179 protein-coding genes, 1 tRNA gene, 1 pseudogene and 1 riboswitch are annotated in these 180139 nt (G+C 71.1%); of the genes and pseudogenes, 129 read left to right on the forward strand and 52 right to left on the reverse strand.

Features of this window, described 5'->3' with window-relative positions; genetic code table 11:
- Positions 1–29 precede the first annotated feature (29 nt).
- Complete coding sequence (locus QMK61_RS05050) at positions 30–497, reverse strand: nuclear transport factor 2 family protein (protein WP_302070925.1); 468 nt, start codon at positions 495–497, stop codon at positions 30–32.
- 112 nt (positions 498–609) lie between these two features.
- On the opposite strand from QMK61_RS05050, the gene QMK61_RS05055 reads away from it, so the two are divergent.
- From QMK61_RS05055 to QMK61_RS05065, 3 genes are all read left to right on the forward strand, one after another.
- Entirely contained in the window at positions 610–1506 is an 897-nt protein-coding gene (locus tag QMK61_RS05055) for a LysR family transcriptional regulator (RefSeq protein WP_302070926.1), read from the forward strand.
- A gap of 109 nt (positions 1507–1615) precedes the next feature.
- A complete protein-coding gene (locus QMK61_RS05060) occupies positions 1616–2764 on the forward strand; it encodes an acyltransferase (RefSeq protein ID WP_302070927.1) in 1149 nt (382 codons plus the stop codon).
- Between the two features lie 55 nt (positions 2765–2819).
- Positions 2820–3428, forward strand: coding sequence for an NAD(P)H-dependent oxidoreductase (locus QMK61_RS05065; RefSeq protein ID WP_302070928.1), 609 nt, complete (start codon positions 2820–2822; stop codon positions 3426–3428).
- A gap of 35 nt (positions 3429–3463) precedes the next feature.
- Here the strand turns inward: QMK61_RS05065 and QMK61_RS05070 are convergent, their stop codons facing one another.
- Both QMK61_RS05070 and pyrF read right to left on the reverse strand, forming a co-directional pair.
- Positions 3464–3961 carry a hypothetical protein gene (locus tag QMK61_RS05070; protein WP_302070929.1) on the reverse strand — a complete coding sequence of 166 codons (498 nt, stop codon included), beginning with the start codon at positions 3959–3961 and terminating at the stop codon, positions 3464–3466.
- Positions 3962–4193: 232 nt separating this feature from the next.
- On the reverse strand, positions 4194–5009 hold the full coding sequence (pyrF, locus tag QMK61_RS05075) for an orotidine-5'-phosphate decarboxylase (protein WP_302070930.1): 816 nt from the start codon (positions 5007–5009) through the stop codon (positions 4194–4196).
- Between the two features lie 911 nt (positions 5010–5920).
- On the opposite strand from pyrF, the gene QMK61_RS05080 reads away from it, so the two are divergent.
- The 3 genes from QMK61_RS05080 (at position 5921) to QMK61_RS05090 (ending at position 12586) form a co-directional block, all read left to right on the forward strand.
- Positions 5921–9088: a TonB-dependent receptor gene (locus QMK61_RS05080; protein ID WP_302070931.1), complete on the forward strand. Its 3168-nt coding sequence runs from the start codon at positions 5921–5923 to the stop codon at positions 9086–9088.
- Positions 9089–9278: 190 nt separating this feature from the next.
- Positions 9279–11669, forward strand: a complete 2391-nt coding sequence (locus QMK61_RS05085) for a GH92 family glycosyl hydrolase (RefSeq protein ID WP_302070932.1) — start codon at positions 9279–9281, stop codon at positions 11667–11669.
- Between the two features lie 104 nt (positions 11670–11773).
- Complete coding sequence (locus tag QMK61_RS05090) at positions 11774–12586, forward strand: endonuclease/exonuclease/phosphatase family protein (RefSeq protein ID WP_302070933.1); 813 nt, start codon at positions 11774–11776, stop codon at positions 12584–12586.
- Between the two features lie 216 nt (positions 12587–12802).
- On the opposite strand, the gene ettA is transcribed toward QMK61_RS05090, so the two are convergent.
- Positions 12803–14464: an energy-dependent translational throttle protein EttA gene (gene ettA / locus QMK61_RS05095; RefSeq protein WP_302070934.1), complete on the reverse strand. Its 1662-nt coding sequence runs from the start codon at positions 14462–14464 to the stop codon at positions 12803–12805.
- 168 nt (positions 14465–14632) lie between these two features.
- Between ettA and QMK61_RS05100 the strand changes: the two genes are divergently transcribed.
- The 8 genes from QMK61_RS05100 (at position 14633) to QMK61_RS05135 (ending at position 20302) form a co-directional block, all read left to right on the forward strand.
- Complete coding sequence (locus QMK61_RS05100) at positions 14633–15652, forward strand: DUF817 domain-containing protein (RefSeq protein WP_302070935.1); 1020 nt, start codon at positions 14633–14635, stop codon at positions 15650–15652.
- Entirely contained in the window at positions 15556–16824 is a 1269-nt protein-coding gene (glyA, locus tag QMK61_RS05105) for a serine hydroxymethyltransferase (protein ID WP_302070936.1), read from the forward strand. The genes QMK61_RS05100 and glyA overlap by 97 nt, the downstream gene beginning before the upstream one ends.
- Positions 16825–16833: 9 nt before the next feature.
- Complete coding sequence (gene nrdR / locus QMK61_RS05110) at positions 16834–17364, forward strand: transcriptional regulator NrdR (RefSeq protein ID WP_302070938.1); 531 nt, start codon at positions 16834–16836, stop codon at positions 17362–17364.
- Between the two features lie 163 nt (positions 17365–17527).
- Positions 17528–18718 carry a bifunctional diaminohydroxyphosphoribosylaminopyrimidine deaminase/5-amino-6-(5-phosphoribosylamino)uracil reductase RibD gene (gene ribD, locus QMK61_RS05115; protein WP_302070940.1) on the forward strand — a complete coding sequence of 397 codons (1191 nt, stop codon included), beginning with the start codon at positions 17528–17530 and terminating at the stop codon, positions 18716–18718.
- Between the two features lie 57 nt (positions 18719–18775).
- Positions 18776–19192, forward strand: coding sequence for a MerR family transcriptional regulator (locus tag QMK61_RS05120; RefSeq protein ID WP_302070941.1), 417 nt, complete (start codon positions 18776–18778; stop codon positions 19190–19192).
- Positions 19174–19890, forward strand: a complete 717-nt coding sequence (locus QMK61_RS05125) for an SDR family oxidoreductase (protein ID WP_302070943.1) — start codon at positions 19174–19176, stop codon at positions 19888–19890. The genes QMK61_RS05120 and QMK61_RS05125 overlap by 19 nt, the downstream gene beginning before the upstream one ends.
- Before the next feature lie 95 nt (positions 19891–19985).
- A complete protein-coding gene (locus QMK61_RS05130) occupies positions 19986–20165 on the forward strand; it encodes a hypothetical protein (protein ID WP_302070944.1) in 180 nt (59 codons plus the stop codon).
- Positions 20162–20302: a hypothetical protein gene (locus QMK61_RS05135; RefSeq protein WP_302070945.1), complete on the forward strand. Its 141-nt coding sequence runs from the start codon at positions 20162–20164 to the stop codon at positions 20300–20302. Before QMK61_RS05130 ends, QMK61_RS05135 begins: the two co-directional genes overlap by 4 nt.
- A 127-nt stretch (positions 20303–20429) precedes the next feature.
- Here QMK61_RS05135 and QMK61_RS05140 read toward each other — a convergent pair whose 3' ends face one another.
- The gene (locus QMK61_RS05140) at positions 20430–21290 is read right to left on the reverse strand and encodes an N-acyl homoserine lactonase family protein (RefSeq protein WP_302070946.1); all 861 of its coding nucleotides are present in this window, start codon (positions 21288–21290) and stop codon (positions 20430–20432) included.
- 31 nt (positions 21291–21321) lie between these two features.
- Positions 21322–22332 carry an NAD(P)-dependent alcohol dehydrogenase gene (locus tag QMK61_RS05145; RefSeq protein ID WP_302070947.1) on the reverse strand — a complete coding sequence of 337 codons (1011 nt, stop codon included), beginning with the start codon at positions 22330–22332 and terminating at the stop codon, positions 21322–21324.
- 89 nt (positions 22333–22421) lie between these two features.
- Between QMK61_RS05145 and QMK61_RS05150 the strand changes: the two genes are divergently transcribed.
- The 7 genes from QMK61_RS05150 to QMK61_RS05180 all read left to right on the forward strand — a co-directional run bounded on the left by QMK61_RS05150 (position 22422) and on the right by QMK61_RS05180 (position 28291).
- Positions 22422–23333 (forward strand): LysR family transcriptional regulator, encoded by a 912-nt coding sequence (locus QMK61_RS05150; RefSeq protein ID WP_302070948.1) that lies wholly within the window; start codon positions 22422–22424, stop codon positions 23331–23333.
- A 48-nt stretch (positions 23334–23381) separates the two neighbouring features.
- A riboswitch (FMN riboswitch) is annotated at positions 23382–23556 on the forward strand.
- Positions 23557–23687: 131 nt separating this feature from the next.
- Positions 23688–24329 carry a riboflavin synthase gene (locus QMK61_RS05155; protein WP_302070949.1) on the forward strand — a complete coding sequence of 214 codons (642 nt, stop codon included), beginning with the start codon at positions 23688–23690 and terminating at the stop codon, positions 24327–24329.
- 132 nt (positions 24330–24461) lie between these two features.
- Positions 24462–25553 (forward strand): 3,4-dihydroxy-2-butanone-4-phosphate synthase, encoded by a 1092-nt coding sequence (ribB, locus tag QMK61_RS05160; protein WP_302070951.1) that lies wholly within the window; start codon positions 24462–24464, stop codon positions 25551–25553.
- Between the two features lie 163 nt (positions 25554–25716).
- The gene (locus tag QMK61_RS05165; protein ID WP_302071171.1) at positions 25717–26682 is read left to right on the forward strand and encodes an LD-carboxypeptidase; all 966 of its coding nucleotides are present in this window, start codon (positions 25717–25719) and stop codon (positions 26680–26682) included.
- A 177-nt stretch (positions 26683–26859) separates the two neighbouring features.
- Positions 26860–27321, forward strand: a complete 462-nt coding sequence (gene ribE, locus QMK61_RS05170) for a 6,7-dimethyl-8-ribityllumazine synthase (RefSeq protein ID WP_302070952.1) — start codon at positions 26860–26862, stop codon at positions 27319–27321.
- Positions 27321–27764 (forward strand): transcription antitermination factor NusB, encoded by a 444-nt coding sequence (gene nusB, locus QMK61_RS05175; protein WP_302070953.1) that lies wholly within the window; start codon positions 27321–27323, stop codon positions 27762–27764. The genes ribE and nusB overlap by 1 nt, the downstream gene beginning before the upstream one ends.
- The gene (locus tag QMK61_RS05180) at positions 27764–28291 is read left to right on the forward strand and encodes a GNAT family N-acetyltransferase (protein WP_302070954.1); all 528 of its coding nucleotides are present in this window, start codon (positions 27764–27766) and stop codon (positions 28289–28291) included. The genes nusB and QMK61_RS05180 overlap by 1 nt, the downstream gene beginning before the upstream one ends.
- 9 nt (positions 28292–28300) lie before the next feature.
- Here the strand turns inward: QMK61_RS05180 and QMK61_RS05185 are convergent, their stop codons facing one another.
- Positions 28301–28765 carry a nuclear transport factor 2 family protein gene (locus QMK61_RS05185; protein WP_302070956.1) on the reverse strand — a complete coding sequence of 155 codons (465 nt, stop codon included), beginning with the start codon at positions 28763–28765 and terminating at the stop codon, positions 28301–28303.
- Positions 28766–28900: 135 nt separating this feature from the next.
- Between QMK61_RS05185 and thiL the strand changes: the two genes are divergently transcribed.
- Together thiL and QMK61_RS05195 are read left to right on the forward strand one after the other, a co-directional pair.
- Entirely contained in the window at positions 28901–29872 is a 972-nt protein-coding gene (thiL, locus tag QMK61_RS05190; RefSeq protein WP_302070957.1) for a thiamine-phosphate kinase, read from the forward strand.
- The gene (locus QMK61_RS05195) at positions 29869–30378 is read left to right on the forward strand and encodes a phosphatidylglycerophosphatase A (RefSeq protein WP_302070958.1); all 510 of its coding nucleotides are present in this window, start codon (positions 29869–29871) and stop codon (positions 30376–30378) included. The genes thiL and QMK61_RS05195 overlap by 4 nt, the downstream gene beginning before the upstream one ends.
- A gap of 5 nt (positions 30379–30383) precedes the next feature.
- Here QMK61_RS05195 and QMK61_RS05200 read toward each other — a convergent pair whose 3' ends face one another.
- On the reverse strand, positions 30384–31328 hold the full coding sequence (locus QMK61_RS05200; RefSeq protein ID WP_302070959.1) for an NAD(P)H-binding protein: 945 nt from the start codon (positions 31326–31328) through the stop codon (positions 30384–30386).
- Between the two features lie 91 nt (positions 31329–31419).
- Here QMK61_RS05200 and QMK61_RS05205 point away from each other — a divergent pair, with 91 nt between their 5' ends.
- A complete protein-coding gene (locus QMK61_RS05205; protein ID WP_302070961.1) occupies positions 31420–32325 on the forward strand; it encodes a LysR family transcriptional regulator in 906 nt (301 codons plus the stop codon).
- A gap of 7 nt (positions 32326–32332) precedes the next feature.
- On the opposite strand, the gene QMK61_RS05210 is transcribed toward QMK61_RS05205, so the two are convergent.
- On the reverse strand, positions 32333–33811 hold the full coding sequence (locus tag QMK61_RS05210; protein ID WP_302070962.1) for an alpha-L-fucosidase: 1479 nt from the start codon (positions 33809–33811) through the stop codon (positions 32333–32335).
- 209 nt (positions 33812–34020) lie between these two features.
- Between QMK61_RS05210 and QMK61_RS05215 the strand changes: the two genes are divergently transcribed.
- From QMK61_RS05215 to QMK61_RS05380, 34 genes are all read left to right on the forward strand, one after another.
- Complete coding sequence (locus tag QMK61_RS05215; protein WP_302070964.1) at positions 34021–34989, forward strand: aldo/keto reductase; 969 nt, start codon at positions 34021–34023, stop codon at positions 34987–34989.
- A 77-nt stretch (positions 34990–35066) separates the two neighbouring features.
- Positions 35067–35297, forward strand: a complete 231-nt coding sequence (locus QMK61_RS05220; RefSeq protein ID WP_302070965.1) for a hemin uptake protein HemP — start codon at positions 35067–35069, stop codon at positions 35295–35297.
- A gap of 116 nt (positions 35298–35413) precedes the next feature.
- A complete protein-coding gene (locus QMK61_RS05225) occupies positions 35414–36004 on the forward strand; it encodes a hypothetical protein (RefSeq protein ID WP_302070966.1) in 591 nt (196 codons plus the stop codon).
- A 201-nt stretch (positions 36005–36205) separates the two neighbouring features.
- A complete protein-coding gene (locus QMK61_RS05230; RefSeq protein ID WP_302070968.1) occupies positions 36206–37477 on the forward strand; it encodes an efflux RND transporter periplasmic adaptor subunit in 1272 nt (423 codons plus the stop codon).
- A 148-nt stretch (positions 37478–37625) separates the two neighbouring features.
- Positions 37626–38351 (forward strand): ABC transporter ATP-binding protein, encoded by a 726-nt coding sequence (locus tag QMK61_RS05235; RefSeq protein WP_302070969.1) that lies wholly within the window; start codon positions 37626–37628, stop codon positions 38349–38351.
- A gap of 32 nt (positions 38352–38383) precedes the next feature.
- The gene (locus QMK61_RS05240) at positions 38384–39730 is read left to right on the forward strand and encodes a TolC family outer membrane protein (protein WP_302070970.1); all 1347 of its coding nucleotides are present in this window, start codon (positions 38384–38386) and stop codon (positions 39728–39730) included.
- A gap of 18 nt (positions 39731–39748) precedes the next feature.
- Complete coding sequence (locus QMK61_RS05245) at positions 39749–41059, forward strand: ABC transporter permease (RefSeq protein ID WP_302070971.1); 1311 nt, start codon at positions 39749–39751, stop codon at positions 41057–41059.
- A gap of 10 nt (positions 41060–41069) precedes the next feature.
- On the forward strand, positions 41070–42311 hold the full coding sequence (locus QMK61_RS05250; RefSeq protein WP_302070972.1) for an FtsX-like permease family protein: 1242 nt from the start codon (positions 41070–41072) through the stop codon (positions 42309–42311).
- A 55-nt stretch (positions 42312–42366) separates the two neighbouring features.
- A complete protein-coding gene (locus QMK61_RS05255) occupies positions 42367–43683 on the forward strand; it encodes an ABC transporter permease (RefSeq protein WP_302070973.1) in 1317 nt (438 codons plus the stop codon).
- A gap of 70 nt (positions 43684–43753) precedes the next feature.
- Positions 43754–45013 carry an ABC transporter permease gene (locus QMK61_RS05260; RefSeq protein WP_302070974.1) on the forward strand — a complete coding sequence of 420 codons (1260 nt, stop codon included), beginning with the start codon at positions 43754–43756 and terminating at the stop codon, positions 45011–45013.
- 40 nt (positions 45014–45053) lie between these two features.
- Positions 45054–46355: an ABC transporter permease gene (locus QMK61_RS05265; protein WP_302070976.1), complete on the forward strand. Its 1302-nt coding sequence runs from the start codon at positions 45054–45056 to the stop codon at positions 46353–46355.
- An 11-nt stretch (positions 46356–46366) separates the two neighbouring features.
- Positions 46367–47584, forward strand: a complete 1218-nt coding sequence (locus QMK61_RS05270) for an FtsX-like permease family protein (RefSeq protein WP_302070977.1) — start codon at positions 46367–46369, stop codon at positions 47582–47584.
- A 156-nt stretch (positions 47585–47740) separates the two neighbouring features.
- The gene (locus QMK61_RS05275) at positions 47741–49051 is read left to right on the forward strand and encodes an ABC transporter permease (protein WP_302070979.1); all 1311 of its coding nucleotides are present in this window, start codon (positions 47741–47743) and stop codon (positions 49049–49051) included.
- An 84-nt stretch (positions 49052–49135) separates the two neighbouring features.
- Entirely contained in the window at positions 49136–50368 is a 1233-nt protein-coding gene (locus tag QMK61_RS05280) for an FtsX-like permease family protein (RefSeq protein ID WP_302070980.1), read from the forward strand.
- Positions 50369–50454: 86 nt separating this feature from the next.
- Positions 50455–51762, forward strand: coding sequence for an ABC transporter permease (locus QMK61_RS05285; RefSeq protein ID WP_302070982.1), 1308 nt, complete (start codon positions 50455–50457; stop codon positions 51760–51762).
- An 8-nt stretch (positions 51763–51770) separates the two neighbouring features.
- On the forward strand, positions 51771–53003 hold the full coding sequence (locus tag QMK61_RS05290; protein ID WP_302070983.1) for an FtsX-like permease family protein: 1233 nt from the start codon (positions 51771–51773) through the stop codon (positions 53001–53003).
- Between the two features lie 47 nt (positions 53004–53050).
- Positions 53051–54343 carry an ABC transporter permease gene (locus tag QMK61_RS05295; RefSeq protein WP_302070984.1) on the forward strand — a complete coding sequence of 431 codons (1293 nt, stop codon included), beginning with the start codon at positions 53051–53053 and terminating at the stop codon, positions 54341–54343.
- A 9-nt stretch (positions 54344–54352) separates the two neighbouring features.
- Entirely contained in the window at positions 54353–55576 is a 1224-nt protein-coding gene (locus tag QMK61_RS05300; RefSeq protein WP_302070985.1) for an FtsX-like permease family protein, read from the forward strand.
- A 73-nt stretch (positions 55577–55649) separates the two neighbouring features.
- Positions 55650–56954: an ABC transporter permease gene (locus tag QMK61_RS05305; protein ID WP_302070986.1), complete on the forward strand. Its 1305-nt coding sequence runs from the start codon at positions 55650–55652 to the stop codon at positions 56952–56954.
- A 4-nt stretch (positions 56955–56958) separates the two neighbouring features.
- Entirely contained in the window at positions 56959–58194 is a 1236-nt protein-coding gene (locus QMK61_RS05310) for an FtsX-like permease family protein (RefSeq protein ID WP_302070987.1), read from the forward strand.
- Between the two features lie 173 nt (positions 58195–58367).
- Complete coding sequence (locus tag QMK61_RS05315) at positions 58368–59678, forward strand: ABC transporter permease (RefSeq protein WP_302070988.1); 1311 nt, start codon at positions 58368–58370, stop codon at positions 59676–59678.
- A complete protein-coding gene (locus tag QMK61_RS05320; RefSeq protein WP_302070989.1) occupies positions 59675–60892 on the forward strand; it encodes an FtsX-like permease family protein in 1218 nt (405 codons plus the stop codon). The genes QMK61_RS05315 and QMK61_RS05320 overlap by 4 nt, the downstream gene beginning before the upstream one ends.
- A gap of 49 nt (positions 60893–60941) precedes the next feature.
- Entirely contained in the window at positions 60942–62249 is a 1308-nt protein-coding gene (locus QMK61_RS05325) for an ABC transporter permease (RefSeq protein ID WP_302070990.1), read from the forward strand.
- Positions 62250–62259: 10 nt separating this feature from the next.
- Positions 62260–63489, forward strand: coding sequence for an FtsX-like permease family protein (locus tag QMK61_RS05330; protein WP_302070991.1), 1230 nt, complete (start codon positions 62260–62262; stop codon positions 63487–63489).
- Between the two features lie 89 nt (positions 63490–63578).
- Positions 63579–64892: an ABC transporter permease gene (locus tag QMK61_RS05335; protein ID WP_302070992.1), complete on the forward strand. Its 1314-nt coding sequence runs from the start codon at positions 63579–63581 to the stop codon at positions 64890–64892.
- A 63-nt stretch (positions 64893–64955) separates the two neighbouring features.
- The gene (locus QMK61_RS05340; RefSeq protein ID WP_302070993.1) at positions 64956–66188 is read left to right on the forward strand and encodes an FtsX-like permease family protein; all 1233 of its coding nucleotides are present in this window, start codon (positions 64956–64958) and stop codon (positions 66186–66188) included.
- Positions 66189–66273: 85 nt separating this feature from the next.
- Positions 66274–67593 (forward strand): ABC transporter permease, encoded by a 1320-nt coding sequence (locus QMK61_RS05345; protein ID WP_302070994.1) that lies wholly within the window; start codon positions 66274–66276, stop codon positions 67591–67593.
- A 10-nt stretch (positions 67594–67603) separates the two neighbouring features.
- Positions 67604–68842: an FtsX-like permease family protein gene (locus QMK61_RS05350; protein WP_302070995.1), complete on the forward strand. Its 1239-nt coding sequence runs from the start codon at positions 67604–67606 to the stop codon at positions 68840–68842.
- An 82-nt stretch (positions 68843–68924) separates the two neighbouring features.
- On the forward strand, positions 68925–70268 hold the full coding sequence (locus tag QMK61_RS05355) for a sigma-54 dependent transcriptional regulator (protein WP_302070996.1): 1344 nt from the start codon (positions 68925–68927) through the stop codon (positions 70266–70268).
- Between the two features lie 153 nt (positions 70269–70421).
- Positions 70422–71813 (forward strand): ATP-binding protein, encoded by a 1392-nt coding sequence (locus QMK61_RS05360; protein ID WP_302070997.1) that lies wholly within the window; start codon positions 70422–70424, stop codon positions 71811–71813.
- A gap of 87 nt (positions 71814–71900) precedes the next feature.
- Positions 71901–72854 (forward strand): SPFH domain-containing protein, encoded by a 954-nt coding sequence (locus QMK61_RS05365; RefSeq protein ID WP_302070998.1) that lies wholly within the window; start codon positions 71901–71903, stop codon positions 72852–72854.
- A 66-nt stretch (positions 72855–72920) separates the two neighbouring features.
- Complete coding sequence (locus QMK61_RS05370; RefSeq protein ID WP_302071000.1) at positions 72921–73019, forward strand: DUF559 domain-containing protein; 99 nt, start codon at positions 72921–72923, stop codon at positions 73017–73019.
- A 406-nt stretch (positions 73020–73425) separates the two neighbouring features.
- A complete protein-coding gene (locus QMK61_RS05375) occupies positions 73426–73875 on the forward strand; it encodes an NfeD family protein (RefSeq protein WP_302071001.1) in 450 nt (149 codons plus the stop codon).
- Positions 73876–74017: 142 nt separating this feature from the next.
- The gene (locus QMK61_RS05380) at positions 74018–75292 is read left to right on the forward strand and encodes a threonine/serine exporter family protein (RefSeq protein ID WP_302071002.1); all 1275 of its coding nucleotides are present in this window, start codon (positions 74018–74020) and stop codon (positions 75290–75292) included.
- 202 nt (positions 75293–75494) lie between these two features.
- Here QMK61_RS05380 and QMK61_RS05385 read toward each other — a convergent pair whose 3' ends face one another.
- From QMK61_RS05385 to QMK61_RS05395, 3 genes are all read right to left on the reverse strand, one after another.
- Entirely contained in the window at positions 75495–75815 is a 321-nt protein-coding gene (locus tag QMK61_RS05385) for an H-NS histone family protein (protein ID WP_302071003.1), read from the reverse strand.
- A 244-nt stretch (positions 75816–76059) separates the two neighbouring features.
- Entirely contained in the window at positions 76060–77760 is a 1701-nt protein-coding gene (locus QMK61_RS05390) for a proline--tRNA ligase (RefSeq protein WP_302071004.1), read from the reverse strand.
- Between the two features lie 81 nt (positions 77761–77841).
- A complete protein-coding gene (locus tag QMK61_RS05395) occupies positions 77842–78258 on the reverse strand; it encodes a DUF4124 domain-containing protein (protein ID WP_302071006.1) in 417 nt (138 codons plus the stop codon).
- Positions 78259–78356: 98 nt separating this feature from the next.
- Here QMK61_RS05395 and pssA point away from each other — a divergent pair, with 98 nt between their 5' ends.
- Genes pssA through rimI form a run of 3 tightly spaced genes read left to right on the forward strand, consistent with a single transcriptional unit; the run spans position 78357 to position 80063 of the window.
- Positions 78357–79133, forward strand: a complete 777-nt coding sequence (gene pssA, locus QMK61_RS05400; protein WP_302071007.1) for a CDP-diacylglycerol--serine O-phosphatidyltransferase — start codon at positions 78357–78359, stop codon at positions 79131–79133.
- On the forward strand, positions 79130–79588 hold the full coding sequence (locus tag QMK61_RS05405) for a hypothetical protein (RefSeq protein WP_302071008.1): 459 nt from the start codon (positions 79130–79132) through the stop codon (positions 79586–79588). The genes pssA and QMK61_RS05405 overlap by 4 nt, the downstream gene beginning before the upstream one ends.
- A 1-nt stretch (position 79589) precedes the next feature.
- Positions 79590–80063: a ribosomal protein S18-alanine N-acetyltransferase gene (gene rimI / locus QMK61_RS05410; protein ID WP_302071009.1), complete on the forward strand. Its 474-nt coding sequence runs from the start codon at positions 79590–79592 to the stop codon at positions 80061–80063.
- Positions 80064–80079: 16 nt separating this feature from the next.
- Here rimI and QMK61_RS05415 read toward each other — a convergent pair whose 3' ends face one another.
- The gene (locus QMK61_RS05415; RefSeq protein ID WP_302071010.1) at positions 80080–83001 is read right to left on the reverse strand and encodes a valine--tRNA ligase; all 2922 of its coding nucleotides are present in this window, start codon (positions 82999–83001) and stop codon (positions 80080–80082) included.
- 181 nt (positions 83002–83182) lie between these two features.
- Here QMK61_RS05415 and tsaB point away from each other — a divergent pair, with 181 nt between their 5' ends.
- Positions 83183–83872: a tRNA (adenosine(37)-N6)-threonylcarbamoyltransferase complex dimerization subunit type 1 TsaB gene (gene tsaB, locus QMK61_RS05420; protein ID WP_302071011.1), complete on the forward strand. Its 690-nt coding sequence runs from the start codon at positions 83183–83185 to the stop codon at positions 83870–83872.
- A gap of 72 nt (positions 83873–83944) precedes the next feature.
- Here tsaB and QMK61_RS05425 read toward each other — a convergent pair whose 3' ends face one another.
- The 5 genes from QMK61_RS05425 to QMK61_RS05445 form a co-directional block, all read right to left on the reverse strand.
- A complete protein-coding gene (locus QMK61_RS05425) occupies positions 83945–84574 on the reverse strand; it encodes a nucleotidyltransferase family protein (RefSeq protein ID WP_302071013.1) in 630 nt (209 codons plus the stop codon).
- Positions 84571–85644, reverse strand: a complete 1074-nt coding sequence (locus QMK61_RS05430) for an XdhC/CoxI family protein (protein ID WP_302071014.1) — start codon at positions 85642–85644, stop codon at positions 84571–84573. Before QMK61_RS05430 ends, QMK61_RS05425 begins: the two co-directional genes overlap by 4 nt.
- Before the next feature lie 33 nt (positions 85645–85677).
- Positions 85678–88026, reverse strand: coding sequence for a molybdopterin cofactor-binding domain-containing protein (locus tag QMK61_RS05435; RefSeq protein ID WP_302071016.1), 2349 nt, complete (start codon positions 88024–88026; stop codon positions 85678–85680).
- A complete protein-coding gene (locus QMK61_RS05440; RefSeq protein ID WP_302071017.1) occupies positions 88023–88499 on the reverse strand; it encodes a (2Fe-2S)-binding protein in 477 nt (158 codons plus the stop codon). The genes QMK61_RS05435 and QMK61_RS05440 overlap by 4 nt, the downstream gene beginning before the upstream one ends.
- A gap of 107 nt (positions 88500–88606) precedes the next feature.
- Positions 88607–89632 (reverse strand): putative sulfate exporter family transporter, encoded by a 1026-nt coding sequence (locus QMK61_RS05445; RefSeq protein WP_302071018.1) that lies wholly within the window; start codon positions 89630–89632, stop codon positions 88607–88609.
- Positions 89633–89723: 91 nt separating this feature from the next.
- Between QMK61_RS05445 and QMK61_RS05450 the strand changes: the two genes are divergently transcribed.
- Entirely contained in the window at positions 89724–90617 is an 894-nt protein-coding gene (locus QMK61_RS05450; RefSeq protein ID WP_302071019.1) for a LysR family transcriptional regulator, read from the forward strand.
- 30 nt (positions 90618–90647) lie between these two features.
- On the opposite strand, the gene ptsP is transcribed toward QMK61_RS05450, so the two are convergent.
- The 12 genes from ptsP to QMK61_RS05510 all read right to left on the reverse strand — a co-directional run bounded on the left by ptsP (position 90648) and on the right by QMK61_RS05510 (position 100700).
- Complete coding sequence (ptsP, locus tag QMK61_RS05455; RefSeq protein ID WP_302071020.1) at positions 90648–92402, reverse strand: phosphoenolpyruvate--protein phosphotransferase; 1755 nt, start codon at positions 92400–92402, stop codon at positions 90648–90650.
- A 157-nt stretch (positions 92403–92559) separates the two neighbouring features.
- On the reverse strand, positions 92560–92829 hold the full coding sequence (locus tag QMK61_RS05460) for an HPr family phosphocarrier protein (RefSeq protein ID WP_302071022.1): 270 nt from the start codon (positions 92827–92829) through the stop codon (positions 92560–92562).
- Positions 92822–93214: a PTS fructose IIA subunit family protein gene (locus QMK61_RS05465; protein WP_302071023.1), complete on the reverse strand. Its 393-nt coding sequence runs from the start codon at positions 93212–93214 to the stop codon at positions 92822–92824. Before QMK61_RS05465 ends, QMK61_RS05460 begins: the two co-directional genes overlap by 8 nt.
- Before the next feature lie 39 nt (positions 93215–93253).
- Positions 93254–94156, reverse strand: a complete 903-nt coding sequence (rapZ, locus tag QMK61_RS05470; protein ID WP_302071024.1) for an RNase adapter RapZ — start codon at positions 94154–94156, stop codon at positions 93254–93256.
- A 4-nt stretch (positions 94157–94160) separates the two neighbouring features.
- Positions 94161–95111: an HPr(Ser) kinase/phosphatase gene (hprK, locus tag QMK61_RS05475; protein WP_302071025.1), complete on the reverse strand. Its 951-nt coding sequence runs from the start codon at positions 95109–95111 to the stop codon at positions 94161–94163.
- A gap of 155 nt (positions 95112–95266) precedes the next feature.
- Complete coding sequence (gene raiA, locus QMK61_RS05480) at positions 95267–95590, reverse strand: ribosome-associated translation inhibitor RaiA (protein WP_302071026.1); 324 nt, start codon at positions 95588–95590, stop codon at positions 95267–95269.
- 123 nt (positions 95591–95713) lie between these two features.
- Positions 95714–97153, reverse strand: a complete 1440-nt coding sequence (locus QMK61_RS05485; RefSeq protein WP_302071028.1) for an RNA polymerase factor sigma-54 — start codon at positions 97151–97153, stop codon at positions 95714–95716.
- 141 nt (positions 97154–97294) lie between these two features.
- On the reverse strand, positions 97295–98014 hold the full coding sequence (lptB, locus tag QMK61_RS05490; protein ID WP_302071029.1) for an LPS export ABC transporter ATP-binding protein: 720 nt from the start codon (positions 98012–98014) through the stop codon (positions 97295–97297).
- A 3-nt stretch (positions 98015–98017) separates the two neighbouring features.
- On the reverse strand, positions 98018–98530 hold the full coding sequence (lptA, locus tag QMK61_RS05495) for a lipopolysaccharide transport periplasmic protein LptA (protein ID WP_302071172.1): 513 nt from the start codon (positions 98528–98530) through the stop codon (positions 98018–98020).
- On the reverse strand, positions 98499–99173 hold the full coding sequence (gene lptC / locus QMK61_RS05500) for an LPS export ABC transporter periplasmic protein LptC (protein ID WP_345783615.1): 675 nt from the start codon (positions 99171–99173) through the stop codon (positions 98499–98501). Before lptC ends, lptA begins: the two co-directional genes overlap by 32 nt.
- On the reverse strand, positions 99170–99715 hold the full coding sequence (locus QMK61_RS05505; RefSeq protein WP_302071031.1) for an HAD hydrolase family protein: 546 nt from the start codon (positions 99713–99715) through the stop codon (positions 99170–99172). The genes lptC and QMK61_RS05505 overlap by 4 nt, the downstream gene beginning before the upstream one ends.
- A 10-nt stretch (positions 99716–99725) precedes the next feature.
- Complete coding sequence (locus QMK61_RS05510) at positions 99726–100700, reverse strand: KpsF/GutQ family sugar-phosphate isomerase (protein ID WP_302071174.1); 975 nt, start codon at positions 100698–100700, stop codon at positions 99726–99728.
- A 200-nt stretch (positions 100701–100900) separates the two neighbouring features.
- On the opposite strand from QMK61_RS05510, the gene QMK61_RS05515 reads away from it, so the two are divergent.
- On the forward strand, positions 100901–101140 hold the full coding sequence (locus tag QMK61_RS05515) for a BolA/IbaG family iron-sulfur metabolism protein (protein ID WP_302071032.1): 240 nt from the start codon (positions 100901–100903) through the stop codon (positions 101138–101140).
- A gap of 47 nt (positions 101141–101187) precedes the next feature.
- Positions 101188–102447: a UDP-N-acetylglucosamine 1-carboxyvinyltransferase gene (gene murA, locus QMK61_RS05520; RefSeq protein ID WP_302071034.1), complete on the forward strand. Its 1260-nt coding sequence runs from the start codon at positions 101188–101190 to the stop codon at positions 102445–102447.
- Positions 102448–102489: 42 nt separating this feature from the next.
- Here murA and QMK61_RS05525 read toward each other — a convergent pair whose 3' ends face one another.
- The 3 genes from QMK61_RS05525 to purM form a co-directional block, all read right to left on the reverse strand.
- Positions 102490–103203, reverse strand: a complete 714-nt coding sequence (locus tag QMK61_RS05525; RefSeq protein WP_302071035.1) for a DUF6134 family protein — start codon at positions 103201–103203, stop codon at positions 102490–102492.
- Between the two features lie 41 nt (positions 103204–103244).
- Positions 103245–103907 carry a phosphoribosylglycinamide formyltransferase gene (gene purN, locus QMK61_RS05530; protein WP_302071036.1) on the reverse strand — a complete coding sequence of 221 codons (663 nt, stop codon included), beginning with the start codon at positions 103905–103907 and terminating at the stop codon, positions 103245–103247.
- Between the two features lie 117 nt (positions 103908–104024).
- A complete protein-coding gene (purM, locus tag QMK61_RS05535; protein WP_302071037.1) occupies positions 104025–105059 on the reverse strand; it encodes a phosphoribosylformylglycinamidine cyclo-ligase in 1035 nt (344 codons plus the stop codon).
- Between the two features lie 91 nt (positions 105060–105150).
- On the opposite strand from purM, the gene QMK61_RS05540 reads away from it, so the two are divergent.
- Genes QMK61_RS05540 through QMK61_RS05560 form a run of 5 tightly spaced genes read left to right on the forward strand, consistent with a single transcriptional unit; the run spans position 105151 to position 109251 of the window.
- Positions 105151–106146 carry a DUF2066 domain-containing protein gene (locus QMK61_RS05540; protein WP_302071038.1) on the forward strand — a complete coding sequence of 332 codons (996 nt, stop codon included), beginning with the start codon at positions 105151–105153 and terminating at the stop codon, positions 106144–106146.
- 16 nt (positions 106147–106162) lie between these two features.
- Complete coding sequence (locus tag QMK61_RS05545; RefSeq protein WP_302071039.1) at positions 106163–106729, forward strand: CDP-alcohol phosphatidyltransferase family protein; 567 nt, start codon at positions 106163–106165, stop codon at positions 106727–106729.
- A gap of 58 nt (positions 106730–106787) precedes the next feature.
- Positions 106788–107969 (forward strand): AI-2E family transporter, encoded by a 1182-nt coding sequence (locus tag QMK61_RS05550; RefSeq protein WP_302071040.1) that lies wholly within the window; start codon positions 106788–106790, stop codon positions 107967–107969.
- Positions 107966–108667 carry a DnaA regulatory inactivator Hda gene (hda, locus tag QMK61_RS05555; protein ID WP_302071041.1) on the forward strand — a complete coding sequence of 234 codons (702 nt, stop codon included), beginning with the start codon at positions 107966–107968 and terminating at the stop codon, positions 108665–108667. Before QMK61_RS05550 ends, hda begins: the two co-directional genes overlap by 4 nt.
- Positions 108668–108681: 14 nt before the next feature.
- On the forward strand, positions 108682–109251 hold the full coding sequence (locus QMK61_RS05560; protein ID WP_302071042.1) for a hypothetical protein: 570 nt from the start codon (positions 108682–108684) through the stop codon (positions 109249–109251).
- Here QMK61_RS05560 and QMK61_RS05565 read toward each other — a convergent pair.
- The 3 genes from QMK61_RS05565 to QMK61_RS05575 form a co-directional block, all read right to left on the reverse strand.
- Complete coding sequence (locus QMK61_RS05565; RefSeq protein WP_302071043.1) at positions 109248–109448, reverse strand: hypothetical protein; 201 nt, start codon at positions 109446–109448, stop codon at positions 109248–109250. The genes QMK61_RS05560 and QMK61_RS05565 overlap by 4 nt on opposite strands.
- A gap of 47 nt (positions 109449–109495) precedes the next feature.
- On the reverse strand, positions 109496–109681 hold the full coding sequence (locus QMK61_RS05570) for a hypothetical protein (protein ID WP_302071044.1): 186 nt from the start codon (positions 109679–109681) through the stop codon (positions 109496–109498).
- Between the two features lie 185 nt (positions 109682–109866).
- Positions 109867–110670 carry an inositol monophosphatase family protein gene (locus tag QMK61_RS05575; RefSeq protein WP_302071046.1) on the reverse strand — a complete coding sequence of 268 codons (804 nt, stop codon included), beginning with the start codon at positions 110668–110670 and terminating at the stop codon, positions 109867–109869.
- Positions 110671–110802: 132 nt separating this feature from the next.
- On the opposite strand from QMK61_RS05575, the gene QMK61_RS05580 reads away from it, so the two are divergent.
- Complete coding sequence (locus QMK61_RS05580; RefSeq protein WP_302071047.1) at positions 110803–111570, forward strand: RNA methyltransferase; 768 nt, start codon at positions 110803–110805, stop codon at positions 111568–111570.
- A gap of 148 nt (positions 111571–111718) precedes the next feature.
- Here the strand turns inward: QMK61_RS05580 and QMK61_RS05585 are convergent, their stop codons facing one another.
- Positions 111719–113053 (reverse strand): hemolysin family protein, encoded by a 1335-nt coding sequence (locus tag QMK61_RS05585; RefSeq protein ID WP_302071048.1) that lies wholly within the window; start codon positions 113051–113053, stop codon positions 111719–111721.
- A gap of 158 nt (positions 113054–113211) precedes the next feature.
- Here QMK61_RS05585 and QMK61_RS05590 point away from each other — a divergent pair, with 158 nt between their 5' ends.
- Positions 113212–113841: a pit accessory protein gene (locus QMK61_RS05590; protein ID WP_302071051.1), complete on the forward strand. Its 630-nt coding sequence runs from the start codon at positions 113212–113214 to the stop codon at positions 113839–113841.
- Positions 113842–113851: 10 nt separating this feature from the next.
- The gene (locus tag QMK61_RS05595) at positions 113852–114976 is read left to right on the forward strand and encodes an inorganic phosphate transporter (protein WP_302071052.1); all 1125 of its coding nucleotides are present in this window, start codon (positions 113852–113854) and stop codon (positions 114974–114976) included.
- 7 nt (positions 114977–114983) lie between these two features.
- Here the strand turns inward: QMK61_RS05595 and QMK61_RS05600 are convergent, their stop codons facing one another.
- Positions 114984–115388: a hypothetical protein gene (locus tag QMK61_RS05600; RefSeq protein WP_302071053.1), complete on the reverse strand. Its 405-nt coding sequence runs from the start codon at positions 115386–115388 to the stop codon at positions 114984–114986.
- 78 nt (positions 115389–115466) lie between these two features.
- Here QMK61_RS05600 and QMK61_RS05605 point away from each other — a divergent pair, with 78 nt between their 5' ends.
- The 3 genes from QMK61_RS05605 (at position 115467) to ybaL (ending at position 119508) form a co-directional block, all read left to right on the forward strand.
- A complete protein-coding gene (locus QMK61_RS05605) occupies positions 115467–115808 on the forward strand; it encodes an MGMT family protein (RefSeq protein WP_302071175.1) in 342 nt (113 codons plus the stop codon).
- Between the two features lie 73 nt (positions 115809–115881).
- Positions 115882–117696, forward strand: coding sequence for a DNA helicase RecQ (recQ, locus tag QMK61_RS05610; RefSeq protein WP_302071054.1), 1815 nt, complete (start codon positions 115882–115884; stop codon positions 117694–117696).
- A 102-nt stretch (positions 117697–117798) separates the two neighbouring features.
- Positions 117799–119508, forward strand: coding sequence for a YbaL family putative K(+) efflux transporter (gene ybaL, locus QMK61_RS05615; RefSeq protein WP_302071056.1), 1710 nt, complete (start codon positions 117799–117801; stop codon positions 119506–119508).
- Here the strand turns inward: ybaL and QMK61_RS05620 are convergent.
- The 3 genes from QMK61_RS05620 to QMK61_RS05630 form a co-directional block, all read right to left on the reverse strand.
- Entirely contained in the window at positions 119502–119759 is a 258-nt protein-coding gene (locus QMK61_RS05620) for a hypothetical protein (RefSeq protein WP_302071057.1), read from the reverse strand. The two genes, ybaL and QMK61_RS05620, sit on opposite strands and share 7 nt — an antisense overlap.
- A gap of 124 nt (positions 119760–119883) precedes the next feature.
- Positions 119884–120210, reverse strand: a complete 327-nt coding sequence (locus QMK61_RS05625; protein WP_302071058.1) for an MliC family protein — start codon at positions 120208–120210, stop codon at positions 119884–119886.
- A 93-nt stretch (positions 120211–120303) separates the two neighbouring features.
- Complete coding sequence (locus QMK61_RS05630) at positions 120304–120855, reverse strand: DUF4232 domain-containing protein (protein WP_302071059.1); 552 nt, start codon at positions 120853–120855, stop codon at positions 120304–120306.
- Positions 120856–121039: 184 nt separating this feature from the next.
- Here QMK61_RS05630 and QMK61_RS05635 point away from each other — a divergent pair, with 184 nt between their 5' ends.
- Positions 121040–121492, forward strand: a complete 453-nt coding sequence (locus tag QMK61_RS05635) for a hypothetical protein (RefSeq protein WP_302071060.1) — start codon at positions 121040–121042, stop codon at positions 121490–121492.
- Here the strand turns inward: QMK61_RS05635 and QMK61_RS05640 are convergent.
- The 6 genes from QMK61_RS05640 to ftsY form a co-directional block, all read right to left on the reverse strand.
- Positions 121386–123068 (reverse strand): MASE1 domain-containing protein, encoded by a 1683-nt coding sequence (locus QMK61_RS05640; RefSeq protein WP_302071061.1) that lies wholly within the window; start codon positions 123066–123068, stop codon positions 121386–121388. The genes QMK61_RS05635 and QMK61_RS05640 overlap by 107 nt on opposite strands.
- A 237-nt stretch (positions 123069–123305) precedes the next feature.
- Positions 123306–123381: transfer RNA gene (locus QMK61_RS05645), tRNA-Phe, on the reverse strand.
- Positions 123382–123453: 72 nt separating this feature from the next.
- On the reverse strand, positions 123454–123732 hold the full coding sequence (locus QMK61_RS05650; RefSeq protein ID WP_302071062.1) for an oxidative damage protection protein: 279 nt from the start codon (positions 123730–123732) through the stop codon (positions 123454–123456).
- 13 nt (positions 123733–123745) lie between these two features.
- Positions 123746–124792: an A/G-specific adenine glycosylase gene (gene mutY, locus QMK61_RS05655; RefSeq protein ID WP_302071063.1), complete on the reverse strand. Its 1047-nt coding sequence runs from the start codon at positions 124790–124792 to the stop codon at positions 123746–123748.
- Positions 124789–125877: a membrane assembly protein AsmA gene (locus QMK61_RS05660; protein ID WP_345783616.1), complete on the reverse strand. Its 1089-nt coding sequence runs from the start codon at positions 125875–125877 to the stop codon at positions 124789–124791. The genes mutY and QMK61_RS05660 overlap by 4 nt, the downstream gene beginning before the upstream one ends.
- Positions 125874–126980, reverse strand: a complete 1107-nt coding sequence (gene ftsY, locus QMK61_RS05665) for a signal recognition particle-docking protein FtsY (protein ID WP_302071064.1) — start codon at positions 126978–126980, stop codon at positions 125874–125876. Before ftsY ends, QMK61_RS05660 begins: the two co-directional genes overlap by 4 nt.
- 101 nt (positions 126981–127081) lie before the next feature.
- Between ftsY and rsmD the strand changes: the two genes are divergently transcribed.
- From rsmD to bla, 8 genes are all read left to right on the forward strand, one after another.
- Complete coding sequence (rsmD, locus tag QMK61_RS05670) at positions 127082–127657, forward strand: 16S rRNA (guanine(966)-N(2))-methyltransferase RsmD (protein ID WP_302071065.1); 576 nt, start codon at positions 127082–127084, stop codon at positions 127655–127657.
- Between the two features lie 28 nt (positions 127658–127685).
- Complete coding sequence (gene coaD / locus QMK61_RS05675; RefSeq protein ID WP_302071066.1) at positions 127686–128225, forward strand: pantetheine-phosphate adenylyltransferase; 540 nt, start codon at positions 127686–127688, stop codon at positions 128223–128225.
- Positions 128218–128721 (forward strand): hypothetical protein, encoded by a 504-nt coding sequence (locus QMK61_RS05680; protein ID WP_302071068.1) that lies wholly within the window; start codon positions 128218–128220, stop codon positions 128719–128721. Before coaD ends, QMK61_RS05680 begins: the two co-directional genes overlap by 8 nt.
- Before the next feature lie 82 nt (positions 128722–128803).
- Complete coding sequence (locus QMK61_RS05685; protein WP_302071069.1) at positions 128804–129058, forward strand: YfhL family 4Fe-4S dicluster ferredoxin; 255 nt, start codon at positions 128804–128806, stop codon at positions 129056–129058.
- On the forward strand, positions 129055–130782 hold the full coding sequence (gene ggt, locus QMK61_RS05690) for a gamma-glutamyltransferase (protein ID WP_302071070.1): 1728 nt from the start codon (positions 129055–129057) through the stop codon (positions 130780–130782). Before QMK61_RS05685 ends, ggt begins: the two co-directional genes overlap by 4 nt.
- A gap of 115 nt (positions 130783–130897) precedes the next feature.
- Positions 130898–131758, forward strand: coding sequence for an MBL fold metallo-hydrolase (locus QMK61_RS05695; RefSeq protein WP_302071071.1), 861 nt, complete (start codon positions 130898–130900; stop codon positions 131756–131758).
- A 19-nt stretch (positions 131759–131777) separates the two neighbouring features.
- Positions 131778–132815 (forward strand): TMEM43 family protein, encoded by a 1038-nt coding sequence (locus QMK61_RS05700; protein WP_302071072.1) that lies wholly within the window; start codon positions 131778–131780, stop codon positions 132813–132815.
- 342 nt (positions 132816–133157) lie between these two features.
- The gene (bla, locus tag QMK61_RS05705) at positions 133158–134051 is read left to right on the forward strand and encodes a subclass B3 metallo-beta-lactamase (protein WP_302071073.1); all 894 of its coding nucleotides are present in this window, start codon (positions 133158–133160) and stop codon (positions 134049–134051) included.
- A gap of 4 nt (positions 134052–134055) precedes the next feature.
- Here the strand turns inward: bla and QMK61_RS05710 are convergent, their stop codons facing one another.
- The 5 genes from QMK61_RS05710 to QMK61_RS05730 all read right to left on the reverse strand — a co-directional run bounded on the left by QMK61_RS05710 (position 134056) and on the right by QMK61_RS05730 (position 138200).
- Positions 134056–135312, reverse strand: coding sequence for an HDOD domain-containing protein (locus QMK61_RS05710; RefSeq protein ID WP_302071074.1), 1257 nt, complete (start codon positions 135310–135312; stop codon positions 134056–134058).
- Positions 135313–135376: 64 nt separating this feature from the next.
- Positions 135377–135820 carry a flagellar protein FlgN gene (locus QMK61_RS05715; protein ID WP_302071075.1) on the reverse strand — a complete coding sequence of 148 codons (444 nt, stop codon included), beginning with the start codon at positions 135818–135820 and terminating at the stop codon, positions 135377–135379.
- Positions 135817–136131 carry a flagellar biosynthesis anti-sigma factor FlgM gene (flgM, locus tag QMK61_RS05720; RefSeq protein ID WP_302071076.1) on the reverse strand — a complete coding sequence of 105 codons (315 nt, stop codon included), beginning with the start codon at positions 136129–136131 and terminating at the stop codon, positions 135817–135819. The genes QMK61_RS05715 and flgM overlap by 4 nt, the downstream gene beginning before the upstream one ends.
- 69 nt (positions 136132–136200) lie before the next feature.
- On the reverse strand, positions 136201–136896 hold the full coding sequence (gene flgA, locus QMK61_RS05725) for a flagellar basal body P-ring formation chaperone FlgA (protein WP_302071077.1): 696 nt from the start codon (positions 136894–136896) through the stop codon (positions 136201–136203).
- Entirely contained in the window at positions 136893–138200 is a 1308-nt protein-coding gene (locus QMK61_RS05730; RefSeq protein WP_302071079.1) for a methyl-accepting chemotaxis protein, read from the reverse strand. Before QMK61_RS05730 ends, flgA begins: the two co-directional genes overlap by 4 nt.
- Before the next feature lie 144 nt (positions 138201–138344).
- Between QMK61_RS05730 and QMK61_RS05735 the strand changes: the two genes are divergently transcribed.
- The 44 genes and pseudogenes from QMK61_RS05735 to QMK61_RS05950 form a co-directional block, all read left to right on the forward strand.
- Complete coding sequence (locus QMK61_RS05735; RefSeq protein ID WP_302071081.1) at positions 138345–139262, forward strand: chemotaxis protein; 918 nt, start codon at positions 138345–138347, stop codon at positions 139260–139262.
- Positions 139263–139399: 137 nt separating this feature from the next.
- Positions 139400–139795, forward strand: coding sequence for a flagellar basal body rod protein FlgB (flgB, locus tag QMK61_RS05740; protein WP_302071083.1), 396 nt, complete (start codon positions 139400–139402; stop codon positions 139793–139795).
- Entirely contained in the window at positions 139795–140217 is a 423-nt protein-coding gene (gene flgC, locus QMK61_RS05745) for a flagellar basal body rod protein FlgC (RefSeq protein ID WP_302071084.1), read from the forward strand. Before flgB ends, flgC begins: the two co-directional genes overlap by 1 nt.
- A gap of 16 nt (positions 140218–140233) precedes the next feature.
- Positions 140234–140893 carry a flagellar hook capping FlgD N-terminal domain-containing protein gene (locus tag QMK61_RS05750; RefSeq protein ID WP_302071085.1) on the forward strand — a complete coding sequence of 220 codons (660 nt, stop codon included), beginning with the start codon at positions 140234–140236 and terminating at the stop codon, positions 140891–140893.
- Positions 140894–140929: 36 nt separating this feature from the next.
- A complete protein-coding gene (flgE, locus tag QMK61_RS05755) occupies positions 140930–142159 on the forward strand; it encodes a flagellar hook protein FlgE (protein WP_302071088.1) in 1230 nt (409 codons plus the stop codon).
- Positions 142160–142167: 8 nt separating this feature from the next.
- Positions 142168–142908, forward strand: a complete 741-nt coding sequence (gene flgF / locus QMK61_RS05760) for a flagellar basal-body rod protein FlgF (protein WP_302071090.1) — start codon at positions 142168–142170, stop codon at positions 142906–142908.
- Between the two features lie 25 nt (positions 142909–142933).
- The gene (flgG, locus tag QMK61_RS05765; protein WP_302071092.1) at positions 142934–143719 is read left to right on the forward strand and encodes a flagellar basal-body rod protein FlgG; all 786 of its coding nucleotides are present in this window, start codon (positions 142934–142936) and stop codon (positions 143717–143719) included.
- Positions 143716–144411, forward strand: a complete 696-nt coding sequence (flgH, locus tag QMK61_RS05770; RefSeq protein ID WP_302071094.1) for a flagellar basal body L-ring protein FlgH — start codon at positions 143716–143718, stop codon at positions 144409–144411. The genes flgG and flgH overlap by 4 nt, the downstream gene beginning before the upstream one ends.
- Before the next feature lie 47 nt (positions 144412–144458).
- Positions 144459–145562, forward strand: coding sequence for a flagellar basal body P-ring protein FlgI (locus tag QMK61_RS05775; protein ID WP_302071177.1), 1104 nt, complete (start codon positions 144459–144461; stop codon positions 145560–145562).
- Positions 145562–146509, forward strand: coding sequence for a flagellar assembly peptidoglycan hydrolase FlgJ (flgJ, locus tag QMK61_RS05780; RefSeq protein WP_302071096.1), 948 nt, complete (start codon positions 145562–145564; stop codon positions 146507–146509). Before QMK61_RS05775 ends, flgJ begins: the two co-directional genes overlap by 1 nt.
- Positions 146510–146535: 26 nt before the next feature.
- The gene (flgK, locus tag QMK61_RS05785) at positions 146536–148416 is read left to right on the forward strand and encodes a flagellar hook-associated protein FlgK (protein ID WP_302071098.1); all 1881 of its coding nucleotides are present in this window, start codon (positions 146536–146538) and stop codon (positions 148414–148416) included.
- A gap of 4 nt (positions 148417–148420) precedes the next feature.
- A complete protein-coding gene (gene flgL, locus QMK61_RS05790; RefSeq protein WP_302071100.1) occupies positions 148421–149644 on the forward strand; it encodes a flagellar hook-associated protein FlgL in 1224 nt (407 codons plus the stop codon).
- Between the two features lie 357 nt (positions 149645–150001).
- Positions 150002–151501, forward strand: coding sequence for a flagellin (locus QMK61_RS05795; protein WP_302071102.1), 1500 nt, complete (start codon positions 150002–150004; stop codon positions 151499–151501).
- Positions 151502–151654: 153 nt separating this feature from the next.
- Positions 151655–153130 carry a flagellar filament capping protein FliD gene (fliD, locus tag QMK61_RS05800; RefSeq protein WP_302071104.1) on the forward strand — a complete coding sequence of 492 codons (1476 nt, stop codon included), beginning with the start codon at positions 151655–151657 and terminating at the stop codon, positions 153128–153130.
- Between the two features lie 13 nt (positions 153131–153143).
- The gene (gene fliS, locus QMK61_RS05805) at positions 153144–153560 is read left to right on the forward strand and encodes a flagellar export chaperone FliS (RefSeq protein WP_302071106.1); all 417 of its coding nucleotides are present in this window, start codon (positions 153144–153146) and stop codon (positions 153558–153560) included.
- The gene (fliT, locus tag QMK61_RS05810; RefSeq protein ID WP_302071108.1) at positions 153557–153886 is read left to right on the forward strand and encodes a flagellar protein FliT; all 330 of its coding nucleotides are present in this window, start codon (positions 153557–153559) and stop codon (positions 153884–153886) included. The genes fliS and fliT overlap by 4 nt, the downstream gene beginning before the upstream one ends.
- A gap of 34 nt (positions 153887–153920) precedes the next feature.
- A complete protein-coding gene (locus QMK61_RS05815; RefSeq protein ID WP_302071111.1) occupies positions 153921–154466 on the forward strand; it encodes a PilZ domain-containing protein in 546 nt (181 codons plus the stop codon).
- A gap of 343 nt (positions 154467–154809) precedes the next feature.
- On the forward strand, positions 154810–156231 hold the full coding sequence (locus tag QMK61_RS05820) for a sigma 54-interacting transcriptional regulator (RefSeq protein ID WP_302071113.1): 1422 nt from the start codon (positions 154810–154812) through the stop codon (positions 156229–156231).
- A 68-nt stretch (positions 156232–156299) separates the two neighbouring features.
- Positions 156300–156629 carry a flagellar hook-basal body complex protein FliE gene (gene fliE / locus QMK61_RS05825; protein WP_302071115.1) on the forward strand — a complete coding sequence of 110 codons (330 nt, stop codon included), beginning with the start codon at positions 156300–156302 and terminating at the stop codon, positions 156627–156629.
- 61 nt (positions 156630–156690) lie between these two features.
- On the forward strand, positions 156691–158364 hold the full coding sequence (fliF, locus tag QMK61_RS05830) for a flagellar basal-body MS-ring/collar protein FliF (protein ID WP_302071117.1): 1674 nt from the start codon (positions 156691–156693) through the stop codon (positions 158362–158364).
- 7 nt (positions 158365–158371) lie between these two features.
- Positions 158372–159364: a flagellar motor switch protein FliG gene (gene fliG, locus QMK61_RS05835; protein WP_302071178.1), complete on the forward strand. Its 993-nt coding sequence runs from the start codon at positions 158372–158374 to the stop codon at positions 159362–159364.
- Complete coding sequence (locus tag QMK61_RS05840) at positions 159361–159978, forward strand: FliH/SctL family protein (protein WP_302071119.1); 618 nt, start codon at positions 159361–159363, stop codon at positions 159976–159978. Before fliG ends, QMK61_RS05840 begins: the two co-directional genes overlap by 4 nt.
- Positions 159975–161336: a flagellar protein export ATPase FliI gene (fliI, locus tag QMK61_RS05845; RefSeq protein WP_302071121.1), complete on the forward strand. Its 1362-nt coding sequence runs from the start codon at positions 159975–159977 to the stop codon at positions 161334–161336. Before QMK61_RS05840 ends, fliI begins: the two co-directional genes overlap by 4 nt.
- Positions 161333–161773: a flagellar export protein FliJ gene (gene fliJ, locus QMK61_RS05850; RefSeq protein ID WP_302071123.1), complete on the forward strand. Its 441-nt coding sequence runs from the start codon at positions 161333–161335 to the stop codon at positions 161771–161773. The genes fliI and fliJ overlap by 4 nt, the downstream gene beginning before the upstream one ends.
- Positions 161774–161782: 9 nt before the next feature.
- Positions 161783–162856, forward strand: a complete 1074-nt coding sequence (locus QMK61_RS05855; protein WP_302071125.1) for a flagellar hook-length control protein FliK — start codon at positions 161783–161785, stop codon at positions 162854–162856.
- 261 nt (positions 162857–163117) lie between these two features.
- Entirely contained in the window at positions 163118–163612 is a 495-nt protein-coding gene (locus QMK61_RS05860) for a flagellar basal body-associated FliL family protein (RefSeq protein WP_302071127.1), read from the forward strand.
- Positions 163612–164628, forward strand: coding sequence for a flagellar motor switch protein FliM (gene fliM / locus QMK61_RS05865; protein WP_302071129.1), 1017 nt, complete (start codon positions 163612–163614; stop codon positions 164626–164628). The genes QMK61_RS05860 and fliM overlap by 1 nt, the downstream gene beginning before the upstream one ends.
- A gap of 74 nt (positions 164629–164702) precedes the next feature.
- Positions 164703–164963 (forward strand): annotated as a pseudogene (fliN, locus tag QMK61_RS05870) (flagellar motor switch protein FliN); the annotation flags it as partial.
- Positions 164963–165346 (forward strand): flagellar biosynthetic protein FliO, encoded by a 384-nt coding sequence (locus QMK61_RS05875; RefSeq protein ID WP_302071131.1) that lies wholly within the window; start codon positions 164963–164965, stop codon positions 165344–165346. The pseudogene fliN and the gene QMK61_RS05875, both read left to right, overlap by 1 nt.
- Entirely contained in the window at positions 165343–166161 is an 819-nt protein-coding gene (gene fliP, locus QMK61_RS05880; RefSeq protein WP_345783618.1) for a flagellar type III secretion system pore protein FliP, read from the forward strand. Before QMK61_RS05875 ends, fliP begins: the two co-directional genes overlap by 4 nt.
- A gap of 223 nt (positions 166162–166384) precedes the next feature.
- Positions 166385–166654, forward strand: a complete 270-nt coding sequence (gene fliQ / locus QMK61_RS05885) for a flagellar biosynthesis protein FliQ (RefSeq protein ID WP_302071134.1) — start codon at positions 166385–166387, stop codon at positions 166652–166654.
- A complete protein-coding gene (gene fliR, locus QMK61_RS05890) occupies positions 166651–167421 on the forward strand; it encodes a flagellar biosynthetic protein FliR (RefSeq protein ID WP_302071136.1) in 771 nt (256 codons plus the stop codon). The genes fliQ and fliR overlap by 4 nt, the downstream gene beginning before the upstream one ends.
- 3 nt (positions 167422–167424) lie before the next feature.
- Positions 167425–168561, forward strand: coding sequence for a flagellar biosynthesis protein FlhB (gene flhB, locus QMK61_RS05895; RefSeq protein WP_302071138.1), 1137 nt, complete (start codon positions 167425–167427; stop codon positions 168559–168561).
- A 69-nt stretch (positions 168562–168630) separates the two neighbouring features.
- Complete coding sequence (gene flhA, locus QMK61_RS05900; protein WP_302071180.1) at positions 168631–170652, forward strand: flagellar biosynthesis protein FlhA; 2022 nt, start codon at positions 168631–168633, stop codon at positions 170650–170652.
- A gap of 6 nt (positions 170653–170658) precedes the next feature.
- Positions 170659–171927 carry a flagellar biosynthesis protein FlhF gene (gene flhF, locus QMK61_RS05905; RefSeq protein WP_302071140.1) on the forward strand — a complete coding sequence of 423 codons (1269 nt, stop codon included), beginning with the start codon at positions 170659–170661 and terminating at the stop codon, positions 171925–171927.
- A 10-nt stretch (positions 171928–171937) separates the two neighbouring features.
- Positions 171938–172843, forward strand: coding sequence for a MinD/ParA family protein (locus tag QMK61_RS05910; protein ID WP_302071143.1), 906 nt, complete (start codon positions 171938–171940; stop codon positions 172841–172843).
- Position 172844: 1 nt separating this feature from the next.
- Entirely contained in the window at positions 172845–173642 is a 798-nt protein-coding gene (locus QMK61_RS05915) for an RNA polymerase sigma factor FliA (protein ID WP_302071145.1), read from the forward strand.
- A 49-nt stretch (positions 173643–173691) separates the two neighbouring features.
- Positions 173692–174099, forward strand: a complete 408-nt coding sequence (locus QMK61_RS05920) for a chemotaxis response regulator CheY (RefSeq protein ID WP_302071147.1) — start codon at positions 173692–173694, stop codon at positions 174097–174099.
- Positions 174096–174737 (forward strand): protein phosphatase CheZ, encoded by a 642-nt coding sequence (locus tag QMK61_RS05925; protein ID WP_302071149.1) that lies wholly within the window; start codon positions 174096–174098, stop codon positions 174735–174737. The genes QMK61_RS05920 and QMK61_RS05925 overlap by 4 nt, the downstream gene beginning before the upstream one ends.
- Before the next feature lie 11 nt (positions 174738–174748).
- On the forward strand, positions 174749–176683 hold the full coding sequence (locus tag QMK61_RS05930) for a chemotaxis protein CheA (RefSeq protein ID WP_302071151.1): 1935 nt from the start codon (positions 174749–174751) through the stop codon (positions 176681–176683).
- Position 176684: 1 nt separating this feature from the next.
- Entirely contained in the window at positions 176685–177425 is a 741-nt protein-coding gene (locus QMK61_RS05935; protein WP_302071152.1) for a flagellar motor protein, read from the forward strand.
- Positions 177422–178417 carry a flagellar motor protein MotD gene (motD, locus tag QMK61_RS05940; RefSeq protein WP_302071154.1) on the forward strand — a complete coding sequence of 332 codons (996 nt, stop codon included), beginning with the start codon at positions 177422–177424 and terminating at the stop codon, positions 178415–178417. The genes QMK61_RS05935 and motD overlap by 4 nt, the downstream gene beginning before the upstream one ends.
- A 25-nt stretch (positions 178418–178442) precedes the next feature.
- Complete coding sequence (locus QMK61_RS05945) at positions 178443–178901, forward strand: chemotaxis protein CheW (protein ID WP_302071157.1); 459 nt, start codon at positions 178443–178445, stop codon at positions 178899–178901.
- A 584-nt stretch (positions 178902–179485) separates the two neighbouring features.
- Positions 179486–180139: DDE-type integrase/transposase/recombinase (locus tag QMK61_RS05950; RefSeq protein WP_302071158.1), on the forward strand; the 654-nt coding region annotated here is incomplete at its 3' end.

The raw sequence follows: 180139 nt of genomic DNA on the forward strand, positions 1-180139 counted from the left end.
CCACCGGCGCACGCCGCCGCCGGCATGCGCTACGGGCGTCGCACGGCATCCTGGTAGGCGGCGAGCAGGGCCGGGTCGTCGAACGAGCCGTGGTGGTGCACCTGCCGCCAGACGCCGTCGATGCGGCGGAACAGGCGGCTGGTGCGGATCGCCGGCTCCAGCCGCAGGCCATCGCGTTCCAGCGTGCCGCGCTCGCGGCCCACCGCGTGGAACACGTCGCCGGCCACGTGCAACGTGTAGTCGTGGAACGCCACGCGCACCCGCGACCGGCCTTCGAAGATGCGCCGGTAAACCGCGCGGATCGCCGGCCAGCCGCGTGCGATGCCGCCCAGCGGGTTGCTCATCGACACGCCGTCGCCGTCGTGCCAGTTGCGCGCCATGGCCTCGAGGTCGCGGTTGTTGAAGGCGCAGTAGAAGGCGCTCAGCGCGGCCAGCGGCGAATCGGGCTCGAGGCCGGTTTCGGTGCCGTCGATGGCGTTGGGAGGTGGCATGGACATGGATGTCTCCGGCTTGGGTGGGGGAATGGCGTGACGCCATTCTTCGCCCGGAGGCGTCCTGGGAGAATAGGCGTTAGCATGGATGCACCATCACGATATGCGGGAGAATGCCGTGGCCAGCCTGGACGACTACCGCGTCTTCGTCGCGATCGTGGAGCAGGGCAACCTCACCGCGGCGGCGCGCCACCTGCACCGCTCGCTGCAGGCGGTGAGCCGTTCGCTGCAGGCGCTGGAACAGGGGCTCGGCGTGGAGCTGATCCAGCGCACCACGCGCCGCGCGCAGCCCACCGCGGCGGGGCTGGCCTTCCACGCGCGGATCAAGTCGGCGCTGGCGGACATCGACCTGGCCCGCTCCGAACTCGCCGAGCACGGCGCGCGCATCGACGGCACGCTGCGCATCGGCGGCTCCACCCAGTTCAGCGCGCCGTACCTGGTGCCGCTGGTGGCGGCCTTCATGGAGCGCTATCCCGACGTGGCCGTGGAGCTGGTGGTGGCGGACCACCACGCCGACCTGCAGCGCGAGAAGCTGGACGCCGCGGTGCGCCTGGGCGAGCTGGCGCCCAGCCGGCTGCACGCGCGCCAGCTGGGCATGCTGCGCGTGCTCACCGTCGGCGCGCCCGGCTACTTCGCGCGGCACGGCCGCCCGCGCGTGCCGGCCGACCTGCGCCGGCATGCCTGCATTGTGCGCCGGCCGGCCCAGGATGCGCAGCGCTGGCATTACCGCCGCGGCAACCGGCGGCAGACGGTGGACGTGCGCGGCCGCTTCAGCGCGGACAACGCCGCCACCTGCAATGCCGCGGCGGCGGCCGGCCTGGGCATCGCCACCGCCGCGTCGTGGCAGGTGCGCGCGCTGCTCGACCAGGGGCGGCTGGAAACCGTGCTGGACGACTGGCAACTGCCCGGCCTGCCGGTGCATGTCGTGTGGCCGGCGGGCAGGCGGCCGCCCGCGCGCACGCGCGCCTTCATCGACTTCGCGGCGGCGCGCTGGCCGGTGGAGCCGCCGGGTTGAGGAGGCGCCATTCCACGGCAGGCGGCAATCCCTTGCCTGCCATGCGCCGTGCCGCCACCATCGCGGTCCGACACGACGGGCGGTGCACATGCGCGGGACGGATATTTCCGTGGCGACGGGCGATGCGGGTTCGCGCAACCCCGGCATCGACCTGCTGCGCGGCCTGGCCATCGTGCTGGTGGTGTTCAACCACCTCGGCCTGCGCATCCCGCTGGCGAAGACCGCGCTGGCCGCGGTGCTGCCGGGATGGCTGCTGAACCGGCTGAACTGGAACGGCTACGAGGCCGTGTACGTGTTCTTCGTGGTCTCCGGCTTCCTGATCGCGGGCAACGCGCTGCGCCGCTGGGGCAGCCTGGCGGCGATCGATGCGCGGGTGTTCTACGCGCGGCGCTTCGCGCGCATCGTGCCGTGCCTGCTGGCCTTGCTCGCGGTGCTGAGCGTGCTGCACCTGCTCGGCGTGGCGGACTACGTGATCCACCGACCCGGCCAGTCGTTGCCGCGCGCGCTGGTGGCGGCGCTGGGCCTGCACCTGAACTGGTACGAGGGGCGCACCGGCTACCTGCCGGGCAACTGGGACGTGCTGTGGTCGCTGTCGATCGAGGAGGCGTTCTACCTGGGCTTCCCGCTGGCCTGCCTGCTGCTGCGCCGTCGTGCGCTGCTGGTGCCGCCGCTGCTCGTGCTGGCGCTGTCGCTGCCGTGGGCGCGGGCGGCGCTGCACGGCAACGAGATCTGGCTGGAGAAGGCCTACCTCCCCGGCATGGCGGCGATCGCCACCGGCGTGTTCGGCGCACTGCTGGCCGCTGCCTGGCGGCCGCCGCGGCGCACCGCCGTGCTGCTGGGCTGGCTCGGCACGACGGGGCTGGGCGCGGTGCTGTTGGACGGCGGCGCGCTGTGGCACTGGCTGCGCGACGGCTACATGCTGGTGCTCACGGGGTCGGCGCTGTGCCTGCTGCTGTCCTGCCACTGGCGGCGCCCCGGCGGGCTGCTGCGCGGCTGGGGCTGGCTGCGCTCGTGGGGGCGGCTCAGCTACGAGATCTATCTCAGCCACATGTTCGTGGTGTTCGCGGTGGTGCGTGCGTATCGTGCCTGGGGCGGGGACCCGGCGCGTGGCTGGTTGTGGTACCTGCCGGCGCTGGCGCTGTGCTGGCTGCTGGGTGCCACGGTCGAGCGCGGCCTGTCCGCGCCGTGCGAACGCTGGCTGCGCGCGCGCTGGGTGCGGCCCGCCGCGAACGTCAACGCGGCCTGCCCGGCGCCCTGACCGTCCCTGCACGCCGCCTTGCGCACGCTGCCGGCGGGTTCCCCGGGAGCGCACCATGCCGCTGACAGCCTTCGGCCTCAATTGCACGCTCAAGCGCGGCGCCGAGCCGTCGTCCACCCAGAAGCTGCTCGACCAGGTATTGCAGGCATTGGGCGGGTACGGCGTCGGCTCGTCCAGCGAGCGTGCGGTGAACTGCAACATCCTGCCCGGCGTGCGCACCGACGAAGGAGAGGACGACGACTGGCCGCGCCTGCGCCGGCGCATCCAGGAAGCCGACATCCTGGTGCTGGCCACACCGATCTGGCTGGGCCAGCCCTGCAGCGTGTGCAAGCGCGTGCTGGAACGGCTGGACGCGGTGTTCGGCGAGATCGACGGGCACGGCCGCTACCCGACCTTCGGCCGCGTCGCGCTGGTCGCGGTGGTCGGCAACGAGGACGGCGCCCACCACGTCACCGCCGAGCTGTACCAGGCGCTGGCCGACGTCGGCTTCACCATTCCCGCGGCCGGCTCCAGCTACTGGGTCGGCGAGGCGATGCAGAAGACGAACTACATCGACCTGGACGAGACGCCGGAGGCGCTGGCGGGCGCGATCCGGACCCAGGCCTGCAACGCGGCGCACCTGGCGGAACTGCTGCGGGCGAAGCCGTATCCCGGGACGCGCTAGGGAGGGCGGCGGCAATCCCGCCGCGGGCGCCGCGATCAGCCGCCGCCCAGCCCGAAGTTCCAGCCGGCCTGCAGGGCGAGCATCAACACGGCGATGACCGACACGCCCGCGCGTGCCGGACGTCGCAAGTCGGGCGAGCGGGCGTACAGGGCGAGGCCGATGGCGATCGTGCCCGCCTCGAGCAGGAAGTCCGCCCACGGCGTCGCATAGAGGTGCAGGCCGGCCACCGGGCCGTGGCGCCACAGCGGCAGCCGGCTGGTGAAGTAGTCGGCGGCGACGTGCGACAGCACCAGCAGGCCGGTGCCCAGCGCCAGGCGGGCGCGACGGAAAATCAGCATCGCGGCCGCCGCGAGGACGACGGCCGCCGCGAACGCGCCGGGCAGGGTGTGCGTGTCCGGGCCGATCCCGAGTGACGGCGCCATCCCGCCCAGCACGTCGTGCAGGTCCGGCTCGATCGAGGCGAACAGCAGCCATGCCATGGGCAGCGGCCGCAGCCAGCGGCGCGAGCCGAGGGCGATGGCGTAGTGGCCCATGTACATCAGCGCGGCCCGCGCGTGAGGCGGCGGTGGATCGCGCAGATCGCGGCGCCGGGCAGGAGAAAGCCCAGCAGCATCAGTACGTCGAAATCCGGCATCGGTCTTCCCCAGGATGACAGTGCGAGACTTTCGCCATTCTGAGGAGGCGGCCGGCGCGAATCCACCGACGGCGACACGGTGCCCCTGCCCGGTTCCGGCGGGGTTTCCAGGCAGGACCGGGCGGAAAGGGTTACCGGCGGTGGCGGTTGATGGTGTCGCGCAACTCCAGCGCGGCCCGGCGCGCGGCCTGGGCGAAGTCCTCGCCGCCGCCGGCGTAGAGGATGGCGCGCGAGGAACTGATCATCAGGCCGCCGCCGTCGGCGGTGAGGCCGTGGCGCAGCACGGCCTCCACGTCGCCGCCCTGGGCGCCGATGCCGGGCACCAGCAGCGGCATGTCGCCCACGCGGGCACGCACCTGGCCCAGTTCCTCCGGCCAGGTCGCGCCGGTGACCAGGGCGCAGTTGCCGTGCGCGTTCCAGTCGCGCGCGATGGTCTCGGCCACGCGCAGGTAGAGCGGGGCGCCGCCGCAATCCAGCGCCTGGAAGTCGGCGCCGCCGGGGTTGGAGGTGCGGCAGAGCAGGATCGCGCCCTTGTCGGCGCGGTCGAGGAAGGGCTGGATCGAGTCGCGGCCGAGGTAGGGGTTCAGCGTCACCGCGTCGGCGCGGTAGCGGTCGAAGGCTTCCGCGGCGTAATGTTGCGCGGTGGAACCGATGTCGCCGCGCTTGGCGTCCAGGATCACCGGCACGCCGGGGTGCTTGTCGTGGATGTGCGCGATCAGGCGCTCCAGGGTTTCTTCCGCGCGCAGCGCGGCGAAGTGCGCGATCTGCGGCTTGAACGCGCAGACGAGGTCGGCGGTGGCGTCGACGATGGCGGTGCAGAATTCGAACACCGCATCGGGACGTGTGCGCAGGTGGGCCGGGAATTTCGCCGGCTCCGGATCGAGGCCCACGCAGACCAGCGTGCCATGCCCGCTCCAGCGCCGCTGCAGGGTGTCGTGGAAGCGCATGGCATGGGTCTCCGGCAAAAAGGGGGCGTGTAGTCTAGCGAAGCAGGCCCGGCCACGGCGCCGCCGCCGGTGTGCGGCCGCCTGGAGCACGCCGGCCTGCGCGACATTCCCGATGCGGGCGCCCGGCGGAGCAGGTTCCGTCCGCGTCGCCGCGGTCCGTGCGGAGCGCCATCGGCAGACATCCGGCCGGTTTTTCTGCGCTGCAGCGTGACATGGCGCCGCTTCGGCGTACTAATCTGCGCCGGGGACTTAGATCGATCCAAATCGGGCGGTGATTCCGGGTTGCGACGCGATGCGGAGAACCGGGGCCCGGTGGGATCGAGGGACAGGGTGGGGAGGGAGCTCGGGACGCGCGCATCGAGGCGCCGCCTGATGCCGCCGCTTTCCGCCGCACAGGTCGAGAGAAGTGGGAGCCGCCGCATGGAACCAGAAGCCATCCGCATTGCCGTGACCGGTCCGCGTGCCGCATGCGTGCCCGTGCGCGGGGAAGTGCGGCGGCGGGGCGTGGATGTCCGCCGCACGGGCGGTTCCTGCGGCCATCCCGCAGGCCGCACCGGTATCGGGCGGACGGCGGGACGCGCACGGCGCGGCGTCGACCGGCGCCAAGGACGCCAGCAGCGGTAGCCCGCGCGGAATCCGGGACAACCGGCGCGGGCGAATCCGGGTGCCCGTTTGTCGCCAAAAATTTAGATCGATTCAGTTTGAAGGAGGGGAACGACCGCACCATGCAGCCAGCAGCACGCGATCCATCGAGGGGAACACCGCGCGAACTCCATTCACCCCACGCAGGGCCATGTCGCCCGGCGAAAGGGCAGGAGAACCGCGGACAGCCGTCTTCCGGCCTTGCCGGCGCGAATGGAGTTGCCTCCGAGTCCGCCGGCAGGACGCACACCAAATGGGGATCACTGAAAATGACGCACCTTCCACACGTCCTTACCCGCAAGCCGTTGTACGCCGCGCTCGCCATGGCCACCCTGTCGTTCGCCGGCCTGGGCATGACCGGAACCGCCTCCGCCGCGCAGCCGGCCGCACCCACCGCCGCCGCGACCCCGCCGCCGCAGCAGGCGACCGACAGCACCAAGACGAAGAAGGCGGGCAAGAAGCAGGCGGATGCGACCGACACCACCAACCTGCAGACCGTCATCGTCAGCGGCTATCGCCAGTCGATCGACCAGAACCTCCAGGACAAGCGCGATTCCAACTCGATCGTCGAGGTGATCAACGCGCAGAACATCGCGCAGTTCCCCGCCAAGAACATCGCCGACGCGCTGGCGCACGTGCCGGGCGTGGTCATCACCCGCGAATCCGGCGAAGGCAAGACGGTCAGCATCCGCGGCCTTGCGCCCGAGCTGACGCTGACCGAACTGAACGGCAACTACGTGGCCTCGGCCGATACCTCGGCCGGCCTGACGCGCTCGTTCAACTACTCGATGATGCCGGCCAACATGTTTTCCGACATCAAGCTCTACAAGAGCCTCGAGGCGCGCCTGGACGAAGGCGGCATCGGCGGCAACGTGGACCTGCGCACGCGCCGCCCGCTGGAGATGAAGGCGAACGACGGCTTCGTGTCCGTCACCGGCGCGGGTTCCGACAACAGCAGCCGGATCACCCCGCAGGCCTCGGCGCTGTGGTCGTGGAAGAACAAGGACGAGACCTTCGGCGTCCTGATCGCGGGCACGTACCAGAAGCGCCGGGACATCGACTACACGGCCAATGCGTCGAGCTGGCACTGGTGGGCCAACAACTGCTCCGACCATGCAACGTGCGCCCAGCCGCCCACGGACGTGCATGGCCACCCGTACGACTCCGCCGTGGCCTCCAACATCGACCTGTGGGGCAACGGCGAGGTCGACCAGTCCGGCAGACAGTATTCGGGCTACTGGATGCCGCAGCAGTTCTCCACCAGCCGGAACCAGCTGGACCTGAAGACCAAGGGCGTCCAGGCCACCATGCAGTTCAAGCCCAGCGACCACTTCCTGCTGACGGGCAACTACTTCCGCTTCCAGCGGCAGCAGAGCCAGATCACCAATACGCTGGAGGTTCCCGAGTGGGGCCTGCCCAGCAACAACAATTTTGACGACCAGCAGGGCCGGCTGCTCGCGCCCAACGGCCTGACCTTCGATCCGTCGGGCACCGTCGTCACCGGCGCGAACTACGTGCTCCCGCCCGCGGGGCAGGGCTGCAACTCGACGACGAACCCCAGCACCGGCGCGCAGCGGCAGCCGGTGGACGTCTGCTCCACCGAGATCCCGTGGCTCAACGGCAACTACTCCGTCGAGAAGGCCACCTCGCAGACCCTCAACCTCGAGGGCGAGTGGGACGGCGGTGGCGACCTCAGCGGCACGTTCAACGTGGGCCGTACCTGGGCGACGGGCGGTCCGTCGATCGAGCTGGGCATGGCCGCCAAGCCGCGCAACTTCGTCAACGGCCAGTGGGTGGACGGCAGCAACGGGGCCGCTTGGACGCTGAACGGCAAGCCGACCATCACTGCCTCGCCGCAGGTGCTGCAGAACATGCTGGCCGGCGAAGGCCAGGTGGACCTCGGCTCGACCGGCTCCAACATGGTCAACACCGACACTTCGCAGAATTTCGCCCAGGCGGACTTCACCTGGGCCTTCGACAACGGCTGGCTGCAGTCGCTGCAGTTCGGCGTGAAGTACCGCGACAGCCACGCCTCGCAGGTGAACAACGAAGTGCGCTGGTACTGCAAGGGCACCACGTTGCAGTTCCAGACCTGCGATCCGAACGCCGGCCAGCTGCCCGCGGGCTTCCTCGAGCCGACCATGCTCAACGGCCACACCGAGGCGTACAACGACAACGTCTTCCCCGCGATCAACTTCCCCGCCTACTACAACTACCTCAACTCGACCTATGACCGGGTGATCTACAACCACCCCGACAGCAAGTCCTCGATCCAGGAGAAGATCTCCGCCGCCTACGTGCAGGCGAACTTCGACACCGGCACGCTGCGCGGCAACGTGGGCCTGCGCTTCGTCAGCACGAAGCAGGACATCACCGTCGCCGACGAGATCACCACCAACAACGCGGTGTACTACCACGACGCCAACGGCAACATCCTGATCTGCCCGGCCAGCGGCGTGAACGCCGGCGGCGGCCCCTGCGCACCGGGCGACTTCCAGTACCTGCCGCGCGAGCAGTCGGTGATCCAGACCTTCAGCAACGCCACCACCAGCAAGCGGTACAACAAGCTGCTGCCCAGCTTCAACGTCGCGTGGACCATCGCGGACAATTTCGTGCTGCGCGCCGCCGGGTCGCAGGCGATGGCCCGCGCCAACTACACCGACCTGGCCCAGCTGGGCAGCCTCACCAACAACACCCAGGCGTACTACAACGACCGCAAGCAGTTCGGCGCCCCCCCGCCGGGCTGGTACGGCAGCGGCGCCAACGTGGACCTGAAGCCGTTCACCGCCACCCAGTTCGACCTGGCGGGCGAGTGGTACTACGCCCCCGAGTCGGTCCTCGGCCTGGACCTGTTCCAGAAGAAGGTGAAGAACTTCGTCGTTCCGGTCACCGTCAACAACATCAACGTGGACGTGGGCGGCACCCAGGAAAACTTCCTGCAGTACAGCACCAACGCCAACGGCCGCTCGGGCACCTCCAAGGGCATCGAGCTCTACACGCAGCACACCTACGAGATGGGCTTCGGCTACATCGCCAACTACACGCTCAACAAGACCAACGAGACGCCCGTCTCGCTCGGCGACACCCAGGTGGGCAAGTCGGAGCTGATCGGCAGCGCGAAGTACGCGGCGAACGTGTCGCTGTTCTACGAGAAGCACGGCCTGCTGCTGCGCGTCACCAACAACTGGACCGGCCGCACCATGCAGGGCCTGGCCGCGGGCCTGCCGGTCTACACGCGGCCGTACCACCAGCTCGACCTGAACGGCGACTACGAGTTCAACAAGCACCTGATGGTGAACGCGTCGATCATCAACCTGACGCGCTCCATGCCCCGCTCGTACCTGGGCGGCGACACCACGGCGCGCCTGAACCAGCTCGAGTATGCCGGGCGCCAGTACTACATGGGCATCACGTACAAGTTCGGCACCGACGACTGAGCAACGACAGGCGGGCCGGATCCCGCCTGCTCATGGGCACCGCTCCTACTCTCCCCGGGATGCGGGCGAAGGGCCATGGATGGCCCTGCTTTTTTTTCGCTCCCGAAGCCTTGCGTGCGCCGGGCAGGGGAGAAACGCCGCCGGCGTGACGGATGACGCCTCTTCATTCACGTACACACCGGAAAGGACCATGCTTCCATTTCCCGCACGCTCTTGCCGCCGCGCTCCATCGATCCGCGGACACGTCGCGCTGGCCCTCGCGCTGGCGGCCCTCGCGCCTGGGGTCCATGCCCGGGACGGCGCCGCCGCGCACGCCGCGACGCAGGCCGTCGACGAGGCCAACCCGCTGGTCGGCACCGCGCCGCTGGACCGGCAGGCGCTGATCGGCAACGCGCCGCCGCCGGGCGAGCCGCTGTATTCCGGCATGACGTCGCCGGGCGCGAGCCTGCCGCACAGCTCGACCGAGGCGACCCCGGTCAATCTCAATGTCGACCTCAGCTATCCCGCGGGTGTCGGCATGTCCTACTACTACACCAACCCCACCATGATTGGCTTCACCGGCGGCGGCTCGACCTATGGCGGCCAGGCGTCGCCGATGATCATGCCGGTCGTCGGCGACTGGACCGTGCCGCCCGACTATGCGCAGTCGTACTACGACAAGACGAGCGAGAAGGCCTCGCCGGGCTATTACGCGGTTGACCTCGCCACCTTCCATACCCGGGTCGAGCTGACCGCCACGCAGCGGACCAGCCTGATGCGCTTCACCTTCCCGGCGAGCCATCGTTCGAACGTGGTCGTCAACCTGCGCCGCCTTGGCGGCGAGGTGGACGTGGTCGGCGACCACACCATCCGCGGCGTCAGCGCGGGCCGGCGCCCGGAACGCGACTCGGACGGCCCCTGGTTCGTCGCCGAATTTTCGCGGCCGTTCGCGGGGTTCGGCACCTTCCGCGCGGACCATGAGCACGAGGGCTACGGCATCGGCGACGCCGACGTGCAGCAGAACCGGCGGACCGTGTCCGGCAGTTATGCGGGCGCCTACGTCACCTTCGACACCAAGGCCGGCGAGCAGGTGCTGGTGCGGATCGCCCACGGACACAGCGCCGCCGAGGCGGAAGCGCGGCTGCGCGCCGAGGACCCGGACGGCGACTTCGAGCGCGTGCACGCCCAGGCGCGCGCGGCCTGGGCCAAGCTGTTCGACCGCGTCCAGGTGACCGGCGGCACGCCGAAGCAGCGCATGCTGTTCTACTCGACGCTGTACCACGCCTTCGCCAGCCCGCGGCTGCTGGCGCGCAAGGGCGAACGCTTCACCGGCGCGGACGGCAAGGTCCACGTCGCCAGTTACGACCGCTACGGCCCGGTGCCGTTCTGGGACACCGGCCGCAACCAGATCACCCTGCTGATGCTGCTGGAGCCGAAGGTGGTGCAGGACATCATGCGCTCCGAGCTCGACATGGCGCGCGAGCGCGGCTACATGAACACCTCGTTCCACGGCGACCACGCCGCGTTGATGTACGACGGCGCGTGGCAGCGCGGCATCCCGTTCGACTACGCCGCCGCGTACGAGTACCTGCGCAGGAACGCGACCGACCCCGCGGGCCCGCGCCCGTACCTGGCCGAGTACGAGAAGAACGGCTGGATCGCCGACGTCGTGCCGCCGGGCAATCCCAGCCCGCCCTACGCTGGCGGCAAGGCCGGCGTCGCCACCACGCTGGAATACGCCTGGGACGACCACGCGCTGGCCGACATCGCGCGCCGCCTCGGCAAGGCCGACGACGCGAAGATGTTCCTGCGCCGCGCCGCGAACTACCGCAACGTGTTCGACAAGTCGACCGGCTTCATGCGCGGCAAGACCGCGGACGGCCAGTGGATCGCGCCGTTCGACCCGGGCGAGCCGTACTACAACTTCATGATGAAGGAGGCCTCGGGCTGGTCCACGCTGTGGCTGGTGCCGCACGACGTGCAGGGCCTGATCGACCTGCTCGGCGGGCGCGACGCGTTCAACGCCAAGCTCGACGCGTTCTTCTCCACGCCGTACCACCCGAAGGGCATCTGTCGCGACTGCACCGGCCTGATCGGGCAGTACGTGCAGGGCAACCAGCCGGACCAGCAGGCGGCCTACCTGTACGCCTGGAGCGGCCAGCCGTGGAAGACCCAGGCGCTGGCGCGGCGCATCCTCGCCGAGATGTACGGCAGCGACGCCAGCGGCTACGGCTTCCCCGGCATGGACGACCAGGGCTCGACCTCGTCGTGGTACGTGCTGAGCGCGATGGGCTTCTACCCCGTCGATCCGTCCACGCCCGACTACATCCTGGGCAGCCCGATCTTCGACCAGGTCCGCCTGCGCCTGGGCAACGGCAAGGTGTTCGAGATCGTGGCGCGCGGCAACTCGGCCGCGAACAAGTACATCCAGTCCGCCACGCTCGACGGCAAACCGTGGAACCGGCCCTGGTTCAGCCAGGCGGACATCGCCGGCGGCGGCACCCTGGTGCTCACCATGGGGCCGACGCCGAACAAGGCCTGGGGCGCGGCCCCGGCCGATGCGCCGCCGTCGATGTCGGCGCAGGAGCACGGCCGTCCGTGACCAGCCACCGGTTTCCCTCCCGCCCGTTCTTCCACCTAAGGAGCCGCACCATGCGCCTACTGCCGCGCCTTTTCCTGATGTCCGGGCTTGCGCTCGCATCTGGCATGGCCAGCGCAGGCCCTCCGTCCGGCGCGCACGACCTGCGCGTGATGACCTTCAACGTGCGCTACAGCGAGGCGGACGACGGCATCAACGCCTGGCCGCACCGTCGCGACCTGATGGTCCAGGTCATCCGCACCGAGCACCCCGACATCCTGGGCACGCAGGAACTGCTCCTGCCACAGGCCGACTACCTGCAGCAGCACCTGCCCGGCTACACCTGGTTCGGCATGGGACGCAACGGCAACGAGATCGATAGGAACGACAACGAGCACATGGGCGTGTTCTACGACAAGATACGCCTGAAAGTGCTTGCGTCCGGCAACTTCTGGCTCTCGGATACGCCGGACAAGCCGGGCAGCATCGGCGCCGGCCAGGTGATGCCGCGCATGGTGACCTGGGCGAAGTTCCAGGACCGCCGCAGCGGCAGGCAGTTCTACTACTACGACACGCACTTCCCCTACCGGGACGGCAAGGCGGCCGAGGCGACCCGCGAACGGTGCGCCGCGCAGATCAGGGCACGCCTGGCCAGGCTGCCCGCGTCGCTACCGTTCGTGCTGACCGGCGACTTCAACACCACGCCCGGCAGCAAGGCGCACGCCGCGCTGACCCAGGTCCTGCATGACGCGCGGATCTCGGCACCCCGCCACGAAGGCCCGGAAGGCACCTTCCACGGCTTCACCGGCCATGCGACCCAGCGCATCGACTGGATCCTCTACCGCGGCGTGAAGGCCGACGACGTGCGCACGATCACCACGCACGACGGCAAGGTCTATCCGTCGGACCATTTCCCGGTGGTTGCCGACTTCAGCTGGTAGGTGACGCGTCGACTTGCAGGGGAGGAGGTGCATCGGAATTCCTCACCGCCGCGCCGCCACTCCCTCTCCCCTCCGGGGAGAGGGCTGGGGTGAGGGGCCAATCTTGCGAAGTCGCTTGATGGTGAGGCCGTCTTTTTGGAGATCGGGGCCAGCCGTGGCCCCTCACCTCAATCCTCTCCCCGGAGGGGAGAGGAGGCAAACGCAAAAAAGCCGGGCTCAAGCCAGCTTCTTGTACTTCACCCGGTGCGGCCTGGCCGCCTCGTCGCCCAGGCGGCGCTTCTTGTCCGCCTCGTACTCGTTGTAGTTGCCGGGGAAGAACTCTACGTGGGAGTCGCCCTCGAAGGCCAGGATATGGGTGGCGATGCGGTCGAGGAACCAGCGGTCATGCGAGATCACGATCGCGCAGCCGGGGAATTCCAGCAGCGCGTCTTCCAGCGCGCGCAGGGTTTCCACGTCGAGGTCGTTGGACGGTTCGTCGAGCAGCAGCACGTTGCCGCCCTGCAGCAGGGTCTTGGCCATGTGCAGGCGGCCGCGCTCGCCGCCGGACAGGTTGCCGACGATCTTCTGCTGGTCGGTGCCCTTGAAGTTGAAGCGGCCGATGTAGGCGCGCGACTGGATCTCGAAGTTGCCGATGGTGAGGATGTCCAGGCCGCCGGAGACTTCCTGCCACACGTTGTTCTTGTCGTCGAGCGCGCCGCGCGACTGGTCGACGTAGGCGAGCTGCACGGTGTGGCCCAGCTTCACCTCGCCGGAGTCGGGCTGCTCCTTGCCCATGATCATCTTCATCAGCGTGGATTTGCCCGCGCCGTTGGGACCGATCACGCCCACGATGGCGCCCGGCGGGATCTTGAACGACAGGTCGTCGATCAGCACGCGGTCGCCGAACGCCTTGCTGACGTTCTTGAACTCGATCACCTCCTGGCCCAGGCGCTCGCCCGGCGGGATGAAGATCTCGTTGGTCTCGTTGCGGCGCTGGTAGTCGACCGAGTTCAGCTCCTCGAAGCGCTTCAGGCGCGCCTTGCCCTTGGACTGGCGGCCCTTGGCGGCGGAGCGCACCCACTCCAGCTCCTTCTCGATCGCCTTCTGGCGCGACTTCTCCTGCTGCGCCTCCTGCTTCAGGCGCGCGTCCTTCTGCTCCAGCCACTCGGTGTAGTTGCCCTTCCACGGGATGCCGCGGCCGCGGTCGAGCTCGAGGATCCACTCGGCGGCGTTGTCGAGGAAGTAGCGGTCGTGGGTGACCGCCACCACGGTGCCGGGATAGTCGTGCAGGAACTGCTCCAGCCAGTCCACCGACTCGGCGTCGAGGTGGTTGGTGGGCTCGTCCAGCAGCAGCATGTCGGGCTTGGACAGCAGCAGGCGGCACAGCGCCACGCGGCGCTTCTCGCCGCCGGAGAGCGGGCCGATCTTCGCGTCCCACGGCGGCAGGCGCAGCGCGTCGGCGGCCACTTCCAGCTGGCGCTCCAGCGCGTGGGCGTCGTTGGCGGCGAGGATGTTCTCCAGCTTCTCCTGTTCCTTGGCCAGGGCGTCGAAGTCCGCGCCTTCCTCGGCGTAGGCGGCGTAGACCTCTTCCAGCCGCTTCTGCGCGTCGAGGATCACGGACACGCCTTCCTCCACCGCCTCGCGCACGGTCTTTTCGGGATCCAGTTCCGGCTCCTGCGCCAGGTAGCCGACCTTGATGCCCGGCTGCGGGCGGGCCTCGCCCTGGAAGTCGGTATCCACGCCGGCCATGATCTTCAGCACCGTGGACTTGCCCGCGCCGTTCAGGCCCAGCAGGCCGATCTTGGCGCCGGGGAAGAAGCTCAGCGAGATGTCCTTGATGATCTGGCGCTTCGGGGGAACGATCTTGCTGACCCCGTTCATGGTGTAGATGTATTGCATGCGTGCTCCCTAAAGGCGGTCCGCAAGCCGCGTCGACGCGGCCCGGCAGGAAAAGGGGGAAAGGCCGCCGATTATCGCCGATAGGCCCCGTTCCCGCCACGGCAGGCGCCCCGAAGCGCCCGGCGCCGCATCCAGGCTGGCACAGTCGAGGCCGTCTGGAGCGGGGGCGTGGAAGGATCGTTGGCGAGATGCGCGGGCGTGCTGGTGCGGCTGGACCGCCGGCTGGGGCGGCGGGCGCAGGCCCGTGGCCGCCTGGCGGCGGGGCTGTACGAGTTCTTCTGCTTCGGCCTCAAGCAGGCCTCGGCCTGCCTGTTCGGCGGGCTGATGGTGGCGCTGCTGCTGGCCAGCTGGCGCTGGTACCCGCGCGACGCCTGGCTGGCGCGCTACGACTTCCTGACCCTGGCCGCGCTGGCGATCCAGGGCATCCTGCTGGCCGCGAAGCTGGAGAGCCGTGAAGAAGCCAAGGTGATCCTGCTGTTCCACGCGGTGGGCACGGCGATGGAACTGTTCAAGACCGCGGTGGGCTCGTGGAACTACCCGGAGCCCGCGCTGCTGCGGCTGGGCGGCGTGCCGCTGTTCACCGGCTTCATGTACGCGGCGGTGGGCAGCTACATCGCCCGGGCATGGCGGCTGTTCGACTTCCGCTTCGACCGGCACCCGCCGTTCGGCGCCACCGTGGCGCTGGCCGCGGCGACCTACCTCAACTTCTTCACCCACCACTTCCTGCCGGATGCGCGGCCGCTGCTGTTCGCGGCGGTGGCGTGGCTGTTCGGGCCGTGCCGGATCCGCTTCCGCGTCCGCCGCGCGCACCGGCGCATGCCGCTGCTGCTGGGCTTCGTGCTGGTGGCGCTGTTCATCTGGCTGGCCGAGAACGTGGGCACGCTGAGCCATGCCTGGCTCTACCCTTCGCAGCGGCACGGCTGGCACGTGGTGCCGCCGGCCAAGCTGGGCGCCTGGCTGCTGCTTATGATCATCAGTTATGTGATGGTCTCGGCACTGCACCGGCGGCCGGGCGCCGGTGGCCGCAACCACCCGGCAGCGCTACACTTTCGGGATTCTTCATCCCCGCCACCCCACGCGCAGAGGCCCGAATGTTCCCGAAGGATTGCACCATCGAAGGTTTCGACCCCGAACTGGCCCGGGCCATCGCCGACGAAGGGCGGCGCCAGGAAGACCACGTCGAGCTGATCGCCTCGGAGAACTACGCCAGCCCGCGCGTGATGGAAGCGCAGGGCTCCAAGCTCACCAACAAGTACGCGGAAGGCTATCCGGCCAAGCGCTACTACGGCGGCTGCGAATACGTGGACGTGGCGGAGAAGCTGGCGATCGACCGCGTGAAGCAGCTGTTCGCCGCCGACTACGCCAACGTGCAGCCGCATTCCGGCTCGCAGGCCAACCAGGCGGTGTACTTCGCGCTGCTGCAGCCGGGCGACACCATCCTCGGCATGAGCCTGGCGCACGGCGGCCATCTCACCCATGGCGCCAAGGTCAACCTCAGCGGCAAGATCCTCAACGCCGTGCAGTACGGCGTGGACGGCAACGGCATCGTCGACATGGACGAGGTCGAGCGCCTCGCCGTCGAGCACAAGCCGAAGATGATCGTGGCCGGCTTCAGCGCCTATTCGCAGGTGATGGACTGGGCGCGCTTCCGCGCCATCGCCGACAAGGTCGGCGCGTGGCTGTTCGTGGACATGGCCCACGTCGCCGGCCTGGTGGCCGCGGGCGTCTACCCCAGCCCGCTGCCGCACGCGCACGTGGTCACCTCCACCACCCACAAGACCCTGCGCGGCCCGCGCGGCGGCATCATCGTCGCCAGCAGGCAGGGCATGGGCGAGGCGGCCGAGGAGATCGAGAAGAAGCTGCAGTCGATCGTGTTCCCCGGCATCCAGGGCGGCCCGCTGATGCACGTGATCGCGGCCAAGGCGGTGGCCTTCAAGGAAGCGCTGGAACCGGCCTTCAAGGCCTACCAGACGCAGGTGGTGAAGAACGCCCAGGCGATGGCCAGGACCATCATCGCGCGCGGCTACAAGATCGTCTCCGGCGGCACCGAGAACCACCTGATGCTGATCGACATGATCGGCAAGGGCGTCACCGGCAAGGACGCGGAGGCCGCGCTGGGCAGGGCGCACATCACGGTCAACAAGAACGCCGTGCCGAACGACCCGCAGAAGCCCTTCGTCACCTCCGGCCTGCGCGTGGGCACGCCCGCCGTCACCACCCGCGGCTACCAGGAGGCCGACTGCGTCGACCTGGCCCACTGGATCTGCGACGTGCTCGACGCGCCGAACGACGAGGCGGTGATCGCCGCGGTGCGCGCCAAGGTCGAGGCGCAGTGCAAGAAGTACCCGGTCTACGGTTGACCTGCCGGCGTGCACTGCCCGTTCTGCCAGCACGAAGACACCCGCGTGATCGACTCGCGGCTCACCGAGGACGGCGCCACCGTGCGTCGTCGTCGCGAGTGTCCTCAGTGCGGCGAGCGCTTCAACACTTTCGAGACCGCCGAGCTGAAGCTGCCGGCGATCGTGAAGAGCGGCGAGCGGCGCGAGGCCTTCGACGAGCGCAAGTTGCGGGTGAGTTTCGAGCGCGCGCTGCAGAAGCGGCCGGTGGCCAGCGATGCGGTGGATACCGCGGTACGCGAGATCATCAACGACCTGCGCCGCAGCGGCGAGCGCGAGGTGCCGTCGCGCCAGGTCGGCGAACTGGTGATGCGCGAGTTGAAGAAGCTCGACCAGGTGGCCTACGTGCGCTTCGCCTCGGTCTACCGCAAGTTCGAAGACGTCCAGGCGTTCCGCGAGGAAATCGAGAAGCTGGAGCGCGACCTGCCCGAGCTGGAGAAGCTGCAGCTCTCGCTGCTCGGCGGCGGCGCGGGCGCCGAACCGCGCCGCCCGCGCAAGGGTTGATGGTTTTCTTCCTCTCCCCTGCGGGGAGATGGTCGGGGTGAGGGGCCAACCTCGCCCCGAGGTACGCCCGAAGCGCGCTCCAATGCCACACTATGGCCAGCCCGATCCCTGCCGCGCCCCTTCAGCGTGGCGGCGCTCTCCGGAGGAGAGAGGAAGACCCCCCATGAACTTCACCGCCGTCGATCACCTGCACATGGCGCACGCCTTGCGCCTGGCCGAACGCGGCCTGTTCACCACCCAGCCCAACCCGCGCGTGGGCTGCGTGCTCGCGCATGGCGACGAGGTCGTCGGTACCGGCTGGCACCAGCGCGCCGGTGAGCCGCATGCCGAGGTGTTCGCCCTGCGCGAAGCCGGCGAACGTGCCCGCGGCGCCACCGCCTACGTGACGCTGGAACCCTGCGCCCACCACGGCCGCACGCCGCCCTGCGCGGACGCGCTGGTCGCCGCCGGCGCGGCGCGCGTGGTGATCGCCGCCGAGGATCCCTTCCCGCAGGTGGCCGGCCGCGGCATCGAAAAGCTACGTGCCGCCGGCATCGCGGTGGAGACCGGCCTGCTGCGCGACGAGGCGCGCGAGCTGAACATCGGTTTCTTCAGCCGCCTCGAGCGTGGTCGCCCGTTCGTGCGGGTGAAGCTGGCGACGAGCCTCGACGGCCGTACCGCGCTGGCCAGCGGCGAGTCGAAGTGGATCACCGGTGCTGCGGCGCGCGCCGACGTGCAGCGCTGGCGCGCGCGCAGCAGCGCCATCCTCACCGGCATCGGCACCGTGCTGGCGGATGATCCGCGGCTGACCGTGCGGCTGGACGAAAGCCTTTCCACCGACGGGCGGGATGCAGGGGGGGCGCGAGCACCCGCCACTCACCCCGGCTCCCTTCGACAGGCTCGGGGCGGTGCTCTCCCCGGAGGGGAGGGGGAGCACTTCGTTGCGCCGTTGCGGGTGGTGCTCGATCGCGGCTTGCGCACACCGGTCGGAAGCCATGTGCTGGATGGCTCCGCGCCCACGCTGGTGCTGCATGGCGCGCAGGTGGCCGCGGCTGGCGAACGCTTTGCCCACGTCGAGCACGCGGCGGTGGCGGAGCGTGACGGCATGCTCGATCTCCCTGCAGTGCTCGCCGTGCTGGCCGAACGCGGCTGCAACGAGCTGCACGTGGAGGCCGGCCCCACGCTGTGCGGCGCGCTGTTCGCGCAAGGCCTGGCCGACGAGCTGTTGCTCTACGTGGCGCCCGTGCTGCTGGGCGACGCCGCGCGGCCGCTGCTGCGCCTGCCCGCGCTCGACGACATGGCCGGCCGCTGGCGCCTGCGCGTGGTGGAACAGCGCGCGGTGGGTCCGGACTGGCGCCTTCGCCTGCGTCCGTAGCGCGGCCGACTCCGGGCGCTTGACTTCGAGCGCGCTCGAAGTCCTAGACTCGAGCGCATGGACAGCAAGCCGATCTCGATGACCGAAGCCTGCCGGCGCACGGGCATCAGCAGCCATACGCTGCGCTACTACGAAGGCGCGGGGCTGTTGAAGAACGTCGACCGCTCGCGGGCCGGACGCCGCATCTACCGCGAACGGGACCTGCAGTGGCTGGAAATGCTGAAGGTGCTGCGCGGCACCGGCATGTCGATCCGGCGCATCCGTCAGCTGGCGGCGATGGTCGAACAGGGCGACGCCTCGCTCGAAGCGCGGATCGCATTCTTCGGCGACTGGCAGGCCGAACTCAGGCAGCAGATCACCCTGCGGCAACAGGCGTTGGCGACGATCGGAAAGAAGATCGCGCGGCACACGGCATTGCTGGAGGACTTGAAGGCGGGGCGCAAAAGGAAGCTTCCATGCATCACAAAACCGTAGTCGTCATCGGGGCCAGTTCGGGCATGGGCCTGGCGGCGGCGCGCCGTTTTTGGGAGCGCGGTGCCAGCGTCTGGATGATCGCGCGCGATCCGATGCGGCTGCACGCCGCCGCCGCAGGCATCGGGCATGAGCGCCTGCATGCGCTTCCCGCCGACGTGGCGAGCGCGGAAGGGCGCGCACGCATCCTTGCGGCCATCGAACGCATGGACCATCTGGTGTTCACGGCGGCCGACCTCGTCTACAAATCCTCGCGCGAGCTCGACGAGGCGGAACTGATGCGCGCGGTGTCCTCCAAGGTGGTCGGCCCGTACCTGCTGGCTGCGGCGGCGGCGGCGAAAATGCCCGCGGACGGCAGCGTTACGATCGTGTCCGGCATCGCCGCCGAGCGGCCGATGGTGGGTGGCAGCGTCACCGGCATGGTCAATGGTGCGATCAATGCCATGGTGCGCGGGCTTGCGCTGGAACTGGCGCCGATCCGGGTGAACGCGGTATCGCCGGGCTGGGTCGATACGCCGTTCTGGAGACAGGTCGCCAGCGACGAGCGGCGCGAGAGCCTGTTCGCTGGGATGCGCGAGAAAATCCCCACCCGCAGGATCGGCACGGTCGAGGATGTCGCGCAAATGATCGAGGTCGCGGCGTGCAACCGCGGCGTCAGCGGCAGCACGCTTTGCGTGGATGGCGGGCAGCGGCTGGTCTGAGCCGTCGTGCCACCCGCTTCCGGCTGAACGGGGCACGACACGCTGGCCGGCGGTGACGACGCTGAAACATGGAGGGCGTTCGATGGACGGACCTGATGCGTCCCGCCGCCGTGGTGCACTTCGGCCTGCTGCCGCACGCGGTAGCCGTATTGTCGCCTTGCGTGGCCGGCCTGTGCGGCGCGGCCGCCTTGCCGCAGCGCTGGCGGCCGCGGGGCGCGGTGCGGCTGCCGCTGCTGTGCCTGGTCAAGAGGCCGGCAGTCGCGTCTGGGTCGTGAACGGGCGTTCGGCGCTGGGCCAGCGGGAAAGCGATGCGGCGGTGGCGGCCAGTCTCGGCGTGCTGGGGCGGCCGCGAAGATCCATGTCGCTGGACCGGGAGATCACCGTGCTGGAATTTTCGCCGCCGGCCGGTTGAATCGCGCCATGGTCCGGCAGCAACGCGCGGTTCGCGGGCGTGGCCGCTTCGCGCGGCCAGGTGGTCGGCCGGTTGCGCTGCGCCCCCGCTCCGGCCGGGCGCGGATCGATCCACGCCCTGGCGACGATCAGTCCAGCCAGGCGGGAAACCGCGGCAGGGCGGCGATGTCGCGTGGATCGTGCGGTATCACGACCCGCGCGTGTTCGCGTGCGGCGATCGCCTCGAAGCGCCGCATCGACGCCAGCGTCTGGGCGCGGTCGGTGTTGACGCGCGGCACGCGCCGGAACTCGCGGTTCCCGCGGCTGTGGTACAGGTCGCCGGCCAGCAGCACCGTGCCGGCGTGCGGCAGGCGCAGTTCCAGCACCTGGTGGCCGGGCGTGTGGCCGGGCATGAGGAGGATGCGCACGCTGCCGTCGCCGAACACGTCCGCGTCGCCGTCGATGATGCGCTTGCGCGCGGTGCGCCAGGCGGCGACCGGCGCCAGCGATTCGAACGGCGGGGGCGCGTGGCCGGTCGCGGCATCCAGCTCCTTGCGCTGCAGGATCCAGGTGGCCTTGCCGAACAGCCTGGCGTTGCCGGTGTGGTCCTCGTGCCAGTGCGAGAACGCCAGGTAGTCGATGTCCGCGGGCTTGAGGCCCAGGGCCTTCAACTGGTCGACCAGCTTCACCCGCACCGTGCCGCGGATGCCGGGCGCCAGCTCGATGCCGCCGGGGTGGTCGGCGACGGCGTCGCCGAGCCCGGTGTCCCACAGCAGCGTGCCTTTCGGATGGCGGATCAGGAAGCACGGCACCGACATCGTGCCGGGCTTGCCGTCCAGCGCGCCGCTGTCGTCGAACATGCGCATGTCGCGGAGGTCCAGGCGGCCGCAGTCGAGCACGTAGAGGCGGATGGCGGGCGGCGCCACGGCACCGTGGGCGAAGGCGGCGAAGGCAAGCAACAGCAGCGGCAGGATGGTGCGCGCGGTGCGGCGCGGTGCGGGGAACTTCATGGCGACGTCCTCGGGGCCCTGGAATGACCTCTCAGCGGTTGAAGTCGATGGCGAGCTTGCCGAAGTGGCGGCCGGCGACGAGGTGCTCGAAGGCTTCGCGCAACTGGCCGAAGCCGTAGACGTGGTCGATCACCGGCTCCAGGCGCGTGGCCTCGATGGCCGCCACCATCCGCTCGTGCTCCTCCAGCGGCGCGACCGAGATGCCCTGGATGCGAACGCGCTTCAGCACCACCTTGGACAGCGGCAGGGTCGCCTCCATCCCGCCGAGCCAGCCGAGCACGCCGATGAAGCCGTGCATGCGCACCGCCTCCAGCGACTGCGGCAGGGTGGCCGCGCCGACGGTCTCGATCACCGCATCCACGCCGGTGTCGCCGGTGGCTTCGCGCACCAGCGCGCCCCACTGCGGGTGCTTCGCGTAGTTGATGCCGACGTCGGCGCCCAGCGCCTTCGCGCGCTCCAGCTTGTCGTCGCCGGACGAGAGCACGATCGCGCGGGCGCCGCGCAGCCTGGCGAACTGCAGCGCGAACAGGGACACGCCGCCGGTGCCGAGCAGCAGCACGGTCTGGCCGGTGGTGATGCCGGCCAGCTCCAGCGCCTGCCAGGCGGTGAGCGCGGCGATCGGCAGCGTGGCGGCCTGCAGGCTGGTCAAATGGGCTGGCGCGCGCGCCAGCGAGTACTGGTCGAAGCAGGCCAGCTCGCGCATCACGCCGGGCCCGGGGCCGCCGATCTCGGCGCCTTCCCATTCCGGTCGCATCGCGCCGGCGATCCAGCGCGACTTGTAGAACGTGGTGACGCGGTCGCCGGGCTTGAAGCGGGTCACCGCCGCGCCGACCTCCACCACCGTGCCGGCGCCGTCGGACACCGGCACGATGGGCAGCGCCACGCCGCGGTACAACTGGCCGTCCACCAGCATCCAGTCGCGGAAGTTGAGCGAGGCGGCCTCCATGCGCACCAGTACCTCGTCCGGGCCGGGGTGCGGGGCGGGCAGGTCGACCTGTTGCAGGTGGTCGAGGCCGAAGGCGGAAAGCTGGATGGCACGCATGGTGCGACTCCGTGGTGGGGATGCGGGTATGGTCCCGCCGTCGGCGGCCTGTGATAATCCGCACGAATGGATGATCTTTTGTTCACACAATGAATCAATCCTTCGAACTCACGCCTGCCCGCCTGCGCGAACTGCGCGCGTTCGCCGCCGCCGCGCGGCGGCTCAACTTCTCGCGCGCGGCGCTGGAGGTCGGTTGCACCGCGTCGGTGCTGAGCCGGCGCGTCGCGGCCCTGGAGGAAGCGGTCGGCGCGCGGCTGTTCCTGCGCACCACCCGGCGCATGGCGCTGAGCGCGCGCGGCGAGCAGTTGCTGGCGCAGTGGCAGCGCATGGAGTCGGTGATGACGGAGCTGGCCGCCGGCCTGCGCCCGCCGGACGGCGAACTGGCGGGCCGGTTGTGCGTGCACCTGCCGGCCAGCTTCGGCCGCCACCGCATCGCGACGCTGCTGGCCGGGTTCATGCGCGAGCATCCCGGGGTACGCATCGAGGCGGTGTACGACGACGCCTACGTCGACATGGTGGCCGGCAAGGTCGACCTGGCCGTGCGCCTGGGGCGGCTGGCCGACGTGCGGCTGGTGGCGCGCCGGGTGGGCACGATGCGCGTGTTCCCCTGCGCCTCGCCCGACTACCTGGCCTCGGCGCCGCCGCTGCACGACCCGGTCGACCTCAAGGCGCACCGCTGCATCACCTTCGACGGCTACCGCCGCGGCACGCTGTGGTCGTTCAGCCGGCAGCGCCAGCGCCGGGCGGTGCGCATCGACCCGGTGCTGGTATGCAACGATGCGCAGGCCATCCGCGACGCGGTGCTGGCGGGCGTGGGCATCGGCCTGCAGGGCGACTACATGGCCGATGGCCTGGTCGCCGAGGGACGGCTGGTCGAGTTGTTCCCGGACTGGCAACTGCCATCCTTCCCGATCCACCTGCTGTGGCTGCCGGGGGCGGACCGCACGCCGGCGCTGCGACGTCTGATCGATGACCTGGCCGAAGCGCTGGCGCCGGCCTGAAGGGCGTGGTGGTAGACTCCCGTCGCCGGTTTTCCGGCAGACAACCAACGACGTCTTCAGGGCGGGGCGGAATTCCCCACCGGCGGTAGGTCCTTCGGGACGAGCCCGCGAGCGCCTTCGCCGCACGGCGGAGGGTCAGCAGATCCGGTCGAACGCCGGAGCCGACGGTCAGGCCATCCCGGTTCGCCGGGGCGGTCCACAGTCCGGATGAAAGAAGACGGTTCGGCGCATGGCGCGCATCGCCGTGCGTCGGCCTCATGCCTTGGGGCGTTCTCGCATGCCACTACGCGGAGAACGTTTCATGATCCCATCCATCGCACGCCATGCGGCCACCTCCACCGGGGGGGCGCGCTGATGTTCACCGGCATCATCCAGTCCGTGGGCCGCATCGCGCGGCTCGAACCCCGCGGCGGCGACCTGCGCCTGCACGTCGATACTGCCGACCTCGACCTGGCCGATGTGCAGCTGGGCGACTCGATCGCCGTGTCCGGCGTGTGCCTCACGGCGGTAGCGTTGGAGGCGCGCGGCTTCGCCGCCGACGTCTCCAACGAGACGCTGTCGCTCACCACGCTGGGCCAGCTCAAGGCCGGCGACCCGGTGAACCTGGAGAAGGCGCTGCGCCTGGCCGACCGGCTGGGCGGGCACCTGGTGTCCGGCCACGTCGACGGCCTCGGCAAGGTGGTCTCGGTGGCGCCCGACGCGCGCTCGCAACGCTGGACCTTCGAGGTGCCGGCGAACCTGGCGCGCTACATCGCCGCCAAGGGCTCGGTGTGCATCGACGGCACCAGCCTCACCGTCAACGAGGTGGCCGGCCACCGCTTCGGCGTCAACCTGATCCCCCACACGGTGGAACACACGGCGTTCCATGCGAAGCGTGCGGGTGACGCGGTGAACATCGAGGTGGACGTCATCGCGCGCTACGTGGAGCGGCTGGTCGGCGGCGGCGAGGTGCCGAAGCTGGACGAGGCGTTCCTCAAGCAGCACGGCTTCGCCTGATTTTTGCCCCTCCCCCTGCAAGGCAGGGGAAGGCTGGGAGGAGGTGAGGCTTTTGACGTCGAGATCAGGAGCGAACCCCGCCCCGGCCCTCCCCTGCAAGCAGGGGGGGAGAACAGCCTCCAAGGAATCCCCATGGCATTCAACACCATCCCCGACATCCTCGACGACATCCGCGCCGGCCGCATGGTCGTGATCCTCGACGACGAGGACCGCGAGAACGAGGGCGACATCGTGATGGCCGCGCAGATGGTGCGGCCGGAGGACGTCAACTTCATGGTGCGCGAGGCGCGTGGCCTGCTGTGCCTCACGCTCACCGAGCAGCGCACGCGCCAGCTCGGCCTGCGTCCCATGGTCAGCGACAACACCTCGCCGTACCACACCAACTTCACCGTCTCGATCGAGGCGGCCGAGGGCGTCACCACCGGCATCTCGGCACACGACCGCGCGCGCACCATCCAGGTGGCGGTCAAGAGCGACGCGAAGCCGCAGGACCTGTCCCAGCCCGGCCATGTGTTCCCGCTCACCGCGCAGCCGGGCGGCGTGCTCACCCGCGCCGGCCACACCGAAGCGGGCTGCGACCTGGCTGCACTGGCCGGGCTGGAACCGGCCGCGGTGCTGATCGAGATCCTGCACGAGGACGGCTCGATGGCGCGCCGCCCCGAGCTGGAGGCGTTCGCACGCAGGCATGGCCTCAAGATCGGCACCATCGCCGACCTGATCCGCTACCGGCTGGAAACCGAGAAGACCATCCAGCGCGTGCACGAGGAAGACGTCGAGACCGAGTTCGGCCCGTTCCGGCTGGTGGCGTACCGCGACGCGATCCGCCGCGGGCTGCACTACGCGCTGGTGCGCGGCACGGTGGACGACGGCGCGCCGGTGCTCAGCCGCGTGCACGTGCGCAACACCCTGTCCGACGTGCTGCACCTCAGGCGCGACGACCTCGGCCTTACCGTCACCGGCGCGCTGCGCCGCATCGCCGACGAGGGGCGCGGCGTGTTGCTGGTGCTGTCCGGCGAGGACACGCCCGAGGCCTTGCTCGCCCGGCTCAAGGGCCAGCCGGCGACGCTGGCGCCGGAGGACGCGCAGCAGCAGGAATGGCGCCAGCTCGGCCTGGGTGCCCAGATGCTGGCCGATCTCGGCGTGCACAAGCTGCGCGTGCTGGGCACGCCGCGCAAGCTGGTGGGCCTGGGCGGCTTCGGGCTGGAGGTGGTCGAGCACGTGTAGGGGCCGGACAGCCCTTCGACTCCGGCCCTTCGGGCCTATGCTCAGGACGAACGGTGGAAGAGGTTGTTCACCCTGAGCGTAGCCGCAGCGGCGAAGTCGAAGGGCACCCGCCTCCCGGCTGTTCTACGATGCCCACACGATGCCCACCACCGCCGCCACCCCCATGCCGCCCATCCGCCTCCGCCTGATCGCCCCGTCCGGCTACACCCCCGATCCCGCCGCGATGGCGCGCGGCGTGGCCCGCCTGCGCGCGGCGGGCTTCGCGGTGGAAGGCGAGGAGGTGCTGCAGCGCGCGGAGCTGCGCTTCGCCGGCAGCGACGCCGAGCGCGCGGGCGACATCAACGCGCTGGCGACGGCGGCCGACTTGCCCGGCGTCGCCCTGGTCACCCGCGGCGGCTACGGCGTGTCGCGCCTGCTCGGGCACCTGCATTACGACGCGCTGCATGAACGCCTCGCCGGCTCGGACCTCGCGCTGGTCGGCCACAGCGACTTCACCGCGCTGCAACTGGCGCTGTACGCGAAAAGCGGCGTGCGCAGCTTCGCCGGACCGCTGCTGGCGGACCTCGGCGCCGAGCCGGCGGACGAGGCCACCTGGACGGAATTCCTCGGCACGCTGGGCGCCGCCTCCCGCCGCGTGGCGTGGCCGGCCGGGGACGCGGCAGACGCGGACGTGCACGGGCCGCTGTGGGGCGGCAACCTGGCGGTGCTGTGCAGCCTGCTGGGCACGCCGTACTTCCCGCGCATCGACGACGGCATCCTGTTCGTGGAGGACATCGCCGAGCCGCCGTACCGCATCGAGCGGCTGCTGTACCAGCTGCACCTGTCCGGCGTGCTGGGCCGCCAGCGCGCGCTGGTGCTGGGCGATTTCATCGACTGCCGCCCCGGTCCGCGCGACAACGGCTACGACCTGGATGCCGCGTTCGCGCAGCTCGGGCGCATGGCCGGCGTGCCGGTGGTGCGCGGCCTGCCGCACGGCCACGCGGGTCGCCAGCTCACCCTGCCGTTCGGCGCGCCGGCGCGGCTGCGCGTGGCGGGCGGGCAGGCCACGCTGGCGTTCTCTGGCTATCCGCATTTCGCCGCGCTCCACGCTCCTCCCGCCGCCTTGCAGGGAGAGGCTGGGAGGGGGTAGGCAGGCTTGCCGCGAGGTTGGGCAACCCCTCCCCCAACCCTCCCCTGCAAGCAGGGGAGGGAGCCATGGCTCCTCCGCAAAGCCCATGGAAGAGGCCGCGGCAAGCAGGCTTCCGTGCAAACCCGTAAAATGGCCGGTCCGCATGGGTTTCCGGCCCATCCAAGGAAACATCGAGACATGAACATCATCGAAGGCGATTTCGCCAAGCCCCAGGGTCGCTTCGCCATCGTCGCGGGCCGCTTCAACGGTTTCGTGGTCGAGCCGCTGGTGGCCGGTGCGCGCGACGCGCTGGTGCGCCACGGCGTGCAGGACGACGACATCGACCTGGTGCGCGTGCCGGGCGCATGGGAGATCTCCCTCGCGGCGCACAAGCTGGCGACGTCCGGCAAGTACGCGGCAGTGATCGCGCTGGGCGCGGTGATCCGCGGCAGCACGCCGCATTTCGACTACGTCGCCGGCGAATGCGCCAAGGGCCTGGCCAAGGCCGCGCTGGACGGCGGCGTGCCGGTGGCCTTCGGCGTGCTCACCACCGACAGCATCGAGCAGGCCATCGAGCGTGCCGGCACCAAGGCCGGCAACAAGGGCGCCGACGCCGCCGTCGCCGCGCTGGAGATGGTCAACCTGTACGGGAAGCTGTGATGGGCGCCCCGCAGGGCATCGACCTGGCCGCGCGCTCGCGCGCCCGCCGCCGCGCGCTGCAGGCGCTGTACGCGTGGCAGATGAGCGGCAGCCACATGAACGCGGTGATCGAGCAGTTCCGCCACGAGCAGGACATGGAAGTGGCCGACCTGGAGTATTTCCAGGACCTGCTGCGCGGCGTGGAGAAGCACGTCGACGCGCTGGACGCGAAGCTGCGCCCGCACCTGGACCGCGAGGTGGCCCAGGTCGACCCGATCGAGCGCGCCGCGCTGCGGCTGGGCGCCTACGAGCTGGCGTACCGCCCCGACGTGCCGTACCGGGTGATCCTCAACGAGGCCATCGAGGTCACCAAGCGCTTTGGCGCCGACCATGGCCACAGCTACGTCAACGGCGTGCTGGACAAGCTGGCCGCCGAGCTGCGCGCGCCCGAGAAGCGCGGCTGATGGACGCCGGCACCCAGGTGCCGGTGCTGGAAACCGCACGGCTGCGCCTGCGCGCCCATCGCCCCGACGACCATGCCGCCTGCACCGCGCTGTGGGCCGACCCGGAGGTGGTGCGCCACATCGGCGGCCGCCCGTTCACCGCCGAGGAGACCTGGCGCCGCATGCTGGCCTCGCGCGGATTGTGGAGCATGCTCGGCTTCGGCTACTGGGCGGTCGAGGAGAAGGCTGGCGGGCGCTACGTGGGCGACGTCGGCTTCGGCGACTTCCGCCGCGAGATCGAACCCTCGCTCGCGGGCATGCTGGAATGCGGCTGGGTGCTGTCGCCGCAGGTGCACGGCCGCGGCTACGCCAGCGAGGCGGTCGCCGCGGCCACCGCCTGGGCCGACGCGCATCTGCCGGGCATGCGCGCCGTGTGCCTCATCGAGGAAGGCAATGCCGCCTCCATCCGCGTGGCCGGGAAGGCCGGCTTCCGCGAATGGCGGCGCACCACCTACCACGGCGGCGCCGCGCTGATATTCGCCCATTGAGCCCCAGGCTCACCGGGCCGGGCAATCGCGGCTGTTGTCGGCGATGCCGGCGATCAGCCAGCGGCCGTCCACCCGCGCCAGGTTGAACACGTCGGTGCCGCAATGGTGCGGCTTGCCGTCGAGCAGGAAGACGTAGGGCGCCCACACCACCGCGATGTCGTCGTCGACGCTCACCCGCGGGTCGCGGATGCGTTCCTCGATGCGCGCCTTGCCCGGCTTCACGTGGTCGACGAACTCGCCCAGCGCGAGCTGCACCGGCTTGCCGTGGCGCATCAGCGTGGCCATGCCCGCAGGCAGCACCTGCGCGCGCATGCCGGCCTGGTCGTAGCGCGACATCGCGGCGAAGAAGGCGTGGACCGGCGCCAGCACGGCCGCGTCGCCGCTCGTGCTCGTGGATGACGTCGCCGCCGCCAGCACCGGGGCGGCGAGGAGGGTGAGCGACAGGACGGCGGGATGCAGACGGATGCGACGCATGGCGGCAGGCTCCGGCGGGAAAGTGGCGCCAGCCTCGCATGCGCAGGGCACCGGCGCATGCGCCGCAGGTCACGGGCTTGCGCCGCGCGCCCGCGGATGCTCTGCTCTGGAGCCGCCTCGCCGCCCAGGACCGCCATGGAATTCCGCCTGATCGACCGCATCCGCGAACGTACCGCGCAGGGGCGCGAGGACGTGCGCCTGGGCATCGGCGACGACGCCGCGCTGCTGGCCGTGCCGCCCGGCATGGAACTGGCGGTGGCGGTGGACACCCTGGTCGAGGGCGTGCACTTCCCGGTGGGCACCGCGCCGGCCGACCTCGGCTGGAAGGCGCTGGCGGTGAACCTGTCCGACCTCGCCGCGATGGGCGCCACGCCGGCCTGGGCGCTGCTGGCGCTGACCCTGCCCGACACGCTGGCACCGGCGGCGCGCGAGGCCTTCGTGGACGGCTTCGCCGACGGCTTCGCCGCGCTGGCCGGGCCGCAGCGGCTGGCGCTGGTGGGCGGCGACACCACGCGCGGCCCGCTGGCGGCCAGCGTCACGGTGCACGGCTTCGTGCCGGCAGGACAGGCGCTGCTGCGCGCCGGCGCGCGGGCGGGCGACGCGGTGCTGGTCACCGGCACGCTCGGCGACGCGGCGGCGGGCCTGGCGTCGTTGCAGCAACGCGCGACCGACCCGCGCGCGGCCGGGCTGGTCGAGCGGCTGAACCGGCCCACGCCGCGGCTGGCGGCCGGGCTGGCGCTGCGCGGCCGCGCCGGCGCCTGCATCGACGTGTCCGACGGCCTGCTCGCCGACCTCGGCCACGTCTGCGCGGCCAGCGGCGTGGGCGCGGAGATCGAGGCCGCGCTGCTGCCGCGCTCGCCCGCCATGCTGGGTCTGTTCGACGAGGACGCCGCGCTCGATTTCGCGCTGGCCGGCGGCGACGACTACGAGTTGTGCTTCACCGTGCCTGCCCAGCGCGTGGCCGAGGTGCAGGCCGACCTGGCGCGGTCGGGCTGCGGCGCCACGCGCATCGGCCGCATTGTGGCCGGCGAGGGCGTGCGCGTGCGCGGCGCGGACGGCGCATGGCTGGAAACCGCGCGGCGCGGCTGGGATCATTTCGCCGCATGAACGCCCCCGTCGAACGCAGGAACATCACCGCCACGCAACGCCGCGCGCTGCTCGCCATGCCCGCCGGCTGGATCGCCTGCGGCCTCGGCTCCGGCCTGGCGCCGGTGGCGCAGGGCACCTTCGGCTCGCTGGCCGCGATCCTGCCGTGGCTGCTGCTGCGCGAACTGTCGCTGCCGCTCAACCTGCTGGTCATCGCGCTGGGCTTCGCGCTGGGCGTGTGGGCCTGCGAACTGGCCGGCCGCGCGCTGGGCGTGGACGACCACCGCGCGCTGGTGTGGGACGAGTTCGTCGGCCAGTGGATCGCGCTGCTGCCCGCGCTGCTGGCGCCGTGGTGGGCGGTCGCCGCCGGCTTCGCGCTGTTCCGCCTGTTCGACGTGTGGAAGCCGTGGCCGATCCGCGTGCTCGACCGCCGCCTCAAGGGTGGCCTGGGCGTGATGGCGGACGACGTGGTCGCCGGCGTGTTCGCCGCGGCGGTGCTGGCGATCGCGCTGCATTTGCTGCGCTGAGGCCCCTATTCCACGCAGCCGAGACCGCGCAGGGTGGTTTCGACGGCCTGCCGCAGCGGCGTATGCGGTTCCGCCCCGAGCCATGCGACCAGGCGGCGGTTGTCCAGTTGCAGCGGCTCGCGCCACAGGTAGCGCATCTCGCCCAGTTCGCGCATCAACACCACGAACGGCGCGGCCAATCGCGTCATCCACCACGGGAAGGCGCGCAGCGGCAGCGTGGCGTTGCCGCTGGCGTCGCGCACGGCGGCGAGCAGGGCGGCCTCGTCCACGTGGTGGCCGGCGAAGTGGAAACGGGCGAAGCGTTCGAGTTCGCCCTCGCGCTCCAGCAGCCGCGCCATCGTCTCGCCCACGTCGGGCAGGTAGGCCCACGCGTGGGGCAGGCCGCGGCGACCGGGATACAGCAAGGCGCGCACGCGGCGGCTCGGCTTGACCATGGCCGCGAACCAGTTGTTGCCCGCACGCGGGCCGAAGAAGTCGCCGCAGCGCAGGACCAGGCTGCGCACGTCGCTGGCCTCGGCCAGCCGCCGTTCCATCGCCGCGCGGATCGCGCCCTTGCGGGTCAGCGGCTGCTGGGGATCGTCCTCGGCGAGCAGGGGAAAGGCATCCGGGCCATAGTTGTAGACCGTGCCCGGCAGCACCAGGCGTGCCGCGTTGGCGCGGGCCGCGGCGAGGCTGTGGTCCAGCATCGGCAGCACCAGCTTGTCCCAGTCGCGGTAGCCCGGCGGGTTCACCGCGTGAACCAGCACGTCCACGCCGGCGGCGGCCCGCGCCACGTCGTCGGCGCGCATCGCGTCGCCTTCGCGCCAGGCGATGCGCGGATCGAGGCCGGGACGGGCGGCGTTGCGCACCAGCGCGCGCACCGCCCAGCCGCGCCGCAGCAGGGCCGCGGCGATCGCGCCGCCCGCGCCGCCGGTGGCGCCGAGGACCAGGGCTGTCTTCGAGGTGTTCATGGCCTTACTCGCTGGTTGGGTGGAGCCAGCTTGGCGTGGAACGGCATATTTGAAAATTGCCCAACATCGAACATCTGCTATAAACAAATGCATGGATGCCGATGAGCCCGGCTGGGACCTCTATCGCTCCTTCCTCGCGGTGGCGAGCGAAGGCAGCCTGTCCGCGGCGGCGCGCATGCTGGACATGACCCAGCCCAGCCTGGGTCGGCACGTGCGGCAACTGGAGGCGGCCTTGGGCGTGGCCCTGTTCACGCGCTCGCCGCAGGGGCTGGCGCTGACCGACGTGGGCGCCGAACTGGCCGAACATGCGTGCGGCATGGCCGCCGCGTCGGCCGCGTTGCGGCGTGCGGCCTCGGGCAGCAGGCAGGCGGTGCGCGGCGTGGTGCGCATCACCTGCAGCGAGGTGATCGGCGGCGAGGTGCTGCCGGCGATGCTGGCCGACCTGCGCCGGCGGCAGCCGGGCATCGTGGTCGAGCTGTCGCTGTCCGACGCCGCCGAAGACATGCTGCGCAAGGACGCCGACATTGCCGTGCGCATGCTGCGCCCCGGCCAGTCCGCGCTGGTGGCGCGGCGCGTGGGCGCCATCGGGATCGGGCTGTACGCGCATCGGCGCTACCTCAAGGCGCACGGCACGCCGCGGGTGATGGCCGATCTGCATGGTCACGCGCTGATCGGCTTCGACCGCGAGACGCCGGCCCTGCGCGCGATGCGCGGCCGCGTGCCGGGCGCGGAGGTGTTCGCGCGCCGCCACTTCGCGTTGCGCACCGACAGCGCGCTGGCGCAACTGGCCGCGCTGCGCGCCGGCTACGGCATCGGCGCATGCCAGCACGCGCTGGCCCGGCGCGAACGATCGCTGGTGCACGTGGTGCCTGCGTTCGCGCTGGATCTGGACACCTGGCTGGTGATGCACGAAGACCAGCGCGCGAACCTTCGCGTGCGACGGGTCTACGACCACCTGTTCGAGGCGCTGGCGGCCTATGCGGCCGAGGGCGCTTGAGGCGCGCTCATTTCTCGTCGTGCCCCGGCCCGTAGCGGCGATCCGGCCCGCGATACGCCGCCACGCGCGCGAGCCGCGGCGTGCCGTAGGCGAATTCCAGCAGCACGCGCAGCCTGCTCGTGCGCACCGGATCGAAGCGCGCGAGCTTCTTGTGGCCGATCGTGGTGCCCCAGGCGAGCGGCTGCCAAGCGCCGCCGTCCCAGCGTTCCACGCGGTAGTTGGCGATGTTCTGGCCGAGGGCGATCGCCTCGCCGAGTTCCAGCGTGTCGAACTCGACCGCGCGGGGCAGCGCGATTTCCAGCCAGCCGTCGTGCGCGTCGGCGGCTGCGCTCCAGTGCGTGTCGGGGTTGGCGTCGAGCACGGCCGGTGCGGCCTCGCCGCTGCTGGCACGCACCGTGGCGCCCTGCAGCAGGTCGGTGGCGAACAGCGCGGTGCGCTTCGCCGCGAAGCCCTGCAACGAGGCGATGTCCTCGGGGTCGAACAGGCCGTCGCGGTTCGGCGGCACGTTGAGCAGCAGCTTGCTGTTGCGCCCCACCGAGCTGAAGTACAACTCCATCAGCGCGTCGGGCGACTTGACCTCGCCGTCCTGTTCGGGATGCCAGAACCAGCCGGGACGGATCGACACGTCCGATTCGCCGGGGCGCCACGCGCTGCCGTGGGGATCGCCGTGGCCGAGCAGGCCGCCGACCCACGGGCGGTCGTAGCCGGGGTAGGGCACGCTGGCCGGGTCGATGCTGGACCAGCAGGTTTCGCCGGCCACGCCTTTTTCGTCGCCGATCCAGCGCACGTCGGGGCCGGCGTCGGAGAACATCACCGCGTCGGGTTGCAGCCTGCGCACGGTGGCGTGGATGCGCGGCCAGTCGTAGGCCTGCCTGCGGCCGTTCGGGCCTTCGCCGTTGGCGCCGTCGAACCATACTTCCACGATCGGGCCGTAGCGTGTGAGCAGTTCGGTGAGCTGGGCGATGTAGTAGTCGTTGTAGGCCTCGCCGCTGCCGTAGGCCTTCGCGTTGCGATCCCATGGCGACAGGTACAGGCCCGCGCCCAGCCCCTCGGCATGGCAGGCGTCGGTGAATTCGCGCACCACGTCGCCGTGGCCGTCCTTCCACGGGCTGGATGCCACCGAGTGCTTCGTGGTGGCGGTGGGCCACAGGCAGAAGCCATCGTGGTGCTTGGCGGTGAGGATCATGCTGCGGAAGCCGGCCTGCCTCGCCGTGCGCGCCCACTGCCGCGCGTCCAGCTTGCGCGGATCGAAAATCGCCGGCGACTCGGTGCCGTCGCCCCATTCCTTGCCGGTGAAGGTGTTCACCGTGAGGTGCACGAACATCGCCAGTTCCTCGCGTTGCCAGCGCAGTTGCTGCGGCGTGGGGCGCGGCCGTGGGCCGCCGGCGGGCAGGGACGCGGCGGTGGCGTGGTCGGGGCGTGGCAGGCCGAGCGCGCCCAGCGAGGCGACGGCCGAGCCGGCGAGCAGGAAGCGGCGACGGTCCATGCAGCGGTCCTCCGCGGTGGGTGTCATGCATCGGGACGACCACTATATTCAAATATGTCGATAACGTTCAAATATGATCGAAGTGCTGCCGTCGCGGGAGGGTTCGCACGCGCGCGACGGAGCGGGCTTGCATTGGCCCGACGCGCCGACGCAGCATGCGGATGACCGGTCGAGCAGCCGGTCGCCACGACACGCAGATGGAGTTCCCCATGCAATACCGTCGCCTCGGCCGCTCCGGCCTGCCACTTTCCGTCCTGTCCTTCGGCGCATGGGCCACGTTCGGCAAGAGCGTGGGCCGCTCGCTGGCGCGCGACATGCTGGCGCTGGCCTGGGACCGCGGGGTGAACTTCTTCGACAACGCCGAGACCTACGGCAACGGCGTGGCCGAGTCGCTGATGGGCGACGTGCTGGCCGACCTGCGCTTTCCGCGCGACAGCTGGTGCGTGTCCAGCAAGGTGTTCTTCGGCGCGCACGACCATCCGAAGCCGACCCAGCGCGGGCTGTCGCGCAAGCACGTGATCGAGGCCTGCCACCAGGCGCTGCAGCGCCTGCGCGTGGACTACCTCGACCTCTACTTCTGCCATCGTCCCGACCCGGACACGCCGGTCGAGGAAACCGTGGCGGCGATGGACCTGCTGGTGCGCCAGGGCAAGGTGCTGTACTGGGGCACCAGCGAATGGCCGGCGCAGGCGATCGACGAGGCGCACCGCGTGGCCAGGGAAAACCACCTCGCCGCGCCGGCGATGGAGCAACCGCAGTACAACCTGCTGCACCGCGAGCGGGTCGAGGTGGAATACGCCCCGCTGTACGAGGCCTACGGCATGGGCACCACGATCTGGTCGCCGCTGGCCTCGGGCCTGCTCAGCGGCAAGTACGACGACGGCGTGCCCGCCGACTCGCGGCTGGCGCATCCCGACTACGCGTGGCTGCGCGAGAGCGTGCTGGGCGAGCAGGGCGAGCGCGTGGCGAAGGCGCGCCGGCTGCGGCCGGTCGCCGACGAACTGGGTTGCAGCACCGCGCAGCTGGCGATCGCCTGGTGCCTGCTCAACCCGCACGTCTCCACCGTGATGCTGGGCGCCAGCCGGCTGGAGCAGCTGGAGCACAACCTCGCCGCGCTGGAGATCTTGCCGAAGCTGGACGAAGGCGTGCAGCGGCGGATCATGCAGGCGGTGGGGTGAGATGCGGTCGGTATGGTTGACAGTCAAATGAGAATCATTATCATCAACTCCGCCCTTCATCGCCGCGGAGCCGAGCCATGTCGCTGTCCACCACCCTCAGCCTTCCCGTCGAAGCGGCCGCGCTGCCGCGCCCGTTCCGCATCCTGTCGCTGAAGAAGCGGCCGGCCGGGGCGGCGCCCGCGCTGCCGGTGCAGCGGCTGAGCAGCCGCAGCCTGCTCGGTGACGCGCGCGAGCTGGTGATTGAGCATCAAGGCAGCGAGTACCACCTGCGCCTGACCCGCAACGACAAGCTGATCCTCACCAAGTAGCCGTTCCCCCCGGCCGGGCAGGGACGCCCGGCATTCTGCGCGCGGCGCGCCTCGCCTTTCCCGATCCGGCCCGCGCCGCCCCAGCGGCCGCAGCCGGACCGCCGCGGATTCCGTGCTTGCCCGAGGAGATCCCGATGTTCGGCTGGCTGGCCACGCATTCCCGATCCGCATGCCGCTTCGCGGCGCCGACGGTGCAGCGGCGTTGGTTGCGCGTGGCGCCGCCGCTGTTGGCCGAATGCCTGCCGCTGCTGGGCGACATGCTGTACGTGAGCGGCGCCGAGACGCACGCCTCACCGGACGTGCCGCCCGGCTGGCTGGCGGCGCGGCGCGAATTGTCGCCCTTGCTGCAGGCGCACTGGCTGGCCGTGGCCGGCTACGTGGGCGACGACGGGCCGCGCGAGTGGCTGGAATGCCTGGACCGCCACGGCCGCCTGCGCGCGCGGCTGCACCTGTTGCCCGATACCGACTACCTCGCCTGGGACGCGTTGCCCGCCATCGGCGTGCCGGACGTTCCGCCGGTCCGCTGCGGCTGGCTGCCGTTCCGGCCGGCGTGGGCCTGCGCGTTGCGCCTGCGCGTGCGCCGCCTGGCCGGCCTGGATGTGCTGGACGCCACGTCAGCCGGGGCGTTGTCGGAACTGGGCCGCGACCTCGCCGGGCGCATCGCGCGGGCCGAGGCGGTGCCGCTGCATTCCGCGTCGGCGGGCTGAGCCGGAAGGCCGGCCACGGCCTTCGTCCGTCGCACGGACACGGACGTCCGCCTGTCCGAGCGAGTGTCCGCGGACGCCCTCCGCTGCGGACACCCTCCTCGCAAACCCTTGATGCGGCGCGGCTTCGCAGCCAAGTCGCGGGTTGGCACGCGGCTTGCTGAAGCAGGGCAGGGCCGCACCGTATGCGGCAGGGACTGCACCATGATCCGCGACACCTCCGCTCAAGACCGCATGGTCGAGGTCAAACCCAACCCCAGGCGCCGGCTGTTGCTGATCGGCATCGGCGTGGCCGTGCTGGTCGCGCTGGCGCTGGCCACGCCCGGCATCCTGCGGCTGTTCTCCGCCCAGGCCTCGGTCAGCGCCTCGCGGCTGGCGTTCGCCACCGTGGAGCGCGGCCCGTTCGTGCGCGACATCGCCGCCGAAGGCAAGGTGGTGGCCGCCAACAGTCCCACCCTGTACGCCACCTACAACGGCGCGGCGACGCTGAAGGTGCGCGCCGGCGACACGGTGAAGAAAGGCCAGGTGCTGGCCGTGATCGACAGCCCCGAGCTGCGCAACAAGCTGGCGCAGGAGCAGTCCAAGGCCGATGCGATGCAGGTGGACTACCTGCAGGCGCAGGTCGACGCGCGCACCAAGCGCAGCGAGCTGCAGAAGGCCTTCGACAACGCCACCATCGACGAGAAGAGCGCCGAGACCAACCTCGACCGCGAGCAGAAGGCGTTCGCCGCCGGCGCCGCCACCGGGGTGGAAGTGGACCAGTCCAAGGACGCGCTGGAGAAGGCGCGCATCGCGCTGGCGCACGCCAAGGCCGACCTCGGCATGAACAACGACAGCCTGAACTTCAACATCCAGGCCAAGAAACTGGCGCACGACAACCAGATGCTGGTAGTCAAGGACCTGCAGCGCCAGGTGGACGACCTCGACGTGAAGTCGCCGGTGGACGGCCAGGTCGGCCAGCTGTTCATCGCGCCGGTGGCCACCGTGGCCAAGGACGCCCAGCTGCTCAGCGTGATCGACCTCACCGCGCTGGAAGTGGAGGTGAAGGTGCCGGAGAGCTTCGCGCGCGACCTGGCGATCGGCATGACCGGCCAGATCAGCGGCAACGGCAACACCTGGAAGGGCCTGGTCAGCGCGATCTCGCCGGAAGTGGTCAACGGCGAAGTGGCCGCCCGCGTGCGCTTCGAGGGTGCCACGCCCAAGCAGCTGCGCCAGAACCAGCGCCTGTCCGTGCGGATCGTGCTCGACCACCGCGACAACGTGCTCACCGTGCAGCGCGGCTCCTTCGTGGACGAGTCCGGCGGCAGCTACGCCTACGTGGTGAAGGACGGCATCGCCACCAAGACGCCGATCCGCGTGGGCGCCTCGAGCATCGACAAGGTCGAGATCCTGCAGGGCCTGAAGGAAGGCGACCAGATCGTGATCTCCGGCACCGACAACTTCAAGAGCGCCGACCGCGTCGCGATCAGCAGGTAAGGCATTCGCGCCCTCCCCTGCAAGCAGGGGAGGGCCGGGGGTGGGGTGCTTTTGGCCTGGCGAAAGGCACCCCCTCCCGACTTCCCCCTGCAAGCAGGGGGAGGGGAAGAAAGAAGAACCCATCCACCACCACCGAGGAACGTGAACCATGCTCAAGATGACCCACCTGTCCAAGGTCTACCGCACCGAAGTGGTGGAGACCTACGCGCTGCGCGATTTCAACATCGACGTGAAGGAAGGCGAGTTCGTCGCCGTCACCGGTCCGTCGGGTTCGGGCAAGACCACCTTCCTGACCATCGCCGGCCTGCTCGAGACCTTCACCGGGGGCGAATACCACCTCGACGGCATCGAGGTGAGCCAGCTCAACGACAACGCGCGCTCGAAGATCCGCAACGAGAAGATCGGCTTCATCTTCCAGGCGTTCAACCTGATCCCCGACCTCAACGTGTTCGACAACGTGGAAGTGCCGCTGCGCTACCGCGGCATGAAGGCGGCGGAGCGCAAGCAGCGCATCATGGACGCGCTGGAGCGGGTGGGCCTGGCCTCGCGCTTCAAGCACTACCCGGCCGAACTCTCCGGCGGCCAGCAGCAGCGCGTGGCGATCGCCCGCGCGCTGGCCGGCTCGCCGCGCCTGCTGCTCGCCGACGAGCCGACCGGCAACCTGGACACCCAGATGGCCCGCGGCGTGATGGAACTGCTGGAGGAGATCCACCGTGACGGCGCCACCATCGTGATGGTGACCCACGACCCCGAGCTGGCCGCCCGGGCGCAGCGCAACGTGCACATCATCGACGGCCAGGTCGTGGACCTTGCCGAGGACCCGCGCTTCCACGCCAGCGTGGCCGCGGCCCGCGGCAACGCCAGTCCGGCCTGAGCCACCACCGTCCACGACCCAGAGTGCCGCCCATGCGTGTGAAGCTGCTGCCCGTGCTGCTCCTGCTCGCCGTCGCCCCGTTCCCGGGGCGCGGCGAGGACCTGATGGACGCCTACCGCCAGGCCGTCGCCAACGACCCGGTGCTCGCCACCGCCGACGCGCAGCGGCTGCTGGTGGCCGAAGGCGTGCCGGTGGCGCGTTCCGCGCTGCTGCCGCAGCTCAGCGCCAACCTGGGGCTGGAGCAATCGCACGGCGGCAGCGGCGGCACCACCACCGACTCCAACGGCAACGTGGTGACCACCAGCGCGAAGGGGCATACCCGCGACCGCAGCTTCAGCGGCTCGTTGGACCAGACGATCATCGACCTGTCCGCCATCGCCAACCTGCGCGCGGCGGGCGCCGCGCGCGACGCGCAGGACCAGACCTACCAGGCCGCCCTGCAGAACCTCTACGTACGCGTGGCCCAGGCCTACTTCAACGTGCTGGTGTCGGAAGACCTGGTGGAGATCAACCGCGCCTACGAGGACGCCTACAAGCAGGAGTACGACCAGACCAGCGCGCGCTTCAAGAACGGCTTGTCGATGGCCGCGGACGTGAGCCAGTCCAAGGCGTACTACCTGTACATCAAGGCCCAGCGCATCCAGTCCGAGGACAGCCTGAAGGACGCGCGCAAGGCGCTGGAGCAGATCACCGGCAAGCCCACCGGCACGCTGAAGAAGCTGCGCGACGACCTGCCGATGCAGCCGCCCTCGCCGGACAACGCGCAGGCCTGGGTGGACGCCGCGCTGCAGACCAACCCCACGATCCTGGCCGCGCGCTACACGGTGCGGTCCGACGAGCACAAGGTCTCGGCCGCGCGCGCCGGCCACCTGCCCACGCTCACCGCGGGCGTCAGCTACAACAAGTTCGGCGCCTGGTCGAACGTGGTGCCGGGCGGCGCCGGCTACGGCCCGGCCACCACCACGGTGGGGCTCACCCTGCGCGTGCCGCTGTTCAGCGGCGGCCTCACCCACGCCCAGGTGAAGCAGGCCATCTTCCAGCGCGACGCGGACCAGGGCGTGCTGGAAAGCCAGCGTCGCCAGGCCGCGCGCGACGCCAGCAACTACTTCAACCTGGTGCAGGACGGCATCGAGCAGGTGGACAGCGCGCGCGCCTCGGTGGACGCGGCGAAGAAGTCGCTGGAATCGATGCGCGCGGGCTACGCCATCGGCACGCAGCGGCTCACCGACGTGGTGATCGCCATCCAGACCCTGGCCTCGGTGCAGAGCCAGTACACGGTGGCACGGCACCAGTTCATCCTCGACAAGCTGCTGCTCAAGCAGGCCGCCGGCACCATCGACCTGAAGGACCTGGAAGCGGTCAACGGGTTGCTGCAATGAGCGCGGGGGGCTGACGGCATGTTCGCTTACTACCTGCGGCTGGGCATGAACAGTCTGCGTCGCAGCCCTGCGTTGACCCTGCTGATGGTGATGGCGATCGGCATCGGCGTGGCCGCATCGATGATCACGTATTCCGTGTTCCGTGCCGTGTCGGGCAACCCGATTCCCGGCAAGTCGGCCCGGCTGTTCACGCCGCAGATCGATGCCTGGGGTCCTCAGCAGAACCTGCGCGGTGAACCGGCGGAGGCGCTTGGCTACATCGACGCGATGGCGTTGATGCGCGCGCACGAGGGGAAACGCAAGACGCTGCTGTATCCGGTGCAGCTCTCGGTGATACCCGGGGGCAACCGCGACCTGCCCCTGAACGCCAGCGGCTACGCGGTCACCAGCGATTTCTTCGCCATGTTCGATGTCCCGTTCCGCTACGGCAGCGGCTGGAGCGCGCAGGACGACGACGCGCACGCCAACGACGTCGTCATCAGCAGCGGGCTCGACCAGAAGCTGTTCGGCGGCGCCGACAGCGTGGGGCGCACGCTCAACCTGGGCGGCCACGACTACCGCGTGGTGGGCGTCGCCAGCCACTGGAACCCGCGCCCGCGCTTCTACGACCTGTTCAGTACCAGCGGCTTTGCCGACGAACCGGACGTCTACATGGTGTTCAACCGCGCGCTGGACCTGCAGATGCGCACCGGCGGCCGCAACAGTTGCCGCGGCTCGCTCGCCTACACGAGCTGGCAGGGCTACCTGCAAAGCAATTGCGTGTGGATCACGCCATGGGTGGAACTGGACAGTCCCGCCGAGGCCGAAGGCTTCCGCCGCTTCCTGACGAACTACGCGGCCGACCAGCAGCGCGCCGGCCGCTTCAGCTGGCCGCCCAACGTGCGCCTGCGCGACGTGGTGCAGTGGATGGACTACGAGCAGGTGGTGCCCCCGGAAAGCCGCATTTCGCTGGCGGTGGCGCTGGGCTTCTTCCTGATCTGCCTGGTCAACACCATCGGCCTGCTGCTGGCGAAGTTCATGCGCCGGGCCGGTGAGATCGGCGTGCGCCGCGCCCTGGGCGCCACGCGCAGCGAGATCTATGCGCAATACCTGGTCGAGGCCGGCACGGTGGGCCTGGCCGGCGGCGTGCTGGGCTTGTTGCTCACCGCGGTGGGCGTGTCCGGCGTGGGCATCCTGTTCCAGCCGGAGATCGCCCGGCTCGCCCGGCTCGACCCGTCGCTGGTGGGGCTCACGCTGGCCGTGGCCATCGCCGCCACCGTGCTCGCGGCGTTCTACCCGGCATGGCGCGCGGCGCACGTGCAGCCGGCCTGGCAACTGAAATCGAGCTGAGGAGAGCGCCATGAACATCCAGATCAGGCCCGTCCTCACCGCGCTGCGCCGGCACAAGGTGGGCACCTTGCTTATCGCGTTGCAGATCGGATTGACGCTGGCCATCGTGTGCAACGCGCTGTTCATCATCCACCAGCGGCTGGCCAATCTCTCCCAGGTCAGCGGCGTGGACGAGGCGGACGTGTTCGTCGTCGCCAACTACTGGGCCGACGTGAACCGCTCGACGGAGCAGGTCGATGCGCAGGTGCGCGCCGACCTGATCGCGCTGCGGCAACTGCCGGCCGTGCTCGACGCCACGCCGGCCAGCGGTTACCCGTTGCGGGGCGGCGGCTGGGACAACTTCGTCACCATGACGCCCGACCAGGTCAAGCCGACCACGGACGCGGCGGTGTACACCGGCGACGAGCATTTCATCGACACGCTGGGCTTGAAGCTCGTCGCGGGGCGCAACTTCCGCCCCGACGAGGTGATGGCGATGGGCACCCAGCAGGCGATCACCCCGCCGACGGCGATCGTGAGCAAGGCGCTGGCCGAGCGCCTGTTCCCCGACGGCAACGCGCTGGGCAAGAGCTTCTACGCGATGGGCGCCACGCCCAGCACCATCATCGGCATCGTCGACCCGCTGCACCGGCAGGGCGTGGACCAGTGGAGCAACAGCCATGCCGGGCAGGCGCTGATCTGGCCGCTGCGGGCGGACGACTCGAAAGGCATCTACTACATCGTGCGCGCCAGGCCCGGCCAGCTCGCCGATGCCATGCGCGAGGCGCCCAAGGCGCTGTACGCGCAGAGCCGCCTGCGCATCATCGACCCGAAGGACGGCGTCCAGGACTACGCGACCATCCGCCACAAGGTCTACGACAGCGACCGGGGCATGGTCATCCTCATGGGCGTCATCTGCGCGGTGCTGCTGGCGATCACCGCCGCCGGCATCGTGGGCCTCACCAGCTTCTGGGTCGGCCAGCGGCGCAAGCAGATCGGCGTGCGCCGTGCGCTGGGCGCACGGCAGCGCGACATCCTCGCCTACTTCCTCACCGAGAATTTCCTGATCAGCGCGACCGGCGTGGCGCTCGGCGTCGTGCTGGCCTTCGCCTTCAACCTGTGGACGGTGGCCCGCTTTGCGCTGGACCGCATGTCGCTGGGCTACGTGGGCATCGGCGTGGTCGTGCTGCTGCTGCTGGGCCAGGGCGCCGTGCTGGCGCCGGCGCTGCGCGCCTCGCGCGTGCCGCCGATCGAGGCGACGCGTTCGGTGTGACCAAAGCCTTGGCCTGCTCCGAAGGGGGTGGGACTTTCAAACGACGGAGAGCGGAATGTTCGCCTATTACCTGGATCTGGCCCTGCGCAGCCTGAAGCGCAGCCCCGGCCTCACCGCGCTGATGGTGCTGGCGATCGGCTTCGGCGTGGCCGCCTCGATGACCTCCTGGTCGGTGTTCCGCGCGGTGTCGGGCGATCCGATCCCGTGGAAGTCGGCCAGCCTGTTCGTGCCCCAGATCGACAACTGGGGGCCAAACGGCCGCAATCCCGACGGCGACCCGCCGAACGCAATGGACTACGCCGATGCCACGGCGCTGATGCGCGACCACCGCGCCAAGCTGCAATCGGCGATGTACCAGATCTCCCCCTCGGTGGTGCCGGCCGACGCGGCCAAGCACCCGATCAACGTCAGTGGCGAGGCGGTGTACAGCGAGTTCTTCCCGATGCTGGACGTGCCGTTCCAGTACGGCAGCGGCTGGAGCGCCAGCGACGACGAGAACCGCGCCCAGGTGGTGGTGATCAGCGACAAGCTCAACCAGAAGCTGTTCGGCGGCGCCAACAGCGTGGGCAGGAACGCCAGCATCGAAGGCCGCCAGTACCGCGTGGTCGGCGTGCTGAAGGACTGGAACCCGCAGCCGCGCTTCTACGATGTGGTGAACTCGGGCGGCTTCGACAGCGGCGTCAAGGACGTGTTCCTGCCGTTCCTGACCGCCATCCAGGCCAACCTCCAGAACGACGGCAACACCAACTGCAACGCGGTGCCCAAGGAACCCGGCTTTGTCGGCCTGCAGCATTCCGAGTGCGTGTGGATCGCCTACATGGCCGAACTGGACAGCGCCTCCGCGGTGACCGCCTACCGCGACTACCTGCAGGGCTACGCGCGCGCGCAGCAGCAGGCCGGCCGTTTCGGCTGGGCGCCGAACAACCGCCTGCGCGACCTGCGCGCCTGGCTGGACAACCAGCACGTGGTGCCCAGCGACACCAAGGTCTCGCTGCTGGTGGCGCTGGGCCTGCTGCTGGTGTGCCTGGTCAACACCATCGGCCTGCTGCTGGCGAAGTTCCTGCGCCGCAGCAGCGAGATCGGCGTGCGCCGGGCGCTGGGCGCGCCGCGCAAGGCGATCTACCTGCAGTTCCTCACCGAGGCCGGCATGGTCGGTGCGGCCGGCGGCGTGCTGGGCCTGCTGCTCACCTGCGCGGGCGTCGCCAGCGTGGGCTGGGTGATGCCCAAGGACATCGCGGACCTGGCGCGGCTGGACGTCTCGCTGCTGGTGCTGACCCTGCTGGTGGCGGTGGTCGCCACGATGCTGGCCGGCCTGTACCCGACCTATCGCGCTTCGCGGGTGCAGCCCGCCTGGCAATTGAAGAGCAACTAGCGGCGCCATCCATGGACGCACTCCTCGAGAAAAGCCGGCCAGCCCGTCGAATTTTGCAAGGAACAAGACCATGAAACTGCATCCCATGATCGCGGCATTGCGCAAGCACAAGGCGGGCGTGGTGCTGATCGCGCTGCAGATCGCGCTGACCCTGGCGATCGTCTGCAACGCCATCTTCATCATCGGCCAGCGCATCGACCGGGTGAACCGGCCCACCGGGCTGGACGAAAGCAACCTGTTCCTGGTCACCCAGCAGTGGGTGGGCGCGCCCAGCGCCGATACGGCGGACGGCGTGGCCAAGCTCGACGCCATGCAGAAGGAAGACCTCGCCGCGCTGCGCAACCTGCCCAGCGTGGCCTCGGTGGCGCCGATCAATTCGCTGCCCCTGCTCAATTCCACTTGGGCGGGTTCGGTCTCGACCAAGCCGGACCGGAAGTTCAGCGACAAGGGCGACAACGTGCGCACCGCGTACTACTTCACCGACGACCAGGCGATGTCCACGCTGGGGCTGAAGATCGTGGCCGGGCGCGCGTTCAACGCCGGCGACGTGCAGCACCAGGGCTTCCGCGACAATCCCCCGCGCCCGATCGTCATCGTCACCAAGGCGCTGGCCGACAAGCTGTTCCCGCAGGGCGGCGCGGTGGGCAAGGCGATCTACGTCGACGGCAGCAGCTCGCCCAGCACCATCGTCGGCGTGGTGGCGCGCATGCAGGTGCCAGCCACCGGCACCTGGGTCAACGGCTTCACCTGGAACGCCACCCTGGTACCGTCTCGCCTGGACGCGAACTTCGCGCGCTACGCGGTGCGCGCCAAGCCGGGCCAGATGGAAGCGGCGATGCGCGCAGTGGCGCCCACGCTGTACCAGGTGAACCCGTTGCGCGTGCTCGACGACGACAGCGTGAAGTCGTTCGCCGACATCCGCGCCCATGCCTACCGGGCGGACGTCGGCATGGCCGTGCTGATGGGCGTGATCTGCCTGATCCTGCTCAGCGTCACCGCGGCGGGCATCGTGGGCCTGACCAGCTTCTGGGTGGGCCAGCGGCACAAGCAGATCGGCGTGCGCCGCGCGCTGGGCGCGCGCAAGGCGGACATCCTGCACTACTTCCAGCTGGAGAACCTGCTGATCGCGGGCAGTGGCGCGGTGGGCGGCGTGCTGCTCGCCATCGGCCTGAACATGCTGCTGATGAAGCACTACGAGATGGACCGGCTGCCGATCCTCTACGTGCTGGTCGGCGTGGCCGCCGTGCTGCTGCTGGGGCAGGGCGCGGTGTTCGTGCCGGCACGGCGCGCCTCGAACGTGCCGCCGGTGGCGGCCACGCGGGTGGCGTGAGGCACGCGCGCCGCGCGCGCGAACGACAACGGAGGCACGGATGTTCGGCTACTACTTCAACCTCGCCCTGCGCAGCCTGAAGCGCAACCGCACGCTCACCCTGCTCATGGTGCTGGCGATCGCGGTGGGCATCGGCGCGTGCATGACCACGCTGACTGTCGTGCACCTGCTGTCGGGCGACCCGCTGCCCGGCAAGAGCAGCGTGCTGTTTTTCCCGCAGGTGGACCCGGAGAACCCCGTCGTGGGGGGCGCCACAGAGCCGCGTCCGGCGATGGATTACCGCTCGGCCATGGACCTGTGGAGCGCGCATCGCGCCGACCGCCAGGCGATCATCACCAGCAGTCCCGTGAAAGTGCGCCTGCCGGACAGCAGCCAGCCGCCGTTGATGCCGAGCATGCTCTCCACCTCGGCGGATTTCTTCCCGATGTTCGACGTGCCATTCCAGTACGGCTCCGGCTGGAGCGCGGACGACGACGCGCACCATGCGCGCGTGGCCGTGATTTCGGCCGACCTCAACCAGAAACTGTTCGGTGGCGCCAACAGCGTGGGCCGCATCCTGCGCGTGCGCGACGCCGACATGCGCATCGTCGGCGTGCTGAAGCCGTGGCGTCCCTCGCCGCTGTTCTACGACCCATGGAGCCAGAACTTCAGCAAGTCGGAGGATGTCTTCGCCCCGTTCACCAGCAGCATGGAAATCAACAAGGGCAACTTCCAGGCCTACACCTGCTGGCATGTGCCGCCATCCATGGGCGACCTGCAGAACGCCGATTGCGTGTGGGTGTGGCTGTGGGTGGAGCTGGACAGCCCGGCCAAGGTGCGCGACTACGCGCGCTTCGTGGACGATTACGCGAACACGCAGAAGTCGCTCGGCCGCTTCGCCGTGGGCAGCGAGCATGCACGGCTGCGCGACCTGATGGCCTGGCTGACCTACCGCGGCCAGGTGCCCGGCGACGTGCGCCTGCAGGCGTGGCTGGCGTCGGCCTTTCTCGCCATCTGCCTGTTCAACGCGGTGGGCCTGCTGCTGGCGAAGTTCCTGCGCCGCAGCGGCGAGATCGGCGTGCGCCGCGCGCTGGGCGCCAGCCGTGGCGCGATCTTCGCGCAGTGCCTGGTCGAGGCCGGCCTGATCGGGCTGCTCGGCGGCTTCTTCGGCTGGCTGCTGACGCTGGTCGGCCTGTGGCTGGTACGGCACCAGCCCGTGGACTATGCCCATCTCGCGCACCTGGACGCCGCCATGTTCACCGTCACGTTCGTGTTGGCGGTCGGTACCAGCCTGCTCGCAGGACTGATACCGGCATTGCGCGCCAGCCGCGTGGTCCCCGCCTGGCAACTCAAGGCACTGTGAGGAGGCCGACCGTGCAGATCAAACCGATACTCGCGGCGCTGCGCCGCCATCGCCTGGCCACCTTGCTGATCGCCGTGGAAATCGCGCTGGCCTGCGCCGTGTTGTGCAACGCCTGCTTCCTGGTGGCGCGGCGCTGGACGATGATCCAGATCAACAGCGGTGTCGACGAGAGCTCGTTGGCTGTGCTGACGGTCAACGGCTTCGACCCGAAGCTGTCAGCCGATGTGAACGCGCGCATGCTGACTGGCTTGCGGGCCATTCCCGGCGTGCAATCGGCCACCCTCATCAGCGAAGTGCCGTTCGGGCCGCAGACGGGTGCAGCGGGCGTCACGCACGAACCGGGCGATTTCAAGAACCTGATCGGCGTAGTGGATTTCGTGCTGGCCGGGCCGGGCACGTTCAAGGCATTGGGCCTGAAACTGGTCGAGGGGCGCCTGCCGCAGCCCGATGACTATCGGCCCGCCACCAGCTTCCTGCCCGACTATGCGCAGGTGCTGGTGACCCGCCAGTGGGCGGAACACGCGTGGCCGGGCGAAAACCCGCTGGGCAAGAGCTTCTGGTGCGACAAGATGCACTTCCGCGTCATGGGGGTGGTGGATCACTACGCCCGCGCGCAACCCGGCCAGTACGACCTGGGGCAGGGCGAGTGGACGGTGTTCACGCCGGTCGTGCCCGGCGGCTCGCTGTCCGGTACCTACCTGCTGCGCGCCAGGCCCCAGGACGTACAGCGCGTGCTGCAGGCGGCGCGTGCCGCCGTGCAGAAGATCGCCCCCGACGTGGTACTGGACCAGGACAACAGCAAGACCCTGAACGATCTGCGCGCGAACTACTTCAAGAGCGACCGCATCATGATTGGCCTGCTGCTCGGCGTGGTCGTCCTCATGCTGGGTGTCACCGCGCTCGGCATCGTCGGCCTCACCAGCTTCTGGGTGGCCCAGCGGCGCAAGCAGATCGGCATCCGCCGCGCGATCGGCGCCACCCGCGGCGACATCCTGCGCTACTTCCAGACCGAGAACTTCCTGATCGTCACGTTCGGCATCGCGCTGGGCATGCTGCTGGCCTTCGGGCTCAACGCGGTGCTGATGAGGTTCTACGAACTGCCGCACCTGCCGTTGCCCTACCTGCCGGTCGGCGCGCTGGCGCTGTGGGGCCTGGGCCAACTGGCGGTGCTAGGGCCCGCGCTGCGCGCGGCGGCGGTGCCGCCGGTGGTGGCGACGCGGAGCGTGTGAGGTTCCGACTCCCTCCCCTGCTTGCAGGGGAGGGCTGGGGAGGGGCGCCTTGGGTGTTGGTGAAAAGCACCCCCTCCCGACCTCCCCCTGCAAGCAGGGGGAGGAGACGTATCCCTCCCGCAAGCGGGCGAGGGGGTTCAATCACAGAGGCATGGGATGTTCGGCTACTACCTCCACCTGGCATGGCACAGCCTCCGGCGCAACAGGGTGCTGACGGCGCTGATGGTGCTGGCCATCGCGGTGGGCATTGGTGCGGCCATGACCACGTTCACCGTGCTGCACGTGCTTTCCGGCGATCCGCTGCCGGGCAGGAGCGGCGAGCTCTACTACCCCCAGATCGACCCGCAGGACGCGCGTGGGATGATGCCCGGCCCGATGCCACCGGAGCAGGTCACCCTGATCGACGGGATGAACCTGCTGCGGGCGAAGCGCGCGGACCGGCAGGCATTGATGGCGGGCGGCACGGTGCCGATCCAGCCGGATGCCTCGTCGTTCGACCCGTTCTATGTGGAGGCGCGCTACACCACCGCGGACTTCTTCGCGATGTTCGGCGCGCCGTTCCTGTACGGCCACGGCTGGTCCGGCGCCGACGACGAGGCGCATGCCCGCGACGTGGTGATCACGCGCCAGCTCGACGACAAGCTGTTCAGCGGCGCGGACAGCGTGGGGCGCGCGTTGCGCATCAAGGACACCACGTTCCGCATCGCCGGCGTGCTCGACGACTGGCACCCCAATCCGCATTTCTACGACCTCACCACAGGCGCGTACAACTACTACGAACAGGTATTCCTGCCGTTGCAGACCGCGCTGGAACTGCATTTCGACAAGAACGGCTCCAACGACTGCTGGGGCAACGGCACCGGCGGCATGCAGGGCGGGGCGTACCCTTCGGCAACCTGCGTGTGGCTGCAGTTCTGGGTGCAGTTGGACAGCCCGGCCAAGGCCGCGGCGTACAGGCAGTTCCTGGTCCGGTACTCGGAAGAACAGAAGGCGCTGGGCCGCTTCCAGCGCGCGCCGAACGTGCGCCTGCGCAACCTGACGCAGTGGCTGGATTACAACGGCGTGGTGCCGGGCGACGTGCGCCTGCAGGCATGGATGGCGTTCGGCTTCCTGCTGGTATGCCTGGTCAACACCGTCGGCCTGATGCTGGCGAAGTTCCTGCGCCGCGCGGGCGAGCTGAGCGTGCGGCGGGCGCTGGGCGCGTCCAGGCGCGCGCTGTTCGCGCAGTTGCTGACCGAGTCCGGGGTGATCGGGATCGCGGGGGGGAGCGCCGGGCTGCTGCTGGCCCTGTTCGGCCTGTGGATGGTGCGGCATCGCACGTCGGACTACGCCGCGCTGGCGCACCTCGATCCCGCGATGCTGCTGGTCACGTTCGCGCTCGCGACCGGCGCCAGCCTGCTGGCCGGGGTACTGCCCGCATGGCGCGCCTGCAACGTGGCGCCGGCGCTGCAACTCAAGAGTAATTAGTGCGCTTTCCCTGCGCGTGGAAGCGGCCATCCATGGCCGCACTGCTCAAGAAAAGCTGTTCCGATCAGAGGCATGAGGAAAAGGATGGAACTGCGACCGATACTCGCCACGTTGCGCCGGCACAAGGTGATCCTCTGGCTGCTGATGCTGGAGATCGCGCTGAGCTGCGCCATCATCTGCAACGGCGTGTTCCTGGTGGCGCAGCGCCTGCAGCACATGGACATGCCCAGCGGCATCGCCGAGCACGAGCTGGTGCAGATCCAGCAGGCGCCGATCGCGCCGCCCTCCGACCGGTACGCGCGGGCGCAGGAGGACCTCGCCACGCTGCGGGCGATCCCCGGCGTGCAGGCCGTCGGCATGAGCAACCAGGTGCCGTTCGGCGGCGCTTCGTCGAACGGCAACGTGATGCTCTCGCCGACGCAGCCGCACCGGACGCTGAGCGCCGCCGAGTACTTCGGCGAGAACCTGGTGCAGACGCTGGGGCTGCGCCTGGTCGCCGGGCGCGACCTGCGGCCGGACGAGTACGTCGATGCCGACGTGGTGATCCGGGAACTCGCCAGCGGCAGCGGCAAGGGCTTCCCGGTGCCGATGATCGTCAGCCAAGCGCTGGCCACGCGGCTGTGGCCGCAACGGAACCCGTTGGGCAGGCTGGTCTGGCTCACGCCCACGGCGAGCTTCCGCGTGGTGGGCGTTGTGCGGACGCTGGCCCGTGCGAATGCCTACGACACCGCCACCGCGCAGTATTCGATGATCATCCCCTTGCACATGGGCGCCGACAAGGACCAGAGCTACCTGCTTCGCACCCGGCCGCAGGACCGCCAGCGCGTGCTCGCCGCGGCCACCGCGGCGTTGAAGCGCGCCGATCCCACGCGCGTGGTCACGCACGCCCGCACCTACGACCGCATCCGCAGCGACTACTTCAAGGACGACCACGCGACGGCGGGCATGCTGGTCAGCGTGATCGTGGCGGTGCTGCTGGTGACGGGGCTCGGCATCGTGGGGCTGGCCAGCTTCTGGGTGGCGCAGCGGCGCAGGCAGATCGGTATCCGTCGCGCGCTGGGGGCGCGGCGCGCCGACATCCTGCACTACTTCCAGACCGAGAACTTCCTGATCGTGACGTTCGGCATCGTGCTGGGCATGGTGCTGGCCTACGGCATCAGCCTGTTCCTGATGATGCGCTACGAATTGCCGCGCCTGCCGGCCGGCTACTTCCCGGTCGGCGCGCTGGTGCTGTGGGGCATCGGCCAGCTCGCCGTGCTCGGCCCCGCGCTGCGCGCGGCGGCAGTGCCGCCGGTGGTGGCGACGCGGAGCGTGTGAGGCTTTTCATCCCCTCCGGCAGGCAGGACGGGGAAGACGGGACTCCCCGGCACGCTTGGGGAGGGAACGACCAACGGAGATGCGGCATGTTCGGCTACTACATCGACCTGGCCACGCGCAGCCTCAGGCGCAACAAGGCGCTCACCGCGCTGATGGTGCTGGCGATCGCGCTGGGCATCGGCGCGTCCATGACCACGCTCACCGTGCTGCACGTGCTGTCCGGCGATCCGCTGCCGGGGCGCAGCGGCACCTTGTACTACCCGCAGATCGATCCGCGCGACGGCCAGGGCTACCTGCCCGGCAAGACGGAGCCGATGGACCAGGTGACCTGGATCGACGGCATGAACCTGCTGCAGGCGAAGCGGGCGGACCGGCAGGCGCTGATGACCGGCGGCACCGTGGCGATCCAGCCGGACAACAGCACGCTCGACCCGTTCTACGAGGACGCGCGCTACACCACGGCCGATTTCTTCCCGATGTTCGGCGTGCCGTTCCGCTACGGCCACGCCTGGAACGCGGCGGACGACGAGGCGCATGCGCGCGTGGCGGTGATCGACGGCCCGCTCAACGACAAGCTGTTCGGCGGCGGGGACAGCACCGGGCGGACGCTGCGCCTGTCCGGCGTGGCGTTCCGCATCGTCGGGGTGGTCGGCGACTGGAACCCGAACCCGCATTTCTATGACCTCAACCGCAAGAGCTACGGTGAGGACGAGGGCGTGTACGTGCCGCTGTCCACCTCGCAGGACGTGGGCATGAACCACGATGGCGGCATGGACTGCTGGGGCAACGGCGGCGGCGGCAACACGCCCGCCCACAACGCGCCCTGCGTGTGGCTGCAGTTCTGGGTGCAGCTGGACAGCCCGGCCAGGGCCGCCGCCTACCGGCAGTTCCTCGTCAGCTATTCCGAACAGCAGAAGGCGCTGGGGCGCTTCCAGCGACCGCCGAACGTGCGCCTGCGCAACGTGATGCAGTGGCTGGACTACAACCAGGTGGTGCCCGACGACGTGCGCCTGCAGACCGGCCTGGCCTTCGGCTTCCTGCTGGTGTGCCTGGTGAACATGGTCGGCCTGATGCTGGCGAAGTTCATGCGCCGCGCCGGCGAGCTGGGCGTGCGCCGCGCGCTGGGCGCGTCGAAGAAGGCGCTGTTCGCGCAGTTGCTGGTGGAGTCCGGGGTGGTCGGCCTGGTGGGCGGCGTGGGCGGCCTGCTGCTCGCGCTGGCCGGCCTGTGGCTGGTGCGGCGGCAGCCGGCCAGCTACGCGGCCCTGGCGAACATCGACCCGGAGATGTTGTTCGCCACGTTCGTGCTGGCGCTGGGCGCGAGCCTGCTGGCCGGCCTGCTGCCCGCCTGGCGCGCCTGCCAGGTGACGCCCGCCCTGCAGCTCAAGAGCAACTGAGGTCCACCATGGAACTGCGACCGATCCTTTCCACCCTGCGACGCCACAAGATCACCGCGTGGCTGCTGGTCCTGGAGATCGCGCTGACCTGCGCGATCGTGTGCAACGCGGTGTTCATGATCGGCCAGCGGCTCGAACGCATGGACCTGCCCAGCGGCATCGCCGAGCACGAACTGGTGCAGATCGGGCTGGGCCACATCGGCAACAGTCCGGACGCCATCGCGCAGTCGCAGACCGACCTGGCGGCGCTGCGGCAGATCCCCGGCGTGCAGCAGGTGGCGGTGATCAACCAGTTGCCCTTCAGCAATGGGGGCTCGTCGAACAGCGGCATCCGGCTGAGCCCGGAACAGCAGCAGGACACGCTGGAGGCCTCGACGTACTACGGCGAAGGCGTGCTGCCCACGCTGGGGCTGCACCTGCTGGAGGGGCGCGATTTCCGGCACGACGAATATGCGGACTTCGGAACCGTCATCGCCGACCTGCGCAACGGCGACCTGAAGAACCTGCCTTCGACCATCATCGTGACCCGGGCGCTGGCCGAGCGGCTGTGGCCGGGCAAGGATGCGCTCGGCCAGACACTCTACGTCGGCAAGGGCTTGCCGTTCCGGGTCATCGGCGTGGTGGCGGACCTGGCGCGACCGAACAACCTGAACTGGGGTGTGGGGTACAGCACGGTGTGGCCGATACGCATGACGGTGGCCGACGGCTCCAGCTACGTCATCCGCACCGCGCCGCAGGACCGTGACGCCGTGCTCAAGGCCGCGGTGGCCGCGCTCAAGCAGCTCGACCCCAACCGCGTGGTGCTGGTGAAGCGCACCTACGACGAGGCGCGCCACGCCTTCTTCGCCAACGACCGCGCCATGGCCGGCATACTGGTGGGCGTGATCGTGGCGCTGCTCACGGTGACCGTGCTGGGCATCGTGGGCCTGGCCAGCTTCTGGGTGGGGCAGCGCCGCCGCACCATCGGCGTGCGCCGCGCGCTGGGCGCCACCCGCGGCGACATTCTGCGCTACTTCCAGACCGAGAACTTCCTGCTCGCCAGCTTCGGCATCGTGCTCGGCATGGCGCTGGCGTACGGCATCAACCTGTTCCTGATGATGCACTACGAGCTGCCGCGGTTGCCGGGCATCTACTTCCCGGTCGGCGCGCTCGTGCTGTGGGCCATCGGCCAGCTGGCGGTGCTCGGTCCCGCGCTGCGGGCGGCGGCGGTGCCGCCGGTGGTGGCGACGCGGGCGGTGTGAGGAAGCCTCCGCAGGGAGGCACGGTGATCGGCAACGGGGGAGGCGGAATGTTCGGCTACTACATCGACCTGGCCACGCGCAGCCTGAAGCGCAACCGGGCGCTCACCGCGCTGATGGTGCTCGCCATCGCGCTGGGCATCGGCACCAGCATGACCACGCTGACGGTGATGCACGTGCTGTCGGGTGACCCGATCCCCGCGAAGAGCGCGCAGCTGTTCCGCGTGCGCATGAACGTGTTTCCCGACGACACCTTCACGCAGGGCAAGGAGACGCCGGACAACATGACCCGCCGCGATGCCGAGGCGCTGCTGCATGACGCGCGCGCCGACCGCCAGGCGGCGATGTCGGCCGGATCGATGGTGGTGACGCCGCCGCAGGGCGAACCGCTGGGCGTGGAGGCGCGCTACACCGGCGCGGACTTCTTCCCCATGTTCGGCGCGCCGTTCCGCTACGGCCATGCCTGGAGCCGCGACGACGACGCGGCGGGCGCGCGCGTCGCGGTGATTTCCGGCGCGCTGAACGAGCAGCTCTTCGGCGGCGGCGACAGCACCGGCAAGACGCTGCGGATGGGCGACCAGGGCCTGCGCGTCGTCGGCGTGCTGGGCGACTGGGACATGAACCCGCGCTTCTACGACCTCAGCAACGGCCAGTTCGGCGACAGCGAGCAGGTGTTCGTGCCCCTGTCCACGGCGCTGGACCTCAAGCTGTCCACCAGCGGCTCGACGAACTGCTGGAACAGCGCGCCCGACCCCCATGCCGCCAGCGCGCCGTGCCTGTGGCTGCAGTACTGGGCGGAACTGGACACGCCGGCGAAGGCGGCGGCCTACCGCCGGTACCTCGACAACTACATCGCCCTGCAGCGCCAGGCAGGGCGGTTCAGCCACCCGGGCCAGGTCGAGCTGCAGGACGTGATGCAGTGGCTGGACGCCAAGGGCGTGGTGCCGTCCGACGTGCGGCTGCAGGTGTGGCTGGCGCTGGGTTTCCTCGGCATCTGCCTGCTCAACACGGTGGGCCTGCTGCTGGCGAAGTTCCTGCGCCGCAGCGGCGAGCTGGGCGTGCGCCGCGCGCTGGGCGCCTCGCGCCGCGCGATCTTCCTGCAATGCCTGGTCGAGGCGGGCATGGTGGGGCTGGTCGGCGGCGCGTTCGGCCTGGCGCTGGCCGGGCTCGGGCTGGTCCTGGTGCGCCACCAGCCCACCGACTACGCCACCTTCATCCACATGGACCTGCGCATGCTGCTGGGCACCTTCGCGCTGGCCCTGCTGAGCAGCCTGCTCGCCGGCCTGCTGCCGGCATGGCGGGCGATGCACGTGGCGCCCGCCGCCGCGATCAAGTCGAACTAGGGGATGCCGATGCACTTTCGCCACATACTCAGCGCCCTGGGTCGCCATCGCATTGCCGTGTGCCTGCTGGTGCTGGAGATCGCCTTCTCCTGCGCGGTGGTCTGCAACGCGCTGTTCCTGATCGGCACGCGGCTGGAGCGCATGCATCGCCCCACCGGCGTCGACGAGCCGCACCTGGTGCAGGTGGACGTGCACAGTGTGACGCCGGGCACGGCGGAGGCGCTGATGGCGCAGACGCGCACCGACCTGGCGACGCTGCGCGCCCTTCCCGGCGTGACCGGGGTCGCCATCGTCAACCAGACCCTGTTCGGCGATTCGATCGGCTTCAGCGGCGTCAGCCTCAGCGATGACCCGAAGGCGCCGAGCATCCCGGTCACCCAGTACATGGGCAGCGCGCAGCTCGCCGGCGTGCTGGGCCTGAAGCTGGCGGCGGGGCGCTGGTTCAGGCCCGACGAATTCATCGGCTACGAGCAGCTCAGGAACGGCGCCACCGGCGTGCCCGTCATCATCACCCGCGCCATGGCCGGGCACTTCTTCCCGGGCCAGTCGGCGGTGGGCAAGACCATCCACGCCTTCGGCACCAACCGCGTGGTGGGCGTGGTGGACCGGCTCGTGCAGCCCCGCGACTACGGTCCGGCGGAGTACTACGGGTACGCCATGCTGTTCCCGGTCGAGATGCCGTACCCGGGCGGCACCTACCTGGTGCGCGTGAAGGACCCGGCGCAGCGGCAGGCGGTGATCCAGGGCGCCCTGCGTGCGCTGAAGGCCGACGGCCCGCTGCGGCTGGTGTCGCCGAAGTACGCCACCACGCTGGAGGCGGAGCGCGGCAAGTACTACCGCAACGACCGCGCCATGGCCTGGCTGCTGGCTGGCGTGTGCCTGCTGCTGCTGGTGGTCACCGCGGTGGGCATCGTGGGCCTGACCAGCTTCTGGGTGGCGCAGCGGCGCCGGCAGATCGGCATCCGCCGCGCGGTGGGCGCCACCCGCGGCGACATCCTGCGCTACTTCCAGGCCGAGAACTTCCTGCTGGCGACCTTCGGCATCGCGCTGGGCATGCTGCTGGCCTACGGCCTCAACCTGCTGCTGATGCTGCACTACGAACTGGGACGGTTGCCCGCGTACTACTTCCCGGTCGGCGCGGCGGTGCTGTGGGGACTGGGGCAGCTGGCCGTGCTCGGTCCCGCGCTGCGCGCTTCGCGCGTGCCGCCGGTGGTGGCGACGCGCAGCGCGTGATTTTCCCTCTCCCGATGCGGGAGAGGGTGCCCCGGATGGGGCGGGAGAGGGTTTTCCAGCAAAGGAGCTTGGCGTGTTCGGTTATTACCTCGACTTGGCCCTGCGCAGCCTGAAGCGCAACAGGATGCTGACGGCGCTGATGGTGCTGGCCATCGGCCTGGGCATCGGCGCCAGCATGACCATGCTGACGGTGCTGCACGTGATGACGGCCGACCCCGTTCCGGGCAGGAGCGCGAGGCTGTTCTACCCGCAGGTCGATCCGCAGCCGATGGAGAACTACAAGAAAGGCGAGGGGCCGCCGGACCTGTGGACCTGGACCGACGCCATGAACCTGCTGCACGACGGCAAGGGCGTGCGCCAGGCGGCGATGTCCGGCGGCCAGGTGACGGTGGTCCCGCCGGGCGGGGTGACGCGCGCCTTCAATGCGCATGCGCGCTATACCACGGCCGACTTCTTCGCCATGTTCGGCCTGTCGTTCGCCGACGGCGGCGGCTGGGATGCCGGCGACGACGGCAAGCGGGCGCGCGTGGCGGTGATCACGCGCCAGCTCGCGGACAAGCTGTACGGCACGCCGCATGCTGCGGGTCGGACGCTGCGGCTGGGCAAGTACGATTTCCGCGTGGCCGGCGTCGTCGACGACTGGCATCCGGTGCCGCACTTCTACGATCTGAACATGGGCGACTATGCCGATCCGGAGCAGGTCTATGTCCCGCTCGGGACGGCCATCGGCCTCAAGCTTTCCACCATGGGCAGCATGAGCTGCTGGGGCGATTTCCCGCAGGACGGCGACATGGCCAAGGCATCCGGGTGCATGTGGATGCAGTACTGGGTCGAACTGGACACCCCCGCCCAGGTCGCGGCGTATCGCCAGTATCTCGTGCACTACTCGGAAGACCAGAAGCAACTGGGCCGTTTCGAGCGGGCGCCGAATACGCGCCTGCGCGACGTGATGCAGTGGCTGGACTACAACCACGTGGTGCCCGGCAGCGTGCAGTTGCAGACCCTGCTGGCGCTGGGTTTCCTGCTGGTGTGCCTGGTCAACACGGTGGCCCTGCTGCTGGTGAAGTTCCTGCGCCGAGGCGGCGAGCTGTCGGTGCGGCGGGCCATGGGCGCCTCGCGGCGCTCGGTGTTCGTGCAGTTGCTGGTGGAGGCGGCACTGGTGGGGTTGGCCGGAGGCGTCATCGGCCTGCTGCTGTCGCTGTTCGGCCTGTGGGTGGTGCGGCAGCAGCCGACCCAGTATGCCGGGCTGGCGCACCTGGACACGACGATGTCGGCGGCAACGTTCGCATTGGCGGTCTGCGCGACCTTGCTGGCGGCCGTATTCCCGGCCTGGCGCGCCTGTCGCCTGGTGCCGGCCCGCTTGCTGAAGACGCAGTGAGGCCATGGCCATGCTTCCCATCGTTTCCGCACTGAAGCATCACAAGACCACGGTCGTGCTGGTGGCGCTGGAAATCGCGCTGACCTGCGCCATCGTCACCAACGCGCTGTTCCTGATTCGCGACCGGCTGGCCTTCATGCACATGACGACCGGCGTCGCCGACAACGAGCTGGTGTGGGTGCGCACGCAGACCCTCGACCTGGGCCAGGAGGCCGACAAGGATTCCCACGCGGGCGTCGTCGCCGCCGACCTGGCGGCGCTGCGCGGCCTGCCCGGCGTCGAGTCGGTGGCGATGACCAATGCGTTGCCGCTGGGCGGCAGCTATTCCAGCACCGTCGTCTACAGGCGGCCCGGCGACAAGTCGGATTCGCTTTCCAACGTGGTCGAATACCTGGGTTCGCCCGGCATGCTGAGGACCCTGGGCATCAGCTTGTCCGAGGGACGCGACTTCCAGCCTCGCGAATACTCGGACTATCAGACTTTCGGCCAGAAATCGCCGCCGCCGACGGCGGTCATCGTCACGCGCAGTTTCGCGCAGCAGATGTGGCCGGGCGAGGACCCGCTGGGCAAGCCGATCTATCTCGGCGAGCAGGGCGAGCATGCCACGTACGTGGTGGGCGTGGCCGGGCATCTGCTGAACCCGGCCATCAACAAGTACCAGGGCATCGACCGCGGCATGATCCTGCCCGTACGGCAGGTGAGGGACAACAGCGCGTACGTATTGCGCGTGCGTCCGGACGCACGCGCCAGCGTCGCCCGCGCCATACCCGGCGCGCTGCAGCAGGTGGACCCTGCCCGCAAGATCGAGGCGCATGTCTATACCGACACCATCGCCCAATACTTCCAGGGCGACCGCGCCATGGTCTGGCTGCTGCTGGTGGTGATCGGCTGCCTGCTGACGCTGACTGCGCTGGGTGTGGTCGGCCTGTCCAGCTTCTGGGTCCAGCAGCGCACGCGCACCATCGGCATCCGCCGCGCCATCGGCGCCACGCGGCACGACATCCTGCGCTACTTCCTGGCCGAGAACTTCCTGATCGTCAGCCTGGGCATCGTGGCCGGCAGCGCGGGCGCCGTGGGCCTGAACCTGTGGCTGATGCACCACTACGAGTTGCACCGCATGCCGCTGTCGTGGCTGCCGATCGGCGCCCTGGTGCTGTGGCTGCTGGGGCAACTGGCCGTGCTCGGCCCCGCGCTGCGCGCGGCGGCGGTGCCGCCGGTGGTGGCGACGCGCAGCGTGTGATTTTCCCCTCTCCCGATGCGGGAGAGGGCGCCCGGGGGGCGGGTGAGGGACAGGGCGGAGCGCGGCGTCGCGCTTCGGCCGAACCCTCTCCCCCGGCCCCTCCCCCGGCGGGGGAGGGGAGCAAGACGTGGCCTCTCCCGAAGGGCGAGGGTTTTCGAGCAAGGGAGCGTGGAATGTTCGGCTACTACCTGGATCTCGCACTGCGCAGCCTCAGGCGGCACATGGTGCTGGGCGTGCTGATGATGCTGGCCATCGCGCTGGGCATCGGCGCCTCGGTCACCATGCTGGCGGTGCTGCACAACCTGTCGGGCAATCCGTTGCCCGGGCGCAGCGACGTGCTGTTCCATCCGCAGGTCGATCCGCGGCCTGAGGATCTGCCGGGCGCGAAGGACGAGCCGCCGGACGACCTCGCCTACGTCGATGCGGTGAACCTCTACCGGCTCGGCATCGCGCCGCGCCGCGCGGTGATGAGCGGCAACTGGCTGCCGGTACGCAAGGATGCACCGGACAGCCCGCTGGCGATGTATACCGATCGCGCCACCACCGCCGACTTCTTCGCGATGTTCGGCGTGCCTTTCCTCTACGGCTCGGCCTGGTCGGCGCAGGACGATGCCGGCCACGCGCAGGTGGTGGTGCTGTCGCGGGCGATGAACCAGCAGCTGTTCGGCGGCGGGGACAGCGTGGGCAAGACCCTGGTGATCGCCACCAAGACCTTCCGCGTGGCCGGCGTGATCGACGACTGGAATCCGCAGCCGCATTTCTACGACTTGAACGACGGCGCCTTCGGCAAGGCCGAGCAGATGTACCTGCCGTTCTTCACCTGGCTGGATCTGCCGCAGGATTACGGCTACGGCCCGATGGACTGCTGGGGCAACGATCCGAACGCGGGCGCGCACGATCCGAAGGCGAAGCAATGCACCTGGGCGCAGTTCTGGGTACAGCTGGACACGCCCGCGCAGGTGGCGGACTACCGCGCCGCGCTCGTGCAGTACAGCACGCAGCAGCACCAGCTGGGCCGCTTCCAGCGCGCGCCCAACGTGCGCCTGCGCGGCCTGCTCGACTGGCTGGACCACAAGCACGTGATCCCGGTGACCGTGCGCATGCAGACCTGGATCGCCTTCAGCGTGCTGCTGATCTGCCTGGTCAACACGGTGGGCCTGATGGTGGCGAAATTCCTGCGCAAGGCGGGCGAGATCGGCGTGCGCCGCGCGCTGGGCGCTTCGCGCCGCGACGTGTTCGCGCAGTGCCTGGTCGAGGCCGGCGTGGTGGGCGTGGCCGGCGGCCTGCTCGGCCTGCCGCTGGCGTGGCTGGGCCTGTGGATGGTGCGCCAGCAGCCGGTGAACTTCGCCGCCTCCGCGCACCTCGACCCTTCCATGCTGGGCGTGGCGCTGGCGCTGGCCGTGCTGTCGGCACTCGGCGCCGGCCTGTGGCCCGCCTGGCGCGCCTCGCGCGTGGCCCCCGCCTTGCAGGTGAAGTCGCTATGAGAATCCTGTTCCAGATCCGCCCCATCCTCGCGGCATTGCGCAGCCACAAGACGGCCGTGATGCTGCTGATGCTGGAGATCGCGCTGACCATGGCGGTGCTCGGCAACCTGGTGTTCGTCGTCTACGGCACCGTCCAGCGTTCGCGCGTGCCGACGGGCGTGGACGAGAGCCGCATCGGCGTGATCCAGAGCATCGGCGTGATCGGCACCGCCAACAGCGGAACCATCGAAAACGACCTCGCGGTACTGCAAGCGGTGCCGGATGTGGTGGCGGCCACGTATGGCGGTCCGCCGCTGTGGTTCACCCAGCGCGATTCCGTGTTCCTCGATCCGTCCCACGGCCACAAGCTCGGCAGGGTCTACGAGTTCCAGGGCAGCCAGGGGCTGAGCCGCACGCTGGGTGCGCGCATCGTCCATGGCGTGGACCTCGACGACAACGAGATACCCGCCGTGACCAGGTACACGCCCACCATGGAGATTCCCGTCCTGATGACGAAGGCCCTGGGGCAGCACCTGTTTCCGGACGGTCGTGCGCTGGGCGGCGTCATCTACGACAGCGGCAACAACCCGTTGCGCGTCGTCGGCATCGTCGACCACTTGCGGGGCAGCATCACCGGCAGCCCGGACGACGACTGGTCCATCGTGACCGAGTTCATGTACGGCCACCAGGATGGCGGTGGCGGCTTCATGATCCGCGTCCGCGATGCCGCGCAATTGCCGGAGGCGTTGCGCGCCGCGGCTGCCGCTTTGCAAAAGGCCAACCCGGGCCATGTGAGCAACAAGACGTTCACCATGGCCGAGCTGCGTGCGGACTACTTCAAGAGCGACCTTGCCTCCGGCCGCATGCTGGTGGCGATCCTGCTGATCCTGCTGGTGGTCACCGCGCTGGGCGTGAGCGGGCTGGCCAGCTTCTGGGTGCAGCAGCGGCGCCGGCAGATCGGCATGCGCCGCGCGCTGGGCGCCACGCGGCGCGACATCCTGCGCTACTTCCAGGCCGAGAACTTCCTCATCGTGAGCGGCGGCGTGCTGCTCGGTGCGGTGTTCGCCTATGCGCTGAACCTGTTCCTGATGCGCCGCTTCGAACTGGCCCATTTGCCGGCGCATTACCTGCTGGCCGGCGCCGTCGTGCTGTGGCTGCTCGGCCAGCTGGCCGTGCTCGGCCCGGCGCTGCGCGCCTCGGCGGTGCCGCCGGTGGTGGCGACGCGGAGCGTGTGATGTTTTTCCCCCTCCCCGAAAGGGGAATCCCGGATGGCGGAGGTGAGTGATGTTCGGTTACTACCTGGACCTCGCGTTGCGCAGCCTGAAGCGCAACAAGGTGCTTACCGCGTTGATGGTGCTGTCGCTGGCGCTGGGCATCGGTGCCTGCATCACCACCACGACCGTGTTGCGGCTGCTTTCGGGCGATCCGTTGCCGCAGAAGAGCGACCGGCTGTTCTATCCGCAGGTCGATCCCAACGGCAAGCAAGGCTATATCGCCGGCCAGACGGAACCACCGTCGACGATGCCTTACATCGACGCGATGTACCTGCTGCACGCGCGCCGGGCGAAACGGCAGGCGGTGGTGGCGTTGACCTCGGGCAAGATCGCGCCGCAGCGGGCCAATGAACGGCCCTTCTACAGCGACGGGGTGCAGACCACGGCGGATTTCTTCGGCCTGTTCGACGCGCCCTTCCAGTACGGCGGCAGCTGGACGGCGGCGGACGACGAGGGCGGCGCCCAGGTGATCGTGATCGCGGGCTTCCTCAACCAGAAGCTGTTCGGCGGCGCCAACAGCGTGGGCAGGACGATCCGCATGAATGACCACGACTTCCGCATCGTCGGCGTGCTCAAGCCGTGGTCGCCGCAGCCGCGCTTCTACGCGCTGGACCTGGGCGGGCACGACTATGGCGGCGACGGCGACGCGATGTTCCTGCCGCTGAAGACCGCCATCGACCTGAAGATGGGGCCGCAGGACCTCGAGTGCTACGACACGGTCACCAACATGGACGACCTCGCGGCGGCGCCGTGCCGGTGGCTGGGCGTGTGGGTGGAACTGCCGGACCAGGCCGCGGTGGCCGACTACCGCATGTTCCTCGCCAACTATGCGCGGGAGCAGGTGGCCCAGGGTCGCTTCAGCCGCGACGAGACCGCCATGCTGGACCTGGTGGACTGGCTGCGCCACGAGCAGGTGGTGCCCGACGACGTGCGGCTGCAGGCCGGCCTGGCGTACGGCTTCCTGCTGATCTGCGTGCTGAACACGGTGGGCCTGCTGCTGGCCAAGTGCCTGCGTCGCTCGCGCGAGATCGGCGTGCGCCGCGCGCTGGGCGCCACGCGCGGCGCGGTCTTCGCCCAGTTCATGGTCGAGGCCGCCATCGTCGGCCTGGTCGGCGGCGTGCTGGGCCTCGGCTTCGCCGAGCTGGGCCTGTTCGGCATACGCCACCAGCCCGCCGAGTACGCCAGCCTCGCGCACCTGGATGTGTCGATGTTCCTGTTCACCTTCGTGGTGGCGCTGCTGGCCAGCCTGGTCGCCGGCCTGCTGCCCGCGTGGCGCGCCTGCGCAGTGGCGCCGGCACCACAGCTGAAAGCCAGTTGAGGAGATGCCCATGGAAATCCGTCCGATACTCGCCAGCCTGCGCAAGCACCGCATCCCCACCGTGCTCATCGTGCTGGAGATCGCGCTGACCTGCGCGGTGCTCTGCAACGCGGTGTTCATGATCGGCCAACGCGTGGCCGCCATCCGCCTGCCCAACGCCATCGACGAGCGCAACCTGAGCATGGTCACGCTGGGCGGCACCGACGAGAAAACCTCCGGCAGCGACATCCCGCGCAACCTGGCGGCGCTGCGCGGGATTCCCGGCGTGCAGTCCGCGGCCGTGGTCAGCACGCTGCCGCTCAGCCACAACAATTGGGGGTGGAGCTTCGGCACCAGGCCGGACGCGTCCACCTTCGACAAGAAGACGGTCAACTTCTCGCTGTTCTTCCTCGGCGAGGGCGCCGAGCAGGCGCTGGGCCTGCGTCTGCTGGAAGGGCGTTTCTTCAACGCCGACGACTACGCGGGCAGCTCGTTCGGCAGCGCGCCCCTGCCGGAGACGCACGTGACCCTGGTGACGCGCAGCGTGGCGGAGCGGCTGTGGCCCGGGCAATCGGCGCTGGGCAAGACCTACTACTCCATGCCGCACTACTACACCGTGGTCGGCGTGGTCGCCGACGTGCTGCGGCCGAACATCGGCAGCCAGGGCGAGGACTGGAGCTACTACAGCGCCTTCTTCCCGCTGAGCGCGGGCGGCTCCAAGGGCAACCTCCGGCGCTACGTGCTGCACAGCGCGCCGGGCGACCGCGGGCGCGTGATGCGCGCGGCGGAGCAGAAGCTGGCCGCGCTGAATCCCAACGGAGTGACCAAGGGCATGCTCTACACCGACATGCGCGACCAGTACTTCGCCGACATGCGCAGCATGGCGTGGATGCTGGTGCTGGTGTGCGCGGTGATGCTGGCGGTGACCGCGTTCGGCATCGTCGGCCTCACCAGTTTCTGGGTGGGCCAGCGGCGCCGGCAGATCGGCATCCGCCGCGCGGTGGGCGCCAGCCGCGGCCACATCATGCAGTACTTCCAGACCGAGAATTTCCTGCTCAGCGGCGCCGGCGTGGTGCTGGGCATGGCGCTGGCCTACGGCATCAACCTGTACCTGATGCGGCACTACGAGACCGCGAGCATGCCCTGGTACTACCTGCCGGTCAGCGCGGTGGCGTTGTGGGCCCTGGGCCAGCTCGCGGTGCTCGGTCCCGCGCTGCGCGCTGCGGCGGTGCCGCCGGTGGTGGCGACGCGGAGCGTGTGAGCTTTTCCCCTCTCCCGCCTGCGGGAGAGGGGAGCAAGGCATGGCCTCTCCCGCCCGCGGGAGAGGGGGTTCGATCAAGGAGGGATGCAATGTTCGGCTACTACCTCGACCTGGCATGGCGCAGCCTCAAGCGCACACCGATCCTCACCGGCCTGATGGTTCTGGCGATCGGCCTGGGCATCGGCGCGTCGATGACCATGCTGACGGTGCTGCACGTGATGACGGACGACCCGCTGCCAGGACGCAGCGCGCAGCTGTACACGCCGCATCTCGATCCGCTGCCGCTGGATCACAAGCGACGCGGCGATGGTCCCGATGCCAGCGACAACCTCACCTGGCCCGACGCGATGGCCTTGCTCAAGGCGCATCGCGCCACGCGGCAGGCGGCGATGGCGGGCGGTTCCCTGCTGGTGCGTCCTGGCCGTACCGATTTGCGGCCGTTTTACGTGGACGGCCGCTACGCCACCGCGGATTTCTTTGCGATGTTCGGCATGTCGTTCGAGCACGGCAGCGGCTGGGGCGCGGCGGACGACGCGGCCGGTGCGCGGGTGGTGGTGCTGGGCGAAACGCTGGCGCGCAAGCTGTTCGGCGGTGCCGACGCCGTGGGCCGGACGGTGCGGCTGGGCGACAGCGATTTCCGCGTGACCGGCGTGGTGGCCGACTGGGCGCCGCAGCCGATGTTCTATGCCGATGCTTCGGTCAAGCGTTACAGCGATGCCGACCAGTTCTTCCTGCCGTTGTCGGCGGCGGTCGATTTGAAGCTGGACGTCAACGGCAATTTCAGCAGCTGGGGCCAGGATCATGCGGAAACGCGCATGACCAGCCCCACCACGACCTGGCTGCAATTCTGGGCGCAGCTGGACACGCCCATGCAGGTGGCCGCCTACCGGCAATACCTGGCCGACTATTCCGCGCAGCAGAAGGCGCTGGGCCGCTTCCAGCGGCCGCCCGCGAACGCGAAGCTCTACGGCCTGATGGACTGGCTGGCGCACGAGAACCTGGTGCCGAACGACGTGCGGCTGCAGCTGTGGCTGGCATTGGGTTTCCTGTTCGTCTGCATGCTCAACATCGTGGCTCTGCTGCTGGCCAAGTTCCTGCGGCGCAGCGGCGAAATCAGCGTGCGCCGCGCGCTAGGGGCGGGGCGGCGCGACATCTTCGTGCAACTGGGCATCGAATCCGCCTTGATCGGCGTGGCCGGCGGCGCGCTGGGCCTGCTGGTTGCGCAACTCGGCTTGTGGAGCATCCGCCAACGTCCCGACGACTACGCGCATCTGGCGCAGATGGATGGGGCGATGCTGCTCGGCACCCTGGTGCTGGCCGTGCTCGCCAGCGTGCTGGCCGGCCTGTTGCCCGCGTGGCGTGCCTGTCGCGTGGCACCCGCACTGCAACTCAAGGGTGTGTAGGAGCGCGCCTTGCGCGCGATGGAGCCGGCGACCGGCTCCCGTCACCGAAGACAGGAAACCGCCATGCAAATCCGTCCCATCCTTTCCACCCTGCGCCACCACAAGCTCACCGCCATCCTGCTGACCCTGCAGGTGGCGTTTACCTGCGCCATCGTCTGCAACGTGGTGTTCATGGTGGTCAACCGCGTGCATCGCATCGGCGTGCCCACCGGTATTGCCGAAAACGAGCTGTCGGTGATCCGCAGCACCGGCATCGAGAAGAACGAGAACGCGCAGGCGCAGCATGCCGCCGACCTGGCGGCGCTGCGGGCGATACCCGGCGTGAAGTCGGTGGTGGCGGTGAGCTATTCGCTGCCGCTGAACCAGGACGAGTCAACCAGTGGCATCTGCCCCAGCAAGCAGGCGCTGGATCGCGCGATACAGCTCAATTCGATAGATGGCAGCGGTTGCCTGGAACCCAGCGTCTACGACGGCACGCCCGGTTTGATCGACACGCTGGATTTGCATCTGGTCGCGGGGCGGGATTTCCGGCCGGGCGAGTACGTGACCCAGGGCAAGCCCCCCGTTACCATCATCACGCGCGCCTTGGCGCAGCACATGTATCCGGGGCAGTCGGCGTTGGGGCAGAGCATGTACGACGGCGACAGGTTCATCCGCGTCGTGGGCATCGTCGACACGCTGTTGCGCCCGAACCTGCGCCAACCGGGCGTCGACTACGACAGCATGATCCTGCCGCAGCTGCCCGACGATTCTGTCGTGACGTATGTGCTGCGCAGCGCGCCGCAGGATCGCCAGCGTGTGCTCGCGGCCGCGGCGGCCACGCTGGTCAAGGTCAACCCGAACCGCATCATCAATCCGAAGCGGATGCAGGCCTACAGCCAGATCCGCGCCGCCTACTTCCAGCGCGACACCACCATGATCGGCCTGCTCGTCGCCTCCACGCTGGGCCTGCTGTTCGTCACCGCGCTGGGCATCGCGGGGCTGGCGAATTTCTGGGTGCAGCAGCGCACGCGCAGCATCGGCATCCGCCGCGCCATCGGCGCCACGTGCGGCGACATCCTGCGCTACTTCCAGGCCGAGAACTTCCTGATCGTCGGCGCCGGCGTCGTGCTGGGCGTACTTCTGGCAGTGGCGCTGAACCTGCTGCTCATGACGCACTACGAGCTGCCGCGGCTGCCGCTCTGGTACCTGCCGGTGGGCGCGCTGGTGCTGTGGGCGCTGGGCCAGCTCGCGGTGCTGTCGCCGGCGTTGCGCGCCTCGCGGGTGCCGCCGGTGGTGGCGACGCGCTCGGTGTAGGTGCGCACCCCGTGCGCGATGGTTGAAGCCAAAAGCCATCGTGCCCGAGGCGCGCTCCTGCAGAAAGGGAAACGAGGGGAGACGGATGTTCGACTACTACCTGCGACTGGCCCTGTGCCGCTGCCGGCAGAACGTGCCGATGATGCTGTTGCTGGTGCTGACCATGGCCATCGGCATCGCCTCGTGCATGACGGCGATGACGATCTTCCGCGCGCTGTCCGGCGCGCCGCTGCCGGGCGTCAGCCCCTACCTCCACGTGGCGACCATGGACGCGCGCGAGGCGGTGGACAAGGACAACCCCGACTACAAGCGGCCGGACAGCCTGCTCAAGCTGGCCGATGCGAAGGCCCTGGTCGATGCGCACCGCGCCGTGCAGCAGGTGGCGGTGGCGCAGAGTCTGACGCGGCTCGGCAACCCGGACGGCGACACGTCCTCGCAGGCCTACGGCCTGATGGCCTATGGGCCGGCGCTGCAGACCTTTGGCGTGCCGCTGCGCTACGGGCGCCCGTGGACCGAGGCCGAGCAGTCCTCGAACGCGCCCGTGGTGGTGATCGACACGCACGTGGCGCAGAAGCTGTTCGGAACCGACGACGCGGTCGGCCGCAGCGTCACGCTGGGGCAACGCAGCTTCCGCGTGATCGGCGTGATCGCGCCGTGGGCGCCGCGCATGCAGATCTTCAACCTGGGCCAGAACGCGGGCGGCGTGACGGGCCAGGACGAGAACTTCTTCGTGCCCGCACAGGCGTCGCTGGACGCGGGCGTGGGGCCGTTCACCTCCGGCGAGTGCGGCAAGGACGCGCCGGTGGTCAGCTTCCAGTCGGCGACGGTGGCGCAGTGCCGCTGGATGGAAACCTGGGTGCGGCTGGGCACGCGCGCCCAGGTGGACGCCTACGACCGCTTCCTGGCCGGCTACGCGAACGCCCAGCATGATGCCGGCCGCTTCGCCTATCCGCCGCAGGCGACGCTGTACGGCACCCAGGCGTGGATGACGCTGAACCACGTGGTACCGGATGACGTGCACCTCAACCTGATCCTGGCGGGAGGCTTCCTGCTGCTGTGCCTGGTCAACGTGGCGGGGCTGCTGGCCGCGCGCTTCCTGCGCCGGCAGGGCGACGTGGCGATCCGCCGGGCGCTGGGCGCCTCGAAGCGCGACGTGTTCATGCAGCACCTGGTGGAAACCGGGCTGCTCGGCCTGGCCGGCGGCGTGCTGGCCCTGCCGTTGACCTGGCTGGGCCTGTGGATCGTGCACATGCAGCCGGTGAGCTACGCCGATGCGGCCCGTTTCAGCCCCGACACCTTCGTGGTGCTGTTCGCGCTCTCCGTGGCCGTGGGCCTGCTGGTCGGCATCCTGCCGGCCTGGCGCGTGTGCCGGCAGCCGCCGGCGTTGCAGATCAAGATCGCGTAAGGGAGCCGTCATGCGACACATCGTCAAACCCTTGCTCCGCCACCGCATGATGCCGCTGCTGGTCGTGCTGCAGGTGGCGCTGGCCTGCGCCATCGCGTGCAACGCGCTGTTCCTGCTGCAGCAGAAGCTGGTACCGATCGTGTCCCCGGACGGCGTGGGGCACCCGGACCGCCTGCTCGTGGCGTGGAACATCGCGCCGCGCGGCCAGCCCTGGCCGACCAGCCGGCTTGGCCAGGTCGCGTCGGAGCTGCGCGCCATCCCCGGGGTGACGTCGACCAGCGTGGCCGGCTCCTGGCCGATGGAAACCGTGGCCCAGATGAACGGCAGCGTGATGGGCGAAGGCGAGCACGCAGCCAGGGCCGACGCCGCGGTCTACATCGGCAACCACATGGTCGACACCCTGGGCCTGAAGCTGGTGGCGGGGCGCGATTTCAGCGCCGCCGAGGAGGGCGTGGCCTACACGGGCATCGGCATCGACGCGAGTGGTCCGGCGATCATCACGCGCGCGCTGGCGAATCGGCTGTTCCCCGGCGGCGACGCCCTGGGCCATGTCGTGCGCATCGGCGACCAGGCCGATGCGGGGCGGCGCACGGTGGTGGGCGTGGTCGAGCACCTGATGCGCAACAAGTTCGGCCAGGACGACCGCGAGAACATCGACTACAGCATGCTGTTCCCGGGCATCCCGTCGAACTGGCCGATGCCGGTCTTCGCGGTGCGCGCCCGTTCGGCTGCGGAAGTGGACGGCGTGCTCGGGGCGGTGAAGGCCGCCATCAAGCGCGACCTCGGTCCCGACATGATCCAGGGCATCGATCCCGCCTACGAGACCTATGGCAGGCTGCGCGACCGCGCGCTGGCGCAATCGAGGGCCGCCGTGTGGCTGTTGTCCGGCGTCAGCCTGGTGGTGCTGGTGGTGACCCTGGTCGGCATCATGGGTCTCACCGGCTACTGGGTGCAGCAACGCACCCGGCAGATCGGCGTCCGCCGCGCGCTGGGCGCGCGGCGCCGGAACATCCTGCGCGAAGTGCAACTGGAAAACCTGCTGGTGGTGGGCAGCGGCGTGTTGCTGGGCCTGGCCTCGGCCTATGCCGTCAACCTGTGGCTGATGCGCCATTACGAGCTGGCCCGCCTGCCGTGGCAGTACCTGCCGCTGGGCGCCGCCCTGATGCTGCTGCTCGGCCAGCTTGCCGTGTTGTCGCCCGCGCTGCGCGCCTCGCGGGTACCGCCGGTGGTGGCCACCCGGAGCGTGTGATGCGCCGCGATGTACCTGGGGCGCCGGTCATGGCAACCTTTTCGGCCCGGGCCGCATCCATGCGGCCATGTGCAGGAAAAACATGCGAACCGTACTGATCATCGACGACAACCCGGCCGTGGGCGAGGCGCTGTCGCTGCTGCTGTCGCTGCACGACATCCGCCCGCTGGCGGCGCTGAACCCGGAGGAGGGCATGGCGGCGCTGGCGCGCGAACGGGTGGACGTGGTGATCCAGGACATGAACTTCACCGCCGACACCACCTCGGGCGAGGAGGGCGTGGCGCTGTTCCGGCAGATCCGCGGGCAGTACCCCGACCTGCCGGTGATCCTGCTCACTGCCTGGACCCACCTGGAAACCGCGGTGGAACTGGTCAAGGCCGGCGCCGCCGACTACCTGGCCAAGCCGTGGGACGACAGCAAGCTGCTGGCGACGGTGGAGAACCTGCTGGAGCTGTCCGAGTCCACCCGCGAGGTGAGCCGCGCCCGGCGCGAGCGCCAGCGCCGGCGCGAGGCGCTGGAGCAGAAGTACGACCTGGACGGCCTGGTGTTCGCCTCCGACGCGATGGCGCGTACGCTGGAACTGGCCTGCCAGGTGGCGCGCTCGGACGCCTCGGTGCTGATCACCGGCCCCAACGGCGCGGGCAAGGAGCGCATCGCGGCGATCGTGCACGCCAACTCGGCGGTGAAAAAGGGCCCGTTCGTGGCGGTGAACTGCGGCGCGCTGCCGGGCGAGCTGATCGAGGCCGAGCTGTTCGGCGCCGAGGCCGGCGCCTACACCGGCGCGAACAAGGCGCGCGAGGGCCGCTTCGAGCTGGCCGACGGGGGCACGCTGTTCCTCGACGAGATCGGCAACCTGCCGCTGCCCGGCCAGATGAAGCTGCTGCGCGTGCTGGAGACCGGCCAGTTCGAGCGCCTCGGCTCCGGCCGCACGCGCCAGGCCAAGGTGCGCGTGCTCAGCGCCACCAATGCTGATCTCAAGGCGATGATCCGCGCCGGCAGCTTCCGCGAGGATCTCTACTACCGCCTCAACGTGATCGAGGTGAACCTGCCGCCGCTGGCCGAGCGCACTGACGACATCCTGCCGCTGGCCGAGCATTTCCTCGGCGGCCGCGCCGAACTGTCCGAGGCCGCCCGCGAGGCGCTGCTCAACTACCCGTGGCCGGGCAACGTGCGCGAGCTGAAGAACGCGATCGAGCGTGCCGCGCTGCTGGCCGTCGACGGCACCATCGCGCCCGGGCAGCTCAACCTGCCGCAACACGTCTCCACCGCCGCGGTGCGCAACCTGGACGAACCCAGTCGCGAGGCGGTCGAGGCCGCGCTGGGCAAGGCCGGCGGCGTGGTGAGCCGGGCCGCGCAGTCGCTGGGCCTGTCGCGCCAGGCGCTGTACCGCCGGATGGAACGGTACGGTCTGGGCGCGCAGGAGTGACGTCCGCGCTTCTGGCAGTGGTGGCCGGACCCCGTGCCGGTGTAGAAGGGGGCGTCGTCCATGGAGCCCTGCCATGCGGTACCCGCTCTTCCCCGTGCTGCCGGCGATGACAGGCAGGCCGCCGTCGCCGCGCCTGCCGCGCGAGGCTCGCGCATGCGCCGGCTGAACTCCCTGGAAGGCCGCCTGACCGGCCTGCTGGCGCTGGCCGGGTTGTGTGGCGTGCTGCTGCACGCGGGCATGACCGAGTGGCCGTTGCCGCAACTCGCGGCGTGGGCGCACAGCGAACTGAAGCTGGATCTGCCGGGGCTCCACGGCACCGACATCTACATCGTGCTGCTGGCCTGCCTGCTGCTGATGCTGCCGCTGGCCTGGTGGCTGGCGCACGGCGTGATGGGGCCGTTGAAGCGCCTGCTGCGCGCGCTGGAAGGCGCGGTGGCCAGCTACCGCGACGGCGATTTCAGCTTCTCCATCGCGGTGCGCCGGCGCGACGAGCTGGGCGAGCTGATCCGCATGCACAACGCGCTGGGGCAGACCCTGCGCGAGCAGCGCCAGAACCTCGCCCAGCGCGAGCTGCTGCTGGACACGGTGGTGCAGAACACGCCGGTGGCGCTGGTGCTCACCGACGCCGGCGGCCACGTGGCCTACGCCAACATCGCCGCGCGGCACCTGTTCAACGAGGGACGCAGCCTCAACGGGCTGGACTTCGGCAGCCTGCTGGCCGGGTCGCCGGAGGCGCTGCGCCTGGCCGTCGCCGGCCAGGAGGACGCGCTGTTCACCGTGGACATGGACGGCAGCGAGGAAACCTTCCATCTCTCCCAGCGCGCGTTCCGGCTGCAGGGTCGGCCGCACCGGCTGCAGCTGTTCCGGCGCATGACGCGCGAGCTGTCGCGGCAGGAGGTGGCGGCGTGGAAGCGGGTGATCCGCGTGGTCAGCCACGAGCTGAACAATTCGCTGGCGCCGATCTCCTCGCTGGCGCATTCCGGCGCCGAGCTGGCACGGCGTGGCCAGACCGAGCGCCTGCCGGGCGTGTTCGCCACCATCGGCGAGCGTGCCCGCCACCTGCACGGCTTCATCGACGGCTACGCGCGCTTCGCGAAGCTGCCGGCGCCGCGGGTGGCGCCGGTGGAATGGCCGGCCTTCCTGGACGGGCTGGCGCTGCACTGCCGCTTCCGCCTGGTCGGCAAGCTGCCGGAACGGCCCGGCTGGTTCGATCCCGCGCAGATCGAGCAGGTGCTGATCAACCTGGTGAAGAACGCGCACGAGGCCAGCGGCGAGGAAGGCGGCGGCGAGGACGACGTGACCCTGGCGCTGGCCGTGGTCAATCGCGAGCTGCGCGTCGAGGTGGCCGACCGCGGCCCGGGCATGAGCCAGAACGTGCTGGCGCAGGCCCTGCTGCCGTTCTATTCCACCAAGCGTTCCGGCACCGGCCTCGGGCTGGCGCTGGCGCGCGAGATCACCGAGGCGCACGGCGGCCGCATCGCGCTGGCCAACCGCGCCGAGGGCGGCCTCAAGGTCACCCTGATGCTGCCGCTGGAGCCGGCCTGACCGGCACGGGCGTTACGTAATCACGTAACCGGCGCCGGCGCGCTTCTCGCCTATACTGCGTGCTTCCATCTGGAGGGGAGTCGGGTCATGGGAAGCCTGTTTGCGCTGGTGGTGGTCGTGGTCGTGGTGATCGTGCTGGTGAAGCTGGTGCGCATCGTGCCGCAGGGCTACGAATGGACGGTGGAGACGTTCGGGCGCTATACCCGCACGCTGACGCCCGGCCTGCATTTCCTGATCCCGGTCTACCAGACGGTCGGCCGCCGGATGAACATGATGGAACAGGTGCTCGACGTGCCCTCGCAGGACGTCATCACCAAGGACAATGCCGTGGTGCGCGTGGACGGCGTGGTGTTCTACCAGGTGCTGGACGCGGCCAAGGCCGCCTACGAAGTCGCCAACCTGGAGCAGGCCTCGCTGGCGCTGGTGATGACCAACATCCGCACCGTGCTCGGCTCGATGGACCTCGACGAGTCCCTGAGCAAGCGCGACGCGATCAACGCCCAGCTGCTGCGCGTGGTCGACGAGGCCACCCACCCGTGGGGCGTCAAGGTCAACCGCATCGAGATCAAGGACATCGCGCCGCCACGCGACCTGGTCGATTCGATGGCGCGGCAGATGAAAGCCGAGCGCGAGAAGCGCGCCAACATCCTGGAGGCGGAAGGCTTCAAGCAGGCCGCGATCCTCAAGGCCGACGGCGAGAAGCAGAGCACCATCCTGGCCGCCGAAGGCAAGCGCGAGGCGGCCTTCCGCGCCGCCGAGGCGCGCGAGCGCTCCGCCGAGGCGGAGGCGAAGGCCACCACGATGGTGTCGGAGGCGATCGCCAACGGCAACGTCAATGCGCTGAACTACTTCGTCGCCAACAACTATGTCGAGGCGCTGAAGGTGCTGGCGCAGTCGCCGAACCAGAAGATGCTGTTGCTGCCGGTGGAGGCCACCGGCGTACTCGGCTCGCTGGCCGGTATCGCCGAGCTGGCGAAGGAGTCGCTGGGACAGCAGCAGGCGAAAAGCGGCATCCCTCGCGTGCCGCCGCCGGCCGGCTGATAACGTGGACTCCCTCTCCCGCTCGCGGGAGAGGGGCCGGGGGAGAGGGCCAACGGAGCCAGGAGCATGGACAAGCTCATCCACGCCAGGACGATGCGTTCCGAGCAGACGCTCGCGGTGCAGAAGCTGTGGTATCGCCTGCGCGCCCATCGCTTCATGGCCTGAAGTTCAAGCGGCAGAAACCCGTCGGTCCGTACATCGTGGATTTCATCTCCTCGAGTACGGACTGGTGGTCGAGGTCGGCGGCAGCCAGCATGGCGAGCAGGTGGACTACGATCAGCGACGTGACCGATGGCTGCAGACGCAGGGGCGGGTGGTATGCGGTTCTGGAACCACGATGTGGTGGAGCGGGTTGAAGGCGTGCTGGAGCGGATTGCACAGGCCGTTGAAGAGCGTGCCCTCTCCCCCCGACCCCTCTCCCGCAAGCGGGAGAGGGGAGTAACGCGGCGCTCCCAGCCCATTGGCGCCTGCGGGCAGAGGTGTAGGCGACGCTCCTAGCCCCTCGCCCGCTTGCGGGAGAGGGGTTGGGGTGAGGGCATCAACAACGCAAGGCGCATAAGGAAGCACGAACATGTCGGGACCGATCGCAACGCATTACCTCTGGTGGATACTCGCCCTGGTGCTGATCGCCATCGAAGTGGCCGCGCCGGGTTATTTCATGTTGTGGATCGGCATCGCCGCCGCGGCGACGGGCGTGTTGCTGTGGGCGTTCCCGGGCATGTCGCTGCTGGCGCAGGCGATCGCCTTCGCGCTGCTGACCTTCGCCTCCTGCGCCGTCTACGGCTTCTGGCTGCGGCCGCGGCTGCGCCGCCGCGAGCCGGCGGCCGAGCGCCTCAACCGCCGCGGGGAACAGATGGTCGGCCGCCGCTACGTGCTGGTGGAAGCCATCGTCAACGGCCGCGGCAAGGCGCAGGTGGGCGACGGCCAGTGGCTGGTCAGCGGCCCGGACCTGCCGGCGGGTCGCACGGTGGAGGTGGTGGCAGTGGACGGCGTCATGCTGTCCGTGCGCGCCGCGGACTGATGCCGGCACCGGCCGCGGCACGGTTTCTGGACTTCGCCGCGGCATTTGTTTTCAATCAGGCGGGCCGCCACGGAACCGCCATCGCGCCCACCGAACGCATGCAGACCGCCCCCTCACGCCGGCCCCGCGCCGCCCACCGCCCATGAACGGGACGCCGCCCGTCGCGCCACCGGCCACCGCCGCGCTGAACACGCGCATCGCCTTCCTGGTCGAGCTGGCGCGCCGGCTGCACAAGTACGGCACCTCGGCGCCGCGGCTGGAGATGGCGATCGCCGGGGTGGCGCAGCGGCTGGGACTGGTCGCGGAGGTATGGTCCAGCCCCACTGCCATCATCATCTCCTTCGCCGACCTGGGGCAGGGCGAGGAAGGCCTGGCCCAGGTGACCCAGGTGGTGCGGCTGTCGCCCGGCGACGTGAACCTCGAGCGCCTGTGCCGCGCGGACGACATCGCCGACCAGGTGACCGACGGCAAGCTGGGCCTGCGCGAAGGCTTCCGCCAACTGCGCGCGCTGGACTTGCCGGACACCCGCCGCGAGCAGGCCAAGGTGGTCGCCAGCTATGGCCTGTCCGCGGCCAGCATCGCGGCGCTGTTCCTGCACAGTTCGTGGGTGGACGTGGTGGTGGCCGCGGTGGTCGGTGTGCTGATCGGCTGCATCACCGTGTCGTCGGCGACGCGGCCGCGGCTGGCGGTGGCCAGCGACGCGATCAGCGCGCTGGTGGCCACCACGGTGGCCATCGTGGTGAGCGCCCTGGTGGTGCCGCTGGCGATCAAGTCGGTGGTGCTGGCCGGGCTGATCATCCTGGTGCCGGGCATGTCGTTGACCACCGCGGTGCGCGAGATCTCCAGCCAGCACCTGGTGTCCGGCATGGCGCGCATGGGCGGGGCGATGTCCACCCTGCTGAAGCTGGTCTTCGGCACCCTGGCGGCGACGCAGCTGTGCCAGGCCTTCGGCATCGAGGCGCGCGACTTCGTGCTGGCGCCGCTGCCGGCCTGGACGGACTATCCGGCCCTGTTGGTGGCCGCGGTGGCGTTCGCCATGCTGTTCCGCGCGGCGCGGCGCGACTGGCCGGTGGTGATCCTGGCGGTGGTGGTCGGCTACCTCACCACGCGCTGGGGCGGCGAGATCTCCGGCAAGCTGCCGGCCGCGCCGTTCGGCGTGTTCCTGGGCGGCCTGCTGCTGGCCGCGCTGGCCAACCTGTACGCGCGCTACGCGCACCGTCCCGGGGCGGTGGTCCGCGAACCCGGCATCCTGCTGCTGGTGCCCGGCAGCGTGGGCTTCCGCAGCGCGTCCTACCTGTTCGAGCGCAACACCGCGCTGGGCATGGACACCGGCCTGCTGCTGGTGACCCTGCTGGTGGCGGTGGTGGCAGGGCTGATGTTCGGCGACCTGCTGGTGGCCCCCCGTCGTTCCCTGTAGGCAGGGAACGACGGGATACGAAGGCGGCCGGAAAATCCCCCGCGCCCACGGTGCGTCGCCGCCCGGCCCGTTCGCTCCCTCTCCCGCTTGCGGGAGAGGGTTGGGAGGGCTCGACCTGCGACAGGCTCGCTTTCATGCATCCACAAAAAAGCGCCGACCCAAAGGCCGGCGCTTCTTCGCAAGGCTCAAGGCGAACCGGCGATCAGATCGCCAGGTCCTTTTCCTTCTTGCCGGCCTTCAGCGCATCGTTGAACCAGCGCGGGCGCTTGCCACGGCCCGACCAGGTCTGTTCCGGGTTGGCCGGGTTGCGGTACTTCGGGGCCACCGTGCCGGTGCTGCGGCGCTTGGCGCGGCCCTGGCCGAAGATGTCCTCGAAGCTGTAGCCCTCGGCCTTGATCAGCGCGTGGACCTTCTCGCGCAGCTTGGCGACCTTTTCCTTGCGCAGTTCGCCCTGGCGCTGCTGGGCCTTGCTGATCAGGTCGTTGAGCTGGTTATGGTTGAGATTCTTGATATCGACGGCCATGAAAAGGCTCCTGGCAAATGATGATGTACAGGCGGGCCATGCTAATGGGAATGCATGGCCCGCGTGACGGACATTCTCACCCAGATAACCGGCAATTGCAAAGCCAGTTAATCGGTTCGCAATCGCCCAATAGGCCGCTGGTCACGGTTTTTTGGCGTTGCCTGTTAATCGCGGCGGACAAAACCGGGCGGCCCATGCAAAAGCGGCCATGCAGACAGGCGTTTCCCGGCCATGGGCAAAACCCTCATTCCGCCAGCAGGGCGAACAGCTCCGGGCGGACCAGGGCGCGGCTTTCGGAGGCCTGGCGGGCGCGGTATTCCAGCGTGCCCGCGGCCACGCCGCGTTCGCTCACCACCACGCGGTGCGGAATGCCGATCAATTCCATGTCGGCGAACATCGCGCCCGGGCGCAGGCCGCGGTCGTCCAGTACCGCCTCGATGCCTTGTTCCTGCAATTCGCGGTACAGCGCCTCGGCGGCGGCGGCGACCTCGGCGTTGCCCTTGGGATTGATCACGCACACCGCCACGCGCCACGGCGCCATCGGTTCGGGCCAGACGATGCCGGCCTCGTCGTGGCACTGCTCGATGGCGGCCGCCACGATGCGGCTGACGCCGATGCCGTAGCAGCCCATCTGTATCACGCGGGCCTTGCCCTGGTCGTCCAGCACGGTGGCGCCCAGGGCTTCGGCGTACTTGCTGCCGAGCTGGAACACGTGGCCCACCTCGATGCCGCGGGCGAGGCGCAGCGTGCCCTTGCCGTCGGGCGAGGGATCGCCCTCGACCACCTGGCGCAGGTCCTCGACGCGGGTGAGGCGTGCGTCGCGTTCCCAGTTGGCGCCGGTGTAGTGGGTGCCATCGGCATTGCCGCCGCAGACGAAATCGGCCAGTGCCGCCGCGCTGCGGTCCACGATCACCGGGATGGCACCGGGCAGGCCGACCGGGCCGATGAAGCCGGGCCGGGTGCCGGTGGCGGCAAGGATCTCCTCCTCGCTGGCCAGCACCGTTTCGTCGGGCAGCTCGGCCAGCTTGCCGGCCTTGATCTCGTTGAGCTCGTGGTCGCCGCGCAGGCACAGCGCCACCAGGCCGTCGCGGCCCTTCACCAGCAGGGTCTTCACGCACTGCGCCGGCGATACACCGAGGAAGGCGCTGACCTCGGCGATGGTCTTCTGCGTGGGCGTGTCGACGCGCTGCAGCGCGGCGGCTGGCGCGGGGCGGCCGGTGGCCGGCGCCAGCGCCTCGGCCTTCTCGATGTTCGCCGCGTAGTCGGAGCCGTCGGAGAACGCGATGGCATCCTCGCCGGAATCGGCCAGCACCTGGAATTCGTGGCTGGCGTTGCCGCCGATCGCGCCGGTGTCGGCCTGCACGGCGCGGAACTTCAGGCCCAGCCGGGTGAAGATGCGCGCATAGGCGTCGTACATCGCCTGGTAGGTCTCGGCCAGCGATTCCTGGGAGAGGTGGAAGGAATAGGCATCCTTCATCAGGAATTCGCGCGCGCGCATCACGCCGAAACGCGGGCGGATCTCGTCGCGGAACTTGGTCTGGATCTGGTAGAAATTGACCGGCAGCTGCTTGTAGCTGTTGAGCTCGTTGCGCGCGTAGTCGGTAATCACTTCCTCGGCGGTGGGCGCATAACAGAATTCCTGCTCCTTGCGGTCGCGGATCTTCAGCAGTTGCGGGCCGAATTTCTGCCAGCGGCCGGTTTCTTCCCACAGTTCCTTCGGCTGCACCGTGGGCATCAGCATTTCGATGGCGCCGGCGCGGTCCATTTCCTCGCGCACCACGTTTTCCACCTTGCGTAGCACGCGCAGTCCCAGCGGACTCCAGGTATAGAGGCCGGAGGCGAGCTTGCGGATCATGCCGGTGCGCAGCATCAGCCGATGGCTGGCGATTTCGGCGTCGGCGGGGACTTCCTTGACGGTGGCCAGGTGGAATCGGCTGAGGCGCATGGGCGTGATCCGGGGGCAAAGGCGCCGATTATAGCGGCGCGCCTGGCCGGATCGCGCCGCGCGGCGCCGGGGAAAGGCGAATCAGCTCGCGCAATAGCGCTGGTATTGCGCCTGGGCGTCGTCGATCTGCTGCTTGCGCTGGGCGTCGTCGATCACTTTCTGCTGGCCGTTCGTCTGCATCACCACCGGGCCGCTGCCCTGCAGCGTGGCCAAGTTGCTCTTCAGCGACGCGCACAGCCTGGCGCGGTTGGCGGGGGTGTCGGCCACGGTGGCGGGCGCGGGCGCAGCCGGCGACGCGGCGGCGCCACCCTCGGTGTTCGGCGCGGGCGTGACCGGTTCCACCGAGCCGCTGACGGTGACGCGGCTGTACCGGGTGCCGGTGGGCGGCGGCGTCTGCGAGTAGTGCACCGTGCCGTGGGTGTCGGTCCACTTGAACACCTGCGCGCAGGCCAGTGGCGCGGCCAGCAGCAGGACAACGGCGAGGGGAAGGCGGCGCATGGGATTCTCCCTGGGAACCCGCCTAGTTAACAACCCGTTCGCCCGGGACTCAAGCGGGGAATGGTTTACACTGCGCGCATTCCGTCACGGATTGCTCCATGAGCGACAGTACGCCCGTCCGGCGGCCCCGCCATCGCGGCATCTACCTGCTGCCGAACCTGTTCACCACCGGCGCGATGTTCGCCGGTTTCTACGCCATCGTGGCCAGCATCGGCGGCCGCTTCACCGACGCCGCCGTGGCGGTGTTCCTGGCCGCGCTGCTGGACGGCATGGACGGACGCGTGGCGCGGCTCACCGGCACGCAGAGCGAGTTCGGCGTGCAGTACGACTCGCTGTCCGACCTGGTCAGCTTCGGGCTGGCGCCGGCGCTGGTGATGTACAACTGGTCGCTGGCCGGCCTGCGCGACTACGGGCCGCTGTGGGCCAAGGTCGGCTGGGCCGCGGCCTTCATCTACGCCGCCTGCGGCGCGCTGCGGCTGGCCCGCTTCAACACCCAGGTGGGCGTGATCGACAAGCGCTACTTCCAGGGCCTGGCCAGCCCCGCGGCGGCGTCGGTGTGCATGTCCTTCGTGTGGTGCATGGAGAAGTCCGGCGTCACCGGCGACGAGGTGTGCTTCCTGATGCCGTTCATGGCGGCCATCGTGGGCCTGCTGATGGTCAGCCGCTTCCGCTACTACAGCTTCAAGTCGCTGCCGATGGGCGACCACGTGCCGTTCGCGTGGATCGTCACGGCGGTGTTGCTGCTGGTGCTGCTGTACCTGGACCCGCCGCGGGTGCTGCTGGCGGTGTTCTCCATCTACCTGCTGTCCGGCCCGGTGCTGACCCTGTGGGGGCTGGCCGCGCGCCGCCGGCGCCCGCACCGGGGCGGGGCATGACGCAGGCGGCGCACCGCGCGCGGCTGCTGCGCGCGTTGGGCGTGACGCCCTGGCGCCGGCGCGCCGCGCCGGCGGTGCCGGAGCGGGAATCATCCGTTGCCGCCATGCCTGCGGCGGAGCCCGATTGCGTGGTGCTGCTGCCGGCCGGCTGCGCGCCGCGCGAACTGGACCTGCTGGGCCGCGCCTTCCTGGCGTTCGGCCCGCGGCTGGCGCGCGCGGCGCGGATCGAGGTGGGCGCGGCTCCCCTGCAGGCGCCGCGCGCACGGGCCTACCTGGCGCTGGGCGAGGCGCAGGCGCACGCGCTGGGGCGCGACCTGCCGGCCGAGTGGCTGCACCAGGCGCACGTCGTGCTGGCCGACACGCCGGCCGTGGTGCTGGCCGGCGGCGACGGCAAGCGCCGCCTGTGGAGCGCGTTGCGCGCGCTGCGCCGCGCGCTGGCCGCGCACGGCGGCTGACATGGTCGCGGTGGCCCCGCCGGCGACGGAGATGCGGCTGATGCGCCGCGAGGATCTTCCCGCGGTCGCCGCGCTGGAAACCGCTTCCTACGAGTTCCCCTGGACGCAGGGCATCTTCGCCGACTGCCTGCGTGCCCGCCATCCGTGCTGGGTGCTGTGCGTGGACGGCGCGGTCGCCGGTTACGGTGTGTTGTCGGTGGGCGCGGGCGAGGCGCACGTGCTGAACGTGTGCGTCGGCCCGGACTGGCGCGGCCGCGGCCTGGGCCGGCACCTGCTGCGGCGCCTGCTCGACGTGGCGCGCTGGAACGGCGCGCGGCAGGTGTTCCTGGAAGTGCGCCCGTCCAACCCGGTGGCGCAGGCGCTGTACCGCTCGCTGGGCTTCCACGAGATCGGCCGGCGCCCGCGCTACTACCCGGCGAAGGACGGGCGCGAGGACGCCATCGTGATGACGCTGGAACTGCCGCAGGGCGCGTGATGACGCGCCCCGGGGTTCAGCCGCCGAGCTTCTGCGCCTGCTCGCGCAGCGCAGCGAGCTGGACGCCCCAGTCGGCGATGCGCTGGCGCTCCTGCGCCACCACCTCGGCCGGCGCGTTGGCGACGAAGCTGGCGTTGCCCAGCTTGCCTTCGCACTTGCGGATCTCGCCTTCGACGCGGGCGATCTCCTTGGCCAGGCGCGCCTTCTCCGCGCCCAGGTCGATCAGCCCGGCCAGCGGGATCAGCACGCGCAGCGAACCCACCACCGCGGCGGCCGCGGCGGGCTCGTTGGCGCCTGCCTCGATCCACTGCGGTGCCTCGGTGCGGGCGAGGAAGGCGATCTGCGCGGCGAACTTGGCGGCGCGCGCGCGATCGCCGGCGTCGCCGTCGGCCAGCAGCAGCGGGATGGTCTTGCCCGGCGCGATGTTCATCTCGGCGCGGATCCTGCGTATGCCGGAGAGCACCGCCTTGAACCACTCGATCTCGGCCGTGGCGGCATCATCGGCCGCGAAGTCGGCGGCCTGCGGGTAGGGCCGCGCGTAGACGCTGTCCCCGGCCAGGCCCAGCTGCGGCGCCACTTCCTGCCAGATCTCCGCGGTGATGAACGGAATGACCGGATGCAGCGCGCGCAGCACGGCCTCCAGCACCACCAGCAGGGTGTGGCGGGTGGAGGCTGCGGCGGCCGCGTCGTCGCCGTTCAAGGCCGGTTTGGACAGTTCCAGGAACCAGTCGCAGTACTCGTTCCAGACGAACTCGTAGAGCGCCTGCGCCAGCAGGTCGAAGCGGTAGGTGGCGAAGTGCCCCTCGACCTCGGCCAGGGTCTGCCGGAGGCGCGTGAGGATCCAGCGCTCGGCCTCGGTCGCTGGCATCGAACCCCTCTCCCATTGAGAGAGGGGTTGGGGTGAGGGTGCGGTCGAGCCGGAAGGCTGCGCTCCGCCCGAACCCCCTCCCGGCGCATTCGCGCCACCCTCTCCCGGAGGGAGAGGGGAGACATTCATCAGCACGAAGCGCGCCGCGTTCCACAGCTTGTTGCAGAACGCCTTGTAGCCTTCGGCGCGCTTGATGTCGAAGTTGATGGTGCGGCTGTAGCTGGCCAGCGCGGCGAAGGTGAAGCGCAGCGCGTCGGTGCCGATCGCCTTGATGCCCTCGGGGTATTCCTTGCGGATGCGCTTCTCCACCTTCTCGCGCACCTGCGGGATCAGCAGCGAGCGGGTGGACTTCGCCACCAGCGGTTCCAGCGCGATGCCGTCGATCAGGTCGAGCGGGTCCAGCGTGTTGCCCTTGGACTTGGACATCTTCTGGCCTTCGGCGTCGCGCACGATGGCGTTGATGTAGACCTCGCGGAACGGCACCCGGCCGGTGAAGTACAGGGTCGCCATCACCATGCGGGCGACCCAGAAGAAGATGATGTCGAAGCCGGTGACCAGCACCGCGCTGGGCAGGAAGACCGTGTCCGCCTGCCAGTCGGCGACGACCTCGCCGCGCTCGTTCCGCACCGGGCCGTCCATCGGCCAGCCCAGGGTGGAGAACGGCCACAGCGCGGAGCTGAACCAGGTGTCCAGCACGTCCTCGTCCTGGCGCAGCGCCCCCACCGGCGCGACCTGCGCATGCGCGCGCGCATCGGCCTCGTCCTCGCCCACGAAGATGTGGCCGGCCTCGTCGTACCACGCCGGGATGCGGTGGCCCCACCACAGCTGGCGGCTGATGCACCAGTCCTGGATGTTCTCCAGCCACTGCGTGTAGGTGGTGGTCCAGTTCTCCGGCACGAAGCGGATTGCGCCCGAGCGCACCGCTTCCAGCGCCGGTTCGGTGATCGCGGTGCGCCCGCCCGGGCGGCCGTCGGCCTGCGCGTCCGAGGTGAGGTCGACGAACCACTGGTCGGTGAGCATCGGCTCGATCACCGCGTCGGAACGCTGGCTCACCGGCACCTGCAGCTTGTGCGGCTTGGTCTCGACCAGCAGGCCGGCGGCCTCCAGGTCGGCCAGCACGGCCTTGCGCGCGTCGTAGCGGTCGAGGCCGCGGTACTTCTCCGGCGCGTTGTCGTTGACCCTGGCGTCGAGCGTGAAGACGTTGATCGGCTCCAGCCGGTGGCGCTGGCCGATGGCGTAGTCATTGAAATCGTGTGCCGGGGTGATCTTCACGCAGCCGGTGCCGAACTCGCGGTCCACGTAGTCGTCGGCGATCACCGGGATCTCGCGGCCGCTCAGCGGCAGGCGCAGCATCGAACCGACCAGGTGGGCGTAGCGCTCGTCCTCCGGGTGCACGGCCACCGCCACGTCGCCCAGCATGGTCTCCGGGCGGGTGGTGGCGACCACCACGCTTTCCGCGCCGTCCACGGTCATGTAGCGGATCGACCACAGGTGGCCGTCGCGCTCGACGTTGTTCACTTCCAGGTCCGACACCGCCGTGCCCAGCGCCGGGTCCCAGTTCACCAGCCGGTTGCCGCGGTAGATCAGTCCGGCGCGGTACCACTCGACGAACACCTTGCGCACCGCGGCGGAAAGGCCCTCGTCCATGGTGAAGCGCTCGCGCGACCAGTCGGCGGCGGCGCCCAGCCGGCGCATCTGGTTCGTGATGGTGGAGCCGGATTCCTGCTTCCACTGCCACACGCGCTCGACGAAGGGTTCGCGGCCCAGGTCGTGGCGCGTCCTGCCCTCGGCGGCGAGCTGGTTCTCCACGATCTTCTGCGTGGCGATGCCGGCGTGGTCGGTGCCCACCTGCCACAGCACGTTCATGCCGCGCATGCGCTGGTAGCGCACCAGCATGTCCATCACGGTCTGCTGGAAGGCATGGCCCATGTGCAGCGTGCCGGTGACGTTCGGCGGCGGCAGCAGGATGCAGTACGGCTCGCCCTGGCCGGAGGGCCGGAAGTCGCCGCCGGCTTCCCAGCGGGCGTACCAGGTCGATTCGATCGTGCCGGGCTCGAAGCTCTTTTCCATCGGGGACTCGCGCTGGCGCGCCGTGGCGCGGCGCGCTGAAGTGGACGTGAAAGCGGCCATTGTACGGGCCGGCGGCGGGGCTGCCAAAACCCGCCTCTGCCCCGGCCGGGCCATGCCGCCGCCCGCCGCCTGCCCCGGGCGCATGCTGTCCTGTCCGGGCCGCCGATGCGAGAATGCCCGGATGAACCTGCTAGCCATCGAAACCGCCACCGAATCCTGCTCCGTCGCCCTGGTGCACGGCGAGGAAGTGATCGCGCGCAGCGAGATCGCCCCGCGCCGCCACGCCGAGCGCGTGCTGCCGATGGCCGACGAGCTGCTGGCCGAGGCCGGGCTGGGCCGCCACGCGCTGGACGGCATCGCCGTCGGCCGCGGCCCCGGCGCGTTCACCGGCGTGCGGCTGGCGGTGTCGCTGGCGCAGGGCATGGCATTGGCGCTGGACCGGCCGGTGGTCACCGTGTCCTCGCTGGCCGCGCTGGCGCTGGAGGCGCCGGAGGACGACGCGGCCGTCCTCGCCGTGATCGACGCCCGCATGGGCGAGCTCTACGCCGCCAGCTACCGCCGCGACGGCGACGGCGGCCTGGTCGCGCTGGACGACGAGCGCATCTGCACCGCCGGAACACTGGCGCTGCCCGAGGCCGCGGCCTGGCACGTGGTCGGCAGCGGCTGGACCACCTACGCCGACGTCCTGCGCGAGCGCCTCACCGGCGAACTGCGCTCGGCCGAGGGCGAACGCTACCCGCAGGCCCGCCACGTGGCCGAACTGGCCGTGCGCGAGTTCCGCGCCGGCCGGGCGCAGGCGCCGGAACTGGCGCTGCCGGTCTACCTGCGCGACAAGGTGGCGCTGACGCTGGCGGAGCAGGGCAAGGGTTGAGGCGGATACCCGTTGCTCCCGGCCGGCCGGGGGCTTGCGGTACGGGGATGACGCCCGCCCGGGCGTGGACGATCAGGAGCGGACCTGCCCTTGCCCGGACGGTGGACGCGCCCGCTGCCGCCGCGCGCGGTCGAGGTCGGCCGGCGTGTCCACGTCGGCCACGTCGAGCGGCATGCGTTCGACGCGCGGGCCCTGGCGGCGGAGCCAGGCCTGCGCGCCTTCCGCTCCGCGCCATGCGGCGAGTCCGGGGAGGCAGTCGGCGGGGAACAGCACCGGCGGCCCGGGCTCGCCGGCATGGTCGGCGGCGAAGATGCGCATGGGGTCTTGCGCGTGGCGTTCGAGCATCGTTTCCAATGCGCGCGCATCGAGCCATGGGTGGTCGGCCAGGCACACGAGTGCCGCCGAGGCATCGGGAAAGCGGTCGCGCACGGCGCGGATGCCGGCGCCCAACGATGCGCCCAGGCCGTCTCGCCAGTCGGGGTTCGGCACGCAGGCCGCGGGCAATCCGGCCAGCGCGGCGGCCACGGCATCGCCGCCGGCGCCGGTCACCACCAGCAACGGATGCTGCAGGCGCAGCAGCGTGCGCGCCACGCGCCGGACCATGGGTTCGTCATCGATGGACGCCAACTGCTTGAGCGCGCCGAAGCGGCGCCCCGCGCCGGCCGCCAGCAACACCACGACCGGCCCTTTGCCGGCGTTCATGCGTGGACGGCGCCGGTGCGCGCCCGCAGTGGGCCGCCGGCGCGGGCACGCTGCACCGCCAGGATCTCCGCGGCGATGGACAGCGCGATTTCCTCGGGCGTGCCCGCGCCGATATCCAGCCCGGTCGGCGCGCGCAGTTCCCATGCGGGCGCTTCCAGCGCGTCGAGCAGGCGCACGGCCCGCCCGCGCGAACTGAGTGCGCCGACGTACGCCAGCGGCACCTCCTCCAACGCGCGCAGGTAGGCGGTATCCCGCTCCAGGCCGTGGGTCATCACCACCACCGCGGTGTGCGGATCGAAGGCGACGGCCTCGCACAGGCGGGCCGGTTCGGCGCAACGGGTCGCGGTCCCCGTCGGCAAGCCGGAAACGTCGAGCCGACGCGGATCGTTGTCGACCAGCACGGCCTGCCAGCCGAGCGTGCCAGCCAGCCGCAGCAGGGCGTGCGACGTCGCGTTGCCGCCGATCACCACCAGCGCGTGGGGCGGCTGCACCGGTTCCAGCAGGACTTCGTCATGGCCGTCCGCACCCGCGATGGCGGCCACCGTGGCGCGTTCCGGCCGCGGCCTGGCCAGCGCGGCGCGCAGCGCATCGCACGTGGGCGCGTCCGCCCCCGGGCCATCGGCGAGCGCGTGCCGTGGCGCGAGGACCATGCCGTCGCGCGCGAACCATGTCGCCAGCGTGGCCGGCCGCCGTTCGCGCAGGCAGACACCGAGCGGCGCGAGCCATCGCAGCGCACCGGTTCGTTCGACCGGCTCGATCAATAGTTCCAGCTCGCCGCCGCAGCCCATCTCCATCAGCACGTCCAGGCCCGACGCGTCGTTGTAGGCCACCCGCAAGGGCTTGCCGTCGCGGATGACGGAGAGGGCGCGCTCGACGATGTCGCGCTGCGGGCAGCCGCCGGAAAGCGCGCAGACCACGCGCCCGTCGGCATGGACCAGCATCCGCGTGCCGGCGTGGCGGAAGGTCGAGCCGCGTGTCCGGATCAGCGTGGCCAGCGCGGCAGTCGGCGCGCCTTCGGGCAGGCCGCCGACCGCGTCGATCAACGCCCGCCACTCCGCCGCGCTGCTCATGGACGACGGGCGGCGCGGGCGACCGCGGGGACGTCATGCATGGGCCAGCGCCGCCTTGACACGCTCGGGCCGGAACGGCTTCTGGCGCAGGCGTATGCCGGTCGCGTCGTAGACCGCGTTGCTGATGACCGCCGCGGTGGGGCAGGTGGACGGTTCGCCGCCGCCGTTCGACGGGTATTCGGCGCTGTCGTTGACGAACACCATCTCGATGCTGTCGGGGATCTCGTTGAAGCGCAGGATCGGATAGCTCGCCCAGTCGCGGCTGGTGACGTGCGCGCGGTCGAAGGCGATCTCCTCGTGCAGCGTCCGGCTGATCGACTGGATGATGTTGCCCTCGATCTGGTTGCGCAGGCCGTCGGGGCTGACCACCAGCCCGCAATCGTGTGCCACCACCACGCGCTTGACCCGGATCCCGCCGGTGTCGCGGTCGACCACCACGTCCGCGATGGTGGCGACCCGGCTGCCGTCGCGGTTGACCCAGGCGATGCCGCGGCCGGTGGCCAGGCGACCGGACTGCTTGCCCCGGAATGCCGGACGGCTCTCCCAGCCGTACTGCCGGGCGGCCGCCTTCAGGACCGCGATCGCGCGCGGCTCCTTGAGGTACTTCAGCCGGAACGCCAGCGGGTCCTGCCGCGCTGCCGCGGCCAATTCGTCGACGAAGGCCTCCATCGCGTAGGTGGTCTCGAACTGTCCGGGCGCGCGCATCCACGAGGTGATCAGGCCGACCCGGCCTTCGCCATGCGAGACGACGTCCGCATGGTCGAACTCGTACTCGTACTGGATCGCCGCGTCGCCCAGGTGGATCTGGCCGACCGGCTTGCCGATCAGCTCGGAGGCCAGCAGGCGCGTATCGCTGTACGTGGGCACCCACATGTGGTGGCGCCACGCGACGACGTTGCCGGCATGGTCCAGCGCACCCTCGAGATCCTGCACGATGGGCGGCTCCTTGGGATCCCAGCCATGCGAATCCCAGCGCATCCACTGCACGCGCACCGGGCGCCCGACGGCGCGCGACATGATCGCGGCGTCCGCCATCACGGGTTCGAGGCCGTTGCGTCCGTACTGGCCGGACGCCTCGACCCAGTTCACCACGACGTTCTCGACCGGGAGGTCCAGCAGCTCGGCCATGTCGCGCCGCGCCTGGTGCGGCATCTGGGTGCCGGCCCAGAATTTCGCGTAGCCCTTGCCCACGTCGGCGATGGCGAGTTCCGGGCCGATCGACCCGTGGGTCTCGAACGGCGTGCAATAGGTGGCCTTCAGCGTCTTCGCGGCGCCGCGCAGGGCCGCGTCGACATTGCCACGTTTGGCCACCGTGGTGTCCTTGCCCGACGCATGCCGCAGCGTGTCCCAGAGCGCGTCCGCCGCCGGCAGGCCCCGCCAGTCCGACCACTTGGCCTGGCCGTCCGCGGGACCCTTGCGCACCCGCTTCGAGCCCAGTTTCTCGGCCGCCTTGATCGCGCCCCATTCGGTTTCCGCGACGACGCCCAGGAAATTGCGCTGGCGCACCACCGCGACGAAGCCCGGGATGTCCCTGAGGCCGCTCTCGTCCACCTCCAGCAGGTCGGACCCGATGCCGTAGGGCCGCACGACGCGCCCGTGCAGCATGTTCGGCACCTTGACGTCGTGCACGTAGGTGAACTCGCCCGTGACCTTGCCCGGGATGTCCTTGCGCGGGACCGAGGTGCCGACGATGGTGTATTTCGACGGATCCTTGGGTCTGGCGTCCGGCGCCACCTTCATGTCGAAGGTCTTGCCGGTCGCCCCGATCGTCATGTCGAGGCGCTTGCCGTCCACCAGCTCGCCGTAGGTGATACTGCGGCTCTTATCGCCGTGGCCCGAATCGCCCCCGACGGAGACGACGCCGTCGCGCACGGTGAGCTGTTCCACCGGCACGCGCAGGCGTTTGCTCGCCATCGACAGCAGGACCTGGCGGCCCGCGGCCGCGGCGTGGCGGATCTGCGGGCCGGCATAACGGACCGCCATGCTGCCGTAGGTCGGTCCCTGGTCGACCGTGCTGGTCGTGGTGCCCATCACCACGTACAGCCGGTCGAACGGGAAGTCGAGTTCCTCGGCCGCGATCTGCGCCAGCGCGTTGGGCGAGCCGTTGCCCTGTTCGACCTTGCCCGTGAACAGCGTGGCGGTGTTGTCGGGGTGGATCGCGAGCCACGCATCCAGCCTGGCCGGATCCACCGCCGGGAATGCCTGTGCAGCCCCGCTCGGGCTGGCCGGAATGCGGGTGGCAGGCTGTTCGGCCATCGCAGCCAGTGGCCCGAACAGGCTGAAGCCCAGCACGAGGCCACCCGAGGTCTTGAGGAACTGGCGGCGGCTGGCGTCGAAGTCGGAGGTGCCGGGGACGGCTGCGGATTCGGGACGCGCGTTCATGGCGCATGCTTCCAGTGCTTCGCGGCGCGCTCGACGGCGCGGACGATGCGCATGTGCGTGCCGCAGCGGCACAGGTTGTTGTCGAGGGCCTGCTTGATGTCGTCCCGGCTCGGGTTCGGGTGTGCGTCGAGGAACGCCTGCGCGGTCATGATCATGCCGTTGATGCAGTAGCCGCACTGCACGGCCTGCTCGTCGATGAAGGCCTGCTGCAGCGGGCCCGGCTTGTCCACGCTGCCGAGCCCCTCGAGCGTGGTGATCGCGCGACCCTCGGCGGCGGCGGCCGGGAGCACGCACGAGCGCACCGCCGCGCCGTCCAGGTGGACGGTGCACGCGCCGCACTGCGAGAGGCCGCAACCGAACTTGGGGCCGTGCAGCCCCAACTGGTCGCGCAACACGTACAGCAGCATCGTGTCGGGCTCGGCCTCGACCGCGTGCTGCTTGCCATTGACCTTGAGGTGGATGGTGCCGGGCATGGTCGCTTCCGTGGGTCGATCGACAGATCACCTCCGGAAAATATCGCGCTCCATATGTAAAATCATGGTTATGTCGCCGGGGCTGAAACGGCGGCTTTCGCCGGGCCTTACAGCCGCCCGATCAGCAACTGCACCGCCAGGCTGCTCACCGACACCGCCGCCCACACGCCCAGCCCGAGCAGGATCGGCCGCGCGCCGCTGGCGACCATCCGGCGCAGGTTGGCGGACAGGCCGATCGCGGTGAGCGCCACGATGATCAGGAATTCGGCCAGGTCGTGCAGCGCGGGCAGGAGCGCGGCCGGGACCAGGCCGGCGGTGCGGATCGCCGAGGCCACCAGGAACCACAGGATGAACCACGGGAAGATGCGGCGCAGGCTGAAGTCGGCGGCGCCGCTCTTCTTCTCGCGCGCGGCCACCGCGAAGGCCAGGATCAGGCAGATCGGGATGATCAGCGTGGCGCGGGTGAGCTTGACGATGGTGGCGTAGTCGCCCGCGGCGCTGCTGTAGCTGTAGCCGGCCGCCACCACCGAGGAGGTGTCGTTGATCGCGGTGCCGGCCCACAGGCCGAAGCCGAGGTCGCTGAGGTGCAGCAGGTGGCCAAGCAGCGGGAACAGCAGCACCGCCACCACGTTGAACAGGAAGATGGTGGAGATCGCGAACGCGGTGTCGTGTTCGTCGGGCTTGATGATCGGCGTCACCGCGGCGATCGCCGAGCCGCCGCAGATCGCGGTACCCACGCCGATCAGGATCTTCAGCTTGTCGTGCACGCCCAGCCAGCGGCCCAGCGCCCAGGCGCTGAGGAAGGCCACGGTCAGCGTCACCAGGGTCACCGACAGCGATTCCAGCCCGGTCTTCGCCACCTGGGTGAGGCTGAGGCCGAAGCCCAGCGCGATGATCGACCACTGCAGCACCTGCTTGCCGCCGAAGGCGATGCCCGGCGTGAAACGCGCGTCGGGCGCGAACAGGTTGCGCACCGCGATGCCGAGCAGGATGCCGAACACCGGCCCGCCGACCAGCGGCAGCAGCCGGCCCAGCCACCACGCGGCGAGCGCGATGGCGACGGCCAGCAGCAAGCCGGGCGCACGGCTGCGCAGGGTGGGGTGGGTGGCGATGGTGATCGGGGTGGCGCTCATGGGGAAGGCGAAGCGGTGGGTGCGGCCATTGTCCGCGTTGCCGCTTATCAGGAAAATTTGGAATATCTAATTCGCCGTATAAAATAAGCTGATGATCAATGTCAGTCCGCGCCAGCTCGAGGTATTCGTGCAGATCGCGCTGCATGGCAGCGTGCGCGCCGCGGCCGAGCGGCTGCATCTCACCCAGCCGGCCGCCAGCATGGCGCTGGCCGAGATGGAGCGGCAGCTCGACGCGCCGGTGTTCGCCCGCGAGCGCGGCCGGCTGCGGCTGAACGCGCGCGGGCGCGAGCTGCTGCCGCTGGCACAGGAACTGCTGGAGCGCTACGCCGAGTTCGGCCGCCGCGGCGCCGGCGATGCCGCGATGCCGACCGGCGAGCTGCGCATCGGCGCCAGCAACACGGTGGGCAACTACCGCGTGGGCGAACTGCTCGGCGCCTTCGTGCGCAGCCACCCGCAGGTGGCGGTGCGGTTGCGCGTGGCCAACACCGACGCGATCGCCGCCGCGATGCTGGACCACAGCCTGGACGTGGGCTGCGTCGAAGGCCCGGTGGCGCATCCGTTGCTGGAGACGCGCCCCTGGCGCGACGACGCGCTGGTGGTCTGCGCACCGCCCGACCACCCGCTGACGCGCCGGCGCAGCCTGAAGCCCGCCGATTTCGCCGGTGCGCGCTGGGTACTGCGCGAGCCCGGATCGGCCACCCGCGCCACCAGCGAACGCGTGCTGGCGCAGTTGCCGGCCGGCGAGACGGTGCTGGAACTGGACCAGATCGAGGCGATCAAGCAGGCCGTGGCGGCCGGGCTGGGCATCGCCTGCCTGCCAGAGGTGGCGGTGGCCGATGCCGTCGCCACCGGGCGGCTGAAGGCGCTGCGGACGCCGTTCCTGGACCTGCGCCGCAAGCTGTGGCTGCTGCTGCACCGGGAGAAGTACCGCGGCGCGGTGCTGGAGGCGTTCCTGGACACGGTGGTGGAGAGCCCGTCGCCTTGAATCGCGGGATGACGGGCAAGCCGTCGCGCGTCAAGCTGACGCGGCGGGGGCGAAGCCCGGGTCCAGGTGGGTGAGCAGGGTCTCCACGTCCTCGTGGGTGGCGGCACGGAGCAGGCACGGGGCGGCGGCGCGCAGCGCGGCGTGGTCGAGCCCGGCCAGCCGGTCGCGCACGTGCAGCAGCTGGCTGGGATGCATGCTGAACTCGGTAAGGCCCAGCGCCAGCAGCAGCGCGGTGAAGCGCACGTCGCCGCCGATCTCGCCGCACAGGCTCACCGGTTTGCCGGCGCGCCGGCCGCAGGCGATCACGTAGCCGATCAGCCGCAGCAGCGCCGGCTGCAGCGGGGTGTAGATGTTGTCCAGCGCGTCGTTGCCGCGGTCGGCGGCGAGCACGTACTGGGCCAGGTCGTTGGTGCCGATGGCGAGGAAGTCGGCGTGGTCGAGCAGGGCGCGCACGTTGAGTGCGGCGGCGGGCACCTCGATCATCGCGCCCAGCGGCAGCTTCTCGGGCAGGTCCACGTGCTCGCGCTCCATCTCCTGCCGCGCCAGCTTGAACAGCGTGCGCACCGCGATCAGCTCGTCCGGCTGGGTCACCATCGGCACCAGCACGCGCACCGGGCCGTAGCAGGCGGCGCGCAGGATGGCGCGGATCTGCGTGGTGAACACGGCCGGGTAGCGCAGCGACAGGCGCACGCCGCGCACGCCCAGCGCCGGGTTGTCCTCGCCGCGCAGCACCAGGCCGGCGGCATCGGCCTTGTCGGCGCCGAGGTCGAGCGTGCGGATGGTCACCGGCAGGCCGCCCATGCCGAGCACCAGGTCGCGGTAGGCGATGAACTGCTCGTCCTCGCTGGGCAGGCCTTTCTGGCGCAGGAACAGGAACTCGGTGCGGTACAGGCCCACGCCGTCGGCGCCGCGGGCGCGGGCCAGCGCCACGTCGGCGGAGGATTCGGCGTTGGCCAGCAGGCGCAGGCCGACGCCGTCGCCGGTGCGCGTGGGCGCGTTGGCCAGGGTGGCCAGGCGGCGGCCCTCGGCGGCCGATTCGCGCTGCCAGGCGCGGTAGCGCGCCAGGTCCTGCGCGGTGGGATGCACGATGGCCTTGCCGTGCTCGCCGTCGAGCAGGATCAGGTCGTCGTCGTGGATGGTCGAGAGCGCGTCGCGCGTGCCCACCAGCATCGGCAGGCCCAGGCTGCGCGCCAGGATGGCGCTGTGCGAATACGGGCTGCCGGAACTGCCCACCACGCCGAGCAGTCCGTTGCCGGCGAGGTGCGCCATGTCGGCGGGGGCGATGCTGTCGGCGATCAGGATCTCGCCCACGCGCGCGGCGAGCTTGCGCTCCTCGGCGCTGGTCTGGCGCTGCAGCGCGGAGATCACCCGGGCGATCACCTGGTCGATGTCCTCCCTGCGGCTGCGCAGGTAGGGGTCGTCCATCGCCTCGAACACCGCGGCCAGCCTGTCGCGCTGCTTCTTCAGCGCGGCGCCGGGGCGGTAGTGGCCGACCCGCACCAGGTCGTCCAGCCCGCGCAGCAGCTCGGCGTCGTCCAGCAGCAGGCTGTGCGCGTCGATGAACTCGTTCACCTCGCGCGCCAGCGCGCCGTGCAGCTTGCCGCGCAGCTCGCGCAGTTCCTGCCGCGCGGTGTCCAGCGCGCGGTGCAGGCGTTCCAGCTCGGCCTCGACCTCCTCCTCGGCCAGCGGCCGGGTGTCCACCGCGTAGCGGCTGGGCTGCACCAGCCGCGCCCGGCCCAGGGCCATGCCCCGGGAGGCGACGGTGCCGGGCAGGACGTGTCTCATGGGGCGGTCCCGCCGGGACCGCGGGGAATGGGGAACGGGCAACGGGGAACATGGAGGCCTTCGCGGGCGGCCATGGCGACGCACGCGCCGGCCGGGGCCGACACGCCGTCGCAGGCCCGCCCGTTCCCCGTTTCCCGTTCCCCGTTCCTCGCTCCCATCACATCCCCTCGTCGAACTTGCGCTCGAACAGCGCCACGACCGCGTCCAGCGCGGCTTCCTCGTCCGGGCCCTCGGCGCGCACGGTGAGTGGCGTGCCGAGGCCGGCGGCCAGCATCATCACGCCCATGATGCTCTGCGCGTTGACTTCGCGGCCCTTGCTGACCAGCCACACCGTGGACTTGAAGCCCTGCACCAGTTGCACCAGCTTGGCCGAGGCGCGCGCGTGCAGTCCGAGCTTGTTGGATACGACGATGTCCTTCTCACGCATGATCGATGAAGATTCCCCCGCGGCCGCCGGTGGCGGCGATCTCGGCCAGTTCGTCCAGCGGTTTGTCCGCGTAGTTCAGCACGCGCAGCAGCATCGGCAGGTTGAGCCCGGAGACGCAGCGCAGCCGCACGCCGAGCGGGCCCAGCGACAATCCGATGTTGCATGGCGTGGCGCCGTACAGGTCGGCCAGCACCAGCACGCCGTCGCCCTCGTCCAGTTCGCGCGCGTGGCGGGCGGTGAGCGAGCGCATCACGTCCGGGTCGGCCTGCGCGGGTACCTCCACCGCGGCCACCCGCAGCGGCAGCTTCGGCATCACGTGGCGCGCGGCGGAGATCAGCGCCTGGCCCACCGCCTCGTGCGTCATCAGCAGCACGCCGGCGCTCATGGCTGCGTGCCCGGCTGCATGCGTCGTCCGGTCATGGCTTCAGTCCAGCTCGCGGTGGAAGGTGAGCACGCTTTCGCGATGGTCGCGGTAGCGCGCGGCGAGCTGTTCGACCAGGTACACCGAGCGGTGCCGCCCGCCGGTGCAGCCGATCGCGATGGTGACGTAGCTGCGGTCGTCCTGCTCGAAGCGAGGCAGCCAGGCATCCAGCCAGCGCGCGGTGTCGGCGAGGTATTCGGCCACCAGCGGCTCGTTGTCCAGATACTCGCGCACCGGCGCGTCCTTGCCGGTGAGCGGGCGCAGCCGCGGCTGCCAGTGCGGGTTGGGCAGGCAGCGCGCGTCGAACACGAAGTCGGAATCCAGCGGCAGCCCGCGCTTGAACGCGAAGGACTGGAACATCAGGGTCAGGCCCTTGGTGGCCTGCGCGTAGCCGGTGGCGACCAGCCGACGCAGCTGGTGCACGTTGAGCTCGCTGGAATCGATCACCTTCTCGGCGATCGCCATCAGCGGGCGCAGCAGGCGGCGTTCCTTGCCGATGGCGTCGGCCAGCGACATGCCACGCGTGGCCAGCGGGTGGCGGCGGCGCGTTTCCGAGTAGCGCTTGAGCAGCACGTCGTTGCGGCAGTCGAGGAAGATCAGGTGCGGCTGCACGCCGGTCGCGGCCAGCTCGGAGAGGATCGTGGGCAGGTGGGTGAAATCCGCGCCGCGGTTGCGCACGTCCACGCCCACCGCGATGCGCCGCCGCCGCCCGGCGCCGCGGCCCACCGCGTCCACCAGCTGCGGCAGCAGGGCCGGCGGCAGGTTGTCGACGCAGTAGAACTCCAGGTCTTCCAGGGCGCGCAGCGCCACCGTCTTGCCGCCGCCGGACATGCCGGTGAGCACCACCAGGTGGGTGGCGCGCGGATCGAAGCGTTCCGTGCCGGGCAGGGTGTCGTCGTCGATCATGCGTTCACCAGGGAGGCAGCCGGCGCATCTGGTGCGCCTGGCGGTCGATGAAGGTCTGCGCGGGGTCGATGCCCTTGCTCTTGAGCATGTGGCTGCGCACGGCGGCTTCCACCAGCACCGACAGGTTGCGGCCCGGCGCCACCGGCAGGGTGATCATCGGCACCGGCACGTCGAACACCTCGCGGTGGCCGGTGTCGCCGGTGAGGCGGGTCAGCGCGTCGATCTCCTCGCCCTCGCGCAGCGGCTTGAGGTGGATGATCAGGCGCATGTACTTGGACGTCTTCACCGCCGTGTGGCCGAACATCTCGCGCACGTTGAGCACGCCCAGGCCGCGCACCTCCAGCAGGTCCTGCAGCAGCTCGGGGCAGGTGCCGTCGATGACGTCGGGCGCGATCAGGGTGAACTCGGGCGCGTCGTCGGCCACCAGCCGGTGGCCGCGGCTGACCAGTTCCAGCGCCAGCTCGCTCTTGCCCGAGCCGGCCTCGCCGGTGATCAGCACGCCGATCGAGAACACTTCCAGGAACACCCCGTGCAGGGTGAGCTTGGGCGCCAGCATGCGCGCCAGGTGGTACTGCAGCCAGGTCAGCAGCTCGTGGCCGCGCTTGGCGCTGAGCCACAGCGGAGTGCCGGTTTCCTCGGCCACCTCGCGCAGGTCGGAGGGCACCGACTGGTCGCGGGTGACGATCAGCGCCACCGGCTGGCTGGCGGCGATCTTGTGGATCGCTTCCCAGCGCTGGCGCGAATCCAGGCCGTCGAGGAAGTTCAGCTCTTCGCTGCCGATGATCTGCACCTTGTTCGGGTAGATCACGTTGAGGTAGCCCACCAGCGAGGGCCGGCGCGACTGCGCCACGCCCGGCTCCAGCGTGCGCGACTCGCCGCGCATGCCGGCCACCCAGCGCAGTGCCATGCGCTCGTGGACGCCATCGTAGAGTTGTCGGGCGGTGAGCCGGTCCAAGCGGGATTCCCTTGCGTGCGTTCGCGGGGAACATTGTGCCAGCTTGGCGCTGCGGGTGTGTTCAGCCGGTGTGGGCGGCGCGGGGAAGGCGGTGGGCGCCGGAGGCGCCGCGGACCCGCTCCCGGAGCCGGGGCGGGTCCGCGGGACGGTCGGGCTCAGCCGTACTGGCGCTCGTCGCGCACCTCGCGCTGGTGCTTGTCGGAGATCTTCTCGCGGTGCCGGCGCAGCTGGGCCACCAGCTTGTCGAACAGGGTGTCGATGGAGGCGTACATGTCGGCCTCGGCCGCTTCCGCGTGGAAGGTGGCGCCGTTGGCCTTCAGCGTGCCGTCCGCGCGCTGCTGGAGCTTGTCCAGCGAGAGCACGACGGTGAGGCTCAGCAGGCGGTCGTCGAGGCGGGTCAGCCGGTCGAGCTTCGCGGCCGCGTGCTCACGCAGGGCCGGGGTGACTTCGATCTGCTGGCCACTGAGTTGGAATTGCATAGGCGCCTCCTGTGGTGTGCCGCCGTGGCGGCGTGGTTCCGGTGCGCCGGTATCGGCGCGCCTTGAAGCGACTCGATCTTCCTTATTGGGACGTTTTGCGCATGGGCAAGTTCCGCGCTGCGGTCAGCTTGCCCGCATGCGTTCGTTGGAGCTGGGTATGCGCAAGGCCTCCCGGTATTTGGCGACGGTGCGGCGGGCCACCTGGATGCCCTTGCGGCGCAGTTCCTCGGCCAGCGCCTGGTCGGACAGCGGCCGGCGCGCATCCTCCGCGTCGACCAGCTTGCGCAGCATGGCCTGGATCGCCGTGGCCGAGGCGCTGCCGCCGTCCTCGGTGGACACGCCGCTGGAGAAGAAGTGCTTCAGCTCGAAGGTGCCGCGCGGCGTGTGGATGTACTTGCGCGTGGTGACGCGCGAGATGGTGGATTCGTGCATGCCCACCTCCTCGGCCACCTCGCGCAGCACCAGCGGGTGCATCGCCTCGGGGCCGTAGTCGAGGAAGGCGCTCTGCCGGCGCACGATCGCCTCGGCCACCTTGAGCAGGGTCTCGGCGCGCGATTCCAGGCTCTTCAGCAGCCAGCGCGCCTCCTGCAGCTGGCCGCGCATCCAGTTCGCGTCGTTGCCGCGCGCCTGCGCGATCAGGCTGCAGTAGTGCTGGTTGAGGCCCAGCCGGGGCTGGCTGTCGGGGTTGAGGCTGACCTGCCAGCGGTGGCCGATCTTGCGCGCGTAGACGTCGGGCGCGACGTATTCCACCGGGGTGGCGTCCAGCGCGGCGCCGGGGCGCGGGTCGAGGCTGCGGATCAGCGCGGCGGCGGCGGCGGTCTCGTCCTCGTCGGCGCGCAGGCGCCGGGCCAGGCGGGGGATGTCGTTGCGCGCCAGCAGGTCCAGTTCGTGTTCCACGATGCGCAGGGCCAGCCCGCGCTGCGGGGTGGCGTCGGGGTCGAACTGCTCGAGCTGCACGCGCAGGCAGTCGCGCAGGTTCAGGCTGGCCACGCCGGTGGGGTCGAAGCGCTGCAGCTGGCGGCGCACCGATTCCACCTCGTCGAGGCTGGCGTGCAGGTCGGCCGGCAGCGCGGCGAGCACGGATTCCAGGCCTTCAGCCAGGTAGCCGTCGTCGTTCAGCGCGTCGATCAGCACGGTGGCGATGGCGCGCTGGCGCGCATCGAACGGGCTGAGGTTGAGCTGCCACAGCAGGTGTTCCTGCAGCGTCTCGGGCGCGGCGTTCTGGGGCTCCAGGCCTTCGTCGTCGCGGCCGTTGGCGGCGCTGCCGGTGCGGACGCTGGAGAAGTCGATCGGCTCCTCGGCGGTGCCCTCGGATTCGGCCCACTCGCCCTCGCCGTCGCCGGTGCTGTCGGCCGCCGGATCCGGCGCGGGCGCGGCGGCGAAGTCGCCCTCGTCGCCGGGCTCGGCGTCCTCGGCGAATTCCAGCAGCGGGTTGCTCTCCGCCAGCTGGCGCAATTCGGCCTCCAGCTCCAGCTGGGACAGCTGCAACAGACGGATGGCCTGCTGCAGTTGAGGCGTCAGGGCGAGCTGCTGGTTGAGGCGGAACTGCAGTGCGGTTTTCATTACCCGCCGGGCGACATGGAACTGGCTTCCATCGTAACCCTTCGCCACCGGGGCGGCCATAGCCGCGCGGATCGCCGGCGCGCGGAAGGGTGGCGGCGTGAACGGGCTCTCACGCGGCGTGCGAAGCGCTCCGCGGTGCGCTCAGAGGCGAAACTCGCGGCCCAGGTAGACCTCGCGCACCTTCTCGTCGGCGAGGATGTGCGCCGGCGTGCCGCGCGACAGCACCTCGCCGTCGTTCAGGATGTAGGCGCGGTCGCAGATGCCCAGCGTCTCGCGCACGTTGTGGTCGGTGATCAGCACGCCGATGCCGCGTTCCTTGAGGTGGCGCACGATGCGCTGGATCTCGCCCACCGAGATCGGGTCGACGCCGGCGAACGGCTCGTCCAGCAGCATGTAGCGCGGGTTGGCAGCCAGCGCGCGGGCGATCTCCACGCGGCGGCGCTCGCCGCCGGAGAGGCTGACGCCCTTCTGCTCGGCGATGTGCGCGATCTTCAGCTCGTCCAGCAGGCTTTCCAGCTCGGCGGCGCGCTTGCGCGCGTCCAGGTCCTCGCGCAGTTCGAGCACGGCGAGGATGTTGTCGGACACGCTGAGGCGGCGGAACACCGAGGCTTCCTGCGGCAGGTAGCCGATGCCGAGCCTGGCGCGTGCGTGCATCGGCAGGCCGGTGATGTCCTGCTTGTCGAGCTTGATGGTGCCGCCGTCGGCCTCGATCAGGCCCACCACCATGTAGAAGCAGGTGGTCTTGCCGGCGCCGTTGGGACCGAGCAGACCCACCACCTCGCCCTGGCGGATGGAGAACCCGAAATCGCGCACCACCTGGCGCGCGCGGAAACGCTTCTGCAGGCCTTCGGCGGACAGCATGGGTCAGCGCTGCCCCTGCGGCGCGACGGAAGCGGCCGGCGCCGGCGTGGACGTGGCGCCGGCGTGCTGCCTGGGCAGGAAGGTCATGTGCACGCGGCCATCGCTGCCGCTGACGCCGGTCATCTCGCTGGTCTCGGTATTGTAGGTGAGGGTGTCGCCGTGCGCCTCGCCGCGGCCCTTCTGCTGGACGAAGGCGTTGCCGGTCAGCACCGCCACGCCGGTGTCGTTGTTGTAGTCGAGCTTGGCGGCGTTGCCGATCATCAGGTTGCCGCTGTCGTCCAGCTGCTGGATGTGCGCGGGCGTGCCGGTGACCACGATGTGGTCCACGTTCTGGTCGGCGTCGAAGTGCACGGTCGCCTTGTCGCCGGTGACCTTCATGGTGCCCTGGGTGATCACCACGTTGCCGTACAGGGTGGCGGTGCTGTTGGGCGCGTACTTGCCGTCGAAGCGGTTCGCGTTCTCCACGTTCATCGGCTTCTGGCGGTCATCCCTGCGCGCCAGCGCCGGCTGCAGCATGAGCAGGCCCAGCGCGATCGCGCCGAGGCGAAGCAGGCCGCGGGTGCGGGACGAAGGTGCCGTGGACGTCATGGAGCAGCTCCAGGTGATTGTCGTCGAGTTCGGCGCGCATGCCGACGCCGTTCATTCTACTGGCGCCCTGCGTCATCTGCGCCGGTGCCTCGGTTTCCATGCGGTTTTCCTTGGGAAACGCGGTGACGTCGGCGGTGTCCAGGGTCGCCTCCGGCGTGTCGCCGAAGGCGGGGCGGCGCATGTGCACGGGGCCCTGCAGCTTGAGCAGGGTGCCGGTGTGGTTCACCCAGCCGTACAGCGAGTCGCCCTGCCAGTCGGGCACGCCCGGGTTCTTCGAGGCCAGCACGAAGCGCGGCGAGATGATGTAGAGCGACTCGTCGCCCTCGCGGCGGTCCAGCCGCGGTGCGCGCATGCTGAAGCTGGGCCGGCCCTGCGGGTCGTACGACCACATGTGGAAGTCGGTGAGGGTGTAGCCCGAGCGCGGCGGGCCCACGAAATCGTTGGCCTTCGGGCTGGGCGCGATCCACCACAGCACGGCCTGCAGCGCGCCGGCGGCCAGCGCCAGCAGCACGATGCCGGTGGCCAGCTTGCGGTCGCGCAGGTAGTCGCGCAGGCGCGCGAGCGGGCTCACCGCCAGCGCTCCCGTTCGGCACCGGCCTTGCCCTGGGCGTGCAGGATCAGGTCGCACACCTCGCGCGCCGCGCCCATGCCGCCGGCCAGGCGGGTCTGCCAGTGCGCGGCCTCGGCCACCCACGGGTGCGCGTTGGCCACCGCCACGGCGAGGCCGGCCACGCGCATGGGGGGCAGGTCGGGCAGGTCGTCGCCGACGAAGGCGGCGTGCTCCGGCGCCAGCCCCAGCGCTTCCAGCAACTGCAGCAGGCAGGCGCGCTTGTCGCCCTGGCCCTGGTAGACGTGGGCGATCTCCAGTTCCTCGGCGCGCAATGCCACCGGATGGCTGATCCGGGCGGTGATGAAGGCCACCTGCATGCCGTTGGCCTGCAGCCGCTTCAGGCCCAGGCCGTCGTGGACGTGGAATACCTTGGTCTCGCGGCCGTCCTCGCCGTACCACAGGCGGCCGTCGGTGAGGGTGCCATCCACGTCGAAGGCGACCAGGCGGACCCGGGCGGCGCGGGCGAGCAGGTCGGCGGGCAGGTCGGCGAGGTAGCGGGACATGCGGGAGCCGTCAGACCACGCGGGCGCGCAGCAGGTCGTGGATGTTCAGCGCACCGACCACGCGCTCCGCCTCGTCCACCACCAGCAGGGCGTGGATCTGGTGCTTTTCCATCAACTGCGCGGCCTCGATCGCCAGCTTGTCGGCGCCGATCGCCTTGGGGTTGCGGGTCATCAGCTCGGCCACCTTCGCGTTGCGCAGGTCCACGCCGTCGTCGTCCAGCGCGCGGCGCAGGTCGCCGTCGGTGAACACGCCGAGCAGGCGGCGGTCGGCATCGACCACGGCGGTCATGCCCAGGTGCTTGCGGGTCATCTCCACCAGCGCCTCGGTGAGGCTGGCGTCCGGCGCCACCGCGGGGATGCCGTCGCCGGTGTGCATCACGTCGGCGATGTGCAGCAGCAGGCGGCGGCCCAGGCTGCCGGCCGGGTGCGAGCGGGCGAAGTCCTCCGAGGTGAAGCCGCGCGCCTCCAGCAGCGCGATCGCCAGCGCGTCGCCCATCACCAGCGCCGCGGTGGTGCTGGCGGTGGGGGCCAGGCCCAGCGGGCAGGCCTCGGCGGAGATGCTGACGTCCAGGTGCACGTCGGCCTGCTGCGCCAGCGAGGACGCCGGGTTGCCGGTGAGCGCGATCAGCGGGATGCCCTGGCGCTTGATCACCGGCAGGATGAACAGCACCTCGTCGGTCTCGCCCGAGTTGGACAGCGCCAGCACGATGTCCTGCGGCAGGATCATGCCCAGGTCGCCGTGGCTGGCCTCGCCGGGATGCACGTAGAACGCCGGGGTGCCGGTGGAGGCCAGGGTGGCGGCGATCTTGCGCCCGATGTGGCCGGACTTGCCCATGCCGGTGACCACCAGCCGCCCCTGGCAGCCCAGGATCAGCCGGCAGGCGTCGACGAACCCGGCGCCGATGCGCGGCTCCAGCGCGCGGATCGCCGCCGCCTCGGTGGCGATGACGGTGCGCGCGCTGCGCACGATGGCACCGGCGTCCATCGGCGTGGTGCGGGCGGTGGCGACGGGTGCGTTCATGCGTCCTCTGGGGGCGTGGGGCGGGACAGGCGGGCCGGGAACGTGTCGTTTCTGCGGCCGCGGATTTCCATTAACATGGCATATTCCCATTCTATCGTGATGCCCGACGCCGATGGCTGCCGTTGCGGGAGCCGGCGTTCAGGATCACCCCCGGCGGACGACCGATGGACGCAGCCAGCATCCAGGCAATGATCGAGCAGGGCCTGCCCGGCGCCCGCGCGGACGTGCGGGGCGACGACGGCGTGCACTTCGAGGCCGAGGTGGTGGCCGCGCAGTTCGCCGGCAAGCTGCCGCTGGCGCGGCACCGGCTGGTCTACGCCACCCTGGGCGAGCTGATGGGCGGGGCGATCCACGCGCTCGCGCTGAAGACGCTGACGCCCGAGGAAGCCGCCGGGCGCCGCTGACGGCTGCCGCGGGTTCCCGGGCCCACATACATTCTGCAAGGACAACGATGGCCAAGATCCTCATCAGCGGCGGCGTGCCGCTCCAGGGCGAAGTCGGCATCTCCGGCGCCAAGAACGCCGTGCTGCCGATCCTCGCCGGCTGCCTGCTGGCCGACGAGCCGGTGACGATCAGCAACGTGCCGCACCTGCACGACGTCACCACCACCATGGAACTGCTCGGCCAGATGGGCGTGCAGCTGGTGCTGGACGACCGCATGAAGATCCAGGTCGACCCGCGCCCCGCCGACCGCTACTTCGCCCCGTACGAGCTGGTGAAGACCATGCGCGCCTCGATCCTGGTGCTGGGGCCGCTGGTGGCGCGCTTCGGCCAGGCCGAGGTCTCGCTGCCCGGCGGCTGCCAGATCGGCTCGCGCCCGGTCGACCAGCACATCCGCGGCCTGCAGGCGCTGGGCGCCGACATCGTGGTGGAAAACGGCTACATCAAGGCGAAGGCGAAGCGGCTGAAGGGCGCGCGCATCGCCATGGACATGGTCACCGTCACCGGCACCGAGAACATCATGATGGCGGCGGCGCTGGCCTCCGGCACCACGGTGATCGAGAACGCCGCGCAGGAGCCGGAGGTGGTCGACCTGGCGCACTGCCTGGTGGCGATGGGCGCGCAGATCGAGGGCGCCGGCACCTCCACCATGACCATCCACGGGGTGGAACGCCTGCACGGCGCCGAGTACGAGGTGCTGCCCGACCGCATCGAGACCGGCACCTTCCTGGTCGGCGCCGCGATGACCGGCGGCAAGGTGCGCGCCCGCGGCGCCCGCGCCGACACCCTGGACGCGGTGCTGGCCAAGCTGGAGGAGGCCGGCGCGCACATCGCCACCGGCCCGGACTGGATCGAGCTGGACATGGGCGGCCGCCGGCCGAAGGCGGTCAACCTCACCACCGCGCCGTACCCCGCGTTCCCCACCGACATGCAGGCGCAGTTCACCGCGCTCAACTGCGTGGCCGAGGGCGTGGGCGTGATCACCGAGACGGTGTTCGAGAACCGCTTCATGCACGCCCACGAGCTGCAGCGCCTGGGCGCCGACATCCGCCTCGAGGGCAACGCCGCGATCATCCAGGGCGTCGATCACATGAGCGGCGCGCCGATCATGGCCACCGACCTGCGCGCCAGCGCCTGCCTGGTGCTGGCCGGCCTGGTGGCGCAGGGCGACACCACGGTCGATCGCGTCTACCACATCGACCGCGGCTACGAGAACATCGAGGAGAAGCTCGGCGTGCTGGGGGCGAGGATCCGCCGCCTGCCGAGCTGAAAGCCGGCGCGCCACGCCACGCAGGCGGCGCCAGAATTTCGCCTACGGCTGGCGGTAGCCGGTCAGTTCCAGGGTGAGGTCGCCGCCATCGCTCTGCGACAGCTTCACCGGCACCGGGTACTTCTTCGGCGCGTACCAGGCGTCGAACGGCTTGTCCGAATCGGTGCGCGCCACGCGCTCGGCCTGGTAGCTGCCGGCCGGCACCTGCACCGTTTCCTCGCCCTTCACCTGGAAGCGCTGCTGTTCCACCCGCTGCTTCACGCCCACCGGGACGGTCACGCTGCGCTTGCCGTCCTGCAGCGCCAGGCCCAGCGCCAGCGGCAGCGCGTTGCGGTCCACCATGCCGGGTGCGGTGGGGTAGTCGAACGACTTGCCGTTGTCGGTCACGCTGACCCGGTGCGCGTTCCAGTCCGCGACGAGGTGGCGCTGCCTGCGCTTGATCGCCGCCTCCATCCGGTAGTCGTAGCCGAGCGTCTCGGGCATGCCGCCGGTCCAGCGCAGGCGGCTGCTTTCGCTGGAACTGGCGCCCAGCATCGCGGCCAGTCCGGAGGTGCCCTCGATGCGGTTGCTGTAGTCGTAGGTGCCCTGGCCATCGGCCTTGAACTGGATGGTGGCCTGGCCGATCGCCTCGCCGCCGCGCAGCACGCGGTAGGTGGCGGTGAACGGCGCCGGCGGGTCGGCCGCGAACGCGGCGGTGGCGGCGAGGGCCAGCGCGAGGCCGGCGGCGAACGGGTGGAAGCGGCGATGGCGTGTCATTCGGCCGAGTCTACGCGGCCCACCTGAACGCGGCGTGGAAATCAGGGAGCCAGCCGGTCGCCATCCAGGCGCAGCGGCCGCGCCAGCGGGCGGCCGTCCAGCGTCACGCCGTCCACGCCCAGGGCCAGCCGGCGTTCGGCGATCAGCCGCACCACCGCCGGCAGCAGGCGGTGTTCCAGCGGCAGCAGGCGGGCGGCGAGCGCGTCCTCGTCGTCACCCGTCTCGACGGCCAGCCGCGCCTGTGCGATCAGCGGGCCGCCGTCCAGTTCGGCGGTGACGAAGTGCACGCTGGCGCCGTGCTCGACGTCGCCGGCGTCCAGCGCGCGGCGGTGCGTGTGCAGGCCGCGGTATTTCGGCAGCAGCGAGGGGTGGATGTTGACGATGCGCCCGGCCCACGCCGACAGCGCCGCGCCGTCGATGATGCGCATGAAGCCGGCCAGCACCAGCAGCCCGGCGCCGCTGGCGGCGATGCGGCCGAACAGGTCGAGGTCGTAGGCGCGGCGGTCGGGGTAGCCCTTCGGCGACAGCGCCAGGGTGGGGATGCCGGCCGCCTCGGCCAGGCGCAGCGCGCCGGCATCGGCCTTGTCGCTGGCGACGAGGGTGAACTCCACCGGCAGGCTGCCGGCGTCGCGCGCGGCGATCAGCGCGGCGAGGTTGCTGCCGCGGCCGGAGGCGAGGACGGCGATGCGGAGGGGGGCGGTCATGGATGCGTCTGCCTGAATCCGTTCTCCCTGAGCGTAGGCGCATCGCGCCGGAGTCGAAGGGCCCTTCGACTTCGACCCTTCGGGTCTACGCTCAGGGCGAACGGGGATGGATGGATTTCAGCCGATGTGGACGCGCTCGTCGCCCGCCGCCTTCACCACCTCGCCGATCACCCGGCTGGCCAGCCCGTGCCTCGCCAGCAGCACCGCGGCGGCGTCCACGGCGTCCCGCGGCAGGATCACGGTGAAGCCCACGCCGCAGTTGAAGGTGCGCCACATTTCCTCGCGCGCCACCTTGCCTTCGCGCTGCAGCCAGTCGAACACCGGCGGCAATTCGATGGCGGCGGCGTCGAGGGCGAGGCCGAGGCCGTCGGGCACCACGCGGATGATGTTTTCCTTCAGTCCGCCGCCGGTGATGTGCGCCATGCCGTGGATGGCCGGGCCCTGGGTGGCCAGCAGGTCCAGCATGGGCTTCACGTAGATGGTGGTGGGGGCCATCAGCGCGTCGGCCAGGGTCGTGCCGCCCAGGTCGAGGTCCAGCGGGTGGCCTGCGCGCTCGAGGATCCTGCGGACCAGCGAGTAGCCGTTCGAATGCGGGCCGCTGGAGGCCACGCCGAGGACCGCGTCGCCGGCGACGACGGCTTCGCCGGTGAGCATGCCGGCCTTCTCCACCGCGCCCACGGTGAAGCCGGCCAGGTCGTACTCGCCGGGCGGGTACATGTCGGGCATCTCGGCGGTCTCGCCGCCGATCAGGGCGCAGCCGGCCAGCTCGCAACCCTTGGCGATGCCGCCCACCACCGCGGCGGCGGTGTCCACGTCCAGCCTGCCGGTGGCGAAGTAGTCGAGGAAGAACAGCGGCTCGGCGCCCTGCACCAGCACGTCGTTCACGCACATGCCGACCAGGTCGATGCCGATGGTGTCGTGGCGGCCGAGCTGCTGCGCCAGCTTCAGCTTGGTGCCCACGCCGTCGGTGCCGGAGACCAGCACCGGCTCGCGATACCTGTTGCCCAGCGCGAACAGGCCGCCGAAGCCGCCCAGCCCGCCCATCACCTCCGGGCGGAAGGTGCGCCTGACCAGCGGCTTGATGCGTTCGACGAGGGCGTTGCCGGCGTCGATGTCGACTCCGGCGGCGCGATAGGTGAGGGCGTCGGACATGGCGGGGAACCGGCCTGGAAAACGCGTAATGATAGACGTTGGGGGCCGGATTGGGCAGACTTCGGTCGAGTTTCCCCCAAGGTCCATCCCCATGCGCCTGCCGCGTCCGCTGATCGCCTTCCTGCTGCTGGGCCTGGCCGCGCTGGCGCCGCTGGGCGCGTTCGGCCAGGCGTCGTCGCCGTATTCCGTCACCGTGCCGGTGCCCGACACCAGCGAGGCGCAGCGCGACCAGGCCTTCGCCACCGCGCTGACGCAGGTGCTGGCGCGGATCTCCGGCGGCCAGGACCTGCGCGGCAAGCCCGGCTACGACGACGCGCTCAAGAACGCCCCCGGCATGGTGCAGCAGTACCAGTACCAGCGTGCCGGCGGCAACCCGCCGGGCCTGCTGCTGCAGGCCACCTTCGACAGCGGCGCGGTGCGCCGCACGATCGCCCAGATGGGCGCCAGCAGCGCGGGCGTGAAGCCGCCGGTGCTGCTGGTGGTGCAGGGCGCCGACGGCAAGCCGCTGGGCAAGGACGCGCTGGCGCCGCTGGCCTCGGCCGCCGGCCAGCGCGGCTACGAGGTCGTCTACGCGGACGATCCCTCGCAGCTGCCCGCGTTCGACAAGCTGGCCGCGGCCGATCCCGGGGCGCTGGCGGCGGTGTCAGCCCGCTACCGCACCGGCCTGGTGCTGCTGGGCCGGCTGCATGACGGCGGTGCCGACTGGACCCTGGTCAACGGCGGCCAGACGCAGCAGTGGAGCGACCAGGCCAGCGGCGATGCCCTGCTGGCGGACGCCGGCAATGCCGTGGCCGACCGCGTCGGCCGCCGCCTGAACGTGATCGGCGCCGGCACGGTGGAAGGCAAGCTGTGGGTGACCGGGCTGAATTCGGCACGGGACTACGCCGGCCTGCTGGCCGCGCTGCGCGCCGATCCCTCCGTGCAGGCCGTGACCACCGTGGGCGCGCAGGACGACGGCGCCCTGCTCGACGTGAAGGCCGGCCTGCCGCTGCCGGCGCTGGCGGCGGAACTGGCCGCCGGCGGCCATCTGCTGGAAAGCCACGAGCCGCACGCCGGCGCCGACGCCAGCCTGCGCTGGCTGCACTGAGCGCGGAGCCGGGGCGGTGCCGGCCGCATCGCGCTCGCCCTGGCGGCACCTGCCCAACGCCATTTCGCTGCTGCGCATCGCGCTGGTCGCGCCGATCGCGTGGTTGCTGCTGGCGCGCGCCTGGTTGCCGGCGCTGGGGTTGATCGCGCTGGCCGGCGTCTCCGACGGGGTCGATGGCTTCCTGGCGCGCCGCTGCGGCTGGCAGAGCCGCCTGGGCGGCGTGCTGGACGGATTGGCCGACAAGCTGCTGCTGGTCGCCTGCTTCGTGCTGCTGGCCTGGACGGGCGTGGCGCCGGCCTGGCTGGCCTGGGCGGTATGCCTGCGCGACGCCAGCATCGGGGCCGGCGCGCTGCTGTGGCGGGTGCTGGTGGGGCCGCTGCAGCCGCAGCCCAGCCGGCTGTCGAAGGCCTGCACGGTGCTGCAGATCCTCTACCTGCTGGACGTGCTGCTGGACGCCGCGGGCTGGCCGGCGCCGCCGTCGACGCCGCTGGCGTGGCTGGTGGCCGCGCTATGCGCGGCGAGCTGGCTGGACTACGCGTGGAGCTGGTCGCGCCGTGCGTGGCGTGCCTCCCGCGAACGCTGACAGGCGCCCGGCATATAAGCGACACTTGGATACCGTACCGACGACGGACCGTACCCGCATGCACCACGACCCCTCGCGCGACATCGCCCGCCGCTGGCAGCTGCTGGCCATCGCCGCGGTGCTGCTCGGCCTGGTCTGGCTGCTGGCGCCGGTGATCATGCCGTTCGCCATCGCCGCCATGCTGGCCTACCTCGGCGACCCGCTGGCCGACCGGCTGGAGCGCCTGGGCCTGGGGCGCACGCTGGCGGTGAGCATCGTGTTCGTGGTGCTGCTGCTGCTGACGGCCGGCGCGTTGCTGCTGCTGGTGCCGCTGATCGCGCGGCAGGTGCAGAACGTGGTGGAGAATTTCCCGCGCTACCTGGAATGGACGCGCGACACCGCGCTGCCCTGGCTGCAGCACAAGCTGCACCTGGACCCGCACGCGCTCGACACCGACCGCCTGATGGCCATGCTGAAGGAGCACATCGGCTCGGTGGGCAGCGTGCTGGGCAAGCTGTCGCGCTCGGGCGTGGGCGCGGTGATGTGGCTGACCAACCTGGTGCTGATCCCGGTGGTGGCGTTCTACCTGCTGCGCGACTGGGACCGCCTGGTGGCGTGGATCGACCGCATGCTGCCGCGTTCGATCCAGCCGACCGTGGCGCACCTGGCGCGCGAATCCGACGCCGTGCTCGGCGCCTTCGTGCGTGGCCAGCTGCTGGTGATGCTGGCGCTGGGCGTGTTCTACGGCGCCGGCCTGGGGCTGGTGGGGCTGTCGGTGGGGCCGCTGATCGGCATGGTCGCCGGCCTGCTCAGCTTCGTGCCGTACCTCGGCTTCATCACCGGCTTCGGCGCCGCGATCATCGCCGTGCTGGTGCAGTACGGCGACTGGACCCACCTGTTGCTGGTGTGCGGCGTGTTCGTCGTCGGCCAGTTGCTGGAGGGCTACGTGCTGGTGCCACGGCTGGTGGGCGAGAAGATCGGCCTGCACCCGGTAGCGGTGATCTTCGCGGTGCTGGCCGGCGGCTACCTGTTCGGCTTCCTGGGCGTGCTGCTGGCGCTGCCGGCGGCGTCGGTGATCCTGGTGCTGCTGCGCTACCTCAACGAGCGCTACCAGCAGAGCGGGCTGTACACCGAGCCAGGGCCGGAGGACCCGGTGCTGGCCGAGGTGGACGTCACCGTGACCACGCCCGATGGCCAGCAGGGCACGGCCAGTGTGGTGGCAAGGGCCGACGACGACGGGGACGCCGGCGCTTCGCGATGATCCCGCAGCTCCCGCTCGCCCTGCGCTGGCCGCGCCGCCAGCGCTTCGACCATTTCCATGCCGGTGCCAATGCCGCCGCGCTGGCCGCCGTCGAGGCGCTGGCGCGCGCGCCGGGCGCGCCGTGGGTGTACCTGCACGGCCCTGCCGGCAGCGGCAAGAGCCACCTGCTGGTGGCGGCTTGCCAGGCCGCCGGCGCCACCGGCCGTACCGTGCAGTACCTGCCGCTGGCGACGCTGGCCGACCGCGCCGCCGCCCTGCGCGGCGTGGCCGGCAGCGCGCTGCTGGCGCTGGACGACCTCGGCGCCATCGCCGGCGAGCGCGGGGCGGAGCACGCGCTGTTCGACCTCTACAACCGCGCGAAGGCCGAAGGCGCGGCGCTGCTGTTCGCGGCCGGGGCGGCGCCGGCGCAGCTGGGCCTGGGACTGCCCGACCTGCGTTCGCGCCTGGGCGCCTGCACCCAGTTCGCGCTGAAGCCGCTGGACGACGGCGAACGCCGCGACGTGCTGAAGCGCCAGGCCGCCGCGCGAGGCATCGAACTGGACGACGCGGTGTTGGACTGGCTGTTCGCCCGCCACACCCGCGACCTGGGCGCGCTGCTGGACCTGCTGGACCGGCTCGACCGCGCCTCGCTGGCGGCGCAGCGCCGCATCACCGTGCCGTTCCTGCGCGGTTTCCTGCGCGAGGCGGGGGCGGACTGACCGGGAGAATCGCCATGGCATCGTTCCGATCGGGCTTTCTGGCATGCGTTGCCGCCATGGGCATGGCCACCGCCGGCGCCGGGCAGGCGCGGCCGGGCACGCAGGCGGCTTACCCGCCGGTGTTCACGGGGACCTACGCGATCCGCATTTGCCACGGCGCCTGCATGGAATCCAATCGGCCGTTCCGCACTGGCACGCTGGTCTTGCTGGGCCAGCCCGTGCGAGACCGGCGGGGGCACGTGCTGCGCGTGTCCATGGAGACCCGGCCGGCCAACGGTTGCTTTGTCCTCGCCGCTGCCGGGGAGCGCCCGGTTCGCGGCTGGATCGCGTGGAGCCCGCAGCGGGACAGCGCGGATGCCATCAGCTTCCAGCTGTACCGCTCGCCCGATGGCGGCTATGGGGTCTGGCTGAAGCTCTCCGCCGCCGGCCTGGAAGGGAGAGGCTCGGTCTGGGGCGGCGCCGTGGACGAGACCGTGCATGCAACGGACGACCACGCGCCGCTGCCGTTCGACGGCATCGTGGCCGAGCGCGTCGGCGACGCCGACCCGGCCCTTTGCCCGGTACCGGCGCAGGCATCCGGCTAGTCGCCCGAGTCCTCGGCCTCCTTGCCCTTGTCGACCAGTTCGCGCACGCGCTGGCCGCCCTTGTGGCCGAGTTCGGAATAGCCTTCCGGGCCCAGCTGTTCCCTGCGGATCTCGCCGCCCTTGTGGCCGCCTTTCTGCCCGGCCTCGCGGACCGTCATGTCGCCCTGGTCGTGGTGCTGCCTGTCGTTGCTGGCCATGATCTTCTCCCGTCGGAGCGGCCGCGTCGGCGGCGCGGCCGCGGGGTTCATTCGTGGTGGCGGCCTTCGCCGCGGCGCTCGGCCTCGTGGCCTTCCTCGACCAGCTGGCGTTCGCGCTGGCCACCCTTGTGGCCGCCTTTCTGGCCGGCTTCGCGCACGGTCATGTCGCCGCGACCCTCGTCTTCGCGGGCGGCGTGCCGACCCTGGTCGGCAGGGTGCTTGTCGGGATTCATTCGGGTACTCCTGTGACTGCCTCATCGGCAAGACAGGGCTTTGCAAGGCGGATGCCAGTGGTCCGGGTGCGGCGTGGCGCGGGTTGCGCCGGCATGGCGGCAACCCGCGCGGGAAAAACATTCCGGGCCGGAAAGTTGTGCCGGCATGGCGGCGGAAGGCGCCGGGGCGCCTTCCGGGCGGACGATCAGGCCTTCAGCAGGCCCGGGGTGGCGTGCGCGCCGATCGTCTCCGTCATCGCCTTGGCCACCGGCAGGTTGCCGGCGATCAGGTGGCCGCTGGCGGGCAGGCCGTCGCGGCCGGCGAAGTCGCCGTAGCGGCCGCCGGCCTCGTGCACCAGCAGCACGCCGGCGGCCATGTCCCAGGGCTTGAGGCCCAGTTCGAAATAGCCGTCGTAGCGGCCGGCGGCGGTGTAGGCCAGGTCCAGCGCGGCGGAGCCGGAACGGCGGATGTCCTCGGCCTGGGCGAGCAGGGCGCGGGTCATCGCGAGCTGGGCGTCCAGGTGCGCGCGCTGGCGGTAGGGGAAGCCGGTGGCGATCATCGCGCCGCCCAGGCCCTCGCGCTTGCTGACGCGGATGCGGCGGTCGTTGAGGTAGGCGCCATCGCCCTTGCTGGCGGTGTACAGCTCGTTGCGCAGCGGGTCGAACACCACGCCGTAGACCGGCACGCCCTTTTCCACCAGGGCGATGGACACGGAGAAGTGCGGGATGCCGCGCAGGTAGTTGTGGGTGCCGTCGAGCGGGTCGATCACCCAGGTGAGCGGGCTCTTGCCGATGGCGCCGCCTTCCTCGCCGAGGATGGCGTGGTCGGGGTAGGCGCGGCGCAGTTCCTTGACGATCTCGGCCTCGGCCAGGCGGTCGACCTCGGAGGCGAAGTCCATGCGCTGCTTCTCGACGACGTTGAGGCCGTCGATGCGGTTCATGTAGCGCAGGATCACGTTGCCGGCGGCACGCGCGGCGCGCACCGCGATGGTGATGGCGGGTCGGGTCATGGCTTCGGCTTTTCGAAAGAACGGGTTGCGGCCGGCGATTCTAGCAGAGGCGGGGCGTTTCCGGCTCGCCCGCGGCGGGGCGGGCGGGGCTTGGGCTATGCTCGTGGGCTGTCCCGAACCGATCCGCCGCCCATGAATCCTGCCGTCGACCTGGCCCCCCTGTTCCGTTTCGTGCTGGTGCGCACCTCGCACCCGGGCAACATCGGCAGCGCGGCGCGGGCGATCCGCACCATGGGTTTCGCCCGGATGGAACTGGTGGCGCCGCACCGCTTTCCCGACCGCGAGGCGGACGCGCTGGCCGCCGGCGCCGACGACGTGCTGGCCGGCGCCGGCGTGCATGCCGGGCTGGTCGAGGGCCTGGCCGGCAGCACCTTCGCGCTGGGGCTGTCCGCGCGCCGGCGCGGGATCAACCTGCCGGAGCTGTCGCCGCGCGAGGGCGCGGCCCAGGCGCGGGCCGCCGCCCTGCGCGGCGAGCAGGTGGCGCTGGTGTTTGGCAACGAACGCACCGGACTGGAGAACGACGAACTGGCGCGCTGCCACGCGATGGTGCGCATCCCCAGCGTGGAGGACTTCAGCTCGCTGAACCTGTCGCAGGCGGTGCAGGTGATGGCCTACGAACTGCGCATGGCGCTGCTGGGTGGCGAGGCGCCGCCCGCGCCGCCGGAGCACGACCACCCGCCCGCCGACGCGGCGAAGATGGAGCGCTTCTACGAACACCTGGCGCAGACCCTGGACGACATCGACTTCCACAAGGGCCGCTCGCCGGAGACCATCATGCTGCGCCTGCGCAAGCTGTTCCAGCGGGCCCAGCCGGACGAGCGCGAGCTGCGCGTGCTGCACGGCATCCTGGCGGATGCGCAGCGGATGGCGACGCTGGCGGGCGAGGGGCGGCGGGGCTGAAAAGTGGTGCCTGGCCCCCTCTGCCGTTCTCCCTGAGCGCAGGCCGCCAGGCCGAAGTCGAAGGGCGCGTGCGCCATGGCCCTTCGACTCCGCTTCGCTACGCCCAGAGGGAACCGGGAACCTGGGAGGCAGACGGTAAGGCGGTCGTTCAGCCGGTCTCTTCGTCGCCGGCCTCCGCGGCCGCCGGCGCCAGCGTCACCAGCAGCTTGTCGATGCGCGCACCGTCCAGGTCCATCACCTCGAAGCGGATGCCCTGCCACGCATAGGTCTCGCCGACCTGGGGGATATGGCCCAGCGCGGTCATCACCATGCCCGCGGCGGTGTGGAAGTCGTGTTCCTGCTCGCCGGGCAGGCGGTCCACCTTGAGCAGCTCGCGCAGGTCGTCGGTGGGCAGGCTGCCGTCCACCAGCCAGCTGCCGTCGGCGCGCTGCACGATCGGCGCGCTTTCCTCGCCGCCGCCGTGGCCGAGCTGGCTGGCGCCGACGACCGCGGCGAGCAGGTCGTTCAGCGTGACCAGGCCCTCGATGTCGCCGTATTCGTCCACCACCAGCGCCATCGGCGTCTCGGCGTCGCGGAACTCCTCCAGCAGGTCCAGCGCGCGCGCGGTGGCCGGCACGTAGAGCGGCTTGGCCAGGGTGCGGAACAGCTCGGGCGCGCCCTGGGCGATGCCGCCCAGCAGGCTCTTCACCTCCAGCACGCCGACGATGTCGCTCTCGTCGCCGCGGAACACCGGGTAGCGCGAGTAGGGCGTGTCGTGCATCACCTGCACGTTCTCGCCGCGCGGCGCGGCGATGTCCAGCCAGGCGATCCGCTTGCGCGGGGTCATCACGCTGTCCACGGCGCGGTCGCCGAGGCGCAGCACGCGGTTCACCATCGCCTGCTCGTCCATGTCGAGCACGCCCTGTTCGGCGCTCTCGGCCACCAGCAGGCGGATTTCCTCCTCGGTCACTGCATCGCGGCCCTTGGTGCTGATGCGCAGCAGGCGCAGCAGCAGGCCGCTGGACGCGTTGAGCAGCCACACGAACGGTGCGGTGGCGCGCGACAGCACCAGCATCGGCATCGCCACGTAGCCGGAGACCCGTTCCGGGGCGGCCAGCGCCAGCCGCTTGGGCAGCAGCTCGCCCACCACGATCTGGATGAAGGAGATCAGCACGAAGCCGAGCACGATGCCGACGACCCGTGCGTAGGGCGCCAGCCAGACCAGGCCGTGGCCGTGGCCGTGCAGCAGCGTGGCGATGTGGCCGCCCAGCGCGTCGCCGGCCACCGCGCCGGTGATCAGCATCACCAGGGTGATGCCGACCTGCACGGTGGAAAGGAAGCGTTCCGGCGCCTCCGCGTGGCGCAGCGCCATGCGGGCGTTGCGGCTGGTGCGGGCCATCTGCTTGAGGCGGCTCTTGCGCGAGGCCACCAGCGCCATCTCCGACAGCGCGAAGAAACCGTTGCAAAGGGCCAGGACGAAGACGAGCGCGATTTCGGTCAGCATCGCGACGGGCAGGGACGGGGCGACATGGGCGAGAGTGTAAGGCCTGCCGCGGCGGCCTTCACCCCGCGCCCGCGGCATTCCGTGACGGCGCGCAATGGTGCGGTGCAGGGTAACTGTCCTGTAACATCGCGCCATTCCGACCGCCAGGCGCAGCCCGCATGTTTTCACTGCAGACCATCTTCGGCAAAGGCGACAAGTTCTATGACCTGCTCGAACGCAGCGCCGACGCCGCCCACGAAAGCGCCAGGGCCCTGCACGGACTGGTGACCCAGGCCGACCACACCCCGGTGATGGCGGAGTTCGCCGCCGCGCGGGCGCGCGAGAAGGCGCTGGCCACGCAGATCAGCGAGGAACTGGTGAACACCTTCGTCACCGCGCTGGACCGCGAGGACATCGAGGCGCTGAACACGGCGCTGTACAAGATCCCCAAGACGGTGGAGAAGTTCGCCGAGCGCTACGACATCGTGGCCTTCCGCCTCGCCGGCGTGGATTTCGCCCAGCGCGCGCTGGTGCTGGAGCGCTCCTGCGCAGTGGTGCGCGAGATGATCGGCGAGCTGCGCCGCGGCCTGCGCATCGACCCGGTGAAGAAGCTGCAGGACCGCCTGCAGACGCTGGAGTCGGAAGGCGATCGCATGCTGCTGGCGCCGTACCGCACGCTGTACGTGGAAGGCAACGACGCCATGCGCGCGATGCTGGCGAAGGACCTGTTCGAGCTGCTCGAGAAGGCCATCGACAAGTGCCGCGACGTCGGCAACATCGTCTATTCGATCGTGCTGAAGAACTCCTGAGGCCGCCGCGATGAGCCTCGGTCTGGTCGTGGTGGTGGTGCTGATCGCGCTGGCCTTCACCTACATCAACGGTTTCCACGACACCGCCAACTCCATCGCCACGGTGGTGGCGACCAAGGTGCTTTCGCCGGGCCAGGCGGTGCTGCTGGCGGCGGTCACCAACATGATCGGCGCGCTGTGGGGCACCGCGGTGGCCGCCACCATCGCCGCGGGCATCGTCAACACCGGCATGGTCGAGGCCGGGCCGCAGCTGCTGGTGTGCGCGCTGCTGGCGGCGATCGCGTGGAACCTCCTCACCTGGTGGTTCGGCCTGCCGTCCAGTTCCAGCCACGCGCTGGTGGGCGCGCTGGTGGGCGCGGCCATCGCCAGCGCGGGCGGCGACTTCGGCGCGGTGATCTGGTCGCAGGGCGGCGCGCACTGGTGGGAAGGGCACGGCGTGATTCCCAAGGTGGTGGTGCCGATGGTGGTGTCGCCGCTGATGGGCTTCGCCCTCGGCTTCGTGCTGATGGGCGCGCTGTACGCGCTGCTGGCGTGGTTCTCGCGCCGCACCGGCTTCCTGCACCGCTTCGGACGCACGCCGTTCGTCAACGGCTTCTTCGGCAAGGCGCAGATCGCCTCGGCCAGCGCGATGGGCCTGGCGCACGGCATGAACGACGCGCAGAAGAGCATGGGCATCATCGCGCTGGCGCTCGCCGGCGCCACCGCGGCGGGGCAGTTCGACCACCTGCCGGTCTGGCTGCACTTCCTGCGCATCCAGGGATCGGCGAACGGCGGCTTCGCGGTGCCGGCGTGGGTGGCGGTGGTGTGCGCGCTGACCATGGCGGCCGGCACCGCCGGCGGCGGCTGGCGCATCATCAAGACGCTGGGCCACAAGATGGTGCGGCTGCATCCGATCAACGGCTTCGCCGCCGAGGGCAGCTCGGCGCTGGTGATCCTGGTGGCCTCGGTGTTCGGCCTGCCGGTGTCCACCACCCACGTGGTGTCGTCCTCGATCATGGGCGTGGGCGCGGCGAAGCGTTCCAACGCGATCCGCTGGTCGGTGGTGCAGCGCATGGTGTGGGCGTGGATCCTGACCCTGCCGATCACCGCGCTGATCGCGTTCGGCTTCGTGCGGCTGGCGCAGTGGCTGGCGTGAACGATGCCTAGAGGCTGTCGCCGCCGTCGGCGATGGCGCGTTCGAGCTGGTCGCCGAGCACGCCCAGCTCGCCGATCAGGCGACTGAGGTCGGCCTCGTCCAGCAGCTCGTAGGGGCGGTTCTCGCACAGGTGCAGGAACGGCGAACCGTCCAGGTCGGCCACCGCCAGGAAACCGCAGCGCTGCTCCCAGTTGAAGCGCAGGCAGCGGCGCGGGTCGACGCCAGCCAGCGGCCCGACCGGGGTGGATACGCGCAGGTAGCGGCGGCCGTCCTCGCCTTCCAGCTCGGCCAGGTAGATGCCCTGGTGGCGGCCGTCCGGCAGGCGCAGGTCGAAGCTGATCAGGTAGGGATCGTTCTGGCGCAGCGCGTAGAGGCTGCCGACGTGGGAGCGCACGGCTTCGAAATGGTGCATGCGGTGCTCCCTGGTGGCCGGCCCGGCCGGCGATGCGCCGATGGTAACCTGTCGCCACCCATGCCCCAAGCCGCCGCCATGCAGGACAGCCACGCCCGCGTCTACGCTGCCATCGCCGCCATCCCGCCCGGGCGCGTCGCCAGTTACGGCGCCATCGCCGCCCGCGCCGGCCTGCCGGGGCGGGCGCGGCTGGTGGGCAAGCTGCTGGGCGAGGTGCCCGACGGCATGGAGTTGCCCTGGTTCCGCGTGCTGCGCGCCAGCGGCGAGATCGCGCTGCCGAAGGGCAGCCGCGGCTTCCGCGAACAGTGCCGGCGGCTGCGCGCGGAAGGCGTGGAGGTGACGAACGGCCGCGTGGCGCTCGGCGCGTTCGGCCTGGACGCGGATGTCGACCGTGCGCTGTGGGGCATGCCCGGCTTCTGAAGCGCCCTTGACCGACATGACCCGGCGGCGCGCGCCGATCGGTGCGCCGGCCGGGTTTGCTAGCATGCGTGCGATGCCTTCCTCGCCCCTCGACATCCTCCACAGCGTTTTCGGCTACTCCAGCTTCCGCGGCCAGCAGCAAGCCATCGTCGAGCACGTGGCCGAAGGCGGCGACGCGCTGGTGCTGATGCCCACCGGCGGCGGCAAGTCGCTGTGCTACCAGATCCCCGCGCTGCTGCGGCAGGGCACCGGCATCGTGGTGTCGCCGCTGATCGCGCTGATGCAGGACCAGGTGGACGCGCTGCGCGCGGCGGGCGTGGCGGCGGCCTACCTCAACTCCAGCCTCGACGCGCCGGCGCAGCGCGAGGTGGAGCGGCAACTGCTGGCGGGCGAGCTGGACCTGCTCTACGTGGCGCCGGAGCGCCTGCTCACCGGGCGCTTCCTCGGCCTGCTGGAGCAGACCGGGGCGGCGCTGTTCGCGATCGACGAGGCGCACTGCGTGTCGCAATGGGGCCACGACTTCCGCCCCGAGTACCGCGAACTCACCGTGCTGCACGAGCGCTTCCCGCACGTGCCGCGCATCGCGCTCACCGCCACCGCCGACCCGCGCACGCGCGAGGAGATCGTGGAGCGGCTGGCGCTGGCGGGCGCGCGCCAGTTCGTCTCCAGCTTCGACCGGCCCAACATCCGCTACCGCGTGACGCTGAAGCACAACCCGCGCACGCAGCTGATGCAGTTCCTCGACGGCCACCGCGGCGAGGCCGGCATCGTGTACGCGCTCAGCCGCAAGAAGGTGGACGACACCGCGGCGTGGCTGGCCGAGGCCGGCATCGAGGCCTTGCCGTACCACGCGGGCCTGGATGCCGCCACGCGCGCGAGGAACCAGCAGCGCTTCCTGCGCGAGGACGGCGTGGTGATGGTGGCCACGGTGGCCTTCGGCATGGGCATCGACAAGCCCGACGTGCGCTTCGTGGCGCACCTCGACCTGCCGCGCAGCATGGAAGGCTATTACCAGGAGACCGGGCGCGCGGGCCGCGACGGCCTGCCCGCCGAGGCGTGGATGATCTACGGCCTCGCCGACGTGGTGACGATGAGCCAGATGATCGCGCAGTCCGAATCGGCGGACGAGCGCAAGCGCATCGAACGGCAGAAGCTGGAATCGCTGCTGGCCTACGCCGAGGCCACGCGCTGCCGCCGCGAGCTGCTGCTGGGCGCGTTCGGTGAGGATTACCACGGCCCCTGCGGCCGCTGCGACAACTGCGTGGAGCCGCCGAAGACCTGGGACGCCACCGTGCCCGCGCAGAAGGCGCTGTCGGCGGTGTACCGCAGCGGCCAGCGCTTCGGCGCCGGCCACGTCATCGACATCCTGCGCGGCGTGGACAACGAGCGCATGGTCCAGCTCGGCCACGACCGGCTCAGCACCTTCGGCATCGGCGCCGACATGGACGAGAAAGGGTGGCGTTCGGTGTTCCGCCAGCTGCTCGCCGCGGGCCTGCTCGCCACCGACGCGGAAGGCTACGGCACGCTGCGGCTCACCGCGGCCAGCCGCGACGTGCTGTTAGGGAAGCAGGACGTGCACCTGCGCGAGGATGCGAAGCCGGTACGCTCCGCGCGGCGGCGGCGCGACAGCCAGCTGGTCACCGGCGCCAACCTCGGCATCGAGGCCTACGAGCAGCCGCTGTGGGACGCCTTGCGCGCCCTGCGCACGCAGCTGGCGCGCCAGCAGGGCGTGCCGCCCTACGTGGTGTTCCACGATGCCACCTTGCTGGCGATGCTGCGCGCGATGCCTGCCAACGAGGACGAGCTCGCCCAGGTCAGCGGCGTGGGCGAGGCCAAGCTCAAGCGCTACGGGCGCGATTTCCTGGCCGTGATCAACGCGGCGGAGTGAGGCGCCCGCGGTGGCGCGCTTGTGCGCGTCACCGGATGTCCTTACAACGGTGGTCGCGCCGGCCGGCGCCGCGAGCACGGAAACCGCCACCGAGGACCGCCCATGCACGAAGCACCGCTCATCGCCACCCTCGTCAGCGGCATCGTGCTGGCCTTCGTGTTCGCCGCGCTGGCGCACCGGCTGAAGCTGCCCGCGCTGGCTGGCTACCTGCTGGCCGGCGTGGTGGTGGGCCCGTTCACCCCGGGCTACGTGGCGGACGGCCATATCGCGCACGAGCTGGCCGAGGTCGGCGTGGTGCTGCTGATGTTCGGCGTGGGCCTGCACTTCTCGCTGAAGGACCTGCTGTCGGTGAAGTCCATCGCGATCCCGGGCGCGCTGGGCCAGATGGCGGTGGCCACCGTGCTGGGCCTGCTGCTGGGCTGGGCGCTGGGCTGGCCGTTCGCGCAGGGCTTCGTGTTCGGCCTGGCGCTGTCGGTGGCCAGCACGGTGGTGCTGCTGCGCGCGATGGAGGAGCGCCGGCTGATGGAGACCGAGCGCGGCCGCATCGCGGTGGGCTGGCTGATCGTGGAGGATCTCGCGATGGTGCTGGCGCTGGTGCTGCTGCCCGCGGTGGGCGGCGCGCTGGCCGCGGGGCAGGGCGTCTCGTTCGCCGCGCTGGCCGGCACGGTGGGTCTGGCGATCGGCAAGGTGGCGCTGTTCGTGGCCTTGATGCTGCTGGTGGGCAAGCGGCTGATCCCGTGGATACTCGCGCGGGTGGCGATCAGCGGTTCGCGCGAGCTGTTCCGCCTCGCGGTGCTGGCGATCGCGCTGGGGGTGGCGTTCGGCGTGGCCGGCGTGTTCGGCGTGTCGTTCGAGCTGGGCGCGTTCTTCGCAGGCATGATGATGGGCGAGTCGAAGCTGGCGCACGACGCGGCCGAGGAGACGCTGCCGCTGCGCGATGCGTTCGCGGTGCTGTTCTTCGTCTCCATCGGCATGCTGTTCAACTACCGCGTGGTGCTGACCGAGCCGCTGGTGGTGCTGGCGGCGCTGGCGATCATCGTGCTGGGCAAGTCGCTGGCGGCGCTGGGCATCGTGCTCGCGTTCAAGCGGCCACCGCGCACCGCACTCACCATCGCGGTGAGCCTGGCGCAGATCGGCGAGTTCTCCTTCATCCTGATCGGGGTGGGCGTGGCCCAGCAGATGGTGTCGAAGGAGGCGCAGGACGTGCTGCTGGCCGCGGCGATCGTGTCGATCCTGCTCAACCCGCTGCTGTTCAAGCTGCTCGACCGGGCCAGGCCGTGGCTGGATGCGCGCGAGGCGGCGCAGGTGGCGGCGGATGCGGTGGCGGTCGTCGCCGACGAACCCGCCCCCGAGCGCGCCGATGACCTGGCTGGCCACGTCGTGGTGGTGGGCTACGGCCGGGTCGGTCGCCTGCTGTGTGGGGAACTGCTCGGCCGTGGCAGTCCGCTGCTGGTGATGGAGATGGAAAGCGAGCGCATCGAGGAATTGCGTGCACGAGGCATTCGCACCGTCTCCGGCCATGCCGCGCGCGACGAGGCGCTGGCCGCCGCCAATCTGGCCCATGCCGCCGCGCTGCTGGTGACCGCGCCGGACGCGTTCGAGGCGGGCGAGATCGTGCGCGTGGCGCGCCAGCTCAATCCGCGCCTGCTGATTCTGGCGCGCGCCGGCTCCAGCGCCGCCGCCGCGCACCTGCGCGGGCTGGGCGCGGACCTGGTGGTGTCCGGAGAGCACGAGATGGCGCGCAGCATGCTCGAGCGCCTGGACGCCGTGCCTTCAGGCCATGAACAGGCGGGCTCCGTGGCCGCTCAATAGGCCGCGCACCAGCGCGGCAGCAGGACGCGCGACACGTGCGCCAGCGGCGCCTCGGCATGGCGGCGCCAGGCGTCCAGCGTCAGCGGCAGGCGCGCCTGCGGCCACGCATGGCGCAGGGCGGCGAGCGCGTCTTCGGCGGAGTCGTGGCGGCCGCACTCGAGGCGGTCGTGCAGCGCGCGCCAGCGGCGGCCGTGCTGGACGATGCGGAACAATCCGACTTTCGATGGGAACACGTACTGGGTGGTGGGCATGGCGGCATCCTCCATGAGGGTGGATGCAGCATGCCGCGCGGCGATGACGCGGCCGTTGCCGCGCCGGGTCGGCCCGATGGCGATGGGGTGGCGTGGCGATGGCCCGGAGATCGTGAACAGGCTCTCAGCGCGCCCGGCAATCCATGCCGCGGGCCGATGCGATGGTTTCGCCGGATTTCAGCGGAGCCAGCGTGGCCTGGCGCAGACCCTTCGCCCACCACTGCCAGCCATCGCCGACGTAGCGCGCGCCGTCCGCGGAGATGGCCTGGCGCAGGCGATGGCTCCGGCCGTCCAGCACCAGCACGGCGCTGTCGCGGTCGGGATAGGCGGCTTGCACCTGGCGACCGTCGCTGCAGGTGTAGGTGACGGTCGGGGTGACGGACTGGCCCAGGCGGTGGCAGGCGGCCAGCAGCAGGGCGGCGGCGAACGGCAGGGCGCGGCATGCGGTCATCGGACAGGCTCCATGCCGGACGGCGGCAGCATCGCGGCGAGCGCGTGATGCTGGGTCGTCGCGGCCATTGGCGGGATATTGCATCGAGCAATGCTACTGCTGCGCGGCGGCCGGCTGGAAAGGCTTGATGGCATAGGCGGGCGGCTGGTCGCCCGGGCCGCAGACCTGACCGGCGAAGGCGGCGGACAGCATGCGCCCGTCCACGACCACGCCGAGGTAGGCGGGCGCGAGGCAGCGCCCATGTTCGTAGACGTCGCCGGAGACCCAGCGCATTGCGCTTTCCACCTGCGCGCCCGGCGCCAGCAGCAATGCCGCCGCCGGCGCCTGTTCGGGTTGCGCCACGGTGCGCAGCGGCTGGTGCGAGGCGTCCAGGAACACCGCCTCGGGCAGGGCCGGCAGGCTGCAGGGCGAGATGCCCGCGTTGCGCAGCACCAGCATGGTGCCGGAATGCGACATGCCGTCGAACATGCCGTCGCGCCGGTCGAGTTCGAAGGCGAGCTGGTCGGCGGTGCAGGCAGCGGAAGCGGTGGAAGGCGCGGCTGGCCCGGCGCCCGTTTGGGGCCCGGGGCCGGATGTCCGGGAGCAGCCTGCCACGGCCAGTGCGAGCCAGAGGGCGGGCGTCGTGAGCGTGAAGGTTCTGTGCATGTCGCGCGGGTTCCATCGGGCCAGCCGGCACTGTAACCGGGCCGATGGGTGAACGCCGCGTGGAGGCAGGCTGGCGGCAGGCTGTCGCCGGTGCAGCCGCAGGCAGAGTGCAGCCCTGGAGCACACACGGACGCCACGATCCGGTGCTACATTCCGGTGACCATCCAGAGAGGAGGGTTTGCCGATGTCGCGTAGCATGCTTGCAGCAGCAGCTTTGACTTTAGTCCTTGGTTGTACCGCGGCGTGGGCCGCCGAGCCCGTCCAGAGCAACGATCTGGGCAAGGCCTGGCCGAACGCGCCGGATGTGAGCCGCAGTCCTGATTGGCACGTCTACGTGTTCCAGCGCAACGGGATCCGCTACGTGCAGGTGAACGATCTCAACGGCAATGTCCGCGGTGCCTTCGGGACTGCGAATGGAACCTACCTGGTGCTTCCCATCGGCAGCGATTCGAGCCGCGTGCTGACACCCACGCAGGGCAATGTGCCGACCAATGTGGGTGAGACGGTCTACCAGGACAACCAGGTGACGCTCAATGTGGCAACGGACCCGACGACGGGCGCGGCGGCGTTGCTTGCCACCTGTACGGATCCGGACGAGTGCGCGGCTCATGTGCAATCGGGTTCGAGTAATCCATGACCGCCAGCGCATCCGTGTCGCGCAGGAAGATGGAGATCCGGTGAGACACCGGGGTGAGGCGCTCGTGCACCTTGCCCCGGAAAGTTCCTGCGCGGTTCCGGATCGAGGATAGCCCGAAGCCGCACACGCCCAGCCGCGAGAGCATCAGCCGCCGGTCCATCGACGGCCGCTCTCCGGCGGGCGTTCCGTTGCCGAGCGAGCCCGTTTCCAGCACCAGCGCGACCCAGCGCGCGCCGCACCAGGTACCGGCGCGCAGCGTCAGGCGCAGTTCCACCCATGTCCTGTCCGGCCTTGCGAACTGGTAGGCCACCGTTTCGCAGGCCAATCGGTACACCGCGAGCTGCAGGTGCGGGCTCAGACGGTCCAGCCCGTCGCCGATCGGCACGAAGCCGTAGTGGATGCCGAGGTCGTCCATCAGTGAATGGATCGGGCCCTCGCGCAGGGTCTCGAGCATGCCGCGGGTCTGCCAGGCGCGGGGGAACAGGCCATCGACCAGGCGGTGCACCTGGACGTTGCTGCTGATCGATTCACGCCGGTGCAGGTGTTCCTCCGATTCGCTGAGGAAGTGCCGGAAGCGATCGACCAGCTTCAGGTGCGCATCGAGCAGGCCGCGCCCCATGCTCTCGAACGCGTCAGCGGTCTGGCGCATGCGGGCTTCGCTCATGATGTAGCCCTCCTGCGCGAGTTCCAGCGCGCGCAGGGTATCCAGCCGTTCCTCCTCGTCGCGCCGGTGCAGCAGGCTGATGTGCGCGCCCCACAGCAGCATGCTGGAGACCGCGAAGGCGATGAAGGCCTGCGCCTGCATCGTCGCCGGATCGCGCAACTGCTCGATGGTCAGCGCCACCGCCACGCTGGAAAGCGTGCCGCTGACCGCCGCGCCCTTCCAGCCGTGGCGGAACGAGAACCACACCACCGGCACGAACAGCGCGATCTGCGCCACCTGATGGAAATCGCCGACGCTGAGGATCGCCACCCAGCAGAGCAGGGCGGTCAGCGGCAGCAGCAGGCCCAGGCCTTCATGGACCGGCCGGCTCGTGCGCAGCGCGCCCAGCAGCTTCGGCCATGTCCAGTGCTGGTCCTTGAAGGTCTGCAGGCCGGCGAGCACCAGCGGGGTGACGGTCAGCACGCCGAGGAAATTGCCGAGGAAATAGCGCGTCAGTCGCGGCAGGAGACCGGGCGCATCGTATGCCGGCGGCACCCGCATCAGGTAGACGGTGCCGGTGAACAGCACCATCCACAATCCGGAGACCACCAGGGTCAGGGCCAGCAGGCGGTTGACATGGATGGCGCGGCCGCGTTGCGTGACGATGGCGCGGTGGCGGTGGAACCAGAACACGACCGGCATCGCCAGGGCGATCGGCGGAAGCATGTTCAGCACGGTCCAGGCCGGGCCGTAGGTCGAGCCGCACTCGTAGCTGGATACCCCGAGCGACGCGACCTCGCCGACCACCAGCGCGGGCCAGTAGCGCACGGGCACCAGCAGCAGGCAGGTGAGGCGCAATCCCGCGGGCAGGAACCACTGCGAGAACGAAAAACCGCGCAGCAGGGTATAGGCGAGCCCATAGAGGGCCGCCACAGCCAGACTGCGGATGAGATACGGAACGAACCCTTTTCGCATGCCGGACCTCGTACACAAGGCGGACGATGACTTCGATGCCGGAGCGGCTCGATCCGGGCCGCACGGAATGCGCCGCCCCATGATATGCCATTCGTGAGACGCCGGCGTGACGGCGTTCTCACGGGCGCCTTTCGTCCGGCGGAACGGCTCCCGACAACGAAAAGGCCCGCTCGGGGAGCGGGCCTGTCGCGTGCATGGTGGCCGGGGACGGAATCGAACCGCCGACACGGGGATTTTCAATCCCCTGCTCTACCAACTGAGCTACCCGGCCGGAAAAACGCGCGGCGCGCAAAGTCGCGCACCGCGTGGGAGCCGCGCATTAAAGCCGATGCGCCGGAAGGCGTCAAGACTCGGCGTCGGGCGGTACGTAGCCCGGGACGGGGGCGACATCGCCGCCGAACAGGAATTTCTCCATCTCGCCGGCGAGGAACTGGCGCGCCTTCGGGTCGAGCGGATTGATCCGGTTCTCGTTGATCAGCATGGTCTGGTGCGCCAGCCATTGCTGCCAGGCGGGCTTGGAGATCCCGGCATAGATGCGCTGGCCCAGCGGACCGGGCCAGGGAGCGAAGTCGAGGCCTTCGGCGTCGATGCCGAGCTTGGCGCAGTGGACGGTACGGCTCATCGGTTCGGGTTCCTCACAGGCTCTGCAGCAGGCCGCGCACGGGCGCGGGCAGGCCCAGCGCGGCAAGGTCGCCGGCGTCGCACCAGCGCAGGTCGGGATGATCGGCGATGCCGGGCAGCGGCGTCGCGCCGTCGAACAGCAGCGGCTCGACGACGAGGCGGTAATGGCTGAATACGTGCACGAACGGCGCCAGCGCCTGCGCGTCGTCGATGCGTGCGTGCCGCTGCGCCGCGCGCCAGGCGGCGTCGGTGTCGGCGGCCTCGGGCAGGCTCCAGAGACCGGACCACACGCCTTGCGGACCGCGCCGTTCCAGCAGCACGCGGCCTCGGCCGTCGCGCAGCAGCAGCAGCACGGTGGCACGCTCGGGCAGGGCCTTGCGCGGCCTGGGGCTGGGCAGTTGCGCGGTGAGGCCGTCGCGCCGGGCCACGCAGCCCGCGGCCAGCGGGCAGGCCTCGCACGACGGCCGCGAACGCACGCAGACGGTGGCGCCCAGGTCCATGATCGCCTGGGTGTAGTCGGCCACCCGCGCGGCCGGCGTGTGCGCGTCGGCATGCCGCCACAGCTGCTTCTCCACCGCGCTTTCGCCCGGGTGGCCGTGGATGCCGTGGTAGCGCGTGAGCACCCGCTTCACGTTGCCGTCGAGGATGGGGAAGCGCAGCCCGTGCGCCTGGGCGAGGATGGCGCCGGCGGTGGAGCGGCCGATGCCGGGCAGCGCGGACAATGCGTCGAAGTCGTGCGGCAGCTCGCCGCCGTGGCGTTCCACGCACCGCTGCGCGGCGCGGTGCAGGAAGCGCGCGCGGCGGTAGTAGCCCAGGCCGGACCACAGCGCCAGCACCCGGTCCTCGTCGGCGGCAGCGAGGTCGCGCAGGGTGGGCAGCGCCTCGACGAAGCGGTGGAAGTAGGGGATGACCGTGGCGACCTGGGTCTGCTGCAGCATGACCTCGGACAGCCACACGCGATAGGCGTCGCGGCGGCCGTCGGCGGCCGCCTGCTGCCAGGGCAGGTCGTGGCGGCCATGGTCGTCGTACCAGGCCAGCAGGGCATCGGCGACGGCGCTCATCGCTTCTTCGGGCTCGCGGGTTTCGCCGCCTTCGCCGCTGCGGGCGGCGCGGCGGCGCTCGACGCCGGGACGGCGTCGCCGGCGCGCACGCTGAGTCCCTCGACGTGCACCCCGCCCAGGTCAAGGCGGGCGATGTCGATGCTGCCGTCGGCCGGTGGCACGGCCAGCTGGGGATCCTGCGCGGCGTCGCCCAGGCGCGACCACCAGTGCGCCAGCGCCAGCGGCGGCAGGCGCAGGTCCACGTGGTTGCCGGCTCCGTCCAGCTTCAGCGCCAGCAGCAGCGGGCTGCGCTGCCCGGCCGGGGTGAGCGTGAGCGAGGTGGCGTAGCTGCCTCCGGCCTGGTCGCGCAACGCCCCGTGCAGCTGCAGCGAGGCGTCGGCGGCGCCGTGCCAGCGCGCGCTGCCGGCCAGCTGCAGGCCGAGCCGGCTGCCGTGCGACAGGTGCAGCGCGATGTCGTCCAGCTGCAGCGCGCCGCCCTGCATGCGCGGGGTGGCCGAGAGCTGCCAGCGCACGGGGGTGTCGTCGGCGGTGTCGGCGGACAGGTCGAGCAGGAACGGCAACCCCGGCATCAGGCTGCCGGCGTCCAGCGACACGTGGTCGAGCAGCAGCCGGTCGCCGCTGACCACGCTGCCCTGGGCGATGCGCACGCCGGTGTCGATGCGCGGCACCTGCAGCGGCGCGCTGGCCGGCCGCGCCGGCAGCGCGGAAAGCCAGGACTGCAGCGCGTCCAGGTCCACCCGCGGCGAATCGATCTCCAGCTGGGAGATTGCGGTGGGGCCGCCGAACAGGGTGCGCCACGGCAGCGCCAGGCGCCCGCGCGCGGCGAGCAGGATCGGCGTGTTGGCGCCACGCGCGTTGAGCGTGAGCCCTTCCAGTTCCAGCGCGGGATGCGGGAACAGGGTGGGATGGGCCGGGCTGGCCAGGCTCAGTTCCAGCCCGGCGTCGCGCGCCTGCGCCTGCAGCATCGCGGTGAAGCGCTCCGGTTGCAGCAGCAGGTACAGCGTCACCAGCACCGCCAGCGCCACCGCGGCGGCGACGCCGCCGCAGGCGAGCAGGGCCAGGCGCAGGCGGCGCGGCAGCGTCATGGCTGGCCGAGGCGCGCCGGCAGCAGGCCGTCGACGAAGGCCGCGGCGTCGAACGTGCGCAGGTCGGTGGCGCCTTCGCCCAGGCCCACGTAGCGGATCGGCAGGCCGAACTCGCGCGCCAGCGCGAACACCACGCCGCCCTTGGCGGTGCCGTCGAGCTTGGTGACCACCAGGCCGGTGACGCCGACGATCTGGCGGAACTGGCGCAGCTGGCTCAGCGCGTTCTGGCCGGTGGTGCCGTCGATCACCATCAGCACCTCGTGTGGCGCCCCGGGATCGAGCTTCTTCAGCACGCGGGCGATCTTGCCCAGCTCGTCCATCAGGCCGCCCTGGGTGTGCAGGCGGCCGGCGGTGTCGGCCACCAGCACGTCGGCGCCGCGCGAGCGGGCGGCCTGCAACGCGTCGAAGATCACGCTGGCGGCGTCGGCGTCCTGGCCCTGCGCGATCACCGGCACGCCGTTGCGCGCGCCCCAGGCTTTGAGCTGCTCGACCGCGGCGGCGCGGAAGGTGTCGCCGGCGGCCAGCAGCACCTCGCGGCCCTCGTCGCGGTAGCGCCGCGCCAGCTTGCCGATGGTGGTGGTCTTGCCGACGCCGTTGATGCCCACGGTGAGGATCACGAACGGCTGCCGGCCGGCCACGTCGAGCGGCCGCGCCACCGGCTCCAGCCGCGCCAGTAGGGCCTGGCGCAGCGCCGCCAGCAGGGCGTCGGCGTCGGCGAACTCGCGCTTGTGCATGCGCCGGCGCAGGTCCTCGACCAGCTCGGTGCTGGTCTCGATGCCCACGTCGGCGGTGATCAGGGTGGTTTCCAGCTCGTCCAGCAGGTCGTCGTCGAGCTTCGGGTGGCGCACGAACAAGGCGCCGAGGCTGCGCGCGAAACCGCTGCCGGACAGGCGGTCGCGCCAGCTGCGCTTCGCCGCGACGGGCGAGGCGGCGCCGGCCGGGGCTTCCGCTTCGGCGGGGACCGGCGGCGCAACGGCTTCAGGCGTGGCCGGGGGCGACGCGGCCGGTGTCGCGGCGGCAGTGTCGGCCGTGGTTTCGGCGGGCGCTTCGGCCGGCGGCTGCGGCGTCGTGCCGGCGTCCTTCTTCTTCCAGAACTTGAGCATTGCGGCGGGGATTCGGAGACAATGGGCGGCATGCTAACACCCCCTTCCAGACCGCCCGCTGAGCCGCGGCGCGGCGGCCCCGCTGGCCGGGTCCGCCGCGCATGAGCGCCCGGCCCGGGCGCATCCGCGTCATCGGCGGCCGCCTGCGCAATTCCCGCCTCGACGTGCCCGCGCTGCCGGGCCTGCGGCCCACGCCGGAGCGGGTGCGCGAGACCCTGTTCAACTGGCTGGCGCCGACCATCGCCGGGGTACGCGCGCTGGACCTGTGCGCCGGCACCGGGGCGCTGGGCATCGAGGCGTTGTCGCGCGGCGCGTCCGAGGTGCAGTTCGTCGAGCGCGACGCGCGCGCGGCGGGCGCGATCGCGGACAACCTGGCACGGCTCAAGGCGACCGGCGGCAGCGTGGCGACGGCGGATGCGGCGGCATGGCTGCGCGGCACGGCGCGGCCGTTCGGGCTGGCGTTCCTCGACCCGCCGTTTGCGCTGGCGCTGTGGGACGGGCTGGCCGGCCAGCTGGAGCGCGGCGGCTGGCTGGCGGACGGCGCGCAGGTCTACGTGGAATCGCCGCGCGACGCGGCGCTGGCACTGCCGTCGAACTGGCAACCCTGGCGCGAGGGCGCGGCCGGCGAGGTACGCTTCGCGCTGTATCGCCGGGTCGGCGGGCTTCCGTTAAGCTAGGGCTTCCCCCATCGGTCGCCCACGCTTCGTGAACAAGCCGCCCGTCAACACCCGCCTGGCCGTGTATCCGGGTACCTTCGACCCGATCACCAACGGCCATGCCGACCTGGTCGCCCGCGCCGCGCCGTTGTTCGAGCGGGTGGTGGTGGCGGTGGCCGAGAGCCCGAACAAGGGCAAGGGGCCGGGCTTCAGCCTGCACGAGCGCATCGCGCTGGCGCGGCTGGCGCTGGCCGACCTGCCGAACGTGGAAGTGCGCGGCTTCGACAGCCTGCTGGCCAGCTTCGTGGCCGAGATCGGCGCCGGGGTGATCATCCGTGGCTTGCGCGCGGTGTCCGACTTCGAATACGAATTCCAGCTGGCGAGCATGAACCGCCATCTCATCCCGCAGGCGGAAACGCTGTTCCTCACGCCGGCGGAGCAGTACAGCTTCATTTCCTCGTCGCTGGTGCGCGAGATCGGCCGCCTCGGCGGCGACATCTCCGGTTTCGTGCATCCGGCGGTGCAACAAGCCATGCGGCAGCGCTGGCACAAGAGCCAACAGAAACCCGAAGGGGATCATCATGCGTAAATTCGCCTACCTCGCCACCACCCTCGCGCTGACCGGCTGCCTGGCCCTGACCGCCTGCAACCAGCAGGACGACAACCAGCAGGCCACCGCCCAGGTGCAGAAGCTGACCCGCCCGGCCAACCCGAACGACACCAAGGCCTGGAACGCCTACCTGGTCCAGCTGGTGCAGTCGCACCTGGACGGCATGACCGCGGCGCAGCCCTATCCGTACCTGGTGCCGGCCGGCGACGACGACGAGGCCAAGGCCCAGTACGACCGCCAGCTCGGCAACGTGCAGGACACCGTGGCCCGCGGCGTGCTGCCGGGCAACCTGCTGGCCTTCGCCGGCCCCAACTCCGGCAAGACCGCCGACCTGGTGACCGCGGCGTTCAAGGACGCCAAGCCCGGCTCGTTCAAGGGCGTGATCGTGCTGTTCATCGGCGACCAGGCCGACCAGCAGCGCGTCGAGGACGCGGTGAAGCCGACCGGCGCCACGTTCCGCTTCGTGCAGATGTAAGAGAGCCACGGCGGCTGCGGGACCCGGCGGCGGAGCAGCTTCGCCGCCGGTGCGCGTTCCCCCGCGGCCGCCGCGCACCCGCATGTCCCTGAAGATCCTCGACACCTGCGTCAACTGCGACGTCTGCGAACCGGTCTGCCCGAACAAGGCGATCTCGCTCGGCGAGGAGTACTACGTCATCGATCCCGCGCTGTGCACGGAGTGCGTCGGCCACTTCGACGAGCCGCAGTGCGTCGAGGTGTGCCCGGTCGAATGCATCCTCGTCGACGACGAGCGGCCGGAGTCGCGCGCGGACCTCGAACTCAAGTACCGCCACCTGATGGAGAGCAAGCCATGAACCTCGCGTTGCGCTGGCGCATCGTCCTGCTGGGCCTGGCCTTCACCGCCGCGCCGGCCTTCGCCGCCGGGGCCACCGCCGCGCCGGCCACCACGCAGCCGGCGGCCGCGCCGCTGGCGCAGCGCCCGGGGCATGCCGCCATCGCCAGCGCCAACTTCCTCGCCACCAACGCGGGCTTCGAGGTGCTGGCCAAGGGCGGCAACGCCTTCGACGCCGCGGTGGCGGTGGCCTCCACGCTGTCGGTGGTGGAGCCGGAAAGCTCCGGCATCGGCGGCGGCTTCATGGCCACGCTGCATGTCGCCAAAACGAACCGCGACGTGTTCCTGGACGCGCGCGAGACCGCGCCGGCGGCAGTCAATCCCAAGGATTACCTCAACCCCGACGGCACCCCCAACCGCGACGCCGCGCTGAAGGGGCCGCTGTCCGCCGGCATCCCCGGCGAGCCGGCCGGCCTGGTGTGGCTGGCGAAGCACTACGGCAGGCTGCCGCTGAAGGACTCGCTGGCGCCGGCGATCCGCATCGCCCGTGACGGCTTCAAGCCCGACCCGCGCCTGCTCGCCTCGATCAAGGGCGAGCAGAAGGATCTCGAACGCTGGCCGGCGTCGGCGGCGAAGTTCCTGCCCGGCGGCAAGCCGCCGGCGGCGGGCGCGGTCTGGCGCGACCCGAACCAGGCGCGCACCTGGGAACGGGTCGCCGAAAAGGGCGACGCCGGCTTCTACCAGGGCGAGACCGCGCGCAAGCTGGTCGCTGCGGTGCGCGCGGCCGGCGGCAACTGGACGCTGGCGGACCTGGCCGGCTACCGCGCCAAGGAGCGCCAGCCGATCGTCATCGACTACCGCGGCTACCGCATCGTCACCGCGCCGCCGCCGTCCTCGGGCGGCGTGGCGATGGCGGAGATCTTCAACATCCTGTCCGGCTTCGACCTGTCGAAGATGGACCAGGCGCACCGCGTGCACACCATCGTCGAGGCGATGCGCCGCGCCTTCCGCGACCACAACGACTACCTCGGCGACCCCGACTTCGTGAAGATGCCGCTGGCGATGCTGTTGTCGCCGTACTACGCCGACGGCCTGCGCCAGAGCATCCTGCCCGACCGGGCCACGCCGTCGTCGATGCTGCCGCACGGGCCGGCGCACGATCCGGGCATGCACACCACGCACTTCTCGATCATCGACAAGGACGGCAACATGGTGGCGATCACGTCCACCGTGAACTACATCCTCGGCTCCACCTTCGTCGCCGGCGACACCGGCGTGCTGCTCAACGACGAGATGGACGACTTCGCGCTGGTGCCGAACAAGCCCAACGTGTACGGCCTGCTCGGCAGCAAGGCCAACGCGCCCGAGGGCGGCAAGCGCATGCTGTCGTCGATGTCGCCCAGCATCGTGATCGGGCCGGAGCGCACCGCGGTGATCGGCTCGCCGGGCGGCTCCACCATCATCACCCAGGTGATGGAAGGCATCCTGCACTTCGTGGAAGGGCAGAGCGCGCAGCAGATCGTGTCCGACAAGCGCTTCCACCACCAGTTCCTGCCCGACGTGGTGGACGTGGAGGACGGCGTGTTCGACGCCGCCACCAGCGCCGAGCTGAAGCGGATGGGTTACACGTTGAAACCGCGCGAGCCGTGGGGCTTCATGAACGTGGTCACCTGGGACCGCCGCACCAACACCCTGGACGCGGCCAGCGATCCGCGCCGGCCGTCAGGGCTGGGCAAGGTGCAGTAGGAGCGCACCCTGTGCGCGAAGGCTCTTGGTCCCGGTCCGCGCCAGAGCCTTTCGCGCGCGGGGGCGCTCCAGCAAGGCTCCGGTACGGGGCTTCGGGACGTCATCGGGAGTGAGCATGGAATTCTGGTCGATCCTCGGCAATTCGCAGCAGCTCGATGGCGGCGCCATGTTCGGCAACGCGCCGAAGGCCTTGTGGTCGCGCTGGATCGCGCCGGACGCGCAGAACCGCATCCCGCTGGCCTGCCGCTGCCTGCTGGCGAAGGACCTCGACGGGCGCAACGTGCTGTTCGAGACCGGCATCGGCGCGTTCTTCGAGCCGTCGCTGCGCGAACGCTACGGCGTGGTCGAGGAGCGCCACGTGCTGCTCGACTCGCTGGCCGAAGCCGGCCTCTCGCACGAGGACATCGACGCGGTGGTGCTGTCGCACCTGCACTTCGACCATGCCGGCGGCCTGCTCGCCGCGTGGGAGCAAAGCCAGCCGCCGCGACTGCTGTTCCCGAACGCCGCCTTCGTGGTGGGCGCGGCGCACTGGCGGCGCGCGCTGCAGCCGCATCCGCGCGACCGCGCCTCGTTCATCCCCGAACTGCCGGCGCTGCTGGAACGGAGCGGGCGGCTGGAACGGGTCGAGGGCGAACATTCGCGCACGCTGGGCGAGGCGGTGCGCTTCCATCATTCGGACGGCCATACGCCCGGGCTGATGCTGGCCGAGGTGGGCGGCGTGGTGTTCTGCGCCGACCTGATCCCCGGCCGCTTCTGGGTGCACCTGCCGATCACCATGGGCTACGACCGCTATCCCGAGCAGCTGATCGACGAGAAGCACGCCTTCCTCGACGACAAGCTGGCGCGCGACGTGCGGCTGTTCTTCACCCACGACCACGAATGCGCGCTGGCCAGCGCGACCCGCGACGAGCGCGGCCGCTACGGCACCGCCGGGGAACAGCGCGAACTGCGCGGCTGGCGTCCCGCCTCCGCCTGAGCCGCATGCCGGAGATCCGATGAGCCACGACACGCCTCCTCGCCTTCCGTTCGCCCCCCTGGCCCTGCCCGCGGCAGGCGTGGTGCTGCTGCTGGCCGGCCTGCTGCTGGCGGGGCTCACCGAGCGCGGGCTGGCCCGTTTCCATGCCGCCGCCATGCGGCATGGCGGGCAGGTGCTCGACCTCGGCGCCGACGGCGGGCCGCAATCCGGCGACCAGGGCCTGATGGTGCGCGTGAGCGGGAAGGTGCAGGTGGTGGAGTCGCCGCTGGACGCGCAGTTCAACCAGCAGGTGGACACGCCCGAGCTGGTGCGCCGCGTGGCCATGTTCCAGTGGCACGAGGTGAGCGCGGGCGGGCCGCCGGTGTACGAGCAGGACTGGATCGACCACCCGGTGGATTCGTCCGGCTTCGCCCCCGGTCATGCCAACCCCGGGCGTTTCCCGCTCGAGGGGCAGCGCATCGATGCGGGCCAGGTGCGGGTGGGGCGCTTCGTGCTGTCGCCCGAGATCCAGCGCGCGCTGCCCGGCAGCGTGCCGGTGTCGCCGGACATGCGCCGGCTGCCGGCCAACCTTGCCGCCAGCTTCAGCCTCTACCACGACGCCCTGGTGACCAGCGCGAACCCGTCGCGCCCGCAGATCGGCGACCTGCGGGTGAGCTGGGAGGCGGTGCCGGCCCAGGCCGTGACCGTGGTGGCCCAGGTGGACGGCAACCGCCTGGTGCCGGCCGGCCACACCGCCGACGGCAAGGGTTTCGAGGTGCAGGTGGGCGATCGCCCGCTGGCCGGCATGTTCCCCGACCTGCCGCTGCCGCCGGCGTTCGCCTGGCCGCGCCGCGTGCTGGCCGTGCTGCTCGCCGCGCTGGGGCTGGGCCTGCTGCAGCGCCAGCGCCGCGGCGTCGTGCGGCCGCTGCCGGCGCTGGCCACGGGCGTCGCCGCGGTGGGCGCGGTCTCCGGCCTGTGCTGGCTGGGCACCGCCGTGGCCACGGCGGCCGGCTGGTTCGTGCTGGCCGCGCTGGGCATCGCGCTGGCGGCATGGCTGCACGGCGGCCGCCGGCTCTGAGAGCCTGTTCAAGATCTCCCCGTAGCTCGCGTTGCCTTGCCCTGGCCGCCAGGTGGGAGTGCGTGGCGCAGCGCCTGCCTGGCTGGCAGGCCAAGCCGCGCGCTGCCGCATGGTGGCCAGGGCAAGGCAACCCTTCGGGCCGGGTCTGTTTGCCCGCATCCCCGCGTCATCGCTCAGTCGTGGACGGACGTCCACTCCTTCGCTCTTCCTTGGTCTGCGCGCAAACAGCTCCCGGCGCGGGCCACGGGGAGATTTTGAACAGGCTCTGAATCGTCAGGACTCCGCCTGCCGCCGGCCAGCATCGGCAGCGATGCTGTGCGCTTTCGACCACGGAGCCCCGCCATGCCTTTCCGATCACTGACCGTCGCCGTCCTGTCGCTCGCCCTGGGGCTGCCCGCCGCCGCGTCCACGCCGCCGGCTTCCCGGGACATCGACCGCAGCCAGTGGAACGCGCCGCAGAAGCCGTCCCGCATCTACGGCAACACCTGGTACGTGGGGCCGTACGGCCTGTCCTCGATCCTGGTCGACACCGGGCGGGGGCTGGCGCTGTTCGACGGCGACCTGCCGGAGTCCGCGGCGGTGATCGAGGCGCACATCCGCGCGCTCGGCTTCCGCGTGCGCGACGTGAAATGGATCCTCAACTCGCATGCCCATCCCGACCATGCCGGCGGCATCGCGGCGCTGCAGGCCGCCAGCGGCGCCCAGGTGCTGGCGAGCCGGGAGGGCGCGCGCGAACTGGAGCTCGGCGGCGCCTACCGCGCCGACCCGCTGTACGGCTGGGCCGCCAAATACCCGCCCGTGAAGGACGTGCGCGTGGTGCGCGACGGCGAAACCCTGCAGCTCGGCGGCGTGGCGATCACCGCGCACTACACGCCCGGCCACACGCCGGGCAGCACTTCGTGGACCTGGGCCTCGTGCGCCGGCAAGCGCTGCCTGCACATGGTCTACGCCGACAGCCTCACCGCGGTGAGCGCGCCGGGCTACCGCTTCATCGACCACCCGGCCTACGTGGCCGGTTTCCGCAAGACCCTCGCCACCGTGGCCGCATTGCCCTGCGACGTGCTAATGACGCCGCATCCGGACGCCAGCGGCTTCTGGGAGAAGGTGGCCCGGCGCGGGTCGGCCGACGACGTGGCGCCGCTGGTCGACAGCCGCGCCTGCCGCGACTACGCCGCCGCCGCCGCGAAGAACCTCGACGCGCGGCTGGCGGAGGAGCAGGCAGGGAAGGCGAAGTAGGCTCTCAGCCCGGCGGCCGTTTCTCGGCGAAGGCGAAGACGTGGTCGGCCCAGCGCGTGGCCTTGAGGTAGGCGGCCGCGACGCGGCGCGCCTGCTGCGGCGGGATGCTGCCGTCGCCGGGCATGCGGCCGGCTTCCCACAGCCGCACCTGGTGCAGCAGCGGCGCGAACGGGCCGCCGCGTTCCAGCAACGCCGCGCGGATCTCCGGCGCCAGCGGCAGGTGCTGCAGCACGAAGTCCATCGGCGCGCACATCAGGCTGTCCAGCAGCGAGAACAGGCCGGCGGTGAAGGCCATCTCGCGCTGCGGCTGCGGCATGCCCTGGGCCAACTGCTCGCACATCTGCGCCCGGATCAGCGCGGCGCGCAGCAGCTCCGGCGGGCGGTCGCTCATGCCGCTGAGGCTCAGCGTGGCGATCCAGTTGCGCATGCGCGACAGCCCGAAGAAGATCGCCGCCTGCTCCACCGACTTGATCCGGCAGGGCAGCGCGAAGTAGGCCGAGTTCACGCAGCCCAGCAGCTTGTAGCTGAGGATGGCGTCGTCGCGGATGATCTTGCCCAGCTCCACCGGGCCGGAGTTCTCCTCCTCCAGCGCGCGCAGCAGGCGCAGCACGCTCAGCCGGTTTGCGCTCAGCACCGGCACGTCCACCTTCTCCGGCAGCAGCAGGTAGCCGCCCTGCATGGCGGCGAACGGCAGCGCGATGCAGCGGTGGCTGGAGGCGCGGTCGTCGACCCGGCCGGCGACCACCTTGAAGCCGCGCTTGTCCAGTTGCGCGCAGCGTTCGGCGAGCAGCGCGGGCGCGGTGCCGGCGGCGTCCAGGCGCACGTAGCGGGCGTGGCGCAGCAGCTGGGCGCCGGGCGTGTCGGGCCCGGGCGGCGGCGCCGCGCCGAGGTCGAACAGCAGCGCGCAGCCGCGCTGCGCGAGCTGGACGAGGCGGGCCAGCAGCGCCTCGTCGCCGGCGTCGCCGGGAACGACCACCAGGCCGATGCGCGGCTGGCGCAGCACGTAGTCGGCCTGCTCCAGCATCAGCCCGGGCGACAGGCGCAGGAAGGCCGGGTTGCCGCGCGTGAGCTGGGCGATGGAGCCGTCGATGAGGGTCGACAGCAGGCGGTGCATCGGCGCGTCGTCGCCGTCCTCGTCCGCCTGCAGCAGCAGTTCGTAGGCCACCAGCTGCTGGTGGCGATCGAGCATCGGCACGCGCACCACCGGCAGCGGCGCGTCGGGTGTCGTGGCGACGGAAAGGGCGGCGGCGGTCTCGGTCATGGTGTCCGTGGTGGATGCGCGGGCCGGCGATGGCCCGGGTGTCGCGCCGGGCGGGCGGCCGGGCTCAGGCCTGCGCCAGCGGCGAAGAACGGCGCGCATGGCGCAACTGGCCGGCCGGGCCGTAGACGTCCGCGTCGGCGCTGGCGCCGGTGAGCACCGCCAATGCGCGCCGCACGTGCTGCAGGCGCTGCCCGATCAGGCGGCCGTTGCGCTGGTTGGTGCGCTGGCATTCCTGCAGCAGTTCCAGCACCCGCGACCACGCCCCGCGCGGCATGGCCGCGGACGGGGACGCCTGCGCGAGCTGCCGGCGCTCGGTTTCCAGCTGCTCCAGCCGGCGCAGCAGTGCCTGCTTGGCGTCGCCGCTGCGGTCGAGCGCGGCGGGGTCGGCCTGGTCGAGCGCGGCGCGCTCGTCGGCCAGCGCCTGGCGCAGATCGGTCGCGGCCGCCTGCATGTCGGCGACCACGGCGGACAGGGCCTCGCCCAGTTCGGCGCGCAGTCCGTCGCTCATGGCTTGCCGGCGAGCTGCCGTTCCAGCGATGCGAGGCGGTCGGCGATGCGGCCGGCGTCGACCGTGTAGCTGCCATCGGCCAGCGCCTGGCGCAGCTTCTCCACCCGCTGGGCGTCGATCCCGTCGCCCTTGCCGGCCTGGGCCAGCGCGTGCAGCGAGCGCGCCGATTCGGTGAGCTTCACGCTGTCGCCCGCCGGCGCCGGGACGGCGGCGTCGGACGCGGCGGGGGCGTTCTGCGGGGCCGTCGCGCCGGGGCCGTTCTTGGCCTGCGGCAACGAGGGCATGCCGTTCGGTGTGATGGTGGTGTTCATGGCGGGTCCTGTCGGAATCTGCGGCCTCACGGGCAGGCTATCGGCGGGCGGAAGGCGAACTTGAGCGGCTCACGGCAGCGCCTCGACCAGGCCGGTGCCGCGCACCACGCCGGTCACCAGGCGGCCGGAGCTGTCGTTGCGCACGCGCAGCCGCGCACCGACGTCGCCGCCGCCCAGCGCCACGCCGCCGGCGCGTGCCTCGACGCCGCCGAGGTCGGCGATCAACTGTACATGGTCGCCGGCGGCGACCGCGCGGCGGCCGGCGAGGTCGCCGGGCGCCAGCACCCGGCCCGCACCAAGCGGGTGGGCGAGGGTGCGGTCGCGCAGCTGGTCCAGCCGTTCGACGTAGCCGTAGCCCAGCCGGGCGACGTCGAGTTCCTCGCGCCGCACGTCGCCGGCGCCGATGCCGTCGCCGCGCTGCAGCGGGCGGGTGGTGACCAGCACGTCGCGGTAGAGCTGCACGTCCACCGGCACGCGGATGCGCCAGCCGTCGGCCACCGGGCAGCGCAACTGCACGCCGACGCGGGCGCCGATGCGGTCACGGGCGGGCATGCTGGCCTGCAGCGGCCGCGGACAGGCGGGCAGGCGCAGGCGGCCGTCCAGCGGCCCGGCGCGTACCTCGACGCGGACGCCGGGCTGCTGCAGGCGCGCGCGCAACCAGCTTTCCGCCTGCCGCTGCAGCGACGCGGTCGACTGCATGGCGCCCGCGTGCGCCGCCGACGGCAGCGTCAGCGCGAGCAGCAGCAGGACCGCGCGCCGGATCATGCGGCGGGTTCGGCGAGCAGGGCGCCGAGCTGGCGCTGGATCGTGTCGCGTTCGGCCTCGACCCGCTCGGGCCATGGCGCGGCCTGTTCGCTGCGCCCTTCGCAGAGCAGCTCGGCGAAGGCCTGGCTGTGCTCGCCCAGGCGCGCGCCGGCCTGCACCAGCAGCTCGGCGGCCGGGTGTCCCGGCCGCCACGCCGCGAGCCGGCCGATGGCGCGCTCGAGCACGCGGGTGTCGAACCAGCGGCGGTCGAGCGCGGTGGGCTCGCGCAGCGCCAGGTCCATCGCCTGGCGCAGCGCCAGCGCGGATTCGCGCACGGTGAGGCTGAGGCTGGCCGGATCGTCGCCGCCCTGGCTGTCCAGCCAGTCCAGCCCGAGGCGGTGGCCGAGCACGGCGGCGCGGCTCATCGCCTCGCCCTGGCGGCGGGCTTCCTGCGCGCGCCGGCGCAGCACGCCGAGGGCTGCCTGCACCGCGGCGGCGCGCGCCTGCTGGGCGTCGTGGCCCTGCTGCACATTGCGGATGCGCTCGACGGCCACCTGCAGCGCCTCGTCGCCGCGGCGCAATGCGCCTTCGGCCTGGCCGACGCCGTGCTGCGCGCGCTCGAGCTGGCGCAGGCCGTGCTGCACGTCGTGGTCGAGCTGCTGCGAGAACCCGCCGATCGCGCCGGCCACCGTCTCGATGCCGGCGGTGGCCTCGGCGGTCTTCTCGGCCAGTTGCTTCACTTCGTCGGCGACCACCGCGAAGCCGCGCCCCGCCTCGCCGGCGCGCGCCGCCTCGATGGCCGCGTTCAGCGCCACCAGGTTGGTCTGGTGCGCCAGTTCCTGCACGCAGGCGGTGAGGCGGCGGATCTCCTCCGCCTGGGCGGCGAGGCGTTCGCGGTTGCGGTTGAGCGTGGACAGCGCCGAGCGGGTCAGGCGCAGCTGGCCGTCCAGTTCGCCGACACCGGCCTGGGCTTGGGCGCCGGCGGCCTGGGCGGTGCCCACGCCGCTGGCGGCCTGCTGCAGCATTGTCGAGATTCCGGCGCCGGCGTCCGTCAAGCGGTCGACGCCTGCGCGGCCTTCGGCGACCGCCTGGTCCAGCGCGCCCTGTTCGCGCGCCAGGCCCTGTGCGGCGGTCAGCAGCAGGCTCTGCTGCTCCAGCGTCTGCAGCGCGACGCCGGCGGGCGCGCGGGCGGGGCGGGGCGGCAGCGAGGCCAGCAGGCGCGCCAGGCGCGGATGGCGCCGCGCCAGGCGCGCGAGCTCCGCCTCGTCACCGTCGGCGGCGGCCTGGACCAGGGCGGCGAGATGCTGGCTCCGTAGGAAAGGCATGGACGGCTGGGTTCCTGGAATGGGAGGGACTCCCATGGATCGTCGGCAAGCGCCGGAACTTGAGAAGCAATGCATGTGCCAGCTCAAGTCCGGGCGCCGCCGGCCGATAGTCCCGGCGGGTTTCCTCGGACGGCGGATATCGGCATGGCGGGTGCGTTGCTGGACAGTGTGGAGCGCTACACGCGCCTGGCCGGGCACAACCGCGTGGCGATGCTGCTGTTCCGGCTGGGCGACGGGCAGGCGTTCGCCATCAACGTGTTCAAGGTGCGCGAGGTGCTGCGCCGGCCGCCGCTGGAGCGCATGCCCGGCGCGCACGGGCTGCTGGCCGGCAGCTGCGACTACCGCGGCCGCACCATCCCGGTGATCGACCTGGCCGCCGCGCTGGGCTATCCGCCGCTGCGTGATGCGCCGGCGTCGCATCTGGTCGTCACCGAGTTCCAGCGCAGCGTGCAGGGCTTCCTGGTGTCCGACCTGGCGCGCATCGCGCATTGCGAGGGCGGTTCGCTGGAAGCGCCTTCCGATGCGCTGGGCTTCGGCCCGTGCATCAACGCGACGACGCGCATCGACGGCGCGCTGGTGGCGGTGGTCGACGTGGAGCACGTGCTGGCCGGGCTGGAGGAGGCGCCGCCCGGGCTGGCCGCCGGATTGCGGCGCACCGCGGCGGAACGGCCGCTGTCGCCGCGCCGCGTGCTGGTGGTGGACGACTCGCAGGTCGCGCGCCGGCGCCTCGTGGAGCTGTTCGACCAGATGGACATCGAATGCCTGCTGGCCAACGACGGGCGCGAGGCGCTGGCGCGCCTGCGCGAGCTGGCCGCGCGACCCGCGGCGGAAGGCGTGCGGCTGGTGGTGTCGGACATCGAGATGCCGCGCCTGGACGGCTATGCACTGACCCGCGCGATCCGCGAAGCGCCGGAGCTGCGCGGGCTGAAGGTGCTGCTGCACAGCTCGCTCAGCGGTGTGTTCAACCAGGCGCTGGTGGACGAGGTGGGCGCGGACCGCTTCGTGGCGAAGTTCCAGCCCGACGTGCTGGCGCAGGCGGTGCTGGACCTGCTGCCCGGCTAGCCGCGACGGCTTTCCGTCGCGCATCGCGCACGCGGTCGTGGCGCGCATGGCGCAGGCCGCGCCGCCACGCGGTTTGCGGCGCCATGGCACGCCTCTTGCCAGAGGCTTCCTGCGGCCGGTGCCGCGGGGAACACGCTATGAACCTCGACAACCTCTTCGGCATGCACACGCAGGCGCTGGCCTTGTGGCAGCGGCGCGCGGAGGTGCTGTCCGGCAACCTGGCGAACGCCGACACGCCGGGCTACCTGGCGCGCGACGTGGATTTCCGCGCGCTGCTTTCCGGCGCCGGTGCGGGTGCGCCGCTGCCGCTGGACACGACCTCGCCCGGCCAGATCGGCGGCGCGGCTCCGGGCGGCGCGATGCCGCTGTCCTACCGCGTGCCCACGCAGCCGAGCCTGGACGGCAACACCGTCGACAGCCAGCTGGAATCGGCGGCCTTCGCCGCCAACGGCGTGCACTACCAGGCGAGCCTGGCCTTCATCACCGCGCAGATCCACATGCTGCGCACCGCGATCACGGGAGACCAGGGCTGATGTCGCTGTTCAAGATCTTCGACGTGGCCGGCTCGGGCATGGCGGCGCAGTCGCTGCGCCTGAACGTGGTCGCCAGCAACCTGGCCAACGCCGACAGCGTGGCCGGCTCGCCGGACGCCGCCTATCGCGCCCGCGAACCGCTGTTCGCCGCCGTGCAGCGGCAGTGGCAGGGCGCGCAGGCGCAGGACGGCGCCGACGGCGTGCAGGTGCGCGGCATCACCGAGAGCGCGGCGCCGGTGAAGGCGCAGTACGAGCCGGGCAACCCGATGGCCGACGCCGACGGCTACGTCTACGCCAGCAACGTCAACCCGGTGGAAGAGCTGGTGAACATGATCTCCGCCTCGCGCTCGTACCAGAGCAACGTCGAGGCGATGAACACCGCCAGGCAGCTGATGCTCAAGACCCTCACCCTCGGCAACTGATCCCGGAGCGCACGGCATGATCGACACCAGCAACACCACCGGCGCCGCGTCGGGCGCGACGGGCGGCGCGGCCACGCCGAAGGGCACGATGTCCCAGGCCGACTTCCTCAAGCTGATGACTGCGCAGCTGCAGGCGCAGGACCCCACCCACCCGGTGGACAACACCCAGTTCGTGTCGCAGATGGCGCAGTTCAGCCAGCTCTCGGCGACCCAGCAGCTCGACACCGACCTCAACACGCTGAGCGGCAATTTCAGCAATGCCGCGCAGGCGGCGCAGGTGATCAATTCCGCCAACCTGGTGGGACGCGAGGTGATGGTGGGCTCCGACACCGCCGCCTACGACGGGCAGGCGGTGTCCGGCGGCGTCAACGTCAGCGTGCCGGGTCGGGTCGTGGTGACCGTCAGCGACGCGGCCGGCCACGTGGTGCGCAGCATCGACCTGGGCAACCGCGGCGAGGGCCTGGCGAAGTTCGACTGGGACGGCACCGACGACGCCGGCAAGCCGGTGGCGGACGGCAGCTACACCCTCGCGGCCACCAGCGGCGGCACCGATCTCGCCACCTACGTGGCCGGCACGGTCGAGGGCGTGGGCTACGGCGGCAGCGGCGTGGGCACCTACCTGCAGGTGGCCGGCGTCGGCGGCGTGCCGCTGGCGCAGGTCGCCCAGATCCTCTGATCCGTCCCAACCTCCAACCCCAGCGAGGCATCCGACATGTCCCTCAACACGGCACTCAGCGGGATCAACGCGGCGCGTTCCGATCTCGACGTGATCTCCAACAATATCGCCAACGCCAACACCACCGGCTTCAAGGGCTCGCGCGCGGAATTCGCCGACGTGTTCGCGGTGACCGGGCTCAACCTCAGCGCCACCTCGGTCGGCAGCGGCGTGCGCCTGGCGCAGGTGGCGCAGCAGTTCACCCAGGGCGACATCGAGACCACCGGCAACAGCCTGGACATGGCGATCAACGGCAACGGCTTCTTCGTGATCGACACCGGCAACGGCGTGGCCTACACGCGCGCCGGCGACTTCCACGAAAGCCCCACCGGCACCGTGCAGACGGTGGACGGCTACGCGCTGCAGGTCTATCCGCCCAACGGCATGGGCGGCTTCAACACCAGCACGCTGGCCGACCTCAACCTGGTGTCGGCGCAGAGCTCGGCCAGCGCCACCTCCCGAGCGGGCATCGTGGACAACCTGCCGGCCAGCGCCAGCCTGCCGGCCACCGCGACCTTCAGCCCCGCGGATGCGACCAGCTACAACGACGCCAACACCTTCAGCGTGTACGACTCGCAGGGCGGCGCGCACCAGGCCACGGTGTACTACGTCAAGACCGGCACCAACGCCTGGAACACCTACCTGTACGTCGACGGCAAATCGGCCAACCCGGCGGCGCCGCTGTCGCTGCAGTTCGGCACCGACGGCCAACTGACCGCGCCGGCCAACGGGCAGCTCGCGTTCCAGCCGGTGGACCTGGGCAACGGCTCCAACCCGCTGTCGCTGACCCTGGACTTCACCAAGAGCACGCAGTTCGGCACCGCCTACAGCCCGGGCACGATCACCCAGAATGGCTACGAGGCCGGCGTGCTGGCCAGCATCGACGTGGACAAGCAGGGCGTGGTGACCGCGGCGTACTCCAACGGCCAGCACAGCCAGCTCGGCCAACTGGCGATGGTGAACTTCACCAACCCGCAGGGCCTGGCCCAGCAGGGCAGCGCCAACTGGACCGCGACCAGCAGCTCGGGCACGCCGATCATGGGCGCGGCCGGCAACGGCCAGTTCGGTTCGGTGCAGTCCGGCGCGCTGGAAAGCTCCAACACCGCCGACACCACCGCGCAGCTGGTCAACATGATCCAGGCGCAGCAGGCCTACCAGGCCAACGCGCAGATGCTGTCGACCGACAACTCGCTGACCTCCACGCTGTTCAACGCCATCTCCAGGTAGCCGCCGGCATGGACCGTTCCATCTACGTGGCGATGACCGGCGCGGCGCAGATCCTGCGCGCGCAGGACGCGGTGAGCCACAACCTGGCGAACGCGTCCACGGTCGGCTTCAAGAGCGAGCTGTACGCGTTCCGCAGCGTGCCGGTGGCGGGCGCGGGCGCGCCGTCGCGCATCAACGCGGTGGCGCAGGGCGTGGGCCGGGACCTGCGCCAGGGCGCGGCCATCGCCACCGGACGCGCGCTGGACGTGGCGGTGAAAGGCCCGGGCTGGATCGCGGTGCAGGCGCCCGACGGCAGCGAGGGCTACACCCGGGCGGGCGACCTGCGGCTGGCCGCGGACGGCAGCCTCAACGACGCACGCGGCAACCCGGTGCTGGGCAACGCCGGGCCGATCGTGCTGCCGGACAGCGCCCGCGTCAGCATCGGCGCCGACGGCACCCTCTCCACCATCCCGCTGGGCGAGAAGCCGGACACGCTGGCCACGGTGGACCGCATCCGCCTGGTCGACCCCGACCCGGCCTCGCTGGTGCAGGGCGGCGACGGCCTGATGCACCTGGCCGGCGGCGGCCAGGCGCCCGCCAGCGACGCCGTGACGCTGGCGTCGGGAACGCTGGAAGGCAGCAACGTGGACCCCTCGACCGAACTGGTGCGGATGATCGCGCTGTCGCGCCAGTACGACATGCAGGTGAAGTCGATCAAGAGCGCCGAGGACGACGCCGACGCCACCAACAAACTGCTGCAGGCGGACTGACGCCGCGGCGCACCGGGAGTGAACGATGTTTTCATCGCTGTGGATCGCCAAGACCGGACTCGACGCGCAACAGACGCGCATGGACGTGATCTCGAACAACCTGGCCAACGCCAACACCACCGCGTTCAAGAGCTCGCGCGCCTCGTTCCAGGACCTGATGTACCAGAACAAGGGCCAGCCGGGCGGCCAGACCACGCAGCAGACGCAGTCGCCGTCGGGCCTGATGCTGGGCACCGGCGTGCGCGTGGCCGGCAGCGAGAAGCTGTTCACCGAGGGCAGCGTGACGCAGACCGGCAACTCGCTGGACGTGGCCATCCAGGGCCGCGGCTTCCTGCAGGTGAGCCTGCCCGACGGCAGCGTCGCCTACACCCGCGACGGTTCGCTGCACACCGACGTCAACGGCCAACTGGTCACCGCGGACGGCTATCCGCTGGAGCCGTCGATCACCCTGCCGAACGGCGTGCAGAGCATCACCATCGGCAGCGACGGCACGGTCAGCGCCACCAGCGCCGGCTCCACCACGCCGGTGCAGCTCGGCACCCTCCAGCTGGCCGACTTCGTCAACGAGGCCGGGCTGCAGCCGATGGGGCAGAACCTCTACCTGGAGACCGCCGCCAGCGGCTCGCCGCAGACCGGGCAGCCGGCGCTCAACGGCATGGGTTCGCTGGCGCAGGGCTCGCTGGAATCGTCCAACGTCAACGTGGTGGAGCAGATGGTCGACATGATCGAGACCCAGCGCACCTACGAGATGAACTCCAAGGCGATCAGCAGCGTGGACGCCATGCTGCAGGACCTGACCGACAAGATGTGAGCGCGAAGATGCACGCCTTCATCCGCCGCTTGCCACGCCTCGTCGCGCTGGCGCTGCCCGCGCTGCTGGCCGCCTGCGCCCTGCAGCCCCGGCACGACGATCCCGCCTGGGCGCCCACGCCGCCGCAGCAGCCGGTCGTGGCCGCGGCCGACGGCGCGATCTACCACGACGCGCAGGGACTGGAACTGTTCTCCGACCCGCGCGCGCACCGCGTGGGCGACATCCTCACCATCGCGCTGGTGGAGAGCATGCAGGCCAGCAAGAAGGCCAGCACCAGCACCAGCAAGAAGGACAAGGCCGGCATCGACGCGCCGGTGATCCTGGGCCACGCGCTGTCGGTGGGCGGCAAGGCGGCCGCCATCGCCACCGGCGCCGACCGCAGCTTCGACGGCTCCGGCGACAGCAGCCAGAGCAACCAGCTCAGCGGCTCGATCACCGTGACCGTGGCGCAGCGCCTGGCCAACGGCAACCTGGTGGTGCGCGGCGAGAAGTGGCTGACCATCAACCAGGGGCGCGAACTGGTGCGCGTGGCCGGCATCGTGCGGCCGCAGGACATCGGACCGGACAACAGCGTGCCGTCCACCCGCGTGGCCGACGCCCGCATCGTCTACACCGGCCGCGGCACGCTGGCCGACGCGAACCGCCAGGGCTGGCTGTCGCGCTTCTTCAGCTCCGGCTGGATGCCCTACTGATGGAGGCCGCCATGCCACGCGGAACCCGCACCGGCGGCTTGCGCCGGATGCTGCGGCGGCTCGCGGCCGCCGCGTTCGCCTGCCTCGCGCTGGCCGCGCCGGCGCGGGCGGACAAGGTGCGCGACCTGGTGCAGGTGGCCGGCGTGCGCAGCAACCAGCTGATCGGCTACGGCCTGGTGGTGGGCCTGGACGGCTCCGGCGACCAGACCACCCAGGCGCCGTTCACCACGCAGAGCCTGGAGAACATGCTGCAGCAGTTCGGCGTGCACGTGCCGGCCACGGCGCGCCCGCAGCTGAAGAATGCCGCCGCGGTGACGGTCACCGCCACGCTGCCGCCGTTCGCCAAGCCGGGGCAGGCGATCGACGTCACCGTGGCCTCGATCGGCAACGCGCGCAGCCTGCGTGGCGGCGAGCTGCTGCTGACGCCGCTGCGCGGCGCCGACGGCAACGTCTACGCGATGGCGCAGGGCAGCGTGGTGGTCGGCGGCGTCAGCGCGCGCGGCAACAGCGGCTCCAGCGTGCAGGTGAACATTTCCGACAGCGGGCGCGTGCCCAACGGCGCCACGGTGGAACGCAGCGTGCCTTCCTCGTTCGGCGAGGGCGGCGCGCTGGTGCTGAACCTCGACACCCCGGACTTCACCACCGCGGCGCGCATCGCCCAGGCCATCGACCAGGCCTACGGCGCCGGCACCGCGCAGCCGGTGGATGGCGGCTCGGTGCGCGTGCGCGGTCCGCAGGACCCGGCGCAGCGGGTGGCCTGGCTGGGCATGATCGAATCGCTGGACGTGCAGCCCGGCGAGGCGCCGGCGCGGGTGGTGGTGAACGCGCGCACCGGCACCGTGGTGATCAGCGCCAACGTGCGCGTGAGCGCCGCCGCGGTGGCGCACGGCTCGATCCAGGTGACGGTGAGCGAGCAGCCGCTGGTGAGCCAGCCGGCGCCGTTCGGCAACGGGCAGACCGCGGTCGTGCCCAGCAGCAGCGTGCAGGTGCAGGAGAACGGCGCGCACATGTTCCGCTTCGGACCCGGCGTGGACCTCGACACCATCGTGCGCGCGGTGAACCAGGTCGGCGCCTCGCCCAGCGACCTGATCTCGATCCTGCAGGCATTGAAGCAGGCCGGCGCGCTGCACGCGCAGCTGGTGGTGATCTGATGGGCGTGCCGGGTGACGTGCTGCAGAGTGTGGGCACCTGGACCGACCTGTCCGGGTTCGACGCGCTGCGGCAGTCCGCCCGCGCCGACGGCAAGGCGGCGCTGCCCGTGGTGGCGCGCCAGTTCGAGGCGATCTTCACCCAGATGATGCTGAAGTCGATGCGCGAGGCGGGCATGGGCGACGGCCTGTTCGACAGCGAGGCCGGCGACGCCTGGCGCGACCTGTACGACCACCAGCTGGCGCTGGAGCTGTCCAGCCACGGCCGCGGCTTCGGCATCGCGCGGATGCTGGAGCGCCAGCTCGGCGGCGGCGCGTCGGCAGCACCCGCATCGACGACGGGCGACGCGCCGCCTGCGCCGCCCGCCGACGGCTGGCGCCAGCGCCTGGACGGCGTGCTCGACGCCGCCCGGGCGGCCGGCAACAAGGTGCTGCCCTGGCTGCCGCGCGACGCGCAGGACTTCGTGCGCGAACTGGCGCCCTACGCGCGCCGCGCCGCGCGCCAGCTGGGCGTGTCGGTGCGCGCCGTGCTGGCGCAGGCGGCGCTGGAAACCGACTGGGGCCGGCGCATGCCGCGCGGCACGGACGGCCGCAGCAGCAACAACCTGTTCGGCATCAAGGACGGCGGCGGCTGGGACGGCGACTGCGCCAGCGTGCCCACGGTGGAATACGAGGACGGCATCGCCGTGCGCCGGCAGGCGCGCTTCCGCGCCTACGCCTCGCCGGGCGAGTCCTTCGCCGACTACGCGCGGCTGCTCGGTGGCAGCCCGCGCTACGCGCAGGCGCTCGGCCATGGCGACGACGTACGCGGCTTCGCGCAGGCGCTGGTGCAGGGCGGCTACGCCACCGATCCGGACTACGCGGGCAAGCTGGCCGCGCTGGCCGACAGCCCGGCCATGCGGCAGGCGCTGGCCGCGCTCAAGAATGCGCCGCCGCCGCCGAACTCCTGACACGACATCGCACAGGCACCATCCCCATGGCCAACCTGCTCAGCACCGGCATCTCCGGACTCAGCGCCGCGCAGCTCGCGCTCAACGTCGTCGGCAACAACATCGCCAACGTCGACACGCCCGGCTACAGCCGCCAGAGCACGGTGCAGGCCGACCGCGTGGGGACCGCCGTCGGCGGCTTCACCATCGGCGGCGGCGTGGACGTGACCGCGGTGGAACGCGCCTACAGCCGCTACCTCACCACCGCGATGTGGAGCAGCCATTCCGGTTTGCAGGGCGCCAGCACCGGCAACGCCCTGGCCGGCGCGCTCAACGGCATGTTCACCGGCAGCGGCAACCTGCAGACCGCGCTGGACGGCTTCTACGGCGCCTTCGGCACGCTGGCCGGCGCGCCGGGCGACGCCTCGCAACGGCAGGCGCTGCTGGGCAAGGCGGCCGCGCTGGTGGCGAACTTCAACACCCTGGGCCAGCAGCTCGACCTGCAGCGCAAGCAGGTGAACACGCAGGTGGCGCAGACGGTGGACAGCATCAACGCCGCCACCGCCGGCATCGCCAGGCTCAACCAGCAGATCGCCCAGGCCAGCGCCGGCAGCGGCGCGCCGAATGCGCTGCTCGACCAGCGCGACGCGCTGGTCAACACGCTGTCCGGCTACCTCGGCATCACCACCGCGTTCGACAGCGACGGCAGCCTCAGCGTCTACAGCGCCAGCGGGCAGAACCTGGTCAGCGGCGTGCATGCCAGCGCGCTGTCCGCCGGCGGCAACGCCTACGACGCGTCCACCACCGACGTGTTCGACGGCGCGGGCAACGACATCACCGGCACGATCGGCGGCGGCACGCTGGGCGCGCTGCTGAACTACCGCGGCAACGTGCTGGCCCCGGCGCAGAACCAGCTGGGCCTGGCCGCGCTGGGTCTGGCCGCCAGCGTGAACGGCCAGCAGGCGAAGGGATTGGACCTGCACGGGCGGCAGGGCGCGGCGATGTTCACCGTGCCGTCGCCGGCGGTCGCCGGCGCCCGCGGCAACCAGGGCGACGCCACGGTGGCGGCGTCCGTCGACGACGTGGCGCAGCTCACCGGCGCGGACTACGTGCTCGGCTACGACGGCAGCCAGTGGCGGCTCGCCACCACCGGCGGGCAGAGCGTGCCGCTCACCGCCAACCCCGACGGCAGCCTGTCCGCGGCCGGCCTGCGCTTCACGGTGTCCGGCGACGCGCAGGCCGGCGACAGCTACCGCATCGCGCCGAGCCGCGACGCGGCGGGCGGACTGGCGCTGGCCCTGTCCGACCCGTCCGGCATCGCCGCCGCCGCCGCGCTGGTCGCGACGCCGGGCAGCGGCAACACCGGCGCTGCCACCGTCGGCTCCGTCGCGGTGACGGACACGGGCGCCGCCGGCCTGCTCGACGGCGCCACGGTGACGTTCACCTCGGCCAGCGATTACGCGATCACCGATGCCGGCGGCACGCTGCTGGCCAGCGGCAGCTACACGCCCGGCCAGCCGATCGCCGCGAACGGCTGGCGCCTCACCCTCGGCGGCACGCCGGCGGCCGGCGACAGCTTCGCCGTGACGGCGAACACCGCCGGCCTGGACGACAATGGCAACGCGCTGGCGCTGGGCGCGCTCGACGATGCCGGCGTGCTGGACGGCGGCAAGACCTCGATCATGGACGCCTATGCCGGCCTCACCACCCAGGTCGGCGACGCCGGCAGCCAGGCGCAGGACGAATTGGCCACGCAGACCGCGCTGAACAACCAGGCGGTGTCCGCCCAGCAGAGCGTCTCCGGCGTCAACCTCGACGAGGAGGCGGCCAGCATGGTGCGCTACCAGCAGGCCTACCAAGCCTCCGCGCAGATCATCTCCACCGCGCAATCCATCTTCTCCAGCCTGATCGACGCCATCCGGAGTTGAACGCATGCGCATATCCATCAGCTGGGCCTATCAGCAGTCGCTGGCCACCATGCAGGCGCAGCAGAGCGCGCTGGCCGCGAGCCAGAACGAGGTGAGCACCGGGACGCGCGTGAACCTGCCCTCCGACGACCCGGCCGCCGCCGCGCAGATCGTGGGCATCGGCCACACGCTGGCGCAGAACACGCAGTACGCCGCCAACATCGCCGGTGCCAACACGCGCCTGGCCACCGAGGAAAGCACGCTCGACTCGGTCACGGACCTGCTCGACCGCGCGCGCACGCTCGGCCTGGGCGCGCTGGACGGCTCGCTGTCGGCGCAGGACCTGCAGGGCATCGGCACCGAGCTGGGCCAGATCCGCGACCAGCTGCTGCAGTACGCCAACGCCCGCGACGCCAACGGCAACGCGCTGTTCGCCGGCACTGGCGACAGCAAGGCGCCGTTCGTGCGCAACGCCGACGGCTCGGTGAGCTACCAGGGCACCGCCGTGCAGCAGAGGGCGGCGATCGGGCACGGTCTCACGCTTCCCACCGGCGACACCGGCGCCGCGGTGTTCATGGACATTCCCGCCGGCAACGGCGACTTCGTCGCCAGCGCGGGCGCGGCGAACCAGGGCAGCCTGGTGGTGGGCGCCAACAGCGTCACCGACCCGGCCCGGTGGACGTCGTCCGTCGCGGCCGCGGGCGGCGGCTTCACCATCAGCTTCGGCGCGGGCGGCCACTGGACCGTGCAGGACGCCGCCGGCAAGCCGCTCACCGACGCCGCCGGCCAGCCGCTGGGCGGCGACTACGCCGACGGCGGCAGCATCGCCTTCGAGGGACTTTCGATCAGCCTCTCCGGCACGCCGGCCGCCGGCGACACCGTGCACGTGACGACCGGCACCACGCAGAACGTCTTCGCCACCCTGGACGGGATGATCGCATCGTTGCAGGGCGGCAACGCCACGCAGCTCGGCAACGCGATGAACCGCCAGCTGGAATCGCTGGACCGCACGCTGGACACGGTGGCCTCCACCCAGGTCGCGATCGGCGGCCGGCTGGACGTGCTGGGCCAGCAAGGCGCGGCCTACGCCAGCCTCGGCGTGACCTACCAGTCCGCGCTGTCCAACGCGCGCGACGCCGACCCGTACCAGGCGATCAGCCAGCTCAGCCTCCAGTCCGCCGCGTTGCAGGCCTCGCAGCAGGTGTTCGTCGCGGTGAAGTCGCTGAGCCTGTTCAACTACCTGCGCTGAGAGCCTGTTCACGATCTCCGGGCATCGCGTAAAGCGTGTCTTTGCTCGTCATCCCGGCACAGGCCCACTGTTGTCCGGACTATTTCCTGCCGCTGGATGAGCTCCTCCCCCTGCGCGCAGGGGAGGGAGTCTTCTTCGCTCTCCCTTCGAGGCAGCCGGCAGTCTTCCGCGCACGCTGTTTGCATCGCGCGTCCGCACGGAACGGATGCATGCGGCTGTCAAGACGCATGCATCCGTTCCGTGCTCAAGAAATGCCAGGTGACGCCGAAAAGCTTCCCGAGGCGGTTGGCACTCCGGATGGAGCACCGCCGGAACGCTATCCGACAGCTCCATGACCGACATCACTAGGAGACCTCCATGTCACTGGTCATCAACACCAACGTTTCTTCGCTGAACGCGCAGAACAACCTGTCCCGCTCGCAGAGCGCGCTGGCGCAGGCCACCGAGCGCCTGTCCTCGGGCCTGAAGATCAACAGCGCCAAGGACAACGCCGCCGGCTACGCCATCTCGCAGCGCTACACCACGCAGATCGGCGGCCTGCAGCAGGCCAGCGCCAATGCCAGCGACGCCATCAACCTGGCGCAGACCGCCGGCTCCGCGCTGGACCAGGTCACCGCCAACCTGCAGGCGATCCGCGACCTGGCCGTGCAGTCGGCCACCGGCACCTATTCCGACAGCGACCGCGCCAGCATCGACCAGGAAGTGCAGCAGCGCCTGGCCGAGATCACCCGCATCGCCAACCAGACCACCTTCAACGGCTCCAAGGTGCTGGACGGCTCGCTGGGCACCAAGAGCTTCCAGATCGGCGCCGACGTGGGCCAGACCATCTCGGTCAGCCTCAACACCAGCGTGAAGGCCGGCGACATGGGCCAGCTGGCCGAAGTGTCCACCGGCGACATCAGCGGCATCTTCGGTTCGACCACCACGACCACGGCGGCGACCGCGGGCTCGAGCACCGGCAGCGCGGCGCCAGGCAGCTTCGACTTCAGCACCACCAACGCCTCGTTCACCGTCGACGGCCACGCCGTGAACCTCACCACCAACGTCACCAACATGGCGGGCCTGGTGAGCGCGGTGCAGGGCAAGCTGGACGCGGCTGCGGCCGGCACCTATTCGGTGGGCATCGACGCCACCACCGGCGGCCTGAAGATCAGCACGACGGCGACCGGCGCCGCGGCGGCGGCCCCGGTGATCGCGGGCACCGACGCGTCGACCATCTTCGGCACCGTCACCACGGCCGCCGGCCAGGACGCGACCACCACCACCACGGCCGCGCCGGACCTGTCGACGGAAGGCTTCTCGATCAACGGCACGGCGATCGACCTGACCGGCGTGAAGAGCCTGCAGGACCTGTCCGACGCGATCAACGCGGCCGGCATCAACGGCGTGAGCGCGGCGGTGAGCGGCGACGGCAAGGGCCTGGAGTTCTATTCCAGCGCCGCGCTGACGATCGCCGACACCGGCGCCCACGTGATCGGCGCCAATGCCAAGGACGCCAACACCAGCGCCACCTACGCCGCGGGTACCGCGGCCGCCGCCGGCGGCTCGCTGGCCAAGGGCAGCGTGGCCACGGTGAACCAGGCCAACGACCTGATCTCGCGCGTGGACGTGGCGCTGAAGGCGGTCAGCGACTTCGCCGCCCAGCTCGGCGCGGTGCAGAACCGCTTCCAGTCCACCATCTCCACGGTGGCGGCGCAGACCACCAACCTGCAGTCCTCGCAGTCGACCATCCAGGATGCGGACTTCGCCGCGGAAACGGCGGCGCTGAGCAAGGCACAGGTGCTGCAGCAGGCCGGCATCTCGGTGCTGGCGCAGGCGAACTCGCAGCCGCAGCAGGTGCTCAAGCTCCTGCAGTAACGGAGCAGGGGGCGGCCCGGCCATGGTCGTCGACAGGCGACCATGGCCGGCCGGTTTCGCGGGCATGCGCGGCGGCGCCCGGCATCATTCTTGCTGGTCATGCCGGGAAGACGGAAAGGCGCCGCCACGCCGTCACCTCGTAGGAGTTTCGCGATGACCACCATTTCCGGCACCGGCAACGGCGCGCTCGCCGCCTTGCTCGGCTCCATGGCTTCGGGCAGCGGCACGGGCAGCGGCTCGTCCACCACCACCGGCACCGACTCGGGCACCACGACCGGTTCCGGCCTGCTCAGCTCCGCCGGGCTGGGTTCGGGCCTGAACGTGGACGCGATCATCACGGCGCTGGTCAACGACCGCAAGGCGGGGCCGCAGGGGCAGATCGCCGCGCGCGCCACGCAGGACCAGAACCTGGAAGCCGGCCTCAACGGCCTGAGCACCGTGCTCACTTCGCTGCAGGCGGCGCTCGCCGGCATCGGCACGAGTTTCTCCGGCTTCGACGCGGCGTTCTCGAACGCCGACGTGGGCACGGTCACCGCCGCCGCAGGCGCGGTGCCGGGCCGCCATGACCTCGTCGTGAGCGCGCTGGCCACCGCGCAGAAGCGCATCGGTCCGGCACTGGACGCCGGCGCGCCGGTGGGCGAGGGCACGCTGCAGATCGGCGTGGGCAGCAAGAGCATGAACATCGCGGTGTCGGCCAGCAACACGCTGGCGGACATCGCCAAGGCGATCAACGGCGCGAAGGACAACCCGGGCGTCACCGCCACCGTGCTCAACGGCACCGGTGGCGCGCAGCTGGTGCTCAGCTCCAACGCGACGGGCACGGCGAACGCCTTCACGATCAGCGCGAACGCCACCAGCAGCAGCGGCCTGCTCGATCTCGCCAACGCGCTGGGCACGGCGGGCCAGAGCGAAGCCGCCGACGCCCAGTTCAACATCGACGGCGTGGCGATGAGCAGCGCCGGCAACACCGTGGGCGACGCGCTCGACGGCGTCACGCTGGACCTGGAAGCCACCGGCAGCACGCGGCTGACGGTGAGCCGCGACACCGCCGGCATCCAGTCCGCGGTGCAGCAGTTCGTCACCGCCTACAACGCCTACGCCAGCACCACCGGCCAGCTCAGCAGCTACGACACCGGCACCGGCAAGGCCGGCCTGCTGCTGGGCAACGCCACCCTGCTGTCGGTGAAGCGCCAGGTTTCCGACGTGCTGGGCGGCGCGGTGCCGGGCAACGCGCTGGGCACCCTGGCCAAGATCGGCATCACGCGCAACGCCGACGGCAGCATGTCGCTGGACGCGAACGCGTTCGACGCCGCGCTGTCCTCCGATCCGGCCTCGGTGCAGGACCTGTTCTCCGGCGCCGGCGGCTACGCGACGCGCATGGGCAAGACCATCGACACCTTCGCCGGCGCCAACGGGATCATTCCGTCCCAGCTCGCCAGCCTGGACAAGGACCTCGACGCGCTCAACACCCAGACCATCGCGCTCAACCAGCGCATGAGCGTGTACCAGGCCCAGCTCAGCGCGCAGTACACCCAGCTGGACAAGCTGATGTCCCAGCTCAAGAACACCAGCAGCTACCTGACCCAGTCGCTGGAAGCGCTGAACAAGAACAACGGCAACAACAACTGAGCGGAACGCGACCATGAACCAGGCTTATGCCCGCCAGGCCACCGCCATGTACCGCCAGAACGGCGCCCGCAGCGAGGTGGAAGGCGCCGACGCGCACCAGCTCACCGCGATGCTGTTCGACGGCGCGCTCGACCGCATGGCCCAGGCCTGCGCGCACATCCGGCACGGCGACGTGGCCGGCAAGGGGCAGTGCGTCTCGCGCGCGGTGGCCATCGTGGGCGAACTGCGCGCGGCGCTGGACCACGCCGCCGGCGGCCAGCTCAGCCAGCGCCTGGACGCGCTGTACGGCTACGTGACGCAACGCCTGCTGCACGCGCAGTTGCATGACGAGATCCCGGCGCTGGAGGAATGCATGCGCCTGCTCGCGCAGGTGCGCGACGGCTGGCGCGGCATCCGCGGCGACTACCTGGCCGCGCAGGCGGCGCCATGAGCGCGGACGCCCGCGCCGGACTGGACCACGCCGGATTGGAGCAGGCGCTGGCGCTGGGTGGGCGCATGCTCGCCGCGGCGCGCGACGGCGACTGGGCGCAGGTCGCCCGGCTGGACGCGGCGCGCCGGCGGCGACTCGGGCGCGGCCATCCCGGCGACGATCGCAGCCGGGCGCTCCTCGCGCTCATGCTGGAACACGACCGGCAGGTGCTCGCGCGGGCGGGCGAGGCGCGCGACCGCCTGCGCGCCGAGTTGGCGGAACAGTGCGGGCGGCGCCACGCGCTGGATGCGTACGTGGCGGTGGCGCGCGCCGTCGCCGTGCGCTGAATCCATGGCGCGGCAATCATCCGGGGACGACGGCATGGGCGATGAAGCCTGGCAGGCGTTTTCGCAGCGCGTGGCCTACGAGGACACGCTGCCGCTGGCGCTGGGACCGCGCGACGGCACGCCGCCGGCCCTGCTGGAGGAACGCAACCTGCACGTGCTCGCCACGCTGGCGACGCTGGAGGAACGCCGCGTCGAAGCCGGCGAGGACGCGACCCCCGTGCTGCTGGAACTGGCGCGGCTGGACAGCAAGCTCAACGTGCTGATGGAGATCGTCGGCCGCCTGCTGATGCCCGACGCGGCGTTGCCGCCGCGCGCGCCGGTGCGGCTCAACGCGTCCGGCGTCGGGATTCCGGCGTCGCTGCTCGACCCCGCGCGCCAGGCGGGGTTGCTGAAGCTGCACTTCGACGCCTGCCGCGCGCTGCCGCTGGTGCTGCCGGTGCGGTTCGAACGCCTGTATGACGAAGGCCGCGCCTTCCTCGCGTTCGACGGGGTGGGGCAGGGTGTCGGTGAGGGTCTGGAGCGGGTCGTTTTTCGTCAGCATCGCCGCAAAGTGGCGGAAGCCCGTCAATCGGCTTCCTGAAAGGGTGCGCGGCGCCAAAATGTTCATGTGATGTTCATCACATAACGAAACATCAATGGCCATGAAATTTGATGTGGTCGGCAGTTTCCCTGCTTTCCGAAGATTCCACGGAAAGCATTCATAAAGTATCGAAATGTATGAATTATGTCCCGCCGCGCCGGTGGCCCGGGCGTCGCGGGTTGGGTCCGGCCGTGGCCGCGAGGCCCCGTGTCGATCGCCTTCCTTGGCCTGTTTCTTGCGACGTTCCCCCGCGAGAGGGGGCGCCAGGGAACTGGACGCTCAGGAAGACCGGGCGCGTCAGGAAGGCGTCGTCAGGTCGGTAGTAAAAGGGCACGCACGCACCATGCAAACATTCGACATCCCCGTCATCGAGGCGGACGCCATCCGCGCCGACGCCGTCTTGTCGGCACTCCATTTCCTCGGCTACCGGCCGCAACTGCACGACGACTGCCAGGCGATGCCTGCCGCGTCGGCGGATTGGCGGGCCATGTACGTGGGCCACGTCGACGACGTGGAGAAATTCAGGCACCAGTTCGCGCGGTTCGGCGGGCACGACCGGCCGTTGCCGATCCTGCTGGCGGCCGACTCGCCGCTGGCCGGGCGGCTGCCCGACCTGGCCGCGCGCCACTCGATGCGGGTGGAACTGCTCGACTTCCCGCTGGAATACCGGCAGGTGGCGCAGGCGCTGCAACGCCTGTCGGCGCTGCCGGTGGCGGGCAACCCGTTCGCGCACCGCTTCGTGGGGCGCTCGGCGCCGATGAGCCGGGTGTACGGGCTGATCCGCCAGGTCGCCCCGTTCGATTCCAGCGTGCTGGTGCTGGGCGAGTCCGGTACCGGCAAGGAAATGGTGGCGCGCACCATCCACGAATGCTCGCCCCGCCGCGACAAGCCGTTCGTGGCGATCAACTGCGGCGCGATCCCGGCGGAACTGCTGGAGAGCGAGCTGTTCGGCCACGAGAAGGGCGCCTTCACCGGCGCGATCAGCGCGCGCAAGGGCCGCTTCGAGATGGCCGAGGGCGGCACCCTGTTCCTGGACGAGATCGGCGACATGAGCCTGCCGATGCAGGTGAAGCTGCTGCGCGTGCTGCAGGAGCGCGCCTACGAGCGCGTGGGTGGCAACCGCACCCTGCGCTGCGACGTGCGCATCATCGCCGCCACCCACCGCAACCTGGAGCAGGCGATCGAGCGCGGCCAGTTCCGCGAGGACCTGTTCTACCGCCTCAGCGTGTTCCCGCTGGAGATGCCGGCGCTGCGCGAACACCTGGACGACCTGGAGGAACTGGTCGCCGAGTTCAACCACCGCCTGCGCCGCCGCGGGCTGGGCCCGGCGCGCTTCGGCGCGGGCGCGCTGCGCGCATTGCGCGGGCACACGTGGCCCGGCAACGTGCGCGAGCTGTCGAACCTGGTCGAGCGCATGGCGATCCTGCAGCCGAACCGCGAGATCCGCGCCGCCGACCTGCCGGAGAAATACCGCGGCGCGCTGCCCGTGGACGAGGCCCGCGGCGCGGCGCTGATCGCGCTGATGGAAGGCGACGGTTCGCCGGCGTCGCGCGACGCCGGGCCGGACCCGGCGACGCTGCTGCCGGAAGGCGGGCTGGACCTGAAGGACCACCTGGCCGACATCGAGGTGGGGCTGATCCGCCAGGCGCTCGACGCCACCGGCGGCGTGGTGGCGCATGCCGCCAAGCTGCTGCGCATGCAGCGCACCACGCTGGTGGAGAAGCTGCGCAAGTACGGCCTGCAGGGCGGATTGCCGGCGGCGTGAGCGGTGCGGGGGCGTGGCACGCCTCGTGCTTCATCCCCCGCACCGAAGCCACGCGCTGGAAAACCGCCATGAGCCGGATCGACGTCGACAACCTGCTGTCCCAGATGCGCCAGATGACGGCGCAGATCCAGACGCCGCGCGCCGCGCCGGAAGGCGCCGCCGGCGCGCCGGCGCAGGGCGGCTTCGGCGCCCTGCTCAGGCACTCGATCGCCGACGTCGCGCAGAACCAGCTCGAGGCCGGCCGCCTGGCCGCCGGCTTCGAGCGCGGCGTGCCCGATGCGGATCTCGGCCGCACCATGGTGGCGATCCAGAAGGCGCAGCTCTCGCTGAGCGCGATGAACCAGGTGCGCAACAAGCTGGTGGACGCCTACAGGGATGTCATGAACATGCCGATATGAACCGGCATGCGCCGGCCGACCCCATTCTTTCCCCGCACCCCGCCAGTGACGAGCCGTATCCATGGCAGACAACGCCATCGCGCCAAGCACCCACGCCTCGCGGCTGCAGCCGCTGAAGCAGACCCTGCGCAACCCGGCCGCGCGGCAACTGCTGCTGCTGGTGGGCGTGGCGGCCGCGGTGGCGCTCGGGGTGGCGGTGGTGCTGTGGTCGCGCGGGCCCAACTACGCGCTGCTGTACGCCGGGCTGGAACAGAAGGATGCGGCGGCGGTCACCCAGGCGCTGCAGGCGGCGGGCACGCCCTATCGGCTGGGCGCGGACGGCTCCTCCATCATGGTGCCGGCGGCCAGCCTCGCCGCCGTGCGCCTGAAGCTGGCCGGGCAGGGCCTGCCGCAGGGCGTGGCCGGCACCGGGGCGGAGCAGGCCGCGGATTCGCCGTTCGGCATGAGCGACCTGGCCGAACGCACGCGCTACCGGCAACTGCAGGAGACCGACCTCGGCAACACCATCGCCAGCCTGCAGTCGGTGCGCTCGGCGCGGGTGCACCTGGCCATGCCGCAGCCGTCGGCGTTCATCCGCGACAGCCATCCGGCCAGCGCCTCGGTGCTGGTGACGCTGTACCCGGGGCGGCGGCTCGACGCCAGCCAGGTCGCCGCGATCGTGCACCTGGTCTCTTCCAGCGTGCCCGGGCTGGACGCGGGCGAGGTGTCGGTGGTCGACCAGCAGGGCCAACTGCTCACCGCCGGCGACCCGGGCAGCCCGGCGGCGCTGGGCGACCAGCACCTGCGCCTGGCCACGCGGATGGAGAACAGCTACGCGCAGCGCATCGAGGACCTGCTGACCCCGCTGGTGGGGCCGGGCCGGGTGCGGGCGCAGGTGTCGGTGGACCTCGACTTCAGCCAGAGCGAGAAGGCCAGCGAGACCTACGATCCGGACCATCCCGCACTGCGCAGCGAGCAGACCAGCAGCGAGCAGCACCGCGGCGACGTCGCTGCGGGCGGCGTGCCTGGCGCGCTGAGCAACCAGCCGCCGGACACCGCGGCCCGGCCCGCCGCCGCGAAGCCCGGCAAGGCCGCGGCCACGACCGCCACGACCACCACCGCGGCCGCGCCCACCGAGACGTCCAGCAGCGCCACCCGCAACTACGAGCTGGACCGCACCATCAGCCACGTCAGCGCACCGGCCGGCCGGCTGCGGCGGCTCAGCGTGGCGGTGCTGGTGGACAACAAGCTGGCCGCGGGCGCGAACGGGCAGGACAAGAGCGTGCCGTTCACCGCCAGGGAACTGGAACACCTCACCGAGCTGGCCAAGAACGCGGTGGGTTTCGACGCGGCGCGCGGCGACAGCGTCACCGTGATCAACCAGCCCTTCCAGCAGGCGCCACAGGAGCAGGCGCCGGCCGACCGGCCGTTCTGGCAGCGTCCCGGCATGCCCGACCTGATCAAGCAGGCGCTGGGCGCGCTGATCGCGCTGGTGGTGGCATTCGGCCTGCTGCGGCCGCTGCTGCGCGGCGTGTTCAAGGGCGCCGCCGTGCCGGCCCCGGCCGCGTTGCCGGTGCAGGTGGCCGCGCTGGCCGGGCGCATCGCCGACGCCCCGGCCGAGGACACGGTGCGTCTGGGCGCGCCGTCGCCGGAGGGCTACGAGCAGCGCATCCACATGGCGCGGCGGATGGTCGACGACGACCCGCGCCAGGTGGCGCAGGTGGTGAAGAACTGGGTGGCTGAAGATGCCGGCTGACACGCACATCAGCGGGGCGCAGCGCGCGGCGATCCTGCTGCTCACGCTGGGCGAGAAGGACGCGGCCGAGGTGCTGCGCCACCTCAACGCGCGCGACGTGCAGGCGGTGGGCTCGGCGATGGCCGCGCTGGGCAGCGTCAGCCGCGAGCAGGTCGAGCAGGTGCTGGCGCGGCTCAACGACGACATGGGCCGGCAGACCGCGTTCGGCGTCGGCACCGAGGAATACATCCGCAAGATCCTGGTCAACGCGCTGGGCGAGAACAAGGCCGGCGGCCTGATCGACCGCATCCTGCTCGGCCGTTCCAGCAAGGGGCTGGAATCGCTGAAGTGGATGGAGAGCCGCGCGATCGCCGAGATGATCGCGCAGGAGCATCCGCAGATCATCGCGCTGGTGCTGGCGCATCTCGAGCCGGACCAGGCGGCCGAGGTGATCGGCTACCTGCCCGCGCGCGTGCGCAGCGACGCGGTGATGCGCATCGCCACGCTGGACGGCGTGCAGCCGCATGCGCTCAACGAGCTGGACGAGATCATGGAGCGCCAGTTCTCCGGCAACACCAACAAGCTCAAGTCCGCCACCGTGGGCGGCCTGAAGGCGGCGGCCAACATCCTCAATGCGATGGAATCCAGCCGCGAGGCGGAGCTGATGGCGGCGATCCGCGGCCAGGACGCCGGCCTGGGCGGACGCATCGAGGAACTGATGTTCGTGTTCGACGACCTGGCCGAGCTGGACGACCGCAGCATGCAGGTGCTGCTGCGCGAAGTGCCGTCCGCGCGCCTGGTCACCGCGCTCAAGGGCGCCGAGCCGGTCGTGCGCGAGCGGATCTTCGCCAACATGTCCAAGCGCGCCGCCGACATGCTGCGCGACGACCTGGAGGTGAAGGGCCCGGTGCGGCTCAGCGAGGTCGATGCGGCGCAGAAGGAAGTACTGGGCGTCGCGCGTCGGCTGGCCGACGCCGGCGAGATCACCCTCGGCTCCGGCGGCGACGAGCTGGTCGGATGAGCGCATCGACCGGACGCGACGCGGCGCCGGCCGCCACCCGCTGGGAACCGCCGCTGGTGGGCGTGCCGAAGGCGCCGACCGAGGCGCCGCGCGCCCAGGCGCCGACCGTGGCCGAGCTGGAGGCGCTGCAACGCGCCGCGCATGACGAGGGCTACGCGACCGGGCTCGCGGAAGGCCGCGCCGACGCGCGGCACGAACTGCGGCGGGCGCTGGCCGGCTTCGAGGCCCTGCTGGCCGCGTCGGCGCGGCCGCTGCAGGCGCTGGACGACGCGGTCGAGCGCGAGCTGGCGCAGCTGGCGATGGTCGCCGCGCGGCGGGTGGTCGCGCACGAGCTGCGCACCGATCCGGCGCTGGTGGCGCGGGCGGTGCGCGCGGCCGCGGCAGCGCTGCCCGCCGCCACGCGCAGCCTGCGCGTGTACCTGCAACCGGACGACCTCGCCCTGCTGCGCGGACTGGACGCGGCCGAGCCGCACTGGGAACTGCGCGCCGACCCCGCGCTGGCGCGCGGCGACTGCCGCATCGAGAGCGACAGCTCGCGCCTCGACGCGCGCGTGGAGACCCGGCTGGCCGCATTGGTCGACGCCGTGCTCGGCGACGACGGGGCGACGCCATGAACGCCCCGGCGGACGACGCGTCACGGCGCTGGCGCGGGCAACTGGCGCGGCGCACGCGACGGGCGGAAGCCGCCGCCATGCTGGTGGCGGACGGCCGCCTGCGCCGGGTGGTCGGCCTGATGCTGGAGGCCGACGGCTGCGAGGCGCCGCTGGGCGCGCGCTGCCTGGTGGCCGCCGCCGACGGCGCCGAGCTGGACACCGAGGTGGTGGGCTTCGCCGACGAACGCCTGCTGCTGATGCCGGTGGGCGAGCTGCACGGCGTGCTGCCCAACGCGCGGGTGCGGCCGTGCGTGCGCGGCGGCGGCCTGCCGGTGGGCGAGGCATTGCTGGGCCGGGTGGTGGGGCCCGACGGCGTGCCGCTGGACGGCCTGGGCCCGCTGGCGGCGGACGAACACGCCGCGCTCAAGCGCGAGCCGATCAACCCGATGGCGCGCAAGCCGATCGACACCCCGCTGGACACCGGCGTGCGCGCGATCAACGCCATGCTCACGGTGGGCCGCGGCCAGCGGCTGGGCCTGTTCGCCGGCTCCGGCGTCGGCAAGTCGACCCTGCTCGGCATGATGACGCGCTACACCGACGCCGATGTGGTGGTGGTGGGGCTGATCGGCGAGCGCGGGCGCGAGGTGAAGGAATTCGTCGAGCACACCCTGGGCGAGGACGGCCGGCGCCGCGCGGTGATCGTCGCCGCCCCGGCCGACGCGCCGCCGCTGCGTCGCCTGCGCGGCGCGCAGTACGCCACCGCCGTGGCCGAGTGGTTCCGCGACCGCGGCCGGCGCGTGCTGCTGCTGATGGATTCGCTCACCCGCTACGCGCAGGCGCAGCGTGAGATCGCGCTGGCGATCGGCGAACCGCCCGCCACCAAGGGTTACCCGCCCTCGGTGTTCGCGCTGCTGCCCGCGCTGGTGGAACGCGCCGGCAACGACGCCGAGGGACGCGGCTCGATCACCGCGTTCTACACCGTGCTCACCGAGGGCGACGACTACCGTCACGACCCGATCGCCGACGCGGCGCGCGCGATCCTCGACGGCCATGTCGTGCTCTCGCGCGACCTGGCCGAGGCCGGCCACTACCCGGCGATCGACATCGAGGCCTCGATCAGCCGCGTGATGCCGGCGGTGGCCGCGCGCGACCACCTGCGCGCGGCGCAGCGCTTCCGCCAGCTCTACTCCGCCTACCGCCAGCAGCGCGACCTGATCGCGGTGGGCGCGTACCAGAAAGGTTCCGACCCGCAGCTGGACCGCGCCATCGCGATGTGGCCGCAGCTGTGCGGGTTCCTGCAGCAGGAGGTCGACGAGCCGGTGACCCTCGCCGGCGCCGTCGATGCGCTCGAAGACATCGCCCACGGAGCCCCCGCATGAAACCGCGTTCGCAGAGCCTGTTGCCCGCGGCGGAAGTCGCGCACCGCAAGAGCGAGGAAGCCATGCAGCATTTCGGCGCGCAGCAGAGCCGGTTGTCCGCCGCCGAGCGCCAGCTCGCCGAGCTGCGCCGCTACCGCGAGGAATACGCGGGCCACGCGGACGGCGGCGTGCCCGCGCACCTGCTGCAGAACCGCCGGCATTTCGTCGATCGCATCGACGAGGCGATCAGCCAGCAAATCCACGAGATCGCGCGGCGCCAGCGCATGCTCGACCTGGCCAGCGCGGCCTGGCGCGAGGCGCTGGCGCGCGAGCGCGCGCTGGAAAGCGTGATCGAGCGCGCCAGCGAGCGCGAGCGCACGCACGAGGAGCGCCGCGAGCAGCGCGACATCGACGAGCGCATGCAGCACCGCGCGCCGCCCCGGACACGGCACACCTGAGCCATGCCGGTGAGCGCACCGATCCCGCCATCCACCGCCGTGCCCGCGTGCGCGGGCGGCGCCGCACCGCGCACGGACGCGTCCGATCCGCACGGCTTCGGCCGGCAGCTCGATGCGGTGCGCGGAGCGGGCGAAGGCAACGCGAAGGCGGCGGGCCGGGATGCGTCGCCCGCACCGGCACCCACGCCTGCACCGCCGGACGGAACCGGCCAGGCCGCTGCGCGAAACGGCGACGACGACGATGCCGACGATGCCGACGACCGCGGCGCCGCCGTGCCGCACGGGCACGACGACGCGGCGCCCGTTGCACCGCTGGCCTGCTGGCTGGGCATCCCGGTCGTGCCCGTGGCCGCCGCCGCAAGCGCCGCGACGGCGGCGGGCGTCGCGGCATGGTCCGGACGCCTGGCGACGACCTTGCCCGCCGGCGGCGCCGGTGCTGCGCAGGCCGTCACCGCGGACGCACCGTCCATCGAGGTGGATGCAATGGGCGCGGCCTTGCCGGCGACCTTCGCGCCGGCTTCGCCAGCGGTTGCCATGCCGCCCGTCGCCACCGCCGCCGATGGCGACGCGAAGGCGCGCATGGACGACGACCTGGGCGACCTGCCCATCGCACCGCAACCCGCCGCCTCCCCGGCGGCGCCGGCGCCGGCGCCCGCGCCGCACGTGCTTGAACTCGCCGCTCCGGCCGGCGGCACGGCGTTCGCGCAGGAGCTGGGGCAGCAGGTGGTCTGGCTTGGCGCGCAGGGCGTGAAGCAGGCCAGCATCCGGCTGCACCCGCAGGCGCTGGGCACGCTCGAGGTGAAGGTCAGCCTGGGGCACGACGGCCGCGTCGACGTGAGTTTCGCCGCGCAGCATCCGGCGGCGGTGGCGGCGGTGCAGCAGAGCCTGGGCCAGCTCGACCTGATGCTGGCCGGCCAGGGCCTTTCGCTGGGCCAGGCGCAGGTGGGGCAGCAGGGCACGGACCGGCGCGACGGCCACGTCGCGCGCCGCGATGCCGGCACGGGCGACGAAGCCGTCGCCGAAACGCCGGGCGTGGCCGCCCTGTCGTCGGTGGCGAGCGGGCTGCTCGACATCTTCGCTTGAGAGCCTGTTCAAGATCTCCCCGTAGCTCGCGTTGCCTTGCATGGCCGCCAGAGCCTGAACAGGCTCTCGGGTGGTCGTGCGTGGCGCCGGCCCGCTGGCGTGACGCCGCGTCGGCGCGCGTCAAGAAAGCGGCGCCGTCGTGGCGCGATCCGCCGCAGGCGCGGCGGCACAAGCCACGCGCAGGCTGGCATGCGGATTGCATCGAGGCCTCGCGAAGCCGCGCCAGCCGGTGCGGAACGCAGCCATGAGAGGAGCCGAGGTTTGTCGACGCCCAACGAAGAGCCCAGCCGCGACGAGGCACCCGCACCGCGCAAGGGCGGCAAGGGGCGGGTCGCGACCGCGGCCATCGCCGTGCTCGCGCTGTGCGGCGCCGGCGCCTATGCGCTGCACGCCTCGCACGCGAGAGGCGCCGCCGCGGCCGCGACGGAAGAAGGCCGGCCCGCGCTGTACCTGCCGCTGGATCCGCCCTTCGTGGTGAATTTCCAGAACCGGCAGGCGATGAGCTACCTGCAGGTGGGCGTGACCCTGATGGCGCGCGACCCCGCCGCGATCCAGGCGGCGAAGGACGCCGACCCGGTGATCCGCAATGCCCTGGTGATGCTGTTCAGCAGCCAGGACTACGCCGAGCTGAGCAGCACGCAAGGCAAGCAGAAGCTGCGCGAGCAGGCGCTGGAATCGGTGCGCAAGGTGATGCAGGCCAGCCCCGGGCGGCCCGGCATCGACGCGCTGTACTTCACCAGCTTCGTGATGCAGTGATGAGCGACCTGCTTTCCCAGGAGGAGATCGACGCCCTGCTGGAAGGCGTGGACGGCGGCGCGGTGGCGACCGGCGGCGACGAGCCGCCGCCGCCCGGCGCGGTGACGGCCTACGACTTCACCCAGCAGGACCGCATCGTGCGCGGCCGCCTGCCCACCCTGGAGATGGTCAACGACCGCTTCGCGCGCTACTTCCGCACCGGCGTGTTCGGCGTGCTGCGCAAGACCTGTGAAGTCGCGGTGCTGGGCGTGCGGATGCTGAAGTTCAGCGAGTACGTGCACGGCCTGGCGGTGCCCAGCAACCTCAACCTGGTGAAGGTGAAGCCGCTGCGCGGCACCGCGCTGGTGGTGATGGAGCCGCGACTGGTGTTCACCGTGATCGACAACTTCTTCGGCGGCGACGGGCGCTTCCACGCGCGCATCGAGGGCCGCGACTTCACGCCCACCGAGAACCGGGTGATCCAGATCGTGCTGGCCGAGGTGTTCGCCGCGATGGTGGAGGCGTGGGCGCCGGTGCTGCCGCTGCAGTTCGAGTTCCTCAACGCCGAGATCAACCCGCAGTTCGCCAACATCGTCAGCCCCACCGAGACGGTGGTGGTGTCGCGTTTCCACGTCGAGCTGGACGGTGGCGGCGGCGAGATCCACCTGACCATGCCGTACTCGATGGTGGAGCCGATCCGCACCCTGCTCGACGCCGGCGTGCAGAGCGACCGCGTGGAGCGCGACGAGCGCTGGCTGGAATGCCTGCACGAGGAGGTGCTCGACGCCGAGGTCGAGCTCGGCATGCTGCTGCTGGAGGCCAGCCTCAGCATCGGCGAGTTCCTGCAGTTGCGCCCGGGCGACGTGATCCCGGTGGCGCGGCCCGGCCTGTGTACGGTGTTCGCCGAGGACGTGCCGATCTTCCGCGGCCACTACGGCCAGTCCAACGGCCGCGGCGCCGTGCGCTTCCACGCCAGGGCCAGCCGCCGCGAGGCGCAGGCGGCCAGCGAGTTTTCCATCGGGAGTCCCACCGCATGACCCACAGCAACGAAGCCGGAGCCGCCGTCGAGGCGGCGGGCCGGCCCGAACTCGGCGCGACCGGCCTCGCCGCCGACGTCAACCTCGACATGATCCTCGACGTGCCGGTGACGCTGGCGATGGAGGTGGGGCGCACCCGCATCAGCATCCGCAACCTGCTGCAGCTCAACCAGGGTTCGGTGGTGGAACTGGACCGCGCCGCCGGCGAGCCGCTGGACGTCTACGTCAACGGCACCCTGGTGGCGCACGGCGAGGTGGTGGTGATCAACGAGAAGTTCGGCATCCGGCTCACCGACGTGATCAGCCCGGCCGAACGCGTGCGCAAGCTGCGCTGATGGCCGCGGCCGCCTTCATCGCCGCCGCGCCGGCCGCCGCGGACGCCGTGCCCGGGTTGGGCGGCGAACTGCTGCGGGTGGTGCTGAGCCTGGCCGGCGTGGTCGTGCTGATCTTCGTGGCCGGCTGGCTGAGCCGCCGGCTGCAGGGCCGTCCCGCTGGCGGCGGGCGCCGCATCCGCTGCGTGGAGAGCTGCGCGGTCGGCGCGCGCGACCGGCTGCTGCTGGTGGACGCCGACGGCAAGCGCCTGCTGATCGGCGCGGGGCCGGGTGGCCTGCGCACGCTGCACGTCTACGAGGGGGCCGCCCCGGCCGCGTCGGAGATCGCGGCCGCGCCGACGCTGCCCGGTTTCGCCGACGTGTTGGCGCGCTGGAGGCGCCCGTGACGGCGCGGCTCGCCACGCGCCTGCGCCGCGTGCTGTTCGCGCTGGCCGTGCTGCTGGTGCTGCTGCCGGCCGGCGCCGCGGCGCGCCCGGCCGCGCCGGTCGCCGCGCCGGCCGCGTCCGCGGCGGCCTTGCCGGCTGCCGGCATCCCGGTGCTGACCGTGCGCGACGCCGGCGGCGGCGCGAAGAACTGGACGCTGTCGCTGCAGGTGCTGGCGCTGATGACGGCGCTGACCCTGATCCCGGCGCTGCTGCTGATGATGACCTCGTTCACGCGCATCATCATCGTGCTGGGTTTCCTGCGCCAGGCGCTGGGCACGCAGTCCACGCCGCCCAACCAGGTGCTGCTGGGGCTGGCGCTGTTCCTCACCCTGTTCGTGATGTCGCCGGTGTTCAACCAGGCCTGGCGGGACGGTGTGAAGCCGTACGCGGACGGCCAGCTGAGCGCGGAGCAGGCGCTGCCCGCCGCGGCCGCGCCGTTCAAGCGCTTCATGCTCGACCAGACACGCGACGCCGACCTGCAGCTGTTCACCCGGCTGGCGCACGAGCCGCCGTACGCGGACAAGGCCGCGGTGCCGTTCCGGGTGGCGATGCCGGCCTTCGTCACCAGCGAGCTGAAGACCGCGTTCGAGATGGGCTTCCTGCTGTTCATCCCGTTCCTGATCATCGACCTGGTGGTAGCCAGCGTGCTGATGTCGATGGGCATGATGATGGTGTCGCCGGTGACCATCGCGCTGCCGTTCAAGATCATGCTGTTCGTGCTGGTGGACGGCTGGTCGCTGCTGCTGGGCACGCTGGCCGGGAGCTTCTTCACATGATGCGCGCCGCCCTTTCTCCCTCTCCCCGCCGGGGAGAGGGTCGGGGTGAGGGGCGGGTGCTCGCTCCGAGGTCGAGCCGTGCGATCGCTCCGCTGGAGCCCGTCGCAAGCCCCGGCCCCTCACCTCAATCCTCTCCCCGGGGGGGAGAGGAGGCAAAGGCGGCTGCGCCAAATTCTCTTCGATCCTCTCCCCTGCGGGGAGAGAAGGCACGAGCGAGCCGCCCATGACGCCCGAGTCCGTCATCGCCTTCGGCCAGCACGCGCTCTACGTGGCGATGCTGGTGGCCGCGCCGCTGCTGCTCACCGCGCTGGCGGTGGGCCTGCTGATCGGCGTGATCCAGGCGGCCACGCAGATCAACGAGATGACGCTGAGCTTCATCCCCAAGCTGGTGGCGATGGCGGTGGTGGGCGTGATCGCGGGGCCGTGGATGCTGCGCACCCTGGTGCAGTTCACGCGCCATCTGATCGAAGGCCTGCCGGGCGTGCTGCGATGAACACGGTGGACCTGGCGCAGCTGCCGCTGTGGGCCGACCGCGCGATGTGGGTGCTGGCGCGCGTCGTGGGGTTGTGCCTGGCGGCGCCGGTGTTCGGCTCCAGCGTGGTGCCGGTGCGCGTGCGCGTCGCGGTGGCGGTGCTGCTGGGCCTGGCGCTGCTGCCGCTGGCGCCGGGCACGGTGGACCCGCTTTCCGCCGCCGGCGTGGCGACGCTGGCGGGGCAGGTGCTGATCGGCGCCACGATCGGCTTCGTGCTGTGGTTGGCCTTCCAGGCGGTGGCCTATGGCGGGCAGCTGGTGGCGCAGACGATGGGGCTGGGCTTCGCCGAGACCATCGATCCGTCCGGCGGCGGCAGCTCGCCCACGCTGGGCCAGTTCTACCTCGCGCTGGTGACGCTGCTGTTCCTGGCGATGGACGGCCACCTGCGGCTGGTCGCGCTGCTGGCGGAAAGCTTCCGCCAGCTGCCGCCGGGCGCCGGCGCGGTGCCGGCGGCGGGCCTGCACGCGGTGGCGGCGTTCGCCGGCGCGCTGTTCCTGGGCGCGGTGCGCGTGGCGCTGCCGGCGCTGACCGCGCTGCTGGTGGTGAACATGGGCTTCGCCGCGATCAGCCGCGCGGCGCCGTCGATGAACCTGTTCGCGGTGGGCTTCCCGATCACGCTGTGCCTGGGCTTCATGGCGCTGTGGCTGTCGCTGCGCAGCCTGCCCGGCGCGTTCGAGGCGGTGCTGGACCGCGCCTGGGCGCTGATGCGCGCACTGGCCGGAGGCTGAGCGATGGCCGAACACGACGAGCAGGAGCGCACCGAACAACCGTCCGAGAAGCGCCTGCGCGAAGCGCGCGAGAAGGGCGACGTTCCGCGCTCGCGCGACCTTTCCGGCGCGCTGGTGACGATCGCCGGCGTGGCCGCGCTGATGGCCGCCGGTCCGCGCGCCTGGTCGCACGCGCAGCGCATCTACCGGCTCGGCCTGGACTACGACCGCGCCGCGCTGTTCGCCGGCGGCCTGCCGGCGCATGCGCTGGGCGCGGCGGCGCGCGAGGCGCTGCTGCTGTTCGCGCCGGTGGCGCTGGCCACCATGCTGGCGGCGCTGGGCGCGCCGCTGCTGCTGGGCGGCTGGAGCTTCAGCGCCGAGGCGCTGCGGCCCAAGCCCGAGCGGCTGGACCCGGTGGCCGGGCTGGGCCGGATGCTGTCGCTGCGCGGCGCGGTAGAGCTGGGCAAGTCGCTGCTGAAGCTGCTCTTCCTCGGTGCGGCGCTGGTGCTGCTGCTGTGGCACGCCAGCGCGGCGATGCTGGCCACCGGACGCGGCGCGGTGGGCGCGGGCATCGCCGCGTCGCTGGCGCTGCTGGGTCGCGCCGCGCTGCTGTTCGGCGCACTGCTGGCGCTGCTCGGCGGCATCGACGCGCTGTACCAGAAGTTCGACCACGCGCGCCGTCAGCGCATGACCAAGCAGGAGCTGCGCGACGAGTCGAAGGAGACCGACGGCAACCCCGAGCTCAAGGGACGCATCCGCCAGGTGCAGTTCCAGCTGGCGCGCCGGCGCATGATGCAGGAGCTGCCGAAGGCCGACGTGGTGGTGACCAACCCCACCCACTTCGCGGTGGCGCTGCGCTACGACGACGGCCGCATGCGCGCGCCGCGGGTGATCGCCAAGGGCGTCGACGAGCTGGCGCTGCAGATCCGCCGCGTCGCGGCGGAGCACCGCATCCCGCAGGTGGAGGCGCCGCCGCTGGCGCGCGCGCTGTACGCCACCACCGAGATCGACCGCGAGGTGCCCGCCGCGCTGTACGTGGCGGTGGCCCAGGTGCTGGCCTACGTCTACCAGCTGCGGCAGGCGGCCGGGCAGGGCGCGGAGCCGCCCGTGCCGCCGTCGCCGCAGGTCGACCCGGACCTGCTCGGTCCCTACAAGGAGTAGCGCGTGTCCGCTTCCGATACCCTGCAGACGCTCCACCAGCTGGGCCGCCGCGGCATCGGCGCGCCGGCGATGCTGCTGGCCGCGCTGGCGATGGTGATGCTGCCGCTGCCGCCGTTCCTGCTCGACATGCTGTTCAGCTTCAACATCGCGCTGTCGCTGGTGATCCTGCTGGCGGTGATCTACGTGATGCGGCCGCTGGAGTTCGCCGCGTTCCCCACCGTGGTGCTGGGCGCCACGCTGCTGCGGCTGGCGCTCAACATCGCCTCCACCCGTGTGGTGCTGCTGCACGGCCACGACGGCCCCGGCGCGGCGGGCAAGGTGATCGAGGCGTTCGGCGAGTTCGTGATCGGCGGCAACTTCGCCGTCGGCCTGGTGGTGTTCGCCATCCTTACCATCATCAACTTCGTGGTGGTGACCAAGGGCGCCACCCGCGTGTCGGAGGTGACCGCGCGCTTCACCCTGGACGCGATGCCCGGCAAGCAGATGGCGATCGACGCCGACCTCAACGCCGGCCTGCTGACCCAGGAACAGGCGCGCGAGCGGCGCCAGGAAGTGCGCGAGGAGGCGGACTTCTACGGCTCGATGGACGGCGCCTCGAAGTTCGTGCGCGGCGACGCCACCGCGGGCATCCTGATCCTGCTGATCAACATCGTCGGCGGCTTCATCGTCGGCGTGATGCAGCACGGGCTGTCCGCCGGCGAGGCGGCGCGCACCTACACCCTGCTCACCATCGGCGACGGCCTGGTGGCGCAGGTGCCGGCGCTGATGCTGTCGATCGCCACCGCGGTGATCGTCACCCGGGTGTCGAAGTCGCAGGACATGGGCAAGCAGGTGCTGGGCCAGGTGTTCGGCCAGCCGCGCGCGCTGGCGGTGGCGGGCACCGTGCTCGGCGTGATGGGCCTGGTGCCCGGCATGCCCAACCTGGCCTTCCTGCTGCTCGGCTCCGCCTGCGGCGGCGCCGCGTGGCTGCTGCACCGGCGCGAGCGCGAACGCCGCGAGCGGCTGGCGCAGGCGGCGGCGCAGCCCGCCGCGCCGCCCGCCGCGGAGCGGCTGGAGCTGGGCTGGGAGGACGTGATCAGCGTCGATCCGGTCGGGCTGGAGGTGGGCTACCGGCTGATCCCGCTGGTGGACCAGAACCAGGGTGGCGAGCTGATGGGGCGGATCCGCTCGGTGCGCCGCAAGCTGTCGCAGGACCTCGGCTTCCTGGTGCCGGCGGTGCACATCCGCGACAACCTCGACCTCGGTCCCGACACCTATCGCATCGTCCTGATGGGCGTGCCGATGGGCGAGGCCGAGGTGCACCATGGCCGGCTGCTGGCGATCAACCCCGGCCGCGTGCACGGCACGCTGCAGGGCATCGCCACGCAGGACCCGGCGTTCGGGCTGGAGGCGGTGTGGATCGAGCCGGGCCAGCGCGAGCTGGCGCAGGGCTACGGCTACACCGTGGTGGACCCGGCCACGGTGATCGCCACCCACCTCTCGCACATCCTGCAGGAACACGCGCACGAGCTGCTCGGCCACCAGGACGCGCAGCAGCTGCTCGACCGCCTGGCGCAGTCCGCGCCGCGGCTGGTGGAGGACCTGGTGCCCAAGCGCCTGCCGCTGGGCGTGGTGGTGAAGGTGCTGCAGAACCTGCTGGCCGAGCGCGTGCCGATCCGCAACATGCGCACCATCGTCGAATCCCTGGCGGAGCATGCGGGGCAGAGTCAGGATCCCGGCGCGCTCACCGCCGCGGTGCGGGTGGCGCTGGGCCGCCAGATCGTGCAGGAAATCGCCGGCCTGGCCACCGAGATCCCCGTCGTGACCCTGGCGCCCGAGCTGGAACAGATCTTGCTGAGCTCCCTCTCGGGAGGCGGCGTGGCCGGCGCCGCGGTGGAACCGGGGCTGGCCGACCGCCTGCAGCAGGGCGTGGCGGAAGCCGCGCGGCGGCAGGAGCTGAGCGGCGAGCCGGCGGTGCTGCTGGTGCCGCCGCAGCTGCGGCCGTGGCTGGCCCGCTTCACGCGGCACGCGGCACAGAACCTGCACGTGCTGGCCTACAACGAAGTGCCCGACAACCGCCGCGTGCGGCTGGTGCAGGCACTGGGGAGGTAAGAGCGAATGAAGATCAAGCGGTTCGTCGCACCCGACATGCGCCAGGCGATGGCCCAGGTGCGCGAGGACCAGGGCGCGGATGCGGTGATCCTGTCCACGCGCCGCGTGCAGGACGGCATCGAGGTGATCGCCGCGCTCGACTACGACGAGGCGCTGGTGCGCCAGGCGGCCCGCCAGGGCGCGCCGCTGGACGTGGCGCCCGCGGCGCGCCCGCTGCCGCCGCCGCTGTCGCCGCCGCTGTCGCCGCCGCCCGCGGCGAAGCCGGCGGAGGCGAAGCGCGCCAGTCCGCCGCGCGAACGCAGTGCCGCGCCCGCGACGGCGGAGCCGGCGCCGCACCCGCTGATCGAGCAGGCCGCGCAGGACGCGGCGCGGCTGCGCAGCGAGCTGGGCAGCCTGCGCGAGCTGCTGGAATCGCAGCTGTCCAGCCTGGCCTGGAACGACATGGAGCGCCGCCACCCGCTGCGCGCGCGCGTGCTGCGCGACATGACCCGGCTCGGCATCGAGCCCGACGTGGCGCGCCGGCTCGCCGACGACCTGCCCGACCGGCTCAGCCCCGAGCAGGCGCGCTACCTGCCGCTGGGCGTGCTGAGCCGGCGCCTGGTGGCGACCGGCCGCGACGTGGCCGACGCCGGCACCACCGTGCTGATCGGCCCCACCGGCGTGGGCAAGACCACCACGCTGGCCAAGCTCGCCGCGCGCGCGGTAATGCGCCACGGCGCCGCCCAGGTGGCCCTGGTCAGCACCGACGACTACCGCATCGGCGCCGCCGCGCAACTGGAGCACTACGCGCGCCTGCTCGGCGTGCGCGTATTTCCCGCCTACGACGCGGCCAGCCTGCGCGAGGTACTGGCGGTGCTGCGCGGCCGGCGCACGGTGCTGATCGACACCGCCGGCGTGGCCGGCCACGACGTGCGCCTGCAGCAGCAGGTCGCGCTGCTGCGCGACGCCGGCGAACTGCGCACCTGCCTGGTGCTGGCCGCCAACGCGCAGGCGCTGGCGCTGGACGAGGCGGTGCGCGCCTACCGGCCGCTGCAGCCGCAGTCGTGCATCCTCACCAAGCTGGACGAGGCGCCGAGCCTGGGCGGCGCGCTGTCCGCGCTGATCCGCCACGAGCTGCCGCTGGACTACGTCGCCGACGGCCAGCGCGTGCCCGAGGACATCGCGGCGGCCGACACCCGCGCGCTGGTGTGCCGCGCCGCGCGGGTGATGAAGAACCCGGCCGCCGAGGCCGACCACGAGCTGCTCGCGCAGCGTTTCGGCATGGCCATGGCCTGAGGTGGCGACGATGAACCAGGCATGGGGTCTGACCCATCTGTTCCCGGAACGGGCCGCGCGGCACGGCGGCGCTGCGGCCTCGCGCGCGTCGCCGCCGCCGCCGCGCCGCTGCCGCACCATCGCCGTGGCCGGCGGCAAGGGCGGCGTGGGCAAGTCCACGGTGGCGGTGAACCTGGCGATGACGCTGGCCATCGCCGGCCGCGAGACGGTGCTGCTCGACGCCGACCTCGGGCTGGCCAACGTGGACGTGCTGCTGGGGCTGACGCCCACGCACCACATCGGCCACCTGCTCGACGGCAGCCGCCGGCTGGAGGAACTGCTGATGCCGGCGCCGCACGGCCTGCGCGTGGTGCCGGCCGGCTCCGGCACGCGGCGGCTGGCGCAGCTGGGCAACGGCGAGCACGCGGCGGTGATCCGCGCCTTCGACACCCTGGCCGCGCCGCCGGAATTCCTGCTGGTGGATACCGCCGCCGGCGTGTCCGACAACGTGGCGATGTTCGCCGCCGCGGCCGACGACGTGGTGCTGGTGGTGTGCGACGAGCCGGCCTCGCTCACCGACGCCTACGCGCTGGTGAAGGTGCTCAGCCGCGACTTCGGCGTGCGGCGCTTCCGCATGGTGGCGAACATGGTCGGCAACGCCGGCGAGGCGCGCCAGCTGCACGCGAAGCTGGCGCGGGTCAGCGACCGCTTCCTGGACGTGGCGATCGACTTCGCCGGCATGGTGCCGCGCGACGAGTTCCTGCGCCAGGCGATCCGGCGCCAGGCCGCGGTGGTCGACGCCTGGCCCTCCAGCCGGTCGGCATTGGCATTCAAGCAATTGGCGGGTGCGGTCGATACATGGCGGGAACCCGGTTCCCCGTCGCGCGGCCGCATCGCGTTCTTCGATGGACAGGATGCGTCGCCGGCGGGGTGGTGAGATGAGCGTGGCCTCCGAATATCTGCAACTGCAACGCGAGAGCACCGACGAGCTGGTGCGCCGCCACGCGCCGCTGGTGCGCCGCATCGCCTATCACCTGATGGGGCGGTTGCCGTCCAGCGTGGACGTGGACGACCTGGTGCAGGCCGGCATGATCGGCCTGCTGGAAGCCGCGCGCCACTACGCCACCGACCGCTCCGCCAGCTTCGAGACCTACGCCGGCATCCGCATCCGCGGCGCGATGCTGGACGAGCTGCGGCGCATCGACTGGACGCCGCGCTCGGTGCACCGCAAGGCGCGCGAGGTGGCCGAGGCGGTGCGCCAGATCGAGCACGAGACCGGCGCCGACGCCAGCGACGCCGAGGTGATCCGCAGGCTCGGCATCGACGCGGCGGAATACCACCAGATCCTCGCCGACGCCGCGGGCGCGCGCCTGCTCAGCCTCACCGCGCCCGACGACGCCGACGACGGCGGCGCGGCGCTGGAGGTGCCCGACCGCAGCGGGCTGGAGCCGCCGGCGCAGGCCGAGGACGAGCGCATGCGCGCGGCGCTGGTCGAGGCCATCGGCGGGTTGCCCGAACGCGAGCAGCTGGTGATGTCGCTGTACTACGAGCAGGAGCTGAACCTCAAGGAGATCGGCGCGGTGCTGGGCGTCACCGAATCGCGCGTCTGCCAGATCCACGGCCAGGCGCTGATCCGCCTGCGCGCGCGGATGTCCGGCTGGCGCGAGGACGGCGGCGCGACCGCGCCCGGCACGCCCGGCCGCGCCCCGTCCGCCGCCCGCGCCGCGCCGCGCTGACGCCGATGCCTTTTCCCTCCATCCCCCGTTCCCTGATTCCCGAGGAAGCATGGACAAGAACATGAAGATCCTCGTGGTGGACGACTTCTCCACCATGCGGCGCATCGTGCGCAACCTGCTGGTCGAGCTGGGCTTCAGCAACCCGCTCATCCAGGAGGCCGACGACGGCGACAACGCGCTGGCCCTGCTGCGCGGCATGCCGTTCGACCTGGTCGTCACCGATTGGAACATGCCGAACATGACCGGCATCGACCTGCTGCGCGCGATCCGGGCCGAGCCCGCGCTGAAGGCGCTGCCGGTGCTGATGGTCACCGCCGAGAACAACCGCGACCAGATCATCGCCGCCGCGCAGGCGGGCGTGAACGGCTACATCGTCAAGCCGTTCACCGCGATCACGCTGAAGGAAAAGCTCGAACGCATCTTCGAGCGCCTCGCCGCCCAGGGAGCCTCCGCATGAACGCCGCCGCCAGCCCCTTGCTCGGCCACGCCCTGCCGCCGGAACTGCAGCAACTGCTGAGCAGCCCCGACGGCGCCGCCTTCGAACAGGCGCTGGACAGCCTGGTGCGCGAGCGCGAGCAGCGCCTGTTCCGGGCGCTGGGCCTGCTGGCGCGCGACCTGCACGACGCCGTGCGCCGGCTCGGCAACGAGCTGGCGCAGGAAGGCGTGCCCGACAGCGTGGCCGACGCGCGCCGGCACCTGCATGACGTGCTCGACATGAGCGCCCGCGCCGCCCACCGCAGCTTGGATTTCGCCGAGCGCATGCGACCGCAGGCCGAGGCGCTGCAGCGCAACGCGGCGGCCCTGCTCGCCGCGGACGGCGCGGACGCCGCCGCCACGGCGCTGGCGCGGCAGGCGGACGGCTTCGCCGGGCAGTGCCGCGAAGGCCTCGCCGACATGGTGCTGGCGCAGTCGTGGCAGGACCTGTCCGGGCAGCGCATCAAGAAGGTGGCCGGCTTCATCGGCAGCGTGGAATCCTCGCTGCTGGAACTGGTGCGGCTCACCGGCGCGCTGGCCGGTGGCGAGGCCCCGGTGGCCGCGGCCAAGGTTTCCAGCCAGGACGAGGCCGACCGCCTGCTCAGCGAATTCGGCTTCTGAGCGCGGGCGCGATGGGCCCCATGCAGGACGGCGAGCTGCGCGACGATTTCCTGGCCGAGGCCGGGGAGCTGGTGCAGCGCCTGGGCGAACAGCTGGTGGCGCTGGAAGCGGCGCCGCGCGATGGCGAGCTGCTCAACGCGGTGTTCCGCGCCTTCCACACCGTGAAGGGCGGCGCCGGGTTCCTCGCGCTGGAGCCGATGGTGCAGCTGTGCCACCACGCCGAGGACCTGCTCAACGAGGCGCGCAACGGCGCCGTGCTGCTGGCGCCGGCCCAGGTGGACGCACTGCTGGAGGCGCTGGACCGGCTCGGCGGCATGCTGGACGCGCTGGCCGGCGGCCAGCCGATGGCGGCGCCGCCGGACGCCTTGCTGCAGCGCCTGCGCCCGCCGCCGGCCGACGCGCCCTCGATGGCCGCACGGGTAGCCGCACCTGCGCCGGCCACGGGCGGTGGCATCGACGACGACGAGTTCGAAGCCCTGCTGGACAAGCTGCACGGCACCGGCGGTGCGCCCGGCGCGCCGGCGGACGCCAAGGCGGCCGACGGCATCGACGACAGCGAGTTCGAGGCGCTGCTGGATACGCTCTATGGCCGTGGCGGCGCGCCCGGCCAGTCGCCGACGACGGCCGCCGGCGGCATCGGCGACGAGGAATTCGAAAGCCTGCTGGACACGCTGCATGGCAAGGGCGGCAGCCCGGGGCGCGCGGCGGCGCCCGCCGCCGAAGCAGCGCCACCGACCGCTCCTGCATCCGCGCCGCGCGCATCCGCATCCATGGAAAGCACCGTGCGCGTGGACACCGCTCGGCTCGACGCGCTGGTCAACCGCGCCGGCGAACTGGTGCTGGTGCGCAACCGGCTGCTCAGCCTGGCCGCGCGCAACGGCGACGAGGCGCTGGCCGCGGCGGCGGGTGAGCTGGACCGCGTCGCCGACGAACTGCAGGGCGCGGTGCTGGGCATGCGCATGCAGCCGGTGGGCCGGCTGTTCCAGCGCTTCCCGCGCATCGTGCGCGACCTGGCGCGCCAGCTCGGCAAGGACGTGGAACTGCTGCAGGAAGGCGAGGACACCGACCTCGACCGCGGCCTGGTCGAGGCATTGGCCGACCCGCTGGTGCACCTGCTGCGCAACGCGGTCGACCATGGCCTGGAGGCGCCGGACGAGCGCGTCCGCGCCGGCAAGCCCGCGCGCGGCCGGGTGCGGCTGGCCGCCTGCCAGCGCGGCGAACGCATCGTGATCCTGGTCGCCGACGACGGCCGCGGCATGGATCCGGAGGTGCTGCGGCGCAAGGCGGTGGAGAAGGGCGTGATCGACGCGGCGCAGGCCGCGCGGCTGGACGAGGCCGAGTGCCTGGAGCTGATCTTCCGCCCCGGCTTCAGCACCGCCGGCGCGATCTCGGACATCTCCGGCCGCGGCGTCGGCATGGACGTGGTGAAGACCCGCGTGGCCGAGCTCGGCGGCACGCTGCAGGTGCGCTCGCGCCCCGGCCACGGCAGCGAGCTGGAGCTGACCGTGCCGCTGACCCTGGCGATCGTGCGCGTGCTGATGGTGCGCGTGGGCGCGCGGCTGTTCGCGCTGCCGCTGGGCAACGTCGAGGAGGTGTTCGAGCTGGCCGCCGGGCAGGACGGCCTGCTGGACGGCCGCCCGGTCGCCGCGCACCGCGGCCGCGCGCTGCCGCTGGGCGACCTCGCCGGCTGGTCCGGCGCCGCGCCCGAGCCGGGCCGGCACGTGGTGGTGCTGCACGTCGGCCACCTGCGGCTGGGCTGCCTGGTGCACGCGGTGCTCGGCCGCGAGGACGTGATGGTGAAACCGCTGGGGCCGCTGTTCGACGGCGTCCGCGGCGTGGCCGGCGCCACCGTGACCGGCGACGGCCGGCTGGCGCTGGTGCTGGACCTGGCGGGCCTGGCCGGCGACGGCGGCCCGCTGCTACCCATTCTGCGAGCAAGCGCCTGACATGGACCCCATCAGCATCATCGGCACGATCCTGGCCTTCGCGGTCATCATCGTCGGCACCCTGCTCAAGGGCTCCAGCATCGAGGCGCTGTGGAACCCCGGCGCCTTCGTCATCGTCTTCGCCGGCACGCTGGCGGCGGTGATGGTGCAGAACCCGGGCCGCGTGCTGCGCCGCGCCGTGGGTATGGCGCGGATGATCTACCAGCCGCCGCGGCACCGCCCCGGCGACCTGGTGAGCCGCGTGGTGGGCTGGAGCGAGATCTCGCGGCGGCAGGGCCTGCTGGGGCTGGAACCGCAGATCGACGCCGAGGCTGACGGCTTCGTGCGCAAGGGCCTGCAACTGCTGGTGGACGGCGGCGAACCGGAGGCGATCCGCGGCGCGCTGGAACTGGAACTGGACACCCGCGAGCAGATCGACATGGCCGCCGCGCGCGTGTTCGAGAACGCCGGCGTGTACTCGCCGACGATGGGCATCATCGGCGCGGTGCTGGGGCTGATGGCGGTGATGCAGAACCTCACCGACCCCGGCAAGCTCGGCCACGGCATCGCCGCAGCCTTCGTCTCCACCGTCTATGGCGTGTCGCTGGCCAACCTGCTGATGCTGCCGATGGCGGCGCGGCTGAAGACGCTGATCGGCAAGCAGACGCGCATGCGCGAGATCCTGATCGAGGGGCTGGTGGCGATCGCCCAGGGCGACAACCCGCGCCAGATCGAATCCAAGCTGCAGGGCTTCCTGACATGAGGCGCCGGCACCGCGAGGAGAAGCTCAACCACGAAGCCTGGGCGATTCCCTACGCCGACCTGCTGACCTTGCTGCTGGCGTTCTTCGTGGTGATGTACGCGGTGTCGGTGGTCAACGAAGGCAAGTACCGGGTGATGTCCGAGTCGATCATCGAGGCGTTCAACGGCACCGCGCGCCACGTCGCGCCGGCGCAGGGCAACACCGCCATGCCGGTGGCGCCGGTGCCGGCGCGCCACGCGCCCGCGCCCTCGCGCGCCACGGTGATGCCGCGCCTGGCGCTGCCGCTGCCGACGCGCAACGTGATGGCCTCGGCGATGCAGCAGGGCGCGCTGAACGACCCGGTGGGCGAGCAGCGCAACCTGGAACGCATCCGCGACCAGGTGCGCCAGGCCCTGCAACCGCTGATCGACCGCCGCCTGGTGACGGTGCGGCCCAGCAAGGACTGGCTGGAGATCGAGATCCGCACCGACATCCTGTTTCCCAGCGGCGTGGCGCAGCTCTCCGCGCAGGCCGGCCAGGTGCTGCGCAAGCTGGCCGGCATCCTGGCGCCGTTCCCCAACCCGCTGCGGGTGGAGGGCTATACCGACGACGTGCCGATCAACACTGCGGTCTATCCCTCCAACTGGGAACTGTCCGCGGCGCGTGCGGCCAGCGTGGCGCGGCTGTTCGCCGAGCACGGCGTGGACCCCGACCGGCTGGGCATCGTCGGCTGGAGCGAATACCGTCCCGCCGCCGGCAACGACACCGCCGAGGGCCGCAACCGCAACCGCCGCGTGCTGGTGGTGGTGCTGGGCAACCGCCACGTGCCGTCGCGCTTCGGCACCGACGCGAACGGCCTCGGCCGGCTGGTCGAGGCCACGCCGGCGCCTGCCGCCTCGTCGTCGCCCGCGCCGGCAGCGGTGCCGGCGGAGGCACCGGCAGGGAACGCCGCCACCGTGGTGGTCACCGCATCGCGCATGCCCGGCGGCAAGCCGCGCGGCGGGCGCGGCTGAGCCCATGCCCCAGGAGACCCGGCCCATGAACACGACGGACGCACCGGTGACGCCGGCGCTGCGGCGCTGGCTGGTGTTCCGCATCGCCGCGCAGGCGTACGCCGCGCCGCTGGAGTGCGTCGGCGAGGTGATCCGCGACGGCGATGCCACGCCGGTACCCGGCGCCGCACCCGAACTGCTCGGCATCCGCCACCTGCGCGGCCGGATCGTGCCGGTGCTGGACGGTGCCCGCCGCGTCGGGCTGGCGCCCGACGCCGACGCCGATCCGGAGCAGGCGCGCATCGTGGTGCTGGTGCATGGCGCACACCGCATCGGCCTGCGCGTGGACGCGGTCGGCGAACTGCTGGAAAGCACGCAGGAACCCGCGCCGCCGCCCCCCGGCCGCGTCGCCCGCGACGACGATCCGGTCGAAGGCGTGCTGCCGCTGCAGAGTGGCTTTGTGGCGTTGCTGGATGTGCGGAGGTTGTGCCGGCTGGCGGGTTAGGCGGATGCCGGTGGCATGGTGCCGGGGGACGAACCGCAAGGCTGACATGGTCCCGCGTCAGCCCGGAGATACTTGTGCATGCCGCCTGGGCAAGGCCGTCGACCGGCCGGTCATCGCAAGGATTTTGAGGTTGACACGCCGCCGGGGCGAACCTGATGCTCCAGCCGTCCGCGCGCTCACGGAGGGGAGGCCGCCACCACGGCGTGGTGAAGAGCAGCCAGTATCTTGGTGGTCAGGATGCACGATGCCTTTCGCTCGATAAAACTGAACGGGATCAGCGTCAATGCTGATGGGTCAGTGTCCTTTCAGAACGCCTCGCTTCTGAGTGCCACCTGGCAGTTCGCGCCCTGGCGGGCCAGTGCCTGATTCGGACAACTTCGGCTTTTGCACGAACGGTGGTACGAGTCCCCGTGCCGCAGCACGGGGCCTGCTATGGGTGAATAACCTGGAGGAGACGTCATGTCTGGCAAGAATGTATAGACCGGAGACATGGGTAACAGGTGTGCCAGGACATGGGTTACACCTCGGCAGGTGTTCTGACCTGCAGGAGGTGCCATTCCATGCCTTGGAAGGAAGCGACACCGATGTCCCAGCGCAGAGAGTTTGTCGCCTTGGCCCACGGCCACGGCATAAGCGTGGCCGAGCTGGCCCGCCGGTTCGGCATCAGCCGCAAGACGGCCTACAAGTGGCTGCATCGCGAAGCGGCCGGTGAGCCCCTGGAGGATCGCTCGCGCCGCCCCCTGGCCTCGCCGACGCGCACCGGCGAGGCCGTGACCGCTGCCGTGCTCGCCTTGCGCCACCAGCACCCGTGCTGGGGCGGACGCAAACTGCACCGCGTGCTGTGCGACGAAGGCCACACCGAAGTGCCAGCGCCCAGCACGATCACCCATGTGTTGCGTCGTCACGGCCTGATCGCACCGGACGCGCCGGGCACCCGCCGCCCCTGGCAGCGCTTCGAACACGCCGCGCCCAACGACCTGTGGCAAATGGACTTCAAGGGCACGGTGCTGGTGGGCCGTGGCCGGTGCGATCCGTTGACGGTGCTGGACGACCATTCCCGCTACAACCTGGTGTTGCAAGCGACCACGAACATGCGCACGGCCACGGTGCAGGACATCCTCACCGAGACCTTCCGTCGTTACGGCCTGCCGGTGCGCATGAACATGGACAATGGCTCGCCCTGGGGCAGTCCCGGTGGCGATTCGCGGGGCCTGTCCGCCCTGAGCCTGTGGCTGGTG

The organism is Fulvimonas sp. R45 (assembly GCF_030504985.1).
Taxonomy (GTDB): Bacteria; Pseudomonadota; Gammaproteobacteria; order Xanthomonadales; family Rhodanobacteraceae; genus Rhodanobacter_A.

Bases quoted from the DNA above. Each gene is read 5' to 3' on its own strand.
- QMK61_RS05550 (WP_302071040.1), top strand. From the start codon at position 106,788: ATGCACCACGACCCCTCGCGCGACATCGCCCGCCGCTGGCAGCTGCTG.
- QMK61_RS05155 (WP_302070949.1), top strand. From the start codon at position 23,688: ATGTTCACCGGCATCATCCAGTCCGTGGGCCGCATCGCGCGGCTCGAA.
- QMK61_RS05735 (WP_302071081.1), top strand. From the start codon at position 138,345: ATGGCGGGTGCGTTGCTGGACAGTGTGGAGCGCTACACGCGCCTGGCC.
- QMK61_RS05435 (WP_302071016.1), bottom strand. From the start codon at position 88,026: ATGAACGCGCGTCCCGAATCCGCAGCCGTCCCCGGCACCTCCGACTTC.
- flgG (WP_302071092.1), top strand. From the start codon at position 142,934: ATGTTTTCATCGCTGTGGATCGCCAAGACCGGACTCGACGCGCAACAG.
- QMK61_RS05395 (WP_302071006.1), bottom strand. From the start codon at position 78,258: ATGCGCCGCCTTCCCCTCGCCGTTGTCCTGCTGCTGGCCGCGCCACTG.
- QMK61_RS05425 (WP_302071013.1), bottom strand. From the start codon at position 84,574: ATGAACGCCGGCAAAGGGCCGGTCGTGGTGTTGCTGGCGGCCGGCGCG.
- QMK61_RS05235 (WP_302070969.1), top strand. From the start codon at position 37,626: ATGCTCAAGATGACCCACCTGTCCAAGGTCTACCGCACCGAAGTGGTG.
- QMK61_RS05375 (WP_302071001.1), top strand. From the start codon at position 73,426: ATGTCGGGACCGATCGCAACGCATTACCTCTGGTGGATACTCGCCCTG.
- QMK61_RS05595 (WP_302071052.1), top strand. From the start codon at position 113,852: ATGAGCCTCGGTCTGGTCGTGGTGGTGGTGCTGATCGCGCTGGCCTTC.
- mutY (WP_302071063.1), bottom strand. From the start codon at position 124,792: ATGAGCGCCGTCGCCGATGCCCTGCTGGCCTGGTACGACGACCATGGC.
- fliI (WP_302071121.1), top strand. From the start codon at position 159,975: ATGAACGCCCCGGCGGACGACGCGTCACGGCGCTGGCGCGGGCAACTG.
- QMK61_RS05150 (WP_302070948.1), top strand. From the start codon at position 22,422: ATGAATCAATCCTTCGAACTCACGCCTGCCCGCCTGCGCGAACTGCGC.
- QMK61_RS05710 (WP_302071074.1), bottom strand. From the start codon at position 135,312: ATGACCGAGACCGCCGCCGCCCTTTCCGTCGCCACGACACCCGACGCG.
- QMK61_RS05325 (WP_302070990.1), top strand. From the start codon at position 60,942: ATGTTCGGTTACTACCTGGACCTCGCGTTGCGCAGCCTGAAGCGCAAC.
- QMK61_RS05925 (WP_302071149.1), top strand. From the start codon at position 174,096: ATGAACGCCGCCGCCAGCCCCTTGCTCGGCCACGCCCTGCCGCCGGAA.
- rapZ (WP_302071024.1), bottom strand. From the start codon at position 94,156: ATGATCGACGACGACACCCTGCCCGGCACGGAACGCTTCGATCCGCGC.
- QMK61_RS05265 (WP_302070976.1), top strand. From the start codon at position 45,054: ATGTTCGGCTACTACTTCAACCTCGCCCTGCGCAGCCTGAAGCGCAAC.
- QMK61_RS05295 (WP_302070984.1), top strand. From the start codon at position 53,051: ATGTTCGGCTACTACATCGACCTGGCCACGCGCAGCCTGAAGCGCAAC.
- QMK61_RS05125 (WP_302070943.1), top strand. From the start codon at position 19,174: ATGCATCACAAAACCGTAGTCGTCATCGGGGCCAGTTCGGGCATGGGC.
- hda (WP_302071041.1), top strand. From the start codon at position 107,966: ATGATCCCGCAGCTCCCGCTCGCCCTGCGCTGGCCGCGCCGCCAGCGC.
- QMK61_RS05630 (WP_302071059.1), bottom strand. From the start codon at position 120,855: ATGCACAGAACCTTCACGCTCACGACGCCCGCCCTCTGGCTCGCACTG.
- murA (WP_302071034.1), top strand. From the start codon at position 101,188: ATGGCCAAGATCCTCATCAGCGGCGGCGTGCCGCTCCAGGGCGAAGTC.
- fliJ (WP_302071123.1), top strand. From the start codon at position 161,333: ATGAAACCGCGTTCGCAGAGCCTGTTGCCCGCGGCGGAAGTCGCGCAC.
- flgM (WP_302071076.1), bottom strand. From the start codon at position 136,131: ATGAACACCACCATCACACCGAACGGCATGCCCTCGTTGCCGCAGGCC.
- QMK61_RS05370 (WP_302071000.1), top strand. From the start codon at position 72,921: ATGGACAAGCTCATCCACGCCAGGACGATGCGTTCCGAGCAGACGCTC.
- flhA (WP_302071180.1), top strand. From the start codon at position 168,631: ATGCTGCTGGCCGCGCTGGCGATGGTGATGCTGCCGCTGCCGCCGTTC.
- fliS (WP_302071106.1), top strand. From the start codon at position 153,144: ATGAACCAGGCTTATGCCCGCCAGGCCACCGCCATGTACCGCCAGAAC.
- flgB (WP_302071083.1), top strand. From the start codon at position 139,400: ATGAACCTCGACAACCTCTTCGGCATGCACACGCAGGCGCTGGCCTTG.
- QMK61_RS05050 (WP_302070925.1), bottom strand. From the start codon at position 497: ATGTCCATGCCACCTCCCAACGCCATCGACGGCACCGAAACCGGCCTC.
- QMK61_RS05380 (WP_302071002.1), top strand. From the start codon at position 74,018: ATGAACGGGACGCCGCCCGTCGCGCCACCGGCCACCGCCGCGCTGAAC.
- rimI (WP_302071009.1), top strand. From the start codon at position 79,590: ATGGTCGCGGTGGCCCCGCCGGCGACGGAGATGCGGCTGATGCGCCGC.
- QMK61_RS05515 (WP_302071032.1), top strand. From the start codon at position 100,901: ATGGACGCAGCCAGCATCCAGGCAATGATCGAGCAGGGCCTGCCCGGC.
- QMK61_RS05335 (WP_302070992.1), top strand. From the start codon at position 63,579: ATGTTCGGCTACTACCTCGACCTGGCATGGCGCAGCCTCAAGCGCACA.
- purM (WP_302071037.1), bottom strand. From the start codon at position 105,059: ATGTCCGACGCCCTCACCTATCGCGCCGCCGGAGTCGACATCGACGCC.
- QMK61_RS05185 (WP_302070956.1), bottom strand. From the start codon at position 28,765: ATGCGTCGCATCCGTCTGCATCCCGCCGTCCTGTCGCTCACCCTCCTC.
- flgA (WP_302071077.1), bottom strand. From the start codon at position 136,896: ATGATCCGGCGCGCGGTCCTGCTGCTGCTCGCGCTGACGCTGCCGTCG.
- QMK61_RS05165 (WP_302071171.1), top strand. From the start codon at position 25,717: ATGCCGCCCATCCGCCTCCGCCTGATCGCCCCGTCCGGCTACACCCCC.
- QMK61_RS05430 (WP_302071014.1), bottom strand. From the start codon at position 85,644: ATGAGCAGCGCGGCGGAGTGGCGGGCGTTGATCGACGCGGTCGGCGGC.
- QMK61_RS05355 (WP_302070996.1), top strand. From the start codon at position 68,925: ATGCGAACCGTACTGATCATCGACGACAACCCGGCCGTGGGCGAGGCG.
- QMK61_RS05405 (WP_302071008.1), top strand. From the start codon at position 79,130: ATGACGCAGGCGGCGCACCGCGCGCGGCTGCTGCGCGCGTTGGGCGTG.
- QMK61_RS05460 (WP_302071022.1), bottom strand. From the start codon at position 92,829: ATGCGTGAGAAGGACATCGTCGTATCCAACAAGCTCGGACTGCACGCG.
- fliD (WP_302071104.1), top strand. From the start codon at position 151,655: ATGACCACCATTTCCGGCACCGGCAACGGCGCGCTCGCCGCCTTGCTC.
- QMK61_RS05220 (WP_302070965.1), top strand. From the start codon at position 35,067: ATGTCGCTGTCCACCACCCTCAGCCTTCCCGTCGAAGCGGCCGCGCTG.
- tsaB (WP_302071011.1), top strand. From the start codon at position 83,183: ATGAACCTGCTAGCCATCGAAACCGCCACCGAATCCTGCTCCGTCGCC.
- recQ (WP_302071054.1), top strand. From the start codon at position 115,882: ATGCCTTCCTCGCCCCTCGACATCCTCCACAGCGTTTTCGGCTACTCC.
- QMK61_RS05695 (WP_302071071.1), top strand. From the start codon at position 130,898: ATGGAATTCTGGTCGATCCTCGGCAATTCGCAGCAGCTCGATGGCGGC.
- QMK61_RS05560 (WP_302071042.1), top strand. From the start codon at position 108,682: ATGGCATCGTTCCGATCGGGCTTTCTGGCATGCGTTGCCGCCATGGGC.
- QMK61_RS05635 (WP_302071060.1), top strand. From the start codon at position 121,040: ATGTCGCGTAGCATGCTTGCAGCAGCAGCTTTGACTTTAGTCCTTGGT.
- QMK61_RS05465 (WP_302071023.1), bottom strand. From the start codon at position 93,214: ATGAGCGCCGGCGTGCTGCTGATGACGCACGAGGCGGTGGGCCAGGCG.
- QMK61_RS05795 (WP_302071102.1), top strand. From the start codon at position 150,002: ATGTCACTGGTCATCAACACCAACGTTTCTTCGCTGAACGCGCAGAAC.
- flgJ (WP_302071096.1), top strand. From the start codon at position 145,562: ATGGGCGTGCCGGGTGACGTGCTGCAGAGTGTGGGCACCTGGACCGAC.
- glyA (WP_302070936.1), top strand. From the start codon at position 15,556: ATGTTCCCGAAGGATTGCACCATCGAAGGTTTCGACCCCGAACTGGCC.
- QMK61_RS05145 (WP_302070947.1), bottom strand. From the start codon at position 22,332: ATGCGTGCCATCCAGCTTTCCGCCTTCGGCCTCGACCACCTGCAACAG.
- ftsY (WP_302071064.1), bottom strand. From the start codon at position 126,980: ATGCTCAAGTTCTGGAAGAAGAAGGACGCCGGCACGACGCCGCAGCCG.
- QMK61_RS05875 (WP_302071131.1), top strand. From the start codon at position 164,963: ATGGCCGCGGCCGCCTTCATCGCCGCCGCGCCGGCCGCCGCGGACGCC.
- QMK61_RS05140 (WP_302070946.1), bottom strand. From the start codon at position 21,290: ATGAAGTTCCCCGCACCGCGCCGCACCGCGCGCACCATCCTGCCGCTG.
- QMK61_RS05485 (WP_302071028.1), bottom strand. From the start codon at position 97,153: ATGAAAACCGCACTGCAGTTCCGCCTCAACCAGCAGCTCGCCCTGACG.
- QMK61_RS05440 (WP_302071017.1), bottom strand. From the start codon at position 88,499: ATGCCCGGCACCATCCACCTCAAGGTCAATGGCAAGCAGCACGCGGTC.
- QMK61_RS05345 (WP_302070994.1), top strand. From the start codon at position 66,274: ATGTTCGACTACTACCTGCGACTGGCCCTGTGCCGCTGCCGGCAGAAC.
- QMK61_RS05195 (WP_302070958.1), top strand. From the start codon at position 29,869: ATGAACGCCCCCGTCGAACGCAGGAACATCACCGCCACGCAACGCCGC.
- flgE (WP_302071088.1), top strand. From the start codon at position 140,930: ATGTCCCTCAACACGGCACTCAGCGGGATCAACGCGGCGCGTTCCGAT.
- lptB (WP_302071029.1), bottom strand. From the start codon at position 98,014: ATGCTGTCCGCCGAAGGCCTGCAGAAGCGTTTCCGCGCGCGCCAGGTG.
- QMK61_RS05240 (WP_302070970.1), top strand. From the start codon at position 38,384: ATGCGTGTGAAGCTGCTGCCCGTGCTGCTCCTGCTCGCCGTCGCCCCG.
- QMK61_RS05505 (WP_302071031.1), bottom strand. From the start codon at position 99,715: ATGTCCCGCTACCTCGCCGACCTGCCCGCCGACCTGCTCGCCCGCGCC.
- QMK61_RS05525 (WP_302071035.1), bottom strand. From the start codon at position 103,203: ATGACACGCCATCGCCGCTTCCACCCGTTCGCCGCCGGCCTCGCGCTG.
- QMK61_RS05625 (WP_302071058.1), bottom strand. From the start codon at position 120,210: ATGACCGCATGCCGCGCCCTGCCGTTCGCCGCCGCCCTGCTGCTGGCC.
- fliE (WP_302071115.1), top strand. From the start codon at position 156,300: ATGAGCCGGATCGACGTCGACAACCTGCTGTCCCAGATGCGCCAGATG.
- QMK61_RS05350 (WP_302070995.1), top strand. From the start codon at position 67,604: ATGCGACACATCGTCAAACCCTTGCTCCGCCACCGCATGATGCCGCTG.
- QMK61_RS05910 (WP_302071143.1), top strand. From the start codon at position 171,938: ATGAACCAGGCATGGGGTCTGACCCATCTGTTCCCGGAACGGGCCGCG.
- QMK61_RS05450 (WP_302071019.1), top strand. From the start codon at position 89,724: ATGATCAATGTCAGTCCGCGCCAGCTCGAGGTATTCGTGCAGATCGCG.
- pyrF (WP_302070930.1), bottom strand. From the start codon at position 5,009: ATGCGCTTCCACGACACCCTGCAGCGGCGCTGGAGCGGGCATGGCACG.
- ettA (WP_302070934.1), bottom strand. From the start codon at position 14,464: ATGCAATACATCTACACCATGAACGGGGTCAGCAAGATCGTTCCCCCG.
- QMK61_RS05605 (WP_302071175.1), top strand. From the start codon at position 115,467: ATGCAGGACAGCCACGCCCGCGTCTACGCTGCCATCGCCGCCATCCCG.
- QMK61_RS05070 (WP_302070929.1), bottom strand. From the start codon at position 3,961: ATGGGCCACTACGCCATCGCCCTCGGCTCGCGCCGCTGGCTGCGGCCG.
- QMK61_RS05935 (WP_302071152.1), top strand. From the start codon at position 176,685: ATGGACCCCATCAGCATCATCGGCACGATCCTGGCCTTCGCGGTCATC.
- QMK61_RS05130 (WP_302070944.1), top strand. From the start codon at position 19,986: ATGCGTCCCGCCGCCGTGGTGCACTTCGGCCTGCTGCCGCACGCGGTA.
- ribB (WP_302070951.1), top strand. From the start codon at position 24,462: ATGGCATTCAACACCATCCCCGACATCCTCGACGACATCCGCGCCGGC.
- fliR (WP_302071136.1), top strand. From the start codon at position 166,651: ATGAACACGGTGGACCTGGCGCAGCTGCCGCTGTGGGCCGACCGCGCG.
- flgK (WP_302071098.1), top strand. From the start codon at position 146,536: ATGGCCAACCTGCTCAGCACCGGCATCTCCGGACTCAGCGCCGCGCAG.
- QMK61_RS05080 (WP_302070931.1), top strand. From the start codon at position 5,921: ATGACGCACCTTCCACACGTCCTTACCCGCAAGCCGTTGTACGCCGCG.
- QMK61_RS05200 (WP_302070959.1), bottom strand. From the start codon at position 31,328: ATGAACACCTCGAAGACAGCCCTGGTCCTCGGCGCCACCGGCGGCGCG.
- QMK61_RS05775 (WP_302071177.1), top strand. From the start codon at position 144,459: ATGCTGCGGCGGCTCGCGGCCGCCGCGTTCGCCTGCCTCGCGCTGGCC.
- QMK61_RS05250 (WP_302070972.1), top strand. From the start codon at position 41,070: ATGAACATCCAGATCAGGCCCGTCCTCACCGCGCTGCGCCGGCACAAG.
- QMK61_RS05575 (WP_302071046.1), bottom strand. From the start codon at position 110,670: ATGACCCGACCCGCCATCACCATCGCGGTGCGCGCCGCGCGTGCCGCC.
- QMK61_RS05290 (WP_302070983.1), top strand. From the start codon at position 51,771: ATGGAACTGCGACCGATCCTTTCCACCCTGCGACGCCACAAGATCACC.
- QMK61_RS05920 (WP_302071147.1), top strand. From the start codon at position 173,692: ATGGACAAGAACATGAAGATCCTCGTGGTGGACGACTTCTCCACCATG.
- flhF (WP_302071140.1), top strand. From the start codon at position 170,659: ATGAAGATCAAGCGGTTCGTCGCACCCGACATGCGCCAGGCGATGGCC.
- QMK61_RS05385 (WP_302071003.1), bottom strand. From the start codon at position 75,815: ATGGCCGTCGATATCAAGAATCTCAACCATAACCAGCTCAACGACCTG.
- thiL (WP_302070957.1), top strand. From the start codon at position 28,901: ATGGAATTCCGCCTGATCGACCGCATCCGCGAACGTACCGCGCAGGGG.
- QMK61_RS05600 (WP_302071053.1), bottom strand. From the start codon at position 115,388: ATGCACCATTTCGAAGCCGTGCGCTCCCACGTCGGCAGCCTCTACGCG.
- QMK61_RS05620 (WP_302071057.1), bottom strand. From the start codon at position 119,759: ATGCCCACCACCCAGTACGTGTTCCCATCGAAAGTCGGATTGTTCCGC.
- QMK61_RS05730 (WP_302071079.1), bottom strand. From the start codon at position 138,200: ATGCCTTTCCTACGGAGCCAGCATCTCGCCGCCCTGGTCCAGGCCGCC.
- ybaL (WP_302071056.1), top strand. From the start codon at position 117,799: ATGCACGAAGCACCGCTCATCGCCACCCTCGTCAGCGGCATCGTGCTG.
- QMK61_RS05245 (WP_302070971.1), top strand. From the start codon at position 39,749: ATGTTCGCTTACTACCTGCGGCTGGGCATGAACAGTCTGCGTCGCAGC.
- QMK61_RS05945 (WP_302071157.1), top strand. From the start codon at position 178,443: ATGAACACGACGGACGCACCGGTGACGCCGGCGCTGCGGCGCTGGCTG.
- QMK61_RS05255 (WP_302070973.1), top strand. From the start codon at position 42,367: ATGTTCGCCTATTACCTGGATCTGGCCCTGCGCAGCCTGAAGCGCAGC.
- QMK61_RS05310 (WP_302070987.1), top strand. From the start codon at position 56,959: ATGGCCATGCTTCCCATCGTTTCCGCACTGAAGCATCACAAGACCACG.
- QMK61_RS05915 (WP_302071145.1), top strand. From the start codon at position 172,845: ATGAGCGTGGCCTCCGAATATCTGCAACTGCAACGCGAGAGCACCGAC.
- QMK61_RS05090 (WP_302070933.1), top strand. From the start codon at position 11,774: ATGGCCAGCGCAGGCCCTCCGTCCGGCGCGCACGACCTGCGCGTGATG.
- motD (WP_302071154.1), top strand. From the start codon at position 177,422: ATGAGGCGCCGGCACCGCGAGGAGAAGCTCAACCACGAAGCCTGGGCG.
- QMK61_RS05815 (WP_302071111.1), top strand. From the start codon at position 153,921: ATGGGCGATGAAGCCTGGCAGGCGTTTTCGCAGCGCGTGGCCTACGAG.
- QMK61_RS05590 (WP_302071051.1), top strand. From the start codon at position 113,212: ATGTTTTCACTGCAGACCATCTTCGGCAAAGGCGACAAGTTCTATGAC.
- QMK61_RS05320 (WP_302070989.1), top strand. From the start codon at position 59,675: ATGAGAATCCTGTTCCAGATCCGCCCCATCCTCGCGGCATTGCGCAGC.
- fliT (WP_302071108.1), top strand. From the start codon at position 153,557: ATGAGCGCGGACGCCCGCGCCGGACTGGACCACGCCGGATTGGAGCAG.
- lptA (WP_302071172.1), bottom strand. From the start codon at position 98,530: ATGCTGCAGCCGGCGCTGGCGCGCAGGGATGACCGCCAGAAGCCGATG.
- QMK61_RS05210 (WP_302070962.1), bottom strand. From the start codon at position 33,811: ATGGACCGTCGCCGCTTCCTGCTCGCCGGCTCGGCCGTCGCCTCGCTG.
- QMK61_RS05260 (WP_302070974.1), top strand. From the start codon at position 43,754: ATGAAACTGCATCCCATGATCGCGGCATTGCGCAAGCACAAGGCGGGC.
- flgF (WP_302071090.1), top strand. From the start codon at position 142,168: ATGGACCGTTCCATCTACGTGGCGATGACCGGCGCGGCGCAGATCCTG.
- QMK61_RS05820 (WP_302071113.1), top strand. From the start codon at position 154,810: ATGCAAACATTCGACATCCCCGTCATCGAGGCGGACGCCATCCGCGCC.
- QMK61_RS05570 (WP_302071044.1), bottom strand. From the start codon at position 109,681: ATGAATCCCGACAAGCACCCTGCCGACCAGGGTCGGCACGCCGCCCGC.
- ribE (WP_302070952.1), top strand. From the start codon at position 26,860: ATGAACATCATCGAAGGCGATTTCGCCAAGCCCCAGGGTCGCTTCGCC.
- fliF (WP_302071117.1), top strand. From the start codon at position 156,691: ATGGCAGACAACGCCATCGCGCCAAGCACCCACGCCTCGCGGCTGCAG.
- pssA (WP_302071007.1), top strand. From the start codon at position 78,357: ATGAGCGACAGTACGCCCGTCCGGCGGCCCCGCCATCGCGGCATCTAC.
- nusB (WP_302070953.1), top strand. From the start codon at position 27,321: ATGGGCGCCCCGCAGGGCATCGACCTGGCCGCGCGCTCGCGCGCCCGC.
- QMK61_RS05360 (WP_302070997.1), top strand. From the start codon at position 70,422: ATGCGCCGGCTGAACTCCCTGGAAGGCCGCCTGACCGGCCTGCTGGCG.
- fliQ (WP_302071134.1), top strand. From the start codon at position 166,385: ATGACGCCCGAGTCCGTCATCGCCTTCGGCCAGCACGCGCTCTACGTG.
- QMK61_RS05120 (WP_302070941.1), top strand. From the start codon at position 18,776: ATGGACAGCAAGCCGATCTCGATGACCGAAGCCTGCCGGCGCACGGGC.
- fliM (WP_302071129.1), top strand. From the start codon at position 163,612: ATGAGCGACCTGCTTTCCCAGGAGGAGATCGACGCCCTGCTGGAAGGC.
- flgL (WP_302071100.1), top strand. From the start codon at position 148,421: ATGCGCATATCCATCAGCTGGGCCTATCAGCAGTCGCTGGCCACCATG.
- QMK61_RS05445 (WP_302071018.1), bottom strand. From the start codon at position 89,632: ATGAGCGCCACCCCGATCACCATCGCCACCCACCCCACCCTGCGCAGC.
- QMK61_RS05510 (WP_302071174.1), bottom strand. From the start codon at position 100,700: ATGGACGCCGGTGCCATCGTGCGCAGCGCGCGCACCGTCATCGCCACC.
- QMK61_RS05540 (WP_302071038.1), top strand. From the start codon at position 105,151: ATGCGCCTGCCGCGTCCGCTGATCGCCTTCCTGCTGCTGGGCCTGGCC.
- QMK61_RS05275 (WP_302070979.1), top strand. From the start codon at position 47,741: ATGTTCGGCTACTACCTCCACCTGGCATGGCACAGCCTCCGGCGCAAC.
- raiA (WP_302071026.1), bottom strand. From the start codon at position 95,590: ATGCAATTCCAACTCAGTGGCCAGCAGATCGAAGTCACCCCGGCCCTG.
- QMK61_RS05315 (WP_302070988.1), top strand. From the start codon at position 58,368: ATGTTCGGCTACTACCTGGATCTCGCACTGCGCAGCCTCAGGCGGCAC.
- flhB (WP_302071138.1), top strand. From the start codon at position 167,425: ATGGCCGAACACGACGAGCAGGAGCGCACCGAACAACCGTCCGAGAAG.
- ribD (WP_302070940.1), top strand. From the start codon at position 17,528: ATGAACTTCACCGCCGTCGATCACCTGCACATGGCGCACGCCTTGCGC.
- QMK61_RS05215 (WP_302070964.1), top strand. From the start codon at position 34,021: ATGCAATACCGTCGCCTCGGCCGCTCCGGCCTGCCACTTTCCGTCCTG.
- QMK61_RS05085 (WP_302070932.1), top strand. From the start codon at position 9,279: ATGCTTCCATTTCCCGCACGCTCTTGCCGCCGCGCTCCATCGATCCGC.
- QMK61_RS05205 (WP_302070961.1), top strand. From the start codon at position 31,420: ATGGATGCCGATGAGCCCGGCTGGGACCTCTATCGCTCCTTCCTCGCG.
- QMK61_RS05715 (WP_302071075.1), bottom strand. From the start codon at position 135,820: ATGAGCGACGGACTGCGCGCCGAACTGGGCGAGGCCCTGTCCGCCGTG.
- QMK61_RS05750 (WP_302071085.1), top strand. From the start codon at position 140,234: ATGATCGACACCAGCAACACCACCGGCGCCGCGTCGGGCGCGACGGGC.
- QMK61_RS05180 (WP_302070954.1), top strand. From the start codon at position 27,764: ATGGACGCCGGCACCCAGGTGCCGGTGCTGGAAACCGCACGGCTGCGC.
- purN (WP_302071036.1), bottom strand. From the start codon at position 103,907: ATGACCGCCCCCCTCCGCATCGCCGTCCTCGCCTCCGGCCGCGGCAGC.
- ggt (WP_302071070.1), top strand. From the start codon at position 129,055: ATGAACCTCGCGTTGCGCTGGCGCATCGTCCTGCTGGGCCTGGCCTTC.
- QMK61_RS05650 (WP_302071062.1), bottom strand. From the start codon at position 123,732: ATGAGCCGTACCGTCCACTGCGCCAAGCTCGGCATCGACGCCGAAGGC.
- QMK61_RS05840 (WP_302071119.1), top strand. From the start codon at position 159,361: ATGAGCGCATCGACCGGACGCGACGCGGCGCCGGCCGCCACCCGCTGG.
- ptsP (WP_302071020.1), bottom strand. From the start codon at position 92,402: ATGAGACACGTCCTGCCCGGCACCGTCGCCTCCCGGGGCATGGCCCTG.
- QMK61_RS05365 (WP_302070998.1), top strand. From the start codon at position 71,901: ATGGGAAGCCTGTTTGCGCTGGTGGTGGTCGTGGTCGTGGTGATCGTG.
- QMK61_RS05285 (WP_302070982.1), top strand. From the start codon at position 50,455: ATGTTCGGCTACTACATCGACCTGGCCACGCGCAGCCTCAGGCGCAAC.
- QMK61_RS05930 (WP_302071151.1), top strand. From the start codon at position 174,749: ATGGGCCCCATGCAGGACGGCGAGCTGCGCGACGATTTCCTGGCCGAG.
- QMK61_RS05330 (WP_302070991.1), top strand. From the start codon at position 62,260: ATGGAAATCCGTCCGATACTCGCCAGCCTGCGCAAGCACCGCATCCCC.
- QMK61_RS05660 (WP_345783616.1), bottom strand. From the start codon at position 125,877: ATGACGCTGCCGCGCCGCCTGCGCCTGGCCCTGCTCGCCTGCGGCGGC.
- QMK61_RS05340 (WP_302070993.1), top strand. From the start codon at position 64,956: ATGCAAATCCGTCCCATCCTTTCCACCCTGCGCCACCACAAGCTCACC.
- QMK61_RS05415 (WP_302071010.1), bottom strand. From the start codon at position 83,001: ATGGAAAAGAGCTTCGAGCCCGGCACGATCGAATCGACCTGGTACGCC.
- QMK61_RS05065 (WP_302070928.1), top strand. From the start codon at position 2,820: ATGCCGCTGACAGCCTTCGGCCTCAATTGCACGCTCAAGCGCGGCGCC.
- flgC (WP_302071084.1), top strand. From the start codon at position 139,795: ATGTCGCTGTTCAAGATCTTCGACGTGGCCGGCTCGGGCATGGCGGCG.
- bla (WP_302071073.1), top strand. From the start codon at position 133,158: ATGCCTTTCCGATCACTGACCGTCGCCGTCCTGTCGCTCGCCCTGGGG.
- QMK61_RS05300 (WP_302070985.1), top strand. From the start codon at position 54,353: ATGCACTTTCGCCACATACTCAGCGCCCTGGGTCGCCATCGCATTGCC.
- QMK61_RS05390 (WP_302071004.1), bottom strand. From the start codon at position 77,760: ATGCGCCTCAGCCGATTCCACCTGGCCACCGTCAAGGAAGTCCCCGCC.
- QMK61_RS05700 (WP_302071072.1), top strand. From the start codon at position 131,778: ATGAGCCACGACACGCCTCCTCGCCTTCCGTTCGCCCCCCTGGCCCTG.
- QMK61_RS05680 (WP_302071068.1), top strand. From the start codon at position 128,218: ATGCGTAAATTCGCCTACCTCGCCACCACCCTCGCGCTGACCGGCTGC.
- QMK61_RS05230 (WP_302070968.1), top strand. From the start codon at position 36,206: ATGATCCGCGACACCTCCGCTCAAGACCGCATGGTCGAGGTCAAACCC.
- rsmD (WP_302071065.1), top strand. From the start codon at position 127,082: ATGAGCGCCCGGCCCGGGCGCATCCGCGTCATCGGCGGCCGCCTGCGC.
- QMK61_RS05580 (WP_302071047.1), top strand. From the start codon at position 110,803: ATGAATCCTGCCGTCGACCTGGCCCCCCTGTTCCGTTTCGTGCTGGTG.
- QMK61_RS05685 (WP_302071069.1), top strand. From the start codon at position 128,804: ATGTCCCTGAAGATCCTCGACACCTGCGTCAACTGCGACGTCTGCGAA.
- QMK61_RS05565 (WP_302071043.1), bottom strand. From the start codon at position 109,448: ATGGCCAGCAACGACAGGCAGCACCACGACCAGGGCGACATGACGGTC.
- QMK61_RS05280 (WP_302070980.1), top strand. From the start codon at position 49,136: ATGGAACTGCGACCGATACTCGCCACGTTGCGCCGGCACAAGGTGATC.
- QMK61_RS05585 (WP_302071048.1), bottom strand. From the start codon at position 113,053: ATGCTGACCGAAATCGCGCTCGTCTTCGTCCTGGCCCTTTGCAACGGT.